At 70.9% G+C, this 227,278-nt stretch carries 218 protein-coding genes, 2 tRNA genes, 1 other RNA gene and 2 pseudogenes (2 of these 223 only partly in view); 143 read left to right on the top strand and 80 right to left on the bottom strand.

Annotated elements, in window-relative coordinates; all coding sequences use genetic code 11:
- Positions 1–29 carry the 5' portion of a class I SAM-dependent methyltransferase gene (locus SPOPO_RS0107850; protein WP_019874241.1) on the bottom strand. It extends 568 nt beyond the left edge of the window, so the window shows 29 of its 597 coding nt (coding positions 1–29); its start codon is at positions 27–29; the stop codon falls past the left edge of the window.
- Between the two features lie 237 nt (positions 30–266).
- On the opposite strand from SPOPO_RS0107850, the gene SPOPO_RS0107845 reads away from it, so the two are divergent.
- Together SPOPO_RS0107845 and SPOPO_RS0107840 are read left to right on the top strand one after the other, a co-directional pair.
- Entirely contained in the window at positions 267–1,052 is a 786-nt protein-coding gene (locus SPOPO_RS0107845; RefSeq protein WP_028984598.1) for a TSUP family transporter, read from the top strand.
- A gap of 61 nt (positions 1,053–1,113) precedes the next feature.
- A complete protein-coding gene (locus SPOPO_RS0107840; protein WP_156869684.1) occupies positions 1,114–1,326 on the top strand; it encodes a hypothetical protein in 213 nt (70 codons plus the stop codon).
- Positions 1,327–1,358: 32 nt separating this feature from the next.
- Here SPOPO_RS0107840 and SPOPO_RS0107835 read toward each other — a convergent pair whose 3' ends face one another.
- From SPOPO_RS0107835 to SPOPO_RS0107825, 3 genes are all read right to left on the bottom strand, one after another.
- The gene (locus tag SPOPO_RS0107835; protein WP_019874238.1) at positions 1,359–2,705 is read right to left on the bottom strand and encodes an HNH endonuclease signature motif containing protein; all 1,347 of its coding nucleotides are present in this window, start codon (positions 2,703–2,705) and stop codon (positions 1,359–1,361) included.
- A gap of 172 nt (positions 2,706–2,877) precedes the next feature.
- A tRNA-Gly gene (locus SPOPO_RS0107830) sits at positions 2,878–2,951 on the bottom strand.
- Positions 2,952–2,995: 44 nt separating this feature from the next.
- Complete coding sequence (locus SPOPO_RS0107825; protein ID WP_019874237.1) at positions 2,996–3,475, bottom strand: SRPBCC family protein; 480 nt, start codon at positions 3,473–3,475, stop codon at positions 2,996–2,998.
- Between the two features lie 24 nt (positions 3,476–3,499).
- Between SPOPO_RS0107825 and SPOPO_RS0107820 the strand changes: the two genes are divergently transcribed.
- The gene (locus SPOPO_RS0107820; protein ID WP_019874236.1) at positions 3,500–4,222 is read left to right on the top strand and encodes a M15 family metallopeptidase; all 723 of its coding nucleotides are present in this window, start codon (positions 3,500–3,502) and stop codon (positions 4,220–4,222) included.
- Here SPOPO_RS0107820 and SPOPO_RS0107815 read toward each other — a convergent pair.
- The 5 genes from SPOPO_RS0107815 to SPOPO_RS0107795 all read right to left on the bottom strand — a co-directional run bounded on the left by SPOPO_RS0107815 (position 4,219) and on the right by SPOPO_RS0107795 (position 9,920).
- Complete coding sequence (locus SPOPO_RS0107815) at positions 4,219–4,812, bottom strand: TetR/AcrR family transcriptional regulator (RefSeq protein WP_028984596.1); 594 nt, start codon at positions 4,810–4,812, stop codon at positions 4,219–4,221. The genes SPOPO_RS0107820 and SPOPO_RS0107815 overlap by 4 nt on opposite strands.
- Positions 4,748–5,665: an alpha/beta fold hydrolase gene (locus tag SPOPO_RS0107810; protein WP_019874234.1), complete on the bottom strand. Its 918-nt coding sequence runs from the start codon at positions 5,663–5,665 to the stop codon at positions 4,748–4,750. The genes SPOPO_RS0107815 and SPOPO_RS0107810 overlap by 65 nt, the downstream gene beginning before the upstream one ends.
- Positions 5,666–5,824: 159 nt before the next feature.
- Positions 5,825–7,291, bottom strand: coding sequence for a delta-60 repeat domain-containing protein (locus SPOPO_RS0107805; RefSeq protein WP_156869682.1), 1,467 nt, complete (start codon positions 7,289–7,291; stop codon positions 5,825–5,827).
- A gap of 65 nt (positions 7,292–7,356) precedes the next feature.
- Complete coding sequence (locus SPOPO_RS0107800; RefSeq protein WP_019874232.1) at positions 7,357–7,653, bottom strand: putative quinol monooxygenase; 297 nt, start codon at positions 7,651–7,653, stop codon at positions 7,357–7,359.
- Positions 7,650–9,920 (bottom strand): heterodisulfide reductase-related iron-sulfur binding cluster, encoded by a 2,271-nt coding sequence (locus SPOPO_RS0107795; RefSeq protein WP_084671686.1) that lies wholly within the window; start codon positions 9,918–9,920, stop codon positions 7,650–7,652. The genes SPOPO_RS0107800 and SPOPO_RS0107795 overlap by 4 nt, the downstream gene beginning before the upstream one ends.
- Positions 9,921–10,099: 179 nt before the next feature.
- On the opposite strand from SPOPO_RS0107795, the gene hutH reads away from it, so the two are divergent.
- The 8 genes from hutH (at position 10,100) to hutI (ending at position 20,558) form a co-directional block, all read left to right on the top strand.
- On the top strand, positions 10,100–11,653 hold the full coding sequence (gene hutH / locus SPOPO_RS0107790; RefSeq protein WP_019874230.1) for a histidine ammonia-lyase: 1,554 nt from the start codon (positions 10,100–10,102) through the stop codon (positions 11,651–11,653).
- Positions 11,654–11,676: 23 nt separating this feature from the next.
- Entirely contained in the window at positions 11,677–13,335 is a 1,659-nt protein-coding gene (locus SPOPO_RS0107785; protein ID WP_019874229.1) for a urocanate hydratase, read from the top strand.
- 129 nt (positions 13,336–13,464) lie between these two features.
- A complete protein-coding gene (locus SPOPO_RS35075) occupies positions 13,465–15,378 on the top strand; it encodes an ATP-binding cassette domain-containing protein (protein ID WP_019874228.1) in 1,914 nt (637 codons plus the stop codon).
- Between the two features lie 10 nt (positions 15,379–15,388).
- Positions 15,389–16,033, top strand: coding sequence for an ABC transporter permease (locus SPOPO_RS0107775; protein ID WP_019874227.1), 645 nt, complete (start codon positions 15,389–15,391; stop codon positions 16,031–16,033).
- On the top strand, positions 16,030–16,788 hold the full coding sequence (locus SPOPO_RS28355) for an ABC transporter permease (RefSeq protein ID WP_019874226.1): 759 nt from the start codon (positions 16,030–16,032) through the stop codon (positions 16,786–16,788). Before SPOPO_RS0107775 ends, SPOPO_RS28355 begins: the two co-directional genes overlap by 4 nt.
- A 14-nt stretch (positions 16,789–16,802) precedes the next feature.
- Positions 16,803–18,047 carry an allantoate amidohydrolase gene (locus SPOPO_RS0107765; protein ID WP_019874225.1) on the top strand — a complete coding sequence of 415 codons (1,245 nt, stop codon included), beginning with the start codon at positions 16,803–16,805 and terminating at the stop codon, positions 18,045–18,047.
- Positions 18,044–19,378, top strand: coding sequence for a formimidoylglutamate deiminase (locus tag SPOPO_RS0107760; RefSeq protein WP_019874224.1), 1,335 nt, complete (start codon positions 18,044–18,046; stop codon positions 19,376–19,378). The genes SPOPO_RS0107765 and SPOPO_RS0107760 overlap by 4 nt, the downstream gene beginning before the upstream one ends.
- Before the next feature lie 13 nt (positions 19,379–19,391).
- Positions 19,392–20,558 (top strand): imidazolonepropionase, encoded by a 1,167-nt coding sequence (gene hutI, locus SPOPO_RS0107755; RefSeq protein WP_019874223.1) that lies wholly within the window; start codon positions 19,392–19,394, stop codon positions 20,556–20,558.
- A 6-nt stretch (positions 20,559–20,564) separates the two neighbouring features.
- On the opposite strand, the gene SPOPO_RS34260 is transcribed toward hutI, so the two are convergent.
- A complete protein-coding gene (locus tag SPOPO_RS34260; RefSeq protein WP_019874222.1) occupies positions 20,565–20,726 on the bottom strand; it encodes a hypothetical protein in 162 nt (53 codons plus the stop codon).
- Between the two features lie 145 nt (positions 20,727–20,871).
- On the opposite strand from SPOPO_RS34260, the gene SPOPO_RS32530 reads away from it, so the two are divergent.
- The 6 genes from SPOPO_RS32530 to clpB all read left to right on the top strand — a co-directional run bounded on the left by SPOPO_RS32530 (position 20,872) and on the right by clpB (position 30,783).
- Positions 20,872–23,454 (top strand): M4 family metallopeptidase, encoded by a 2,583-nt coding sequence (locus SPOPO_RS32530; protein WP_156869680.1) that lies wholly within the window; start codon positions 20,872–20,874, stop codon positions 23,452–23,454.
- Positions 23,455–24,024: 570 nt separating this feature from the next.
- Positions 24,025–25,878, top strand: coding sequence for a molecular chaperone DnaK (gene dnaK / locus SPOPO_RS0107740; RefSeq protein ID WP_019874220.1), 1,854 nt, complete (start codon positions 24,025–24,027; stop codon positions 25,876–25,878).
- Complete coding sequence (gene grpE, locus SPOPO_RS0107735; protein WP_019874219.1) at positions 25,875–26,504, top strand: nucleotide exchange factor GrpE; 630 nt, start codon at positions 25,875–25,877, stop codon at positions 26,502–26,504. The genes dnaK and grpE overlap by 4 nt, the downstream gene beginning before the upstream one ends.
- A 38-nt stretch (positions 26,505–26,542) precedes the next feature.
- Positions 26,543–27,703, top strand: a complete 1,161-nt coding sequence (gene dnaJ, locus SPOPO_RS0107730) for a molecular chaperone DnaJ (RefSeq protein ID WP_019874218.1) — start codon at positions 26,543–26,545, stop codon at positions 27,701–27,703.
- A complete protein-coding gene (locus SPOPO_RS0107725; protein WP_019874217.1) occupies positions 27,700–28,155 on the top strand; it encodes a heat shock protein transcriptional repressor HspR in 456 nt (151 codons plus the stop codon). The genes dnaJ and SPOPO_RS0107725 overlap by 4 nt, the downstream gene beginning before the upstream one ends.
- A gap of 39 nt (positions 28,156–28,194) precedes the next feature.
- Positions 28,195–30,783, top strand: coding sequence for an ATP-dependent chaperone ClpB (gene clpB, locus SPOPO_RS0107720; protein ID WP_019874216.1), 2,589 nt, complete (start codon positions 28,195–28,197; stop codon positions 30,781–30,783).
- 60 nt (positions 30,784–30,843) lie between these two features.
- Here clpB and SPOPO_RS0107715 read toward each other — a convergent pair whose 3' ends face one another.
- From SPOPO_RS0107715 to SPOPO_RS0107705, 3 genes are all read right to left on the bottom strand, one after another.
- Complete coding sequence (locus SPOPO_RS0107715; RefSeq protein ID WP_019874215.1) at positions 30,844–31,362, bottom strand: hypothetical protein; 519 nt, start codon at positions 31,360–31,362, stop codon at positions 30,844–30,846.
- Positions 31,363–31,587: 225 nt separating this feature from the next.
- Positions 31,588–32,967, bottom strand: coding sequence for a TolB family protein (locus SPOPO_RS0107710; RefSeq protein WP_019874214.1), 1,380 nt, complete (start codon positions 32,965–32,967; stop codon positions 31,588–31,590).
- Positions 32,964–34,142, bottom strand: coding sequence for a pyridoxal phosphate-dependent aminotransferase (locus SPOPO_RS0107705; protein ID WP_033384949.1), 1,179 nt, complete (start codon positions 34,140–34,142; stop codon positions 32,964–32,966). The genes SPOPO_RS0107710 and SPOPO_RS0107705 overlap by 4 nt, the downstream gene beginning before the upstream one ends.
- 52 nt (positions 34,143–34,194) lie before the next feature.
- Here SPOPO_RS0107705 and SPOPO_RS0107700 point away from each other — a divergent pair, with 52 nt between their 5' ends.
- The 3 genes from SPOPO_RS0107700 to SPOPO_RS0107690 all read left to right on the top strand — a co-directional run bounded on the left by SPOPO_RS0107700 (position 34,195) and on the right by SPOPO_RS0107690 (position 35,687).
- Positions 34,195–34,995 carry an SDR family NAD(P)-dependent oxidoreductase gene (locus tag SPOPO_RS0107700; protein WP_051098310.1) on the top strand — a complete coding sequence of 267 codons (801 nt, stop codon included), beginning with the start codon at positions 34,195–34,197 and terminating at the stop codon, positions 34,993–34,995.
- Positions 34,992–35,360 carry an FKBP-type peptidyl-prolyl cis-trans isomerase gene (locus SPOPO_RS0107695; protein WP_019874211.1) on the top strand — a complete coding sequence of 123 codons (369 nt, stop codon included), beginning with the start codon at positions 34,992–34,994 and terminating at the stop codon, positions 35,358–35,360. The genes SPOPO_RS0107700 and SPOPO_RS0107695 overlap by 4 nt, the downstream gene beginning before the upstream one ends.
- Before the next feature lie 66 nt (positions 35,361–35,426).
- Entirely contained in the window at positions 35,427–35,687 is a 261-nt protein-coding gene (locus tag SPOPO_RS0107690; protein WP_019874210.1) for a Txe/YoeB family addiction module toxin, read from the top strand.
- Between the two features lie 20 nt (positions 35,688–35,707).
- Here SPOPO_RS0107690 and SPOPO_RS0107685 read toward each other — a convergent pair whose 3' ends face one another.
- Positions 35,708–36,817, bottom strand: coding sequence for an acyltransferase (locus SPOPO_RS0107685; protein ID WP_169577172.1), 1,110 nt, complete (start codon positions 36,815–36,817; stop codon positions 35,708–35,710).
- A 131-nt stretch (positions 36,818–36,948) separates the two neighbouring features.
- On the opposite strand from SPOPO_RS0107685, the gene SPOPO_RS0107680 reads away from it, so the two are divergent.
- On the top strand, positions 36,949–37,446 hold the full coding sequence (locus SPOPO_RS0107680; protein ID WP_019874208.1) for a PaaI family thioesterase: 498 nt from the start codon (positions 36,949–36,951) through the stop codon (positions 37,444–37,446).
- 103 nt (positions 37,447–37,549) lie between these two features.
- Here the strand turns inward: SPOPO_RS0107680 and SPOPO_RS28345 are convergent, their stop codons facing one another.
- From SPOPO_RS28345 to SPOPO_RS32525, 4 genes are read right to left on the bottom strand one after another with little or no spacing between them, the layout of a single operon-like run.
- Positions 37,550–38,209: a DedA family protein gene (locus SPOPO_RS28345; RefSeq protein ID WP_019874207.1), complete on the bottom strand. Its 660-nt coding sequence runs from the start codon at positions 38,207–38,209 to the stop codon at positions 37,550–37,552.
- Positions 38,206–38,838: a DedA family protein gene (locus SPOPO_RS0107670; RefSeq protein WP_019874206.1), complete on the bottom strand. Its 633-nt coding sequence runs from the start codon at positions 38,836–38,838 to the stop codon at positions 38,206–38,208. The genes SPOPO_RS28345 and SPOPO_RS0107670 overlap by 4 nt, the downstream gene beginning before the upstream one ends.
- Positions 38,839–38,877: 39 nt before the next feature.
- Positions 38,878–39,444 (bottom strand): hypothetical protein, encoded by a 567-nt coding sequence (locus SPOPO_RS0107665; protein WP_019874205.1) that lies wholly within the window; start codon positions 39,442–39,444, stop codon positions 38,878–38,880.
- Entirely contained in the window at positions 39,444–40,148 is a 705-nt protein-coding gene (locus SPOPO_RS32525) for a hypothetical protein (RefSeq protein WP_028984591.1), read from the bottom strand. Before SPOPO_RS32525 ends, SPOPO_RS0107665 begins: the two co-directional genes overlap by 1 nt.
- A gap of 60 nt (positions 40,149–40,208) precedes the next feature.
- Between SPOPO_RS32525 and SPOPO_RS0107655 the strand changes: the two genes are divergently transcribed.
- The 8 genes from SPOPO_RS0107655 (at position 40,209) to purB (ending at position 51,621) form a co-directional block, all read left to right on the top strand.
- Positions 40,209–40,892 carry a TrmH family RNA methyltransferase gene (locus tag SPOPO_RS0107655; RefSeq protein ID WP_019874204.1) on the top strand — a complete coding sequence of 228 codons (684 nt, stop codon included), beginning with the start codon at positions 40,209–40,211 and terminating at the stop codon, positions 40,890–40,892.
- Entirely contained in the window at positions 40,889–42,265 is a 1,377-nt protein-coding gene (locus SPOPO_RS0107650; RefSeq protein ID WP_019874203.1) for an FAD-dependent oxidoreductase, read from the top strand. Before SPOPO_RS0107655 ends, SPOPO_RS0107650 begins: the two co-directional genes overlap by 4 nt.
- Positions 42,266–42,303: 38 nt before the next feature.
- Positions 42,304–43,200 (top strand): fructose bisphosphate aldolase, encoded by an 897-nt coding sequence (locus SPOPO_RS0107645; RefSeq protein ID WP_019874202.1) that lies wholly within the window; start codon positions 42,304–42,306, stop codon positions 43,198–43,200.
- An 85-nt stretch (positions 43,201–43,285) separates the two neighbouring features.
- Positions 43,286–44,485, top strand: a complete 1,200-nt coding sequence (locus SPOPO_RS35840; protein ID WP_051098309.1) for a calcium-binding protein — start codon at positions 43,286–43,288, stop codon at positions 44,483–44,485.
- 229 nt (positions 44,486–44,714) lie between these two features.
- Complete coding sequence (locus SPOPO_RS28330) at positions 44,715–47,558, top strand: DUF3151 family protein (RefSeq protein ID WP_019874201.1); 2,844 nt, start codon at positions 44,715–44,717, stop codon at positions 47,556–47,558.
- 127 nt (positions 47,559–47,685) lie between these two features.
- Positions 47,686–48,984 (top strand): adenylosuccinate synthase, encoded by a 1,299-nt coding sequence (locus tag SPOPO_RS0107630; protein WP_019874200.1) that lies wholly within the window; start codon positions 47,686–47,688, stop codon positions 48,982–48,984.
- A gap of 23 nt (positions 48,985–49,007) precedes the next feature.
- Complete coding sequence (gene purD / locus SPOPO_RS0107625) at positions 49,008–50,276, top strand: phosphoribosylamine--glycine ligase (RefSeq protein WP_019874199.1); 1,269 nt, start codon at positions 49,008–49,010, stop codon at positions 50,274–50,276.
- A gap of 37 nt (positions 50,277–50,313) precedes the next feature.
- Entirely contained in the window at positions 50,314–51,621 is a 1,308-nt protein-coding gene (purB, locus tag SPOPO_RS0107620) for an adenylosuccinate lyase (RefSeq protein ID WP_019874198.1), read from the top strand.
- A 6-nt stretch (positions 51,622–51,627) separates the two neighbouring features.
- Here purB and SPOPO_RS0107615 read toward each other — a convergent pair whose 3' ends face one another.
- Positions 51,628–52,821: a zf-HC2 domain-containing protein gene (locus SPOPO_RS0107615; RefSeq protein ID WP_028984590.1), complete on the bottom strand. Its 1,194-nt coding sequence runs from the start codon at positions 52,819–52,821 to the stop codon at positions 51,628–51,630.
- A gap of 298 nt (positions 52,822–53,119) precedes the next feature.
- Positions 53,120–54,079 (bottom strand): UDP-glucose 4-epimerase GalE, encoded by a 960-nt coding sequence (gene galE, locus SPOPO_RS0107610; protein ID WP_019874197.1) that lies wholly within the window; start codon positions 54,077–54,079, stop codon positions 53,120–53,122.
- A 68-nt stretch (positions 54,080–54,147) separates the two neighbouring features.
- On the opposite strand from galE, the gene purS reads away from it, so the two are divergent.
- Genes purS through SPOPO_RS0107590 form a run of 4 tightly spaced genes read left to right on the top strand, consistent with a single transcriptional unit; the run spans position 54,148 to position 57,701 of the window.
- A complete protein-coding gene (purS, locus tag SPOPO_RS0107605) occupies positions 54,148–54,393 on the top strand; it encodes a phosphoribosylformylglycinamidine synthase subunit PurS (protein WP_028984589.1) in 246 nt (81 codons plus the stop codon).
- Positions 54,390–55,088: a phosphoribosylformylglycinamidine synthase subunit PurQ gene (purQ, locus tag SPOPO_RS0107600; RefSeq protein WP_019874195.1), complete on the top strand. Its 699-nt coding sequence runs from the start codon at positions 54,390–54,392 to the stop codon at positions 55,086–55,088. The genes purS and purQ overlap by 4 nt, the downstream gene beginning before the upstream one ends.
- On the top strand, positions 55,085–57,334 hold the full coding sequence (gene purL / locus SPOPO_RS0107595; RefSeq protein ID WP_019874194.1) for a phosphoribosylformylglycinamidine synthase subunit PurL: 2,250 nt from the start codon (positions 55,085–55,087) through the stop codon (positions 57,332–57,334). The genes purQ and purL overlap by 4 nt, the downstream gene beginning before the upstream one ends.
- Before the next feature lie 13 nt (positions 57,335–57,347).
- Positions 57,348–57,701, top strand: a complete 354-nt coding sequence (locus SPOPO_RS0107590) for a sterol carrier family protein (protein ID WP_028984588.1) — start codon at positions 57,348–57,350, stop codon at positions 57,699–57,701.
- A gap of 23 nt (positions 57,702–57,724) precedes the next feature.
- On the opposite strand, the gene SPOPO_RS0107585 is transcribed toward SPOPO_RS0107590, so the two are convergent.
- Positions 57,725–58,114, bottom strand: coding sequence for a hypothetical protein (locus SPOPO_RS0107585; RefSeq protein ID WP_019874192.1), 390 nt, complete (start codon positions 58,112–58,114; stop codon positions 57,725–57,727).
- A gap of 73 nt (positions 58,115–58,187) precedes the next feature.
- Between SPOPO_RS0107585 and SPOPO_RS28325 the strand changes: the two genes are divergently transcribed.
- The 3 genes from SPOPO_RS28325 to purM are packed head-to-tail and all read left to right on the top strand — an operon-like array spanning position 58,188 to position 61,643.
- Complete coding sequence (locus tag SPOPO_RS28325; protein WP_019874191.1) at positions 58,188–59,018, top strand: alpha/beta hydrolase; 831 nt, start codon at positions 58,188–58,190, stop codon at positions 59,016–59,018.
- A 10-nt stretch (positions 59,019–59,028) separates the two neighbouring features.
- Positions 59,029–60,552 (top strand): amidophosphoribosyltransferase, encoded by a 1,524-nt coding sequence (purF, locus tag SPOPO_RS0107575; RefSeq protein ID WP_019874190.1) that lies wholly within the window; start codon positions 59,029–59,031, stop codon positions 60,550–60,552.
- A gap of 11 nt (positions 60,553–60,563) precedes the next feature.
- On the top strand, positions 60,564–61,643 hold the full coding sequence (gene purM / locus SPOPO_RS0107570) for a phosphoribosylformylglycinamidine cyclo-ligase (RefSeq protein WP_028984587.1): 1,080 nt from the start codon (positions 60,564–60,566) through the stop codon (positions 61,641–61,643).
- A 39-nt stretch (positions 61,644–61,682) separates the two neighbouring features.
- On the opposite strand, the gene SPOPO_RS0107565 is transcribed toward purM, so the two are convergent.
- Both SPOPO_RS0107565 and SPOPO_RS0107560 read right to left on the bottom strand, forming a co-directional pair.
- Positions 61,683–61,880 (bottom strand): DUF3073 domain-containing protein, encoded by a 198-nt coding sequence (locus tag SPOPO_RS0107565; protein ID WP_019874188.1) that lies wholly within the window; start codon positions 61,878–61,880, stop codon positions 61,683–61,685.
- Between the two features lie 112 nt (positions 61,881–61,992).
- Positions 61,993–63,072, bottom strand: a complete 1,080-nt coding sequence (locus SPOPO_RS0107560; RefSeq protein ID WP_019874187.1) for a Glu/Leu/Phe/Val dehydrogenase dimerization domain-containing protein — start codon at positions 63,070–63,072, stop codon at positions 61,993–61,995.
- Positions 63,073–63,551: 479 nt separating this feature from the next.
- Here SPOPO_RS0107560 and bldC point away from each other — a divergent pair, with 479 nt between their 5' ends.
- A complete protein-coding gene (gene bldC / locus SPOPO_RS0107555) occupies positions 63,552–63,767 on the top strand; it encodes a developmental transcriptional regulator BldC (RefSeq protein WP_019874186.1) in 216 nt (71 codons plus the stop codon).
- A gap of 231 nt (positions 63,768–63,998) precedes the next feature.
- On the opposite strand, the gene SPOPO_RS32515 is transcribed toward bldC, so the two are convergent.
- The 3 genes from SPOPO_RS32515 to SPOPO_RS0107540 form a co-directional block, all read right to left on the bottom strand.
- Entirely contained in the window at positions 63,999–64,541 is a 543-nt protein-coding gene (locus tag SPOPO_RS32515) for a LytR C-terminal domain-containing protein (RefSeq protein ID WP_019874185.1), read from the bottom strand.
- Between the two features lie 163 nt (positions 64,542–64,704).
- Complete coding sequence (locus tag SPOPO_RS0107545; protein WP_019874184.1) at positions 64,705–65,004, bottom strand: type II toxin-antitoxin system VapB family antitoxin; 300 nt, start codon at positions 65,002–65,004, stop codon at positions 64,705–64,707.
- A 10-nt stretch (positions 65,005–65,014) separates the two neighbouring features.
- Positions 65,015–65,563 carry a MarR family winged helix-turn-helix transcriptional regulator gene (locus tag SPOPO_RS0107540; protein WP_019874183.1) on the bottom strand — a complete coding sequence of 183 codons (549 nt, stop codon included), beginning with the start codon at positions 65,561–65,563 and terminating at the stop codon, positions 65,015–65,017.
- Positions 65,564–65,655: 92 nt separating this feature from the next.
- Here SPOPO_RS0107540 and SPOPO_RS0107535 point away from each other — a divergent pair, with 92 nt between their 5' ends.
- The 19 genes from SPOPO_RS0107535 to SPOPO_RS0107445 all read left to right on the top strand — a co-directional run bounded on the left by SPOPO_RS0107535 (position 65,656) and on the right by SPOPO_RS0107445 (position 78,180).
- Positions 65,656–66,207, top strand: coding sequence for a YceI family protein (locus SPOPO_RS0107535; protein WP_019874182.1), 552 nt, complete (start codon positions 65,656–65,658; stop codon positions 66,205–66,207).
- Between the two features lie 64 nt (positions 66,208–66,271).
- The gene (locus tag SPOPO_RS0107530) at positions 66,272–67,039 is read left to right on the top strand and encodes a pirin family protein (protein WP_019874181.1); all 768 of its coding nucleotides are present in this window, start codon (positions 66,272–66,274) and stop codon (positions 67,037–67,039) included.
- A 64-nt stretch (positions 67,040–67,103) separates the two neighbouring features.
- A complete protein-coding gene (locus SPOPO_RS28315; protein WP_084670923.1) occupies positions 67,104–67,499 on the top strand; it encodes a nitroreductase family protein in 396 nt (131 codons plus the stop codon).
- The gene (locus SPOPO_RS0107520; protein WP_019874179.1) at positions 67,489–69,021 is read left to right on the top strand and encodes a recombinase family protein; all 1,533 of its coding nucleotides are present in this window, start codon (positions 67,489–67,491) and stop codon (positions 69,019–69,021) included. The genes SPOPO_RS28315 and SPOPO_RS0107520 overlap by 11 nt, the downstream gene beginning before the upstream one ends.
- A 138-nt stretch (positions 69,022–69,159) precedes the next feature.
- Positions 69,160–69,456, top strand: a complete 297-nt coding sequence (locus tag SPOPO_RS0107515) for a hypothetical protein (RefSeq protein WP_156869674.1) — start codon at positions 69,160–69,162, stop codon at positions 69,454–69,456.
- Between the two features lie 170 nt (positions 69,457–69,626).
- Positions 69,627–69,878 carry a hypothetical protein gene (locus SPOPO_RS0107510; RefSeq protein ID WP_019874177.1) on the top strand — a complete coding sequence of 84 codons (252 nt, stop codon included), beginning with the start codon at positions 69,627–69,629 and terminating at the stop codon, positions 69,876–69,878.
- On the top strand, positions 69,875–70,255 hold the full coding sequence (locus SPOPO_RS0107505) for a hypothetical protein (protein WP_019874176.1): 381 nt from the start codon (positions 69,875–69,877) through the stop codon (positions 70,253–70,255). Before SPOPO_RS0107510 ends, SPOPO_RS0107505 begins: the two co-directional genes overlap by 4 nt.
- Complete coding sequence (locus SPOPO_RS28310) at positions 70,252–70,605, top strand: hypothetical protein (RefSeq protein WP_019874175.1); 354 nt, start codon at positions 70,252–70,254, stop codon at positions 70,603–70,605. The genes SPOPO_RS0107505 and SPOPO_RS28310 overlap by 4 nt, the downstream gene beginning before the upstream one ends.
- A complete protein-coding gene (locus SPOPO_RS0107495) occupies positions 70,598–70,972 on the top strand; it encodes a hypothetical protein (RefSeq protein WP_019874174.1) in 375 nt (124 codons plus the stop codon). Before SPOPO_RS28310 ends, SPOPO_RS0107495 begins: the two co-directional genes overlap by 8 nt.
- The gene (locus SPOPO_RS0107490; protein WP_019874173.1) at positions 70,969–71,514 is read left to right on the top strand and encodes a hypothetical protein; all 546 of its coding nucleotides are present in this window, start codon (positions 70,969–70,971) and stop codon (positions 71,512–71,514) included. The genes SPOPO_RS0107495 and SPOPO_RS0107490 overlap by 4 nt, the downstream gene beginning before the upstream one ends.
- An 89-nt stretch (positions 71,515–71,603) precedes the next feature.
- Positions 71,604–73,064 (top strand): terminase TerL endonuclease subunit, encoded by a 1,461-nt coding sequence (locus SPOPO_RS0107485; RefSeq protein WP_019874172.1) that lies wholly within the window; start codon positions 71,604–71,606, stop codon positions 73,062–73,064.
- Positions 73,061–74,431: a phage portal protein gene (locus SPOPO_RS28305; protein WP_019874171.1), complete on the top strand. Its 1,371-nt coding sequence runs from the start codon at positions 73,061–73,063 to the stop codon at positions 74,429–74,431. The genes SPOPO_RS0107485 and SPOPO_RS28305 overlap by 4 nt, the downstream gene beginning before the upstream one ends.
- On the top strand, positions 74,424–75,059 hold the full coding sequence (locus SPOPO_RS0107475) for a hypothetical protein (RefSeq protein ID WP_019874170.1): 636 nt from the start codon (positions 74,424–74,426) through the stop codon (positions 75,057–75,059). Before SPOPO_RS28305 ends, SPOPO_RS0107475 begins: the two co-directional genes overlap by 8 nt.
- 9 nt (positions 75,060–75,068) lie before the next feature.
- Positions 75,069–75,524: a hypothetical protein gene (locus SPOPO_RS0107470; protein ID WP_019874169.1), complete on the top strand. Its 456-nt coding sequence runs from the start codon at positions 75,069–75,071 to the stop codon at positions 75,522–75,524.
- Complete coding sequence (locus SPOPO_RS34255) at positions 75,524–75,697, top strand: hypothetical protein (RefSeq protein WP_019874168.1); 174 nt, start codon at positions 75,524–75,526, stop codon at positions 75,695–75,697. Before SPOPO_RS0107470 ends, SPOPO_RS34255 begins: the two co-directional genes overlap by 1 nt.
- Positions 75,698–75,732: 35 nt before the next feature.
- Entirely contained in the window at positions 75,733–75,978 is a 246-nt protein-coding gene (locus SPOPO_RS0107460) for a hypothetical protein (protein WP_019874167.1), read from the top strand.
- Positions 75,979–76,508: 530 nt separating this feature from the next.
- Entirely contained in the window at positions 76,509–76,745 is a 237-nt protein-coding gene (locus tag SPOPO_RS0107455) for a hypothetical protein (protein WP_156869672.1), read from the top strand.
- Positions 76,739–77,776 (top strand): phage major capsid protein, encoded by a 1,038-nt coding sequence (locus tag SPOPO_RS0107450; protein WP_342672894.1) that lies wholly within the window; start codon positions 76,739–76,741, stop codon positions 77,774–77,776. The genes SPOPO_RS0107455 and SPOPO_RS0107450 overlap by 7 nt, the downstream gene beginning before the upstream one ends.
- The gene (locus SPOPO_RS0107445; RefSeq protein WP_019874164.1) at positions 77,776–78,180 is read left to right on the top strand and encodes a hypothetical protein; all 405 of its coding nucleotides are present in this window, start codon (positions 77,776–77,778) and stop codon (positions 78,178–78,180) included. Before SPOPO_RS0107450 ends, SPOPO_RS0107445 begins: the two co-directional genes overlap by 1 nt.
- Before the next feature lie 296 nt (positions 78,181–78,476).
- Here the strand turns inward: SPOPO_RS0107445 and SPOPO_RS31930 are convergent, their stop codons facing one another.
- Both SPOPO_RS31930 and SPOPO_RS0107435 read right to left on the bottom strand, forming a co-directional pair.
- Positions 78,477–79,727, bottom strand: a complete 1,251-nt coding sequence (locus tag SPOPO_RS31930; RefSeq protein ID WP_211211002.1) for an MFS transporter — start codon at positions 79,725–79,727, stop codon at positions 78,477–78,479.
- A gap of 190 nt (positions 79,728–79,917) precedes the next feature.
- Complete coding sequence (locus SPOPO_RS0107435; protein ID WP_019874163.1) at positions 79,918–81,471, bottom strand: MFS transporter; 1,554 nt, start codon at positions 81,469–81,471, stop codon at positions 79,918–79,920.
- 104 nt (positions 81,472–81,575) lie between these two features.
- On the opposite strand from SPOPO_RS0107435, the gene SPOPO_RS0107430 reads away from it, so the two are divergent.
- Entirely contained in the window at positions 81,576–82,223 is a 648-nt protein-coding gene (locus tag SPOPO_RS0107430) for a TetR/AcrR family transcriptional regulator (RefSeq protein ID WP_019874162.1), read from the top strand.
- 52 nt (positions 82,224–82,275) lie between these two features.
- On the top strand, positions 82,276–83,988 hold the full coding sequence (locus SPOPO_RS0107425) for an NAD-dependent malic enzyme (RefSeq protein ID WP_019874161.1): 1,713 nt from the start codon (positions 82,276–82,278) through the stop codon (positions 83,986–83,988).
- Positions 83,989–84,022: 34 nt separating this feature from the next.
- On the opposite strand, the gene SPOPO_RS0107420 is transcribed toward SPOPO_RS0107425, so the two are convergent.
- The 4 genes from SPOPO_RS0107420 to SPOPO_RS33620 form a co-directional block, all read right to left on the bottom strand.
- Positions 84,023–85,996, bottom strand: a complete 1,974-nt coding sequence (locus SPOPO_RS0107420; protein WP_019874160.1) for an ABC transporter ATP-binding protein — start codon at positions 85,994–85,996, stop codon at positions 84,023–84,025.
- Positions 85,993–87,729 (bottom strand): ABC transporter ATP-binding protein, encoded by a 1,737-nt coding sequence (locus SPOPO_RS0107415; RefSeq protein ID WP_019874159.1) that lies wholly within the window; start codon positions 87,727–87,729, stop codon positions 85,993–85,995. Before SPOPO_RS0107415 ends, SPOPO_RS0107420 begins: the two co-directional genes overlap by 4 nt.
- 80 nt (positions 87,730–87,809) lie before the next feature.
- On the bottom strand, positions 87,810–88,517 hold the full coding sequence (locus SPOPO_RS28295; protein ID WP_019874158.1) for a 4'-phosphopantetheinyl transferase family protein: 708 nt from the start codon (positions 88,515–88,517) through the stop codon (positions 87,810–87,812).
- Between the two features lie 20 nt (positions 88,518–88,537).
- Entirely contained in the window at positions 88,538–89,341 is an 804-nt protein-coding gene (locus tag SPOPO_RS33620) for a polysaccharide deacetylase family protein (RefSeq protein WP_169577171.1), read from the bottom strand.
- Positions 89,342–89,477: 136 nt separating this feature from the next.
- Here SPOPO_RS33620 and SPOPO_RS28285 point away from each other — a divergent pair, with 136 nt between their 5' ends.
- The 4 genes from SPOPO_RS28285 to SPOPO_RS32510 all read left to right on the top strand — a co-directional run bounded on the left by SPOPO_RS28285 (position 89,478) and on the right by SPOPO_RS32510 (position 94,024).
- The gene (locus SPOPO_RS28285; RefSeq protein WP_169577170.1) at positions 89,478–91,004 is read left to right on the top strand and encodes an MFS transporter; all 1,527 of its coding nucleotides are present in this window, start codon (positions 89,478–89,480) and stop codon (positions 91,002–91,004) included.
- Positions 91,001–91,504 (top strand): GNAT family N-acetyltransferase, encoded by a 504-nt coding sequence (locus tag SPOPO_RS0107395; protein ID WP_019874155.1) that lies wholly within the window; start codon positions 91,001–91,003, stop codon positions 91,502–91,504. Before SPOPO_RS28285 ends, SPOPO_RS0107395 begins: the two co-directional genes overlap by 4 nt.
- 204 nt (positions 91,505–91,708) lie before the next feature.
- Positions 91,709–92,866: an acyl-CoA dehydrogenase family protein gene (locus tag SPOPO_RS0107390; RefSeq protein ID WP_019874154.1), complete on the top strand. Its 1,158-nt coding sequence runs from the start codon at positions 91,709–91,711 to the stop codon at positions 92,864–92,866.
- A 66-nt stretch (positions 92,867–92,932) separates the two neighbouring features.
- The gene (locus tag SPOPO_RS32510; protein WP_156869668.1) at positions 92,933–94,024 is read left to right on the top strand and encodes an ABC transporter substrate-binding protein; all 1,092 of its coding nucleotides are present in this window, start codon (positions 92,933–92,935) and stop codon (positions 94,022–94,024) included.
- Between the two features lie 9 nt (positions 94,025–94,033).
- Here SPOPO_RS32510 and SPOPO_RS0107380 read toward each other — a convergent pair whose 3' ends face one another.
- Complete coding sequence (locus tag SPOPO_RS0107380) at positions 94,034–95,317, bottom strand: DUF1501 domain-containing protein (protein ID WP_019874152.1); 1,284 nt, start codon at positions 95,315–95,317, stop codon at positions 94,034–94,036.
- Positions 95,314–97,071, bottom strand: a complete 1,758-nt coding sequence (locus SPOPO_RS28275; protein WP_019874151.1) for a DUF1800 domain-containing protein — start codon at positions 97,069–97,071, stop codon at positions 95,314–95,316. Before SPOPO_RS28275 ends, SPOPO_RS0107380 begins: the two co-directional genes overlap by 4 nt.
- 174 nt (positions 97,072–97,245) lie before the next feature.
- Here SPOPO_RS28275 and SPOPO_RS0107370 point away from each other — a divergent pair, with 174 nt between their 5' ends.
- Both SPOPO_RS0107370 and SPOPO_RS0107365 read left to right on the top strand, forming a co-directional pair.
- Entirely contained in the window at positions 97,246–97,926 is a 681-nt protein-coding gene (locus tag SPOPO_RS0107370) for a hypothetical protein (protein WP_019874150.1), read from the top strand.
- Positions 97,927–97,991: 65 nt separating this feature from the next.
- Positions 97,992–98,672: a hypothetical protein gene (locus SPOPO_RS0107365; protein WP_019874149.1), complete on the top strand. Its 681-nt coding sequence runs from the start codon at positions 97,992–97,994 to the stop codon at positions 98,670–98,672.
- Positions 98,673–98,685: 13 nt separating this feature from the next.
- Here the strand turns inward: SPOPO_RS0107365 and SPOPO_RS0107360 are convergent, their stop codons facing one another.
- A complete protein-coding gene (locus SPOPO_RS0107360; RefSeq protein ID WP_019874148.1) occupies positions 98,686–100,152 on the bottom strand; it encodes a flavin-containing monooxygenase in 1,467 nt (488 codons plus the stop codon).
- 74 nt (positions 100,153–100,226) lie between these two features.
- On the opposite strand from SPOPO_RS0107360, the gene SPOPO_RS0107355 reads away from it, so the two are divergent.
- On the top strand, positions 100,227–100,823 hold the full coding sequence (locus tag SPOPO_RS0107355; protein ID WP_019874147.1) for a TetR/AcrR family transcriptional regulator: 597 nt from the start codon (positions 100,227–100,229) through the stop codon (positions 100,821–100,823).
- A 5-nt stretch (positions 100,824–100,828) separates the two neighbouring features.
- Here the strand turns inward: SPOPO_RS0107355 and SPOPO_RS0107350 are convergent, their stop codons facing one another.
- The 3 genes from SPOPO_RS0107350 to SPOPO_RS0107340 are packed head-to-tail and all read right to left on the bottom strand — an operon-like array spanning position 100,829 to position 102,261.
- Positions 100,829–101,242: a PIN domain-containing protein gene (locus tag SPOPO_RS0107350; protein ID WP_019874146.1), complete on the bottom strand. Its 414-nt coding sequence runs from the start codon at positions 101,240–101,242 to the stop codon at positions 100,829–100,831.
- A complete protein-coding gene (locus SPOPO_RS0107345) occupies positions 101,239–101,475 on the bottom strand; it encodes an AbrB/MazE/SpoVT family DNA-binding domain-containing protein (RefSeq protein ID WP_019874145.1) in 237 nt (78 codons plus the stop codon). The genes SPOPO_RS0107350 and SPOPO_RS0107345 overlap by 4 nt, the downstream gene beginning before the upstream one ends.
- A gap of 51 nt (positions 101,476–101,526) precedes the next feature.
- Complete coding sequence (locus tag SPOPO_RS0107340) at positions 101,527–102,261, bottom strand: DinB family protein (protein ID WP_019874144.1); 735 nt, start codon at positions 102,259–102,261, stop codon at positions 101,527–101,529.
- Between the two features lie 74 nt (positions 102,262–102,335).
- Here SPOPO_RS0107340 and SPOPO_RS35070 point away from each other — a divergent pair, with 74 nt between their 5' ends.
- The 3 genes from SPOPO_RS35070 (at position 102,336) to SPOPO_RS0107325 (ending at position 103,990) form a co-directional block, all read left to right on the top strand.
- Positions 102,336–102,572, top strand: a complete 237-nt coding sequence (locus SPOPO_RS35070; RefSeq protein WP_019874143.1) for a FitA-like ribbon-helix-helix domain-containing protein — start codon at positions 102,336–102,338, stop codon at positions 102,570–102,572.
- Positions 102,569–102,973, top strand: coding sequence for a type II toxin-antitoxin system VapC family toxin (locus SPOPO_RS35065; protein ID WP_019874142.1), 405 nt, complete (start codon positions 102,569–102,571; stop codon positions 102,971–102,973). The genes SPOPO_RS35070 and SPOPO_RS35065 overlap by 4 nt, the downstream gene beginning before the upstream one ends.
- Before the next feature lie 96 nt (positions 102,974–103,069).
- A complete protein-coding gene (locus SPOPO_RS0107325) occupies positions 103,070–103,990 on the top strand; it encodes a glutaminase (protein WP_019874141.1) in 921 nt (306 codons plus the stop codon).
- Between the two features lie 77 nt (positions 103,991–104,067).
- Here the strand turns inward: SPOPO_RS0107325 and SPOPO_RS0107320 are convergent.
- Positions 104,068–104,152: transfer RNA gene (locus tag SPOPO_RS0107320), tRNA-Ser, on the bottom strand.
- Positions 104,153–104,317: 165 nt separating this feature from the next.
- Between SPOPO_RS0107320 and ffs the strand changes: the two genes are divergently transcribed.
- Positions 104,318–104,414, top strand: an RNA gene (gene ffs, locus SPOPO_RS33615) — signal recognition particle sRNA small type.
- Positions 104,415–104,444: 30 nt separating this feature from the next.
- Here ffs and SPOPO_RS28265 read toward each other — a convergent pair.
- Together SPOPO_RS28265 and SPOPO_RS0107310 are read right to left on the bottom strand one after the other, a co-directional pair.
- Complete coding sequence (locus SPOPO_RS28265) at positions 104,445–105,062, bottom strand: DUF305 domain-containing protein (RefSeq protein ID WP_019874140.1); 618 nt, start codon at positions 105,060–105,062, stop codon at positions 104,445–104,447.
- The gene (locus tag SPOPO_RS0107310; protein WP_019874139.1) at positions 105,059–106,528 is read right to left on the bottom strand and encodes an LVIVD repeat-containing protein; all 1,470 of its coding nucleotides are present in this window, start codon (positions 106,526–106,528) and stop codon (positions 105,059–105,061) included. The genes SPOPO_RS28265 and SPOPO_RS0107310 overlap by 4 nt, the downstream gene beginning before the upstream one ends.
- A gap of 189 nt (positions 106,529–106,717) precedes the next feature.
- On the opposite strand from SPOPO_RS0107310, the gene SPOPO_RS0107305 reads away from it, so the two are divergent.
- Entirely contained in the window at positions 106,718–108,700 is a 1,983-nt protein-coding gene (locus SPOPO_RS0107305; RefSeq protein WP_019874138.1) for a DNA polymerase III subunit gamma and tau, read from the top strand.
- An 82-nt stretch (positions 108,701–108,782) separates the two neighbouring features.
- Here the strand turns inward: SPOPO_RS0107305 and SPOPO_RS28260 are convergent, their stop codons facing one another.
- From SPOPO_RS28260 to SPOPO_RS28250, 4 genes are read right to left on the bottom strand one after another with little or no spacing between them, the layout of a single operon-like run.
- Positions 108,783–109,349, bottom strand: a complete 567-nt coding sequence (locus SPOPO_RS28260; protein WP_019874137.1) for a DUF5063 domain-containing protein — start codon at positions 109,347–109,349, stop codon at positions 108,783–108,785.
- Between the two features lie 47 nt (positions 109,350–109,396).
- Positions 109,397–109,996 carry a recombination mediator RecR gene (recR, locus tag SPOPO_RS0107295; protein ID WP_019874136.1) on the bottom strand — a complete coding sequence of 200 codons (600 nt, stop codon included), beginning with the start codon at positions 109,994–109,996 and terminating at the stop codon, positions 109,397–109,399.
- Between the two features lie 9 nt (positions 109,997–110,005).
- Complete coding sequence (locus SPOPO_RS28255) at positions 110,006–110,410, bottom strand: YbaB/EbfC family nucleoid-associated protein (protein ID WP_019874135.1); 405 nt, start codon at positions 110,408–110,410, stop codon at positions 110,006–110,008.
- Between the two features lie 28 nt (positions 110,411–110,438).
- Positions 110,439–111,371, bottom strand: coding sequence for a phosphatidylinositol-specific phospholipase C/glycerophosphodiester phosphodiesterase family protein (locus SPOPO_RS28250; protein WP_051098303.1), 933 nt, complete (start codon positions 111,369–111,371; stop codon positions 110,439–110,441).
- 307 nt (positions 111,372–111,678) lie between these two features.
- On the opposite strand from SPOPO_RS28250, the gene SPOPO_RS0107280 reads away from it, so the two are divergent.
- From SPOPO_RS0107280 to SPOPO_RS0107260, 5 genes are all read left to right on the top strand, one after another.
- Positions 111,679–112,944 (top strand): aspartate kinase, encoded by a 1,266-nt coding sequence (locus SPOPO_RS0107280; RefSeq protein WP_028984584.1) that lies wholly within the window; start codon positions 111,679–111,681, stop codon positions 112,942–112,944.
- Positions 112,941–114,011 carry an aspartate-semialdehyde dehydrogenase gene (locus SPOPO_RS0107275; RefSeq protein WP_019874132.1) on the top strand — a complete coding sequence of 357 codons (1,071 nt, stop codon included), beginning with the start codon at positions 112,941–112,943 and terminating at the stop codon, positions 114,009–114,011. The genes SPOPO_RS0107280 and SPOPO_RS0107275 overlap by 4 nt, the downstream gene beginning before the upstream one ends.
- A gap of 653 nt (positions 114,012–114,664) precedes the next feature.
- On the top strand, positions 114,665–115,114 hold the full coding sequence (locus SPOPO_RS0107270; protein ID WP_019874131.1) for a hypothetical protein: 450 nt from the start codon (positions 114,665–114,667) through the stop codon (positions 115,112–115,114).
- Positions 115,111–115,527 (top strand): hypothetical protein, encoded by a 417-nt coding sequence (locus SPOPO_RS0107265; RefSeq protein ID WP_019874130.1) that lies wholly within the window; start codon positions 115,111–115,113, stop codon positions 115,525–115,527. The genes SPOPO_RS0107270 and SPOPO_RS0107265 overlap by 4 nt, the downstream gene beginning before the upstream one ends.
- Positions 115,527–116,828 (top strand): hypothetical protein, encoded by a 1,302-nt coding sequence (locus tag SPOPO_RS0107260; protein ID WP_019874129.1) that lies wholly within the window; start codon positions 115,527–115,529, stop codon positions 116,826–116,828. Before SPOPO_RS0107265 ends, SPOPO_RS0107260 begins: the two co-directional genes overlap by 1 nt.
- Here SPOPO_RS0107260 and SPOPO_RS0107255 read toward each other — a convergent pair.
- Together SPOPO_RS0107255 and SPOPO_RS0107250 are read right to left on the bottom strand one after the other, a co-directional pair.
- Positions 116,794–117,366: a DUF1990 domain-containing protein gene (locus tag SPOPO_RS0107255; RefSeq protein ID WP_051098527.1), complete on the bottom strand. Its 573-nt coding sequence runs from the start codon at positions 117,364–117,366 to the stop codon at positions 116,794–116,796. The genes SPOPO_RS0107260 and SPOPO_RS0107255 overlap by 35 nt on opposite strands.
- A gap of 2 nt (positions 117,367–117,368) precedes the next feature.
- On the bottom strand, positions 117,369–117,962 hold the full coding sequence (locus SPOPO_RS0107250) for a hypothetical protein (protein WP_156869663.1): 594 nt from the start codon (positions 117,960–117,962) through the stop codon (positions 117,369–117,371).
- Positions 117,963–118,049: 87 nt separating this feature from the next.
- Here SPOPO_RS0107250 and SPOPO_RS0107245 point away from each other — a divergent pair, with 87 nt between their 5' ends.
- Positions 118,050–118,376: a hypothetical protein gene (locus tag SPOPO_RS0107245; RefSeq protein ID WP_019874126.1), complete on the top strand. Its 327-nt coding sequence runs from the start codon at positions 118,050–118,052 to the stop codon at positions 118,374–118,376.
- Between the two features lie 74 nt (positions 118,377–118,450).
- Here the strand turns inward: SPOPO_RS0107245 and SPOPO_RS0107240 are convergent, their stop codons facing one another.
- From SPOPO_RS0107240 to SPOPO_RS0107230, 3 genes are all read right to left on the bottom strand, one after another.
- Positions 118,451–119,962: a fatty acyl-CoA synthetase gene (locus tag SPOPO_RS0107240; protein ID WP_019874125.1), complete on the bottom strand. Its 1,512-nt coding sequence runs from the start codon at positions 119,960–119,962 to the stop codon at positions 118,451–118,453.
- A gap of 27 nt (positions 119,963–119,989) precedes the next feature.
- Entirely contained in the window at positions 119,990–121,408 is a 1,419-nt protein-coding gene (locus SPOPO_RS28245; protein ID WP_169577169.1) for an MFS transporter, read from the bottom strand.
- A gap of 89 nt (positions 121,409–121,497) precedes the next feature.
- On the bottom strand, positions 121,498–123,129 hold the full coding sequence (locus SPOPO_RS0107230; RefSeq protein WP_156869661.1) for a hypothetical protein: 1,632 nt from the start codon (positions 123,127–123,129) through the stop codon (positions 121,498–121,500).
- 176 nt (positions 123,130–123,305) lie between these two features.
- Here SPOPO_RS0107230 and SPOPO_RS28240 point away from each other — a divergent pair, with 176 nt between their 5' ends.
- A complete protein-coding gene (locus SPOPO_RS28240; protein ID WP_019874122.1) occupies positions 123,306–124,490 on the top strand; it encodes an MGH1-like glycoside hydrolase domain-containing protein in 1,185 nt (394 codons plus the stop codon).
- Between the two features lie 137 nt (positions 124,491–124,627).
- On the opposite strand, the gene SPOPO_RS32505 is transcribed toward SPOPO_RS28240, so the two are convergent.
- The gene (locus tag SPOPO_RS32505) at positions 124,628–125,821 is read right to left on the bottom strand and encodes a hypothetical protein (protein WP_019874121.1); all 1,194 of its coding nucleotides are present in this window, start codon (positions 125,819–125,821) and stop codon (positions 124,628–124,630) included.
- A gap of 251 nt (positions 125,822–126,072) precedes the next feature.
- On the opposite strand from SPOPO_RS32505, the gene SPOPO_RS0107215 reads away from it, so the two are divergent.
- A complete protein-coding gene (locus SPOPO_RS0107215) occupies positions 126,073–126,426 on the top strand; it encodes a hypothetical protein (protein WP_019874120.1) in 354 nt (117 codons plus the stop codon).
- A gap of 22 nt (positions 126,427–126,448) precedes the next feature.
- On the opposite strand, the gene SPOPO_RS0107210 is transcribed toward SPOPO_RS0107215, so the two are convergent.
- Positions 126,449–126,760, bottom strand: a complete 312-nt coding sequence (locus SPOPO_RS0107210) for an AzlD domain-containing protein (protein WP_019874119.1) — start codon at positions 126,758–126,760, stop codon at positions 126,449–126,451.
- Complete coding sequence (locus tag SPOPO_RS28230; protein ID WP_156869659.1) at positions 126,757–127,494, bottom strand: AzlC family ABC transporter permease; 738 nt, start codon at positions 127,492–127,494, stop codon at positions 126,757–126,759. The genes SPOPO_RS0107210 and SPOPO_RS28230 overlap by 4 nt, the downstream gene beginning before the upstream one ends.
- A 50-nt stretch (positions 127,495–127,544) precedes the next feature.
- Between SPOPO_RS28230 and SPOPO_RS0107200 the strand changes: the two genes are divergently transcribed.
- Positions 127,545–128,834: a TrpB-like pyridoxal phosphate-dependent enzyme gene (locus SPOPO_RS0107200; RefSeq protein ID WP_019874117.1), complete on the top strand. Its 1,290-nt coding sequence runs from the start codon at positions 127,545–127,547 to the stop codon at positions 128,832–128,834.
- Positions 128,835–128,841: 7 nt separating this feature from the next.
- Here SPOPO_RS0107200 and SPOPO_RS0107195 read toward each other — a convergent pair whose 3' ends face one another.
- Positions 128,842–130,053 carry a Fic family protein gene (locus tag SPOPO_RS0107195; protein WP_028984583.1) on the bottom strand — a complete coding sequence of 404 codons (1,212 nt, stop codon included), beginning with the start codon at positions 130,051–130,053 and terminating at the stop codon, positions 128,842–128,844.
- A gap of 44 nt (positions 130,054–130,097) precedes the next feature.
- Positions 130,098–130,721 carry a TetR/AcrR family transcriptional regulator gene (locus SPOPO_RS0107190; RefSeq protein WP_019874115.1) on the bottom strand — a complete coding sequence of 208 codons (624 nt, stop codon included), beginning with the start codon at positions 130,719–130,721 and terminating at the stop codon, positions 130,098–130,100.
- Positions 130,722–130,799: 78 nt separating this feature from the next.
- Here SPOPO_RS0107190 and SPOPO_RS35550 point away from each other — a divergent pair, with 78 nt between their 5' ends.
- Entirely contained in the window at positions 130,800–132,494 is a 1,695-nt protein-coding gene (locus tag SPOPO_RS35550; protein WP_019874114.1) for an MFS transporter, read from the top strand.
- Positions 132,495–132,773: 279 nt separating this feature from the next.
- Here SPOPO_RS35550 and SPOPO_RS36135 read toward each other — a convergent pair.
- Positions 132,774–132,905 (bottom strand): annotated as a pseudogene (locus tag SPOPO_RS36135) (TetR family transcriptional regulator); the annotation flags it as partial.
- Positions 132,906–133,096: 191 nt separating this feature from the next.
- Between SPOPO_RS36135 and SPOPO_RS0107175 the strand changes: the two are divergent.
- Positions 133,097–133,972: a hypothetical protein gene (locus SPOPO_RS0107175; protein WP_019874112.1), complete on the top strand. Its 876-nt coding sequence runs from the start codon at positions 133,097–133,099 to the stop codon at positions 133,970–133,972.
- Between the two features lie 98 nt (positions 133,973–134,070).
- Here the strand turns inward: SPOPO_RS0107175 and SPOPO_RS0107170 are convergent, their stop codons facing one another.
- On the bottom strand, positions 134,071–134,517 hold the full coding sequence (locus SPOPO_RS0107170) for a hypothetical protein (RefSeq protein ID WP_019874111.1): 447 nt from the start codon (positions 134,515–134,517) through the stop codon (positions 134,071–134,073).
- Between the two features lie 495 nt (positions 134,518–135,012).
- Between SPOPO_RS0107170 and SPOPO_RS0107165 the strand changes: the two genes are divergently transcribed.
- From SPOPO_RS0107165 to SPOPO_RS0107125, 10 genes are all read left to right on the top strand, one after another.
- On the top strand, positions 135,013–136,479 hold the full coding sequence (locus SPOPO_RS0107165; RefSeq protein WP_019874110.1) for an ABC transporter substrate-binding protein: 1,467 nt from the start codon (positions 135,013–135,015) through the stop codon (positions 136,477–136,479).
- A gap of 69 nt (positions 136,480–136,548) precedes the next feature.
- Complete coding sequence (locus SPOPO_RS0107160) at positions 136,549–136,938, top strand: hypothetical protein (protein ID WP_245541699.1); 390 nt, start codon at positions 136,549–136,551, stop codon at positions 136,936–136,938.
- Positions 136,935–137,381 carry a hypothetical protein gene (locus SPOPO_RS0107155; protein ID WP_019874108.1) on the top strand — a complete coding sequence of 149 codons (447 nt, stop codon included), beginning with the start codon at positions 136,935–136,937 and terminating at the stop codon, positions 137,379–137,381. Before SPOPO_RS0107160 ends, SPOPO_RS0107155 begins: the two co-directional genes overlap by 4 nt.
- Complete coding sequence (locus SPOPO_RS31925; RefSeq protein WP_169577168.1) at positions 137,378–139,474, top strand: ABC transporter permease; 2,097 nt, start codon at positions 137,378–137,380, stop codon at positions 139,472–139,474. Before SPOPO_RS0107155 ends, SPOPO_RS31925 begins: the two co-directional genes overlap by 4 nt.
- A complete protein-coding gene (locus SPOPO_RS32500; protein WP_051098299.1) occupies positions 139,471–140,283 on the top strand; it encodes an ABC transporter ATP-binding protein in 813 nt (270 codons plus the stop codon). The genes SPOPO_RS31925 and SPOPO_RS32500 overlap by 4 nt, the downstream gene beginning before the upstream one ends.
- Positions 140,276–140,977 (top strand): ABC transporter ATP-binding protein, encoded by a 702-nt coding sequence (locus tag SPOPO_RS0107145; protein WP_019874107.1) that lies wholly within the window; start codon positions 140,276–140,278, stop codon positions 140,975–140,977. Before SPOPO_RS32500 ends, SPOPO_RS0107145 begins: the two co-directional genes overlap by 8 nt.
- Positions 140,974–142,359, top strand: coding sequence for a hypothetical protein (locus SPOPO_RS0107140; RefSeq protein ID WP_019874106.1), 1,386 nt, complete (start codon positions 140,974–140,976; stop codon positions 142,357–142,359). The genes SPOPO_RS0107145 and SPOPO_RS0107140 overlap by 4 nt, the downstream gene beginning before the upstream one ends.
- A 92-nt stretch (positions 142,360–142,451) precedes the next feature.
- The gene (locus tag SPOPO_RS0107135; RefSeq protein WP_019874105.1) at positions 142,452–143,642 is read left to right on the top strand and encodes an acyl-CoA dehydrogenase family protein; all 1,191 of its coding nucleotides are present in this window, start codon (positions 142,452–142,454) and stop codon (positions 143,640–143,642) included.
- A 106-nt stretch (positions 143,643–143,748) separates the two neighbouring features.
- Positions 143,749–144,762 (top strand): LLM class flavin-dependent oxidoreductase, encoded by a 1,014-nt coding sequence (locus SPOPO_RS0107130; RefSeq protein WP_019874104.1) that lies wholly within the window; start codon positions 143,749–143,751, stop codon positions 144,760–144,762.
- Entirely contained in the window at positions 144,759–145,259 is a 501-nt protein-coding gene (locus SPOPO_RS0107125) for a nuclear transport factor 2 family protein (RefSeq protein WP_019874103.1), read from the top strand. Before SPOPO_RS0107130 ends, SPOPO_RS0107125 begins: the two co-directional genes overlap by 4 nt.
- On the opposite strand, the gene SPOPO_RS0107120 is transcribed toward SPOPO_RS0107125, so the two are convergent.
- Positions 145,223–147,832, bottom strand: coding sequence for a LuxR C-terminal-related transcriptional regulator (locus SPOPO_RS0107120; protein WP_019874102.1), 2,610 nt, complete (start codon positions 147,830–147,832; stop codon positions 145,223–145,225). The two genes, SPOPO_RS0107125 and SPOPO_RS0107120, sit on opposite strands and share 37 nt — an antisense overlap.
- A 426-nt stretch (positions 147,833–148,258) precedes the next feature.
- Here SPOPO_RS0107120 and SPOPO_RS0107115 point away from each other — a divergent pair, with 426 nt between their 5' ends.
- Genes SPOPO_RS0107115 through SPOPO_RS0107075 form a run of 9 tightly spaced genes read left to right on the top strand, consistent with a single transcriptional unit; the run spans position 148,259 to position 156,933 of the window.
- Positions 148,259–148,681 (top strand): nuclear transport factor 2 family protein, encoded by a 423-nt coding sequence (locus SPOPO_RS0107115; protein WP_019874101.1) that lies wholly within the window; start codon positions 148,259–148,261, stop codon positions 148,679–148,681.
- 2 nt (positions 148,682–148,683) lie between these two features.
- The gene (locus SPOPO_RS28220; protein WP_019874100.1) at positions 148,684–150,819 is read left to right on the top strand and encodes an AMP-binding protein; all 2,136 of its coding nucleotides are present in this window, start codon (positions 148,684–148,686) and stop codon (positions 150,817–150,819) included.
- The gene (locus tag SPOPO_RS0107105) at positions 150,816–151,418 is read left to right on the top strand and encodes an NADPH-dependent FMN reductase (RefSeq protein WP_019874099.1); all 603 of its coding nucleotides are present in this window, start codon (positions 150,816–150,818) and stop codon (positions 151,416–151,418) included. Before SPOPO_RS28220 ends, SPOPO_RS0107105 begins: the two co-directional genes overlap by 4 nt.
- A 1-nt stretch (position 151,419) precedes the next feature.
- Positions 151,420–152,205, top strand: coding sequence for an SDR family NAD(P)-dependent oxidoreductase (locus SPOPO_RS0107100; RefSeq protein ID WP_019874098.1), 786 nt, complete (start codon positions 151,420–151,422; stop codon positions 152,203–152,205).
- A 50-nt stretch (positions 152,206–152,255) separates the two neighbouring features.
- Positions 152,256–152,567, top strand: a complete 312-nt coding sequence (locus tag SPOPO_RS28215; protein ID WP_156869657.1) for a hypothetical protein — start codon at positions 152,256–152,258, stop codon at positions 152,565–152,567.
- The gene (locus tag SPOPO_RS0107090; RefSeq protein WP_033384942.1) at positions 152,545–153,621 is read left to right on the top strand and encodes an alpha/beta fold hydrolase; all 1,077 of its coding nucleotides are present in this window, start codon (positions 152,545–152,547) and stop codon (positions 153,619–153,621) included. The genes SPOPO_RS28215 and SPOPO_RS0107090 overlap by 23 nt, the downstream gene beginning before the upstream one ends.
- A complete protein-coding gene (locus SPOPO_RS0107085; protein WP_211210866.1) occupies positions 153,585–155,198 on the top strand; it encodes an AMP-binding protein in 1,614 nt (537 codons plus the stop codon). Before SPOPO_RS0107090 ends, SPOPO_RS0107085 begins: the two co-directional genes overlap by 37 nt.
- Positions 155,195–156,208, top strand: coding sequence for an alpha/beta hydrolase (locus SPOPO_RS28210; RefSeq protein ID WP_019874094.1), 1,014 nt, complete (start codon positions 155,195–155,197; stop codon positions 156,206–156,208). The genes SPOPO_RS0107085 and SPOPO_RS28210 overlap by 4 nt, the downstream gene beginning before the upstream one ends.
- Entirely contained in the window at positions 156,205–156,933 is a 729-nt protein-coding gene (locus SPOPO_RS0107075) for an NUDIX hydrolase N-terminal domain-containing protein (RefSeq protein ID WP_156869655.1), read from the top strand. Before SPOPO_RS28210 ends, SPOPO_RS0107075 begins: the two co-directional genes overlap by 4 nt.
- Positions 156,934–157,077: 144 nt before the next feature.
- On the opposite strand, the pseudogene SPOPO_RS0107065 reads toward SPOPO_RS0107075, so the two are convergent.
- Positions 157,078–158,488, bottom strand: a pseudogene (locus SPOPO_RS0107065) (HNH endonuclease signature motif containing protein).
- A 290-nt stretch (positions 158,489–158,778) separates the two neighbouring features.
- Between SPOPO_RS0107065 and SPOPO_RS0107060 the strand changes: the two are divergent.
- The 16 genes from SPOPO_RS0107060 to SPOPO_RS0106985 all read left to right on the top strand — a co-directional run bounded on the left by SPOPO_RS0107060 (position 158,779) and on the right by SPOPO_RS0106985 (position 172,369).
- Positions 158,779–160,710, top strand: a complete 1,932-nt coding sequence (locus tag SPOPO_RS0107060; protein WP_019874090.1) for an ABC transporter permease — start codon at positions 158,779–158,781, stop codon at positions 160,708–160,710.
- Complete coding sequence (locus tag SPOPO_RS0107055) at positions 160,707–162,071, top strand: hypothetical protein (protein WP_156869653.1); 1,365 nt, start codon at positions 160,707–160,709, stop codon at positions 162,069–162,071. The genes SPOPO_RS0107060 and SPOPO_RS0107055 overlap by 4 nt, the downstream gene beginning before the upstream one ends.
- 41 nt (positions 162,072–162,112) lie before the next feature.
- Complete coding sequence (locus SPOPO_RS32495) at positions 162,113–162,619, top strand: hypothetical protein (protein ID WP_019874089.1); 507 nt, start codon at positions 162,113–162,115, stop codon at positions 162,617–162,619.
- Positions 162,619–163,542: an ABC transporter ATP-binding protein gene (locus SPOPO_RS28200; RefSeq protein ID WP_019874088.1), complete on the top strand. Its 924-nt coding sequence runs from the start codon at positions 162,619–162,621 to the stop codon at positions 163,540–163,542. Before SPOPO_RS32495 ends, SPOPO_RS28200 begins: the two co-directional genes overlap by 1 nt.
- The gene (locus tag SPOPO_RS0107040) at positions 163,535–164,263 is read left to right on the top strand and encodes an ABC transporter ATP-binding protein (protein ID WP_019874087.1); all 729 of its coding nucleotides are present in this window, start codon (positions 163,535–163,537) and stop codon (positions 164,261–164,263) included. The genes SPOPO_RS28200 and SPOPO_RS0107040 overlap by 8 nt, the downstream gene beginning before the upstream one ends.
- Positions 164,260–165,831 carry an ABC transporter substrate-binding protein gene (locus SPOPO_RS0107035; RefSeq protein ID WP_084670915.1) on the top strand — a complete coding sequence of 524 codons (1,572 nt, stop codon included), beginning with the start codon at positions 164,260–164,262 and terminating at the stop codon, positions 165,829–165,831. The genes SPOPO_RS0107040 and SPOPO_RS0107035 overlap by 4 nt, the downstream gene beginning before the upstream one ends.
- Position 165,832: 1 nt before the next feature.
- Complete coding sequence (locus SPOPO_RS0107030; protein WP_019874085.1) at positions 165,833–167,113, top strand: CaiB/BaiF CoA transferase family protein; 1,281 nt, start codon at positions 165,833–165,835, stop codon at positions 167,111–167,113.
- Positions 167,114–167,142: 29 nt separating this feature from the next.
- Positions 167,143–168,063: a beta-keto acid cleavage family enzyme gene (locus tag SPOPO_RS0107025; RefSeq protein WP_019874084.1), complete on the top strand. Its 921-nt coding sequence runs from the start codon at positions 167,143–167,145 to the stop codon at positions 168,061–168,063.
- 35 nt (positions 168,064–168,098) lie between these two features.
- Positions 168,099–168,521, top strand: coding sequence for a DoxX family protein (locus SPOPO_RS32490; RefSeq protein ID WP_019874083.1), 423 nt, complete (start codon positions 168,099–168,101; stop codon positions 168,519–168,521).
- A gap of 58 nt (positions 168,522–168,579) precedes the next feature.
- A complete protein-coding gene (locus SPOPO_RS0107015) occupies positions 168,580–168,996 on the top strand; it encodes a GlcG/HbpS family heme-binding protein (RefSeq protein WP_019874082.1) in 417 nt (138 codons plus the stop codon).
- Positions 168,997–168,999: 3 nt separating this feature from the next.
- Positions 169,000–169,923, top strand: coding sequence for a hydroxymethylglutaryl-CoA lyase (locus tag SPOPO_RS28190; RefSeq protein WP_019874081.1), 924 nt, complete (start codon positions 169,000–169,002; stop codon positions 169,921–169,923).
- 22 nt (positions 169,924–169,945) lie between these two features.
- A complete protein-coding gene (locus tag SPOPO_RS0107005; protein ID WP_019874080.1) occupies positions 169,946–170,353 on the top strand; it encodes a cupin domain-containing protein in 408 nt (135 codons plus the stop codon).
- A 2-nt stretch (positions 170,354–170,355) separates the two neighbouring features.
- Positions 170,356–170,814: a hypothetical protein gene (locus SPOPO_RS0107000; RefSeq protein WP_019874079.1), complete on the top strand. Its 459-nt coding sequence runs from the start codon at positions 170,356–170,358 to the stop codon at positions 170,812–170,814.
- Positions 170,811–171,269: a cupin domain-containing protein gene (locus SPOPO_RS0106995; RefSeq protein WP_019874078.1), complete on the top strand. Its 459-nt coding sequence runs from the start codon at positions 170,811–170,813 to the stop codon at positions 171,267–171,269. The genes SPOPO_RS0107000 and SPOPO_RS0106995 overlap by 4 nt, the downstream gene beginning before the upstream one ends.
- Positions 171,269–171,907: a carboxymuconolactone decarboxylase family protein gene (locus tag SPOPO_RS0106990; RefSeq protein WP_019874077.1), complete on the top strand. Its 639-nt coding sequence runs from the start codon at positions 171,269–171,271 to the stop codon at positions 171,905–171,907. Before SPOPO_RS0106995 ends, SPOPO_RS0106990 begins: the two co-directional genes overlap by 1 nt.
- A gap of 63 nt (positions 171,908–171,970) precedes the next feature.
- Complete coding sequence (locus SPOPO_RS0106985) at positions 171,971–172,369, top strand: nuclear transport factor 2 family protein (RefSeq protein ID WP_019874076.1); 399 nt, start codon at positions 171,971–171,973, stop codon at positions 172,367–172,369.
- Positions 172,370–172,391: 22 nt separating this feature from the next.
- On the opposite strand, the gene SPOPO_RS0106980 is transcribed toward SPOPO_RS0106985, so the two are convergent.
- Positions 172,392–174,038, bottom strand: a complete 1,647-nt coding sequence (locus SPOPO_RS0106980; RefSeq protein ID WP_156869651.1) for a PucR family transcriptional regulator — start codon at positions 174,036–174,038, stop codon at positions 172,392–172,394.
- Between the two features lie 185 nt (positions 174,039–174,223).
- On the opposite strand from SPOPO_RS0106980, the gene SPOPO_RS34245 reads away from it, so the two are divergent.
- Positions 174,224–174,370 carry a hypothetical protein gene (locus tag SPOPO_RS34245; RefSeq protein WP_019874074.1) on the top strand — a complete coding sequence of 49 codons (147 nt, stop codon included), beginning with the start codon at positions 174,224–174,226 and terminating at the stop codon, positions 174,368–174,370.
- Positions 174,371–174,465: 95 nt separating this feature from the next.
- Here the strand turns inward: SPOPO_RS34245 and SPOPO_RS28185 are convergent, their stop codons facing one another.
- Positions 174,466–176,382 carry a TOTE conflict system archaeo-eukaryotic primase domain-containing protein gene (locus SPOPO_RS28185; RefSeq protein ID WP_156869649.1) on the bottom strand — a complete coding sequence of 639 codons (1,917 nt, stop codon included), beginning with the start codon at positions 176,380–176,382 and terminating at the stop codon, positions 174,466–174,468.
- A gap of 151 nt (positions 176,383–176,533) precedes the next feature.
- Here SPOPO_RS28185 and SPOPO_RS0106965 point away from each other — a divergent pair, with 151 nt between their 5' ends.
- From SPOPO_RS0106965 to SPOPO_RS0106955, 3 genes are all read left to right on the top strand, one after another.
- On the top strand, positions 176,534–178,273 hold the full coding sequence (locus SPOPO_RS0106965) for an ATP-binding protein (RefSeq protein ID WP_019874072.1): 1,740 nt from the start codon (positions 176,534–176,536) through the stop codon (positions 178,271–178,273).
- Positions 178,274–178,460: 187 nt separating this feature from the next.
- A complete protein-coding gene (locus tag SPOPO_RS0106960; protein WP_019874071.1) occupies positions 178,461–178,754 on the top strand; it encodes a transposase in 294 nt (97 codons plus the stop codon).
- Positions 178,751–179,659: an IS3 family transposase gene (locus SPOPO_RS0106955; protein ID WP_019874070.1), complete on the top strand. Its 909-nt coding sequence runs from the start codon at positions 178,751–178,753 to the stop codon at positions 179,657–179,659. Before SPOPO_RS0106960 ends, SPOPO_RS0106955 begins: the two co-directional genes overlap by 4 nt.
- A 415-nt stretch (positions 179,660–180,074) precedes the next feature.
- On the opposite strand, the gene SPOPO_RS28180 is transcribed toward SPOPO_RS0106955, so the two are convergent.
- Positions 180,075–180,797, bottom strand: a complete 723-nt coding sequence (locus tag SPOPO_RS28180) for a TetR/AcrR family transcriptional regulator (protein ID WP_019874069.1) — start codon at positions 180,795–180,797, stop codon at positions 180,075–180,077.
- A 457-nt stretch (positions 180,798–181,254) separates the two neighbouring features.
- Between SPOPO_RS28180 and SPOPO_RS0106945 the strand changes: the two genes are divergently transcribed.
- From SPOPO_RS0106945 to SPOPO_RS0106910, 9 genes are all read left to right on the top strand, one after another.
- On the top strand, positions 181,255–181,653 hold the full coding sequence (locus tag SPOPO_RS0106945) for a hypothetical protein (RefSeq protein WP_019874068.1): 399 nt from the start codon (positions 181,255–181,257) through the stop codon (positions 181,651–181,653).
- A 79-nt stretch (positions 181,654–181,732) separates the two neighbouring features.
- Positions 181,733–182,143: a hypothetical protein gene (locus tag SPOPO_RS28175; protein ID WP_019874067.1), complete on the top strand. Its 411-nt coding sequence runs from the start codon at positions 181,733–181,735 to the stop codon at positions 182,141–182,143.
- Positions 182,140–184,230: a branched-chain amino acid ABC transporter permease gene (locus SPOPO_RS31920; protein WP_169577167.1), complete on the top strand. Its 2,091-nt coding sequence runs from the start codon at positions 182,140–182,142 to the stop codon at positions 184,228–184,230. The genes SPOPO_RS28175 and SPOPO_RS31920 overlap by 4 nt, the downstream gene beginning before the upstream one ends.
- Entirely contained in the window at positions 184,227–184,994 is a 768-nt protein-coding gene (locus tag SPOPO_RS32485) for an ABC transporter ATP-binding protein (RefSeq protein ID WP_051098296.1), read from the top strand. The genes SPOPO_RS31920 and SPOPO_RS32485 overlap by 4 nt, the downstream gene beginning before the upstream one ends.
- Positions 184,987–185,685 (top strand): ABC transporter ATP-binding protein, encoded by a 699-nt coding sequence (locus tag SPOPO_RS0106930; RefSeq protein WP_028984575.1) that lies wholly within the window; start codon positions 184,987–184,989, stop codon positions 185,683–185,685. Before SPOPO_RS32485 ends, SPOPO_RS0106930 begins: the two co-directional genes overlap by 8 nt.
- Before the next feature lie 56 nt (positions 185,686–185,741).
- Entirely contained in the window at positions 185,742–187,037 is a 1,296-nt protein-coding gene (locus SPOPO_RS0106925; RefSeq protein WP_020629229.1) for a hypothetical protein, read from the top strand.
- Between the two features lie 176 nt (positions 187,038–187,213).
- Positions 187,214–188,785, top strand: a complete 1,572-nt coding sequence (locus tag SPOPO_RS0106920; RefSeq protein ID WP_156869645.1) for an ABC transporter substrate-binding protein — start codon at positions 187,214–187,216, stop codon at positions 188,783–188,785.
- A 129-nt stretch (positions 188,786–188,914) separates the two neighbouring features.
- Positions 188,915–189,298: a hypothetical protein gene (locus tag SPOPO_RS32480; RefSeq protein WP_019874064.1), complete on the top strand. Its 384-nt coding sequence runs from the start codon at positions 188,915–188,917 to the stop codon at positions 189,296–189,298.
- 5 nt (positions 189,299–189,303) lie between these two features.
- Positions 189,304–190,488 (top strand): NAD(P)/FAD-dependent oxidoreductase, encoded by a 1,185-nt coding sequence (locus SPOPO_RS0106910; RefSeq protein WP_028984574.1) that lies wholly within the window; start codon positions 189,304–189,306, stop codon positions 190,486–190,488.
- Here the strand turns inward: SPOPO_RS0106910 and SPOPO_RS0106905 are convergent.
- The 7 genes from SPOPO_RS0106905 to SPOPO_RS0106875 form a co-directional block, all read right to left on the bottom strand.
- Entirely contained in the window at positions 190,485–191,096 is a 612-nt protein-coding gene (locus tag SPOPO_RS0106905) for a DUF305 domain-containing protein (RefSeq protein WP_019874062.1), read from the bottom strand. The genes SPOPO_RS0106910 and SPOPO_RS0106905 overlap by 4 nt on opposite strands.
- Positions 191,093–192,577, bottom strand: a complete 1,485-nt coding sequence (locus tag SPOPO_RS0106900; protein WP_019874061.1) for an LVIVD repeat-containing protein — start codon at positions 192,575–192,577, stop codon at positions 191,093–191,095. The genes SPOPO_RS0106905 and SPOPO_RS0106900 overlap by 4 nt, the downstream gene beginning before the upstream one ends.
- A gap of 62 nt (positions 192,578–192,639) precedes the next feature.
- Complete coding sequence (locus SPOPO_RS33605) at positions 192,640–193,596, bottom strand: AraC family transcriptional regulator (RefSeq protein WP_019874060.1); 957 nt, start codon at positions 193,594–193,596, stop codon at positions 192,640–192,642.
- A gap of 10 nt (positions 193,597–193,606) precedes the next feature.
- Entirely contained in the window at positions 193,607–194,440 is an 834-nt protein-coding gene (locus tag SPOPO_RS0106890; protein ID WP_019874059.1) for a mycofactocin-coupled SDR family oxidoreductase, read from the bottom strand.
- A 72-nt stretch (positions 194,441–194,512) separates the two neighbouring features.
- Positions 194,513–194,737 (bottom strand): ferredoxin, encoded by a 225-nt coding sequence (locus tag SPOPO_RS0106885; RefSeq protein ID WP_019874058.1) that lies wholly within the window; start codon positions 194,735–194,737, stop codon positions 194,513–194,515.
- Positions 194,734–195,984 carry a cytochrome P450 gene (locus SPOPO_RS0106880; protein ID WP_019874057.1) on the bottom strand — a complete coding sequence of 417 codons (1,251 nt, stop codon included), beginning with the start codon at positions 195,982–195,984 and terminating at the stop codon, positions 194,734–194,736. Before SPOPO_RS0106880 ends, SPOPO_RS0106885 begins: the two co-directional genes overlap by 4 nt.
- A gap of 46 nt (positions 195,985–196,030) precedes the next feature.
- The gene (locus tag SPOPO_RS0106875; protein ID WP_019874056.1) at positions 196,031–196,771 is read right to left on the bottom strand and encodes an SDR family NAD(P)-dependent oxidoreductase; all 741 of its coding nucleotides are present in this window, start codon (positions 196,769–196,771) and stop codon (positions 196,031–196,033) included.
- A 294-nt stretch (positions 196,772–197,065) separates the two neighbouring features.
- Between SPOPO_RS0106875 and SPOPO_RS0106870 the strand changes: the two genes are divergently transcribed.
- The 3 genes from SPOPO_RS0106870 to SPOPO_RS0106860 are packed head-to-tail and all read left to right on the top strand — an operon-like array spanning position 197,066 to position 200,450.
- Positions 197,066–198,703 carry a flavin-containing monooxygenase gene (locus SPOPO_RS0106870; protein ID WP_019874055.1) on the top strand — a complete coding sequence of 546 codons (1,638 nt, stop codon included), beginning with the start codon at positions 197,066–197,068 and terminating at the stop codon, positions 198,701–198,703.
- Between the two features lie 47 nt (positions 198,704–198,750).
- Positions 198,751–199,491, top strand: coding sequence for an SDR family NAD(P)-dependent oxidoreductase (locus SPOPO_RS0106865; RefSeq protein WP_019874054.1), 741 nt, complete (start codon positions 198,751–198,753; stop codon positions 199,489–199,491).
- A complete protein-coding gene (locus SPOPO_RS0106860; RefSeq protein ID WP_019874053.1) occupies positions 199,488–200,450 on the top strand; it encodes an SMP-30/gluconolactonase/LRE family protein in 963 nt (320 codons plus the stop codon). Before SPOPO_RS0106865 ends, SPOPO_RS0106860 begins: the two co-directional genes overlap by 4 nt.
- Positions 200,451–200,507: 57 nt before the next feature.
- Here SPOPO_RS0106860 and SPOPO_RS0106855 read toward each other — a convergent pair whose 3' ends face one another.
- Positions 200,508–201,293, bottom strand: coding sequence for an enoyl-CoA hydratase/isomerase family protein (locus SPOPO_RS0106855; protein ID WP_019874052.1), 786 nt, complete (start codon positions 201,291–201,293; stop codon positions 200,508–200,510).
- 128 nt (positions 201,294–201,421) lie between these two features.
- On the opposite strand from SPOPO_RS0106855, the gene SPOPO_RS0106850 reads away from it, so the two are divergent.
- Genes SPOPO_RS0106850 through SPOPO_RS0106825 form a run of 6 tightly spaced genes read left to right on the top strand, consistent with a single transcriptional unit; the run spans position 201,422 to position 207,071 of the window.
- A complete protein-coding gene (locus SPOPO_RS0106850) occupies positions 201,422–202,570 on the top strand; it encodes an acyl-CoA dehydrogenase family protein (RefSeq protein WP_019874051.1) in 1,149 nt (382 codons plus the stop codon).
- Entirely contained in the window at positions 202,567–203,043 is a 477-nt protein-coding gene (locus SPOPO_RS0106845; RefSeq protein ID WP_019874050.1) for a MaoC/PaaZ C-terminal domain-containing protein, read from the top strand. The genes SPOPO_RS0106850 and SPOPO_RS0106845 overlap by 4 nt, the downstream gene beginning before the upstream one ends.
- Complete coding sequence (locus tag SPOPO_RS0106840) at positions 203,043–204,260, top strand: thiolase family protein (protein WP_019874049.1); 1,218 nt, start codon at positions 203,043–203,045, stop codon at positions 204,258–204,260. Before SPOPO_RS0106845 ends, SPOPO_RS0106840 begins: the two co-directional genes overlap by 1 nt.
- Positions 204,257–204,679: a Zn-ribbon domain-containing OB-fold protein gene (locus SPOPO_RS28155; protein WP_019874048.1), complete on the top strand. Its 423-nt coding sequence runs from the start codon at positions 204,257–204,259 to the stop codon at positions 204,677–204,679. Before SPOPO_RS0106840 ends, SPOPO_RS28155 begins: the two co-directional genes overlap by 4 nt.
- Positions 204,679–206,250: an AMP-binding protein gene (locus SPOPO_RS0106830; RefSeq protein WP_019874047.1), complete on the top strand. Its 1,572-nt coding sequence runs from the start codon at positions 204,679–204,681 to the stop codon at positions 206,248–206,250. The genes SPOPO_RS28155 and SPOPO_RS0106830 overlap by 1 nt, the downstream gene beginning before the upstream one ends.
- Positions 206,247–207,071, top strand: a complete 825-nt coding sequence (locus SPOPO_RS0106825) for an enoyl-CoA hydratase/isomerase family protein (RefSeq protein ID WP_019874046.1) — start codon at positions 206,247–206,249, stop codon at positions 207,069–207,071. Before SPOPO_RS0106830 ends, SPOPO_RS0106825 begins: the two co-directional genes overlap by 4 nt.
- A 9-nt stretch (positions 207,072–207,080) precedes the next feature.
- Here SPOPO_RS0106825 and SPOPO_RS0106820 read toward each other — a convergent pair whose 3' ends face one another.
- Both SPOPO_RS0106820 and SPOPO_RS0106815 read right to left on the bottom strand, forming a co-directional pair.
- On the bottom strand, positions 207,081–207,689 hold the full coding sequence (locus SPOPO_RS0106820) for a TetR/AcrR family transcriptional regulator (protein WP_019874045.1): 609 nt from the start codon (positions 207,687–207,689) through the stop codon (positions 207,081–207,083).
- Entirely contained in the window at positions 207,686–208,915 is a 1,230-nt protein-coding gene (locus tag SPOPO_RS0106815) for a thiolase family protein (protein WP_019874044.1), read from the bottom strand. The genes SPOPO_RS0106820 and SPOPO_RS0106815 overlap by 4 nt, the downstream gene beginning before the upstream one ends.
- A 190-nt stretch (positions 208,916–209,105) precedes the next feature.
- Here SPOPO_RS0106815 and SPOPO_RS0106810 point away from each other — a divergent pair, with 190 nt between their 5' ends.
- Both SPOPO_RS0106810 and SPOPO_RS0106805 read left to right on the top strand, forming a co-directional pair.
- Entirely contained in the window at positions 209,106–210,269 is a 1,164-nt protein-coding gene (locus SPOPO_RS0106810; RefSeq protein ID WP_211210865.1) for a CaiB/BaiF CoA transferase family protein, read from the top strand.
- Between the two features lie 41 nt (positions 210,270–210,310).
- Positions 210,311–212,065: an AMP-binding protein gene (locus SPOPO_RS0106805; RefSeq protein WP_211210864.1), complete on the top strand. Its 1,755-nt coding sequence runs from the start codon at positions 210,311–210,313 to the stop codon at positions 212,063–212,065.
- A gap of 498 nt (positions 212,066–212,563) precedes the next feature.
- Here SPOPO_RS0106805 and SPOPO_RS28150 read toward each other — a convergent pair whose 3' ends face one another.
- Together SPOPO_RS28150 and SPOPO_RS34240 are read right to left on the bottom strand one after the other, a co-directional pair.
- Positions 212,564–213,349 (bottom strand): hypothetical protein, encoded by a 786-nt coding sequence (locus SPOPO_RS28150; protein WP_019874041.1) that lies wholly within the window; start codon positions 213,347–213,349, stop codon positions 212,564–212,566.
- The gene (locus SPOPO_RS34240; RefSeq protein ID WP_019874040.1) at positions 213,339–214,271 is read right to left on the bottom strand and encodes a HipA domain-containing protein; all 933 of its coding nucleotides are present in this window, start codon (positions 214,269–214,271) and stop codon (positions 213,339–213,341) included. Before SPOPO_RS34240 ends, SPOPO_RS28150 begins: the two co-directional genes overlap by 11 nt.
- Positions 214,272–214,460: 189 nt before the next feature.
- Between SPOPO_RS34240 and mobF the strand changes: the two genes are divergently transcribed.
- From mobF to SPOPO_RS0106780, 3 genes are all read left to right on the top strand, one after another.
- Positions 214,461–218,681: a MobF family relaxase gene (gene mobF, locus SPOPO_RS28140; protein WP_019874039.1), complete on the top strand. Its 4,221-nt coding sequence runs from the start codon at positions 214,461–214,463 to the stop codon at positions 218,679–218,681.
- Positions 218,682–218,796: 115 nt separating this feature from the next.
- Positions 218,797–219,102: a hypothetical protein gene (locus SPOPO_RS0106785; protein ID WP_019874038.1), complete on the top strand. Its 306-nt coding sequence runs from the start codon at positions 218,797–218,799 to the stop codon at positions 219,100–219,102.
- Positions 219,099–220,514 (top strand): hypothetical protein, encoded by a 1,416-nt coding sequence (locus tag SPOPO_RS0106780; protein WP_156869641.1) that lies wholly within the window; start codon positions 219,099–219,101, stop codon positions 220,512–220,514. The genes SPOPO_RS0106785 and SPOPO_RS0106780 overlap by 4 nt, the downstream gene beginning before the upstream one ends.
- 239 nt (positions 220,515–220,753) lie before the next feature.
- Here the strand turns inward: SPOPO_RS0106780 and SPOPO_RS28135 are convergent, their stop codons facing one another.
- The 6 genes from SPOPO_RS28135 to SPOPO_RS0106750 all read right to left on the bottom strand — a co-directional run.
- A complete protein-coding gene (locus SPOPO_RS28135; RefSeq protein ID WP_156869639.1) occupies positions 220,754–221,215 on the bottom strand; it encodes a hypothetical protein in 462 nt (153 codons plus the stop codon).
- Positions 221,208–222,629, bottom strand: coding sequence for a type IV secretory system conjugative DNA transfer family protein (locus SPOPO_RS28130; protein WP_019874035.1), 1,422 nt, complete (start codon positions 222,627–222,629; stop codon positions 221,208–221,210). The genes SPOPO_RS28135 and SPOPO_RS28130 overlap by 8 nt, the downstream gene beginning before the upstream one ends.
- 249 nt (positions 222,630–222,878) lie before the next feature.
- Positions 222,879–224,147, bottom strand: a complete 1,269-nt coding sequence (locus tag SPOPO_RS0106765; RefSeq protein ID WP_019874034.1) for a hypothetical protein — start codon at positions 224,145–224,147, stop codon at positions 222,879–222,881.
- Positions 224,148–224,371: 224 nt separating this feature from the next.
- Positions 224,372–225,931 (bottom strand): SCO6880 family protein, encoded by a 1,560-nt coding sequence (locus tag SPOPO_RS0106760; protein ID WP_019874033.1) that lies wholly within the window; start codon positions 225,929–225,931, stop codon positions 224,372–224,374.
- A 3-nt stretch (positions 225,932–225,934) separates the two neighbouring features.
- Complete coding sequence (locus SPOPO_RS0106755) at positions 225,935–227,194, bottom strand: hypothetical protein (protein ID WP_019874032.1); 1,260 nt, start codon at positions 227,192–227,194, stop codon at positions 225,935–225,937.
- Positions 227,187–227,278 carry the end of a hypothetical protein gene (locus SPOPO_RS0106750; protein WP_156869635.1) on the bottom strand. It continues 661 nt past the right edge of the window, so only the last 92 of its 753 coding nucleotides appear in the window; the start codon falls outside the window, past its right edge; its stop codon occupies positions 227,187–227,189. The genes SPOPO_RS0106755 and SPOPO_RS0106750 overlap by 8 nt, the downstream gene beginning before the upstream one ends.

Below are 227,278 nucleotides of genomic sequence, written 5' to 3'. Positions count from 1 at the left end.
TCCCCGGGCCACCGTGTGCGCGCGTCCATGGTTCGAACGTAGCCCGGGGTAAGGGGCGGGGTCGGTGCGGCTCCGCTCGGGGTGTCCTCCGTCGCTGCCTCCCGGACGCGCGGGCCGCGTCGGTCGGTGGTTGCGGTGGTGCGGCCGCGCGTCCTGATCGCGTGTCCTTCGGCCACGCGGGTCGGCTTGACGCTCCTTGAGGACACCCCGAGCTCCGCCGCTCCGCCCGCGCGATCTCCGCCGATGCGGCCGTGCGTTACTGGGGCGTGAGCGATCCGGGCCTCGACGTGCTGGTGCTGCTGGGGTTCGCGGCGCTGATGGCCGGGTTCGTCGACGCGGCGGTCGGTGGGGGTGGGCTGATCCAGCTGCCGGCGCTGTTGCTCGGGCTGCCGAACGCGTCGCCGGTGGAGGTGCTGGCGACGAACAAACTGTCGTCGATCTGTGGGACGACGGCGAGTTCGGCGACGTACTACCGGCGCGTGCGGCCGGACCGGGCGACGTTCGTGCCGTTGATGGCGCTCGCGTTCGTGGGTTCGGCGCTGGGGGCGGCGGTGACGTTCCTGATCCCGCGGGACGCGTTCGACCCGATCGTGCTGGTCGCGCTGGTGGTGGTTGGTGCGTACGTCGTGTTCCGGCCGGCGCTCGGGGAGGAGACGGAGCTGCGGTTCGCCGGGGCGGGGCACCGGCACGTCGCGGCCGCGATGGCGACGGGGTTCATCGTCGGGTTCTACGACGGGGCGCTCGGCCCGGGGACGGGGAGCTTCTTCCTGTTCGCCCTCGTCGGGCTGCTCGGGTACTCGTTCCTCGAAGCGTCGGCGAAGGCGCGGATGGCGAACTGGGCGACGAACTTCGCCTCGCTCTGCGTGTTCGTCCCGCAGGGCGCGGTGCTGTGGCGGGTCGGCCTGGTCATGGGGGCCTGCAACCTGGCCGGGGGTTACCTCGGCGCCCGCGTCGCGGTGCGGCGGGGCGCGCGGTTCGTTCGCGTGTTCTTCCTGGTCGTCGTGACCGGCTTCGTCGTCCGGATCGGCGGGGATGTGCTGTCGGTCTGGTGACGCGGTTCCGCCGCGCCGGCGGCCGGGCATGTGGGTGCGCGGTGGCGGGTAGATGCCGTGCGTGGGCGACAAACGAGTGATTCACACCGACCATGGCGGCGACGCGGGCGCGGACGTTCCCGACGTCGGCCAGACCAGCAGGGAAGACCTGCCGGACACCAGCCAGGCGACGACGGCCGACGACGACTCCGGCGTGCGGGACGACGACATCGCCGCCGGGCACATCGGTGAACCCGGCGGCCCCTCGTGGGCACGCTCCGGTGAGGAAAGCTAACGCTGCGACCGCGGTACTGACAGCCCGTCAGGTCAGAAGGGGACCGGGGCGGTCAGGTCTTTGATGAAGTCCGGTAGTTCGGCGTCGGGGTCGTCCGCGCCGGGGTAGGTGATGAACCGCAGGCCGGTGGGGGTGGTCCAGATGAACCGGCCGCGGTCTTGTTCGAGGTGCCAGCCGGGCATCTGTTTGACCTGGTGGTGGAACCGGCACAGGCAGCCGAGGTTCCAGTACCGCGTCCAGCCTTGGACGACTTTGCCCTTGATCTTCTTGTACGGGATCGAGTGGTCGATGTCGCACTGGCGGGCCGGGCGCCGGCAGCCGGGGAAGCGGCAGTGCTTGTCCCGGTTGCGGACCGCGGTCTTCATCGCCGGGGTGGGGACGTAGGTGTCGGCGTGCCGGTCCAGTTCGGCGATCGCCTCGGCCGACAGGGCCGAGGAGGCCGGGATCTCCGGTTCGGTCGGGTCGAGCCCGAGCGCCTCACCCAGGATGGCCTGGATCGTGTCGAGCTCCTGGGCGGCGATGGTGCGGTCGTCCCGGCGGGGGATCACCAGTGGCGCCTCGGCCGCCTCGTCCTTCTGGACCGTCCGGTCATGGTGGACGCGCTCCTTCAAAGCTTTGAAGATGCGCTTGGCTTCGTCCTCGGGCATGAACAGGCACAGGGTGGCCATGCCGTCATACTCCGGGCGCAGGTAGACGCAGCGTTCCTCGCGGGCCCGCTTCTCCCGTTTCCGGACGGCGTCCTCATCGATGGCCTTGACCTCGCGGCGGACCCGGTCCCGGAACGAGCGCCCGCCTCGTTCCCTGGCCTCGGGCAGCACCGCGTCCTCAAGCCGGGACGCCTGGGCGACGTCGAGGTCCGCGCCCTCGTCCACGATGGCCTGCACCTGCACCCGGTTGACCTCCCCACGCTCCAACGCGGCGAAGGTCTTGGGGTAGCGGCGGGTCAACTCCATCGCCACGTGGCACAGGTTCTGCACCGCCGCCGGCGAGAGCTTGAGCAGGCACCCGAGTTCGGCCTCGATCGAACGGCGCAGGTACTCGGGGTCGTAGTCGGAGTCCGGGTCGCGCAGCTTGCGCAGCGCCAGGTTCGACACCGCCCGGCACTTGGCGCCGTACGCGGCGTTCTCCAACCGGTCGGCGTCCGCGACCTCCCAGACCAGTTCGGCGTCGGAACGGGCCGCGGTCATGTCGATCGGTGCATCCACCGGCAGGACCGGGCCCGCGGCGTGAGCGGACCAGAACGCATCCCGCCGCGCCTCATAGGCCAGGAAGTCAAGGTAGGAGGCGTAGTCCGGATCCCCGGGCGAGGGTGGGCGGCCACCGTCGACCCACGGGGGCTCGCACCCCACGTCGGCCCGGTCCGCCAACTCGACCAGCACGGAACCCCCATCGGTTCGAACGTATGTTCGAGTATAGAGGTCGCCACCGACAAGCGCAAGACCGTCGAATGCAGCCTTAACGTCAGCGGGATCGCGCGTCATAGCGCGCGATCCCGCTGACGTTACGAGTGATTCGGGTCGGGGGAGAGCCCGGCTCAGACCCGATTCGGTGTGGAGCGGGTGACGAGAATCGAACTCGCACTGTCAGCTTGGGAAGCTGATGTTCTGCCATTGAACTACACCCGCGCTGACTGCCCCCGTGGAGCAGTCAGGGCCCGCAGTCTAGCGGGTCAGGCTGACTCGGCAATCCGCTTCATGGCGGTGAGGGTCGCGGGGATCCCGGTGTGGGCGAGGTCGATCCGTTTTCCGATCTCGGCCTCGGCGTCGGAGCCGTAGCGGTCGTGGAACATCGCGATCCCGTTCGGGAGGAACTCCCACGCCTCGGTGAGGCGGGTGCCGCCGTCGATCGGCTCCATCGAGTAGACCCACCGGACGTAGCGGTCCCCGACCTCCCACCCGAACGCCCGGCCGCGGTCGGCGGCGATCACGGTGCACCGGGTCTCCCAGGTTCGGTCCGGCAGGACGTTGCGGCCGGTGAAGACGTCCCCGACCTGTCCGGTCGCGCCCTCGTCCCACCAGCACTCCCGGCAGACCGGGCTCCACTCGCCCGTCCGGGTGACGTCGGAGACCAGGTCGTACACGGCCTCCGGGGAGGCGGCGACCTCGATCGATTGGCGGTGAGTGAGATCCCGCATCGGCTCGTCGCTCATGGGCTCAGCTTCTACCCTCGACGGATGCGGACTCCAGCGGGTGCCCTCCTCCTCGCCGCGGCCCTGGTCGCCGGCTGCGCCCCCGACGGGACCGCCCCGGCCGCGCCTCCCGCCGCGCCGCCCGACACCACGAACCAGGCCGTGACGGCCGACCCCGTCGTCCGAGTGGTGAGCAAGGCCGAGTGGAAGCGGATGGTCGCGGTCGGGATGGCGGGGAAGAACTGCCCCGTCAACCGGAAGAACCTGCGCCGGCTGGAGCTCAACCACTACGGGTTCGACGGGAAGGTCCACCGCGGGGCGCTGGTGGTCCGCGGGGACGTCGCGGGCAGTGTCAAGCGGATCTTCAGTCGCCTCTTCGAGGAGCGCTTCCCGATCCAGCGGATGATCCCCGTCGAGCACTACAACGGCAGCGACCAGCGCAGCATGAAGGCGAACAACACCTCCGCCTACAACTGCCGCCGCCCGAGCGAGGCGAACTCGCCGGCGCGAAAGTCACCCCACGCCAACGGCCGCGCGATCGACATCAACCCGTTCCGCAACCCCTGGGTGAACCCGCGCACCGGGAAGTGGGAGCCGTCGGCGAAGTACGCCAAGCGCACCCCCGGTAAGGGGAAGATCCTCAAGGGCGGCCTGGTCTGGCGCCTGTTCACCAACGAGGGCTGGATCTGGCAGAACATCGCCACGAAGGACTACCAGCACTTCGACACCGGCTACCCCTCGCGGCCGCTGCCCAAGAACCGCCGCTAAGCGCCCACGGTCGCCGCGAACATCGCGACCAGCGACGCCTCGACGTCCGCCCGGGCCTGGACCGGGTCGGCCGCGTCCCCGAGGACGAGGCCGGCCTCGATGCACGTGGCCAGCGCCATCCGGGCGAGGACGTCGACCGGGGCGACCAGCGTCAGCCCCTCCGCGATCGCACGCTCGTAGTGGCGCTCGAGCATCCCGAGCGAGAACCGTTCCTCGATCTCCCGGAACGCCGACCAGCCCAGCACCCGCGGCCCGTCGAGGACGACGATCTGCCGGAACGCCGGCCGCTGCTGGCAGACGTCGAGGAACGCCTGCAGCCCGCCGATCGTCGCCGACAGGAAGTCCGGCCCGCCGCCGAGCACCTCCTCGAGTTCGGCGACCAGCTCGGTCTCCAGCTCCTCCAGGACGCCGCGGAACAGGTCCCGCTTGTCCTTGAAGTGGTGGTACAGCGCGCCTCGGGTCAGGCCCGCCGCGGCGACCAGCCGCTCCTGTGAGACCTCGTCGTAGCCGGGGTCGGTGAACAGCTCACGCGCGGTCGCCAGCAGCACGGCCCGCGTCCGCGTGGCGCGGGCTTGCGTCGGCTGCGTCATGTCGCCCAGCAAAGCGCACCACCACCTCGGCCAGGTGCTGGGGTTGGTCCTCGGAGACGAACGTGTAGCTGTCCGCGATCTCGACGACCTCCGCGTTCGGCAGGACGCCGGCCAGCCGGTACGCGTCCGCCACCGGGAAGATCCGGTCCTCGCTCGCCCACGCCAGCAGCACCGGCTTGTCGAAGCGCGGCAGTTCCTCGGCCGCGGCCAGCAGGTGCCGGCGCTTGACCCCGCGCAGGAACCGCCGCAGGTCCTTGCGCACCTCGGCGCTGCGCCGCGTCGGCCCGAGGAAGGACTCGATCGTCTCGTCGTCGAACCGCCCCTTCGTGACCCAGCGGAAGGTGATCGGCAGGTTGTGCGTCCACCGCATCCGCAGCGTCTGCGCCATCACCCACATCGAGCCGGGCAGCTTCGCCAGCCACGGCAGGTACGCGAACAGCCGCGGTGGGAAGCGCTCGAACGCGTCGCACGAGGTCAGGACGACGCGCCCGATCCGTTCCGGGTGACGGGTCATCAGAATCTGCGTGATCGCCCCGCCGGTGTCGTTGGCGACGAGTGTGACGTCCCGCAGGTTCAGGTGCTCCAGGAACTCGGCGATCAGGTCCGCGGCCCCGGTCGGGCTGAGGTCCGCCTCCGGGACCGGGACCTGGTGCGCACCGAACGGCAGGTCCGGGCTCACGCACCGGAACCCGGCCGCCGCGACGTCGGGGACGACCTTGCGCCACAGGTCGGCGTTGACGAGCAGGCCGTGCACGAACACGACCGGCTCGCCCTGCCCACGGTCGGCGTAGAGGACCGCGCCCTCGGAGAGTTTCGCCTCGCGCCACTCGCCGAGGGCGGTCGTCCGCGCCATTGCGCCCACCTCATTCATACAGACTGCATGGTTCCACATTCATACAGCATGTATCTTTCCCGGACAAGACCCGGAAACAAGCGCGACGTGCGGCGCGAGCCCGAGGAACAGGCCCGCGACGCACGCCGCGAGGAGAAGCGCGCTACGTCAGTTGCTGATTCAGCTCAGCGTGAGCCGACCCAGCACCGCGTCGTCGGCGGTGACGCTGTCGTTCGAGATGTTGGTGTAGCCGGCGAGGTAGACCGTCTTCCCGTCGGGAGCCACGGCGACGCCGTACCAGGCGTCGCCCGGGGTGCCGAGGTCGGTCAGGATCACGCCGTCCGCGCCGTAGGCGGTGTCGCGCTTCCCGTCCTTGTCGAGGACGACGACCATCGCCTCCTGGTTCGACCCGTCGACCTTGCCGCTGCCGACGTAGACGATCCGGTCGCCCACCACGGCGAGGTTGCGACCGCGGTCGTCCTCACCGGTGATGTCGATGCGCGTGACGCCGTTCTCCCCGAAGGTGGTGTCGAACTCGCCGTCGTTCGTGAAGCGGTAGGCGATCAGGTCGACCTTGTCCGCGTCGTTCGCCTTGCCGTAGCCGGTGAGCACGTACTTGTCGCCCTGGACGCCGAACTGGTACGACTCGGCGACCGCACCCAGCCCGTCGTGCGTCGCGATGCCGTCGTCGTCGAAGGTCTTGTCCAGCTCGCCGTCCAGCGAGGTGCGGATCAGGACCGGCTGGACGGTCTCCTTGTCGCCGTTGCTGTAGCGCGAGTAGCCGGTCGCGACGAGCTTGTCCCCGACGACCTGGACGTGCCGCGCGTTGTCGGCCTGCTCCCGGTCGATCTTCAGGACGCCGTCGTCGCCGAAGTCGTCGTCGAGCTCGCCGTCGTCGTCGACGCCGAGGAGGACGAAGTCGGTGTCCTCGCGGTCCGAGCCGGCGGTCGTGACGCCGAAGATCACCAGACCGCCGCCGTCCGGCAGGGCCGCGGAGCCGTAGCCCTGGTCGGCGCCGACCCAGGCCGCCTCGCCGTCCTCGGAAATCTCGTGCCCGGTCCCGACGTCGAAGCGTGCGACGCCGTCGGTGCCGAAGTCGCTGACCGGCTTGCCGGCGCTGTCGAACGCCACGGCGACGACGTCGGTGTCCTTGGCTGCCTCGCCCGTGGCCTTCGCGTCGTGCTCGGCGGTGCCGACGGCCACGACGGTGCCGTCCTCCAGGAAGACCAGGCTGCGGGCCTGCTCGAGCTGGGTGGTCGGGTCGGTATTGGAGTTCGGGGAAACGTTGACGCTCGCGACGCCGCCGTCGCCGAAGGTCGTGTCCTTGGTGCCGCTCGTGGAGAAGCGCGCGACGGCGATCTTCTGGTCCGGGCCCTCGCTGGTCAGGCCGGCAGCGTAGATCTTGCCGTCCTTGCCGACCGCGACGGCGTTGAACCGGTCCTTGGCGCCGGAGACGAGCGCGGCCTTGACGATGCCGGCGGTGCCGAAGGCCGAGTCCAGCAAGGCCCCGGTGGGGGTGGGGGTCGCGCTCGGGGTGTCGGCGGCGCTCGGGCTCGAGCCGCTCGCCGTCAGGTCGTCGTCGTCATCGGCGCACGCGGACAGCACCAGCGTGCTGGTGATCAGGGCGCTGATCACAAGGCGGTTCACAAGGTCCTCCAGGGGCTAAGGGATGCCTCACCTTACTGAAGGTGGAACTCGCCCCTGACGTCTGCTCAGCCCTCGGAGATCGTGGTGAAGTGCTCCATGCCGGTCGGGCCGGTGAGGTAGTCCCGGATCGAGCCGACGAACTCGGTGAACGCCGGCGTCTCGCGCCACGCGTTGTGGTGGTCGACGCTGTCCCACACGACCGTCAGCAGGAACACGTTGGGCCGCTCGACCCCGCGCCCGATCCGCAGCGACCGGCAGCCACCGGGACCGCGGACGAGGTCGGCGCCCTGAGTCAGGACCTCCGCGAACTCGTCCGCCCGATCCTCGGCGACCGAGAGCTCCGCCTTCTCGACGACGGTCACGGGCGCCCGCCCTCACCGGTCGGGTCGGCCTCCGGCTCCGCCATCTGGTCGGGGTTCTCGCTGGGTGTGCCCTGCGAGCCCGCGCCGGGGTCGTTGTCCGTGAGCGCCGGGCCGGTCTGCGGGCCGTCGGCGGCGACACCGACCTTGACCGGACGCGTCGCCTGGACGAGCAGCTGCGCGACGTCGATGACCTGGACGCCCTCGGCGCTCTTGTCGCCCGAGCCCTGCTTGCCGGCCACCGAGTCGGAGATCATCGTCTTGCAGAACGGGCAGCCGGTGACGATCGTGTCCGGGTTCAGCGACAGCGCCTCTTCGGTGCGGTTGTCGTTGATCCGCTGGCCGATCGTCTCCTCCATCCACATGCGCGCACCGCCGGCGCCGCAGCAGAAGGACCGCTCCTTCGAGCGCTCCATCTCCTTGTACTGCAGGCCGCCGACCTTGCTGATGAGCTCTCGCGGCGGGGAGTAGACCTTGTTGTGGCGACCCAGGAAGCAGGGGTCGTGGTAGGTCGCGGTGCCCTCGATGTTGCTGACCGGCTTCAGCTTGCCGTTCGCCACCAGCTCGTTCAGCAGCTGCGTGTGGTGCACGAGCTCGTAGTTGCCGCCGAGCTGCGGATACTCGCGACCGAGGGTGTTGAAGCAGTGCGGGCAGGTGGCGACGATCTTCGTCGCCTTCGCCTCGTTGAGGACCTCGACGTTCTGCTGCGCGAGCATCTGGAAGACGAACTCGTTGCCCATGCGGCGGGCCGGGTCACCGTTGCAGGTCTCGGACTGGCCGAGGATCGCGAACTCGACGCCCGCGATGTGCAGCAGTTCGGCGACGGCCTTCGTCGTCTTCTGCGCCTTGTCGTCCAGCGCGCCGGCGCAGCCGACCCAGAACAGGTACTCGACCTCCGAGAGGTCCTCGACGTCCTCGCCGAGGACCTTGACCTCGAAGTCGAGGTCCTTCGTCCACTCGGTGCGCATGCGCGCCGGCATGCCCCACGGGTTGCCGGCCTTCTCGAGGTTCTTGAGCATCCCGCCGGCCTCGGACGGGAAGTTCGACTCGATCATCGTCTGGTAGCGACGCATGTCGACGATGTGGTCGATGTGCTCGATGTCGACCGGGCACTGCTCGACGCACGCGCCGCAGTTGGTGCAGGACCAGATGACGTCCGGGTCGATGACACCGCCCTCTTCGAGCGGGGCGACCAGCGGACGCTCGGCCTCGGCCTTCACCGACTCCGGCAGGTTCTCGCGCTCCTCTTCCGAGGCGAGCAGCCACGGCGCCTTCGCGAACGCGTGGTCACGCAGGTCGAGGATGACCATCTTCGGCGACAGCGGCTTGCCGGTGTTCCACGCCGGGCACTGGCTCTGGCAACGGCCGCACTCGGTACAGGTCGCGAAGTCGAGGAAGCCCTTCCAGGTGAAGTCCTCGACCTTGGAGCGGCCGAAGATGTCGGTCTCCTCGTCGAAGTCCTCGAAGTCGAGCGGCTTGCCGTTGCTCTGCATCGGGAGCAGCGGGCCCAGGCCGTTGGGCTTGCGCGCGAACGTGACGTTCAGCGGCGCGATGAAGATGTGCATGTGCTTGCTGTAGACGACGATCACGAGGAACACGAGCATGACGCCGATGTGGGCCCACAGGCCCGCCGTCTCGACCCACTCGAGCGTGTCGTGGTTCTCGATGCCCTCGAAGAGCTCGCCCGCCGCCTGGGAGGCGTAGGCGCCGTCGCCGTACGGCAGGTTGCCCGCGGCCGCCGCGGCGCCGCGGAACCAGAACATCGTCCAGATGACGTTGACGATCATGAAGAGGATCAGCCACGCGCCACCGGTGTGCGAGCCCTTGAACCGGGACTTGCGGTCCTTGCGGGCCGGGGAGTCCTTCCAGCGGATCGCCGCGAAGACCCCGAGGCTGATCAGCGCCAACAGCGCGATGGTGTCCTGCGCGAAGCCGAGCAGGTCCCACTTGCCGATGAGCGGGATGGCGAAATTCTCGTCGAACAGCGCGCCGTAGGCCTCGAGGTAGACGGTGCCGAGGATGACGAAGGCCCAGAAGACGAAGAAGTGGGCCATGCCGGGGACGGTCCACTTGAGCAGCTTCTTCTGCCCGAAGACCTCGACGACCTGCCGCTTGATCGCGGCACCGATCTTCGGCCGCTCCACGTTCGCGAGGCGGTCCGGGGCGGGCTGCCCCGTCATCGCCAGCTTGTAGAGCCACAAGCCGCGTCGAGCTGCGATCGGCAGAACGGCGAGGGTCATGGCCAACCCGACGATCCAGCGGGTGGTCATCATCAGCGTGCTCCCGGGCGAGGTGGCAGTCGGCGATGCAGTGCGAGCCGCGAACGTGAAACGGCGGGGTAAACCGCCCCGACGTTACCCCCCGTCACTGCACTTCTCCGCGCTGAGCCTCACCTCACCTGCGCAAACGGCGTGGGACGTGACCGAGACAACTTCGCGGGGTGGAAAATATGCAGGTGCGGATGGGGGCGGTCATCGAGATCGGGACCGGGTCCCTGCGTGCCGACGACGTCGTCGCGGTGGCCCGGGACGGGGCGCCGGTGGGCCTGTCCGCCGCCGCCCGGGCCGCGATCGTCGAGTCCCGGGCCCGGGTCGACGCGCTGGCCGCCTCCCCGGTCCCGGCCTACGGCATCTCGACCGGCTTCGGCGCGCTCGCGACCAAGCACATCCCGCCGGAGCGGCGCACCGCCCTGCAGCGCTCGCTGATCCGCTCCCACGCCGCCGGCAGTGGCCCCGAGGTGGAGCGCGAGGTCGTCCGGGCGCTCATGCTGCTCCGACTCCGGACACTGGCCACGGGCCGGACCGGCATCGCCCCGGCCACCGCCGACGCCCTCGCCGGGCTCCTCAACGCCGGCCTCACCCCGGTCGTCCCGGAGTACGGGAGCCTCGGCTGCTCCGGGGACCTCGCGCCGCTGGCCGCCGTCGCGCTCGTGCTGACGGGGGAGGGCTCGGTCCGCGACCGGTCCGGGGAGCTCGTTCCCGCCGCCGAGGCGCTGCCCGCCGCGGGGATCACCCCCGTCGTGCTCGCGGAGAAGGAAGGCCTCGCGCTGATCAACGGCACCGACGGCATGCTCGGCATGCTGGTGCTGGCCTGCGCCGACCTCCGCTCCCTGGTCCGGCACGCCGACCTCGCCGCCGCCCTCAGCGTCGAGGCCCTGCTCGGCACCGACCGGGTGTTCGCGGCCGACCTGCAGGCCCTGCGTCCGCACCCGGGGCAGGCCGACGCCGCGGAGAACCTGCGCGCGTTGCTCGCCGGGTCGCCGGTCGTCGCCTCGCACGCCGGGCCCGACGACCCCCGCGTCCAGGACGCGTACTCGCTGCGGTGCGCCCCGCAGGTCGCCGGCGCCGTCCGCGACACCCTCGCCCACGCGGTCACCGTTGCCGAGCGCGAGCTGGCCGCGGCGATCGACAACCCCGTCGTCCTGCCCGACGGGCGGGTCGAGTCCAACGGCAACTTCCACGGGGCGCCGGTCGGCTACGTCCTGGACTTCCTCGCGATCGCGGCCGCGGACCTCGCGTCGATCTCCGAGCGGCGCACCGACCGACTGCTCGACGCGCACCGGTCGCACGGGCTGCCGCCGTTCCTCGCGGCGGACCCGGGCGTCGACTCCGGCTACATGATCGCCCAGTACACGGCGGCGGGGATCGTCTCGGAGCTCAAGCGGCTCGCGGTCCCGGCGTCGGTGGACTCGATCCCGTCCTCCGGCATGCAGGAGGACCACGTCTCGATGGGTTGGCACGCCGGCCGCAAGCTGCGCCGTGCCGTCGACGGCCTGCGGCGCGTGATGGCGATCGAGATCCTCACCGCCGCCCGGGGTCTCGACCTGCGTGCCCCGCTCACCCCGGCCCCCGGCACCGGTGCGGTGGTAGCGGCGCTGCGGGAGCGGGTACCGGGTCCGGGGCCGGACCGGCACCTGAGCCCGGACCTCGACGCCGCCGTCGAGGCCGTCGCGTCGGGTGAACTGCTGGCGGCGGCCGAAGGCGTCGTGGGAGCACTGAAGTGAGGGGGCACTGATGAGGGGGCGCTGTGGGTGAGGTGCGAGCCGCTCGCGGGAGCGAGCGGACGGCGAAGACGTGGCCGGCGGAGGCTGCGTCCCGGATGCTCGACAACAACCTCGACCCGGACGTCGCGGAACATCCGGAGGAGCTCGTCGTCTACGGCGGCACCGGCAAGGCCGCCCGGGACTGGCGCAGCTACCGGGCGATCCAGGCTTCCCTGCAGGACCTGGAGGCCGACGAGACCCTGCTCGTGCAGTCCGGTCGGCCGGTCGGGATCCTGCGCACGCACGAGTGGGCGCCGCGGGTGCTGATCGCGAACTCCAACCTCGTCCCGGACTGGGCGAACTGGGACGAGTTCCGTCGCCTCGAGGCCGCGGGCCTGACGATGTACGGCCAGATGACCGCGGGCTCGTGGATCTACATCGGCACCCAGGGGATCCTGCAGGGCACCTACGAGACCTTCGCCGCCGTCGCCGAGAAGCGCTTCGGCGGGACGCTCGCCGGCACCGTCACCCTGACCGCCGGGCTCGGCGGCATGGGCGGCGCCCAGCCGCTGGCGGTCACGATGAACGGTGGCGTCGCGATCGTCGTCGAGTGCGACCCGACCCGCATCGAGCGCCGCGTCGCGCAGGGCTACCTCGACGTCGCGGCCGAGAGCCTCGACGACGCCCTCTGGCAGGCCGAGGACGCCCGGGCTCAGCGGCGGGCGCTCTCGATCGGTGTGCTCGGCAACGCGGCCGAGGTGCTGCCCTACCTGATCGCCCGCGGCGCGACCGTCGACATCGTCACCGACCAGACCTCGGCCCACGACCCGCTCGCGTACCTGCCTCGCGGCGTCGAGTTCTCCGACTGGCCCGCGCTGCGCGCCGACGACCCGCACGGCTGCATCCGCCGGGCGCGCGAGTCGATGGCCCGTCACGTCGAGGCCATGGTGACGTTCCAGGACAACGGCGCCGAGGTCTTCGACTACGGCAACTCGATCCGCGTCGAGGCGAAGACCGGCGGCTACGAGCGCGCCTTCGACTTCCCCGGCTTCGTGCCCGCCTACATCCGGCCACTGTTCTGCGCGGGCAAGGGCCCGTTCCGCTGGGTCGCACTCTCCGGCGACCCCCGCGACATCGCCGCGACCGACGACGCGATGCTCACCCTGTTCAAGGACAACGACACCGTCACCCGCTGGCTGCGGCAGGCCCGGGACAAGGTCCAGTTCCAGGGTCTGCCCGCGCGCATCTGCTGGCTCGGCGCCGGCGAGCGCGACCGTGCGGGGCTCGAGTTCAACCGCATGGTGACGCTGGGGAAGGTGAAGGCCCCGATCGTCATCGGCCGCGACCACCTCGACTGCGGCTCGGTCGCCTCGCCCTACCGCGAGACCGAGGGCATGGCCGACGGTTCCGACGCGATCGCCGACTGGCCGCTGCTGAACGCGATGGTCAACGTCGCCTCGGGCGCGAGCTGGGTCTCGATCCACCACGGTGGCGGCGTCGGCATCGGCCGGTCCCTCCACGCCGGCCAGGTCTCCGTCGCGGACGGGACGGTGCTCGCCGCCGAGAAGCTCGCCCGCGTCCTCACCAACGACCCCGCGACCGGCGTCCTCCGCCACGTCGACGCCGGCTACCCCGAGGCCGACGAGGCCGCCACCGCCGCCGGCCTCCCCATCCCCATGCACGCCCCCGACCCCGGTCCCTGAATCTGGGCCGCCGGGGACGTTCGCCCGCGGGTCTGGGGCGCGGATCCAACCGGTGGGGCTGGTGGGGCGTTAGGTTGACTCGAGGTGTCCCCTGGCCCGGGGCACGGACGTCGACACAGAGGATCCCCGGTGATCGAGTTCGATGCGGTGACCAAGGTCTACCCCGGCGGCACAGTCGCCGTGGAGAACCTCAGTCTCATCGCGCCCACTGGACGGATCACGGTCGTCGTCGGACCGTCCGGGTGCGGCAAGACGACGCTGCTGCGAATGGTGAACCGCCTCGTCGACCCGTCGGCGGGCCGCGTCCTCATCGACGGCGCCGCGAACACGCTGCTGCGCCGGTCCGCGCTGCGTCGCTCGATCGGGTACGTCATCGCCAAGGGCGGGCTGTTCCCGCACCGCACGGTCGTCGAGAACATCGAGACGGTCCCGCTGCTCATCGGCACGAAGCCGCGCCAGGCCCGCGAACTCGCGCACGCGCTGCTCGACCGCGTCGGCCTCTCGGTCTCCTTCGCCGACAAGTTCCCCGGCCAGCTCTCCACCGGTCAGCAGTTGCGCGTCGCGCTCGCCCGTGCGCTGGCCGCGGACCCGCCGGTCCTGCTGATGGACGAGCCGTTCTCGACGCTCGATCCCGTCGTCCGCGGCGACCTTCAGGACGACCTCCTCGACCTCCAGCAGGCCGCGCCGAAGACGATCCTGTTCGTCACCCACGACATCGACGAGGCCATCAAGCTCGGCGACCAGATCGCGGTCATGGACACCGGCGGCCGGCTGGTCCAGATCGCGACGCCGGAGACGCTGCTCGTGCACCCGGGTACGGACTTCGTCGCCGACTTCCTCGGCCGCGACCGCGGCATCCGCAAGCTCGCGTTCCTCCCGGTCAGTGACCTCCCGCTCGCCCCCGCGGCGACGGTCCAGGCCGGCGCGACCGGTGACCGCGCCAAGGCCATCTCCACCCAGCACAACCAGGACTGGCTGCTCGTGCTCGACCCCGAGCGCCACCCGCGCGGCTGGGTCGACACCAGCAAGCTCGGCCCGACCGACGTGGTCTCCGGCCAGGTCGTCTATCCGCTCGGCGGCACCTTCTACCCGGACGAGAGCGTCCTCGCGGCCCTCGACGCCGCGATCCTCTCCCCGCCCGGGCTCGCCGTCTGCGTCGACGACGACGGACTGGTCCAGGGCGTCGTCTCCCACGGTGACATCGCCCGGTACCTCGCCGCCCGCGGCCCTTCCACCCTCCCCTCCCGGCTCGGCGGTGCCGCGGTCTCCGCCGCCGCTCCCGCTCCGGCCCCGGCTCCGGCCCCCGCCCCGGCTCCGGCCCCCGGGCCGGAGGCGGCCCCGCAGCCGAAGCCCGCCCCGGCACCCAAGCCGGCCCCCGAACCGAAGCCGGCTCCCGCGCCGGCCCCGCCGGTCGCGAAGCCCGCCCCGGCCCCCGCGCCCGCACCCGCCCCCAAGCCGGCGCCCGCCGCACCGCCGGCGGCTCCGGCGGCGAAGTCGGTTCCGCAGCCCACCCCGCCGCCGGCACCGCCGCAGCAGCAGCCGCCGAAGCAGCCCGCGCCGCCGGAGACCCCGACCGTCGAGGTGATGCGGACCCCGCCCGCCTCGGTCCACCCCGTCGCCCCGCCGCCGGGCGACCCCGCGCCCGCGCCCAAGCCGGTCCCCGAGCGGCGGCCGGTGCCGCCGCCGACCCCGGTCGCCCCGGCGGCCCCGGCCCCGCCGGTCGCGAAACCGGCTCCCGGCTCCCAGGTACCCACCCCGCAGGTCGCGCCGCAGCAGCCCCCGGCCGCGCCCACCCCGGCCCCGGCCCCGGCCCCGGCGAAGGCCACCCCGGCCCCGGCGAAGCCCACCCCCGCCCCGGTGAAGCCGGCCCCGGCCCCGCCGCAGCCGGCCCGGCCGGCCGAGCCCGCGCACGCCGCCCCGGTCGAGTCCCCGGCCGCGGCGGCCGCGGCCGCCGCCGCGAGCGAGGACGACGAGGACCTCGACAGCGGTCGGTGGGAGTGGGACGCCGCGGCGGGCCGCTGGGTCCGGGTCGCGGACAGCTGAGGGCCGGTACATGAACTGGGCGTGGGAGAACCGCAGCTATCTCGGTGACCTGATCGGCGAGCACGCGATCCTGGCGTTCGTGCCGCTGCTGATCGGGCTGCTGCTCGCGTTGCCGTTGGGCGTCCTGGTGGCGTACTCGCGCAGGTCGCGATTCCCGATTCTCGCGTTGTGCACGTTCCTGCAGGCGATCCCGGCGCTGACGTTCTTCATCGTGTTCCCGTCGCTGCTCGACACGAAGCTCAACGACCGGGTCAACGTGGTCATCGGGCTCTCGCTGCTCGTCCTCGGACTGCTGACGCGCGCGGTCGCCGAGGCGGTCGTCGCGGTGCCGGCGCACGTACGCCTCGCGGCCGACTCGATGGGGATGTCGGGCTTCGCGCGGACGACGAAGGTCGAGCTGCCCGTCGCGCTGCCGGCGATCATCGCCGCGCTCCGCACGGCCGCCGTCCTGTGCGTGACGCTCGCGACCGCGGCCGCGATTCTCGGGGTGCGCGGTCTCGGGACGCTGTTCATCGAGGGCTTCGACACCGGGTTCGAGACCGAGGTGCTCGTCGGCATCGCGCTGGTCGGCCTGATCGCGTTCGGCGCCGACGTCGCGCTGGTGCGCGCGAACCGCCTGCTGGCGCCGTGGTCGAAGCTGGTGACGATCCGATGAACCTGATGTGGGACTACCTCTCCGACGCCGACAACTGGACCGGCAGCGGCGGCATCGGGGACCGCATCCTCGAGCACCTGATGCTCAGCCTGGGCGCGCTGTTGATCGCCGCCCTGATCGCGTTCCCGATCGGTCTGATGGTGGGTCATGGCCGCCGCGGCGACGACGTGCCGATCACCCTCGGTGCGATCGGCCGTCTCGTCGCCCCGCTCGGGATCTTCTGCTACTTCGCGCTCAAGATCGACACCGGCAACGACGCGGTGCTGCTCGGGCTGGTGCTGCTGGCCGTCCCGCCGATGATGACCGCCGCCTACACCGGGATCCGACTGGTGGACGCCGCCGCGGTCGAGTCGGCGCGGGCGGCCGGCATGTTGCCCAGTCAGATCCTGCGCTCGGTCGAGGTGCCGATGGCGCTGCCCGACCTCGTCGAAGGCGTCCGCAAGTCGACCCGTCAGGTCGTCGCGATGGCCGCCGTCGCCGCGTTCGTCGGGGCCGACGGGCTGGGCCGCCTGATCATCGACGGGCAGTCGGACGAGTTCCGCAGCTACGGGATGGTCGCCACCGGCGGTGTGCTCATCGCGATCCTCGCCGTGCTGCTCGACGCGATCATCGTCGCCGTGGGCCACCACTTCACCTCGCCCGGTCTGACGCGCCGATTCCGCGCCCCGGCCGACCGGCCCACGTCGGCGAGCGCGCCGGGCGCGGGGCCGGTCTCGACCTACCCGACGATGCCGCCGCCGGCACCGGAACCCTGACGCCGGAGCCTCGCGTGGACGCCGGGACGGGGTTCGACGGGATGTGGGCCGAGCTCGCGGGCATCGGCCGCGACCCCGCGAGCGGTGGGTACCGCCGGTTCGCGTGGACGGCCCCGGACCTCGCCTGCCGGGAGTGGTTCACCGCGCAGGCGAAGGCCCGCGGAATGGCCGTCGAACGCGACCGCAACGGCAACCTGTGGGCGTGGCTCGGCGACCACCTGCCCGGGCCCGCGATCGTGACCGGCTCACACCTGGACTCCGTCCCCGACGGCGGCGCCTACGACGGGCCGCTCGGGATCGTCTCGGCCTTCGCCGCGCTCGACGCCCTCGCCGCCGACGGTTGGACTCCGCCGCGCCCGGTCGCGGTCGTCGCCTTCACCGACGAGGAGGGTGCGCGCTTCGGCGTCCCGTGCATCGGGTCGCGCCTGCTGACCGGGACCCTCGACCCGGCGCGCGCTGCCGGCCTGCGCGACGGCGACGGGATCACGCTCGCCCAGGCCATGCGGTCCGCCGGGGCTGACCCGGCCTGGCTCGGCGCGGACCGTACGCGGTTGTCCCGGATCGGGGCGTTCGTCGAGCTGCACGTCGAACAGGGGCGGTACCTCGCGAACACGAGCGCGCCCGTCGCGGTCGGGTCGGGGATCGGGCCGCACGGCCGCTGGCGGCTGACGTTCCGCGGGCGCGCCGACCACGCCGGCACTACCGCGCTGGGTGACCGGGCCGATCCGATGCTCGCCTTCGCCGCGTCGGTGCAGCAGGCCCGGACGGCCGCCCTGCACCTGCGGGCCCGCGCGACCGTGGGGAAAGTGACGGTCCGTCCGAACGGCACGAATGCGATCCCCTCCGAGGTGAACGCCTGGCTCGACGCCCGCGGCTCCGACGAGGCGACCGTCCGGGCCGTCGTCACCGAGGTCCTCGACGCCGCCCGGCAGCGCGGTGCCGAGGACGGGGTGAGCGTGGACCTCACCGAGGAGTCCTGGTCGCCGGCGGTCACCTTCGGCCGGGACCTCGGGGAGCGGGTGGCGACCCGGCTCGGGGGAGCACCGGTGATCCCGACCGGGGCCGGGCACGACGCGGGGATCCTCGCCGCCGCCGGGATCCCGACCACGATGCTGTTCGTCCGCAACCCGACCGGTGTCTCGCACGCGCCGGACGAGCACGCCGAGACCGCCGACTGCCACGCGGGCGTCGCGGCCCTCGCGGCGGTCCTCACCGACCTCGCGTCCGACCTCGCCGCCGACCCGGTCCCCACCACGTGAGCGCTCCCGACCCGGGCTCGCTCTTCTGGTGCGAGCACGCGCTGCTGCCCGAGGGCCCGGTGTCCGGTGTCGCGATCTCGGTGAGCGGGGACCGGTTCATCGTCGTCACCCCGGCCGCGACCCCGCCGGCGGGCGCGACCGTCCTGCGCGGCCTGACGGTGCCGGGTCTGGCGAACGCGCACTCCCACGCCTTCCATCGCGCGCTGCGGGCGCGGACCCACGACGGCGGCGGAGACTTCTGGACCTGGCGCGAGGCGATGTACGCGGTCGCGGAACGACTCGACCCGGACTCCTACCTCGCTCTCGCCCGGGCCGTGTACGCGGAGATGGCCCTGGCCGGCATCACCGTCGTGGGGGAGTTCCACTACCTGCACCACGGCCCGGGTGGGGCGCCGTACGCGGACCCGAACGCGATGGGCGCGGCCGTCGCGCAGGCCGCGCGCGAGGCGGGGATCCGGATAACGGTCCTCGACACCTGCTACCTGACCGGCGGCTTCGGGCAGGACCTGACGCCGGCTCAGGCGCGCTTCTCCGACGGGAACGTCGGTGGCTGGCTCGGGCGGGTCTCGCGGTTCGACCCCGGGCCCGGAGCGAAGCTCGGCGCCGCGGTGCACTCGGTGCGCGCGGTGCCGGCGCGGGACGTCGAGATGGTCGCGGAGTGGGCGGCGCGCGGTGCGGTGCTGCACGCCCACGTCTCCGAGCAGCCCGCCGAGAACGAGGCCTGCCGGGCGGCCACCGGTCGCACCCCCACCGCGTTGCTGCACTCCGCCGGAGCCGTGGCGAGCAACTTCACCGCCGTGCACGGGACACATCTGACGCCGGGTGACATCGACCTCTACGGCCTGAACCGCGCGACGGTCTGCTTCTGCCCGACGACCGAGCGGGACCTCGCGGACGGCGTCGGCCCCGCGGGCGCGCTGCGGGCGGCGGGAGTTGCGCTGTCCCTCGGCAGCGACAGCCACGCCGTGATCGACCTGTTCGAGGAGGCCCGCGGCGTCGAGCTCCACGAACGCCTCGCTTCCGGCCGCCGCGGCGGGCACCCGGCCGAGGACCTCCTGACTGCGGCCACCGCCGCCGGGCACGCCTGCCTCGGCTGGCGCGACGCGGGACGCATCGAGCCCGGCGCCCTCGCCGACCTCGTCACGATCTCTCTCGACACCCCGCGCACCGCCGGCTGCCCGCCCACCGCGGCCACGGCGGTGTTCGCGGCCACCGCCGCCGACGTCCGGCACGTCGTCGCCTCCGGTCGGGTCGTGGTCGTCGACGGGGTGCACACCCTCGTCGAGGACGTCCCCGGCGCCCTGCGCGCGGCGATCGGAGCGTTGACGTGATCGGAGCCACCAGGTGAGCGCGGTCCTGCTCGACGACATCGCCTCCCTCGTCACCAACGACCCCGCGGCGGGGCCGGGGATCCTCGGCGAGGTCCGGGGCGCGGCGCTGGTCGTCGAGGACGGGAAGGTTGCCTGGCTCGGCCCGGCGGCGCAGGCGCCGGCGTGCGACGCGGCGGTCAGCGCCGCCGGCGGGGCGGTGCTCCCCGGGTTCGTCGACTCCCACACCCACCTGGTGTTCGCCGGCGACCGGCTCAGCGACTTCGTCGGGCGCATGTCGGGCCGGCCCTACGCCCCGGACGGCATCGCGAGCACGGTGGCCGCCACCCGCGCGGCCCCGGACGAGATCCTCACCGCCAACGTCGCCCGCCTCCTCAGCGAGCTACGGGCCGGGGGAGTCACGACCGTCGAGGTGAAGTCCGGCTACGGGCTCACCGTCGCCGACGAGGCGCGGGCGCTCCTGATCGCCCGTCAGTTCACCGACGAGACCACGTTCCTCGGCGCCCACGTCGTGCCGACCGAGTACGCCGCCGACCGCGCGGCCTACGTCGACCTCGTCACCGGTCCGATGCTCGCGGCCGCCGCGCCGCACGCGCGGTGGATCGACGTCTTCTGCGACCGCGGCGCCTTCGACGAGGCCGAGGCTCGCGCGGTCTGCCGCGCCGGCCGGGCCGCCGGTCTGACGCCCCGTCTGCACGGCAACCAGCTCGAACCCGGGCCGGGCGTGCGACTCGCCGTCGAACTCGGTGCCGCCTCGGTCGACCACTGCACGCACCTGACCGACGCCGACGTCGACGCCCTCACGAACAGCGCCACCGTCGCCACCCTGCTGCCGGGCGCGGAGTTCAGCACCCGCGCGCGGTACCCGGACGCGCGGCGGCTCCTCGACGCGGGCGTGACCGTCGCCCTCGCGACCGACTGCAACCCGGGCACGTCGTACACGACCTCGATGACCCTGTGCATCGCGCTCGCGGTGCGGGAGATGGGGATGAGCCCCGCCGAGGCGGTCCACGCCGCGACCGCGGGCGGCGCCCGCGCGCTCCAGCGGGACGACATCGGCGTCCTGCGCCCCGGGGCCCGGGCCGACCTCGCGATCCTCGCCGCCCCCGACGTCGGCTACCTCGCCTACCGCCCGGGGGTCCCCCTCGTCGCGGCCGTCTGGAAGGACGGCCGCCCGGTCTAGACCGGTCTAGACCGCCGCGCGGCGCGGGGCGACGGTGCCGACCGCCCAGCGGGTGATCGGGACCAGCAGCGGGGCCGCGGCGAGCAGCATGCCGAGCGCGAGCAGCAGGGCGACGACCCGCGTGCGGAACGCGGGTCCGCCCCCGGGCGAGCGCAGCAGCCGCAACATGTCCGCAGGGTACCTGGCGGACTCGGGCCGTTCCGGGCGTTCGTCATGGTCCGGCACGGACGGGGCAATGCCGCTGGAACTCTCACGTTCGTGTGACAGGATCCGGCTTTCGGGGGATTTCGTCGTGCCCGTCCCGAGGGGAGCCATGCGCGCAGTACCGGTGATGGCGTTGGCTGCCGTCGTCGCTGCCGCGGGCGTCGGGATCCACGTCGCGGAGGCCGAGCCGGCCGCGCCCACGGCCCTGGTCGCCGAGGGCTCGCCGGCCTCGTGGGCGACGCAGGCGCTGCTCCAGGACCTCACCTCCGGTCCGATCCGCGTCACGCGCGACGCGCGGGGCCTCGCGCACCTGCTCGGGACCGACGTCGGGAAGCCGATCCCCCTCCCGGTCGGGATCTCCCCGGCGGCCGACGTCGAGACCCAGGCCCGGGCGCACCTGAAGCGCGCCGCGGCGCTGTTCGGCCTGACCGACGTGGCCGAGGAGCTGGTGCTCATCCCCGAGGTCGAGGGGCTGGAGAACTCCTTCGGCACGGACCGCCTCGTCCGCTTCCAGCAGTTGCGCGCGGGCCTCCCGGTCCTCGGGGGCGAGCTCGCCGTCGTCCTCGACCCCCTCGGGGCACTGAAGTCGGTCACCGGTGAACTGGCGCCCACGGGGCGCAGCGCCCGCCCGTCGGTCTCCGCCGAGCGGGCCCGCGCCACCGCGCTCGCCGCGGTCCTGCGTGAGCACCCGGACGCGCACGCGCCGGCGGTCCGGGCGGCGACGCCGGAGCTCTGGCACCTGGACCCGGTGCTGATCGGCGTCCCGGAGAGCCACCACCTGCCGACCGGGCCGGTCTGGCGCACCGAGGTCAGCGATGCGGGAGCGGTCCGGGAGATGGTCCTGGTCGACGCACGCACCGGCACCATCCCGCTGCAGCTCGACCTGATCACGCACGCCAACCGGGTGGTCTGCGACCGCAACAACCAGGCCGACAAGTCCGACCTCGGGCAGGACTGCAAGCCCACGTACGCCCGCGCCGAGGGGCAGGGCCCGAAGGGCACGCCGGTCGACGTCGACGAGGCGTACGACTACGCGGGCGCGACGGTCGCGTTCTTCTCCAAGGTCCTCGGCGTCGACCTGACGGCGTCGCTCGGCGTCGACGTCGGCGACGGGAAGCGGCTGCGCTCGACCGTCCGGTACTGCCCGGGCAACACCCTGTGCTCGGCGACGAACGGCAACCTGTTCGACAACGCGTTCTGGAACGGCCGGGGCATGTACTACGGCCAGGGCTGGACGCGCGCGGACGACATCGTCGCCCACGAGATCGCCCACGGCGTCACCGAGAAGACCGCCCGCCTGCTGTACCTGTACCAGTCGGGCGCGATCAACGAGTCGATGTCGGACATCTTCGGCGAGCTCGTCGACCTCGCGAAGGCGACCGACGACGGCGACAGCCCCTGGGTCATCGGCGAGGACGCGCCGCTCGACCAGATCCCGGTGCGCAACATGGCCGACCCGCGGGCGACGCTCCTGCCGCCGCTCGGCCAGCCGGACCGGATGACAGCGCCGAACTACGACGCGGACCTGTTCTTCGTCGACAACGGCGGCGTCCACAACAACAGCGGCGTCGGCAACAAGGCCGCGTACCTGATCGCCGTCGGTGGCTCGTTCAACGGCCAGTCGATTCCCGGGCTCGGGACGACCAAGACCGCGGTCCTGTTCTTCCGTTCCCTGCGGATGCTGACCTCGGGGGCCGACTACGCCGACCTCGGCGGCGTCCTGCAGCAGGCCTGCCGCAATCTCGTCGGGCAGTCCGGGTTCACGGCCGGCGACTGCACGTCGGTGGACCGCGCGGTGATCGCGACCGAGATGAGCAAGCAGCCACCCGGCCGCGCCGGCGCCCCGGAGGCGGGGGTCTGCCCGAGTGGTACGCGCCGGGTCGGGCTGATCAACGACGGCTTCGAGAAGTTCGACAAGAAGACGTGGGCGCTCGGCGACCAGTGGTCGCTGATCAACGACTACGCCCGCAGCGGCGCGTTCAGCGTCTACGGCATCGAGCCCGACCGCGCCCTCTCCAGCCCGGCGACGTTGAAGACCAAGGTCACGATCCCCAAGGGTGTGAGGCCGTTCCTGCGCTTCGCGCACCAGTACCGCCTCGACCACAGCCTCGGCGAGACCGGCGTGGTCACGCAGTACTACGACGGCGCGGTGCTGGAGTACCGGATCAGCGGCGGGTCCTGGACCAGCGCGTCCGGCCGGACGTGGGAGAACGGCCCCAACCGGCGGATCCGGCCCGACGGCGGGTCGCCGTACGTCGCGTTCGGCGGCGACAGCAAGGGCTACGGCTCCAGCCGCCTGGACCTGAGCTTCCTCGCCGGCAAGAGCGTCGAGTTCCGCTGGCGGGTCATCGGCGACCGGGCGATCGCCTTCGACGGCTGGACCCTCGACGACATCACGCTCTACGTCTGCGGCACCACCAAGCCCAGCGACCCGCGCAACGTGAAGGTCACCGCCAAGGGCAGGACCGCGACCGTGAAGTGGAGCCCACCGGTCTACGCGCCCGCGGGCGGCGTGACCGGCTACCAGGTCGTCGCGAAGGTCGGGAAGAAGAAGATCACCAAGAACACCTCCGCGGGGAAGCGGTCGGTGAAGTTCGCCAAGCTCAAGTCCGGCAGCTACACCTTCACGGTGTCCGCCAAGGGTTCCGGCGGCAAGGGCCCCGGCGCCGCGGGCAAGAAGAAGATCAAGTAGCCGCCCCGCCCCGGCCGCCCCGCCCCGGCCGCGCGCCCCGGCCGCGCGCCCCGGCCGCGCGCCCCGGCCGCGCGCCGCGGGCTGGCCTGCGCCGGGTGCGCAGATCAGCACGGCTTCGGGCCTGCCCGCCCGTGCCGACCTGCACCGGGTGCGCAGATCAGCACCGACCCGCACCCGACTGCCGAGGCCGAGCCCCGCTCGCCCCGCCTCGCCGGCCTCCTCGCGTCACCACCGCCTAGCCGCGGGCCGCCGGGAGAGTTCCCGCCCGCCCCGCTGCCCTGGGCCCCGCTCCCGTGCGCCCCGGCCGTGCGTGGCGGCCGTGCGTGGCGGGCCGGTGTGCGCCGAGTGCGCAGATCAGCACGGCTTCGGGGCCGGCCCCCTGTGCTGACCTGCACCGGCTGCGCAGTTCAGCACCGCCGGCAGCGCGGAACGACTCCCGCCGAGGACGGGCTGCCCCCAGGAATACCGAGGCCATCCGCACAGTTGAGCCAATCAGACTCAAGGAATTTGACGGTGGGGCAACCACCCTCATAACCTGAGCGCAGGAAGCTCAACTTGTGGAGGAAGCTCATGGCTCGTGCGGTCGGCATCGACCTCGGTACGACGAACTCGGTCGTCGCGGTCCTGGAGGGTGGGGAGCCCACCGTCATCGCCAACGCGGAAGGCGCGCGCACGACCCCGTCGGTGGTCGCCTTCGCGCGGAACGGCGAGATCCTGGTCGGTGAGGTCGCCAAGCGGCAGGCCGTCACCAACATCGACCGGACCATCCGCTCCGTGAAGCGCGAGATGGGCACCGGCTGGAAGAAGGAGATCGACGGCAAGGACTTCACGCCGCAGCAGATCTCCGCCTTCGTCCTGCAGAAGCTCAAGCGCGACGCGGAGGCCTACCTCGGCGAGAAGGTCACCGACGCGGTCATCACCGTCCCGGCGTACTTCTCCGACTCCGAGCGGCAGGCCACCAAGGAGGCCGGCGAGATCGCAGGTCTGAACGTCCTGCGCATCATCAACGAGCCGACCTCGGCCGCGCTCGCGTACCGCCTCGACAAGGACGAGTCCGAGCACCGCATCCTCGTCTTCGACCTCGGTGGCGGCACGTTCGACGTCTCGCTGCTGGAGATCGACGAGGGTCTGGTCGAGGTGAAGGCCACCAGCGGCGACAACCGCCTCGGTGGTGACGACTGGGACCAGCGGATCATCGACTGGCTCGTCAACAAGTTCAAGGCGGCCAACGGCATCGACCTGACCAAGGACAAGATGGCGATGCAGCGCGTCCGCGAGGCCGCGGAGAAGGCGAAGATCGAGCTCTCCTCGACGCAGCAGACCTCGATCAACCTGCCGTACATCACGCAGGACGCCGAGAAGAACGCGCTGTTCCTGGACGAGACGCTCACCCGCGCCGAGTTCCAGAAGATCACCGCGGACCTGCTCGACCGCTGCCGCCGGCCGTTCAACCAGGTCATGAAGGACGCGGGCCTGACCGTCGACAAGATCGACCACGTGGTCCTCGTCGGTGGCTCGACCCGGATGCCGGCCATCACCGACCTGGTGAAGGAGCTCACCGGTGGCAAGGACCCGCACAAGGGCGTGAACCCGGACGAGGTCGTCGCCGTCGGCGCGGCCCTGCAGGCCGGCGTCCTCAAGGGTGAGGTCAAGGACGTTCTGCTGCTCGACGTCACCCCGCTGTCCCTCGGCATCGAGACCAAGGGCGGCGTGATGGACAAGCTCATCGAGCGCAACACGACGATCCCGACCAAGCGGTCCCGCGTCTACACGACGGCGGAGGACAACCAGCCGTCCGTGCTGATCCAGGTCTACCAGGGCGAGCGCGAGATGGCCCGGGACAACAAGAGCCTCGGCAACTTCGAGCTCACCGGCCTGCCGCCGGCGCCGCGGAACGTGCCGCAGATCGAGGTCACCTTCGACATCGACGCCAACGGCATCGTGCACGTGAACGCGAAGGACCTCGGCACCGGCAAGGAGCAGTCGATGACCGTCACCGGCGGGTCCGCCCTGCCGCGCGAGGACATCGACAAGATGGTCCGCGACGCCGAGCAGTACGCGGAGGAGGACCGCAAGCGCCGTGAGGCGGTCGAGAACCGCAACCAGGCCGAGTCGCTGGTCTACCAGACCGAGAAGTTCCTCGCCGACAACGCGGACAAGTTCGCCGAGGGCGACGCGGCCGCGAACAAGGCGACCGTCGAGTCCGCCATCGCCGACCTGAAGAAGGCGTTGGAGGGCAACGACGACGAGGCCATCAAGGCCGCGACGAAGAAGGTCGCCGACGCGAGCCAGCAGCTCGGTGCCGCGATGTACGCCAGTGCCCAGCCGACCGCCGAGGGTGGCGCCGCCGGCCCGGGTGCGGGCGCTGCGGACGACGAGGACGTCGTCGAGGCCGAGATCGTCGACGAGGACCCGAAGTCGTGACTTCCGAGAACGAGCAGACTCCGTTCGAGCCGGTGATCCGCGACAAGCGGCGCATCGACCCGACGACGGGGGAGGTCCGTCCTGACGCCACCTCAGTTCCTGGTGGCGTCAGCGACGCCGCTCCCGGCGGGGCTCCGAACATGACGCCGCCGATGGCCCCGCCCGGGTCCGTCGGTGGGCCGAACGACGGAGCCGTGGAGGCGGAACTCGCGGAGCGGACCGCAGACCTGCAGCGGGTGACGGCGGAGTACGCCAACTACCGCAAGCGGGTCGACCGGGACCGCGAGGCGGTGCGGGAGCTCGCGTCGATCGCCGTGCTCTCCGAGCTGGTGCCCGTGCTCGACGACATCGGTCGGGCGCGGGACCACGGCGAGCTCGTCGGGGGGTTCAAGGTCGTCGCGGAAGGACTGGAGGCCACGCTGAACAAGCTCGGCCTCCAGGCCTTCGGCACCGAGGGCGACGCGTTCGACCCGAACGTCCACGAGGCGCTGATGCACGAGTACTCGGCGGAGGTCTCCGAACCGACGTGCGTCCAGATCCTCCAGGCCGGCTACCGGGTCGGCGAGCGCATTCTCCGGCCCGCGCGCGTCAAGGTCGCGGAGCCGGACCCGTCCGCAGAAAACTGACGAACACTTACCTGAGCACGAAGGGAGGGGCGGCGTAGATGACGCGTGAGTACTTGGACAAGGACCTCTACGCCGTCCTCGGCCTGAAGAAGGGCGCCTCCCAGGCCGAGATCAAGAAGGCCTACCGCCGGCTGGCCAAGGAGCTTCACCCCGACTCGAACAAGAACAACCCCGAGGCCGAGGCGAAGTTCAAGGAGGTCTCGGAGGCCTACTCGGTCCTCGGCGACGAGGCCAAGCGCAAGGAGTACGACGAGGGTCGGGAGCTGTTCGCGGGCGGCGGCTTCCGGAACTTCGGCGGGCCGGGTCGCGGGGGCGCGCCCGGCGGCGGCAACTTCGACTTCACCTTCGGCGGGGACGGCGGGCTCGGCGACATCCTCGGCGGGATCTTCAACCGCCGTGGGCAGACCGCTGCCCGGCGTGGGGCCGACGTCGAGACCGCCGTGACGATCGACTTCGTCCAGGCCGTCGAGGGCGTGACCGTCCCGCTGCGTCTCACCAGCGAGCGCGCCTGCCCGGCCTGTGCCGGCACCGGGGCGAAGTCGGGGACGGCGCCGCGCGTCTGCCCCGCCTGCGAGGGCGTGGGCAGTGTCAGCCGCAACCTCGGCGGGTTCGCGATGAGCGAGCCGTGCCAGGCCTGCCGCGGCCGCGGGCTGATCGTCGACGACCCGTGCCCGACCTGCTCGGGCAGCGGCCGCGGACAGAGCTCGCGGACCGTCAACACGCGCATCCCCGCCGGCGTCGCCGACGGGCAGAAGATCAAGCTCAAGGGCAAGGGCGCGCCCGGCGAACGTGGCGGCCCGCCCGGTGACCTGTACATCAGCGTGCACGTCCGCCCGCACCCGGTCTTCGGGCGCAAGGGCGACAACCTGACGCTCACGCTGCCGGTCACCTTCCCGGAGGCTGCGATGGGCGCCGAGGTGAAGGTGCCGACCCTGACGGGTGCGCCCGTCACGCTGCGCCTCGCGCCGGGCACCGCGAACGGCCGGACCATGCGGGTCCGCGGCCGCGGGGTGCCCCGCAAGGACGGCACCCGGGGCGACCTGCTCGTCACCGTCTCGGTGGCGGTGCCGGCGAACCTCAACAGCGACGCGCGCAAGGCGCTTGCCGCCTTCGCCGCCGCGACCGCGGGCGACGACCCCCGCGCCGAGCTGATGGCCACCGCGGCCCGGACGGCCGCGGCGACGGAGGAGGAGGCATGAGTTCCCCGCGCGACGAGACCTGGGAGGTGGGCGTCTACGTCATCTCCGTGGCCGCCCAGCTCTCCGGACTCCACCCGCAGACCCTGCGTCAGTACGACCGGTTGGGCCTGGTGTCGCCCGGTCGCGCCTCGGGCCGCGGCCGGCGGTACTCGGCCCGCGACATCGAGCGCCTCCGTGAGGTCGCCCGCCTCTCGCAGGAGGAGGGCGTCAACCTCGCCGGCATCAAACGGATCCTCGACCTCGAGAACGCCAACGACGAACTCCGGATGCGCATCGCCGAACTGGAGGCCGAACTCGCGTTCGTCACGGCCGCGCTGCGGGAGAAGACCTCCGAGGCGACGTCCCCGAACTACCGCCGCGTGAACCTGCCCGCGGTGTACGAGCCCCCGCCGAGTGCGGTCGTGGTCTGGCGCCGCGAGACCCGCCGACCCGGCCCTGATCTAGCCCGCTGACCCCCGCGGCCCGAGTGGCCGCGGCAAAGGGAGAACCCCATGGACGCGAACAAGCTCACCACGCGCAGCCAGGAGGCCTTCTCGACCGCTGTGCGCCGGGCCGCGACGGCCGGCCACAGCCAGGTCGAGCCGGTGCACCTCCTGATCGCCCTGCTCGCGCAGCCGGACGGCACCGCCCGCCCGCTGGTGACCGCCGCCGGCGCGGACCCGGACACGATCGCGACCGCCGCCGAGGCGATGCTCGACCGCCTGCCCTCGGCCAGCGGCTCGACCGTCTCCGCCCCCGGCATGTCCCGCCAGGCCTATGCCGTCCTCGCGACCGCCGAGGAGCGGGCGAAGGAACTCGGTGACGAGTACATCTCGACCGAGCACCTGCTCGTCGGCCTCGCGACCGGGCCGAGCCACGTCGCCTCGTTGCTGGCGGAGCACTCGATCACGCCCCAGAAGCTGCTGGAGGCCTTCGCCGACGTCCGCGGCAGCGCACGCGTGACCACCCCCGACCCCGAGGGCACCTACCAGGCGCTGGAGAAGTACGGCGTCGACCTGACCGCAGCCGCCCGCGAGGGCAAGCTCGACCCGGTCATCGGTCGCGACTCCGAGATCCGCCGCGTCGTGCAGGTGCTCTCCCGGCGCACCAAGAACAACCCCGTGCTGATCGGTGAGCCCGGCGTCGGCAAGACCGCCGTCGTCGAGGGCCTCGCGCGGCGCATCGTCGAGGGCGACGTCCCCGAGTCGCTGCGCAACAAGCGGCTGATCTCGCTCGACCTCGCGGCGATGGTTGCGGGCGCGAAGTACCGCGGTGAGTTCGAGGAGCGGCTCAAGGCGGTGCTGAAGGAGATTCAGTCCTCCGACGGTCAGATCGTCACGTTCATCGACGAGCTGCACACGATGGTCGGCGCCGGCGCGTCCGAGGGTTCGATGGACGCCGGCAACATGCTCAAGCCGATGCTCGCCCGCGGGGAGCTGCGTCTGGTCGGCGCGACGACCCTCGACGAGTACCGCGAGCGCATCGAGAAGGACCCCGCGCTCGAGCGCCGCTTCCAGCAGGTCTTCGTCGGTGAGCCCAGCGTCGAGGACTCCATCGGCATCCTGCGCGGTCTCAAGGAGCGCTACGAGGCCCACCACAAGGTCGCGATCGCGGACTCCGCCCTGGTCGCCGCCGCGACGCTGTCCGACCGGTACATCACCGGCCGCTTCCTGCCGGACAAGGCGATCGACCTCGTCGACGAGGCGGCGTCCCGGCTGCGCATGGAGATCGACTCCTCGCCGGTCGAGGTCGACGAGCTCCGGCGCGCGGTCGACCGGATGAAGATGGAGGAGATGGCGCTCGCGCGGGAGAACGACCCCGCCTCGGCCGAGCGGCTGGAGCGGCTGCGCGCGGATCTGGCGGACCGTCAGGAACAGCTGGCCGCCCTCACCGCGCGGTGGGAGCAGGAGAAGTCCGGCCTGAACCGCGTGGGTGAGCTCAAGCAGCGCCTCGACGAGTGCCGCAGCCAGGCCGAGCGCTACCAGCGCGACGGCGACCTGGAGAACGCCTCCCGGCTGCTGTACGCCGAGATCCCCGCGCTCGAGCGGGAGATCGCCGAGGCGAGCGCGGACGAGCAGGACCGGGGCGAGGTCATGGTCGCCGACGAGGTCGGCGCGGACGACATCGCCGCCGTCGTCGCGGCCTGGACGGGCATCCCCGTCGGCCGGCTGCTGGAGGGCGAGTCCGCGAAGCTGCTGCGGATGGAGGAGGAGCTGGGCAAGCGCCTGGTCGGACAGGAGGACGCCGTCCGCGCCGTCTCCGACGCGGTCCGCCGCACTCGCGCCGGCATCGCCGACCCGGACCGGCCCACCGGCAGCTTCCTGTTCCTCGGCCCGACCGGTGTCGGCAAGACCGAGCTGGCGAAGGCGCTCGCGGACTTCCTCTTCGACGACGAGCACGCCCTCGTGCGGATCGACATGAGCGAGTACGGAGAGAAGCACTCCGTCGCCCGGCTCGTCGGCGCGCCGCCCGGGTACGTCGGCTACGAGGAGGGCGGTCAGCTCACCGAGGCCGTCCGGCGCCGCCCGTACACCGTGGTGCTGCTCGACGAGGTCGAGAAGGCGCACCCGGAGGTCTTCGACGTCCTGCTCCAGGTGCTCGACGACGGCCGCCTGACCGACGGCCAGGGCCGCACCGTGGACTTCCGCAACGCGATCCTCGTGCTGACCTCGAACCTGGGGTCCCAGTTCCTCGTGGACCCGACGATGGACGACGAGCAGCGCAAGGACGCGGTCCTGAGTGCGGTGCGGGCGAGCTTCAAGCCCGAGTTCGTGAACCGGCTCGACGACATCGTGGTGTTCCGCGCGCTGACCACCGACGACCTGACCTCGATCGTCGACATCCAGGTCGCGCGGCTGGCGAAGCGGCTCGCGGAACGGCGGATCACGCTCGACGTCACCCCGGCCGCGGCGGAGTGGCTCGCGCTCTCCGGCTACGACCCGGTCTACGGCGCCCGGCCGCTGCGCCGGCTGATCCAGACGGCGATCGGCGACCAGCTCGCGAAGCAGGTCCTCGCCGGTGAGGTCCGCGACGGCGACACCGTCACCGTCGACCTCGCCGCCGCGAAGGACGGCCTCGAGCTCGCGGTCTCCCGGGCTTAACCACAACGTCCGGCGGACTGTGGCCTATATAGGCCTCAGTTCGCCGGACGCTACGAGAAATCAGCGGGCGTGGGCGTTGACCCAGTCGCGCCAGACCGAGTCCCACTCCTGGACGTCGCACGGGCGGAGCTCGGAGTCCGCGAGGACCCGGACCTTCATGCCGTTGGCGCGCCGCGCGAAGACGTCGGCGTCGGGGATCTGGGCGTCGAGGTGCTCGGCGAGCGGCTCGACCTCCGGCGGGACGACGGGGCCGGGCTCGGGCTCACCGCTCCACTTGTCCCAGGCGCACTCGGTGAGGGCGTGGACGAACTGGCGGTGCAGGGCGGTCCGGACGGTCTCCGGAAGTTCCGTGCCGTGCTCGGCGCGAGCCTTGCGGGCGTAGCGGACCGTCTTGGCCTCGGCGCCGCACTGCTTCGTGCAGTACGGGGTCGGGCGGTTGCGCGCCTCGAAGCGACCCCCGCAGTTCGCGCACTCGTACGTCTCCGGGCGCAGCAGCGAGGGAACCGCGCTCGGGGCGCCGCCACCGCCGACGGTCGCACCCTCGACGGCGAGCTCAGCGACCGCCGGCAGGGTCGACACGATCGAGGGTGCGCCAGGAGCCACGGCTGCAGTTCGACGAGTCATGGTCTGAGTATGGGTGCCTCTGACGAGACCCAACTTTTCCTTGACCTGATCAAGGTCGAACCGAGAACTGCGAAATCGTGACACAGGGCACAACCGTCCGCGTGCCGCTCCCGGATCCCCGGCCCGATCGGGGTATCGGCGCCCTCGGCGGCGATCTTGAGGTGCCGCGCAACGGCGCGATCAGTGCCGCAGGAAGACGTCGCCCGACCGGTTGCGGTCGCCGCGGACGAGGTTGCTCGCGTCGGAGGTGAACGCGACCCAGTTGCCGTCGCCACTGATCGCCGGCTGGACGCTGGTGCCGTTGCCCTGGTGGTCCGATCCGTCGACGCTGAGGCGCGTCGTGCGCCGGTTCGTCAGGTCGCGCAGGAAGATCTCGCTGCCGGGCCGGCCGTCGCCGGGGACGAGGTCCGAGGCGTACGACGCGAACGCCACCTTCGTGCCGTCGCCGCTCACTGACGCCTCGTAACTCTCGGCGATGCCTTGCGCACCCTCGGTGCTGACGCTGACGATCTCGGTCCGCCGGGTGACCCGGTCGTGGACGAAGACGTCGGGGACGAAGTTGTCGTCGCCGGTGTGAAAGCGGTGGAAGACGAAGGCCGGCAGGCTCTGCGTCCCGGGCACGAGGGAGACCAGGCTCGAGGCGTTCGAGCTGAAGACGACGATCCGGCCGTCGTCCGAGATCGACGGGGCGCCGCTGTTGTCGTTGGTCTCGCCACCGAGCGAATTCACGCTGACGCGCTGCGTCCAGCCCACGCGGCGGTCACGGACGAAGACGTCGTCGGCGAGGTTCGTGTCGCCCGGGACGAGGTTGGTGGCGGCCGAGGCGAACGCGACGACCTGGCCGTCGCGCGAGAGCGCGATGTCGCCGCTCCCACCGTTGGGTTCGCCGTTCGCGGGGGAACGGGTCACCCAGTCGAGGACGTTCCCCGCGCGGTCGACGAGGTAGATGTCGGTGACCTTGCCCGGCCGCCCGGCGCGCAGGTTCGTCGCCGAGGACTCGAACGCGATGACGTTGCCGTCGCCGCTGATCGTCGCGAACCCGCTGGAGGCGTCGGTCTCCTTGCCGTCGATCCCGCGGCTCACGCGCGTGGTCGTGTGCTCGACGAGGTCGTGCACGAAGACGTCGCCCTCGCGGTTGAGGTCGTCGGGGACGAGGTTGGTCGCGAACGAGTCGAAGACGACGAAGCGGCCGTCGTCGCTGATCGAGGGGTTGTAGCTGTCGAGGTTCCCCTGGCGTCCCCGGCTGCTCACGCTGACCCGCGTGGTCGTCCCCTTCGCCACGTCGCGCACGAAGATGTCGCGCCGGTGGTTGGTGTCGCCCGGCACGAGGTTCGAGGCCTCGGAGGCGAACGCGACGTACCGGCCGTTCCGCGAGACCGACGGGGTGAAGCTGCCGTTGTTCGGCTCCCCGCGCCCGCCGTCCGTGCTGACCCGCAGGGTCTCGTGCGCGCCCTCCGCCGCCGGTGCGGCTCCCCACCAAGCGCCGGGTGCCACCGCCAGCGCGCAGGCCAGCGCGCAGGCCAGCGCCCCGACCAGCCCGACCCGCGCGCGGTGTCTCACCCCGAAAACGCTACGCGCAGTCGGGTGAGGGCGTCATCGAGAACCTCGGGCCGTTTGCAGAACGCCCAGCGGACCAGGGAGCGGCCGGGCTCGGGGTCGTCGTAGAAGACGCCGAGGGGGATGGCGACAACCCCGGCCCGGTGGGGGAGGTCGCGGCAGAACGCGACGCCGTCGGTCCAACCGAGGGGCCGCACGTCGGTGGTGACGAAGTACGTCCCCGCTGGCTGGACGACGTCGAAGCCGAGCTCGCGCAGCCCGCCGGCGAGCTGGTCGCGGCGGTCGCGGAGCTGGTCGCGGAAACCGGTGAAGTAGGAGTCCGGCATGCCCAGGGCCTGCGCGATCGCGGGCTGGAACGGCGCGCCGGAGACGTAGGTGAGGAACTGCTTCGCCGTCCGGACCGCGGTGACGAGCTCCGCCGGGCCGCAGGCCCAGCCGATCTTCCAACCGGTGAAGGAGAACGTCTTGCCCGCGGAGGAGATGCGGACGGTGCGCTCGCGCATCCCCGGCAGCGTCGAGATCGGGATGTGCTCGCCGTCGAACACCAGGTGCTCGTAGACCTCGTCGGAGACCACGAGGAGGTCGTGCTCCACGGCCAGCTCCGCGACCGCGGTGAGCTCCGCGCGGGAGAGCACGCGCCCGGTCGGGTTGTGCGGGGTGTTCAGCAGGATCATCCGCGTGCGGGGCGTGATCGCGGCGCGCAGCTCGTCGGGGTCGATCGCGAACTCCGGCGCGTGCATCGTGACCGGGACCCGGACGCCGCCGGCCATCGCGATCGTCGCGGCGTAGGAGTCGTACCAGGGTTCGAAGGCGATCACCTCGTCACCGGGGTTCACGAGCGCGAGCACGGCGGCGGCGATCGCCTCGGTCGCGCCGGCGGTCACGAGGATCTCGCCGTCGGGGTCGTAGTCCAGGCCCCAGAAGCGGCGGCCGTGCTCGGCGATCGCGGTGCGCAGCGCCGGGATCCCCGGCCCCGGCGGGTACTGGTTCGACGTCCCCGACCGCAGCGCGGCCACGACCGCGTCGACGATCTCGGCCGGGCCGTCGGTGTCCGGGAAGCCCTGGCCGAGGTTCACCGCCCCGGTCTCGACGGCGAGGGCGGACATCTCGGCGAAGATCGTCGTCCCCAGCCCGTCGAGCCGCCGCGCCATCCGTCCCGTCGTCCCCGCTGTGCCCATTCCGGCAGCGTAGAGCCGGTGCGGGGGCCGCCCGCCCGGGTAGGGTCGCGAGGTGCCCACCGCCTTGATCACCGGTCCCACCTCGGGGATCGGCAACGCGTTCGCCCGCCGGCTCGCCGCCGACGGCTGGGATCTCGTCCTGGTCGCCCGCGACTCCGCGCGCCTGGACCGGGTTGCGGCCGAACTGCGGGCCCGCTCGGGAGTCGAGGTCGAGACGTTCCCCGCCGACCTGAGCGCGGACGCCGCCCGCGCCGCGGTCGTCGAGCGCATCCTCGACGAGACCCGACCGATCGACCTGCTGGTCAACAACGCCGGCATGGCCGGCCCCGGCGCCGTGCTGCGCAGCGACTACCGCGCGCAGGACGACGTGCTGGCGGTTATGGTCCGCGCGGTCCTGCAGCTCTCGCACGCCGCGCTGCAGGTGATGGCGGCCCGCGGCCACGGCGGCATCGTCAACGTCTCCTCGGTCGCCGGCTTCGTCCCGCGCGGCACGTACAGCGCCGCGAAGGCGTACGTCACGAACTTCACCGAGTCCCTCGCCGAGGAGGCCCGCGGCACCGGCGTCCGCGTCGTCGTGACCTGCCCCGGCTTCACCCGGACGGAGTTCCACGCCCGCAGCGGCGCGGACACCGACAACATCCCCGACTTCCTGTGGCTGTCCGCGGACAAGGTCGTCGACGACGCGCTGGACGCGCTGCGTCGCGGCCGCGTCGTCACCGTGCCCGGCCTGCAGTGGAAGGTCATCACCGCCGCCGCCAAGCACCTCCCGGTCCGGCGCATCGTGCGCGCGACCCGGATGCTCGGCCGCACCCCCCGCAGTGAGATCGGCACGAGGACGGAGCACACGCGATGAGCGACAAGCCCGAGATCGACTTCCCCGGCGGCGAGCCCCCCGCGGAGCTGGTGATCACCGACCTCAAGGTCGGTGACGGCGCCGAGGCCAAGCCCGGCGCGACGGTGACCGTCCACTACGTCGGCGTCGCGTTCTCCACCGGCGAGGAGTTCGACGCCAGCTGGAACCGCGGCAGCCCGTTCCAGTTCCAGCTCGGCGCCGGCATGGTCATCGCCGGCTGGGACCAGGGCGTCGCGGGCATGAAGGTCGGCGGCCGCCGCCAGCTCGTCATCCCCCCGCACCTCGGCTACGGCCAGCGCGGCGCCGGCAGCGTCATCCAGCCCGGCGAGACGCTGATCTTCGTCGTCGACCTGCTCGGGGTCTGACGGGTCCCCTTTGTCGGTTGGTGACCGAGGGAACCTGGCGACTGAACGCGGCCAAGTCCGACCGGGATGCGGATCGCGTTCGACGAGGTCGCCTGGGAGGATTACGAGTTCTGGCAGGCGACCGACCGGAAGCAACTCAAGCGGATCAATCGGTTGCTCGATGACATCTGCCGGGACCCGGAATCGTCCGATGGCATCGGCAAGCCCGAGCGGCTCAAGCATGCGCTGGCCGGCGCTCGGTCGCGCCGGATCGACAGCGAGCACCGCGTCGTCTACCTCGTCGAGGGCGACCTCGGCATCGTCCTCTCGCTGCGGTACCACTACTGACTCCTCGGGAGCCCCGCGGGTCAGAACGCCCGCCGCACCCCCGGCGCAAGCCGGCCGACGGCGGTGATCAGCGCCGACGCGACGAGGGTGACCGCGAGCAGGGCGGCGCCGAGGCCGAGCAGGCCCGGCAGGTCGGTCGGGAACGGGTACCGCTCGCGCAGCTGCGTGAGCACTGCCGGGTGGACGAGGTAGACCCCGAAGCTGAGGGCGGACAGCCGCGCGACCGTGCGCGACCCGGTCAGCCGCGGCAGGCGGCGGGGGAGCGCGCGCAGCAGTACCGTCGCGCCGAACGCCGTCACGATCACCGACGGCGAGAGCGGGAGCAGCGCGTACTCGACGTACTCCGGGCCCATCGAGACCGACAGGGCCCAGCCGCCGACGGTCGTGAGCACGACGCCGCTGACCAGCGCGAGCGCGCCGAGTCGCACGAGCCGGCGGGTCAGCGTCAGCTGCGAGACGAGCAGCCCGCCGACGAAGTACCCGAGGTAGGGCAGGAAGCGGGTCGCGGCGTTGCCGGACCCGCTCTCGAACAGGATCACCGCGGCCTGGTCGATCGCGCCGATCCCGAGCAGGACGACGACGAACGCGACCAGCATCCGCTGCGAGGCGTGCAGCACAATCAGCCGCACGAACGGGGTCAGCGCATACAGGCCGGCGAGGACGAACAGGAAGTACAGGTGGTAGTAGACGCCGCCGCCGATCACCTCCCGCGCGACGCCCTCGCCGCCGAGGTCGTCCCCGGCGGTGAACTCGCGCAGCGCCAGGTAGAACGCCACCCAGACGGCGAGCGGGATGCCGATCCGGTGCAGGCGGCGCCGGTAGAACTCCGCCGGCGGCAGCCCGGCCCGCGGCGCGAGCAGCAGGGCACCGCTGATCGCGAGGAACAACGGGACGCAGAACCGCGAGAACGCGCTGATCGCCATCGCGGCCCACCACGCGGGGGAGCTGCGGTCCTCGACGTCGAAGCGGATCGCCGGGGCGAAGACGTGCGCGACCACGACGGCGACCATCCCGGCGACGCGGGCGAAGTCCATCCACTCGGTGCCAGTGCGCCGCGGACCTGCCGAGGTGTCGGTGCGTCCCGCTCCCGAGGCAGACGCCGCCCGCGGGGCCGTCACGGTCCCGGACATGCCGGGCGGGCTACCCCTGATCCGCGGGACCGAAAAGCCGATGTGACCGGGGGCACAGGACGCCGCGGGAAGACCGGGTCCGTTCCTACTGTTCGGTAACAAACGATCCATCGGCGGGCAAGGAGGCTGCGGTGACGGCAACGGACGGGCGCGAGCGCACCTACACCTGGGTGGACCCGAAGGTCTACGTCGAGGCCGCGCAGGGCCGCTCCGGGCTGGAGCTCTTTCAGTACCTGCTCGAGACGAACACCCCGCCGCCGCCGATCTCCCAGACCCTCGGCTTCCGCCTCGTCGAGGTCGACAAGGGCCTCGCGGTGTTCGCGATCTCCCCGGCCGAGCACCTCTACAACCCGATCGGCTCGGTCCACGGCGGCGTCTACGCGACGCTCCTGGACTCCGCCGCCGGCTGCGCCGTCCACACCACCCTCGAGGCCGGGGTCAACTACACCTCGCTGGATCTTGCGGTGAAGTTTCTGCGCCCGATGACCCCCGACGGCGGCGAGGTCCGCGCGATCGGCACCGTCGTCCACTCCGGCCGCCGCACCGCCCTCGCCGAGGCGAAGATGGTCGATGAGAAGGGCCGCCTCCTCGCCACCGCGACCAGCAGCTGCCTGATCCTGAACCCCTGACCCGCCGGGGGCCGTGTGCGATCTACACCGAGTGCGCAGTTGAGCCCCGGTTGAGACCGGCCGAGCGGTGCTGATCTGCGCACTCGGCGCAGGTGGGCACCCCTCAGGCCACCGGGTCGCCGGTCTCCGGCTCGGTGGTGCGGGCGGAGCGGGAGCGGCGCTCGCGGAGCAGGTGGACGACGATCGGGAGCACCGAGAGGGCGACGACGCCGAGCAGGATCGCCTCGACGTGCTCGCGGACGAAGTCGACCCCGCCGAGCTCGTGGCCGAGGACCGTGACGCCGACGGCCCAGAGCAGGGCACCGACCATCGAGTAGATCGTGAAGGCGCGGGCGTCCATCTTCACCGAGCCGGCCATGAACGTGATCAGGGTCCGGACGATCGGGACGAACCGGGCGAGGATGATCGCCCGGCCGCCGTGCTTGTCGAAGAACGCCGCGGTCTTCTCGACGTACTCCTGTTTGAAGATCCGCGAGTTCGGGCGGGCGAACACGGCCGGGCCGGTGCGCCGGCCGATCCAGTAGCCGACGAGGTTGCCGGCGGTCGCGGCGATCCACAGACACACGCACGCGAGCCACAGCGGCTGGCTGAGGGTGTCGTCGGCGAGCAGGAGACCCGCGATGAACAGCAGGCTGTCGCCGGGGAAGATCAGGCCGAGCAGGATGCCGCACTCGGCGAAGATGATCAGCAGCAGCCCGGCGAAGCCGAAGTTGTCGATGAGCTGCTCAGGTTCGAGCCACGACGGGCCGAGCGCGACATTCACCCCGCGAGGTTATCCGCCCGCGCGCGCCGTCGCGCCAAGATCCACCGGACGGCGCCAGCGATCACCAGAATCGCGCCGCAGGTGAGCCCGATCGCGATCGCCGTGTTCCGCAGCCACGAGATCTCGTACGAGTAATAGCCGAGCTGGATCAGTCCCGCGCCCCACGTCACGGCGCCGACGACGTTCGCGGCCACGAAGCGCCGGTAGGGCATGCGGGCGACGCCGGCGACCACCGGCGTCGCGGTCCGCAACCACGGGAACCAGCGCGCGACGATCACCGCGATCGCGCCCCAGCGTTCGTAGAACGCCTCGGCCTTGGCGATGTGCTCCGCCATCCTCGGCTTGGTCTCGAGCCAGGGCCGGCCCCACCGCCGACCGGTCCAGTAGCCGACGGCGTCGCCGGCCACCGCGGCCACGCAGACACCGATCGTCAGCGGCCACAGCGCGACGTCCGAGTGCGGCGACGCGGCGACCAGGCCGGCGCCGAACAGCAGCGCGTCCCCGGGGAGGAAGAACCCGAGCAGGATCCCGGACTCGATGAAGACGAACGACAGGACGACGAGGTAGACCAGCCCCGTGCTCAGTCCCTGCAGGTCGAGGGAGAGTTCGACCCCCGCCGCCGAGATCACGCGGTCACCCTACGTCGGGCGCGCGGCCGCCGGCCGTGCTCAGACCTTCGTGAAGCGCAGGGAGTTGAACCAGGCGTCCCGGGTCTGCTTCATCTCCGCGCTGGCCTTCACCTTCGCCCGGTAGATCAGACCGAAGAGGAACTTGCCGTCGACGAGGATGTAGCGCGCGGTCACCCGCGCCTCGCGGTCGGACTTGAGCGCCCCGACGATCGTCCCCTCGATGGCCGGCTCGCCGCGGTAGGTGAACGTCCGCGACGCCGTGATCCGACCGCCGGTCTGGCGGGCGGCGCTGGTCAGCGCGTCCCGCAGGTTCGGCTTGCCGTGGTTGGCGTAGGAGGTGCGGCTGCTGGAGAAGTCCGCGTTCTCGGTCCGGAGCGTGTAGACGTCGTAGGTCAGCTTCAGCCCGGTCTTCGCGCGCTCCTTGGTGTTCCGCGCCCGCTCCGGGAACACGATCGAGTAGCCCTTGCCCTTCGCGGTGAACGCGCTCGGGGTCGGGCTGGCCTCGGGCGTCACCGTCGGCAGCGCCTCGGGCGCCTCGCCCTCGCCGCAGCCGGTCAGGAGCAGAGCGCCCGCGAGCAGGGCGGGTACGAAGCGGGTGGGCCGCATCAGGAGAACTCCACGGAGTTGACGAAGGTGAGGAACGCCGAGGTCGGCCCGGCACTGCCGCCCCGGTCGAGGAAGAGCAAGCCGTACATCACGCGGTCCACGACCACGTAGCGGGCGAAGATCGTGACTTCCTTGCCCTTGTCCTTGACGCCGACGATCGTGCCCTCGATCGCGGGCTTCTTCTTGTACGTGAAGGTCCGCGAGGTCGCGATCTTGCCGCCGGCCTGCTTGGCGGAGGTCTCCAGCGCCTCCTTGAGCGTCGGCAGCGTCCCGACCTTCGGGTAGTGGCCGCGGGTCACGGTGTAGACCTCGGTCGCGGCCTCGTAGCGGAAGATGTCGAAGGTGATCGACGTGGACCCGGCCTTGCCGGTCTGCGTGAACCGCTCCGGCTCCCCCGGCAGGCGGAACGTGATGCCGTTGCCCTGAACCTCGACCCCGCCGGGGGCAGGGGTGGCCGACGGGGCGGCGGTCGCCTCGCCGTCGGTCGAGGAGGACGCCGGCGTCGGGGTCGGCGTCGGCTCGGGGGTCTCCCCGATCGGCCGCGACTTTCCCGGCGTCTGGTCGGCGGCCGACGACGGGATCGGGTCGTCGTCACCGCCGCAGCCGGCGAGCAGCCCGGCGGTCAGGACGACGGTCAGCGCGGGGCCGAGGGCGAGCCGCAGCGCGTGCGAGGGTGCGGTTCGGGCCGAATCCGAGGTGATCACGGCACCAGTGTCCCGCGCCAGGGGCGTCGAACGGGCGGAGCGGGGCCCTAGTCTCGCTCCGTGTCGGAGGACGGGAGCGCTGCCGAGGACGCGCTGGACCTCGCTCCGGACGTCGGTGTCGGCCCGCACCCCGAGCCCTGGCCACAGGACCCGCGACTGGATCCGGAGCTGCTGGCGAACGGCGACCGGCGCAACGTCGTCGACCGGTACCGCTACTGGCGCCGCGAGGCCGTCGTCGCCGACCTGGACACCCGGCGGCACACGTTCCACGTCGCGATCGAGAACTGGCAGCACGACTTCAACATCGGCTCGGTCGTGCGGACCGCGAACGCGTTCCTGGCGGCGGAGGTCCACATCGTCGGGCACCGGCGGTGGAACCGCCGCGGCGCGATGGTCACCGACCGCTACCAGCACGTCCGGCACCACCCGGACGTCGAGGCCCTGGGCGCCTGGGCCGCCGCGGCCGGCCTGCCGCTGATCGGCGTGGACAACCTGCCGGGCGCGGTCCCGCTGGAGACGTACCCGCTCCCGCGGGCGTGTGTGCTGCTGTTCGGCCAGGAGGGCCCGGGCCTGTCCGCGGCCGCGCACGCCCGCTGCGAGGCGGTCCTCTCGATCGCCCAGTTCGGGTCGACGCGGTCGATCAACGCGGGCGCGGCGTCGGCGATCGCCATGCACGCGTGGGTGCGCCGGCACGTGTTCGGGCAGGAACCGGGGCAGGACGTCCCAGCGGAGGTGGACGGATGACGCGGGTCGTGGTCGTCGGCGGCGACGCCGCCGGCATGAGCGCGGCCTCGGCCGCCAAGCGGGCCCGCGAGGACCTCGAGGTGATCGCCTTCGAGCGGGGCGAGCACACCTCCTACTCCGCCTGCGGCATCCCGTACTGGGTCGCGGGCGACGTCGCGCACTGGTCCGACCTCGTCGCCCGCAGCCCGGAGGAGCACCGCCGCCGCGGCATCGACGTCCGCCTGCGGACCGAGGTGGTCGGCATCGACCCGGCCGCGGGCACGGTCACGGTGCGCGAGGCCGGTGGATCCGAGACGACGGTCGGCTGGGACCACCTGGTCCTCGCGACCGGGGCAGAGCCGGCCAAGCTGACGGTTCCGGGCCACGACGCGGCGGGCGTGCTGTCGGTCCAGCGGATCCCGGACGGGCAGGCGATCCTCGACGCCGTCGCCTCCGGGGCGGAGCGGGCCGTGGTCGTCGGCGCGGGCTACATCGGCATCGAGATGGCGGAGGCGCTGCTGCGCCAGGGCCTTGAGGTCACCGTGCTCGACCGCGGCGAGCAGCCCATGGGCACGCTCGACGCGGACCTCGGCGTCCACGTCCGCGCGGCGATGGAGGGCGAGGGCATCGCGCTGCGCACCGGCGTCGAGGTCGAGGCGTTCGAGACGTCCCCCACCGGCCCCGGGCGAAGCCGGGTCACCGGGGTCGTGACCGGCGACGGGACGTTCGCCGCGGACCTCGTCGTGTGCGGCCTGGGGGCCAAGCCCGCCGTCGGGCTGGCGAAGGACGCCGGTCTGCCGATCGGCGACGCGGGCGGACTCCGCACCGACGACCGGCAGCGGGTCGGCGGCGACCACCCCGCCGCCGGGCGCATCTGGGCGGGCGGGGACTGCGTCGAGGTCCATGACCGGATCGCCGACAGGTACGTCACGGTCGCGCTCGGTACCCACGCGAACCGGCACGGCCGGGTGATCGGTGCCAACCTCGCCGGGCGGGAGGCGCGCTTCCCGGGCGTCATCGGCACCGCGGTCACCAAGGTGTGCGCGCTGGAGATCGGGCGCACCGGCCTGGGGGAGAAGGCCGCCGCCGCCGCCGGGTTCGACGCCGTCGCCGCGACGGTGGAGTCCACGACCCGGGCCGGCTACATGCCCGACGCCGGGCCGATCCGGGTGAAGCTGATCGCCGAGCGCGGCACCGGCCGGATCCTCGGCGGGCAGATCGTCGGCCGCAACGAGGGCGCCGCGAAGCGCATCGACGTGATCGCCACCGCGGTCTGGTGCGGGCTGAGCGCGGACGAGCTCTCCGACGTCGACCTCTCCTACGCCCCGCCGTTCTCGCCGCTGTGGGACCCCGTCACCCTCGCTGCCCGTGAGGTCGCCGCACGGCTGGGGTAGATAGCCTGCCCCTACCGCCGAGAAGCACCGGGAGAGACATGAGCAGCCAGCGTGAGGCCATGCAGGAGAAGGTCGTCAACGGCAAGGGCTTCATCGCCGCCCTGGACCAGAGCGGTGGAAGCACGCCGAAGGCGCTGCGCGACTACGGCATCGAGGAGTCGCGGTATTCGAACGACGCCGAGATGTTCGACCTCATGCACGCGATGCGCACGCGCATCATTCAGTCCCCCGCGTTCACCGGCGAGAAGGTGCTGGGCGCGATCCTGTTCGAGATGACGATGGACCGGCAGATCGACGGCCGGGACACCGCCGAGTACCTCTGGAACTCCCGCGGCGTGGTGCCCTTCCTCAAGGTCGACAAGGGCCTCGAGGAGACCGCCAACGGCGTCCAGCTGATGAAGCCGATGCCGGGTCTCGACGACCTGCTCGCCCGCGCCGTCGCCAAGGGCGTCTACGGCACGAAGATGCGCTCGGTCATCCACGAGGCGAACCCCGACGGCATCGCGGCGATCGTCGAGCAGCAGTTCGAGATCGGCGCCCAGATCGCCGCCGCCGGCCTCGTGCCGATCCTCGAGCCCGAGGTCTCGATCAAGAGCCCGACCAAGCAGGAGGCCGAGGTCCTGCTCCGCGAACACATCCAGAAGCAGGCCGAGCAGCTCTCCGCCGACACCCCGATCATGCTCAAGCTGACGATCCCGACGGAGGCGAACTACTACGCCCCGCTCGTCGCGGAGCCGCACGTCCAGCGCGTCGTCGCCCTCTCCGGCGGCTACTCGCGCGACGAGGCCTGCGCGCTGCTCAAGCAGAACCCGGGCGTCATCGCGAGCTTCTCCCGCGCGCTGGTCGAGGGCGTCTCCGACAGCCAGACCGACGAGGAGTTCAACGCCACCCTCGCCACCGCGATCGACGCGATCTACGAGGCTTCGGTCGATTAGCTCGAACAGCGCAGTGTGCGCAGCGTCGCACTGATCACCCCCTACCGTCGAGCCTGAGGGGCGGTTCGGGGGGCAGGTTTCGGTGATGAAGCGTCAGTTCAGTGCGCCGCTGGTCGTTCTGATGATGGCTGCCGGCGTGGCCGCGCTTCCGGGCGCGCCCGCCTCGGCCCGCGAGTTGCCGCGGGAGTGCACCTCCAGCGGGCTCGACGTTCTCTGCGTGTTCGCCAAGCCGACCGAGAAGCCGGTGCGCTTCGTCGTGCCGGAGGGCGTCAGCTCCATCGACGCCTACGTGCAGGGCGCAGCGGGCGGCGACGGGCCGCCGGACACGAGCTTCGGCGGACGGGGCGGCACCGCGCACGCGGTGCTGCTCGTCGAGCCGGGCGAGGTCTGGGATCTGCGGGTCGGCGGTCGTGGCGGCAACGCCACGGCAATCGGGGGTCGGCCCGCGCACGGCGGAATCAACGGTGGCGGCGCCGCCGGTACCACGGGGGCCGGTGGCGGCGGGGGCCGCACCGAGATTCACGTGCGCGAGGGCAGCGTCAGTCCCGACCCGCTTTCCACCGACCCGCTGATCGCGGCCGGCGGCGGTGGCGGGGGCGGCGCGGCACCCGACCGGCGCAGCAACGGGGGCCACGGCGGTGGCTCGATCGGTGCGGCCGGGCTCGGTGGCAGCTCCGCCGGAGCGGGGGCCGGCGCGACCGAGACCGCGGGCGGCGCGGGGGCCGCCGACGCGAAGGCGGGAGCCCGGGGCATCGGCGGCACGGGTGCGGGCGCCGGCGGCGGCGCCGGCTACTTCGGTGGTGGCGGTGCGGCCCGCGCGCTCACGTCCGGCCTGACGACCCGGGCCGGCGGCGCCGGGGGCGGCAGCGGCTTCGGCCTGCCCGGCACGACCTTCGGCATCGCGCCCGCCCAGGCGGACGGGATCATCCACCTGCGCTTCACCCAGCTCCTGCTGGGCGTCGACATCACGCGCGTCTGCGCGCCCGACGGCCCGGTGCCGGACGGCTGGGTGCTCCAGGAGGGCACCGACGGGGACGACGTCCTCGCCGGCTCCAACGCGAACGACCTGATCCGGGGACGGCTCGGTGACGACCGCATCTCCGGCGGGGGCGGCCACGACATCCTCTGCGGCGACGCGGGCGCGGACGTCCTGCGCGGCGGCGGCGGCAACGACCTGCTGATCGGCGGCCGCGGGCGCGACCGGCTCGACGGCGGCGCCGGCGAGGACCGGGGGATCGACGTCGACTCGACCACGTGGCGTGGCGGCATCGAGACGCGCAGCTGACCGTCTGCGGTTTGGCCGGAGCAAACCGTCAGTCCTGACCGTCGTGCCCGGGCTTGGTCAACTTCTGGACCGGTGGAACGCAGTTCTACAATCCGACGTTGAAGCCCCGTTCAGGAAATCGTGAATCAAGCTCACAGCACTGGTGACGCGATCGCGCGGGCTGGAACGATGCACGGTGCAGCGAGTGTGACACCAGGGACACCTCGGGCAGACGCGCGGAGGACTCCGGATGGACGGCGACACGGCGGGGACGAGCCTTGCCACCAGCTCGGCCAGTGGCGCGGGCAAGCTCGCGCGTCTTCCGTGCGGGCCGAAGGCCAAGTACGTCGTCATCCTGTTCTGGGTGATCTTCGCGGCCTGCATGGGGCCGCTCGCCGGCAAGCTCGGCGACGTCCAGGAGAACGACGCGGTCAACTGGCTGCCGGGCAGCGCGGAGTCCACGCAGGTCTACAAGGCCATGGAGGGCTTCAACAACCCGAACGAGGCCATGGCGGTCGTCGTCTACGAACGCCGCGAGGGCCTCACCGACGCCGACCGCGAGCGCGCGCGCAACGACGTCGCGTCCTTCGCCGAGCTCGAGGGCGTCGAGGCCGAGGTCACGGGCCCGTTCGAGTCGCCCGACGGTCAGGCGCTGCAGATGCTCGTGCCGTTCGACATGGGCGACACCGGCAACGGGTGGGAGAAGCTCCCCGACTTCGTCGACGAGATCAAGTCCTTCGACCAGCCCGGTGACGGTCTGCTCGTCTACGTCACCGGCCCCGCGGGCTTCAACGGTGACTTCGCCGCCGCGTTCGAAGGCACGGAAGGCGCGGTGCTGCTCGCGGCGCTGTGCGTCGTCATTCTCATCCTGCTGATCACGTACCGGAGCCCGATCCTGTGGCTGCTCCCGGTGCTGTCCGCGCTGGCCGCGCTCTCGGTCGCGCTCGGCATCATCTACCTGCTTGCCGACGGTGGTGCGATCACCGTGACGGCGCAGGCGCAGATCATCGCGGCCATCCTGGTCTTCGGCGCGGGGACCGACTACGCCCTGCTGCTCGTCGCCCGCTACCGCGAGGAACTGCGGCGCCACTCCGACCGGCACGAGGCGATGGCGTTCGCGCTGCACCGCGCGGGCCCGGCGGTTTTCGCCAGCGGCGTCACGGTCATCCTCGGCATGCTCTGCCTGGCCTTCGCGGACATGAACTCCACGTCGAGCATGGGCCCCGTGCTGGCGATCAGCATCGGCGTCGGCCTCTGCGTGATGATGACGCTGCTCCCGGCACTGCTCGTCCTCGGCGGCCGGTGGATGTTCTGGCCGACCCACCCGAACTTCGGCACCGAGGACCCGTCCGAGCGCGGCATCTGGGCGAAGGTCGCGAACGTCGTCGCGTCCAGGCCCCGCCCGATCTGGATCGGCACCTCGCTCGCGCTGGGCGCGCTCGCGCTCGGCGTCACGCAGCTGTCGGCCAGCGGCCTGGCGTTCGAGGACAGCTTCACCAACACCCAGGACTCGGTGGTCGGCGCCCGCGCGCTGCAGGCGCACTTCCCGGCCGGCAGCGGTGACCCCGTCATCGTCATGGGCAACGGGGGCAAGAGCCAGGAGATGGCCGACGTCCTCGGGGGCGTGCCGGGCATCGTCGAGGGCTCGGTCGTCCAGGCCCCGGTCCAGAACGGCCTCGCCTACATCGAGGCGACGCTCGAGGACCCGCCGGACAGCAAGGCCGCGAAGCGCACCATCGAACGCGTCCGCGACGCGGTCCACGAGGTCGACGAGGGCAACGCCCACGTCGGCGGCAGCACCGCGGTCTCGCTCGACACCCAGGACGCGTCGAGCCGCGACAACAAGGTGGTCATCCCGATCACCCTCGTCGTGGTCTTCCTGATCCTGATCGGGTTGCTGCGCTCGCTCGTCGCGCCGCTCCTGCTGCTGGCGACGGTCGTCCTGTCGTTCGCGGCGGCGTTCGGCCTGAGCTCACTCGTCTTCACCGGGCCGCTGAACTACGCGGGCGCCGACGCGGGTCTGCCGCTGATGGCGTTCGTGTTCCTCGTCGCGCTCGGCATCGACTACAACATCTTCCTGATGACGCGCGTCCAGGAGGAAGCGCGGCAGCACGGCACCCGTCGGGGCGCGATCATCGGCCTCACCGCCACCGGCGGCGTCATCACCTCGGCGGGCCTGGTCCTCGCCGGCACCTTCGCGGTGATGTGCGCGATCCCGATGGTGTTCATGGTCGAGATCGGGTTCGTGGTCGCGGTCGGCGTCATCATCGACACCTTCATCGTGCGCTCGGTCCTGGTCACCGCGCTCGCCCTCGACTTCGACCGGCACATCTGGTGGCCGAACAAGATGGGCAAGGCCGACTACGTCCCGACCGCCCGGCGCTCCCCGGAGGACGACCCCGACGGCGTCCTCGCCGAGGTCCCAATGCCCGCGCTGGTCGGCGTCGCCGCGGCGGCCGCCGCCCCGGCCACGCTGACCGAGGTCACGATCCCGGACACCCCGGTGGCGGCCCCCGTCCCCGCGGAGGCGTCAACCTCGTCGGCAGCGTCGGCCGAGGCGGTTACGCCCCCGCCGCCGGTGGTCCCGGGGATCGCGACGGCCGCGCCGGCCGTCGGGAGCGGGGCCGTGCCGTCGCCCTCGTCCGGCCGCAACGGCACAATGGGCCGCGTGACGACGCACGAGAACCTGCTCGCGGGACCCCCCGCCACGCTGCTGCCCGAACTGACCGAGGCTCGCGAACTTATGGACAGCGGGACCGACGCCACCGAGGTGGCCGCCCGCTTCCCGGACTACTCGCGGGCGTGGGCGACGCTGGCCGACGCGGCGTACACCCGCGGCTCGGTCGTCGAGTCCTACGCGTACGCGCGCACCGGCTACCACCGGGGCCTCGACGCGCTGCGCCGCAACGGCTGGCGCGGCCACGGGCCGGTGCCCTGGGAGCACGAGCCCAACCAGGGCTTCCTGCGCTCGCTGCACGCCCTGGGCCGGGCCGCGGCCGCGATCGGCGAGGAGGCGGAGGCGCAGCGCTGCTTCTCCTTCCTGGCCGAGAGCAGCCAGGCCGCCGCGGATGCCCTCGCCGCGCCTCGCAGCTAGGTCATTTTGCGTCCGGCCGACTGTGGCCAATAGGCCTCACTTGGCCGGACGCAACGGGTTCGCACTAGCCTGGGGCGCTGTTCTGCCCGGGCCCTGCACGTAAACGACATCGGAGAGGCGCGACCGCATGCCCGTCATCGTGCTCGTCGGTGCCCAGTGGGGCGACGAGGGCAAGGGCAAGGCCACCGACCTGTTGGGCGCGGCCGGCTCCGACCCCGTCGACTACGTCGTCCGCTACCAGGGCGGCAACAACGCCGGCCACACCGTCGTCATCGGTGACCAGAGCTACGCGCTGCACCTGCTGCCGTCGGGGATCCTCACGCCGGGCTGCACGCCGGTCATCGCCAACGGTGTCGTCATCGACCCGGGCGTCCTGCTGCACGAGATCGCGGGCCTGCAGGAGCGCGGCGTCGACACCTCGAAGCTGCTGATCTCCGGCAACGCGCACCTGATCACGCCGTACCACACGACGCTCGACAAGACGCGCGAGCGCTTCCTCGGCAAGAACAAGATCGGCACCACCGGCCGCGGCATCGGCCCGACCTACGCCGACAAGGTCAACCGCATCGGCGTGCGCGTGCAGGACCTGTTCGACGAGAAGATCCTGCGGCAGAAGGTCGAGGCCGCGCTCGTCGACAAGAACCACCTGCTGGTCAAGATCTACAACCGGCGGGCGATCACGGTCGACGAGGTGATCGAGGAGTTCCTGCCGTTCGCGGACGCGCTGCGCCCGTACATCGCGGACACCTCGCTGGTGCTGAACCACGCGCTCGACGAGGGCAAGCTGATCTGCCTCGAGGGCTCGCAGGGCACGCTGCTCGACGTCGACCACGGGACGTATCCGTTCGTCACGTCGTCGAACCCGACCGCGGGTGGGGCGTGCACGGGTTCGGGCATCGGCCCGACGCGGATCGACCGCGTCTGCGGGATCCTCAAGGCGTACACGACCCGCGTCGGTTCCGGGCCGTTCCCGACCGAACTGTTCGACGAGAGCGGGGAATTCCTCCGCCGCGTCGGCGGGGAGGTCGGGGTCACGACCGGTCGCGCCCGGCGCTGCGGCTGGTTCGACGCCGTCATCGCCCGGTACGCGACCCGGGTCAACGGCCTGACCGACTTCTTCCTCACCAAGCTCGACGTCCTCACCGGGCTCGAGCGGATCCCGGTCTGCGTCGCCTACGACGTGGACGGTGTCCGCCACGACGAGATGCCGATGAGCCAGACCGACTTCTTCCACGCGAAGCCGGTCTACGAGGAGTTCCCCGGCTGGACCGAGGACATCACCGGCGCCCGGTCGCTGTCCGACCTGCCGAAGAACGCCCAGGCGTACGTCGCCGCGCTCGAGGAGATGTCCGGCGCCCCGATCTCGGCGATCGGCGTCGGGCCCGGCCGTGACCAGACGATCGAGATCCGTTCGTTGGTGAAGTAGCGCGCGGGTTAGGCTCGCCGACCGTGAAGGTTCTGGTGATCGGCGGCGGTGGCCGCGAGCACGCGCTCTGTCTGGCCCTGTCGAACGACCCGTCGGTCACCGCGGTGCACTGCGCACCCGGGAACGCGGGCATCGCGGATCTCGCGACGCTCCACCCGGTGGCGGCGACCGACCCTGCCGCGGTCGCTGACCTCGCCGACTCCCTCGACGCCGACCTCGTCGTCGTCGGGCCGGAGGGTCCGCTGGTCGCCGGGGTCGCGGACGCGGTGCGCGCGCGGGGGATCGCCTGCTTCGGGCCGTCCGCCGCGGCGGCGGTGCTCGAAGGGTCGAAGGCCTTCGCCAAGGACGTCATGGCCGCGGCCGGGGTGCCGACCGCGATGGCGCGGGTCTGTGACGACCTCGACGAGGTGGCGGCCGCGCTCGACGCGTTCGGTGCGCCCTACGTCGTGAAGGACGACGGCCTCGCCGCCGGCAAGGGTGTCGTCGTCACCTCCGACCGCGAGGCGGCACTGGCGCACGCGAAGGCGTGCGCGGGGCGGGTCGTCGTCGAGGAGTACCTCGACGGCCCGGAGGTTTCCCTCTTCGCTCTGACGGATGGTCAGACCGTCGTGCCGCTGCAGCCGGCGCAGGACTTCAAGCGCGTCGGCGACGGCGACTCCGGGCCCAACACCGGCGGTATGGGCGCGTACTCGCCGCTGCCGTGGGCCCCGGCCGACCTCGTCGAGCAGGTGACGGCGCGCGTCCTGCAGCCGACCGTCGACGAGATGCGCCGTCGGGGGACGCCGTTCGCGGGACTGCTCTACGCGGGTCTCGCGCTGACCTCGCGCGGGCTGCGCGTCGTCGAGTTCAACGCGCGCTTCGGTGACCCGGAGACGCAGGTCGTCCTCGCGCTGCTGCGCAACCCGCTCGGCGCGCTGCTGCTCGCCGCCGCGACCGGCGAGCTCGACAAGGCCGAGCCGCTGAACTGGCACACCGGCTCCGCGGTGACCGTCGTCGTGGCCTCCCACAACTACCCGGGCACCCCGCGCACCGGCGACCCGCTCTCGGGTCTCGACGCGGCGAACGCGCTGGCGGGTGTGCACGTCATCCACGCCGGTACCGCCCGCAACGACGCCGGGGAGGTCGTCAGCGCCGGCGGCCGCGTCCTGTGCGTCACCGCGACCGGGTCCGACCTCGCGCAGGCCCGCTCCCGCGCCTACGCCGGCGTCGCCGCCCTCACTCTCGACGGCTCCCACCACCGCACCGACATCGCCCTCGCCGCCGAACGCGGCGAGATCACCGTCCCCGGCTGATTTCGGGGTCCGGGGGGCCGTACGGGAGGATGGCCCGGTGATTGAGCGGTACACCCTGCCCGAGATGGGCCGCGTCTGGAGCGAGGCGCACAAGTACGAGCTGTGGTGCCACGTGGAGACGCTGGTGCTGGAGGCGCACGCGAAGGCGGGCGTTGTCCCGGCCGACGTCGTCGAGCCGGTGCGCAACGCGCCCCCGCCGACCCCCGAGGCCGTGAAGGCGATCGAGGACGTCACGCAGCACGACGTCATCGCGTTCCTCTCGGCGTGGGCGGACAACACGACGCCCCGTGAGGCCGCGGCCTACGTGCACTTCGGGATGACGTCCTCGGACCTGCTCGACACCGCGCTCGGACTGCAGCTCGTCGAGGCGACGGACATCCTGCTGGAGAAGGCGGACACCCTCGTCGCCACGCTGCGCGATCACGCGCTCGCGCACCGCGAGACCCTGCGCGTCGGCCGGACCCATGGCATCCACGGCGAGCCCGACGTCTGGGGTCACCGCGTCGCGGACTTCGCCTTCGGCATGGCCCGTTCCCGCGACCGCCTGCGGCGCGCGCGCGAGTCCGTCGCCGTCATGGCGATCTCCGGCGCCGTCGGGACGTACTCGAACATCGACCCCGCCGTCGAGACGCACGTCGCCGCCGCCCTCGGGCTGCGCCCGGCCGACGTCTCGACGCAGGTCGTGCTCCGCGACGGCATTTCCGAGTGGGTGTCGGCGCTCGCGATCCTGGCCACCGTCTGCGAGGCGATCGCGCTCGAGGTCCGGCACGGCCAACGCACCGAGGTCCGTGAGACCTGGGAGCCCTTCGGCAAGGGCCAGAAGGGCTCGTCGGCCATGCCGCACAAGAAGAACCCGATCCTTTCCGAGCGCATCTGCGGCATGGCCCGCATCGTGCGTGCGCAGATCGTGCCGGTGATGGAGGGCATCCCGCTCTGGCACGAGCGCGACATCTCGCACTCCTCGGTCGAGCGCATCGCGCTGCCCGACGCCGCGGCCGCGACCGACTACCTGCTGCACCTGACGAACCGTCTGGTCTCGGGTCTGGTCGTCGACGTCGAGCGCATGCGCGCGAACCTCGACCTCACCGGTGGCCTGATCTACAGCTCGACGGTCCTGCTCGAGGTCGTCGAGATGGGTGCTTCCCGCGAGGACGCCTACGCCCTCGTCCAGGGCGCGGCGATGCAGACCTGGCAGGAGGGCATCCCGTTCCGGGAGACCCTGCGCACCCGCGCCGCGGAGGCCGGCATCACCCTCGACGAGGCCCGCCTCGACGAGGTCTGCCGTCCCGAGCGCTTCGTCGCCCGCCTCGCGCCGATGTTCGAGCGCCTGGAGAAGCTCGCCTGACGGGGGTCAGCCCAGGGAGATCCCCGGCAGGCCGAGCAGGCCCGCGCCGGGGTTGATGTTCAGCTTCGTGAGGCCGAGGTTGAGCGAGAGGCCGTCGTCCTCGGGCTCCTCCTCGACGACCGGCGCGACGGGGTCGGACCTCACGTCCGAGACCTCGACGGTGCTGACCCGCTCGGTGCGGACCGGGGTCCGGACCACCGGAGCGGGGGTCGGCCGCGGCGTGGTGCGGACCTTCTCCCGGCCGGAGGAACCCTCCCCCGAGGAGGGGCCGTCGTCGGAGATCGGGTTCGTCGGCGCGACCGGGATCGCGGTGAACGTCGACGGGGTCGCGGCCTCGCGCTTGGTCGGCTCCTCGTCGGCGAAGGCGAGAGTGCCGAGCAGGCCGGCGGTGATCAGGGCGATCGCGGAGATCGCGACGGCGACGGGGCGCGCCGCGTCGCGCATCAGCCCGGCGAAACCGCCGACGCGGGTGTGTCCGGCGCCCTCGCGGTCCAGGTAGGCCTCGGCGGACGACCCGAGCACGACGGTGGCGACGAGCAGCGCGAGGTCGGACTCGACCGCGAGAACGGCGGGAGCGACGCCGGCGCACAGGTCGCAGCCGTCCAGGTGCTCGGAGACCTTGGTGTGATCCTCGGCGGAGAGGGTGTTGCGCGCGTAGCCGCCGAGCCGGTTGGTCGTCCAGCGGCAGTCGGGGCTGCTGATCGCGGCCCGGTGCTCGAGCAGCTGGGCGGCGCGGAGCGTGTCACGGGCGGCGAAGCTCAGCTCGGCGACGCCGGTGGCCTCCAGGCCGAGCAGCTTGCCGGTCTCCAGCAGCGGCTCGCCCTCGACCTCGGTGTGCCAGAGCGCGGCCTGGGCGTCCTCGGACAGACCGGCGAAGGCCTTCGCGGTCGTCGCCACGCAGGCGGCCGGGAACGGCCCGGACTCGACCTCGACGCCCTTGCGGCGGCCGCGGCGCATCCCACCCTGCTCGCGGCGCACGGCGTCGAGCAGGTGCGTGCGGAACGCGGTGGCCGGGCCGGAGCCGGTGAGCAGGTCGGCGCGGGTCGCCGTGATGGCGGCGTCGACGAGGTGGTCGGCCGAGCCGTGCGAGGTTCGGCGGACCAGGCGGAGCGCAGCCTCTCGGTGACGGTCCGTGAGCGAGTCGAAGGCGTCGATGTCGCCACGTCGCGCAGCCCTGATCAAGGCGGTGTCCGTGGGCACGCGAGTGCCCTGACCACCCGTCCTGGACGTTGTCATACCCCCACCCGCCCACACATCGCAGGCTCCCCCGAGCCCTCAGATCCGGCGACCGCACCCCCGCGCGATGGCCTTCGAGATAACTGAGAGTAGGCACGCCCCCCGCGCGCCGTCCGGCGATTTCGCCAACTGTTGCGCTCGCGGGCGGGGAAACTCCAGCACGGTCGGCCGGTATGTGCCGCCGCGCCCGATTCGTAGTCCGTCGGACGGCCCAGCGCAGTCCCCGGTCAAAAAAGGGTGACACCCTTTTTTGACAGCAGGGTCAGGCCTTCTGCGCGAAGGCCCAGGCGTCGGCGGCCATCGCGGTGATGTCGCGGACCGGGGTCCACCCCAGCAGCTCGCGGGCCCGGGCGTTGGAGGCGATCAGCGTCGGGGGGTCGCCGGGGCGGCGGGGGTGGTCCGCCGCCGGGATCGGGTGGCCGGTGACCTCGCGGACGGCGCCGAGCACCTCCCGGACGGTGAACCCGGACCCGCTGCCGAGGTTGCAGATCTCGTGCCGGGCCGGGGTGATGCGGGTCAGGGCCCGGACGTGGGCGTCGGCGAGGTCGGTGACGTGGATGTAGTCGCGGACGCAGGTCCCGTCCCGGGTGGGGTAGTCGGAGCCGAAGAGCTTGGCCTCGGGGTTCTCGCCGGTGGCGACCTTCAGCAGGTTCGGGATCAGGTGTGTCTCGGGGTCGTGCCGCTCGCCCAGCGGGGTCGCGCCGTCGAGGTACGCCCCGGCGACGTTGAAGTACCGCAGGCTGTACGCCCCGAGCCCGTGGGCGGCGCACTCGGCGGCGATCGCCATGTCGACGGTGAGCTTGGTCATGCCGTACGGGTTCGTGGGCCGGGCCGGGGTGTCCTCGGTGATCGGCATCCGCTCCGGCTCGCCGTAGGTCGCCGCGGTCGAGGAGAACACCAGGCGGCGCACCCCGGCGCCCCGCATCGCGTCGAGCAGCGCCAGCGAGCCGACGACGTTGTTCTCCCAGTACAGCTCCGGGCGGGCGACCGACTCCCCGACCAGGGACTTCGCGGCGAAGTGCAGCACCGCGTCGAACGAGGGGTCCAGGACGTCCGCGGCGTCGTGGACGCGGGCCCGGACGAGCTCGGCGCCGGTGGGGACGGCGTCCGCGTGGCCGGTCGAGAGGTCGTCGAGGACGACGACGTCGTGACCGTCCGCGAGCAGCAGCGCGACGACCACACTCCCGATGTAACCCGCGCCACCGATGACCAGCAGCTTCACGTCGATCCTCGTTTCCGCCGGACAGGTAGCCTGAACCCATCCTTCCGCAGGAACTTTGAGGAGCGTTCGTGGCCCGCGTTGTGGTCGACGTCATGCCGAAGCCGGAGATTCTCGACCCGCAGGGCCAGGCGATCCAGAAAGCCCTGGGCCGGATGGGGTTCGAGACGGTGTCCGGCGTCCGGCAGGGCAAGCGTTTCGAGGTCGAGGTGGACGGTGAGCTCGACGAGGCCGCCCTCGCCAAGGTCGAGCAGATGGCCGAAACCCTCCTCGCCAACACGGTGATCGAGGAGTACACGGTCCGGGTGGAGTCATGACCGCGCGCGTCGGCGTCGTCACGTTCCCCGGCTCGCTGGACGACGGGGACGCGGCGCGCGCCGTCCGCGCCGCCGGCGCCGAGCCCGTCCGGCTCTGGCACCGGGACACCGACCTGCAGGGCGTCGACGGCGTCGTGCTCCCCGGTGGGTTCTCCTACGGCGACTACCTCCGCTGCGGCGCGATCGCGCGGTTCTCGCCGGTGATGGAGTCGATCATCGCCGCGGCGAACAAGGGTCTGCCGGTCCTCGGGATCTGCAACGGCTTCCAGGTTCTCTGCGAGTCGCACCTGCTGCCGGGCGCGCTGGTCCGCAACGACAACCAGCACTTCGTCTGCCGCGACCAGTGGCTGCGCGTCGAGAACGTCGACACCCCGTGGACCCGTGATCTGAGGATGGGTCAGGAAATCCTCGTCCCGGTGAAGAACGGCGAGGGTGGTTACATCGCCGACCCCGAGACGCTGGAGTGGCTCGAGACCCTCGACCGCATCGTCTTCCGCTACATCAACGGCAACCCGAACGGGTCGCGCAACGACATCGCCGGCATCCGCAACGAGGCCGGCAACGTCGTCGGCCTGATGCCGCACCCGGAGCACGCCATCGAGACCCTCACCGGCCCGAGCGTCGACGGCCTCGTGCTGTTCACCTCGCTGCTGAACAGCCTGCTGACCCCGGCGATGTCCGGGAGCTCCGCGTGAGCCTGGACACCGTCAAGGCCGCCGAGACCACCCCTGAGGTCGAGCAGCCCTTCGCGGACCTCGGTCTCAAGGCCGACGAGTACGCCCGGATCCGCGAGATCCTCGGCCGTCGGCCGACCAGCTGCGAGCTGGCGATGTACTCGGTGATGTGGAGCGAGCACTGCTCCTACAAGTCCTCGAAGGTGCACCTGCGGCAGTTCGGAGAGAAGGCCCCGCAGACCGACGTGCTGATGGTCGGCATGGGCGAGAACGCCGGCGTCGTCGACATCGGTGACGGCTACGCGGTCACGTTCAAGGTCGAGTCGCACAACCACCCGAGCTACGTCGAGCCCTACCAGGGCGCGGCCACCGGCATCGGCGGCATCGTGCGCGACATCCTGACGATGGGCGCCCGCCCGGTCGCGGTCATGGATCCCCTGCGCTTCGGTCCGCTCGAGGCCGAGGACACCCGCCGCGTCCTGCCCGGCGTCGTCGCCGGCATCGGCGGCTACGGCAACTGTCTCGGTCTGCCGAACATCGGCGGCGAGGTCGTCTTCGACCCGACCTACCTCGGCAACCCGCTCGTCAACGCCCTCTGCGTCGGCGTCATGAAGCACGACGACATCAAGCTCGCCAAGGCCTCCGGCCCCGGCAACCAGGTGATCCTGTTCGGCGCCCGCACCGGCGGCGACGGCATCGGCGGCGTCAGCGTCCTGGCGTCGGAGACGTTCGACGCTGAGGGCCCGTCGAAGCGTCCGAGCGTCCAGGTCGGCGACCCGTTCGCCGAGAAGGTGCTCATCGAGTGCTGCCTGGAGATCTTCGCCGCCGACCTCGTCGTCGGCATCCAGGACCTCGGCGGCGCCGGGTTGTCCTGCGCGACGACCGAGCTGTCCTCGGCCGGCGCCGGCGGCATGCACGTCGTCCTCGACCGCGTCCCGCTGCGTGACTCGACGCTCGCTCCCGAGGAGATCCTCATGAGCGAGTCGCAGGAGCGCATGTGCGCGATCGTCGAGCCGGGCAAGGTCGACGCCTTCCTGGAGATCTGCTCGAAGTGGGACGTCGAGGCCGTCGTGATCGGCGAGGTCAACGACTCCGGCCGGCTCACCGTCGAGTGGCGCGGCGAGATCGTCGTCGACGTCCCGCCGCGGACCGTCGCCCACGAGGGCCCGGTCTACGAGCGGCCCTACGAGCGTCCGGCGGACCAGGACGCGCTGCAGGCTGACACGGCGTCACGTCTGCCGCGGCCGGCGACGGCCGCCGAGCTGCGCGCGACGATCCTGCGCCTCGCCGGTTCGCCGAACCTCTGTGACAAGAGCTGGATCACCTCGCAGTACGACCGCTACGTCCTCGGCAACACCGTGCTCGCGATGCCCGACGACGCGGGTGTCGTGCGCGTCGACGAGGAGTCCGGTCTCGGCGTCGCGGTCTCCACCGACTGCAACGGCCGGTTCGCGCGGCTCGACCCGTACGCGGGCGCGCAGCTCGCGCTGGCCGAGGCGTTCCGCAACGTCGCCGCTAAGGGCGCGCGACCGCTCGCGGTCACCGACTGCCTGAACTTCGGCTCACCCGAGGACCCGGGCGTCATGTGGCAGTTCGCCGAGGCCGTCCGCGGCCTGGCCGACGGCTGCCTCGAGCTCGAGGTCCCGGTCACCGGTGGCAACGTCTCGTTCTACAACCAGACCGGCGAGACCGCGATCCTCCCGACGCCGGTCGTCGGTGTGCTCGGCGTCCTGCGCGACGTGCGCACCCGCGTGCCGATGGGCTTCGCGAACGAGGGCGACACGGTCCTGCTGCTCGGTGACACCCGCGAGGAGCTCGACGGGTCGGAGTGGGCGCACGTCGTCCACGGCCACCTCGGCGGCACCCCGCCGATGGTCGACCTCGAGGCCGAGCGTTCCCTCGCCGCCGTGCTGGTGGAGGGCGCCGAGCAGGGCGTGTTCTCCTCCGCGCACGACCTCTCCGAGGGCGGGCTCGCGCAGGGTCTGGTCGAGTGCTGCCTCGCCAACGGGATCGGCGCGCGCGTCGAGCTCCCGACGGGCCTCGACGCCTTTCTCGCGCTGTTCAGCGAGTCCGCCGCCCGCGCGATCGTCTCCGTGCCCGCCCCGCACCGTTACGCCGTCGAGGCGTTCGCCGAGATGCACGGCGTCACGGTGACGGAGATCGGCACCGTCGGCGGGGGCTCGCTGCGCATCAACGCGGACATCGAGATCGCGCTGTCGGACCTGCGCGAGGCCTCCACCGCCACGCTGCCGGCTGCGCTGGCCTGAGCTCCGCCCGGTCATGCCCCCGCGTCGACGCGTGGACCCGGCCGAGGGCCGGGCCGCTCTCGCCGCCTGGGAGGCCGACCCCGACGGCGTCGCGCGCGAGGTCGTCACCACGGCGGTCCGGCACACCCTCGCCGAGCTCGCGGAGCGGCACCCCGGTTCCGCCGTCGAGGTCCGTGTCCCGCCGGTCGGGGCCGTCCAGTGCATCCCGGGCATCCGGCACCGCCGCGGCACCCCGCCGAACGTCGTCGAGACCGACCCCGCGACCTGGCTCGCCCTCGTCACCAAGCGCCTCTCCTGGGCCGAGGCCCTCGACTCCGGCGCCCTGTCCGCCAGCGGCGACCGCGCGGACATCTCCGCCCTCCTCTGACGCTCCGTTCCGGCCGAGCGGGGTCAGCGGGCCGGGAGGGAGCAGTCGAGAGCGAAGGTGACCTTCGTGGTCCGGCCGGGCTCGACGGTGGTGAAGAGGGTCTCGGGGGCGCGGTAGCTGTACTTGCCGCGGCGGACGGTCGCGCCGTTGGAGGAGCAGTTGTCCGGGACCGCGTAGCCCTGGATCCCGACGTAGTACTGGCCGGGACGGACGCCGAACTTCTTGCACGTGTTCGTCAGCGTCGCGGTGCGGAGGTCGGGGCCGTCGGCGAAGACGCCGAGCGGGCCGCCGCCGGTGACGCAGAGCGTGATGCGGCCGCGGGTCGCGGCGGACGCCGGCGCCGCCACGAGGCCGACCACCGTGGCGCCGAGCACGGCCGTGACGAGACAGCCGGCGAGCAGAGGGGTGCGCATGGCCCGTAGTGCAACGGCCGACACGAAACACAGTCAATGGGATGCACCCGGCTGCCGTGGGAGGCTCCGCGGCATGCATCCGGAGTTTCGGTCCGCCGCCGCCGCGGACGGGCTGCGGCACGAGCAGGTGCGCTACGGCCGGCACCGCGACCATGTCGTCGAGGTCCTCGCGCCGCCGGCCGCGAGTGGCCGTCCCCTGGTCGTCGTGATCCACGGCGGGTTCTGGCGCGAGCAGTACGACCGTGGCCACACGGCACCGCAGTGCGCGGCTCTGGCCGGACGCGGCTACGTCGTCGCCGCGATCGAGTACCGCCGCGTCGGCGGGGGCGGCGGCTACCCGGAGACGCTGCTCGACGTCGCCGCGGCGCTCGACGCCCTGCCCGAGCTGCTCACCGAGCTGGAGCCCGGCCTCGTCGACGCGGAGCGAGTCGTGCTGATGGGCCACTCCGCCGGCGGGCACCTCGCGCTCTGGGCGGCGAGCCGGCACCGCCTGCCCGCGGACGCGCCCGGGCACCGCGCCACCCCGCCGCCGGTCCGCGGCGTCCTGTGCCTCGCCGGCGTCGCGCACCTGGAGTGGGCCGTCGCCGCCGGGCTCGGGGACGGCGCGGTCGAGGCGTTCCTCGGCGCCGCGCCCGAGGACGACCCCGACGGCCGGTACGCCGTGGCGGACCCGGCGCGGCTGGTGCCGACCGGCGTCCCGACGATCTGCCTGCACGGCGGGCTCGACGAGCACGTCCCGGTCGACTGCGGCGCGGTGTACGCCGCGGCCGCCCGCGAGGCCGGCGATGCGACCGAGCTGCGGGTCCTCGAGTGGGAGGACCACTTCACGCTCGTGACGCCCGGATCGGGAGCGTGGCCGCACGTGCTGCAAGCCACGTCCGACCTGGTGGGTCCGGGCACCTAGAATCACGTACGTGCCCCGAGGCGACGGCAAGCTCTCGACCGATCTTGACCCCTTCGAAAAAGGCCCGCAGGACGCGTGCGGTGTCTTCGGCGTCTGGGCCCCCGGCGAAGAGGTGGCGAAGCTCACCTACTTCGGTCTCTACGCCCTCCAGCACCGCGGCCAGGAGTCGGCCGGCATCGCGGTGGGCGACGGACAGTCGGTGGTCGTCTACAAGGACATGGGGCTCGTGCCCCAGGTCTTCGACGAGTCGACGCTGAACTCGCTGCTCGGCCACATCGCGATCGGCCACACCCGCTACTCCACGACCGGCTCGCCCACGTGGGAGAACGCCCAGCCGACGTTCCGCTCGACGCCCACGGGCTCGGCCGCCGTCGCGCACAACGGCAACCTCACCAACACCGGTGACCTCGCCGAGCTGGTCGCGAACCAGTGCAACCTCGACCGCGAGCGCGTCCGCCGCCAGGGCGGCCAGGCCGCATCGTCGGACACCGACCTCGTCACCGAGCTACTGGCCTCGCACCCGAGCCGGTCGCTCGAGGCCGCGGCGATGGACCTGCTGCCGCAGCTGCGCGGCGCGTTCTCGTTCGTGTTCATGGACGAGTCGACGCTCTACGCCGCGCGCGACCCGCAGGGCATCCGCCCGCTCGTGCTCGGTCGCCTCGAGCGCGGCTGGGTCGTCGCGTCCGAGACCGCCGCGCTCGACATCGTCGGCGCCGCGCGGGTCCGCGAGATCGAGCCCGGCGAGCTGATCGCGATCGACGAAGCCGGCCTGCGCACCCGGCGCTTCGCCGAGGCCGACCCCAAGGGCTGCGTCTTCGAGTACGTCTACCTGGCCCGGCCCGACACCGAGATCGCCGGCCGCAACGTCAACGCCGCCCGCCTCGAGATGGGCCGTCAGCTGGCCCGGGAGGCCCCGGTCGAGGCCGACCTGGTGATCGCGACGCCCGAGTCCGGGACGCCGGCCGCGATCGGCTTCGCGCAGGAGAGCGGCATCCCCTACGGCCAGGGGCTCGTGAAGAACTCCTACGTCGGCCGCACGTTCATCCAGCCGTCGCAGACGATCCGTCAGCTCGGTATCCGGCTCAAGCTCAACCCGCTGCGCGAGGTCATCGAGGGCAAGCGCCTCGTCGTCGTCGACGACTCGATCGTCCGCGGCAACACCCAGCGCGCGCTGGTGCGGATGCTGCGCGAGGCCGGCGCCCGCGAGGTGCACATCCGCATCTCGTCCCCGCCGGTGAAGTGGCCGTGCTTCTACGGCATCGACTTCGCCACTCGCGCCGAGCTGATCGCCAACGGGCTCTCGACCGACGAGATCTGCGCCTCGGTCGGCGCCGACTCGCTCGCCTACATCTCCCTCGACGGGCTCTACGCCGCGACCACCATCGCGCCGGAGCGCCTGTGCTCGGCCTGCTTCACCGGCCAGTACCCGGTCGAGCTGCCGGACCCCGAACTGCTCGGCAAGCACGTGCTGGAGACCTCCACTCCGGCCATCCAGACGCCGACGCACAGCATCACGACGACGTCCAACCCGTGAGCGAGGCACCCGTGAGCGAGCGGACCGGGGGCGCCACGTACGCGGCGGCCGGTGTCGACATCGAGGCCGGGGACAAGGCCGTCGAGCTGATGAAGGCCTCCGTGGCCCGCGCCGGCCGGCCCGAGGTCTTCGGCGGGCTCGGCGGGTTCGCCGGCCTGTTCCGGGCCGACGCGCTCAAGAACATGACGGCCCCGCTGCTCGCGAGCGCCACCGACGGCGTCGGCACCAAGGTCGCGATCGCGCAGCGGATGGACGTCCACGACACGGTGGGCATCGACCTGGTCGCGATGGTCATGGACGACCTCGTCGTCTGCGGCGCCGAGCCGCTGTTTCTGACCGACTACATCGCCTGCGGCAAGGTCGTCCCGGAGCGGATCGCCGCGATCGTCTCCGGCATCGCCGAGGGCTGCCGCCGCGCCGGCTGTGCGCTGGTCGGCGGCGAGACCGCGGAGCACCCCGGTCTGCTCGGCCCCGACGAGTACGACATCGCGGGCGCCGGCACCGGTGTCGTCGACGAGCCGGACCTGATCGGCGCCGACCGCGTCCGCGCCGGGGACGTCGTGATCGCCATGGCCGCGTCCGGCCTGCACTCCAACGGCTACTCGCTCGCGCGTCACGTCTTCTTCGCGACCGCCGGCTGGGACATCCTCCGCGAGGTTCCGGAGCTCGGCCGGACCCTCGGCGAGGAGCTGCTCGAACCGACCCGGATCTACTCGCTCGACTGCCTGGACCTGCTCCGGGGCTCCGACGCGGGCCCGAAGCTCGAGGTCCACGCGCTCTGCCACGTCACCGGCGGCGGGCTCGCGGCGAACCTGGAGCGGGTGCTCCCGGCGGACGTCGACGCCACGCTCGATCGCACGACCTGGACCCCGCCGGCGGTCTTCGGCCTGATCGGCGAGCTCGGCGACGTCGCCCAGCTCGAGCTGGAGCGCACGCTGAACATGGGCGTCGGCATGGTCGCGGTCGTCGCGCCGGGCGACGCCGACGCCGTCCTCACCCGCCTGTCGGCGCGCGGGCTCCCGGCGTGGGTGCTCGGCGAGATCACGTCCGGGACGGGTCGGGCGACCCTGCACGGGTCGCACGCGTCCTAGGACGGCTAGCGCGACGGCTCGCGGAGAAGTGGCGCAGACCTAGCGGTCGTCGTCCTCGTCCGGGTCGACGTACGCGGCGTAGGGGTCGTCCTCGTCGTCCGCGACAGCGTCGTTCTCCCGGGCATTGCCGCTGCCCACGAGTTCGGCACGCAGCCGCTCGAGGTCCGTCCCGCCGGTGCTGTACTTCAGCTCGCGGGCGACCTTCGTCTGCTTGGCCTTGGCTCGGCCGCGCCCCATGGCTCGACCCCCTCTGTGCAGGGGCAAAGGCCCCGTGCGGCGCGTCAGTTCTTTGGCTCAGTTCTGGTCCCCACGGTACCTGGTGGAACCGCCGAGCGACACGGCGACCCGGTCACGTCCCCGGAAGCAGGATCCCCCGCAGGCGTCCGACGGACCGCATCCGCGCCTCGGCCAGGCGGTCCGCGGCCACCGCCGGCGGCACGCCCTCGGCCTCGGCCAGCGCGAAGACCCGCTTCGTCGTGTCGTAGATCGCACTGGCCCGGGCCTTCGCCCGCTCGAACGAGAAGCCTTCGAGCTCGTCCGCGACCTGGATGACACCGCCCGCGTTGACCAGGTAGTCCGGGGCGTAGAGGATTCCGCGGTCCTGCAGGGCCTTCTCGGCGCCGGGGTGCGCGAGCTGGTTGTTCGCCCCGCCGCAGACGACGCGGGCGGTCAGGGCCGGAACGGTCTCGTCGTTCAGTGCCCCGCCGAGCGCGCAGGGCGCGTAGACGTCGAGGTCGGAGCGGATCAGCGTGGCGGCGTCGGCGACGATGCGGACCTCGGGGTGGTCGGCCTGGACACGGGCCAGCGCGGCGCCGGACACGTCCGTGACCAGGATGTCCGCGCCCTCGGCCGCCAGGTGGTCGACCAGGTGCCGCCCGACCTTGCCGACGCCGGCGATGCCGACCCGCCGGCCGCCGAGGGTCGGGTCGCCCCAGGCGTGCTCGGCGCAGGCGCGCATCGCCTGGTAGACGCCCCAGGCGGTGAGGATCGAGGAGTCGCCGGCCCCGCCGTGCTCGGGGGAGCGGCCGGTCGCGAACCGGCACTCCCGCGCGACCAGGTCCATGTCCGCCGGATACGTCCCCACGTCGCAGGCCGTGACGTACCGGCCGCCGAGGGAGGCCACGAACCGCCCGTACGCGCGGAGCAGCGCCTCGGACTTGTCGCGGGTCGGGTCACCGAGGATGACGGCCTTGCCGCCGCCGTGGTCCAGGCCGGCGAGCGCGTTCTTGTACGCCATCGCCCGGGAGAGGTTCAGGACGTCGGCCAGGGCGGCCTCGGTGCTCGGGTACGGGAAGAACCGCGTCCCGCCGAGGGCGGGGCCGAGCGCGGTGGAGTAGATCGCGAGAATCGCGGCCAGGCCGCTGTCCGGGTCCTGGCAGAAAACGACCTGCTCGTGCGCCGTGTCCGGATGTCCCAGCCCGCCGAACAACCCCGTGCCCGATCCCGAGCTCGGAGTTCTCTTCACGGCCGGAACCTCCTGTGCGGCACCTTTGCGCCGTTCAGGGTACGGCCGGAGCGGTGAATGCGGCGGCCGGTCCGCGCACCTCGGGCGCGGCGATTTGGACGGCTTGTTCAGCCCCTGCCCGCGTTGTCTCCACCGGATGGCGCAAAAGAAATAATTGACCATTCGTTGGTGAGTGGTCCCGACTACGGCCATGCTGGTTGACCAGCGACATACCAAAGGTAATCTCTGATCAGGCACATCAGCGCGCAGGCCGGGTCCTACCGGATAGGGCTGCAGAAGGCGTGCCGACGATCGGAAAAGGCATCGTCCGTTCGGTTGACCTGGTCCCTGGCCGGTCGGCTTGCTCCAAAATGATCCGGTAGGACCATTACGGACATCCGGCCCCTAGGGCACCATCGTTGTACGAGACGGCACCAAGGCCGCTCGACTAGGAGGAGCCCGCCATGAATGCACGTACCCCGGAGACCGAGGCCCTGCTCACGCCGGCTGAGGTGGCCACCATGTTCCGCGTCGACCCGAAGACGGTCACGCGTTGGGCCAAGGCCGGCAAGCTCACCTCGATCCGCACGCTCGGCGGGCACCGCCGTTACCGCGAGTCCGAGGTTCGCCAGCTGCTGCAGGGAACCATCCCCCAGCAGTCCAGCCGCCTGGACAACTGAGCACCACCGACGCGCCGCGGCGAGCGGTGTTGGTCCCTCCCCGACACCGCCCCGCCGCAGACCACCGGTAGTCGCCGCCGCGACTTCGAGGTCGACAACAGAATTCAGCCGAACGGCCGAAGGCCCGGAACCCGTCCGAGTGACGGAGTTACCGGGCCTTCAGCGTTAAACCCACTGGGGGTGTCACCCTTTCTGGCGCCAGAAAGGGTGACACCCCCAGTGGTACGGGTGTTACTCGCTGTCGGACTTGCAGGCCGCCTTGGGTGTGTCCGGCGGCGGGGCGGGCGTCTCGAGCAGCGAATCGAACTTCTGGCCCATCACGAAGTCGACCTCCGGGCCCGGCCGGCGGTCCTTCACGAGCACCATGCCGGGCTGCCAGGAGCGCAGCGCGCGGATGATGTTGGTCGTCTCGGCGGCGTCGCCGTAGCGGACCTCACCGGTGCCGCGGATCTTCCGACCGAGCGGGTCGTTGTCGACCTCGCCGATCTGGAAGCCCTTCTCCTCCAGCTGGCTCTTGATGGTGACCGCGAGGCCGCCCAGGCCGGTGCCGTTGTAGACGTTGACGGTGACCGGGTCGGGCCGCGGGGCGACGTACTCCTCGCGATCGCACTTGGTCCGCCAGTCGCCGTTCGGGTTCACGCCGAAGGTCCAGGCCCCGATGCCGAGCACGGTGCAGGTCGCGAGCACGATCGACACGTTCCGCACGCGCTTGCGGGTGTTGACCGGCCGGAACCGCGGAACACTGCTGCTCCCCGGCGGTCGAAACACGTTCACGGTTCTCCCCTGACCTGACGTCCCCGAGCGGGGGTGAAACCCGCCCCCGCGGTACTGATCATCCGGCCCGGACGGGCGGCCTGACCAGCGCCTTGGCCCAGGCTAGGTCAACCGTTGCCCCCACATCGGGGAGTCATGAAATCGAGATCACCCGAACGGAGCGTCAGTCGTCGGCGAGCTCGAGGATCCGGGCATGGACGACGGTGCGCTGCCGCAGCGCGGCGCGGACCGCGCGGTGCAGCCCGTCCTCCAGGAAGAGCTCGCCGCGCCATTCCACGACGTGAGCGAACAAATCGCCGTAGAACGTCGAGTCCTCGGAGAGCAGGGTGGCCAGGTCGAGCTGACTCTTGGTCGTGACCAGCTGGTCGAGACGCACGGCACGCGGGGGGACGACTGACCACGCCCGCTGGCTGGTGCCGTGGTCGGGATAGGGACGACCCTCACCGACGCGCTTGAAAATCACGCGCTCGACCTTATACGCGCTCCCCGTGCGGATCGTGGGAACCGTTCGCAGCCTCGCCGCACGCCTGGGGCAGGCCGGGGATCTCGACGGTCCCGTCGAGCCGGAGCAGGGCAACCCGCGCGATCTCGGTGAGGGACTCGAGCTGATCCGGGGTCAGGGCGTCGAGGAAGAGCCGGCGGACCGCGGCGACGTGGGCCGGGGCGGCCGCCTCGATCGCGCGCCGGCCGGCGGCCGTGACGCCGACGATCTGGCCGCGACCGTCCTCGGCGCACTCGGTCCGCTCGATCAGGCCGCGCTTCTCCATCCGGGCGAGCTGGTGGGACAGGCGGCTCTTCTCCCACTGCAGGGCCTCGGCGAGGGAGAAGGCGCGGGTGCGCCCGGCGCAGGTGTCGGTGAGGGCGACCAGGACCGAGAAGTCGGCCATCGACAGGTCGGAGTCGGCCGCCATCTCACGGGCCAGCTGGGCGTTCAGCCGGGTCCACATCGCGAGCATCGCGCGCCAGGCCACCTGCTCACGGTCGGTGAGCCAGCGGGTCTCGTCGGCAGTGGGCTGGGTCACGGAATCATTCTGCCACGGCGGTAGTTGACACGTCATCGACTTACTCCTAGAGTCGTTGATACATCAACCAAATCGTCCGACAGGAGCTTCCCGTGACCACCACCGTTTCTCAGCTGACCGGCGACTACACCCTCGACACCACGCACACCCGCCTCGGCTTCGTGGCCCGGCACGCGATGGTGACCAAGGTCCGCGGCGCCTTCACCGAGTTCTCCGGCACCGCCCACCTGGACGCCGAGGACCCGACCCGCAGCTCCGCGCAGCTGACGATCCAGGTCGCCAGCATCGACACCGGCAACGACCAGCGCGACGAGCACCTGCGCACCAACGACTTCTTCGAGGTCGCGACCTACCCGGAGATCACCTTCGTCTCCACGTCGGCCGAGTCGCTCGGTGACGACCAGTACCGCCTGACCGGCGACCTCACCATCAAGGGCACCACCAAGCCGGTGAGCGTGGACTTCGAGTACACCGGCACCGCCGTCGACCCGTTCGGCAACACCCGCGTCGGCTTCGAGGGCAAGACCGTTCTCAACCGCAAGGACTGGGGTATCGCCTGGAACGCCGCGCTGGACACCGGCGGCGTCCTGGTCTCCGAGAAGATCACGCTCGAGTTCGACGTCTCCGCCGTCAAGAACGCCTGACCGCACCGACACGCTCCGGGAACACCGACACCGGTTCCGAACGCAACGAGGGAGGATGAGCTCCATGAGCACGCTGCTGCAGCCGAAGCTCGAGGTCCGGCGCGCGGAGGACCGCGCGAAGACCGACATCGGCTGGCTGGACTCGAAGCACTCCTTCTCGTTCGGCCACCACTGGGACCCGAACAACGTCCACCACGGCCTGCTGCTGGTGAACAACGACGACATCGTGACGCCGGGGATGGGGTTCGAGACGCACCCCCACCGGGACATGGAGATCGTCACCTGGGTCCTGACCGGATCGCTGGTCCACCAGGACTCGACCGGCCACTCCGGGGTCATCTACCCCGGGCTGGCGCAGCGGATGAGTGCGGGAACCGGAATCCTGCACTCGGAGAAGAACGACTCGTGGCGCCTGGGCGGCGAGCAGCACGACGAGCCGGTCCACTTCGTGCAGATGTGGGTCGTGCCCGACGAGAACGGCGTGGACCCGGGGTACGAGCAGCTCGAGATCGACGGTGAGCTGCTCTCCGGCGGACTGATCCCGGTGGCGTCCGGCATGCCGCAGCACGCCGACGCCGCGGCGATCCGGATCCGCAACCGCTACGCCGCGCTGCACGCCGCCCGGCTCGCACCCGGGCAGAGCGTGACGCTGCCCGAGGCTCCGTACCTGCACCTGTTCGTGCCCCGCGGCTCGGTCGAGCTCGAGGGCGCCGGGGTGCTCGCCCCCGGCGACGCAGTGCGCTTCACCGCCACCGGCGGGCAGCGCGTCACCGCCGGGACGGAGCCGGCCGAGATCCTCGTCTGGGAGATGCACGCCACGCTGGCGAGCTGAGTCAAGGCCGCGCTCCCGCGGCCGGCCGAATTTTCTGACGATTCGTCATTGCTGGGGGACAGCCATGCCTGCAACACCTCTCACCGCCGTGCGCGCGCCCCTGCCGGCCCGGCAGGCGGACACGCCGGCCCAACTGCATCCGTTGCTCGCCGGGCGCTGGAGCCCGCGCGGGTTCGACCCCGCGCACCGGGTCTCCGACGCCGACCTGCACACGCTGCTCGAGGCCGCCCGCTGGGCGCCCTCGGCCGCGAACGCCCAGCCGTGGCGCTTCCTGGTCGGCCGCCGGGGTGAGGGGACCTTCGACGCGATCGTCGACCTGCTTCACCCGGGCAACCAGGCCTGGGCCCCGCGGGCCTCGCTGCTGATCGTGGCCGTCGCCGACACAGCGCCGGCGAGCACGGCCCCGTGGGCCGTCTACGACACCGGGCAGGGTTGCAGTAGCTTTAGGCATGACAACTGAGCAGCTCCGAGCAGCGATCTACATCCGCGTCTCGCAGAACCGCAACGACGACCGCGCCAAGCCGGAGCGCCAGCTCTCGCGGTGCCGCAGCCTCGCCAAGTCGGCGGACTTCAAGGTCGTCACCATCTACGACGAGACCGGGAGCGCGTACAGCGGCGAACTCCCGAAACGCGATGAGCTGTGGAAGGCGCTCGAAGAGGGCGAGATCGACGTCGTCCTGACGCTGCACATGGACCGCTTCCTGCGGTCCACGCAGGACATGCTCGACTTCATCGTCATCGCCCGGCGGACCGGCGCGCAGCTCCACACCTGCGAGTCCGGCGCGTTCGACCTGAGCACGTCGGCCGGGAAGCTGGTCGCCACGATCCTCGCGGCCGTCGCGGAGGCCGAGTCCGAGAGGAAGTCGGAGCGGCACACGCTGCGCAACGAACGGGCCATCCTGGAGGGCAAGAGCCTCGGCGGTCCGCCGCCGTTCGGCTGGGAGAACCCCGCCCAGACCGAGGCACTGCGCTGGGGAATCCAGGAGTACCTGGCTGGCGGCTCACTGTCCGCCATCGCCCGCGAGTGGAACGAGCGCGGCGCGCTGTCGCATCGCCAGCGTCAGACAGCATCCAAGACCGGCAAGACGGTCGAGTGGTCGCAGGACGCGGTCAAGAAGGTGCTGATCCGGGCGAGGAACGCCGGACTGGTCGACCGCCGCATCGACCCGGAGAAGCCCGGCGCCGGACGGCAGATCGTGGAGGGCGCGACCGCCCAGACCGAGGCCGTCTGCACCGAGGACGAGTGGCGGCGGTGCGTGGCCATCGCCACCGCGAACAAGCGCGCCCACCGACCACCGAGCAGGCTGCTGTCGGGCCTCGCCACGTGCTCGAACGGCCACAAGCTGAACGCGGGCATCAACCCGACCAAGCGGCCGGACCGGGAGACCGGAACGCGCTCGGCGCAGTACCGGTGCACCGGCAAGGGCTGCGCCGCCGCCGTCCGCCGCGAGCCGCTCGACAAGCTGCTCCGGGACATGGCCGTCTACCGGCTGACGTTCACGGACGTGCAGACGCTCGCCCCGGCGTCGCGGAACCTGGAGCGGGCGATGAGCCTCCGCGAGGAACTCGGCCGGCTGAAGCAGGAGCGCGACGAGAACGTGTCGCTGCTCCGCGACCGCACGATCAACGCCGAGGACCTGCGCAGGCTGAACAAGCCGCTGAACCTCCTGATCGACGCCACGCAGGAGAAGCTCGACCAGGCCCAGGCCGACAACGCGTTCGCGGCGATGTTGAGCGAGCGGGTGAGGGTCAAGAGGGTCTCGCTGACCGACGCGGCGGCAGCCCGCAAGGAGGTCGGACAGAAGTTCGACGCGCTCCCGCTGGACCAGCAGCGCAGCATCGTCAAGACGCTGTTCCCGAAGATCGTCGTGCAGAAGCTCGACGCGGGCAGCTCGACGCGGGTGCCGGTCGAGGACCGGGTGACCGTCTACTTGCCGACGGGCCAGCAGTACATGGGTTGGGAGCACGACGAGGCGGTGTAGCGCCCGACGACACGACCCGAGGGGCAAGCGTTGCTACAGGAAGGTCCGTCGACCACGCCCTACCTGAGCACTAGCTCACAGGACACGGAGCGGGCGGCCAGGCGACCGCTGCTGGCCTCGGACCTCGGCCGTCCGGAGATGGACGACGACGCCATCCTCCTGGAGTTCGGCGCCCTGCTGTGGGAGGCGATCAGGGCCTTCGGCTCGACGCCGGACTACTGGGCGGACATGGTCGAGGCGGCCAACACGATCACCTACAAGCAGCTGCTGTGGGCGCACCGAGCCGACCCGACGAGGGTGCCCGAGCCGCCGCCACCGTCGCACAGGCCACGGCCGCCGAGGACAAACGCACCTGAGGCCGATACCGGAGGGTGGAGGGCGACCCCGGACACCTCATCGGCATCCCGGTCAGTCCACCGACGCGAACCCGGCTGAGGGTCACGCACGTGCAACGCACGTGTCGCGCGGTGGAGGGCTCCCCCGTTCTCCCTTTCGGCATCCCACGCCGCGAGGGCGCGAGGAGGGCGTACGTGACGGGAGAACCCCTAGGAGGACACCGTGCCGAACAGCGACCACCGCGCCAGCCGCCCGACCAGGGCGGGCGCGTGAACCGGGACCGCCTGCTGGCGCTGGCCTTCCTGCGGGGCAGCATCGACCGGGACCCGGAGGTGCTCTCGATCCTGATGCGCGAGAACCCGCCGACCCCGGAGCTGTTCGCGCAGACGGTGAGCCTCGCGGCCGCGATGCTGGAGCACGGCGTGGGCAGCCGGGAGCGGGCCACGGCGACCATCGACAACTGGTTCCTGGCCATCGCCGAGGCCGACCGGGACGGCACGCGGGCGGGGGAGACCCCGTGACACTCCGCCAGGACAACCGCCACTCCACCCGAGCCGCGATCCGCCAGGCCGAGCGGGACGCGAAGGTCATCACGCCAGCCCTCCGAGCAGCGCTGGACGCCGTCATGACGGGAGCGTTCGCCGACGCCCAGTCGAAGATCCACCGCGACAGCGGAGCGCTCGCCGCGTCGGGCCGCCACGGCACGTCAGTGAGGGACGACGGGGACACCTGGATCGGGTGGATGGCGTGGGGCGGGGAGCACGGCGGCAGGGCCGTGGACCAAGCAATTTTCGAGCAGGCGGAAGGGGGCCAGCACGACTGGCTCCGCGACTCGCACGAGTACGACGACGCCATCGAGGCGACCATCGACGCCCACATCCGGGCGCACCTCGCATGATCCCCGGCGTCCTGGTCCCGTGCGGAATCTGCGGGGTACCCAGCCCGCAGACCCGCTGCCCGGAGCACCCACGAGCTACGCGCGCGAGGGAGCGGGACGAGACGCAGTACGGCCGGGCCTGGCGGAACCTCTCGAAGCGCGCCCGCCGCCTACAGCCGTTCTGCCAGGACTGCGGGACCAAGGCCAACCTGACGACGGACCACACGCCCGCCGCGCACCACGCCCGCCTGAACCGCCGGCCGATCACGCTGGCCATGGTCGAGGTGGTGTGCGCGAGCTGCAACGCGAAGAGGGGCCCGGCCATCCCGGGCTCCCGCCGGTACGAGGAGTGGGAGGCGCGCAGTGCCTAAGACGAAGTGGACGACGTGCGGCAAGGGACTGCACGACCTCACCGACCCCGCGAACGTGTTCCCGAAGGCGAACGGCGAGCGACAGTGCAGGCCGTGCCGCGCGGCAGCCCAGAAGGCCGCCGCCCAGAAGGCGGCCAAGGAGCGGGCCGAGAGAGAGGGCCGGACCTGGCGGCCACGCGCCACAATCGAGGGACAGGACTGCGAGCTGGAGTCCTGCGACCTGCCCCGCCACCGCCGCTACTGCTCGACGCACGAGAAGCGTTTCCAGACCCACGGCGACCCTTACGAGGACGTCCCCATCGGCCCGAAGCACGGGCGGCAGAAGTCCCTCGCCGAGCGGCGCGCCGAGATCCAGGCCGAGAAGTGAAGACCCCGCTGGGATCCGAGGCGAACGCCCGGAAGGCCCGAGCCGTCGCGAGAAGGTTCCCGGACCTGCCACCCGACCACCCGAACCACGCGACGACCATGGAGCACGAGGGCGAGACGTGGACCTTCCTCGGCAAGGGAGCCCGCGTCGCGTTCCTCGGCCCGGACGGCGTCGCGTACAAGGCGCACACCGACGACAGGACGGAGACGTTCGACCACGAGGTGGCCACGTTCACCCGCCACGCGGACAAGCCGTGGTGCCCGGACTGGTGGCCGTACCCCACCCAGAAGGTCATGGCGATGAAGCCCTACGCCCCGTTGACCGAGGGCACCGCTGACCCGGGCGAGCTGCTGGCGCTGCGGGAGAGTTGGGCGGGCGAGGAGAGCCCGGAGAACATGGGCCTCGACGAGGACGGGCACCTGGTGCTCATCGACGGAGGCATCGACCCGCGCCACGACCGCACCGCGCCGGGCCACCGTCCACCGACGGCGACCAAGGTCCCCACCGTCCGGTGCGACGCGAGCGGAAGACCGCGCACCTAGGGGAGTAGGCCCAACCGACCCGCGAGGTTCACCCTCCCAGCAGGCCCCTGGGCGGTCACTTTCGAGCCCGTGCCGATCCACCCGCCGAGATGGCGAACGCGGGGCCGAAGACCGGCGCATCGAACCGCCCGCTGGTGGAGCACGACCTGCCCACCGGCGGCGGCGACCGCGTCTCGGCGTGGATCGAGCAGTTCGTCGTGGTGCCCAAGGGGGCCGGCGCGGGGAAGCCGATGTCGCTGCGCCCGTGGCAGAGGGACCTCATCTCCTCGGCGTTCGACGAGCCCCGCCCCCGCCTCGGGCTGTGGTCACTCCCACGAGGCCAGGGCAAGTCGTCGCTCGCCGCAGCCCTCGGCCTCTACGCCACCCACGGCGACGGCGTGATGGGGGCCCAGGTCTGCGTGGTGGCCCGGGACGAGCGGCAGGCCTCCCTGATCTTCCGGACCGCCGTCCGCATGACCGAGCTGAACCCGCTGCTGGCGAAGAGGTCCTACGTCTACACGGACCGGATCTACGTGCCGGGCAGCGGATCGACCCTCCAGATGTACCCGGCCGACCCCCGATCCCTCGAAGGGCTGGACCCGAGCCTGGCCCTGATCGACGAGATCGGAGTCGTGGACCGGGCGACGTTCGAGGTCATGCTCGACGCCTCCGGCAAGCGCCCAACCTCCTTGACGTTGTGCATCGGCACCCCGTCCGAGCACGGCACGGACAGCGTCATGTACGACCTCCGCCGGGACATGCTGGAGAACCCGGACGACCCGCTGACGACGTTCACCGAGTTCGCCGCACCGGCCGGATGCGCCCTGGACGACGAGGAGGCCTGGGCCGTCGCCAACCCGGCGCTGCACGACTTCCTGTTCCCGGACGCGCTGCGGGCGTCACTGCCGCCGAAGACACGGGAGGCCCGCTTCCGCCGCGCACGGCTGGGCCAGTGGACCTCCGGCGCGGACGACAGCTACATGCCGCCGGGCCTGTGGCCCTCGCGGTCGACGGGAGTCCCGATCCCGAAGGACGCCGAGGTCGTGCTCGCCTTGGACGGCTCGTTCTCGCAGGACTCCACCGGCCTCGTCGCGGCGACGATCAGCGCCGCCCCGCACATCGACGTGGCCGGACACTGGGCGAACCCGGGCGACGAGGACTGGCGGGTGGACGTGCTCGCGGTCGAGGACGCGATCCGGCTGGCCTGCTCGAAGTGGCGGGTCAAGGAGATCACCGCCGACCCGTATAGGTGGCAGCGCACTCTCCAGGTGCTCGCCAAGGAGGGCCTGCCGGTGACCGAGTTCCCGCAGTCGGCGGCGCGCATGTCACCGGCGACCATCGGCCTCCACGAGGCGGCCCTCAACGGCCAGGTCACCCACTCCGGCGAGAAGGCGCTCGCCGCCCACGTGGCCAACGCCCGGGTCACCGAGGACGTGCGCGGCACCCGCCTGCGCAAGGACTCGAAGAACAGCACGCACCGCATCGACCTGGCCGTGTGCGCGGTCATGGCCTGGTCCCGCGCCACGTTCCACGCGAGCAAGAAGAAGCGATCAAAGGTGGCCGTCTGGTGAGCGTCGTGAAGATCCTCGAAGGCCTGTCCCGGCGGCTGGACGAGACCTCGCACCGGTTGACGCAGCTCGACCAGTACTACGCGGGCGAGCAGCCCCTGGCGTTCCTGTCGCGGGAGGCGAAGGAGGCCCTCGGCAACCGGCTGACCGCCCTGACGGTCAATTACCCCCGCGTCGTCGTCGACTCCATCGCGGAGCGGCTGCGCGTCATCGGCTTCTCGGTGAACGGCGAGGCGGACGACCAGATCTGGCAGGCGTGGGAGCGGTCGGGCATGGAGGACGGCCAGGCCGTCGCCCACGTCGAGGCGCTGACCCTGGGCCGGTCCTACGTCCTTGTCTGGACCGACGACTCCGGCGCACCGTCGGTCACCGTCGAATCGCCGCACGAGTTCGCGGTCGTCCGGGACCCGGTGACGCGCAAGGTCACGGCCGGAGCGAAGCGCTGGGTCGAGGACGGCCGGGCACGGGCGCTGGTGTTCCTGCCCGACAAGATCCACGAGTACGTGTCCGGCGCCGACGTGCCGACCGGCGGCGTGATCCCGGCCGAGGGCTGGAACCACGCGAAGTCCACGCCGAACCCGCTGGGCACGGTGCCGGTCGTCCAGCTCACGAACCGCGGCCGCCTGCTCGACCACGACGGCGTCTCGGAGATGACGCCGGTCCTCGGCCTCACCGACGCCATCGGCAAGTTGATGGCGGACCTCATGGTCGCCTCGGAATTTGGCTCCCGCCCGCGCCGCTGGATCACCGGGCTGGAGGTGAAGGAGGAGGACCTGCTGGACGCCGACGGCAACCCCGTGGTCGACGCCGACGGCGAGCCCGTCAAGGTCGCGGTGAACCCGTTCACCGGCGAGGCGGGCCGCGTGTGGCAGGTCGAGGAGCCTGAGGCCCGCCTGGGCCAGTTCCCCTCGGCGGACCTCGGCGGCTTCACCTCCGGCGTGGACCTGATGCTCCAGGGAGTCGCGACCGTCAGCGGCTTGCCCGCCCACTACTTGGGCGTCATCAACGAGCAGCCTCCGTCGGCCGACGCCATCCGGTCGGCGGAGGCATCCCTCGTGGCCCGCTGCCACGCGAGGATGCGGACGTTCACCCCGGAGTGGGCGAAGGTCGCCCAGTTGATCGCGGCCGTCCAGGGCGAGCGCCCGGCACGGGTGGAGATCATCTGGGACAACCCGGAGACCCGCACCGAGGCCCAGACCGCCGACGCCGTCACCAAGCTCGTGCAGGCCAACATCCTCCCGACGGAGGCCGGGCTCGCCCGCCTCGGGTACACGCCGGAGCAGGTCGAGAGTTTCCGGGCCATGCGCCTGCGCGAATCTCTGGACCGCCAGATCGTCGCGCCGCCGACGGCGCTGCCGACCGATGAGTGAGGCCCTCGTCGCCGTCTGGGCGGCGCTGGCAGCCCGGGCCGAGGCGCAGGTCGCGGCAACGGCAGCCGCCTACTCCGCCGGCGCGGTTTCCCGCACGTCGTTCGTCGAGTCGGCGGCGGCATCGGTGTACGCCGCCAACGTCGCGGCGACCTCTTACGCCGACACCGCCGTCGCGGCCTGGCAGCTCGCCACGGTCGGCCTACCGTCCGGCGCGCTCGGATTGCTGCCGCCCCGAGAAGAGCAGGAGCGCCTCGTTCGGGCGTTCGCCACCCTCTCGGCGCACGGGCAGGCCATGGCGCGGGTGCAGACCCGCGCGGCCCGCGTCGCACACTCCGAGCCGCTCCAGCGGGGACACCGCGCCTACCTCGAAGCGCTACGCGCGCGAGGCGTGGAGCAGTGGAGGCGGGTCGTGCGCCCCGACGCGTGCGACAGGTGTGCGCCGCTCGCCGGGACGATCCACCCCACCGAGGTCGACTTCACCGACCACCCCGGGTGCCGGTGCTCCCTCGCCCCGGTGGCCTCGGAGTCGTGGGCCGACCGCCAGCGAGAGCGACAAGTCCAGTTACGCCGTACGTGGAACACGAGCGCCGGGCAGGTCCGGTTCTCCTCAGGAATCTCGATCCGATAGGGGCCCGCTGTGGCGAACGAACAAGACCCCAAGGGGGTTGGGCAGACCTCGGACTCCGCGCCGCCGGTGGAGCCTCCTGGCGGCGCGGGGGACCAACCTGGCGGCGGCGAGGGCACCGAGCCGAAGACCTACGACGAGGACTACGTCAAGAACCTCCGCGACGAGGCGGCCACCGCCCGCGTCAAGGCGAAGCGGGGCGAGGAGGCCGAGAAGCGGCTCCGGGACCTGGCCATCGCCAACGCCGTCCGGGACATCCTGACCCAGCCCGACGACCTGGCCTGGAACGACGCCTACGCCGACGAGAACGGCTTCCCCGACCCGGAGAAGATCCTCGCCGCCGCCGAAGAGCTGATCAAGGCGAAGCCCTACCTGGCCCGCCCGCGCGGCGACGTCGGCCAAGGGCGGCACAGCCAGGAGGATCCGGACGCCGTGAGCCTGTCGGCGCTCATGCGCGGAGGCGTCTGATGTCCACCCTCGACAGTCTGGCGCGCAAGCGCGGGTTCACCGTCCGGCGAGGCAAGACCGGCCGCGTATGGCTCGTCCGTGACGACCAGCTGTTCTCACCGGCCTACGGCATCGACGAGAGCCGAGCGATCGCGATCCTGTCGGCGATGCCCAGCGTGCCGAGCCCCTCGTAGGTCGAACATCTGACGCACTGTCAGTAGAATCGTGCGTGGCTACTCCGAACGAACAGCGGGCCGACGAGTGGCCCATCAGCGAGTACGAGTACGACGTCTGGCAGCGGGTGGCGAGCTACCGCGTCGAGGGCACGATCTACGACATCGTGCGGACACCGACCGGCTGGAAGGCCCGCCCACCCCGCCGGGGACGGGCCAGGCCGAAGCTCCTCGGGCCGCCCTGCGAGAACCCGCGCCAGGTCGTCCGCTACCTCGTGAAGTTCGGCCTCATCGGACGTTGACACCACCTGCACTGGCACTAGGATCGGTCTTAGCGAGAGGCACCCTGCGCCGAGTCCCGGCAATCAGCCACCGCCGTCTAGCCCACGAAACGGGCGAGGTGCGGAGCACCAGCCGGACAAGGAGCGCCCCGGCTGGGCCGGAGAAACGCTGAACAGCCAGCTACCTCCCGGCGGTCACGACGATCTCGACTCCGCACCACAGACCCGCGCTAGGTCCGGTGGAGAACACCGGCTCGGCTGGCCATGGGCAACCGTGGCGGGAGGTGCGAGACCTCCCCGTCTAATGGCGAACGCCTCAGGACGCAACCGCCCCGGAAACGGGTTGGGGCGAGCTGCGTCCTGAGGCGAGAGAGATGCCGAGACCGATCTGCTGCCGACATAATCTGACTATCCGTCACTTTGAGAGCGTGTCCGGATTCCAGAGCGTCACTGGCTACCCAATCACGAGAGCGTGCTGCCGCGACTGCGGCACGTACTACTGCGGGAACGGACACAACACGTCCGGCGGCGGCGCCCCGCTGGACTGGATGATGCGCACGCTCGACGGGAACCGGCAGACGAAGATCGCCGCCTGTCTGCGGGACGAGTGCGGCGACCACCACTGGATGTGGTTCAGGCTCTGGCGAGAGTTCACGGTGGCGCGCAACAGGGCCGAGATCCCTACGGAGTGGCGAGACCGCCTTCTCGAATGGCTGAGAGGTGACGACGGCGCGGGCCGGACCGGTCCGAAGGCCCAGGCGGTCCGGCAGTTCCTGAACAGGTGGTGACGAACTGCCGATGCGGTGCCGATCCACGAAACGTCGGGCCGGGTGCCCGGCCGCGACGCACGGCCTGGTGCCGGTCGCGATCCCACATCCGGATCGCACAGACGAGGCAGGCCATGTCGGTCAAGACCAGCACCGCTCCCGAGCTGACCCAGGAACAGGTCCTCAAGTTCCTGGTCCAGCCGCTCCGCGAGTCCTCCAAGTTTTTGAACTCCGGCGTGAAGATCGTTGACTCCGCCGGCCCCCTCCGCGTCCCGGTGCTCAAGGGCCTGGTCGCCGAGAACACCACGACCCCCGAGGACCCGAGCTGGGTCGGCGAGGGGGAGCTGATCCCGAAGGCCGACGTCGACTTCGGAAGCATCCAGCTCCTGCCGTCGACCATGGAGTCCGTCAAGATCATCACGAAGTGGACCGCCGAGATGGCCCGGCAGTCCGTGCTCGCCCTGGACGCGGTGATGCAGAGCGAGTTGATCTTCAAGGTCGTCGAGAAGATCGATCGGAACTTCCTCGGCGTCGGGGGTGACGGCATCACGACGCCCAAGGGAATCCTTGGGTACTCGGGCGTGCAGGTGATGGACAAGGCGAACGCCGCCCTCACCTACGACGACATGATCACCGCGATGGGCATGTGCATGACGGCCAACGTCAACATGGGCGCGCTGAAGTGGATCATGCGACCGGAGCAGCTCACGGCCATGCACCTGATCAAGGAGGCCACCGGCTCGAACCGCCCCCTCATTCAGCCGGACATCACGGAGGCGGGTGGGTTCCGCATCCTCGGCGCTCCGGTCATCGTGTCGCAGCACCTCGCCAAGGGACCGGACAGCGCGGACGGCGACAGCGACGCGGACGAGCAGAACGTGATCTTGGCCGACATGAGCCAAATCCTGGTCGCCAGAGATCTCGCGCCGTCGGTGAAGATCCTGACCGAGCTGTACGCCGAGACGGATGAAATTGGGGTGCGCGTGACAACGCGCTACGACGCTGTCCCGACCAACCCGACGGCGATCGTGAAGATCAAGAACATCGGCTGATGACCGACGACCTCGAAGAGGCCCAGATCGTCTTCGGCACACTCACGCCGAGGCCGGGCCTCTTCACGTCCTGCCCCACGGCCCGCGACGTCGCCAAGTTCTTGCGGCTGGACGAGCAGTCCGAGACTCTCGCGCACCTCCAGATCCACTTGAACTCGGTGATCTCGATGGTCCGGGCCTACACGCGAGGGACGGCGTTCCGTCCAGGCGTGGAGCCGGGCACCCTCGAGGTCCGGGAAGACGTGGCCGGGGTGCTCGTCCAGTGCGCCGGCCGCAGCGCAAGCAACCCGACGGCGTCCACCCGGATCGAGATCGGCGGCTACTCAGAAGTGATGCGACCGTTCGACGGGTTCTTGCTCAGCGAGCGAATGGTTCTCGACAACTACCGAAGGCGCTCCGCATAGAGACCGCCCCTCGCGGGTTCAACCACCTGACCTAGCAAGCCAACATCTACAGTCGGCGTGCGCGGACCAGCCGGTCGAGCTTCCAGCCCGCGAGGTGTCGGAGAGAGCCCCACCGGGCGACCAACTCACCTTGTCCCGCCCGGTGGGGCTCTCCCATTTTCTGAGTGGTAAAGCTGCATCATCGTCAGGCCGTGGCCCACCTGTCGGTCCAGGCCGAGGAACTGGGCCTGGCGGTGCATCAGATGGGCGGCTTCGACGCCGACGGCGTCGTGACTCGCTTTCAGCTGGCCCCGGAGCTACGGCCGGTCTCGGTCGTCGCGATCGGGCAGCTCGACCCCGAGGCGGACCTCCCGGAGCCCTACGCGGCCCGGGAGCGCGCCCCGCGCGAACGGCGCCCGCTGAGCGAGCTGCTGCTCGCCGGCTGACCCGGGGAGCGCAGCAGCAGCGCCACCACCACCGCGCCGACCGCGAAGATCGCGCACGCCGGCGTCCCGCGGGTGCACGCGGGACACGGCGCCCTGGATCGAGGGCGAGAAGATCAGCCCCAGGCCCATGCACAGGACGAGGAAGCCGGGCAGCACCTCGGTCGCGTAGTCGCCCCGGGCGTCGATCGTCGTCCAGTCGCTCATCGCGAGCGCGGCGACCGCCATCCCCAGCGGGATCAGCACACGCGCGCCCATCCGGGGCAGCAGCACGAGGTTCGTCAACTGCGAGAACACGACGATCATCGCGACCATCGGCAGGAACGCGCAGCCGGTGCGGATCGCCGAGTACCCCATGACCGTCTGCAGGTAGTAGGTCAGGAACAGGAACACGGCGAACATCCCCGAGCCCACGATGAGCATCGCGAGGAACGCACCGGCGCGGTCGCGGTCGGCCACGATCGACGGCGGCAGCAGGGGGTGCCGGCCCGAGCGAGCAAACGTGCGCTGCCGGGCGACGAAGCTCGTCAGCAGCGCCGACGACGCGACCAGGCAGAAGACGGTGAGGTCGTCCGACCACCCCTCGGTCTCCGCGCGCGACAGGCCGAACACGAGCGTGAACAGGCCGGTCGAGGCCGTCAGCGTGCCGAGCAGGTCGAGCTTCGGCCGCGGCCCGCGCGGCACCTTCGGCAGGAGCGCGACCGCGCCGAGGAAGGCGACGGCCGCGAACGCGATGTTGACGTAGAGCGCCCAGCGCCACGACGCGTAGGTCGTCAGGCTCCCGCCGAGCAGGAGGCCGACGGCCCCACCGGTGCCGGCCAGCGCCCCGAAGATCGCGAAGGCTTTCGCCCGCTCGCGCGGGTCGGTGAACGTCGTGGTGAGCAGGCTCAGGGCCGCCGGCGCGAGCAGCGCCGCGAAGACGCCCTGACCGACGCGGGCGCTCACGAGCGTCGCGAAGTTCTGGGCCGCGCCGCCGATCGCGGACGCGGTCGCGAAGCCGACCAGCCCGAGCAGGAAAGTGGTCCGCCGGCCGAGCAGGTCGCTGACCCGGCCGCCGAGCAGGAGCAGGCTGCCGAACGCGAGGGCGTAGGCGGTGACGACCCACTGCCGGTCCGCTTCGGAGATGCCGAGCGCCGCCTGTGGACGGCAGGGCGACGTTCATGATCGTCGCGTCGAGCACGACCATCAGCTGCGCGATTCCCAGGACCGACATGACGAGCCACCGGCGCGCGGGCGCCGGTGGCTCGGTCGGTGGTGCGGGGTCCGGCGGCTCGGACGCGGGCCGCGGGGTCGGGATCGTCACCGCTCCATGGTGTCAGTGCGCCATCACGTGCTCGGTCCCTTCGGCGGGCTCGGGCAGGCGGCCCGAGCGGAGGAGCAGCCCCACCAGGACCGCGCCGACGGCGAAGATCGCGGTCGCCCACCAGAAGGTCGTCACGTAGGACTCGACCATCGCCGTGGGGACGTCGTCGCCCTTGCCCAGGTGCGAGGTCAGTGCGTCGCCGGCCACGGTGCCGAGCAGGGCCAGGCCCACGGAACCGCCGACCTGCTGCGCCGTGTTCACGATCGCGGAGGCGACGCCGGAGTCCCGCGCCTCGATGCCCGTGATCGCGGCCTGCATGGCCGGGGCGAAGATCAGGCCGATGCCCATGCCCATCACGATCAGGCCGGGCAGGACCTGCGTCGCGTAGTCGCCCTCGACCGTGATGACGGTGAAGTCGCTCATGCCGAGCGCGGCGACGGCCATGCCGAGGGTGACCAGAATCCGCGGGCCCATGCGGCGCAGCAGAACGGTGTTGGCGATCTGCGCCATGAAGACGAGGGCCACCACCATCGGCAGGAAGGCCACACCGGTGCGGATGGCCGAGAAGCCCAGAACCGCCTGCAGGTAGTAGGTCAGGTACAGGAACACCGCGAACATCCCGGCGCCCGAGATCAGCACCGCGAGGTACGCGCCGGACCGGGTGCGGTCGGCGAGGACGCGCATCGGGAGCAGCGGGTCGGAGACCCGGGTCTGCAGGACCACGAAGAGCACGAGCAGCACGGCGGAGGCCGCGAGGAACCCGATCGTGACGCCGTTGCTCCAGCCGTCGGTCTCGGCGTGCGAGAACCCGTAGACCAGGGAGAACAGGCCGGCGGAGATCGTCAGCGTGCCCGGCAGGTCGAGGTGGACCCGGCCGCTGCGCTTCATGCGGGGGAGCAGGGCGGCGGTACCGGCGATCGCCACGGCCGCGAAGGCCAGGTTGATGTACAGCGCCCAGCGCCACGAGACGTAGGTGGTCAGCGCGCCGCCGAGCAGCAGGCCGATCGCGCCGCCGATGCCGGCGAGGGCACCGAAGACGCCGAAGGCCTTCGCCCGCTCCTTCGGGTCGGTGAACGTCGTCGTCAGCAGGCTCAGGCAGGCGGGGGCCAGCAGCGCGCCGAACACGCCCTGGAGCGCGCGGGCGGTCACGAGCACCTCGAAGTTCTGCGCCGCACCGCCGAGCGCCGAGGCCCCCGCGAAGCCGAACAGCCCGACGAGGAGTGTCGCGCGCCGGCCGAACAGGTCCGAGAGTCGGCCGCCGAGGGGCAGCAGGCTGCCGAACGCGAGGGCGTACGCGGTGACGACCCACTGCCGGTCGCTGTCGGAGAACACGAGGGCGTTCTGCGCGGCCGGGAGCGCGACGTTCATGATCGTCGCGTCGAGGACGACCATCAGCTGCGCGATGCCGAGGACCCCGAGCACCAGCCAGCGGTGCCGGTGGGCCCGGGCGGCGGCGGCCGCTTCCGCGGAAGCGTCGGGTGCGACCTGGCGCGGGATCTCCCGGTGGACGACGTCCGGACGGGCGGCGTCGTCCGGCCGTGAGGCCGGAACGGTGGTGGCGGACATGGGCGGTGCCTCCGTGCTCTAACCGGAGGACCGTCCTCCGCTTCCGCTGAGACGGTAGCACCGAAGCGGAGGTTCCACCTCCGCTTATTTGATATCCTCGTCACATGACCGCCCCCGACAAGCCGCTGCGCGCGGATGCTGCGCGGAACCGGGAGCGGATCCTGGCCGCGGCCGAGGAGGTTTTCGCGACCCGCGGCCTGGACGCGACGCTCGACGAGATCGCCGCGCACGCCGGGCTCGGCGTCGGGACCGTCTACCGCCGGTTCGAGAACCGCGACGCGCTCGTCGACGCGTTGTTCCTGGAGCGCCTGCAGGGCGTCGCCGCGCTCGCCGCGAAGGCGCGGGAGGAGACCGACTCGTGGCAGGCGCTGCGTCTGCTGCTGGAGAGCCTGGCCGACGTGGTGACGCGGGATCAGGGCCTGTTCGAGGTCCTGATCTGCCGTCCCGGCGGCCGCGAGGAGGTGCGGCAGACGATGCTGCCGATCGTCACCGCCGTCTTCGAGCGGGCCCAGGCCGACGGGCACCTGCGGGCCGACGCCGCACCGACGGACTTCCCGATGCTCCTGCGCATGCTCGGGGGCATCGCCGAGGCGACCCGCGACGTCCGTCCGGACGTCTGGCGCCGGTACCTGGAGGTGCTGCTCGACGGTCTACGCGCCAAGCGGTCGGGTGTGACGTCGTTCACGGTTCCGCCGCTCGTTCCTGCGGAGATCGATCGCATCAACGAGGTCGGACGCACCTCCCGGCGCTGACCACTCCGGCCCGTGGGCCAAGATGGAGGGTCTTCCTGGGGAGGAAAACGCGATGTCGGAACAGCCTTTCGAGCTCACGTCCGGACCGGACGGCTGGACCGCCCATGTACGCGTTCGTGGCCAGGCGGTGCTCCAGCTGCCCCTGCTGAACCGCGGTACCGCCTTCTCCGACAGTGAGCGTCGCGCCCTCGGGCTGACCGGTCTGCTGCCCCAGCGGTCCATCGACATCTCGAAGCAGGCGCGCCGGATCTACGCCCAGTACCTGCGGCAGCCGACCCCGCTGGACAAGCACGTCTTCCTGACGAACCTGCGCGACCGCAACGAGGTCCTCTTCTACCGCGTGCTCGCGGACCACCTCGACGAGATGCTCCCGATCGTCTACACCCCGACCATCGGTGAGGCCATCGAGCGGTTCAGCCACGAGTTCCGGCGCCCGCGCGGCCTCTACCTGTCGGTGAACAACATCGACGAGGTGCCGCAGGCGTTCGCGAACCTGGGCCTCGACCCCGACGACGTCGACCTGATCGTCGCCACCGACGGCGAGGGCATCCTCGGCATCGGCGACTGGGGCGTCGGCGGTGCGCAGATCGCGGTCGGCAAGCTCGCGGTCTACACCGCGGCGGCCGGCATCCACCCGGCCCGCGTCGTGCCCGTAATGCTCGACGCCGGCACCGACAACCTCGAGCTCCTCAACGACGAGCTCTACCTCGGCAACCGGCACGCCCGCGTGCGCGACGAGCGCTACGACGCCCTGCTCGACGCCTTCGTCGAGGCCGCCGGGCAGTACTTCCCGCACGCGATGCTGCACTGGGAGGACCTCGGGGCCTCCAACGCGCGGCGCGTACTGAACAAGTACCGGGACACCTGCTGCACGTTCAACGACGACATGCAGGGCACCGCGGCCGTCGTCGTCGCCGCGGCGCTCGCCGCCCTGCGCGCCTCGGGCACGCGGATGCGCGACCACACCGTCGTCATCCACGGCGCCGGCACCGCGGGCATCGGCATCGCGGACATGATGCGCGACCTGATGATCGCGGAGGGGCTCTCGCCCGCGGAGGCCACCGCGCGCTTCTACGCGATCGGCAGCAAGGGCCTGATCTCCGACGACCAGGCCGCGCTGATCCGCGACTTCCAGGTCCCCTACGCCCGGCCCGCGGCCGAGGTCGCCGGCTGGGCGCCGGAGGGTCAGGTCGCCAAGCTCGCCGACGTGGTCCGCGAGGTCCACCCGACGATGCTGATCGGGACCTCCGCGCAGCCGGCCTCGTTTCACGAGGCGATCGTCCGCGAGATGGCCGCCCACTGCGAGCGTCCCGTGATCATGCCGCTCTCGAACCCGACCTCGAAGGCCGAGGCCCTGCCCTCCGACCTCCTCGAGTGGACCGAGGGTCGCGCGCTGATCGCGACCGGCAGCCCCTTCGCCCCGGTCGAGCACAAGGGCCGTAAGTACGCGATCGCCCAGGCCAACAACGCGCTGGTGTTCCCGGGCCTCGGCCTCGGTGTCGCCGTCGCGCGGGCGAAGCGGGTCAGCGACGGCATGCTCCTGGCCGCCGCCGAGGCCGTCGCGAAGGTCGCCGTCGGCACCGGCCCGGGGGCGCCGCTCCTGCCGCCGGTCGACTCCCTCCGCAAGGTCTCCGCCGCCGTCGCGATCGCCGTCGCCCAGGCCGCCGAGAAGGAGGGTCTCGCGCAGGCCGACCTCTCCGACCTCGTCCAGCTCGTCCACCAGAACATGTGGCGGCCCGAGTACCCGACGATCGTCGCGGTCTGACGCTCCATCAGTTCTCCCGGCTGTCCGGGAGAACTCAGTCCGTCTCGGTGATCGCGGCCGAGAACTGGGCGTTGTAGAGGCGGGCGTACGGGCCGTTCGCGGCGAGCAGGGTCTGGTGATTGCCCTGCTCGACGATGCGGCCATCCTCGAGAACGAGGATGACGTCGGCGTCGCGGATCGTCGAGAGCCGGTGCGCGATGACGAAGCACGTCCGGCCCTGGGCGAGGGTAGAGGTGCCGCGCTGGATCAGCAGTTCCGTGCGAGTGTCGACGAAGCTCGTCGCCTCGTCGAGGATCAGGATCGGCGGGTCGGCCAGGAACGCGCGAGCGATCGTCACCAGCTGGCGTTCACCGGCGGAGAGATCGGAGCCGGCGGCGTCGAGCACGGTGTCGTAGCCGTCGGGCAGGGTCCGGACGAGGTGGTCCACGTGTGTCGCCTTCGCCGCGGCCACGACCTCGTCACGGCCCACGCCGGGGCGTCCATAAGCAATGTTCTCCGCGATCGTGCCGCCGAAGAGCCAGGTGTCCTGCAGGACCATGCCGATGTCCGCGCGCACCTGGGGCCGCGGCATCGACGCGACGTCGACGCCGTCGATCGTGATGCGGCCGGCGTCGAGGTCGTAGAACCGCAGCAGCAGGTTGACCAGCGTCGTCTTGCCGGCGCCGGTCGGACCGACGATCGCGACGGTCGCACCGGCCGGGACCGAGAGCGAGAGGTTCTCGATGAGCGGGCGGTCCGCCTCGTACCGAAACGACACGTCCTCGAACTCGACCGCCCCGCGGGTGCGGCCCTCGCGAGCGACCGGCGCCGGCTCGGGGCTCTGCTCCTCGGCGTCGAGGAGGTCGAACACCCGCTCCGCCGACGCGATGCCCGACTGCAGCAGGTTCGCCATCGACGCCGCCTGGGTGACGGGCATCGAGAACTGCCGCGTGTACTGGATGAACGCCTGCACCTCGCCGAGCGAGAGCGACCCGCTCGCGACCCGCAGGCCGCCGACCACCGCGACGATCACGTAGGTCAGGTTGCCGACCAGCTGCATCGTCGGGCCGATGACCCCGGAGATGAACTGCGCCCGGAACGAGCTCGCGTAGAGCTCGTCGTTGTGGCGGTCGAAGATCTCCGCCGACTCGGGGCTGCGGCCGAACGCGCGGACCAGTGCATGGCCGGTGTACATCTCCTCGACGTGCGCGTTCAGCCGCCCCGTCGTCGACCACTGCTTCACGAACTGCGGCTGCGAGCGCTTGCCGATCGCCTTCGTGATGCGGATCGACAGCGGGACGCTGATCAGCACGATGACCGCGAGCAGCGGTGAGATCCAGAACATCATCGCGAGGACGCCGACGATCGTGATCAGCGCCGTGAGCAACTGGCTCAGCGACTGCTGAAGGGTCTGCGCGATGTTGTCGAGGTCGTTGGTGGTGCGGGAGAGGATCTCCCCGCGCGGGTGGGTGTCGAAGTACCGCAGCGGGAGGCGGTCCAGCTTGGCCTGGGCGTCCTGGCGCAGCCGGTAGACCAGGCGCTGGACGACCGTCGTCGCGAGCCGGCCCTGCACGAGGGAGAACACCGCCCCGAACGCGTACACCGCGAACGCGAGCAGCAGCACGTTGCCGAGGCGGTCGAAGTCGACGCCCTGACCGGGGGTGGCGTCGACGTTCCGCACGAGGTCGGCGAGTTCGCCGCGCCCGGACTGCTCCAACTCGGCGACGACCTGATTGTTCGTCAGATTCGGCGGCAGGTCGCGGGTGACCACGCCGCCGACGATGACGTCGGTCGCCTTTCCGAGCAGGTAAGGACCGAGCACGCTCAGGGCCACCGACAGCAGACCGCACAGGACGGCGACGACGACGAGCACCCGCTCGGGCCGCATCAGCCGAAGCAGACGCAGCGAGGAGGCCTGAAAGTGCAACGACTTCTCGGCCGGCATCGAGAGCAACATGGCGGTCGCCTGCGGCCCGCCGCCGACCGGGCGGGCGCCCGGTGGGGCGGGGCCGCGCGCCGGGGCGCTCATCGGGCCGCCTCCGCGGCCGAGAGCTGGGAGAGCACGATCTCCTGGTACGTCGGGTTCGACGCCATCAGCTCGTCGTGGGTGCCGGTGCCGACGACGCGGCCGCCGTCGAGGACGACAACGCGGTCCGCGTTGCGGATCGTCCCGACCCGCTGGGCGACGATGAGCACGGTTGCGCCCGCGGTCCACGGGACGAGGGCGGCACGCAGCGCGGCGTCGGTCGCGTTGTCGAGGGCGGAGAAGGCGTCGTCGAAGACGTAGAGGTCCGGGCGGGCGATCAGCGCGCGGGCGATCGCGAGCCGCTGCCGCTGGCCGCCGGAGACGTTCGACCCGCCCTGCGCGATCGGGGCGTGCAGCTTCTCGGGCATCGCGCGCACGAAGCCTGCGGCCTGCGCCACCTCGAGCGCGGCCCACATCTCGTCCTCGGTCGCGCCCGGTCGGCCGAACTCCAGGTTGGTGGCGATCGTCCCCGAGAACAGGTACGGCCGCTGCGGTACGTAGCCGATCGCACGAGCCAGCGCCGCGGGGTCGAGCTCCCGGGCGTCCACCCCGCCGACGCGGACGACGCCGGCGCTGGGGTCGATGAGGCGCGGAATCAGCGAGCACAGCGTCGTCTTGCCCGCGCCCGTCCCGCCGACGATCGCGGTGACGCCGCCGGGGACGACCGTCAGGTCGACGCCGCGCAGCACCGGGTCCTCCGCGCCGGGGAAGCGGAACTCGACCCCGCGGAGCTCGAGGGTGCCCGGCGTCGGCATCTCGGTGACCCCGTCGACCGGCGGGGCGACCGTGGGCTCGGTGTCGAGCACGTCGGTGATGCGCTCCGCGCAGACCTCGGCGCGCGGCATCTGCGAGAGCGTGAACGTGGCCATCATGACCGCGAACAGGATCTGCATCAGGTACGACAGGAACGCGGTCAGGGCCCCGAGCTGCATCCCGCCGTCGTCGATGCGGTGCCCGCCGAACCACAGGACGCCGACGCTGGCCGCGTTCACGACGAACAGCACCGTCGGGAACATCAGCGCGAACAGCCGGCCGCTCGAGAGGGCGACGTCGCGGAGCTCGGCGCTCGCGCGGGTGAAGCGGGCGGTCTCGTGCTCCTCGCGCACGAAGGCCCGGATGACGCGGACGCCGGTGATCTGCTCCCGCAGGATCCGGTTCACCTCGTCGATGCCGGACTGCATCTCCCGGAACAGCGGGTGCATCGCGCGGATCAGCAGCGTGACGGCGACGACCAGGGCCGGCAGGACGACCACGAACACCGCGGACAGCGGCACGTCCTGGTGCAGCGCGAGTGCGATGCCACCGATCGCGGACACGGGCGCCGGAACGGCCATCGTGAACGTGACCTGCAGGAACGCCTGGACCTGCTGCGCGTCGTTCGTCGTCCGCGTGATCAGCGACGGGGCGCCGAAGCGGGCGATCTCCGCGCCGGAGAAGGACTGGACCCGGTGGAAGACCGCGGCGCGCAGGTCACGCCCGACCGCCATCGACACCTTCGCGCCCACGTGGACGGCGGCGATCGCGGCCGCCACCTGCAGTGCGGTGAAGACGAGCATGACGGCGCCGACCCGCAGGATGTGGCCGGTGTCGCCGCGGACGATGCCGTTGTCGATGAGGTCCGCGTTCAGGGTCGGCAGGTACAGCGCGGCCAGGGTCGACCCGAGTTGGAGAACCACCACCGCGACCAGGAGTCGGCGGTAGGGGCGCAGGTGCTCCCGCAGGAGGGGGATCAGCACGCGCGGCCCCGGGGGTTTCCGAAGCGCACCGCGACAGTCTGCCTCCCGCCCCCGACGACCGCCCAGCGGGTTTCCCCAGCCTAGGCAATCGAGGGCGGCTCGGCGGCGGCGATCAGTGGCTCCCCGTCGTGCTCGGTGACGCGCAGGGGCAGGTTCCGCTCGGGGTCGATCGTGTCCGCGGTGAGCACCGCGAGAGCGGCGACGTGGCCGGCGCCCGGGGCGAGGTCCGCGAGCTGGACGTCCTTCGGGTCCGGGCCCTCCGCCCAGTCGAGCAGGGCGGGCTCGTCGTCGGGGCCGGTGACCCGCACGTCGTCCGGGGAGACCGCCAGCCCGTGACCGGTCGCCTTGAGCAGCGACTCCGTCCGGGCCCAGGTCACCGCGGCGGGGTGGGGACGGTCGTCGGTCATCACGACGACGTCGAGCCCGACCGGCACCCGCGCCACCGCGACGCCGACGCGCGCGCCCGCGTAGGCGAGCGAGTAGTGGTACTGCGGGTCGTCGAGGGTGTGGAAGCCGGGCTTGCCGTGCCCCTGCGCGCCGCAGATCCGGCAGGTCGCGCGCAACAGCAGGTCGTCCGTGTAGGCGTAGAGGTAGGCCGCGAGGACGAGCCGGGTCAGGATGTGCGCGGACGCGAAGCGGTCGCGGTCCCCGGCCCGGGGCAGCGCCGCGAGCCGCGTCGACTCGATGGGGTCGAGCAGGCCCAGCAGGCCGGCCGACCGGGGGCGGGCGTGCGCCCACCAGATCGCGACCTGACCCTCGGGGAGGTGCAGGGGCTCCGGAGAGGTCACGGAACCCGAGCGTAGGCCCCCTATCGGGCGGCGTGGTCGAGGGCGAACATCTCGCTCGCGCTGACGAACTCGTAGCCGAGCTCCTTGGCCCCGGCGAGGATGTCGGGGATCGCGGCCATCCCGACCTTGCGCCTGGCCAGGCCGGCGTCGTGGGCGAGGACGACGGAGCCGGGCCGCAGGTGGTCGAGGACGTAGGCGGTGTTGCCGGCGCTGTCGAGCTCGTCCTCGAGCAGGCGCATGTCCCACAGCACGACCTTCTGCCCGGTCTGGGCGGCGTACTGGAGCAGGTTGCCGTTGATCCGGCCCCACGGCGGGCGGATCACCGCCGTCGGCGAGCCGGTGAGTTCGGCAACGAGGTCGTCGGTGCGCTCCAACTCGCGGCGGCAGCCGTCGTACTCGCGCATGCTCAGGTCGGTGTGACCCCAGGTGTGGTTGGCGATCTCGTGGCCGTCGTCGTGCTGGCGGCGGATCAGGTCGGGGAACCGGGCGGCGTTACGGCCGACGACCGCGAAGGTGGCGCGCACGTCCGCGGCGCGCAGGTCGTCGAGGAGGCGCTCCGTGTGCTCCGCGCCGGGGCCGTCGTCGAAGGTCAGCGCGACGACCTTGCGGTCGGTCCGCGCCCGCCACAGAACGCTGATGCTGGTCGCGCTGGAGAGCTGGGCCACCGTCGCGCCGTCGCCGCGCCGGCGCGCGGACGAGACCTCGTGGTAGCGCTCGGCGCCGACGGCGGTGCCGACCAGCGCGCCCGCGCCCACGGTTCCGGCCACGCCGACGCCCGCCATGCGCAGGAAGGATCGACGGGACGCCTCGGCAGGGGTGTCCACGGGGTCCATGGTGGGACATGGGCCGTCGCCGGGCGACCCGGACCTCGCGGAATCGATCTTTCGGCCGAGGACGAACCGCCCACCTGTGAACAACGTGACGGTGCGGTGCGCCCCGGGCCGGGTGTTGGCTGAGCGCATGCACCGCGCTGACTTCCGGCCCCGCAGCCCGATCGTCGGGCTGGCGGTGATCTGTGGCGCCCTCGCGATGGTCATGGGCTCGATGACCTCGTTGAACACGGCGCTGCCCGAGATCGGCCGGGCGACGGGCGCGACGCAGGGCCAGCTGACGTGGGTCATCGACTCCTACACGGTTGTCTTCGCGGGCCTGCTGCTGCCCTGCGGGGCGCTCGGCGACCGCTACGGCCGGCGCCGCGCGTTGATGGCGGGCCTGGTCGTCTTCTCGCTCGCGTGCCTGCTCGGCCCGCTCGGCGAGAACCCCGACGTCCTGATCGCCTCCCGCGCCCTCGCCGGTGTGGGTGCGGCGCTGGTGATGCCGGCGACGCTGTCGCTGATCACGACCACGATGCGCGGCGCCGCGCAGGAACGCGCGGTCGCGGTGTGGGTCACGACCGCGACGCTCGGCGGCGCGCTCGGCCTCGCGTTCGGCGGGCTGATCCTGGAGTTCGCGGACTGGCCGGCGATCCTCTACGTCTCCGCGGCGGCTGCGCTGCTCACGACGCTCGCCGGTCCGCTGATCGAGGAGTCCCGCGACGACGAGCGCCATCGCTTCGACAGCTTCGGCGCGGTCACGAGCGCCGCAGCCATCGGTCTCGTGGTGTTCGGCATCAACGAGGCCCCCAGCCACGGCTGGGACTCGGCGGTGTTCCTCGGCTGCGTCGCGAGTGGCGTCGCCTGCGCCGTGCTGTTCGGCGTCAGCCAGGTGCGTCGCGCGCATCCGCTGCTCGACATCCGGATCTTCCGTTCCCGCCGCGTGCTGGCCGGCAGTGTCTCGCTCGTCGTCCAGTTCGCGATGCTGTTCGGGTTCTTCTTCCTCGTCGTGCAGTACCTGCAGCTGATCGAGGGGCGCTCGCCGTTGAACGCCGGCCTGATGCTGCTGCCGGCCGCGCTCACGATCCTGCCGTTCGCGCTCGCCGGCCCGCCGCTCGTCGAGCGGTTCGGGCTCCGCGTGGTCTCGGCGCTGGGCTTCGTGCCGTTGACGATCGGGTTCCTGCTGCTGACCCAACTGGAGAAGGGCGACACCGTCCTGTTCCAGACCGGGCTGCTGTCGATCGGCGCGACGCTCGGCCTGTGCGTCACCCCCGCGACGGTCGCGATCCTGCGCAGCGTCCCCGCCGCGAAGCAGGGTGTCGCGAGCGCGGTCAACGACGCCGTGCGTGAGGTCGGCGCCGCGATCGGGATCGCGGTCGCCGGATCGCTGCTCGCGACCGGGTACAACCGGGAGCTCGGTCCGGCCGTCGAGGCGCTGCCGCCGCCGGCGCGGGAGGCGGCGGAGGCGTCGCTGGCCGGTGCGCTGCAGGTCGGCGCGGAGCTCGGCCCCGCGGCTGCTCCGGCGGTGGCCGAGGCGCAGACCGCGTTCCTCAGCGGGCTCCACGGCGCGATGCTCGCCTGCGCGATCGTCACCGTCGTCTGCGCCGCCGCCGTCGCCCTCGCGGCGCCCGGTCGGCAGCGGTCCGCGGAGACGACGGACGCGGACGCCACGTGAACGACTGGGTCACCCGGCCTGAGACGGCGGGCGATGTCGACGCGGTCCGCCGGATCAACCTCGCCGCGTTCGAGCGTCCGGACGAGGCGGACCTCGTGGAGGCCCTCCGCGCCGACCCGGCCTGGCTCGACGGGCTGTCGCTGCTCGCCCTCGACGCGAGCGGAACCCCGGTCGGCCAGGCGTTGCTGACGCGGTGTCACATCGATGACGTCCCGGCTCTGTGCCTCGGCCCCTGCGCCGTCCTGCCGGAGTTCCAACGCACCGGGGCCGGCGGCGCCGCGGTCCGGGCCGCTCTCGCCGCCGCCACCGCCCGCGGCGAGCGGTTCGTCGTCGTCCTCGGCCACCCGGAGTACTACCCCCGCTTCGGATTCGACCGCGCCTCGGTCGCGGGGATCCGGCTGAGCATCGAGGTCCCCGACGAGGCCCTGATGGCCCGCAGCCTCGACGGCACCCCCCTCCCCGCCGGCCTCGTCCGCTACGCCGCCCCGTTCGGGGTGTGAGGTCCGCTCGGCGGCCTCGGGTGGTGCTTATCTGCGCATTCGGTGGAGGTCGGCACGGGGGAGCGGCCTCGGGGTGGTGCTTATCTGCGCACGCGGTGGAGATGGGCACGGGACGCCGGGGCGGGGAGGAGGGCGTCCCGATTGACACCGCCGGGCCCGGCCGCGAATATTGAGATACTGCGTATCTTTATCCGAGGAGCGGGCGTGGCGAAGTCCTGGCGGTTCACCTCCGAGCAGGAGGACTTCGCCGAGGCGGTGCGGGCGTTCTGCCGCCGCGAGGTGGGGACGAAGGAGCAGCGGGACGCCTACACCCAGAACGGGCTGGAGTCCCACAGCCCGGACCTGTACCGCAAGCTCGCGGCGACCGGGTATCTCGGCGTCTCGCTGCCGGAGGAGTTCGGGGGGAGCGGGGGTGGGCTGATCGAGCAGTTCCTGTTCTTCGAGGAGCTCTGGTACGGGATGGCCCCCGTACACGGGGCGGGGACCTCGCACACGTGCGCGGGGATCTTCAAGCGGTTCGGGAGCGACGCGCAGCGCAAGCGGGTTCTGAGCGCGATCACCGAGGGCACGCTCTACTCGATCAGCATCTCCGAGCCGGGCGCGGGATCGGATCTGTCCGGGATCGCGTGCAAGGCCGAGCCCGTCGACGGCGGCTACGTGATCAACGGGCAGAAGACGTGGTGCTCGGACGCGCACTTCGCCGACGTCATCCTCGTGACCGTCCGGACCGAGCGCGGCGACAACCCGCGCACGGGGCTGTCGATGCTCGAGGTGCCGGCGAACGCGCCGGGCGTGGAGGTCCGGCCGATCTCGACGATGGGCGGCAAGGAGGTCAACGACATCTTCTTCACCGACGTCTTCGTCGCCGACGAGGCGCTGGTCGGGGAGCGCGGCGGGGCCTGGAACCAGCTGATGGCCGGCCTCAACGGCGAGCGTCTGGTGTGCGCGGCGCAGGGGATCGGCATGGCGCAGCGGACGTTCGACGACCTGCTCGCCTACGTCACCGTCCGGGCCCAGTTCGGTCAGAAGATCGGGACGTTCCAGGCCGTCCGGCACCGGATCGCGACGATGGCGCTGGAACTCGAGGCCGCCCGCAGCCTCGCCTACGACACCGTCTACCGGGCCCACCACAACCTGGGCGACCCGCAGGACCTCGTCCGCCTCACCTCGATGGCCAAGGTGAAGGTGACCGAGACGGCGAAGGCGCTCGCGCTCGAGGGCGTCCAGCTCATGGGCGGTTACGGGTACGCCACCGAGTACGAGATGGAGCGTCACCTGCGCGACGCGATCTCCCCGACGATCTACGCCGGGACCAACGAGATCCAGCGCGAGATCATCGCCTCCACGTACGGCCTGCGCTGAATCCGGCGCGCCGGTCGGCCGGTTCGTTAGGGTTGCCTAACCTGATCCGCGGACCCTGGAGTGGACATGCCGACCGCGACCCTGCTGGAGATCACCGACGAGGCGACGCGCCGTCAGTTCCTCTCGATGCTCGTCGCCGCCGGGATGCTGACCGCGTGCGCCGACGATGACGACCCCGAGGCGCAGCCGACGCCGTCCGCGCCCACGACGCGAACGGTCGACAGCTCCCACGGCCCCGTCGAGATCCCGCTGAACCCGACCCGGGTGGTGGCGCTGCACGACCAGCTGGTCGGCTACGCCGTCGCGAGCCTCGGGTTCGACAAGCTGATCGCGGCGACGGTCCGCGACACGGCCGACCCCGCGCAGGCGATCCGACCGCTCGGGACGGTCCCGCCGGTCTGGTCGACGCTGCTCGACATCGGCACGCACGACCAGCCCGACCTGGAGGCGATCGCCGCGGCGAAGCCGGACCTGATCCTCGGCCTGCCCTACGAGGCCGACCCGGTCTACGACAAGCTCTCCTCGATCGCGCCGACGGTGATCATCGACCTCGTCCAGGGCGCGCGCCCGCCGTTCCAGCGCCAGCGCGACCTCGCCCGGGTCGTCGGCGTCGAGGAGGCGATGGATCGGCGCCTCGGCGAGTACCGCGACAAGCTCGCCGCGCTCAAGGCGGGCGCCGCGGCCGGCCTGGTGGGCGCCGGTTACACCTACATGGAGAGCTACGGCCCGGAGGAGTGCTACGTCGTCCGGAGCGACTACAGCCCGGGCCCGGTCGTGCTCAAGGACCTCGGGATGGTGCCGTCCTCGACGACGCGTTCGATCACCGAGGAGTACTTCCAGGTCAGCCGGGAGAACCTCGCCTCCTACGACGCCGACGTTCTCTTCTTCGGCCTCCCCGAGGGCGAGGAGATGGACGCCACCACCGAGCGGCTGCTCGCGAACACCTACGCGGTGCGCAACGGCCAGTTCTTCCGTGTCCCTCGGGACATCTGGGCGCTCGAAGTCGTCGAGGCCCTGTTCGGCACGATCACCGGGCTCGAATCCGCGTTCGCCGGCAAGGAGTTCACGCTCTCCGGCGAGTACGGCACCCCGCCCGCGGCGACTCCGGAACCCGCGGAGGAGGTCGAGACCGCTTCGCCGGAGCCGACCGAGAGCTGAACCGGCCTGTCAGCGGAAGGCGCCCACGAACGACGGCGTAACGCCGGGGAACACCGTCCCGAGCTGACTGGTCGTCAGACCGGCCCGCTTGACGAGGTACTCGCCGAGGACGTTGCGGAAGTCCGTGGTCCCGGCGAGGTCGCCGTGGTCGAGTTTGGCGTCGGCCAGAGTGGGCCAGGTGCCGTGCACCTTGGTGCCCACCAGGCCGCCACCGGCGAGCAGCACGGCGTTGCCGTAGCCGTGGTCGACGCCGCCGCTGCCGTTCTCCTGAACCCGGCGACCGAACTCGCTCAGCGTCACGACCGTGACGCGGTTGAAGGACTCGCCGAGGTCGGTGGCGAACGCCGCCAGGCTGGCGGCGATGTCCCCGGCCTTGACGGCGAACGCGCCCTCGCCGCGGTTGCCGAGACCGCTGTGCATGTCCCAGTCGCCGACGTCGACGGCGAGCGCCTGCAACCCGACGTTCGCGCGGATGAGCGCGGCGGCGTCCGCGAGCGCGGCACCGAGTGAGCTGTTCTTCGGATACACGGCGCCGTTGCGCGGACCGGCGTGGTTGGTGACGACCGACGCCGCCGTGTCGAGCGCGTCGAGGGTCGCGGTGGCCGCGGCAGCGTGCGGCAGGGTCGCGTTGTCGTGCAGCGTGCGCAGGGCGGTGGTCAGACGCGGCCCGACCCAGTCGAGGCTCTGCAGCTTGAACGTCGCCAGCGACGCCAGGCCGAGCGCCTCGTTCGGCCCCGACATCAGGCGCGGCACGCCCCCGGTCCCGAGCGCGACGGCCTCGAAGGTGGTCCCGGTCCCCGCGACGCCGAGGACGCGGTCGAGCCAGCCGGTGCGGATGCTCGTGCCCGGTGCGGCGCGCTCGAGTTCGTCGGTGGCGGAGAAGTGGCTGCGGCTCGCGTCCGGCGACCCGACGGCATGGACGAACGCCAGGCGGCCGTCGTTCCACAACGGCTGAAGGGGTGCGAGCGCGGGGTGCAGGCCGAACGTCGGGTTGCCGGTCGGGATCGCGGTCGAGGTGGGGATTGCGATGTTCGGCCGCTTGCGGGCGTAGTCCGGGTCTCCGACCGGCGGCACGAGGCTGAGCCCGTCCATGCCGCCGCGCAGCGAGATCACGAGCAGGATCGGCCCGGAGTACGCGCCGGCGGCGTAGGCCGCGCGGGCGGAGAGCACCGGGGTCGCCGCGACGGCCGCGCCGGTGACGCCGAGCGCCTGGAGGAAGCGGCGTCGGTTCAGCGTGCCGACCTCGGCGCACTCCGGGCAGCCGTCGTTCTGTGACGGGATCTGACGGGTCATCGGATGCTCCAGTACGGGCTGTCGAGGACGACGGCGACGAGGACGGGGAAGAGCCACGTGGTGTCGCCGTCGCGGATCCGGCCGTCCGCGCCGAGGAAGGCGAGCATCGCGTTGCGGTGGGCGGTGGAGACCGAGATCCCCGGAAGCAGTCGCGCGATCAACGTGTCGATGAGCGCGCCCCGGGTCGCGGGGGTCTTGCCGTCGAGGAGGTGGTCGGCGAGGTCGGGCCACTTCACGCCCTCGGGCCACCACTGCTGGGTGGTCGCGATGTGCGCGTTCCAGCGGTTCAGCGTCCGTCCGGCGCCGCCCCACGCCGAGGCCACGTCGGGGTAGCCGTTCGGCGGTGCCCAGCCGAGCGGCGCGTGGCCGAGCAGCATGAGCATCCAGCGCATCCCGGCGACCGCGCCGTCGGGATTCGTGTCGAGCGGGTTCGGCTGCACGCCGACCGCACGCCAGGCGGCGATCAGGTCCTCGAGCGGCCGGCGCACCTTCTTGCCCGCCGCGGCGGCGAACTCCGCGGAGGCGAACAGTGCCCGCAGGACGGGGACGATCGCCGTGTTGTTGTCGAGGTAGACCCGGGCCAGACGCTCGACCAGCGCCGCAGGCGGGGTGTCGGACACGAACCGGACGGCGAGTTTGGCGGCGATCCGCTCCGCGGTCGCGGGGTGCCGCGCGAGGTAGGTGGCGAGCGACGCCGCGGCGGCGGGCCCGTCGTTCTTGGTCGCGTTCGCGTGCGACCAGCCCAGCACCGTCACCTTGCCGACGTAGTGCCAGTTCGCGTTGTAGCGGAACGTCCCGACGTTGGTGGCGTTGCCGCCGTTCCACGGGTCCCAGACCGTCAAGCCGCTCAGGGCTCGCGCGGCGCCGAGGATGTCGGCGCGGCCGTAGCCGGCGTCGACCCCGACGGTGTGCAGCTCGAGGAGCTCGCGGGCGTAGTTCTCGTTCGGGGCGGCGCCGCGCGAGGTGGCGTTGTCCAGGTACAGCAGCATCGCGGGGGAGGTCATCGAGGCGGTGAGCATGTCCTCGAACCTCCCGAGGGCGTGCTTGCGGATGACGTTCCTGTCGTCCCAGGCCTTGGTCGACCAGACCTCGCTGCTCGGGCACGTGATGTTGAGGTGGTTCGACCAGAAGTCGACCATCACCTCGAACAGCTGACGCTTCGACCAGAGCTGGCGCGCCACGGTCGCGCGGACGAGGTCCTCCATCGACTTCCAGTGGCCGAAGTCGCCGGCGGCGTGGACGACGGGCGGGTCCGCGGCGTGCAGCGGCCAGCGGCCGAGGACGGCAGCGGGGACGTCCGCCAGCCCGCTCGGGTTCAGTTGCTGGTCGAGCCAGCCCTGGGCCCCGCCCGCCTTCGTGACGTCCGTCAGCAGCTCGGGCGTGATCCCGAACGTCGCCCGCCGGAGCAGGTGGAGGGTGAACGCATCCGTCGCCGGCAGCGGGCTGGGGGACGGGCTCGGGCTGGGGGCCGGGGTCGGCGTCGGCGTCGGTGTCGGCGTCGGCTTCGGGGCCGGTGCGGGCGCGGGCTTCTTCTTCTTCCTGGCCTTCTCGGCGGCGCGTTTGCGGGCCTGGCGGCGTCGGCGGGCGCGGAGCTGCTTCGGCGTCAGCTTCTTCTTGGTCTTGCGCTTGGCCTGAGACGTCGTGGCCGTGGTGGCCGCCTCGGCGCCGTCGGCCTCGGCGACTCCGACGACGCCCGAGGCGGCGACCAGGGCCGCCAGGGTGAGGACGTTCCGGCGGTCCAGGAGCGAGGTCATGCACTCCGCTTCGGAGGACCAAGGTCCCCACTTGACGGCCGGACGTCACTTCGTCGCGAACGCGTCTTCAGATTCCTTTCGCGCCGACCGACACGGGAGATGCCGAAGAACGCGGCGCCGTTCGGCGTGCCTCGGCGAGGCCGATCGACGAGATGCACGGGGAAGCGGGAAGCAATGAAGGCTCTGCGCACGCTGGTGGTCGCCGCCGCCCTGGCCACGGTTCCGCTGACGCCGTTACCCGCCGGGGCGGCCGACCAGGCGGTGAAGCCCACCGTGACGCGGGCAAAAGCCGCGAAGCTCGCGAAGGCAGCGGTACTGACGCCGAAGGACTTTCCGGGCTTCCGGGCGCAGCGTGACCGGGTTCGACCCGGCGACGACGCAGACAACACCGCGTTCTACGCGTGCCTGCGGGCCCAGGAGCCGACCTATCGAGCGATCGACGCAGGCTTCACCTTCACCAAGGGTGCCCTCGACATCGGAACCGTGGCCACCGTGGTCTCCACCGAGCGGGCGGCCCGGGCCGACATGAAGGTGGCGGCGGGGAAGCGGGCCCTCACGTGCATCCGGCGCTCGATGGCGAGCAGCCTGCGGGAGGTGGGCGGGGAGGTGACGAGGCTGTCGATCCGGCGGGTCCCGGTGCGCGTCGAGGGAGCCGACGTCGCGCTGGGACTCCGCTACGACGTCCGCGCCTCCGTCTTCGGCTACCCCGTCCGGATGCGTGGCTACAGCGTCGCGGTTTTGGTCGGGCAGACGCAGTTCAGCGTGGACGCCGCCCGCTACGACGGTCGGCGGCCCGAACTGCCGGCCGTCGAGGCGCTCGCCGCCAGGGCCGCGCAACGCGTCGCTGCGCTCTGAGCCGCCGCCCGCGGGGGTTTCGACCCACCGCCACCCGGAAACGACCGGGGCGGGAGGGATGACGCATGTTTCTGCGAGTCGTGGTGACCTCGGCAGCTCTGGCCCTGACCTCGCTGGTGCCGGTGCCGGCGGTCGCGGCTTTGGGGTCGTCGCCGGACCGGGTGGCGATCCGGGAGGCGAAGGCCGAGCGGCTCGCGAAGGCCGCCGTGCTGCGCCGTCGCGACCTGCCGGGGTACTCGGTGCAGGAACAATCCCGGACAAGTGCGCTCGAAAAGGACGCCGCGCGGTACGAGTGCCTCGGGGTGGAGGCGCCGAGCTACGCCGCGCGCCACGACGGCCGGGCCTTCACGAAGCGCCCGTCGCAGATCGGTTCGCGGTCCGTCGTGCTGGGAACACCCGAGCGTGCGCGGGCGGACCTCGCGCGGCTGGCGACCGTCCGGGGCGTCGACTGCTACGGGCAGGCGCTCACGGCGCTGTTCACCGAGCAGGGGGCGGAGGTTCGGCGGGTGCTGATCGAGCAGGTGCCGGTCGACGTGGGCGCGGCGAGCCTGGCGATCGGGTTCCGGTACGAGGTGCAGGCCCGGCTCGAAGGGGCGGTCGTCCGCATCCGGGGCATCGACCTGCACGCCCAGGTGGGTGCGGCCGAGGTGATCGTGACGTCGGTCCGCCCCGACGGCCGGTGGCCCTCGCTCGGCCAGGTCGAGCGGCTCGCGGGCCGGGCCGCCCAGCGGGTCGCTCGCGTCTGACGGATCGTCAGCTTCAGGCCTTCGTCAGCTCCCACTCGGCGAGGTTCGGCTCAGCGAGCATGTCGCGGTGGTCCTGCGGGGTGAACGGCCACAGCGCGGGGAGCCCGTCGGCACCGAGGTACCAGCTCTGGCAGCCGCTGGTCCAGATCGTGTCCGGGTAGGCGCGGCGCATCTCGGCCTGGAAGGCGTCGGTGGCGTCCTCGGTCGGGGTGGCGGCGTCGTACTCGCCGGCGCGCCAACGCTCCACCCACTGCAGCAGATAGTCGACCTGCGTCTCGGTGATCATGAACAGCGACTGGTTGCCGATCGGCGAGTGCGGGCCGAGCAGCAGGAAGAAGTTCGGGAAACCGGGCAGGGCGATCGTGCGGTACCCGCGGGGCTCACCGCTCCAGACCTTCGACAGGCGCAGGCCGTCGGGGCCGATCAGCTCGACGGGGCGCAGGTAGGTGTGGGCGTGGAACCCGGTCGCGAGCACGATCACGTCGACCTCGTGCAGCTGCCCGTCGGTGGTGCGGATGCCCTGCTCCGTCACCCGGTCGATCGGGGTGTCGACGAGCGTGGCGTCCCCGTCGTTGAAGCGCTTGTAGAACCTCGACGCGAAGATCATCCGCTTGCACGCGGGCTTGTCCTTCGGCCGCAGTCGCTCGCGGAGGGCCGGGTCCTTCACCCGGCGCAGGTGGAGGTGGCAGGACACCGTGACCAGGTGCCGCTGCCACCCGGGCCGGATGACCGCCATGCCGAAGACCTGCTCGAGCACGGTCTGCCAGAACCGGTAGGAGATCCGGCCCCAGCGGCGGTTCAGGGCGGGGAACGAGGCGAGCATCAACCGGCTCCACGGCCGGTACTGCGGGTTCGGGGTCGGGTACACCCACTGCGGGGTGCGGGCGAAGAGTTTGAATTCCGCGCACCGCGGGGCGAGCGCGACGGTGATCTGCGTGGCGGTCGAGCCGCTGCCGATGACCGCGACCCGGCGGCCGTCGAGCGGGACGGAGTGGTCCCACTGGGCGGAGTGGAACGACGCGCCCGCGAAGGAGTCGAGGCCGGGGATGTCGGCGACGCGTGGGTGGTGCAGGACGCCGGCAGCGGAGACGAGGAAGTCGAAGTCCTCCTCCGCGCCGTCCGTGGTGCGGACGCGCCAGCGGCCGTCGATCCACTCGGCTTCCTGCACCTCGGTGCGGAAGCGGATGTGCCGTTCGAGATCGAGGTCCCGCGCGACCCGGCGCAGGTACTCCTGGATCTCCGCGCCCGGCGAGTAGAGACGGGTCCAGTGCGGGTTCGGCGCGAAGCTGTAGGAGTAGTAACGTGACGGTACGTCACAACTCAGGCCCGGGTAGGTGTTCTCCCGCCACGTCCCGCCGACCCGGTCGGCCTTCTCGAACAGGACGACGTTCTCCATCCCGGCCGCGCGCATCTTGGCGGCGAGGCAGAGGCCGGACATGCCGGCCCCGATGACGGCGATGCGTGGGTCACGTCGGCTCACGTGAGCTCCCTGGGACAAGTTACGGGACGTGTATCCCGCAAGTTACCGGACAGGCGTCCCGTAAGCTAGGGGTCGTGGCGACGCAGGTGGAGCGCAGTTCCGCGACCCGGGAGAAGGTGATCGCCGCGACCATCGCCTGCCTGGTCGAGCGCGGGTACCCCGGCGTGACGATCGCGGCGGTCGCCGAGCGTGCCGGCGTCTCCCGGGGGGCGGTCACCCACCAGTACCCGGACAAGGCGCGGCTGGTCGTCGAGGTCGTCGAGGAGATCGGGCGCCGCCGCACCGACGAGGTGCTCGCGATGCTGGAGGACATCCCGGTCGGGCCCCGCCGCGTCGAGGTCGGCCTCGACGCGCTGTGGGACAAGTTTCACGACCCGATCTACACGGCCGCGCTCGAGGTCTACGTCGCCGCCCGCACCGACCCGAAGCTCCACCCGCGGGTGCTGCAGCTCGAGGAGGACCTCGACGAGGCGATCCGCGCCGTGATCCGCGCGATGGCCGGCCCGGTCCGCAGTCCCAAGCGCCTAGATGTCCGCGCCGACGTCCTGCTCAACACGATGCGCGGCCTTGCCCTGATGCACGCCACCGGCGCCCCGACCGAACCGCTCGACCGCGCCTGGACCCAGGCCCGCGCCGACGCCCGCGACGCCTTGCTCGCGCTCGCGCGCTGAGTGCGTCAGGCCACGATCACGACATTCGCGCCGACTGCCTCGTAGGTGCCGCGGGCCCGCGCATCGCGGGTCGCCAGGGTGGCGTTGTTCTCCCGCGCGGCCAGGGCGACGAGGGCGTCGTACACGGCGCCGCCGGCGATGCCGAACTTGGCCAGGGTCGTGGGCAACGTGCGAGTCGCTTTCGTCGTCAGCAGGAGCGGAGTGGCGAAGCGCGCGGCGATCAGACGCGCGGCGTCGGGGGCAGAGAGGCGGATGTCGCCGGGCAGCCGGGTGAGGACCGCGTAGGTCTCGGCCAGAGCGTGGCCGCACAGCGACAGTTCCCGGCCGGCGCGCCACCGCTCGACGGTGGGGTGCGCGACGTGGGTGGCCACGAGTAGAGGAACGGCGACGCTCGTGTCGACGGCGAGGCGTTCGCTCACCGGCGTCCAGCGTCGATCAGGGCGAACACGTCGTCGTCGTCGATCGTGGTCTCTCCGGTCGCGACGAGAACGCCGTCGCGCTCGACCAGCCGGGCCGTGCGCCCGGCCGGGACCACCTGGAGCCCGACCCCGTACCGGGAGATGTCCACCGTTGCTCCGGGGACGAGGCCGAGGGCGTCGCGGAGTGCTTTGGGGATGACGATGCGCCCACCCGAGTCCATCGTGGTCTCCATGGGATCACGCTACCATTTGCCACCCATCTCGCATGGGCCGGCGGCACAGGCTCAGCGTGTCCGTCGACTCTCCAGGGCGTCGAGGTCCCGCTCCGCGTAGAGGCGGTGCTGCCACTCCTCGTTCAGGACGGTCGTCAGGCACTTGGCGACGGGGTACCGGCCGGCCGGCGGGTACCCCGGTCCTTCGACGGGCTCGGTCGTGGCGACGAGGCCTTCGGGGGTGAGGTCGTCCAGCACACGGCGGAGGAGGGCGTACCGCTCGGCGCGGAGGGTGAGGACCTCGTCGAGGAAGGGCCGGGCGTCGTGATCGACCGGGATCTCGGGGTGCGGCTCCATCTCCTCGAACGGGAGCCCGAGCGGGTGCCAGGGCCGCGGGTTGCCGAGGATCGCGCGGCTGATCCAGATGTCGGTCGCGAACAGCAGGTGACGCAGCGTCTGGACGAACGACCACTCGTCGTCGACCCGCTCGTGGAGCAGCTCCGGCGGCAGGGCCCGCGCCCGCGTGGCCGTGCGCGCCCACAGCGTCTCGAGGATGTCCACGGCCTCCCGGAACCCGGCGAGGTCGGTGGGGCGCATCTTCGGCCGCAGCGGGTACCGGCGGTCGAGTTCGGCCTCGATCAGCGGCCCGACGTCGATGCCGTTGATGCGGAGGTTCTCGACGTCGCCGTCGATCTCGACGTCCTGAATCCAGGCGTCCCGCATCCGGATGTTCCAGAACCCCGCCTGCCGGACGTCCAGGTCCCGGCACCGGACACCCGTCACCGACCGGTCCGCGATCTCCGTCATCGCCCCAGCCTGGCACCGAGCGGCGACAACTGAGGGGAGCTGCGAAATGCCTGCAGTGCAGCTATTATGCAGGCATGAGCGTCGCCATCACCATTCGGAACGTTCCCGACGAGGTCCGCGACGTGCTGGCCGCCCGGGCCGCCGGCGCGGGCCAGAGCTTGCAGGAGTACCTGCGGGCGCACCTGATCGAGGCTGCTTCCCGGCCGTCGCTCCCCGACGTCATCGCGCGGGCACGATCTCGCGTGGCCGAGACCGGCACCCGGCTCGACATGGCGTACGTCGTCGCGGAGTTGGACCAGGACCGCCGGTGAAGGTGGTCGACGCGTCCGCTCTCGTCGCGTTGCTGACCGATGCCGGACCGGCCGGCGCCTGGGTCGTCGGCGCGATCGGGCGCGGACCGCTGGTCGCTCCTCACCTCGTGCTGTTCGAGACGGCGAACGTCCTCCGCCGGCGCGCCGCGGCCGAGCTGATCAGTTCGGACCAGGCCGCCCTCGCCCACCGGGACCTGCTGGACCTCGACCTCGGGCTGTGGCCCTACGAACTGCTGGCGGCCCGGGTCTGGGAACTGCGCCGCAACGCCACGACCTACGACGCGTCCTACCTGGCCCTCGCGGAGCAGGTCGACGCGCCGCTGATCACCTTCGACGCACGACTGCGCGTCGTCCCCGGCGTCCGCGCCGACGTCCTGGTCGGGCCGCTCGACCCGTCCTGAGGAACCGATACAGGAGCGTGAACGGCGCCCGGGCCGGGCAGGGGGTGCTCGAGGCCGGCTGGATCACCGCACACACCGACGCCGGCGAGGAGGCTTGTGAGGACGCTCGACCTCGACGCGCTGCTGCCGGAGATCGCCGCTCAGGTTCAACCGCTGGCGCGGCAGGGTCAGCAGGCCGACTACATCCCCGCACTCGCCGACGCAGATCCGAACCGGTTCGCCCTGGCCACCTGCGACCTGACCGGCGCCGAGCACGCCGTTGGTGACGCCGACGTGCCCTTCGCCATCCAGAGCATCGCCAAGGTGTTCTCGTTGACGCTCGCCCTGCAGCACGTCGGCGAGGATCTGTGGAAGCGAGTGGATCGCGAACCGTCCGGCGACCCCTTCAACTCCCTGATCCAGCTGGAGCTCGACGAGGGCGTGCCGCGAAACCCGATGATCAACGCCGGAGCGCTTGCGGTGTGCGACGTGCTGCTCGAGCGGTGCGACGACCCGGACGGCGAGGTGAGGGCACTCCTCAGCGAGCTCTGCGGCGAGCCCATCGGGATCGACGACGAGATAAGGGAGGCCGAGCGGCGGGCCGGGCACCGCAACACTGCAATGGCCCACCTGATGAGCGCGTTCGGCAACCTGCACACCTCGGTGGAGGCGGTCATGTCCACCTACGCCGGGCTCTGTGCCGTCACCATGACGACCCGGCAGCTGGCACGGGCGATCCGCTTCCTCGCCAACGGCGGTGTGGACCCGAAGACCGGTCACCGCGTCGTCCCCGAGGCGCTCGCACGGCGCATCAACGCCGTCATGCTGACCTGCGGCACCTACGACTCCGCGGGGCAGTTCGCCTATGAGGTCGGCCTGCCGTGCAAGAGCGGGGTGGCCGGTGCGATCGTCGCCGACGCCCCGGGTCGGCTGGGTATGTGCGCGTGGTCGCCGCCGCTGGATGCGTCCGGGAACTCGCGGGCCGGTGGAGCGGCGCTCCATCTGCTCGCTGAAAGGGCAAAGCTGTCGGTCTTCTGACAGCGGGACGTGTTCCCACCCGCAAACGCCAAAGGCCGGGCGTCACGGTGGACGCCCGGCCTTCGCTGCTCAACCGGCGGAGGATACGAGATTTGAACTCGTGAGGGGTTGCCCCCAACACGCTTTCCAAGCGTGCGCCCTAGGCCACTAGGCGAATCCTCCCTGGAGCGTGGACCAGGGTACTAGGAGGCGGAGGTCGCGCCGACGGGAGCGGGGCCATGGACCCAGTGGACGAGTTGCAACGCGGGGGTACTCGTGGGACGACCGGTTCGCCTCAGCTGTTTCAACTCGTCCAGTCAGTCCTCGCCGGGCGCCCCGTACACTGGTCCCGGCTCCCCGCGTGGTGCCATCCTGCTGAACCCCCCCAGGGCCGGAAGGCAGCAAGGGTAGGTGGGCTCTGGTAGGTGCGCGGGGGGTCCTTTTCGTTAAGCCGTGACCCGGCGAGAGCCCCGCGTCAGGAGCGCTGCTTCGCCGCCAGCAGCGACTGGATCGTCCGGGTCTCCTCGGCCTGGTCGAACGAGATCCGGCTCGCGAGGGCGCGGACGGCGGGGATCGCGGCGTTCGTCGCGGCGTCGCTGAGCATCGGCTGGCCGCCCTCGTGGTGGCGGAGCATGAGACGCAGGAACATCCGGTCCAGCGCGGCGCCCTTCGCGGTCCGCAGGGCGTTGAGCTGGGCGGTCGTCGCCATCCCCGGCATCCCGCCGGCGTGCCCGTGGTGGTCGGCCATCCACGTCATCGGCGGGCCGGCGGGCAGGACCGGGGCGTCCCAGAGCGCCAGGTATCCGCGCAGGGTCCCGATCTCCAGGAGCTGCTCGGACTCGATCCCCGCCGCGAGCGCGGCGATCTTCGGGTCGGACGTGCGGCCCCGGACCAGCTGCGCCATCAGGACGGCCTGCTCGTGGTGGACGATCATGTCCTGGCTGAAGCCGATGTCCACCGCGCTCGGCGCGGCTGCCGCGGTCACCGCGGCGTCGGAGCCGTCGTCGAGGGCAGCGCCGATCCCGAGTCCGGCGCCGAGTCCGAGCACCAGCGCGCCGCCCGCGATCGCGACCGGCGCGGACCGCCACCTCACGGCGCGCGGTAGGCCGAGTTCGTGAAGCGCAGCGCGAGGAATCCGTTGTCCTGGCAGCTGACCCAGAGCTGGTTCGTGCCGACGAACCGCGGCGGGGAGCTGCACCAGTCGGCGGTCAGGTCCGCCGGTTGACCGGTGAAGCCGACGCCGCCCGGCCCGGCGTCCCGCACGTTGGAGGCGTTGCCGACATAGGTGACCCCGTGCGCGGCGTGCTCCGAGCCGAGCAGCTCGGCGTTCTTCCCCACCTGGGCCGGCGGGTTGAAGTACGCGATCTCGCGCGGGTTGAGCGGGTCGACGACGTCGAAGACGCGCACGCCGGACTGGAAGAACCCGCAGGCGAGCGCGGTCGGGTCGGTGCGGCGGTCGACGCTGCAGTAGTGCGCGTCGTAGCCGAACAGGCCGTTGCCCTTGGTCTCGGAGGCGGCCAGGTCGGCGTGCTTCGGGCGACTGATCTCGAGCTGGATCTGGCGGACGACGCGGGGCTTCGTCTCGTCGGAGATGTCGACGATGTGGATGTCCTCGCCCGCGAACTCGTCGACCGCCACGAGATACGACTTGCCGCCCCACGTGACCGGAATCGTGTGTTGCCCGATCGTGGCCGGTCCGCCCCAGGCGACGCGTCCCAGCTCGCGAATGACCGGCGCCGGCTCGCGGGCCTGCACCTCGCTGACGTCGAGCACCACCACGCCGGCCGGGACCGCCGTCGTCAGGTACATGCGGTTGCCGTCCGCGGACAGCTCGAAGCCGTGGTTGGCGTAGCCGATCGCGCTCACGGCGGCGATGCTCGGGTTCGCCGGGTCGTCGACGTCGATGGCGGTGATCGCGCCGCCGGCGACGCTGGTCGCCCAGTACGTCCGCCCGTCCGGGGACCACTGACCCTCGTGGTTGACCGTCGACGCGGGCAGCGTGAAGTTCGACGTCGAGAGCCCGTTGAGCAGCTTCGGGCGCGTGCAGTCGGTCTGAATGTCGTAGACGTCGAACGCGAGCGTCCCGAGCGCCGGGCCGACCGAGACGCCGGCCAGCAGGCCCCGCGCCTCGTTGACCTTCAGACTCTCCCACGTGTCGGTCAGCATCGCCGGGCTCGTGAGGTTGCCGGCCAGGCGCGGCTTGCGGGGGTTCGAGGCGTCGATGACCTGGACGCCCTCGGAGGCCTTGCGCCCCATCCCGAAGAACGACGTCGCGTTGTAGGCGCAGTGCCGGTACGACTGGTTCACCCAGGTCGTGCCCTCGCCCTGGTACTGCCCGAGCAGGTCGAGGTTGCAGGAGTAGCCCTGCTGGCTGCGGCCGCTCGTGCGGTCGGCGAGGGGGACCTGGCCCTGCAGGCCGGTCTCCGGTTTCGACCCGGGGCCGCAGTCGGCGACCGGGACGGCCGCGTCCCAGCTCTCGGCCTGGGCCGGGGAGCCGGCCGCGACGGCCAACGGGCTGAGCGCGAGGACGCACGCGAGGGAGGCGATACCGAGGTGCACGGGCCACTCCGGGGGCGAGCGGGAACATTTATCGACAGGTCTTAGATTTACGGACGGTACGGCCCCGATCGCCTGGAATCCACCCCCAAATGCTCCGGACTCGCTGGAGATGTTCGTCCACCGCCTCGGGTTTCCCCAGGGAAGGACCGCGGTCTGCCGATCGTCCCCGGTGGGCCGTAGGGTCGCTCCGTGTCGCTCGCGCTGTACCGCCGCTACCGCCCCGAGACGTTCGCCGAGGTCATCGGGCAGGAACACGTCACCGAGCCGTTGCAGAACGCGATCCGCAACGGCCGGGTCAACCACGCGTACCTGTTCAGCGGCCCCCGCGGCTGCGGGAAGACGACCAGCGCGCGCATCCTCGCCCGCGCGCTGAACTGCGAGCAGGGCCCGACGCCGACGCCCTGCGGCACGTGCCGCTCGTGCCTGGACCTCGCCCGCGGGGGCAGCGGCGGGCTCGACGTCATCGAGATCGACGCCGCCTCGCACGGGGGCGTCGACGACGCCCGCGACCTGCGCGACCGCGCCGCGTTCGCCCCGGCCGCCTCGCGCTACAAGATCTACATCGTCGACGAAGCGCACATGGTCACGACGGCCGGCTTCAACGCGCTGCTCAAGGTCGTCGAGGAGCCGCCGGAGCACCTGAAGTTCATCTTCGCGACCACCGAGCCGGAGAAGGTCATCCCGACCATCCGCTCGCGCACGCACCACTACCCGTTCCGCCTCGTGCCGCCCGGCGTGCTGCGGGAGTACCTCGCGACGCTGTGCGAGCGCGAGAGCGTTCCGGTCGAGCCGGCCGTGCTGCCCCTGGTCGTCCGCGCCGGCGCGGGTTCGGTCCGGGACAGCCTCTCGGTCCTCGACCAGCTCATGGCCGGCGCCGGGTCCGAGGGCCTCACGCTCGGCCGTGCCACCGCCCTGCTCGGGTACACCGACGCCACCCTGCTTGACGACGTCATCGACGCGTTCGCGGTGCACGACGGGGCCGCGGTGTTCCGTCTCGTCGACCGCGTCATCGAGGGCGGTCACGACCCGCGGCGCTTCGTCGCCGACCTGCTCGACCGGCTCCGCGACCTGGTGATCCTGGCCGCGGTGCCCGACGCCGGGTCGACCGGTCTGATCGACGCCCCCACCGACGCCGTCGAGCGCATGGCGCAGCAGGCCGCCCGGTTCGGCTCCGCCGAACTCTCCCGCGCCGCCGACATCGTCAACACCGGCCTGACCGAAATGCGCGGCGCCACCGCCCCCCGGCTCCAGCTCGAACTGATCTGCGCCCGGGTCCTGCTGCCCGCCGCGGGCGACAGCGACCGCGACCTCCACGCCCGGCTCGACCGCATCGAACGCCGGCTCGCCGGGGACGCTTCGATCCCGGTGCTCGCCGCTCCGGTCGCCGCTCCGGCAGCCCCGGCTCCCGTGTCCGCTCCGGCTCCGGCGACTCCCTCTGCGACTCCCACGGCGCCGGCCGCCCGCGACCCCGAGCCCCCGCGGGCGCCGGAGCCGCCGCGGGCTTCCGCCCCGTCCCGTTCCGAGCCCGTCGCCCCGCCGGCGGCGGCCCCGCCCGCTGCGGCTGCTCCCCCGGCTCCGGCGCCCGCCCCGGCGCCCGCGGTGGCGTCCGGCGGGATCGACATCGTCGCGGTCCGGCGGATGTGGCCGGAGATCCTCGAGGTCGTCAAACAGCGCCGCAAGGTGACCTGGATGATCCTGCTCGACAAGGTCCAGGTGGCCTCGGTCGACGGGGACACGATCGCGCTCGCGTTCTCCGACGAGGGCACCCGCAAGGGGTTCCTCAACTCCGCGCACGATGCTCTGCTGCGGGAGGCGATCTCCGAGGTCCTACGCGCGCAGTTCCGCCTCGACGCGATTCACGACCCGTCCAAGGCCAACGCTCGCCCGGCCCCCGCGCCCCCGATGCCGCCGATGCCTCCGCCGCCCGCGGCTCCGGCTGCGCCGGCCGCCGCTGCCGCTCCGGCTGCTGCCGCGGCGGCGCCCGCCGCGGCCCCGCGTCCGCCGGTCCGGGAGCCCGAGCCTCCGCCGCCCCCGCCCCCGCCGGCCTACGAGGACGAGTACGACGCCGCCGCCCCCGACGACGCCGCGGCCCCGGACGACGGCCTCTCCGGCCGCGACCTGCTGATGAAGGAGTTCGGCGCCAGTGTCCTCAGCGAGATCGAGCACGACTGACCCGCCCCGCCCACCCGGCGGCGCCTGTCCACTCGCTCATGCATGAGCAGCGTGCGAGGGCCTGGGGCGGGGCGCGGCGGCTCTAGATCCGGGTGACCGCGGGGTCGAGGGCCTGGAGCAGGGCGGTGTCGCCGGTCGAGGTGTCGAGCCGGTCGTGGGCGAGGACGCTGTGGAGCGCGCGCATCACGGTGGAGGCGGAGACGCCCCAGGAGTTCAGGTACGAGTACTGCCACCACCACAGGGCCTCGGACTCGCGGCCGGCCTTGTAGTGCTGGAGCCCATGGAGCAGGGAGGCCGCGACCTCGGCGAGCTCGTCGGACATCCGGCAGATCATCAGCTCGGGGTGCCGCTCGTAGGGGTCGAAGACCTCGGCGTACTCGTCGATCGGCTCGAGAAGGTTGGCGAGGGCGGCGCGGAGCTCGTCGAGGTCCGGGTCGGCGCCGGCGTCGGGCTCGAACTGCTCCTCCAGCACGATGTCCTCCATCGTGCCGAGCCGGCCGCCCGCGAGCAGGAGCTGCGCGGTGGCCAGGTGCAGCATCGGCACGGCTTCCTCGGGCGTCGCGGCCAGCGCGCACTCGCGCAGCGCGATCAGGAAGCTCTCGACCTGGTCCGCGATCTGCGTCCCGAAGCTCGCCGGGTCCTCGGTCACCGCGTCACCCCTTCACGTCCGGACGCGCAGGCATCTGTCCGCGCGCCTCACACATCGAGCAGTCGCCGTCCTTCGAACGCCCGCCCGAGGGTCACCTCGTCGGCGTACTCCAGGTCGCCACCAACGGGCAGTCCACTAGCCGGGCGGGTCACTTTCAACCCCATCGGCTTGATCAGGCGCGCGAGATATGTCGCAGTCGCCTCGCCCTCGAGGTTGGGGTCGGTGGCCAGGATGATCTCGGTGACGGTCCCGTCCGCGAGGCGCGCCATCAGTTCGCGCACGCGCAGGTCGTCCGGCCCCACGCCCTCGATCGGGCTGATCGCGCCGCCGAGCACGTGGTACCGGCCGCGGAACTCGCGGGTCCGCTCGATCGCGACGACGTCCTTGGCCTCCTCGACCACGCAGATCACCGCGGGGTCGCGCCGCGGATCGCGGCAGATCCGGCAGCGGACGTCCTCCGTCACGTTGCCGCACAGCTCGCAGAACTGGATGCGCTCCTTGACCTGCCCGATCGCCGTGACGAGGCGGCGCACGTCGGCGGGATCGGCGGCGAGCAGGTGGAACGCGATCCGCTGCGCACTCTTCGGACCGACGCCGGGCAGGCGCCCGAGCTCGTCGATGAGGTCCTGGACGATGCCTTCGTACAACGAGACCCGCTACCGGCCCGGCGGCAGGCCGCCGAGCCCGCCGCTCGCCCCGAGGCCGAAGGAACTCGCGTCCAGGCCCATGCCCTCGACCATGCCACCCATCCCGCCCATCGCGGCGGCGAACGGGCCCATCGCCTGGGCCTGCATCTCCTGAGCGGCGCGGTTCGCGTCGCGGACCGCGGCCACGATCAGGTCGGCGAGCGTCTCGGTGTCGGTCGGGTCGACGACGGAGGGGTCGAGGTCCAGCCCGACGAGCTCCAGGCTGCCGGTCACGGTGGCGCGCACCGCCCCGCCGCCGGCGCTGCCGGTCACCTTGGTCTCGGCCAGCCGCGCTTGGACCTCGAGGATCTGCTGCTGCATCTGCGCTGCCTGCGCGAGCAGGGCACCCATGTCGGGCATGCCGCCGGTGGTCATGAGCGCTCCTTCGAAGGTCGCGGCGAGGTCACGGCGTCCGGCTGACGCCTCCTGCCGGGAGCCTATGTCCTGCCCCTGACCGACCCGTGTCCGCGGCGGGTCCGTCGTTCGACGCGCTCATCAGGAAGCGCTGCGCCTCGGTGAGGTGGTCGACGTTGAGCAGGTCCACGCCCGCCTCCAGCTCGGCGCGCCAGACGTTCGCGCGGATCCCCGGCGTCGAGGCGGGGGTGGCGTAGAAGCGGATCCGCCGGCCCTGGGAGTGCGCGGTCTCGACCAGCGCGCGCAGGCGGGCGGCGTCCGCCGCCGGCATGCGGCCCTTGCCGGACCAGGAGAACAGGGCGCCCCAGCGCGCGCTGATCAGCGGGATCAGGGTCTCCGGCGCGGTGCCGTCGAGGTCGGAGATGCGGCCGTCCAGCGCGGTGAACCGCTGGGACCGTTCGGCGATCAGCTCGACCGGCCGGTTCCCGGAGACGAGGACGGTGACCGCGCCGGGCTCGACCCCCTCCGGGGTGAAGCGGGTGAGCATCGCCTCGTAGTCGGTGAGGATGCCCTCCAGGGCCCGCCAGGTGCTCTTCGCCTCGGACTTGATGTCGACGAGCAGGGTGAGCGGCGGGTCGCCGGGGGCGTAGACCTTGCCGCCGTTGCGGGCGACCCAGTCGGCGAGCGGGTCCAGGTACGCCGAGCGCAGCGTCGAGCCGCTGACCAGGGCCTCGACGAGGTCGTGCCCGACGAGCAGTTGGCCGCCGACGAGGACGACGTCGACCTCGACGGAGGTGAACCCGCGGGAGAGAGCGTCGGCGAGCGGCCGGTTGCGCGTGTAGTCGTTGTGGGAGTGACCGTGCGTGAGCGCAACGACACCGGCCGGTCCGAATCCCTCGAACGGCTCAGCCGGCGCGGTGGCCGCGCGGGCGGTGTCCATCGTCCCGCCGGCGACGACGAGGGCCACGGCCATACCGATCACGCCTCCGACGCGATTTCGCGTGGAGTGCGCTCGTCGTCCGCGCCCCCTGGCCACGTGCGGACCCTCCCGATCCCGGTGCCTGACTGCGCTCTCGACGTTAAGCAGGATCGGCGTTCGGCGTGGAGGCCTTGAAAGATCTGTTGCCGGATTGTTCGCGCCGTGTTCGCGCCTGTGGACAACCCCGACGAAAGGGTGACACCCCCTCGTCGGAAGCGCGGAGATCACGCAGCGTGCCGGGCCGTAGAATGAGCGCCGCAGACCGGGCAGACGCACGCCCGTTCGGGGCCGAGTCAGGGGGTTGTTCGCCGTGGGTCTCGTCGTGCAGAAGTACGGCGGCTCCTCCGTCGCCGACGCGGAGTCGGTGAAGCGGGTCGCGAAGCGCATCGTCGAGACCAAGCAGGCGGGCAACGACGTCGTCGTGGTCGTGTCGGCGATGGGCGACACCACCGACGACCTGATCGACCTCGCCAAGGAGGTCTCGCCGATCCCGCCCGCCCGTGAGCTCGACATGCTGCTCACCGCCGGCGAGCGGATCTCGATGGCCGTCCTCGCGATGGCGATCGCGAACCTCGGTCACGAGGCGCGCTCGTTCACCGGCAGTCAGGCCGGCGTCATCACCGACGCCGAGCACGGCAAGGCGCGGATCATCGACGTCACGCCCGGGCGCATCTCCACCGCGTTGGCCGACGGCGCGATCGCGATCGTCGCCGGCTTCCAGGGCGTCTCCCAGTCCACGAAGGACATCACCACGCTCGGCCGCGGCGGCTCGGACACCACCGCCGTCGCGCTGGCCGCGGCGCTGCAGGCCGACGTCTGCGAGATCTACACGGACGTGGACGGCGTCTTCAGCGCCGACCCCCGCATCGTCCCTGCCGCCCGGCGCCTCCCCGTGGTCGCGTACGAGGAGATGCTCGAGATGGCCGCCAGCGGCGCGAAGGTGCTGCACCTGCGCTGCGTCGAGTACGCGCGCCGCTTCAACCTGCCGATCCATGTCCGGTCCTCGTTCAGCCACCGCGAGGGCACCTGGGTCGTGAACCGAGAAGGGAACGACATGGAAGACCCGATCATCGCCGGCGTCGCGCACGATCGCAGCGAGGCCAAGGTGACGGTCGTCGGCGTGCCCGACAAGCCCGGCCAGGCCGCGGCGATCTTCTCGACCGTCGCCGGTGCCGGCATCAACATCGACATGATCGTCCAGAACGTCTCGGGCGCGTCCACGGGTCGGACCGACATCTCCTTCACGGCGCCCCGCTCGGACGGCGCGAAGGCGGTGCAGGCGCTGGAGACCATCAAGGACCAGATCGGCTTCGAGTCGCTGCGCTACGACGACCAGATCGGCAAGATCTCGCTCGTCGGCGCCGGCATGCGCTCGCACCCGGGCGTCTCGGCCAAGCTCTTCGCCTGCCTCGCCGAGGCCGGCGTCAACATCGAGATGATCTCCACCTCGGAGATCCGTATTTCGGTGGTCGTCCGCGAGGACGACGTGAACACTGCTGTGGCGGCTGCACACACCGCGTTCGACCTGGACGCCGCTGACGGCGAAGCCGTGGTTTACGGAGGAACCGGACGATGAGTCCCGCCCGCAACGAAAAGCCCACCCTCGCCGTCGTCGGCGCCACCGGCGCCGTCGGCACGGTGATGCTCGACCTGCTGTCCACGCGTGAGGACGTGTGGGGCGAGATCCGCCTGGTTGCCTCGGCGCGCTCGGCGGGCAAGAAGCTCGTCGTCCGCGGCGAGGAGGTCGAGGTCGTGGCGCTCTCGCCGGAGTGCTTCGACGGCGTCGACGTCGCGATGTTCGACGTGCCGGACGAGATCAGCAAGGAGTGGGCGCCGATCGCCGTCGAGCGCGGCGCGATCGCGGTCGACAACTCCGGCGCGTTCCGCATGGACTCCGACGTCCCGCTGGTCGTGCCCGAGGTCAACCCGGCCGCCGCCCGGCGCCGGCCGCGGGGGATCATCTCGAACCCGAACTGCACGACGCTGTCGATGATCGTCGCGATGGGCGCGCTGCACGCGGAGTACAACCTGCAGGCGCTCGTGGTCGCCTCGTACCAGGCCGCCTCTGGGGCCGGCCAACCCGGCATCGACGCCCTGCGCGAGCAGATCTCCAAGGTCGCCGGCTCGGACACGCTCGGCACCCAGCCCGGGGACGTCCGCCGCGCGATCGGTGAGTTCGGGCCGTTCCCGGCGCCGCTGGCGCTCAACGTCGTGCCGTGGGCCGGCTCGCTCAAGGAGGACGGCTGGTCCTCCGAGGAGCTGAAGGTCCGCAACGAGTCGCGCAAGATCCTCGGCCTGCCCGACCTGCGGGTCTCCGCGACCTGCGTCCGCGTCCCGGTCATCACGACCCACTCGCTCGCCGTCCACGCGACGTTCGAGCGGGAGGTCACCGTCGACCGCGCCCAGGCGATCCTGCGCGACGCCCCGGGCGTCGTCCTCGTCGACGACCCCGCCAACGGCGAGTTCCCCACCCCGGCCGACGTCGTCGGCACCGACCCCACCTGGGTCGGCCGGGTCCGCCGCGCCATGGACGACCCGAACTCCCTCGACCTGTTCCTCTGCGGCGACAACCTCCGCAAGGGCGCGGCCCTGAACACCGCCCAGATCGCCGAGCTCCTCGCCGAGGAACTCGCCGAAGGCTGACCCACCCTCGCCGCCTGGGACGCGCTTCACTCGCTGGGAGCAGCCCTTACTCGCCAGGCCGGGCGAGTGAGGCCTGCTCCCAGCGAGTGAAGCGCCCCCAGCGCCATGGCGGGGCTCAAGGTCGCGGCTTAAAAGACCGAGGCCCCGGCAGGGGGGCCGGGGCCTTCGGTTCTGTGCGAGCGACGTCGTCGCGGAGGGGTGTGCCGCGTCGTGGTTCTCGCACTCCGGGGCGTCCAGGGGGGTGAGCGCCGCCGGGGTTCGGGGGGATGGTGCCGGTACTGCGGTGTCCTGCTGCGGGGTGGTGCCGGGTGTCCGTGCTGGGTGTCCGTGCTGGGAGCCGGGCCGGGGGCTCGACGGCCAGTGTCGAGACCCCGGTTCCCGTCTACCCGGTTTCAGTCCGGAAGGGGGACTGAGTTCCAGAGTCGGGTTGGGGGAGGGTGGAGAACCCGATCCTGAGACCCGTCGTCCGCTCCGACCGGCCGTTGCCGGTGTGCTGCGGTGGTGACACCAGGAGTCTCGGTCGGCCACGGGGGGACCTTGAGGGTTCGGCCAGGAATTTTTTCGGGGATTTTCTCGGGCCCCGGCGGGACGGCTGTTTCCGCAGGTCAGGGGCCGGTCGGTGGGGTCCCGGGGGCGCGGATTACGGTGTCCCGGTGACCCGCCCGACCACCGCCGTGCTGATGGTTGCGGCCCTGGCGGTCGGGGGTTGGGTCGGCTGGTCCGCGGCGCGACGCCAGGTGCTCAACCGGGCGCAGGTGCTCGCGCTGATGGGCCTGCAGCTGGCGCTGGTCGTCCAGACGCTCGCGTCGCTGATCTTGCTCGCGGCCGGCCACGACGCCGCCGAGACGAGCACACACGTCGTCTACGCGCTCGGGTCGCTGCTGCTGCTCCCGCTCCTGGTCGGGGTGCCGGTGCGGCTCGGGTTCCCGTCGTCGCCCGGGGCGCCGGGGGCGGACCCGCAGTTCGTCGGCGGCATCGAGATCAAACCCCCGGACGGTGCGGGGTCCGCGGACCGGTTCCGCGCCGTCGTCGCGGCGCTGGCCTGCGTCTCGCTGCTCGTCATGCTCGAGCGCATGTGGGTGACGTGGAAGAGCGGCTCGTGAGCGCGCGGGGCACGGGGGCGCTCACCGTCATCGTCGGGCTGTACACGGTGCTCGCGCTGGCCGCGGGTGGGCGAGCGAGCGTCCAACTCGCCGACGACCCGGGTCACGCGCCGTTCGCGTACGGGCTGACCGCCGTCGCGGCCGTCGTCTACATCGCGGGCGCGGTGCTGCTGCGCCGCCCGTCGGAGCGGGCGCGCACGGCTGCGAAATGGGTGTGCATCAGCGAGTTCGTCGGCGTGCTCGTCGTCGGCACGCTGAGTCTGGTCGAACGGGACTGGTTCCCCGAATCCTCGGTCTGGTCGATCTACGGTGCGGGGTACGGGTTCGTCCCGTTGTTCCTCCCGCCGGCCGCCCTGTGGTGGCTCGGACGGGTCGGTAGCGAGCGGCCGTCCCCGGCCGGCGGAGGTAAGTGATGCGACGGGCACTGCCGGCGTTGACGGCGGTGGTCCTGCTCGGCGGCCTCGCCGCGTGCAGCGACGACTCCGACTCCGACGACGTCGACGCGCGGCCGAAGCCGTCCGCCACCGCGACCCCGACCGGCACGCGCACCGAGTCGCTCGGCGACGTCGAACTGACCGTCCCCGCGTTCTGGGGACACCAGACCGGCGACGTCGCGGCCGCGTTGTGGTGCATCTCGGACGCCGCGGTCTCCGAGCCGGTCGTGATCCGGCCGGGCACCCCGGTCGAGCCCACCTGCGCCGGCCCCGAGAACGAGGGCGATCCCGATCCGGCGACGCTGGTCGAGAAGGCGGGCACCTTCGTCTCGCTGAACTTCGCCTCGCTCGAACCCGACGTCGAGGAGGGCACCGAGGGCGACCGCGAGACGATCCGCGAGGGCGCGGTGCTCGTTCGCGTTCAGGCGCCGGCGGACATCCGTCAGCAGATCGTCTCGACACTCCGTCAGATCTCGACCGACTCCAACGGGTGCCCGATCACCGATCCGATCTCCGCCGACCCGACGCGGCGGCCGGCGGTTGCGACCCCGGTCAGCTCGCTGTCCGGCGTCACTTCCGTCGCGGCCTGCCGCTACGCCGTCCCCGGGGGCCGGTTCGCCGACGTCCCCGAGGAGGAGGAGCTCGAGGAGGAGTTCGAGGGCGAGTCCGGTCTCGAGCCCGAGGGGGAGGCCGAGTCGGAGGGGGAGTTCGAGTCGGAGGGGGAGTTCGAGTCCGAGGAGGGCACGGATCCCCTGGACGAGATCGACCCCGACGCGAACCTGCGGCCGACGATCGCGCCCGTGCTCCCGTCCGGGACGCCGCGGAGCACGCCGACGCTGCTGTCGTCCGTCCGCCTGACCGGGGACGAGGCGAAGGACGCGGTCCGCCGGATCCGGGACGCCGACGTCGGCACCGGCCCCGACGCCGAGGGCGGCTGCGAGGGCGACGACGCCCGCACCGTGCGCGGCACCGAGGCGATCGTCCTGCGCATCACGACCGCGGCGGGGATCTCGCAGGTGTACCTGCGTTACGGCGGCTGCTCCAACGGTTTCGACGACGGGACCGACGAGCGCGAACTCAGCCGCGACGTGGTCGCTCCGTTCGTGTCGGGCGCGAATTTGGTGCCCGCCTACGGTGAGGAACTGCTCGGCATCCTCGACGACCCGGACGCCCCGGCGACCTCCGGGCACGCCGACACCGACTCCGGCGAGACCGACTCCGGCGAGACCGCGCCGCCGGCGAACGTCAGCGAGGAGACGACGTCCCCGGCTCCGAGCTGACGGACCGTCGGATCGCTGCCCCGTAACGGCGGACGAAGAAGGTCTGGATCGCCCGGCCGCCGGGCCCGAGTGCGCGCACGAGTGCGTTGCCGGGGTTGGTGAACGCGGTGATCGTGAGCCAGACGCTGCCGTCGTCGTCCGGGGTGAGGACGAAGCTCTCTTCGCCGGACTCGGGGTGGCCGGGCAGGGTGCCGTAGGCGAAGCCGCGCCGGTCCGGCTCGTGCAGCGTCCACACGACCCGGCACGGGATCACCAGCGACAGCGGGCGGCCGAGGCCGAGCACGACGGTGCGTCCCTCCGCCACCGGACCGTCGGCGGCGACCACCAGACCGGAGCCGGACTGGGCGTGCCACGTCGTCAACGCGGCCTCGGCCCGGTCGAGTGCGTCCGGTCCGGCGCCGACCCGGACGCGGTGGTGCAGGTGGTGGTAGCCCGCGGGCAGGTCGCCCGCGGTCGCGCCGACGTCGGGGTAGGTGAAGGTGTCCGACTCGGCCCGGGCCAGGGCGGTCCGCAGCGAGCGGGCCGGGTGGAGGCGCATCGTCACCAGCGGTCGGGCAGTGTCAGCGGCACGGTGTCGAGGACCTCGCGCACCTCGGGGCCGCCGGGGCAGAAGTCGACGTCCTCGCCGTCGACCGCGATCGACGCGTACCAGCGCACGCCGGCGCCGAGGTCGTCGATCGGGTCGACCGGAAAGACCGTCGTCATCCCCTCGGCCGTGACGCGGACGGGGTCCATCACCGGGCGGCGGTCGCCGTCGACGACGATCGCGTGCACGAGATCGCCGTTCTTACGCCGGTCGGTAATGAGCTCGACCGACTTCCGGCCGTTCGCGGACACGAAGCCCACCACCCACCGCAGCGGGTCGTCCCCCGGGGGCTCGGTCGTGTCGAACACGACGCGGACGTTCTCCCCCGCTCGCGCGAGCCGCACCGCCACCAGGTCGAGGGTCGGGTCGACGTTGTCGCCCTGCGTGTCGTCGCACGTCAGCGTCGTCGGTGCGGGCGACCTGGTCACGCTCGGCGTCGGCGCCGCGGCGTCCTCGTCGCCGCCCCCCGAACACCCCGCCGTCAGCCCCAGCGCCAACGCCACCGCCGCCACGGAGGCGACCGATCCCGCCCCACGTCGTCCCCGCACCCGCGCCGTCCTTCCCCCGCTGCGTCCCGTGGGACTCGACCCTACGGCTAGATTCGACGACGGACCCCGACCCCACAGGAGTTTCGAATGCTGGCCTGGGTGGCGATCACCGTCGGCGCGATCCTCGCGCTGATCGGCCTCGTCGGCGCGCTCGGGGGCGTCCCGACGCCCGGGCTCGGCGCGCGGGTCGAGCCCCGCCTCGACGGGCTGGGTCACCTGCTCCTCGCCGGCTGCCTGCTCGTCAACGGCGGCCGCGACGCCGCGGACTCCGAGAGCGTCGCGATCGGCCTCGTCGGCTCCGCGCTCGGCGTCGCGGGCATCGTCGTCCTGATCCTCACCCGCCGCCGCGCCCCCGCGGCGATCGCCCGCAGCTCCCGCACCCTCTACGGCCGCCGCGACGACCCCACCTCGTAGTCCTCCGTCAAGAAAGGGTGACACCCCTTACTGCGCAGTAAGGGGTGTCACCCTTTTTTCACAACCGGAAAGGCTCAGGCGAGCTGATCCCGGAGGACGCGCTTGAGCAGCTTGCCCGAGGCGTTGCGGGGGAGGTCGTCGACGAAGTGGACCGACTTCGGGACCTTGTACTTCGCGAGGTTGGCCTTGGCGTGGGCGATGAGGTCGTCCGCGGTGACGGTGGCGTCGGGCTTGCGGACGACGACGGCGGTGACGGCCTCGATCCACTTCTCGTCGGGGGTGCCGATGACCGCGACCTGGGCGACGTCGGAGTGGGTGTAGAGGCAGTCCTCGACCTCGCGGGAGGCGACGAGGACGCCGCCGGTGTTGATGACGTCCTTGATGCGGTCGACGACGGTGATGTACCCCTGCTCGTCGATGCGGACCAGGTCGCCGGAGTGGAACCAACCGCCCTCGAAGGCCTCGCCCGTCTCCTCGGGCTTGTCCCAGTACCCGAGGCACAGCTGCGGGGACCGGTAGACGACCTCGCCGACCCCACCGGGCTCGACGTCGTTGCCGTTGGCGTCGATGACGCGCATGTCGACGAACAGCACCGGACGGCCGCACGAGTCGGGGCGGGCGGCGTGTTCCTCGGGTCGGAGCACCGTGGCGAGCGGGCCGATCTCGGTCTGGCCGAAGCAGTTGTACCAACCGAGGTCGGGCAGCTGCTGCGCGATCCGCTCGCGGACCGGGCCGGGCATGATCGAGGCGCCGTAGTACGCCTTCTGAAGACTCGTCAGATTACGCGTCGAGAAGTCCGCGTGCTGCGAGAGCGGCACCCACACCGTGGGTGCGAGGAACAGCGAAGTGACCTGCTTCGACTCGACCAGCTCGAGGATCTTCGGGATGTCCGGCACCTCCAGCAGGTACGACCGCGCTCCGACCGCGAGCGCCGGCAGCATGAACACGTGCATCTGTGCCGTGTGGTACAGCGGCATGGCCTGCACCGAGACGTCGTCCGGCTTGATGTCGAGCGCGGTGATCACCGACGCGTAGTGGTGGACGTAGGCGCGGTGGGTCATCATCGCGCCCTTCGGGCGTGACGTCGTCCCCGACGTGTAGAGCAGCTGCGCGAGGTCGGTGTCGACGACCTCGACGTCGATGTCCGGCACCGCGCCGTCGCGGACGAGCTCGAGCAGACAGCCGTCGGAGTCGCGGAGCAGCAGGTGGTCGGGCGCGGCGTCGAGCTTGCCGAGGTTCGGTGCGAGCTTCGGATCGGTCAGGACGAACGAAGCGCCGGACTGCTGCAGCAGGTAGGCGAGTTCCTCCCCGGTGAGCGCGTAGTTGATCGGGACGTGCACCAGCCCCGCGCGGCAGCAGGCGAGGAACGCGATCAGGTAGGAGTCGGAGTTCTGCCCGTAGGCGGCAATCCGGTCACCCTTGGCGAAACCGCGCTGGAGCAGCAGGGCCGCGGCACGGCTGACGGCGTCGTCGAGTTCCCGGTAGGTCCACGTCCGGTCCTCGAACACCAGGGCGACCGAGCCGGGAGAACGCAGCGCACTGCGCCGCAGGATGTCGTCGATGGTGCTGGAACGGACGTCGCGCATGGGGGCCTCCTTGTCGGCCCTTCGAGCTTATTTCGCTCCGCCGCTCCTGGCGCGGGGACGGCAGGCGAGGACCGCGAGTGCGCCGAGGAACGTCAGCGCCGTGGTCACGAGCACGACGACGTTCCAGCCGTCCATGATCGCGTCGGGGCCGTCGCCCTGCGCCGCGACGATCGTGGCGACGATCGAGACCCCGACCGACGACCCGACGTACCGCGCGGTGTTGTTCGCCCCGCTGCCGAGGGACCCGCGGCCGTGGGGCACAGCGGTGACGGCCTCCCGCCCGAGGGCGGAGTTGGCGATGCCGGAGCCGATGCCGGCCAGCGCGAGCCCGGCCACCATCAGCCACGGGTTCGTGCCGGCGTCGACGCCGTAGAGCGAGAGCATCCCGACGCCGGTCACGACGAGTCCACCGGCCAGGTGCGCGCGCCCCGAGAACGCCGCGAAGTGACGCGGCACCAACAGGGCTGTCGCGATGCTCGCCGCCGCCCACACCGCGATCAGCGCGGCCCCGACGATCGGCTCGTCGCCCATGCCCCGCTGCGACATCGTGCACAAGTAGGACAGCAGCGAGATCACGCCGAGGCCGGTCGCCACCGCGGCCGTCGTGACCGCCTGGAAGCGCGGGTTGCGGAACAGCCCCATCGGGAGCATCGGGGCCCGCTGCCGGATCTCCACGAGGACGAACAGCGCCAGCAGCACCACCCCGCCGCCGGTCAGCAGGAGCGTCGGGGCGTCGCCCCACCCGCTGCGGCCGCGGACGAGCCCGCCGATCAGCGCCCCCACGCCGAGGCCGAGCAGCGCCATCCCGGGCAGGTCGATCGGCTTGTGCTCGTCGGCCTTCGACTCGACGAGCAGCGGCCCGGCCGCGACGGCGAGCACGAGTGCCAGGACGCCGCTGAACGCGAAGGCGGCGTGCCAGCCGATCGTGGAGTCGAAGGTCGCGCCGAGCAGCGGCCCGGACCCGATCCCGGCGCCGAGCGCCGCGCCCCAGATCCCGCTGGCGCGGGCCCGCTGCGGGCCCTCGGGGAAGGCGTGCGCGATCAGCCCGAGGCTGCACGCCATGATCGCCGAGCCGCCCGCGCCTTGGGCGAGCGCGCCGGCGAGGTAGACGCCCGGGTTCGGGGCGAACGCGCACACCGCGCTCGCGACGGCGAGCACGTACGCGCCACCGATCAGCACCCGCTTGCGCCCGTAGTCGTCGCCGAGCGCCCCGGCCGAGATCAGCGTCGTCGCCATCCCGAGGCTGACGGCGGCCAGCAGCCAGGTCTGCGTCCCCGTCCCGGCGTCCAGGCCGGCCGCGATCGAGGGCATGATCCCGAGCGGGACGGTGTAGACGACGAGCGCGAGGAACGTCCCCGCCACCGCGACCGCGAGCGTGCGGCGCTGCTCGACCTCCCGCGGCACCGCCACCGGTGCCGCGAGCGCGTGCTCCACCGCCGTCGTCACGTTCATGCTCCCCATCGCCCGCAGTGATGCCCGACCGAGCGGTCGGTCATGCCCATTGAGCATGACTCGAGTTGCGGGGGTGCTGCAGGTCAGTTGCAGTCGGTCCGGTCGTCGCCCGTCGGGAGCGCCAGCTTGGAGACCAGGGTGTACGTGCCCGGCTCGGTGACGTCGACGCTGGTCCAGGGCCCGCGCTCGCGGACGCAGCCGGTCTCGCCGCCCGCCCCGGTGAGTGCGAGCAGCGGCGACCAGCGGATCTGCAGGTGGACCGGCCCGGCCTGCGGGGCGAGGAAGGTGATCTCGGAGGCGTCCATCTCCACGATCGACGCTCCCCGGACCAGCGGCGCGGCGTCGGCGACCCGGAACAGCTGCCAGGAGGAGTTGCTCCACACCGGGGTCAGGTAGGGCAGCCCGGAGCGGACCAGGTCCGCCTCGGCGCGCGCGGCGTAGTCGAGCGAGCCCTCGCTCGGCAGTGCGACCCAGCGGACCGCGAGCTCGTGCAGCCAGGTCCGATAGGTGTCGGCGGTCAACGTGCCGTCGTAGAAGAGCGGGTTCGCGGCCCGGTCCGCCTGCCGGTCCCAGCCGCGGGCGATCGGGACGGTCGGCGCGACGTACGCCGCCGACCAGTGCGACGCCGGGTCGATGATCTCCAGCCGCTGCCCGACCGCCGCCGGCCCGGCGGCCTCCGCCTGCCGGCGAAGTTCCTCGACCAGCGGCGCGTAGTACGTGGGGCTCGCGGCCGGGCTGCTGGCCTTGGCGAGTTCGAGGGAGAGGTCGACGCTCGGCCAGAGCAGCGCCCCGACCGTCAGCAGCGCGACGCCGGTCCGGCGCAGCGCGGCGCGGCCGACGGCGATCGTCCCGGTCGCGACGACGATCGGGCCGGCCGTGAGCCAGACCAGGCGCATCATGTTCGTCCCGACAGCGGTCGGGACCACCGCGAACGCGACGACGGCCAGGCCGAACAGCAGCGCGCCCACGCGCACCGCGCGGTCCTGGCAGACGGCGAGCACGCCGCCGATCGCGCACAACGCCATCGCGACGTGCCACCAGGGGAACGCCATCGGGCCGCTGTTGCGGAAGACCACGGCGAGGGTCAGGGCCACGGTGATCAGGGCCGCGGAGATCCCGATCGCGGCCCGGCGCCGGGAGGTGTCGACGATCGCGACGGTGACGGCGATGAGCCCGAGCCACAGCCCCGCGAGCGGGCTGAGCAGGCAGGCCGCGACGCCGGCGGCGGCGGCCCACCAGGCCCGGTGGCGGCGCAGCAGCGCGGCGGCGATGACCGCCGCGGCGAAGCCGAGCGCGAAGGTGACGCGGCCGCCGAGCACGTTGAGCAGGACGCCGACGCCGAAGACGGCCGACGCCGCGCGGGGCCGCCGGGTGCCTTCGAAGAGCACCGGGGCGGCGGCGCAGGCGGCGACGCCCGCCAGCGCGGCGGAGAGCCCGACGCCGATCTTCGCCATGACGAACGGGCTGAAGACCGAGTAGCTCGGCTGGATGACGCCGCCGAACCAGCCGGTCCACCACAGGTAGGCACCGTCCTTCGCGGCCTCGGCCCGCGCGGTCTGCGCGGCGAGGTCGGGGACGTTCGGCGGGTCGAGCAGGTAGAGCCCGAACAGACCGACCGCGAGCAGCACGAAGCCGGCTCGCCAGGCGGTCTCGTCCCGGGTGGGGGCGCTGGGTGAGACACCGGCGAGCTGGACGGGGGTCCGAGCAGCTGTCACCTGTGTCCCGTCTTCCGCCTGGCGCCGGTCGCGGGACCGGCGCAACCTCCTGCTGGCCAGCTACCCTGCGCCCGGCAAATCTATCGACTGCGGAGGCGTGCCGCCGCCGTCCCGGGGGAAGGTCACATGGCTCGTGAGCGAATTCCCGCCGACGTCCGGGGATCAGGTGGCCTCCAGTGACCGCTGGGACGCAAGCGGCCGATGAGGCCGCGGCCCGGGCCGGCGCCGAGCGCCTCCTCGCTGCGCACTGGGACTCCGACCGCGGCCACACCTACCCGCACCGCAAGACCTATCCGCACCAGTGGCTCTGGGACTCCTGCTTCGCGGCCGTCGCCTGGGTCGCGATCGACCGCCCCGACCGCGGCCTGCGCGAGCTGACCAACGCGCTCTCCGGCCAGCTCGGCGACGGCTTCGTCCCGCACATGCGCTACGCCGGGCCGAGCAAGGGCCGCGGACCGCGCAGCGACGTCTCCTCGTTCACCCAGCCGCCGATCTTCGCCTACACCGCGCGGGTGCTCTCCGCGCACGTCGAGGTGCCCGCGGACGTGCTGACCCGGGTCGAGCGTGGCCTCGGCTGGCTGTGGGAGAAGCGGCGCACCGCGGACGGGCTGATCTTCCTCACGCACCCGTGGGAGTCCGGCGCCGACGACTCACCCCGCTGGGACAGCTGGGCCGCCGCTTTCCTCCACGCGTCCGACTGGAGCCGGTTGAAGTGGCGGCGCTGGCGCTGGTCGGCGCTCGACCGGCACCTCGTCGAACAGGCCGAGTTCGACACCGAGGGCGTCTCGGTCGGGTCGAAGTCGTTCCTCTGTGCCCCCGCCGCGTTCAACGCGATCTGCGCCCACGCCGCCGCGGAGTACGCGGCCGTCACCGGGGACGCGGGCTGGGCGGCGCGGTCGGCCGAGCTCGTAGAGGTGATGGATCGTCAGATGTGGAACGAGGACACCGGCCTGTGGTCCGACGTCGCCGTCGTCGGCGGCGGGCCGAGCGTCCACGTCCCAACGCTCGACGGTGTCCTCGGGGCGCTGGTGACCACCGACGAGGCCAAGGCGACACGGGCGCTGGACCAGCTCGCGGACGACCGCCGCTTCGCCGCCCCGTACGGGCTGAACTTCGTCGCCCGCGAGGCCCGCAGCTACCACCCCGACCAGTACTGGCGGGGCAGCGCCTGGATGCAGATGAACTACCTCGCCCGCCTCGCCGCCCTCCGTTGGGACCGCGCCGACCTGGTCGCCGCGATCCGGGAGATGTCGATCCGCGGCGCCCTCCGCAGCGGCTACGCCGAGCACTGGAACCCCCAGACCGGCAAGGGCCGCGGCGCGATCCCCCTCACCTGGTCCGCCCTCGTCGCGGCGATGTAGCCGACGCGCATCCCCGGGGTACGCGCGAAAGAGGCACGTCGTGAAGAAAGGGTGACACCCCTTACTGCGCAGTAAGGGGTGTCACCCTTTCTTGACAGCGACAGGCGTCAGTACCCGTCAGCAGGCGTCAGCAGCCGTCAGCAGCGGCGGGGCTTCGGGTCGGCGCCGGGGCCGGGGGAGCAGCGGTCGGGGCTGGGGCCGCCGTTGAGGGAGTCGCTGCCCTGATTGCCGTAGAGCTTGTCGCGGCCGGAGCTGCCGACGAGGGTGTCGTTCCCGTTGCCGCCGACGAGGACGTCGCGGCCCTTCGCGCCGTAGAGCTGATCGTTGCCGGGGCCGCCGCACAGGATGTCGTCCCCGCCGCGGCCGCGGATAACGTCGTTGCCCGGGCCGCCGAAGAAGATCTCCTTCTTCGAGGTCCCGTTCAGGCGATCGTTGCCGCGGGTGCCGAAGACCGCGAAGTACCCGGCGGGGATGCCGGCGCCGGGCTTGCAGGCGCGCGGGCCGGCGGGCGTCGCCTTGGCGCTCCCGCAGACGTAGTTGTGGTCGAGGCTGTTGGCGACGTACTGCGTCAGGGAGGTCGGGTTGCCGGTGAAGGTCAGCGAGCAGCGCGACGCGGCGTTCTTCGCCGTCGCGCCGGCGACCCAGACCGGAGCGGACTCCATCGAGTGCTGCGCGGTGAACCGGCCCGCCCACTCGCTGCGGTAGTTCGCGGCCGTCGTGCGGGTGAAGCCACCGGTGATCTCCGGCCAGTGCTTCAGGGTCGAGTACAGCCCGACCTGCGAGACGCCGTTCGCGCGCAGGTGGTCGAACATCCCCTGCAGCGCGGCGGTGTTGGCGACGCCGTTGCCGTCCCAGCTGTTGGCCTTCTCGACGTCCAGCCACCAGGTCGTCTTCTTCGTGACGCCGGCGGCGGTCGCGACCGACAGCGCCGACTCGGCCGCGCGGCGGCCGTAGATGTACGCGCACCCGGCGTCCGACGCGGAGGAGGACGTGACACAGCGGGCGCCACCCTCCCTGGCACCGGACTTCGGCCAGTAGGTGCTCTTGCTCCCCGGGTTGCCGGTGTTGACGTAGACCATCGCCGGGTACGGCAGGCTCTTCGCCCAGGAGTACTGCTCGGCGAGGCACGGGTTCTTCGAGAACGTCCGGCCACCGTTCACACCGACGATGCCGAACGCGCCGACCGGCAGCCGCTTGCCGCACTGCGGGTACGAGACGTCGTGCCCGATCGAGCCCGCGGGCGCGAACCGCGGGGCCGCGTCCGCCGCGCCGACCCAGCTGAAGGTGCCGAGAGCGACGCCGAGCGCAAGCAGCACCCGCACCGCGCGCATGAAACCCCTCCCGCACACAACTCGCCCGCCCCGGACCGATGACTTACCCCGGTCGCCGCCGTCTACGCGTAACTCGGGGACAAGCAGACGGCAATGGCACTCGACAACGCAAATCCTGACCTGCTTGCGACCACGACGTCGCGGCGGGTGCGCGCGGATCAGGCGGGACGGGACGCGATCCTCGTCGCCGCCCGGATCGGGCCGGCGGTCCTGAATACTGGAGCCCGGGACCTCGAGGACGAGGAGACGTCGTGGGGCACTGGTCGATCCTGTCGAGCCTGGACCAGATGGAGGGCCGCACCTACGTGGTGCCGAGGCCGTTCCGTGAGGCGATCAGCGCCACGGGGTACGCGCTGCAGGAGCCGGGCCGTGTCCTCGTCGAGTGGTCCCCGGAGGGCGGCTACGTCGCCCGCACGATCAAGCACACGCCCGGCTGGGCGTTCCTGATCCCCATCCTGCTGCCGTTCGTCCGCCGCACGAAAACCGCGCGACTGGAGTTCGCCGAAGTCGAGGGCGGGACGGCGGTCACCATCCACGGCGCCGTCGACACCAAGGCCGCGATGCGGCTGCGGGCCTTCACCACCGGCGTTCCCGTGCCGGCCTGACGACGCGTCAGGGCCGGCGGCCTCAGAACTCCTGGAACAGCATCAGCGCGCCGATCCCGATCACCAGCGTCAGGGCGACGTTCTTCGTCCGCCAGGCGACGAGGGCGGCGAGCAGTCCGGCGGCGAGGCGGGGCTGGAACAGGTCGATCTCCCCGTGGGGCCGGACCAGGGCGGGGATCACCAGCGCGGCGAGCGCCGCCGGCGGGATCTGACGCAGGATGCGCTGCGCCCACGGCGGGACCTCGCTCAACCGGTGAGCGAGTGCCAGGAACGACGCGCGCATGGCGAACGTCCCGATGCCGGCGAGCACGATGGCCGCCCAGGTGCGGCTCATCCGAGGTCCTCCAGCGGCTCGGGCGGACCGCTCGGGGCGCGGCGGTGCAGGACGATCTCGGTGACGACGCCCCCGATGATTCCGGCGACGGCCCCGCACACGATCGAGAGCGAGCCGGCGCCCAGCTCCAGCGTCGCGACCGTCGCGGCGCCCCCGACCACGGCGGACACCGCGGCCGGCCGTGAGTTGATCGCAGGAATCAGCAGGACGAGGAAGACCAGCGGCACGGCGAAGTCGAGCGGGAGCTCGTCGGGCAGGGTCTCGCCGAGCAGCGCGCCGGCCAGGGTGGCGAGCTGCCAGGCCGACCACAGCAGCAGCCCACCGCCGATGAAGAACCACGCGCGGCCCTTCGGGTCGCCCTTGCCCTCGGCCCATCGGGTGACGCAGAGCGCGTAGTTCTGGTCGACCATCAGGTAGGACGCGCCCAGCCGTTTTCGGAACGACTCGTGGGCGAGGTACGGCGCGAGCGAGGCGGAGTACAACAGCATCCGCAGGTTGATCGTCCACGCGACGACGGCAGCGAGCAGCGCCGAGCCGTCCCGGGACAGCACGTCGATCGCGGCGAGCTGCGAGGCCCCCGCGAACAGGATGATCGAGAACCCGAGCGCGGCCTCCCAGTCCATCCCGACCGCGGCCGGCGTCGTGCCGGCGACGAGCCCGAACGGGATGACGCCGATGAGCATCGGGGCCATCGCCGCCGCCCCGGCACGCATCTCCGCTCTCGCGCCCCCCACGGTCTGCACCGTACGTTGGGCCCCGACGGCCCCGTGAGGAAGGTGACGGCATGCGCTACCAGCTCGGTTCCGACGAGATTCCGCAGGCGTGGTTCAACGTGGCTCCCCACCTGCCGGAGCCGCTGGCGCCGCCGCTGCACCCCGGCACCGGGGAGCCCGTCGGGCCGGACGACCTGGCCCCGCTGTTCCCGATGGCGCTGATCGGCCAGGAGGTCTCGGCCGAGGAGTGGATCCCGATCCCGGCGGAGGTGCTCGACGTCCTGTCGCTGTGGCGGCCCACCCCGTTGGTGCGCGCGACCCGGCTCGAGCAGGCCCTCGGCACCCCGGCCCGGATCTACTACAAGGACGAGTCGGTCTCCCCGGCCGGTTCGCACAAGCCGAACACGGCCGTTCCGCAGGTGTTCTACAACAAGGCCGAGGGCATCTCCCGGATCGCGACCGAGACCGGCGCGGGTCAGTGGGGGAGCGCGGTGTCGTTCGCCTCACAGCTCTACGGGCTCGAGTGCCAGGTCTACATGGTCGCCGCCTCGTACCGGCAGAAGCCGTACCGCCGCGTGATGATGGAGACCTGGGGCGGCCAGGTCGTCCCGTCGCCGTCGAACCTGACCGAGTTCGGTCGCCAGCTGCTCAAGGAGAACCCCGAGCACACCGGCTCGCTCGGCATCGCGATCTCCGAGGCGGTCGAGGACGCCGTCGGGCGCGCCGACACCCACTACGCGCTCGGTTCGGTGCTCAACCACGTCCTGCTGCACCAGACGGTCATCGGGCTCGAGGCCAAGCGGCAGCTGGCCGAGGCCGGCGAGGGACTCCCGGACGTCGTCATCGGCTCGTGCGGGGGCGGATCCAACCTCGGCGGCATCGCGCTGCCGTTCGTTCCCGACCGCAACGAGGGTGTCCGTCTGGTCGCGGTCGAGCCCGCCTCGTGCCCCACGCTGACCAAGGGCACCTATGAGTACGACTTCGGCGACGTCGCGGGCATGACCCCGAAGCTGCTCATGCACACCCTCGGCCACGACTTCATCCCGCCGCCCATCCATGCCGGTGGCCTGCGGTACCACGGGGACTCGCCGATCATCTCCAACCTCGTCCACGCCGGGTGGATGGAGGCCGTCGCCTACCCGCAGGGCAAGGTCTTCGAGGCCGCGGTGCAGTTCGCCCGGACGCAGGGCTCGATCCCGGCTCCAGAGACCTCGCACGCCATCCGCGCGGTGATCGACGAGGCCCTCGCGGCCAGGGAGTCCGGCGAGGAGAAGGTCATCCTCTTCAGCTACTCCGGCCACGGCCTGCTCGACCTCGCGGCCTACGACGACTACCTCAACGGCCGGCTGATCGACGCATGACGACACGTCAGGTCTGAGACGGCCGCCGCCGTGCCGCCCGTGCGGCGAAGGCATCCAACGCGTCGAGCACTTCGCGTGCCTGCCACATCCGGTTGCGCGCGTACCCGGTGAATTCCGTCAGGACGCCCGCTTCGACCAGCGGCTTGACGGGGCGCATGACGTTGGCTGGGTTCAGGCTGAGCTCCCGCGAGACGACACCGGCGTCGATCACAGGCTGACGAAGGAGCAGGTCGGCCAGCCGCCAGGCCGCGGAGTCCCGGCGGGCGTTGATGAGCGAGTTCCATCCCTCGCGTATGGCGCGGAGGTCGTCGACCAGTCGACGCCCGTTGTCGATGGCGGCGAACGAAGCGTGTGCCAGGGCGGTGGTGATCGGCGCGGGATCACCGTCGCGGTACGCGGTCAACGCTGCAAAATAGCCCGCAGTGTCCATCAGCAGGCCGGCCGAGACCGGGACGGTCACGGAGCGGGTCAACCCGTGACCACGGAGCATCGCGTGGATCAGGGCCCGACCGGTTCGCCCGTTCCCGTCGGTGAAGGGATGGATGGTCTCGAACTGCGCATGCGTGATCGCGACCTGCGTCAGCAACGGCAGGTCGGCGCGCCTCGCGAACCGCACGAGGTCGTCGATCAGCGCGGCCACCTGCGAGTGGTGCGGCGGGACGAAGTCCGCCTGGTGAGGGCTGTACGCGTCCCCACCGATCCACACCTGCTCGGTGCGCCATTTGCCGGCGGCGTTCTGGTCGACCGGGGTGAGCAGCGCCGAATGCATCGCCAGGATCGCGTCGGCGTCGAGCTGATCTGCGAGTCGGAGGGCGGCTCGCATCGCCGCGACGTTGCCGACGATCTCGGAGGCGTTGCGCTTGCCGCGGCTGCCCATCTCGGCCAACAGAATCGCCTTGGCTCCGGACGTCAGATTCTCGATTCGCGACGATGACGTCGACTCCGAGCGGAGGAGCATCGAGGAGAACGGCGCCAACTCTCCGCCGACCTCGGAGTCGAAGCGGGCGATCGCCGCCGTGGCATCAGAGACCAACGCCTCCAGCGAGGAAGGCAGTCGGGGACTTCGGTCGGCGATGGGTGGAACGATCGCGGCCCGATATGGACGTCCAGCCCGCTCCCGCATCGACCTGGAGATGAGCTCTGGCGAGATCGTCGGTGTCCAGGTGAGCTCTTCGAAAGTCAGCGCCGGCCATGCCGGATGGGCGGCAGGTGACGGCATGGCCCCATCTTACAATCACTTAGACGCAAAAGCGATGGTAAGAGTCAGAGTTGCGATCGTTTGGTTGTGCGGGAACGCCGGGCGGGAGGGACCGCCCGGGGCTTCGGGGCGACGGGGAGCTCGCGGTTGAGAACGCGGCGGGCGTCGGCGACGTCGGCAGTGGCGATCAGCCGGACGAAGACGCCGTCGACGGTCACGAGCAGGTGCGCGAGCATCGCCTCGACCTGCGTCGGTGTGGTGCCGGGCACCGCGGCGGACTGGAGCGAGGCGCGCCAGAGATCGGTCCAGCGCGAGTACATCGACACCGCCAGCGCCGGGGCGTTGCGGCGGGCCCACAGCAGCAGCTCGTACTGCGCGGCGGCGAGGTTGAGGTCCCGCGTGATCCAGTCGAACGCGGTCCGGGCGAGGGTGCGGGCCGCCGCGTCGATCCCGCTGCCGGGTTCGACGACGTCGATGCCCTCGGTGAGCAAGTCGGTCATCCAGTGCTCGTAGACCGCGGCGAACAGCGCCTGCTTGTCCTCGAACGCGTAGTGGATCAGGCCGAGCGGGACGCCGGCCTCCTCGGCGATCGCGCGGGTGGTCGCCCCCTCGAGGCCGTCGCGGACGATCACGGTGGCCGCCGCGGTCGCGATGCGGTGCCGGCGTTCCTCGCTGGTCATGCGCGCCATGGCTGCCTCTTGTCCGATCGCACCGAACGCCCGTAGGTTCTGGTCACCTGACCAAATGCTACGACCTCGGGAGCGCTCGTGTCCGCACCGCAGAGCGCCCCGCCGTCGGCCGGGCGCCGGGAATGGCTCGCGCTCATCGTCCTCGTCATCCCGGCGCTGATCGTCGGCATCGACATGACGGTCCTTCACCTGGCCGTGCCGCAAATGTCGGAGGACCTGGAGCCGACCAGCTCCGAGCTGCTCTGGATCGTCGACTCCTACGGCTTCATGGTCGCCGGCTTCCTCATCACGATGGGGACCATCGGTGACCGGATGGGCCGGCGGCGGCTGTGGCTGATCGGCACCGCCCTGTTCTGTGCGCTGTCCGTGGTGGCGTTCCTGGTCGAGACCGCCGAGGCGCTGATCGTCGTGCGCGCCTTGCTCGGCATCGCGGGCGCGGCGCTGTCGCCGTCGACGGTGTCGCTCATCCGCACGTTGTTCGCCGACGAGAAGCAGCGGCTGGTCGCGATCTCGGTCTGGGCCGTCGCGTGGTTCGGGGGCATGGCGCTCGGCCCGGTCGTGGGTGGCGGGGTCATCGAGTGGCTCGATTGGCAGTGGGTGTTCCTGATCGCCGTGCCGTTCATGGTCCCGGCGCTGATTCTCGGCCCGATCCTGCTGCCGGAGGCCAAGGACACCGAGGCCGGCCGGATCGACCTCGTCTCCGTCGCGCTCTCGATCCTCGGCGTCATCAGCGTCATCTGGGGCCTGAAGCACATCGCGGAGGAGGGCGTCGACGGTCAGGCGATCGGCGCGATCCTGCTCGGCCTCGCGCTCGTCGCCCTGTTCATCCGGCGGCAGACGCATCTGAAGGACCCGCTGCTCGACCTCGCCCTGCTGAAGAACCCGCGCGTCAGTGCGGCGCTGAGCACGCAGACGATCATCGTGCTCGCGCTGGGCGGGACGCAGTTCTTCATCGGCCAGCACCTGCAACTCGTGATGGGGTACTCGGCGCTGGAGACCGGCGCCTGGCTGCTGATCCCGACGCTCGCAGGCATCGTCGCGACGATGATCGGGCCCGAGCTCGCGAAGAAGGTCCACCCCGCGCATCTCATCGGTGGTGGGTGCGCGGTCGCCGCGCTCGGGATGGCGCTGCTGATGAGTGTCTACAGCGACCGGCTGTCCGTGGTGCTGATCGGTTACGGCCTGCTCTGGATCGGGTCCGGGCCGATGTTCGCGCTCTGTGCCGACCTCATCGTCGGCTCCGCGCCGGAGGAGCGCGCGGGGGGCGCCGGCGCGCTGTCCGAGACCGGCAACGAGTTCGGCTTCGCGCTCGGCATCGGTCTCGTCGGGACCGCGGGTATCGCCCTGTACCGGCGTCAGATCGACATGCCCGCCGGGATGACGGAGGAGCAGGAGGATGCGGCCCGCGACAACCTCGGCAGTGCGATGAACACCGCCGCCGAGCTGCCGGCCGACGTCGGCGCCCAGCTGCTCGAGAGTGGTCGGCAGGCGTTCACCGACGGCCTCGCCCTGTCAGCGGGCCTGGGCGCGGCGCTGTGCCTGATCGGCGCCGTGCTCGGGACCGCGCTGCTGAGCTCGGTCAACCTCGCGGGCCACGCCCACGGCGGCTCGGGTCCCGACGAGGGCTCAGGTCCCGTAGAGGGTGTGCCAGATGATCGCGACGAGGCTGGAGTAGATGCGGTCGAGCTGGGAGGCGCTCGCGTCGGAGGTGAGCTGGACGATGCCGCGCTCGACCATCCACGTGAGCCAGCCGGCGGTCTCCATGGGGTGTAGGTCCGGGCGGACCGAGCCGGCCTGCTGACCCGCGCGGATGTGCTCGGCCAAGCCGCGCTGCGCGAGGGCGTAGACCTCACCGAAGTGGTCGCGGGCGCGCTTGTCGTAGGTGGAGACCTCGAGGACCGCGGAGAGCAGTTGTGTGTGCGGGAGGTAGGCGTCGAACGTCGTCCGCACCGCCGCGGCGACCTGCTCGCGTGAGGCGCCGGGCGGCAGCCCCCAGATGTTCTGCGCCTCGGCGATGATCTCGGCCATCGCGCGGTCGCCCAGGGCGACGATCAGGTCGACCTTGTCGTCGAAGTACCGGTAGAAGGTCGAGCGCGACATCTCGCCGGCCTCGATGATCTGCTCGACGCTCAGGTCCAGGTAGCTGTCCTGCTCGCGCAGCAGCCCCTCCACCACGCCCAGCATCCGGGCGACGACCTTGTCGTGCCGCCGCGCGCGGCGAGCTTCGAGCACCGCCGGATCGACGCGGCGCGGCTCGGACTCGGGGCTCGCCATGGCTTCCAGCGTACGGAGGGTCCCAGGCGATTGACACGCCCAGTCTGAAATGAAACAGTGAGTCCGATTTTGCAGTCAACTTTCAGAAGAAGGCGGTTCGCATGATCGCGGCGATCCCGCAGCACCCGACCGACGAGATGCCCCTGACGCCGGAGATCCTGTTCACGATCTTCCTCGGCATCCCGGTCGTGCTCCTGCTGGCGTACGGGCTGCGGCACGTGGTCAAGCACCGGCAGCCGCTGCTGCTCGTGTGCCTGCTCGGCGGGCTCATCGCGTGCATCTGGGAGCCGATCGTCGACACGATGGGCCTCTGCTACATCAAGTTCGGCGCGGCCACGCACACGTACACGCTGATGGACCGTGAGATGCCGCTGTTCATCCCGTTCGTCTACACCTGGTACGTCGGCGGTCTCGCCTACATCGCCTACCGGCTGTACTCCGCCGGCATTACCAAGCGCGGGATGTTCGCGCTCTACCTCACCGACGTCTTCGTCAACATCTTCCTGGAGAGCCCGGGCGTCCTCATGGGCGCGTACAAGTACTACGGCCCGCAGCCGCTGGACTTCTGGGGTCTGCCGCTGTGGTGGACGCTGATGAACCCGCTGATGCCGATGCTCGCCGGTGCGGTCATCTACAAGCTCAAGCCGCATCTGACGGGGTGGCGGATCCTCGGCGTCGTCCCGATCATCCCGATGGCCGACGGGGTCGTGAACGCCGGCATCGGCTGGCCGATGTGGATCACCCTCAACCAGGACGGCATGAACCGCTTCGGCACCCACATCGCCGCCGCGGTCACCTTCTCCCTCGCTCTGTACGTGGTCTGGATGCTCTCCCTCCTCGTCGCCAAGCCCGAGGACCAGGTCCGCGACATCTCCCGCGGCCAGCTCCTCAAGGAGGCCATGGAGGGCGACGAGCCCGAGACCGCCGCCGCCGGTGCACCGGTCCGTACGCCCGAGACCGTGGGCGCGATGTCCTGACCGCGCCGAGAACAACCGCGGAGACACATCCAGCCGCGACCGGCGACGGTCGCGGTGGGCCGCGTGCGGGCGGGGGTGCCCGCGCGGTGCGGGGACCCTCAGGCGGTGCGGTGGCGGCGACGCTCACCGGTGCTGCGGAAGGGATGCCCCAAGGCAGAGAGCCAGGCTCGTACCCGGTCGAGTGCGCGGCCGAGGACCGACCGGCGCTCCCGGTCGTTGAGACGGCCGATGGCCTCCTCCAGGTTGAACAAGGCGTCGATCTGCGCGTCACGCGGAGCGCCGAACGTCGTGAATGCCAGGTAGGTGTGCGCCATCCGAAGAACGTCCCGCCGCTCGGGGCCGGTCTCCTCCAGCAGCTTCGTGACCGCGACCTCGATCGGCTTGTGGTCCAGCGAGTCGTTCACGGCTTCCCAAGCGAGGGCGTAGCCGCTCTCGACGATCGCCCAGGGGCTCTCCTGCCCGAAGACGGTCGGGGGACGGTGCTCCGGCGTGATGCGCCGAGCTGTGGGCTGGGTCTGTTTGTGCTTGACCAACGTGGCGGTCATCGCTTCCTCCCTGCCTAGTGCCAACGTCTGTACTCGATAGAACGGGCTCGTCGCGCAGCGTATTCCCGCCCAGCGCGCGATCTGACGATCAGTCAGTTGAGTGCGGCCAGGGTCAACGCAGACTCGTCCGGGGCAGGGGTCACGGGCGAGGTGACCGGAGAGGACCGGGGTCCTGACCGTGGGGGTCACGCGGACGCGCCCCGGTTGACCCCCTCTGCGGATGCCGACAAATCGCGCATCGTCGCAGGTCAGGGCGGGTTCGGGGAGGGCCTGACCCGCAGTCAACACCCGCCGCGCCAGGTCGGGGGTATCCACGCTTCCTGCGCCCCGCGCCGCTCGCGCACCGTGTTCCACACCACAAGCCCCTGTCCGGACTCGCCGCGGCCCTCGGTCGCGCGGGATCGACCGGCCCGTCGCCGCCCCTCGGCCGACGTGCGTCGGCGTAGTTGGTGAGAGGAACAATCGATGATTGCGACAACAGGCGGACGCCGACGCTTGCGAGGGCGTCTCGGCGTCGCCGCCCTGGTTCTCGGGGTGTTCGCCGCCGGCTCGGGTTGCGGGTCGCAGGCCTCCGACGCGGAGATCGCGGAAGCCCTGCGCGGCCCGGCCCTCGCGGCGGGAACCGGCGCGGTGGCCGCCGCGCCGGGCACCACGACCACGACCACCACGGGGACCGAGGCGGGCGCCGCGGGTGCCGCCTCGCTGCCCGGCCAGGCGCCGGCCGACGGGGCCGGTCCGAGTGCGGCCGTCCCCGGTCAGAGCGGATCGGCGTCGACCGCCTCCGCCGGTTCCGGCGGTCCCGGCAAGGCCGCCGCGGGCACCGCCGGTGCCGCCGGGGCGAAGGCTCCCGGCGTCGCCAACAAGTCCCCGATCAAGATCGGCACGCTCGGCCCGTACTCGGGAGTGCTGGGAGCGCTGTGCGCGCCGGCCGCCGCCGCGCTGCGGACGTGGGTGTCGTGGAAGAACGCGAACGGTGGCGTCAACGGCCACCCGATCGAGCTGATCGTCGGCGACGACAACGCCGACCCGACGACCGGTATGACGCTGGCCAAGCGGATGGTCGAGCAGGACAAGATTCTCGCCATCGTCGGCGACGTCATCATCCTGAATTACGACCAGATTCAGGAGTACATGGAGTCGAAGAACATCCCCATGATCGGCTCGATGGGGACGCTCCAATCGATGTTCACGGCTCCCAACCAGTTCACGGTCTCGTCCTACGCCGGTGACGCGATGGACGCCGTGATGAGCCGATGGGTGAAGGAAGGCGCCGACAAACTCGGCATCGCCTACTGCCTCGAGGTCAGCATCATCTGCTCGGCCCTGAGCGAGGACATGAAGAAGACCTCGATCGGCAAGAACATCGTCGGCACCTATCAGGTCTCGCTCGTCGCGCCCAGTTACACGAGTGTCTGCCTGCAGATGAAACAGGCCGGTGTCCAAGGCGCGGCCATGTTCATGGACACCGCCGGCGCCGCCCGGTTGGTCAAGGACTGCGCGACCCAGGGCTTCACGCCGAAGTGGACGATCCTAGGCCTCGACGCGACGCCCGAGTACCCCGGCATCCCGGCGCTCAAGGACGTCGTGATCCCGGGCGCCACCTTCCCGCCGGTGGATCTCGGTAAGCCCGCGATCAAGGAGTACCTGCAGGGCATGGCGGCCTACGCGCCGGGCGTCGGCTACAGCGGCATGGGCAGCTACGCCTGGTCCGCGGGTCAGATGTTCGCCCACGCGGGCCGCAGCTTCTCGGACAACCCGACGTCGCAGGAGTTGTTCGAGTCGCTCTGGAAGGTCCGCAACGAGGACCTCGGCGGTCTGATCGGGCCGGTCTCCTACGTCAAGGGCAAGGGCACGATCACCAAGCCCTGCACCTTCATCTGGGGCGTGGACAACGGCAAGTTCACCGCACCCAACGGGCTGAAGCAGACCTGCTCGTCCAGCTCGGTGCTCCCGAACCAGTGACCGAAGGCCCCGGGGGCGGGCGGCACCGCCCGCCCTCGGAGCCGCACCCCTTCGAACCCAGGAGTAACCGTGGGGACCAATGACGTTGTGAGCTGGATCCGCGTCCAGTGGGACCGCGCCGGTGCGTGGACCTGCCTGGTGGCGGGGGCGATCACCCTGCTCGTGGGGTGGGTCGGAGTCAGCAACACGGCCTACACCGCCAAGCAACTGCCATACCTGGCGGGGGCCGGCCTCGGTGGGCTCTTCCTGATCGCCACCGCCGGCATCCTGTGGCTGTCCGCGGACCTGCGCGACGAGTGGCACAAGCTCGACCGCATCGAACAGGCCATCCGCGAGTGCGGGACCGCGGGCCTGGAGCAGGCCACGCGCCGCAGTGCCGCCGCGACCGCCCCGCTGGACGTCACCAACGGCCGTCCGACGGACGAGCGGGCCCGGGCCGTGGCCGGGAGCCCCTCGTGAACGCGACGCGTCTGGGGCTCGGGCCGCCGGCGCCCTGGACGCGCGCGGCGGCGATCCGGACGGCGCTGCTGGTGGTGCTCGGCTGCGCGGTCTGGGCCATCGGCTGGTACCGGGTCGCCGACGAGGGCGCCTTCGACTCCCAGATCGCCCCCTTCAACCTCGCCGTCCTCGGCCTCGCCCTCGTCTGCGCGAGCTACGTGCTGTGGTTCGTCGGCGGTCGGCGCGCGGTGGACACCCGCCGCCGCGTCCTGCTCGGCGACGACGCGCGGCTGACCGCGCGTGAGGCGACTGAGGCCGGTGTGGGTCCGGACCTGTTCGTGGGGGCCGAACGCCTCTACCACCGGCCGGAGTGCCCGATGACGCAGGGCCGGAGCTGGGTCGCGACCTCGCGCGCCGACCAGCTCGAGGCCGGCCGTGAGCCGTGCGGGTGGTGCGAGCCGTGAACGCGACGCTGACCACCCTGAAGACCGAGGGCCTGACCTCCACGGTCCGCAAGCTCGGCTACACCGGTTGGTGGATCGCCGGTACGGTCCTCTGCGTCCTGCTGGGCGCCCCGATCGTCGCCGCGCGGAATCTGGAACCGTACGTGCTCACCGGGATCTCCGACGGCGCGATCTACTCCCTGGCGGCCCTCGGGCTGGTCCTGACCTTCAAGACGTCGGGGATCTTCAACTTCGCCATCGGCGCCCAGGCCGCCGCGTCGGCCTACGTCTTCTACTCCTTCCGCATGGACGCCGGCCTGCCCTGGCCGATCGCTTTCGTCCTGGCCCTGGTCCTCGTCGGGCTCGGTGGCGCCTTCCTCCTCGAGCGCATGGCCTTCTGGCTCGAAGAGGCGCCGGCGATCATGAAGGTCGTCGCCACGATCGGTCTGATCGTGCTGCTGCAGTCCCTGCTCACCGGCATCTACGGCACGCCCACGCTGCAGTTCCCGCCGTTCCTGTCGCAGAAGCAGGTCGACATCGGCGGAACCACGGTCCTGGCGTCCCAGATTCTCGTCACCGTCCTCGCACTCGCCGCCACCATCGCGCTGTCGCTGTTCTTCCGTCGCAGCCGCGTCGGCGCCGCCATGCAGGCCCTGGTGGACGACCCGGAGCTGCTGGCCTCGCAGGGCACGAGCCCGGCCACGATCCGCCGCTACGCCTGGGCGATCGGCTCCTGCTTCGTGTCGATGTCGGGCATGCTGATCGCCCCGGTGCTCGGTATCGACATCAACCTGATGCTGCTGCTGTACATCACCGCGTTCGGCGCAGCCGCGCTCGGTGCCTTCGACAACCTGCCGGTCACCTTCATCGCGGCGATCGGGATCGGCATCGCGACCAACGTGCTCTCGATCGAGCTCGCCGCCGTGGACAGCAGCTTCGTGAACCGCCTGTACACGCAGGTGCCGTTCATCGCGCTGGTTGCGGCGCTGCTGTTCGTGCCCAAGGCGCGCCTGATCGAACGGGGCGGGAAGCGGGTGCGCAAGCTGCCCCCGATCGCGCAGTTCTCACCCCGCGTCACCGTCGTTCTCGCGGTCGCCACGACCGTCGGGTTCCTCGCTGTGCCGCATCTGGTTCCCTCGGTGGACCTGAACCAGTTCACGGTCGGTGTCGGTTTCGCGGTCGTCCTGGTCTCGCTCGCGCTCCTGCTGTGGTCCTCAGGCCAGATCTCCCTGTGCCACATGGCATTCGCGGCCATCGGCGCCGCGGCGTTCTCCCACGCACAGCAGAGCGGCGTGCCGTGGCTGTGGTGCCTGCTGATCGCCGCGCTGGCCGCGCTGCCGGCGGGTGCGCTGGTGGCGATCCCGTCCTTCCGTCTCTCGGGCGTCTATCTCGCCGTCGCCACCTTCGCGTTCGGTCTGCTCGCGCAGAACCTGCTGTACCCGTCGGGCTGGATGTTCGGCCTCGACGACCACGAGCCGATCGTCCGGCCCGACCTGGGTCTGTTCGACACCCAGGACGACCAGGGCTTCTACTACCTGGCCCTCGCGATCGCCGGATTGATGGTCGCCCTCGTGCTCGGGGTCCGCCGGTCGCGCCTGGGGCGCATCCTGCAGGCGCTGGCCGACTCGCCCGCGGCGCTGGACGCCCACGGCGTGCGGACGAAGGTCACGCGAATGTCGGTGTTCTGCCTGTCCGCGGTCATCGCCGCGGTCGGCGGGGTGATCATCGGCGGCGCCAACTCCGGCGCCGGCGGCAACGCCTCCGGTCCGTTCGGGTACTTCAACTCCCTCGCGCTGATCACCGTCCTGGTGTTCTGCGGGCGGCGCCCGGTCCTCGGCCCGATCCTCGCCGCGTTCCTGTTCGCGGTCATCAAGATCTACCCGCCGATGGACTCGCAGTTTCTGACGGACTACCGCGGCGTCTTCTTCGGTCTGTTCGCCCTCGCGGTGGCGCTCTGGCCGGGGATCCGTATGCCGGCGCTGCCGCAGCGGGGTGCCCAGCGGGCGAACCGCTCGCCGGCCGCCACCCGCTGGGAGGAGTCCCGGACCGCGGCGCGTACGCCGGACGCGGGCTCGGAGACCGACGGAGGAAAGGTCCTGGTGGGAACACGATGACCAGATCGCAGCACGCGCGGACGGCCATGCCGGACCTGCGCGTCGAAGAACTGACGGTCCGCTTCGGTGGCCTCACGGCCGTCGGGAACCTGTCGCTGCATGCCCGGGCGGGCACGATCACCGCCCTGATCGGGCCGAACGGCGCCGGGAAGACCACGACCTTCAACGCGTGCACCGGCGTCGTCAAGGCCTCGACGGGCCGGGTCTGGCTGGGCGAGCAGCGCCTGGACCGGATGCCCACGCCCGCGCGGGCCGCGGCGGGGCTGGGACGCACGTTCCAGCGCATGGAGCTCTTCGACTCCATGACGGTCGTTCAGAACGTCTCGATGGGTCCGGAAGCGGTGTTCTCCTCGCGGCGCCCGTGGGGTCAGTTCTTCGCGCCCTCCTCCGAACGTCGCGAGATCGCCCGGCGCGCCCGGGAGGCGATCTCCCGGTGCGGGCTGGAGAACGTCGCCACCCGGCGCGTGCGTGACCTGTCCACCGGGCAACGCCGCCTCGTGGAGCTGGCCCGGGCCATCGCGAGCCCGTTCCGGTTCCTGCTCCTCGACGAGCCGTCCTCGGGCCTGGACGTGCACGAGACCGAGGAGTTCGGTGCGGTCCTGACCCGGCACGTGGCCGAGACCGGTATCGGCGTGCTGCTCGTCGAACACGACATGGCGCTGATCGCCGACGTCAGCACGGACGTCTACGTCCTGGACTTCGGCCGGCGGATCTGGTCCGGACCGACGTCGGAGGCCATGACCTCCGAGGTCGTGCGCGCGGCCTATCTCGGTGGCGAGGTCGCGGAGGAGGTGCTCGCCGATGCTTGAGCTGCAGAACGTCTCCGCCGGCTACGACACCGGACTGGTGCTGCGCAACGTCACCCTCAAGGTGCCGACCGGGTCCGTCGTCGCCCTGCTCGGGGCCAACGGTGCCGGCAAGACCACCCTCCTGCGCACGGCGTCCGGGCAGTTGCGGCCGACCGCGGGCCGGGTGGTGCTCGACGGCGCCGACCTGACCGGCAAACCCTCCGAGCGGTTCGCCCGGCACGGCCTGTGTCACGTCCCCGAGGGGCGCGGGGTGTTCCCCTCGCTCAGCGTGGCCGACAACATCCGGCTGCAGGCCCCGCGCGGGGTCGACCGGCGCACCGCTTTGGACATCGCGGTCACCGCGTTCCCGCGCCTCGGCGAGCGGCTCGACCAGCGTGCGGGCACCATGTCCGGCGGCGAGCAGCAGATGCTCGCGATCGCCCGCGCCTACGTCGCCAACCCGAAGGTCGTCCTCCTCGACGAGGTCTCGATGGGTCTCGCGCCCAAGATCGTCGAGGAGATCTTCGACCGCCTCCGGCACCTCGCGAGCACCGGCCTGGCGCTGCTCATCGTCGAGCAGTACGTCGCGCAGGCCCTCGACCTCGCCGACTACGTCTACATCCTCGACCGGGGCCGCCTGAGCTACGTCGGCGAACCCACCGAAATCAGCGAAGAAACCATCGCGCACTCATACCTCGGAGGCCTCGCATCATGACCTTCCACCTTTGCGGCCACGGCCCCTTCAGGCGCATCCGACTCCGCCGGGCCACCGGCCTGGCGACCGCGGCCGTGCTGGCCACCGGCGCCGGTGCCCTCGCACTGGGGGGTACGGCGAACGCCGCCGCTCCCAACGTCTACAACCTCACCGCCGAGGCCGTCGCGCTCGACTCCACGACCAACGACCCGGGCATCCCGCTCGGCATCCCGTTCGTGGTCGGCACCTACGGCGCCGCCTCGCGGCTGACCAGCAACGGCGAGAGCGTCGCCGACGCCGGTGCCCCGTACTCGCCGTTGATCTACTCGCTGCCCAGCACCGGCAACGGCATCGCGTCCAGCAGCTTCGGGTTCGGTTTCCCGACCGTTCCCACCTTCCCGGGCTACGTCGTGGCCAAGGACCCCGTCGCTCCCAGCGCGGCCCAGAACGCCGGTGGATACGACATCACCGCGACCGCGGAGCCGGGCTCGTCCACCGGCCGGGTCGGCCTGGGTGGCCAGGCGGCGACGTCGAAGGAGAACAACCTCTTCGCCCACGCCACGACCACGGCCGGCGAGGACGGGGTGCTCTCCTCGGCCGCGGCCGGGGCGCACGCCCTGACCTTCGACGGCATCATCGACATCGCCAACGTCTCGACCCGGGCCACCCTCACCGACGACGGGCTCGGCAATGCCGTCCCCACGGTGAGCACCGACCTCGGCACGATCACCTTCACGGGTCTGCACTCCGGACTGACCAGCGCTGGGCTCGGCGCGCTCGGCACCGAGCCGACTCCGATTACGACTGAGAACCTCGACGCGATCAACGCCGCGCTCGAACCGGCGGGCATCAGCCTGTCGTACCTGCCGACGTCCTACACCTACACCGACTCGAGCACGAGTACCGGCCCGACGCCCGACTCGAAGAAGGAGGTCGCCGGTCTCACGTCCGGCGCGCTGCGGGTCGTCCTGACCAACACCTCGGACCGGGGCACCACGACCGAGACGCTGACCATCGGCCGCGTCCACCTGACCGCCGTCAGCAGCTCGGTCGGCGGCACGGCCGGGGGAGTCGGGACGCCCGCCGCGGCCTCGACCGCCAGCACGACGCCGGCGGCCGAGGCCGGCGTCGGCCTGACCGGGCCGGCCGCGGTGGCGCCGGGCATCGACCTGGCCGGCACCGCCGCCGGGGCCCTGCCGTCGGCGAGCCTGCTGGCCGGGGCCGGCTCCGCCGTCGCCGACGGGTTGCCGGTCCAGCAGTTCCTCCCGGCGACCGCCGCGTCGATCCTCCCCGAGGGAACCAGCGACCTCGGCAGCGCTTATCTCGCGCTCGCCGCCGTGGCCGTCGCCGCCGCCGTGGGGGCTCAGGCCGTACGGGTCTACGCCGGCCGGGGGCGCGGATGACCGAAGCCGTTCTCCCGACGTCAGCGCCGACGCCGGCTCAGCGTCCGCCCAACCACAGACCACAGTCCGTTCCCGCTAGCAGGAGGCACATCATGACCGCGACCATGGAACCGAAGACCCGTCAGGATCACCTCGAGCGCGCCCGCCGCGTCGCCGAGGTCGTCGAGATCGAAGCCAACGACATCGAGGACCAGGCCACCATCACCAAGCCCGTCTACGACGCGCTGGTGGAGGAGCGCCTGTTCTGGATGCTGGTGCCCGAGGAGCTCAACGGGGAGGGCCTGTCGCTGGTGCAGAGCCTCGAGGTGATCGAGGAGCTGTCCCGCGCCGACGGCTCGACCGGCTGGGCCTTCATGGCCAACAGCCTGAGCACCTCGCTCGCGGCCGGCTTCCTCGCCGACGACGGCGCCCGCGAGATCTTCGGGGACCGCGAGCTGCCGGGCATCACCGCCGGCATGATCCTGCCGACCGGGAAGGGCAAGCGCGTCGACGGCGGTTACCTGGTGACCGGCAACTACCAGTTCGCGAGCGGCTCGGCCCACGCCTCGTGGATCGGCGCCGGCTTCGTCGTTCACGATGCCGACGGCAACCCGGAGACCGGCGACGACGGCCAGCCGGTGGTCCGGACCGCCTTCGTCCCGCGGGACAAGGTGGAGTTCCGGGGCAACTGGAACGTCTGGGGCCTGGTCGGCACGGGGTCCTACGACTACGGCCTGACCGAGGTCTTCATCCCGGAGCGGCACGCCTTCAACACGTTCTCGACCACCCCGGTCCGGCCGGAGCCGGTCTACCGGTTCGGGCTCGTCGGCATCGGTGTCGGCGGCCACGCCCCGGTCGCGCTCGGCATCGCGCGCCGGGCGCTCGACGAGATCGTCATGGTCGCGACGGTGAAGGGTCGCCTCGGCTACCCGACCGTCGTCGGCGACTCCGACCTGTTCCGGCTGGAGTTCGCCAGGGCGGAGGCGCTGTACCGCGCCGCCCGGGCGTACGTCTACGAGGTCTACCGCGAGGCCGAGGACTGGATCAACGAGGGCAACGCCGTGACGGAGCTTCAGATGGCGCGGCTCCGCCAGGCGATCACCTGGGTCCAGGAGGTGGCCGCGACCGTGACGAACTTCGCGCACCGCTGGGGCGGCAGCCAGTCCTTCCGCAACCCGACCGCGCTCGGCCGCGCCACCCGCGACGCCGCGATCGCGACCCAGCACCTGCTCGTCGACCCGATGACGATGGTCGACGCCGCCGGTCCGATCATGACGACGTACGGCCAGGGGCGCGTCCGCTGATCCTCGCGGGGCCGGCTCCGTCGACGTACGGAGCGGCCCCGCCCCCACTCCTGCCCTCCGTGGTCGGGCGAACATCCGCTCTCTCGTCCGGTAAGGATGCTCTCTCATGGTGCAGTTCGGCGTGTACTACGACTTCCGGCGCGACCCCAACCGGGTCGGCCAAACGTTCGAGCAGCGGTACCAGGAGGTGCTCGATCAGGTCGACCTGCTGCGGGACTGGGGGTACGAGTCGATCTGGCTGACGGAGCATCACTGCACCGACGACGGTTACCTTCCCTCGCCGTTGCCGATGATCGGTGCGCTGTCCCAGCGGGCGCCTGGCTTGCACTACGGGACGGACCTCGCGGTCGCGCCGTTCGGGCACCCGCTCCGGCTCGCCGAGGACGCCGCCACCGTCGCGATGCTCACCGAGGGGCGATTCACCCTCGGCCTCGGCGGCGGGTACGTCCAGCGGGAGTTCGACGCCTTCGGGGTCAACCCGCGGAACCGGCCCAGCCTCGTGACCGAGACGGTGGAGATCCTGCGTCGGGCCTTCACCGGTGAGACCTTCTCCTACGACGGCCGCCGGTTCCAGCTCAAGGACGCCAAGGTGACGCCGGTGCCAACGACTCCGCCGCGCATCGGCCTGGGCGGGATGGCGCCGGCCGCCATCGACCGGGCGATCGCGCTCGGCGACGGGTTCATGGGGGCGTGGCCCTCCAACCTCGAGGAGTACGCGGCCGGTCTCGCCCGAGCCGGGATGGCGCCGACCGACGGAGTGATCGAGGGGATGCCGGTCTGGCTGGTCATCGCGGACGACCCCGAACGCGAGTGGGCCCGGGTCGGGGACCACGCGCTCTACATGATGAACACCTACGCGGACTGGGGCGCCTTCCCCTCCCGCTTCAACCACCGGGACGAGCTGCTGGGAGGCGGACTCTGGCAGTGCGTCGAGGGCACCAGGGCGATCGAGGAGATCGTGGGGCTCGTCGAGCAGTTCCCCCAGATCCAGGACCTGCACTTCTTCGGGTTCCTGCCGGGCGAACCGAGCGCGAGCGCCAACGAACGGCTGGAGTACATCAGCGCCAAGATCCTGCCGGAGCTGCGGAGCCGGCTCGCCCCCGCGGAGGAGAAGGCGTGAGCGACGACCGGTTGGCGTTCCTGAACGACTACGCGGACCGGTGGATGTCCGCGTGGAACTCCCACGACACCCAGCGGGTGCTCGACATCACGCACCCCGAGATCGTGTGGGACGACCGCACGTTCTGGCCCGATGTCGTCCGCGGCCGTGACGAGTTGCGGACGTACACCGACGCGATCTGGGAGGCGATGCCCGACGTCCGGTTCGCCGAACGACAGCGCTTCTTCTCCGCCGACGGCCGGCAGGGGGTGGTGTTCTACCGACAGACCGGCAGCGCGCCGCCGAAGCTCGGTGGCTCCGGGCGGTACGAGAGCGGTGGCTGCGACATCTTCCTGCGCTTCCAGGACGGGTTGCTCGCCGAGTACCGGGCCGCGTACGACATCGTGCGCATGCTGGAGCAGATGGGCTCGATTCCCCCGCGCGGGACGAAGCGCGGGGGAGCCTACGTGCTCTCGCTGGCTCAGGGGGCGTGGCGCTCGACCCAGACTGCGAGCTGAATCCGGCTGGTGAAGTCCAGCTTGGTCAGGATCCGGCCGATGTGACCCTCCACGGTCCGCGGCGAGAGCACCAGGGCGTCCGCGATCTCACGGTTCGAGGCCCCACGGGCGACGTAGCGCGCCACCTCGAGTTCCCGTGGGGTCAGGACGCTGACCGTGGCGGGCAGCCGGGCCGGCCGGACGCGGTGGAGGGCGTAGCGCAGCACCTCCCCGCGGTTGAGGCTCGCGCCGTGCCGGTGCGCCATCTCGTAGGCCGGGGCGCCGAGGTCGATCCGGGCCCGCCGCTCGTACTCCTCGCGACGGGCCTGCCAGTCGGACGACCCGTACAGCTGATGGCCGAACGACCGCCACATCGCGGACGCCGAACCGAGCAGGACCGCCGCGCGCTCCGACTGACCGTCGGACGCCTCGGTCCAGGCGAGGAGGTCGAGGCTGAGGCTGAGGCCGATGGTGTCGTCGAAACCCTCGTTGAGCGCGAGGGCCTCCTTGGCGCAGCGGGCGGCGGTCGCCAGGTCGTTGCGGGCCAGCGCGACGAAACCGCGCGTGTCCATGACGTAGGACCGGAACCACAGCTCGCCGTGCGCGACGCACTGCTCGTACGCGGGATCCAGGGCGGCGTCGGCGTCGTCGAGTTCTCCCCGCATCAGGTGCAGCAGGCCGAGGTGCACGGCGAGGGCGGCGGGCATCGAGGCCGGCGCGCCGGTGGTCCGGTAGCGGTCGGCGACGGACGCCAGCAGGGTGAGGGCCGAGTCGAGGTCGCCCCGGAAGAACGTGGACATACCGCGGACGTGCTCGGTGAACGTGGCCCAGACCGGGTCCGGACGCCGGGCCAGCGCGCGGTCGGCCTCGTCGAGCCGGGCCTGGGCGGACTCGTGGTCACCCTGGAGGGCCGCGACGATGCCCGCGGTCGCCAGGGCCGGTGCCCGCCCCGCCGAGTCGGGGTCGGTCGCCGCCAGCAGTCGGTCGAGCCAGTGCCGGTGCTCGATGAGCGAGAAGGGCACGGCCCAGAGGAACCAGGGGACACCGAGCAGGCGCAGGGCGGTGTCGCCACAGCTCGGTTCGGCCACGCCGAACTCGGCCGCCGTGCGCAGGTTGGCGTGCTCGCGGCGCATCCGGCTCCGCCAGAGCGACTGGTCGGGTCCGAACCACTCCCGGGCCAGCCGCGCGGTCAGGTCGGCGTACCACCGGCAGTGCCGGCTGCGTAGGCAGCGGAGCTGATCCTCCGTCAACTGCTGGAGGCCGAACTGGCGCACGGTCTCCAGCATCCGGAACCGGACGCTGCCCTCGGAATCCTCGGAGAGCAGAATCGACTTGTCGACCAGCGCGGCGACGTGATCGAGGACGGAGTCCGGCGGCAGCTGGTCGTCGGCGCAGACCTTGATCGCCGCGTCCAGGTCGAACGAGCCGGCGAAGACCGCGGCCCGCGACCACAGCGCCTGCTCGGCCGGGGAACACAGGTCGAAGCTCCAGGCCATCGTGGCCTCGATCGTCCGGTGCCGCTCGTCCGTGGCGCGGCCCCGGTCGGCCAGCAGGCCCAGGTGCCCTTCGAGGCGGGCCAGCAGGTCCCGCAGCGAGAGCACCCGGAGCCGGGCGGCCGCCAACTCGATCGCCAGCGGGAGCCCGTCCAGCTGCCGGCACAGCGCGACCACGTCCGCCCGGTTCTTCGGCGTGAGCGCGAAGTCGGGTACGACCGCGGCGGCGCGGTCGCAGAACAGCTCGACGGCCGCGGACTCGGGCCCGGTCGCACCCGGACCGAGCTCCGGGAGCGGGAGCGGGGGCACCGCGACGATGCGCTCGCCGGGGACGCCCAGCGCCTGCCGGCTGGTGGTGAGCACCCGCAGGCCGGGGGACTCGTGGAGCATCGACGTCACGAGTTCCGCGGCGGTCTCCCGCAGGTGCTCGCAGTTGTCGAGGACGAGCAGCATCTGCTTCTCGCGCACGTACTCGGCCAGCGCGCACAGCGGGTCGACCGTCCCGCCCCGGTCGGCGAGCCCGAGACCGTCGACGAGCGTCTGCGCGAGGAGTCGCTCCTCCCGCAGTGCGGCGAGTTCGATCAGGTGTACTCCGTTGGCGAACCAGGGCGCCGCCTCGGCCGCCGCGCGGGTCGCGACCCGGGTCTTGCCCACGCCGCCCGGGCCGGTGAGCGTCACCAGCCGGCCGGAGCGGAGCGCGGCGCAGACCCCGGAGATCTCCGGTTCGCGTCCCACGAACGTCGTGAGATCGATCGGCAGACCGTGCGGCACGGGTGCCTCGGCGCCGTCGAGTCGATTCGCGACGGGCCGCAGGGCGCGCACCCGGTCCTTCAGCACCGTGGCCGAGCGCGTCCAGCCGATGCGCGCGGCGATCTCACTGACCGTCAGATCAGGGTCGGTCGCGAGTTCGGCGAGGATCAGCGGCTCGAACCGGTCCGCGATCGAGCCGGTCGCCGCCCGCGCCGACCGCACCGGGGGCGAGTCGCACGCCAGCGCCCGCCGGACCGTGTTGCGAGCGATGCCGAGGTCGCGCGCGATCGCCTTGATCGCCGAACCGCCCGCGTGGCGGTCCCGGATTTCGTGCCAGAGGTCGGTGTCCACGACGCGCGTCGCCCTCCCGTCGGTACGCCCGGTACGGCGTGCCCAGGTTGTGAAGGGTCAGTCTTGGCCCGTCCGGCGTAGGGGTCAAGGGATCGGCGCTGGTCGTCGCGCCGGGTCCCGGGGGTGGGGTCAACCGGGCACATCTGCGCTGACCCCCGGGTGCGGGTGGTGTTGGCGACCACAAATGCCCAGGTGGGAGGGGTGATTCCGGTGCCGGGTGGGCCGTGCCACCCGCCCGCGCCGCTCACGGGTCTCCACGCTGTTGGCGACCTCCGGCCGTCGAGCAATGTGCTGCTGCGACACCACATCAGGGACGTGGATGTCGGTCCCGAGAGGAGCTCGACGGTGATTCCGCTGCCTGTCCTCGCCTTCTCCCTGGCGCCGCCCCCCGGCCCTTCCCTCGAATCGCTCCCCGAAAGGAGAGTCGTGACCACCGTTTCGGTTACTCCGACTCAGCAAGCGAACATCGACGCGATCGTCGGCGCCTACGAGGCCGCCGCCAAGGGCGACTTCAGCGTCATGCTCGACCTCTGGCACGACGACATCACGATCTGCACCTGGACGCTGCACGGCGGCAACCAGCGGATCCTGACCAAGTCCGACGCCCTCGCCGCCTTCGGCGTCGTCGGGAAGCTCGACGGCGTGCGTGACGAGGTCGTGTCCGCGACCCCGATCGGTGACGACATCGTCTCCACCGTCAACCGGGTCTACCGCAAGTACGGCGAGAACGAGCTCGACACGGAGATCGGAATCCTCGTCCGGTTCAAGGACGGGAAGATCTACCGGATGGCCGAGGTTTGTCCACGGAACTTCGAGGAGTTCTGGGACGCGACCGGGCTTCAGGAGTAGTCATGACGAAGGGAGTGGGCAACGCGCCCCGGGAGATCCGGGCTCTGTCGGCCGCGACGCTGTGTGAGGCCTTCCAGGTGACCGCCGCCGAGCGCGGGAACCAGGTCGCCATCCGGCTTCAGGGTGACGCCGTGTCGCTGACGTGGCGTCAGTACGCGGACCGGGTCGCCGCCGCCGCGGGCGGCCTGTCCCGCCTCGGTGTCGGGCGCGGCGAAGCCGTGGCGATCCTGCTGAGCAACCGGCCGGAGTTCCACGTCGTCGACGCGGCGATCATGCACCTGGGCGCGGTGCCCTTCTCCCTGTACAACTCCGCGGCCCGGGAGCAGCTCGCGCACATCCTGCGCGACTCGGGGGCCCGGGTCCTCATCACCGAGTCCGCGTTCGCCGCCACCGCGGACGTCCTGCGCGACGCCACCGGGCTCGAGCACGTCGTCGTCGTCGACTCGACCGGGCCGGGCAGCCTGGCCGAGCTCGAGTGCGGCGGTCCGGAGCCGGACTTCGAGGAGCGCTGGCGTGCGGTGGAGCCGGAGGACCTGGCCACGCTGATCTACACCTCCGGCACGACCGGTCCGCCCAAGTGCGTGCAGGTGACGCACCGCGGGCTGCTGGCCGAGTGGGCCGGCCTGCACCAGGTCTTCGACATCACGCCCGGCGGGCGGATCCTGTCCTGGCTGCCCGCCGCGCACATCGCCGACCGGCTGCTCGGCCAGTACCAGCACATGTGTTTCGGGCACACGATCACCTGTGTTCCCGACATCAAGGAGCTCGGCGCGCACCTGGTCGACGTGCGGCCGACCTTCTGGGTCGCGGTGCCGCGCGTCTACGAGAAGTTCCGGGCCGCCCTGCTCGCCGGGTTCACCCCGGAGCAGCACGCCGCCCTCGAGGTGGGGCTGCGGTACGCCGCCGCGGCCCGGGCCGGCTCGGTCGATCCCGAGCTGCAGGCCGCTTACGAGCGCCTCGACGCGGCCGTGTTCGGGCCCGTCCGCGCGTCCCTCGGTCTCGATCGGGCCGAGCAGTTCGTCGTCGGTGCCTCGCCGATCCCCGTGCCGGTGCTGGAGTTCTTCCACGCCCTCGGTATGCCGGTGTGCGAGGTCTGGGGCATGTCCGAGCTGCCGATCGCGACCGCGAACCCGCCGTCGGCGCCCAAGCTCGGATCGGTGGGCCTGCCCGTTCCGGGCGTGGAGCTGCGGCTGGACCCGGACGGCGAGGTCCTCGTGCGGGGCCGGTTGCTCATGCGCGGTTACCGGGAGCCGGACCAGACCGCGGCGGCGATGGACGCCGACGGTTGGTACCGCACCGGCGACGTCGGCACGCTCGACGAGGACGGCTACCTCACGATCGTCGACCGCAAGAAGGAGCTGATCATCAGCTCGACCGGCAAGAACATGTCGCCGACGAACATCGAGGCGGAGCTCAAGAGCGCCAGTCAGCTGATCGGGCACGCCGTGGCCATCGGCGACAACCGGCCCTACAACGTCGCGCTGCTCGTGCTCGACCCGGACGGTGTCGCGGCCTTCGCGAAGAAGGCCGGGCTGGACGTCACGGGGACGGCGGCGCTGGCGGCCGAGCCCGCCGTGCTCGAGGCGATCGCCGAGGGCGTCGAACGCGCCAACGCCCGTCTGGCGCGCCCGGAGCAGATCCGGCGGCACCTGGTCCTGGGCGTCGACTGGATGCCGGGCGGGGACGAGCTGACGCCGACCTCGAAGCTGCGGCGCAAGCCGATCGCGGAGAAGTACGCGACGGAGATCGCCCGCCTCTACGAGGGCACACCCGGGGATGGGTTCGACCCCGTGGAGCACCTGCGGCGCAGCGTCGACGAGGTCTGGAACGCCGGCGACGTCGCCGGTTTCATGGCGGCCTTCGCCGACGATGCGGTGCTCGCTCCCCAGGCCGACCGCGACGACGACGGCCCGCTCATCACCGGCAAGGCCGAGATCACCCGTTTCTTCGAGAAGATCCATCGGCCGACGGTGTGGACGTCACTGCGGGCGGTCGGGGACTCCGAGGTGCTCGCATCTTTCCGTTGGGCGGACTCCCCGGAGGCCGGGGGCGACGACTGGTTCCTGCGCTACACCTACCGCGGCCGCACGATCGTCCGCGCCCGGTACTACGACGCCGCCACGAAGGTGCCGACATGACCGGCCGTGTGCGGGTGCTCTGCATCGGCGGGTCGACGCGACCGAACTCCAGCGCCGAGAAGGCCGTGCGCGTCAGCGCGGCCGCGGCCGAGGAGGCCGGTGCCGTCGTCGACCTGATCGTCAGTCGGGAACTGATGCTCCCGATCTACGACACAGAGACGGCCGCCCGCACGCCGGCGGCGGAACGGTTCGTCGCGGCGGTCCGGGCGGCCGACGCGCTGATCATCGCCTCCCCGGGCTACCACGGCTCGGTGTCGGGGATGATCAAGAACGCCCTCGACTACCTCGAGGACACCAACCGCGACGACCGGGTGTACCTCGACGGAGTGCCCGTGGGTTGCATCGCGGTGTCCTACGGGTGGCAGGCCACGGTCTCGACCCTGCAGGGAATGCGGACCGCCGTGCATGCGCTGCGCGGCTGGCCGAGCCCCTTCGGGGCGACGATCAACGCGAGCGAGAAGGTCTTCGCGGACGACGGGTCCTGCTGCGACGAGCGCGCCCGTTTCGGCCTCGAGACCGTCGCACGCCAGGTCGTCGAGTTCGCGACGCTGCGCCAGGGCGGTCGGGTCCGCGACCTGGCGCTCGTCGGCGAGGTGTGAGATGACCGCGTCCTTCTCCGAGGTGGCCGATCCGCTCGCGGCGTTCCGCCTGGACGGCCGGGTGGTCGTCATCACCGGCGCCAGTTCCGGCCTCGGTGCCGGGTTCGCTCGCGCGGTCGCGGCCGTGGGCGGCCGGATCGTGCTGGCCGCCCGCCGGGAGGATCGCCTCAAGGCGCTGGCGGAAGACCTGCGGGGCACGGGCGCCGTGGTGGTTCCGCAGGTCACCGACGTCAGCGATGCCGCCGCGTGCGCGGAGCTTGTCGAGACCGCCGTCGCGCAGTTCGGGCGGGTCGACGTGCTGGTGAACAACGCCGGCGTCGGCGGGGCGGTCCCCGCCACCCGCGAGTCGCCCGAGGCGTTCCGGCAGGTGCTGGACGTCAACCTCGTCGGGTCGTTCCTGATGGCGCAGGCGTGCGCGCGCGTCATGCTCCCGGGGTCGGCGATCGTGAACGTCGCGAGCGTCCTCGCGCTCGTGGCCCCGCGCTTCCCCCAGGCGGCGTACACGGCGAGCAAGGCTGGGCTCCTCGGTCTGACGCGGGACCTGGCGCAGCAGTGGTCGGCGCGCAAGGGCATCCGCGTCAACGCGCTGTGCCCCGGTTACGTCATCACCGAGATGACCGAGGGTGACACCGACCGGCTCACGCCGGTGATCGAGGGCAACACGATGCTCCGCCGCTTCGGTCTACAGGCCGAACTCGACTCGGCGCTGCTGTTCCTCGCGAGCCCGGCGTCGGCCTACGTGACCGGAACTGCGCTGACGGTCGACGGCGGCCTGACCGCCCTCTGACCGCCGCGCGCGGTCGTCCCGACCCGATCGACTTTGAAGGAGGGTGCACGGTGGCAGGTAAGCCCACGTGGCGACGTGGTGTCGACGCGGTGGAGGGAGCGCTCTCCCCGGTCGCCGGCCACGTCGTCCGGAACGAGACCTTCGCGCTCTCGGTCGCGGTGGTGGCCCGCACCCGACGGGGACTGGCGGCCCGGGCCGAGCGCATGTCGCGCCAGGGCCTGCACCTGCTGAACCTGCCGGCCGGCAGCGACATCAATCGGCTGCTGCGGTCCATCGCCTCCCTCGAGCGCGAGGTGCGCGAGCTGGCGAAGCAGCTGGAGACGCCGGCCAGGAGTGGGCATGTTGTCGTTGAGCCCCACTGACGCCCTCGACCGGGTACGGGGCGACCTCGATCGCCTGAGGACCCGCGCCCACAACGGGCTCCGGCACCTGGGTGGCGTGCCGATGGGACCGGTCGGACACACCCCGCGCCGGACGGTCTGGAGCCGTGACAACGTGACGCTCCATCACTATCAGGGCCGCGGATCGCGGAGCCCGGTACTGGTGGTCCACAGCCTTGTCACCCAGTCCTACGTCTTCGACCTGCGGCCGGGCAGCAGCCTCGTCGAGGACTTCCTCGCGGCCGGGCACGACGTCTACCTCCTGGACTGGGGGATCCCCGGTCCGGTGGAGGCGGGCAACACGCTGGAGACGTACTGCCTGGAGTACCTCCCGCTGGCGGTCCAGGTGGTGCACGAACGCACCGGGGCGCCCCGCGTCGACCTCCTTGGCTACTGCCTGGGCGCGGTGCTCTCGCTGCTCACGCTGGCGGCGCGGCCCGACCTCCCCGTCGGGAGTCTGGTCGCTCTCGCCACCCCGGTGGACTTCACGCACCTGGGACCGCTCGCGACCCTGCTCCAGCAGCACCAGCTCGAACCCGCCGACCTGCTCGACGAGACCGGCAACGTGCCCGCCTCGCTGATCCTCAGCGGCTTCCGCATGAGCCAGCCCACCGGCGACATCGTCACGTACGCCAACCTCTGGCAGAGCCTCGCGCACGACGAGAGCGCCGCGGCGCACCAGGCGTTCGTCGGCTGGTCCAGCGCGCACATCCCCTTTCCCGGCGCGGCGTTCGAGCAGATGGTCGAGTTGATGGTCCGCGGCGACCGGCTCCGCTCCGGATCGTTCCCCCTGGGTGGCCGGGACGTGTCGCTCGGAGCGATCCCCGCGCGCGTGCTCAGCGTGGTGGGGGAGCGTGACAATCTCGTCCCGCCGGCGGCCACCGCCCCGCTCGCCGAGGCGCTCGGACGCCCCGTCGACAACGTCCGCCTGCCCGCCGGCCACGCCGGGCTGTTCGTCGGCCGCCAGGCGAAGAAGCACGGCATCCCCGCGATGCTGGCGTGGCTGGCCGAACCCGACCCGGCCCGGAGCACGTGATGGGGCCGGCCGGAGCGATGATCGATCAGGTGCGCGGCGCGCTGACCCTGGCCCGGGTCAACACGCGTCTCGGCGAGCGCCCCGACCGTCCACTCCGGGCGCTGCTCGCGATGCTCCCGCACGGGAGCACGATGCTGGGGGCGGTGGCGGCCGGGACCGCGCGCTACCCGCATGCGGTCGCGATCGTCGACGACGAGGGTGCCGTCACCCACGCGCAACTCTGGGCGGACTCGACGGCGCTGGCGCGCGCGCTGCGGGCGCGGGGCGTCGGGCCGGACGACCGCATCGGGATCCTGATGCGGAACTCGTCCCGCTTCGCGGTCACGATGCTCGGCGGGGCGATGCTCGGCGCCGACCTCGTGTTCCTCAACACCGGGTCGGCCGCGCCCCAACTGGCCGAGGTGGTCGAGGCCGAGCAGGTGACCCTGCTGATCTGCGACGACGACGCCGCCGACCGCGTGACGCCGTCGTCCGGGCCGACGGTCATTCCCGCCGGTGAGCTGCCCGCGTTGATCCGGGACGCGCCCACCGGCCGCCTGCCGGCCCCGGAGCGGACCGGTCGGCTGGTGATACTCACCTCCGGGACGACCGGCCGGCCCAAGGGAGCGCCCCGCGCCGCCGACCGCGCGGCGGCCACCGCGACCACGGCCCTGCTGGGGCGCATCCCGATGCGGGTCCGGGACACGCTCGTGATCAATGCTCCGTTCTTCCACGCCTGGGGACTCGCGAACCTGACGATCGCGCTGGCGCTGTCGGCAACGGTGGTGACCCGCCGTCAGTTCGATCCCGAACAGACTCTGCGGGACGTCGGGGAGTTCCGGGCCGACGGCCTCGTCGTCGTGCCGGTGATGATGCAGGCCATCTGCGCGCTGGACTCCCGCGTCCTCGCGAGCGTCGACACGGCGTCCCTGCGTGTCATCGCCTGCAGTGGTTCGGCGTTGCCCGGCCGGCTCGCCACGGAGATCCTCGACCGGTTCGGGCCGGTGCTCTACAACGTCTACGGCTCGACGGAGGTCGCTACGGCGACCATCGCCACGCCGGACGACCTGCGCCGGTGCGCGACGACCGCGGGCCGACCGGCGCCCGGGATCCGCGTGCGGGTGCTCGACGAGGACGGGGATCCGCTGCCGCCCGGAGTTCCCGGCCGCGTGTTCGTGGGCAGCGCGTCGAGCTTCGAGGGCTACTCCGACGGTGGGGAGAAGGAATCGCGTCACGGGTTGCTCTCCACCGGGGACCTCGGCCATGTCGACCCCTCGGGGCACCTCCACATCGACGGCCGGGAGGACGACATGATCGTCTCCGGCGGGGAGAACGTGTACCCGGCGGAGGTCGAGGAACTGCTCGGTCAGCACCCCGACGTCGCCGAGGTCGTCGTGGTCGGTGTCCCCGACGAGCGCTTCGGGCAGGCCCTGAAGGCTTTCGTTGTGCCCCGCCCGGGCGCGACGGTGGACGGCGAGGATCTGCGCGAGCACGTGCGGACCCGCCTGGCGAGTTACAAGGTGCCCCGGACGGTGGCGTTCGTCGCGGAACTGCCGCGCAACGCCACCGGCAAGGTGCTGCGGAGCGAGCTGACATGACCAGTTCCCGGAACCCCCTGCGCACCGCCGTCCGACGTGCCCAGGCGGCGGCGGCCCTCGCCGTCGCGCCCGCCGCCGACCGCCGAGGCGGATCGGCCCTGGTCGACCTCGGCATCCGGGTCGAGCGGTGCGCCCGCGCACCCGGCGACGGCGCGCGGCGCGGGGTCGCCGCCGTGCTCGGCCGGGCGTCCGCGCCCGTGCACTGGCACGACGGCGGGAGCGGGAAACCGCTGCTGCTGCTCAACGGCTGGACCGCGAGCGGGCTGCTCTGGCCCTCGGACTGGCTCGCCGATCTGGAGCAGCGTCATCGCGTTCTCCGCATGGACAACCGGGGTGCGGGTTGGTCCCGGAGTGCGCCCGCGCCGTTCACCGTCGCCGACCTCGCCGACGACGCCGCCGCGGTGCTGCGCGCCGGCGGCGTCGAGTCGGCGATCGTGCTCGGGTTCTCGATGGGCGGGATGGTCGCGCAGGAACTCGCGCTGCGGCACCCCGACCTCGTCACCGGGTTGGTGCTCGTCGGAACCCGCCCGCCCGCGGCGGCGCACGTGCCCGGGGATCGCCACACCCTCGCGGTCGCCATGCGTCCGCCCGCCCCCGGCCAGTCGCTGGCCGACCACGTCCGCGCGACCTGGAGTGTGCTCGCCGCCCCGGGTTTCGCCGCGACGCACCCGGAGGTGCTGGACGAGCTCGTCGACCAGGTGGTGCGCCGGCCCACGCCCTACGCCGGGGTCCTCGCGCAGATTCGGGCGGTCGCCGGGTGGCACGGAGCCCATCGGTGCGGGCACATCGCAGTCCCGACCGTCGTGCTGCACGGCACCCGGGACCCGCTGATGCCGGTGGGCAACGGAATGCGCCTGGCGCGGCTGATCCCCGGCGCCAAGTACGTCGAACTGCCCGGGGTGGGTCATCTCGTGATCCACGAGGCCCCGAACGCGGTGCGCGAGGCCCTGACGACGCTCGGGCACCGGACCGCCGCCGCGCCGCTTCGTCGAACCGGAGGAGTCGCATGAGTGCGTTGGCCCCGACCGGGATCGGTCCGCCGTCGGTGCCGTCGCGGAGGCGGCGGCCGGGTTCGCCCCCGCTGGCGGTGGTGGAACCGCCGGCTTCGCCCTGGCTCGAGTGGGCGCGTCGGCTCGACGCGATGGCGCGGATCGGCGCGGCGTCCGCCGTCGATCCGCACGAGGTCCGCCGCTACGCGGAACTCGGGGCGATGGCGAAGGAGATGTTCGCCGAGCTCCACGCGTGTCCGGTCGTGGAGGTGCCCGAGCTGTACGCCCCGACCGAGGGGTACGTGACGCCGAAGGTCGACGTCCGCGCGGCGATCTTCGACGAAGCCGGCCGGGTCCTGCTGGTGCACGAGGTCGCGGCGGACCGGTGGTGCCTGCCCGGGGGTTGGGCCGACGTCGGTGACTCCCCGGCCCGGGCCGCCGTCCGCGAGGTCCGGGAGGAGTCGGGCTTCGAGGTGGAGCTCACCAAGCTGGTCGGCGTCTTCGACGGCCACAACCCGCGCTCGACGTTCAGCGCCTATCAGGTGGTCTTCGCGGGCCGGGTCGTCGGCGGGAGGGCCGGCGGGGTGCCCGGCGGCGTGCCTGGCGGGGACGGCGAGACCGACGCCGTCGGGTTCTTCCCCTCCGACCGGATCCCGCCGCTGTGCGGGCACCGGACCCGGGCCCGCGTCCTCGCCGAGGCCTTCGCCCACGCCGCCGATCCGGACCGGCCCGCCCTGTTCGAGTAGGTGTCGGCGGGCCGGGAACGTCGTTCTTCGAGCCCCACCCAGGGGCCGCTGGACTACTGAGGCAGGTCGGCGGACAACACGAACTGAGCTCGACGCGCACAGCGTCAGCGAAAGCGCGCGCTATAGCGACCGGTTCCGCTGACGTTACGGGGGGTCAGGTGATGACGGCTGATCTGGTGGGGCGTCAGGTGGGTGGGCGGCGGTTTTGAGGTCGTCGCGGAGGAGTTTCCAGTGGGCGTTGCGCCGGGGGCGTTGGGTCGGGTCAACCCAGGTCGGGGGGGGGGGGGGGGATCATCTCCGGGTGCCCGTCGGGCCCCATCCGCACTTCCCACCCCTGATGGTGGATCAGATAATGCTCGTGCGAGCAGACCAGGGCCATCTTGTCCACATCGGTCGGGCCCTCATCCCGGCCCCACTACTCGATGTGGTGGGCCTGACACCAGGCCGCCGGCCGGGTGCAGCCCTCGCCGATGCAACCGATGTCCCGGGCGACCAGGGCCGCCCACTGGGCCGGGGTGGCGGTGCGGACCTCGCGGCCCATCGCCAGCGGCACGCCGAGGGTGTCGAGAAGGATCGGGGTGATCCCGGCATCACACGCAAGGCGGCGCAAGGTGGCGATGTCCAGGTCCTGACCGGTGGCGGTGCGGGCGAACGGGTGCCCGGTGTCGCCCTGCATCGTCTGAACTGAGGCGGTGACATGAATGTGGGGGCGGACCCCGTGGGCGACCCCGAGATCGCCGAAGCGCAGGAACTGCTCGAACACCTCACCGAGGGCGTCGTGGCGGCGCTGCGGCGCCGACCGCTCGTCACGGACCCCGTTCACGGCCGGGCGGGGGGCGGCGAGGGGGTCGAGGGCGGCGTTGATCAGGGCAGCGACCTCGTCGGTCACCTCGCCCCGGATCCGGTGCAACCCGGTCCCCAGGTCGGTGATCGAGAAGTTCCGCTTCTTGTACGCCCGGGCGGCGCGGCGGGTGTCCGCGCCCGAGTCCGGGTCCTCCGGGTCGGACGCCGGTTCTTTGCCGTCGGGGTCGATGGCCTCCTCGGCGTGGCGGGTCAGGCGGGTGATCTGCCCCGGGTGCAGCCCGATCCCCTCCCGCAGCAGCAGGGTCTCCAAATCACCGAACTCCTCGACCGAGGCGATCGGTTCGATCTTGACCAACCCCCGGGCCAGGGCGCGGGCCTGCCCGGGGTTGATCCGCCCCTGGGTCAACGCCTCCAGCGTCGCAGTGCCCTTGCGCGACAGGATGTCGGCCTCCTGGACCCGCTGACGCGCCTCCACCGGATGCAGATCCAGCTTGTGCGAGAGCCACGTCGCGGTCGAGACCTTCCCGTCCTGCAGCGAGAGCCCCCGCACATCCGCCTCGCGGACCGCGCGGACCCCGACGGCCGCACAGGCGGAGTCCAGCTGGGACTGCGCCCGGATCATCAACTCCAGGTCCGCGTCCGAGAACGTCCACACCTCGTCCGCGGTCAGCATCGCCGCCGCCTTGCGGACGTCGTCGACCGCACCGGCGATCAGCGCCAGTGCCGGATGCGTCCCCACCCCTGCGGACATACCACATCTCTACCTGTATTCGAACACATGTTCTAGTACTTGGAAAACCTCATTCACCCCACACATCACAATTTTCTGACGGAACATCAGGTAAACCGGCCGCTCCAACGCTCCGGCCCGGGGTGGCATCCCTGGCCCCCCGGCGAAGGTGCGCGGCCGGCCTTGGCCCCGGCGTCTTGGCGAAAGCGCCAAGACGCGCGCACGTTTTCTTGCGATTCCGTCGTACTCACCGCAGGTGAACGCCCGAAGGATCGAGGGGTCCCGAGGTCGCGCAACGATGCGAGGTCCCGATGGAACTGCTCCAGGCGCTGGTCGTCGGTGTGGTGGTCGGCGGTTCCTATGCCCTGCTCGCGCTCGGGGTCAGCCTGATCTTCTCCACGACCGGGGTCCTCAGTTTCGCCCAGGCCGCGTTCGCGATGTTCGCGGCCTACTTCTACTCCTGGGCGTCGGCGGAGAAGCAGTGGAACCCCTGGCTGGCCGCGCTGGTGGCGGTCGCGATCGGCACCGTCTACGGGCTGGCGGTCGAACGCATCGTCATCCGTCAGATCGCCGAGAGTTCCCCGGTCACGCGGATGGTGGCCACCGTCGGGGTCCTGGCCGTGACGCAGGGCGTCGTTCTGCAACTGTTCGGCTTCCAGCCGAAGGCGGCGGAGTCGCTCGCCCCCGAGGGCTCGATCTTCCTCGGCGACCTGGGGATCAGCTACCAGCAGTTGTTGGTGCTGGGCACGACCGCGGTACTGGTCGCGCTGCTGGCCGCCTTCCTCACCCGGACCCGGCTGGGGCTCGCGGTGCGGGCGTCCGCGCAGAGCCCCGGCGGCTCGCGTCTCGTCGGCATCGACCGCGTACGGATCGCCCGCCTGAACTGGGGCGCGGGTGCGTTCCTGGCGTCGGTGGCCGGCGTCCTCATCGCCCCGCTGACGATCATCTCGGTCGCGACGTTCCCCGGCCTGCTCCTGGGCGCGCTCGCCGGTTCCCTGTTCGGCGCCGTCGGTGGTCTGACGCTCGCGGTCGTCGGCGGATTCTCCGTCGGCGCGCTCGAGGCCCTGGCGGCGAATCAGACCAGCACGATCGGCATCCGGTCCGTCGCCGTGCTCGGGCTGGTGCTGCTGCTCCTGATCGTCCGGCGGCGCTGGCCGGCCGACCTGACCGCGGCCGCGTCGATCGAGGACGCCGGCGCGGCGCGGCGCCCGTTCGGACCCGGCCTGCTGGTGATCCTCGGCCTCGCCGGCTGGGCGGTGTACCGGTCTCTCACCGACACGTACTGGGCCTCGGTCGGCATCGTCGCGTTGGTCTACGGCATCGCGGCCCTCGCCCTGGTGCTGCTCACCGGCTGGGCCGGCCAGCTGTCCCTGATGCACGGGATGCTGCTGGGCGTCGGCGCCTTCGGGCTCGCGGAGTACCTCGACCGCTGGGACCTCCCGCTCGCCGTCGCGGTCCTGCTCGCCGGAATCACGGCCGCCGTGGTCGCGGGCCTGGTGTCGCTGGTCGGGCTCCGGCTGCGCGGTGCGCAGCTGATCATCGTCACCCTCGCCGTCGCCGCGGCGGGATCGAACTGGCTCTTCGAACTCGGCTGGCTCGAACGGTCCGTCCAACGCCCGGACAACCTGATGGACGACCGGCGGCTGTTCGCGGTCCTCCTGGGCGCCGCGGCGCTGTTCACGCTGGTCACCGTGCTGTTGCGGCACGGACCGTGGGGCCGGGCACTGCAGGCGGTGGCCCGCTCGGACAGCGTCGCCGAGCACTTCGGTGCGAACCCGCATCTCGTGCGCTTCCAGGCGTGGGTGCTCTCCGGGTTCATGACCGGCGTCGCCGGCGCGCTCTACGGTCTCTACCTGACGGTGCTTCAGCCGAGCATGTTCGGCGTCCTGCTCTCGATCTCCCTGCTGCTCTACGTCGTGACGTGCGGCCGCGCCTCGTTGCTCGGCCCGGTCGTCGTCGTGCTGCTGTTCGGGTACGGGCCCGCGATCTACACGACGTCGCAGACGAACGCCACGGCCATCCCCAGCATCATCTCCGGCGTCGCGGTCGTCGCGATCCTCGCGTTCTTCCCGACCGGTCTCGCCGACCTGGTCGCCCGGTGGCGGCCCCGCGGAACCGCGCGCCGCGTCGCGCCCACCCCGAGTTCCCCGACCCCGGCAGCGGCGGCCACGCCGACCCACCCGGAGCCCGCGCCGGCTCCCGCTGCCCGACCCCTGAAGCGATCGAGGGAGTTGGTGTCATGAACCGACCATTCCGTGTCCTCGGTGCCGGAACGGCTGCCGTGCTGGCCGTGACCGCCGGACTGGGCATCGCGGTCGGGACGGCCGGGCCGGCCCGCGCGGACTCCTCCTTCCAGGCGTTCGAAGGCTCGGCCGACTCCTACGCGATCGGGTCGCAGTCCCGGGTCGCCGCCGCGCTGCCGCTGCCGATCGAGTACTTCCTTCCCCGCACCCGGAGCAACATCGACTCCCAGCCCCGGGCCATCGGCTACGCCGGCGTGGTGGACGTCCCGCTCGGCGAGGTGGTCGCCCAGTTCGGCGTCCCCTCCCCGCTGCCGAACTACTGCTACGCCTTCTTCCCGGGCGCGGCCAGCGCGGAGTGCGGTCTGCAACCGCTGCTGCCGATCGCCCTCGGTGACGGAGTCTCCAGCGGGAAGGGCCAGGCCTTCGCCTCGGGAGACCCGGCGCAGACCGACGGCACCGCCGCCCGCGGCGTGGCCACCTTCTCCGGGTACCAGAGCGGCGCCTTCCAGTTCTCCGTCGGATCGGCGCGATCGCAGTCCTCGAGCGAGATCGTCGAGGGCGTCCAGCGGAACGTGACCGAGGTCGTGCTGCAGAAGGTGAGCATCGGTGGCGGCGCGCTGATGTTCGATCAGATCAAGGCGACGGCCTCCGCGGCGACCGACGGGCGACCGGGCGGCGCGGACGCGACCTCGAGCCTCACCTTCAACGGCGTCACCGTCCAGGGCCAGCCTGCTCCGACGCCGCCCGAGCTCGATCTCGCCGAGCTGATCAAGAACCTGCAACCGCTCGCCGGCGCCCTGCGTGCCTCCGGTGTCGTGCTGCGGCCGGTGGAGCCGCCGACGATCACCGTCGCGAAGGACGGCAGCACCGCAGTGGCCGAGCAGTCCGGTTTCGTCTTCGAGATGGTCGACCCGGACACGGGCCAGGGGACGACGTTCACGCTCGCCCACGCGAAAGCCTCCGCCTACGCGATCCCCGCGGCGGACTTCGGCACGGTGGGCACCACCGAACCCGGCGCGATCACGCCGGCCACCGGCCAGACCGCGCCCGGAACGCTGCCCTCGACCACCGGCGGTGTCGCCGACGCCGCCGCCCTGCCCGGACTGCCGCTGGGCTCTCCGGCGGGGAACGTGCCGGGTGGTGTCGCGAGCGGTCCCCTGCCCGCCGCGCCGACCGGCGCCGCCCCCGGACCGCGCGAGGCGTACCGACCCTTCCTGGATCCCAGCCTCCTCGCCGGCAACAACGCCCTGCAGCACCGCGCCCTGGAGCGCTTCCAGGACCTCTACCTCGCCGGCGCCGTCAGTGTCCTCGCGCTCGCGACCTTCGCCCTGCTGATGGGCCGTCGGCGGGCGGAGCCATGAGCCGAGCCCGTCAATCGTCCGAAGAGAAGGGAAGGCCGTCGATGTCGACGAAGGACAGTCGATCGGGCCGCAGTGCGGCCGCGGCTCATCCGTTGATGCTGGACGAGCAGCCGGTCACCGAGGCCGTGGACGCGTCCGTGCCGGAGTCACCGGCGACCACCGCGGTGCGCCGTCGGGGCCGCGCCGGCGTGCACCTCAAACCCCAGCAGATGGTCGCCATCGGGCTCGCCGCCGCCGGTGTGATCGCGCTGCTGGTCGGCTGGATCGGCGTCAGCACCAAGGTCGAGGTCTGGGAGCAGATGCCCTACCTCATCAGCGGTGGCTTCGGCGGTGCGATCCTGGTCGGGCTCGGCATTGCGGTGTACGTCGCCCACGAGCACGCCGAGGACCGCCGGCAGCGCGACGTACTGGCGCGTCGGGTCGAGCATCTCGAGACCCAGCTCACGACGGCGCTGACGTGGCGGCTCGACGAGCTGGAGATGGCGCTCGCCGCCGAACTCGACGCGCTCGCCGCCCGGCTCGACCTGCCCGCTGCGGACCGCCGCTGATGACCACGCCCTCCGCCACCCGACGACCGCCCGCGGCGCGCCGCCTGCTCCGGGGCCGCGCGGACACCGCGCTGCGGCGCCGGATCGACGCCGGGGTGCGTCCCGCGCCGGCGGTGACCGAGGCGCGCACCCCGCGGCCGCTCGGTGATCCGCTGCTCCGTGTCGAGGACGTGACCGTGCGCTTCGGCGGGGTGACGGCGAACGACTCGGTCTCCCTGGTCGTTCCGCGGGGTTGCGTCACCGCCCTCATCGGACCGAACGGCGCCGGCAAGACGACGATGTTCAATGTCGTCTCCGGCGCCATCACCCCGGCCGCGGGGACGATCCTCTTCGAGGACCGGGACATCACCCGGAGCTCGGTCAGCGACCGGGCACGTCGCGGGCTGGCCCGCACCTTCCAGAACCTCGAACTCGTCGACACCGCGACCGTGCTGGACAACGTCCTGCTCGGCACGACGCAGTACGTGAGGTGGGGGTTCCTCCGCGCGATGGCGCCGGTGCCCGGTGTCTTCCAGGCCGACGAGCGGCTGCGTGAGGTCGCCGTCCGTGCGATCGGTCTCTGCGACCTCGGTCCCTACACGCGTGAGCTGGCCGGCAATCTGCCGTACGGCAAGCGGCGTCACGTCGAACTCGCGCGGGCACTCGCCGCCGGTCCGCGCCTGCTGCTGCTCGACGAGCCGTCCGCCGGCATGGACGCCGAGGAGACGGCCGAACTCGGACACCTCATCGTGCGCATCGTCGATCGACTCGGCGTCTCGGTGCTCGTGGTCGAGCACGACATGTCGTTCGTCCGGCCCTTCGCCGACTACGTCCACGTGCTCAATCAGGGTCGCCTGCTGAGATCCGGACTCCCGGCCGACGTGCTCGTCGACCCCGAGGTCCGGCGGATCTACCTGGGCACGCTGGGAGCCGGTCATGCTTGAGCTCCAGGGAGTCGAGGCCGGGTACGGATCGGTGCGCGCCCTGGGCGGCATCGATCTGACGGTGCAGGCCGGGGAGACGGTCGCCCTGCTGGGACGCAACGGTGCCGGCAAGACCTCGACGCTGCGGGTCGCGAGCGCCATGATCCGCGCGCGGGCCGGGTCGGTGCGGCTCGACGGGGAACCCCTCCGCCGTACGACCACCACCGAGGACCTGGTCGCCCGCGGCCTGGTGCACGTTCCCGAGGGCCGGGGACTGTTCCCCCACCTCAGCGTGGCGGAGAACCTGGAGGTCGGCGCTCATGTCCGCCGCCTGAGCCGCCGTCAGTCACGGTCGGCCATGGACGAGGCCATGGAGTACTTCCCGGTGCTGCGCACTCGACTGCGTCAGAACGCCGGCAGCATGTCGGGCGGCGAGCAGCAGATGCTCGTGGTCGCCCGGGCCCTGATGGCCAAGCCACGACTGCTCCTCCTCGACGAGCCGTCGTTCGGCCTCTCGCCGATCGTGTGCGAGTCCCTCTACGACACCTTTCGCCGGCTCGCCGCCGACGGTCTCGCGCTGCTCATCGTCGAGCAGTACGTCGACCTGGTGGCGACCGTGGCCGATCGGGCCTACGTCCTGGACAAGGGCCACGTCGTCCGATCCGGAGACCCGCGGGACACGTTGTCCGGTGAGGTCATCGAGAAGGCGTACCTCGCCGACACTCTGGAGGTTTCCCGATGACGCGAAGTTCCATGCGCTACCTGGCCGTCGTCGTGTGCGCGGCGTTGGCCATGACGGGATGTGGATCGCAGAAGTCCGCCGAGGAAGCGGCGCAGATCCGCGCCGAACGGGCGAGCGCGATCCAGAACCTCACCGGTGGCGACGTCGCCGCGGGCACGCAGCCGTCCGCCGTCGTGCCCGGTGCCGAGGTGCCGACGCAGCCGGGCGCCGAGGCATCGACGAGCGGTCCGCAACCCGCGGCGGGTGCGGTCACGACCAATTCGGACGGTGCAACCACCGCCGGGACGGCGCAGTCCGGGCCGGCCGCTCCGCAAGGGCGGTCGGGCGGCACCGCCGGTGCCACCAAGCAGGCGGTCAACGGCCCGGGCGTGACCGACACCGAGATCCTGCTGGGTCTGACCGGGCCGCTGTCCGGGGTCTTCGGGTTCTACGGCCAGGAGATGATCGCGGGCGCCGACTCGTACGCCAAGACCGTCAACGCGGCCGGGGGCATCGACGGCCGCAAGATCCGGATCGTCAGCTACGACGACCGGTTCGAGCCGGCGCAGGTGCTGGCGAACGTGAAGCGCCTGGTCGAGCAGGACAAGGTCTTCGCGATGTTCTCCCTGTGGTCGGACGCGGCGCTGCCGTTCCTGACGCAGAAGGGCATTCCGGTCCTCACCCTCGGCGTCACCGCGCCGACCTACTCGTCGAAGTACCCCACGGTCTTCCCGCTCCAGAACAACATCCTGACCTGGAACGAGCAGTTGGCCGAGGCCGTCACGCAACACATGAACATCAAGCCGAGGAAGGTCGGGATCATCTACGACACCGGGTTCTTCGACGGACGGCCGTACACCGAGCACTTCAAGCAGACCTGGCAGGAGTTCGGGGCCGAGGTCACGGTGATGGAGCCGCTGACGCTGTCCGACGGGGACTGCACCTCGGTCGCGCTGAAGATGCGGAACGCCGGGATCGACTTCTGGGACTTCGAGACCCTCGCCTGGCCGTTGTGCGTCGGCGCGATGGATCGCCTCGGGTGGAAGCCGCCGATGGGCATGGGCGGCTGGCCGGCCAGTGCGGCCGGGGTGGCCACGATCGTCGGGCCGAGCGTCAAGGGCATCATTGCGATGAACCTCGCCGACCAGCCGGACGGCAAGCCGCGCAAGCGCACGGCCGCGCACGCCGCCTACGAGGCCGCGCTGAAGAAGTACTACCCCTCGATGGGCAACAACCCGGGCTCGCTGGAGTCCTCGGCGACCCTCGCCTACTACATCGGGATGCAGCTGCTGGCCGACGCGCTGAAGAACATCGCCCCGACGTTCACCCGCGAGGCGCTCGTCAAGCACCTGCAGGGGATCAAGAAGTTCGAGACCGGTATCAGCCCGCCGATCAACAGCCTCGCGCCGAACTGCAAGCAGGGCAGCGGCCAGACCTGGTGGGCGAAGTGGGACTACGACCCGGTCAAGCGCGCCGCGTTCCGCACCCCGGCCACGCCGTACGTCGGCACCGACCGCTTCGAGAAGCGGTACGGCAGCGAGTGCTTCGTCACCAAGATCGCCGACCAGATCGTCGGCAGCGGGAGCTGACATGGACACCGAAAATGTCGGGCCCCTGGCCGGGATCCGCGTCGTCGAAGTGGGCACCCACGTCGCCGGCCCCTTCGCGGGTCAGCTGCTGGGTGACTTCGGCGCCGAGGTCATCAAGATCGAGCAGCCGACCGGCGGCGACCCCATGCGGCACTGGGGGCCGGTACGCCCCGAGGGCTACAGCCTGTGGTGGGAGGTGCTCGGCCGGAACAAGAAGTCGGTCACCGTGGACCTCCGCCAACCCGAGGGGCAGGCACTCGTCCGGCGACTCGTGCTCGAGCGGGCGGACGTCCTGCTGGAGAACTTCCGCCCCGGCACCCTGGAGCGGTGGGGGCTCGACCCGGCCGAGCTCCAGGAGGTGCGGCCGGACCTGATCGTCGCCCGCGTCAGCGGCTACGGCCAGACCGGACCGTACGCGCGCCGCGCCGGATTCGGCAGCATCGGCGAGGCCATGGGCGGGATCCGGCACGTCACCGGTGAGCCGGACCGACCGCCGTCCCGCGTCGGGGTGAGCCTGGGCGACGCCCTGGCCGGCGTGTTCGCCGCCTACGGCGTGGCGATGTCGTTGGTGCACCGGGAGCGGACCCGCGCCGCGACGTCCGGAATGCCGTCCTCGAACGGGCACGGGCCGCCGCGCACCGGTGGTCAGGTCGTCGACGTCGCCATCTACGAGGCCGTGCTGGCCTTGATGGAGAGCCTCGTCCTGGACTACGAGCTCACCGGGCACGTCCGTGGTCGGACCGGATCGACGCTGCCCAACGTCGCGCCGTCGAACATCTACCGCGCGGCCGACGGGGTCTGGGTGCTCATCGCCGCCAACGCCGATGCGCCGTTCCGGCGGCTCGTCGAGGTGATGGAGCAGCCGCAACTGGCCGAGGACCCGCGCTTCGCCACCCACCTCGCCCGGGGTGAGCACGCGCAGGACCTCGACGAGTTGATCGGCGCATGGGCGCGGGGTCTGAGCGCCGAGAAGCTGGTCGAGGTGCTCTCCGAGCACGGGGTCCCGGCGAGCGGCATCTACACCGCCAAGGAGATGCTCACCGATCCGCACTTCGCCGCCCGGGAGAGTCTGATCCAGACCGTTCACCCGGTCCTCGGTGAGATGCACATGCAGGCGCCGTTCCCGCGCCTGAGCGCGACGCCCGGGTCGGTCCGCAGCACCGGACCGGCGCACGGCCAGCACAACGACGAGGTCCTCGGCGACCTGCTCGGACTCAGCAACGCGGACATCGACGCCCTGCGGCGCGCCGGCGTGGTCGCCGGAGAGCCCGCGACCAAGTAGCACTACTCACGACGGGAAAGGCGAACGACATGATCACGCAGGACCCGAAGAAGATCGTCATCACCGCTGCCGTCAACGGCCCGTTCACCATGCGCGAGAAGCGGCCCGGCATCCCGTGGGAGGGCAACCCCACCACGCCGTACACGCCCGAGGAGATCGCCCTCGCGCAGAAGGAGGCCTACGACCAGGGTGCGTCCATCGCGCACACGCACACGCGGCTCGAGGACGGTACCAACGTCCACGAGGCTGAGCTGTTCGGTCAGAGCCACCGGCTGATCCACGCCCAGACGAACATGCTCTGCAACCCGACGACCGGCGGCGGCGGCATGATCACGCCCGAGGAGCGCATCGGCATCATCCCGGCGCTCGCGTCGATGCCGCAGGGCTCGAAGCCCGAGCTCGCCGAACTGACGGCCGGGTCGGTGAACCTTGACTTCTACGACCAGAGGACCAAGCAGTGGACGCTGGGCAACCTGATCTTCAGCAACTCGAACGCCAACTTCGAGATGTTCCTCGACACCTGCAACCAGTACGACGTCAAGCCCGTCATCTGCTGCTTCGAGTACGGACACCTGTACAACGTGCTGCGGATGGTCGACAAGGGCCTGATCCGTACGCCGGTCTTCCTCGACTTCGCGTTCTGCGGCGGACCGATCGTCTCCGGCGTCACGCCCACGATCGAGAACCTCAAGGGCTTCGTCGACCGGATCCCGGACGACCTCGACTGCATCTGGGAGGTCCTGACCTTCGGCGTCGACGAGTTCCCGATCGCGCTCGCCGCCACGGCGATGGGCGGCAACGTCCGACTCGGCCTCGAGGACTACCACTACGCGGACCAGGGCAACCCCACGACCGCCGACCTGGTCAAGCGGTTCGTCCCGCTCGCGGCCGCGCTGGGACGCACACCGGCGAGTCCGGACGAGACCCGGGAGTACCTCGGCCTGGGCTGACGGACCGTCAATCGACTGCCGAAAAAGGATGACACATGTGGGAAGAAACCGGCGGCGGGTTGTTCGCCGTGCGATTGGTCATCGGTCTGCTCTTCTTCGCCCACGGGCTCGACATTCTCACTGCGGGCAAGCAACGCACGATCGACTTCTTCGCCGCCTTCAAGGTTCCGATAGCGCAGATCAGTGCCCCGCTGGCCGGTGTCGCTCAGACCCTGGCCGGCCTGGCGATGATCCTGGGCCTCGGAGCGCAGGTCGGGGCCATCGCGATGATCGCGCTGATGGCGGGTGCCATCTTCTACGTCCACGGCCGGTTCGGCTTCCCCAACATCAACATCGTCGGCCAGCAGGACGACGGCAGCCCGGTGTTCGCGATGCCGGGCTACGAGTTCAACGTCGCCCTGATCGGCGGGTTGCTCGCCGTGGCCATCGGCGGCCCGGGTGTCTGGGCGATCGTCTGACGACCTGAATCACCACGTGCACCACCACGTGCACCACCACGGAGAAAGGCACACCGACATGGAAACCACCCGCACCAAGCGCTCGATCACCGCCGGCGCGGCGGAGGCGGCCATCGCGGCCGCCCGTGAGGCCGCGACGGGCATGGGCAAGCCGATGTCCATCGCGGTCACCGACGAGTCCGGCGCCCTCGTCGCGTTCTGCCGGATGGACGGTGCCCCGCTGCTGTCCGTGGACCTCGCGCAGGACAAGGCCTACACGGCCATCTCCTTCGGCATCCCGACGCACGCCTGGCACGACTTCATCAAGGACGACCCGCCCCTCGCCACCGGCATCCCGACCGTGCGCCGCCTCGTCGTCTTCGGCGGTGGCTACCCGATCGTGATCGATGGCGAAATGGTCGGCGGCATCGGCGTCAGCGGCGGCCACTACACCGACGACATGAAGGTGGCGGAGGCCGGACTGGCGGCGTTGTAAGCCGTGACGGCATCGACGGAGAAGGCGCCGCGCGATCTCGTCCTCACCGAGGTCGGGTTGCGGGACGGGCTCCAACTGGAGGCCGCGACGATCCCGACCACGGTGAAGATCGAGCTCGCCGTGGCGTTCGACCAGGCCGGCTACCGCCGCATCGAGGTGGGCAGCTTCGTCTCGCCCCGGGCGGTGCCGTCCATGGCCGACACCGGGGCGGTGATGGACGCGCTCCGCGGCCGGGTCCGGGCCGAGCTGCAGGTGCTGGCGGCCAACGTCCGCGGCGTGGAGCAGGCGGCGGCGGCTGGTGCCGATGTCGTCAACATCGTCGTCGCCACCACCGAGACCATGAACGCGCGCAACGCCGGGTGCACGGTCGACGAGGCCGTCGGCATCGTGGAGAAGGCCAGCGGGCGCGGTGACGAGCTGCGCGTGGCCGCCATCATTGCGACGGCCTTCGCCTGTCCGTACGAAGGTCCGGTGGAGCCGGAGGTCAGCCTCGGGCTGGTCGACCGCGTCGTCGCCGCCGGTGCCACTCGCGTCACGCTCGCCGACACCGTCGGCGCGGCCCACCCCGCGGCGGTCGCGCAGTTGGTCGCGCGAACCCGCGAGCGTCATCCCGGGCTCGACCTCGGCTTCCACGCGCACGACACCCGAGGGATGGGACTGGTGAACGCCTTGGCCGCGGTCGAGGCGGGGGTCGACGGCCTCGACTCCTCGCTCGGTGGCCTCGGCGGCTGCCCGTTCGCCGGCAAGGGCGCGGCCGGCAACGTCGCCAGTGAGGAGGTCATCGGCGCGCTGGACGACCTCGGTCGCCCACCCGGCGTCGACCTCGACCGCATCGCCGCCTGCAGCGCGCACCTCGAAGACCTGCTCGGGCGCTCCCTGCCCTCCCGCCGGCTGGCGCTGTTCCGGGCCACCGGCACCGCTCGATAGTTCCCACGAAGGAAGGACTCCGATGAGTACCCAACTCGCCCCGCCCCGCGGGACGATCGACTGGAAGCTGACCGCGTACGAAGCGCGGACCCAGTTCTTCAACATGTACGACTCGCTGCCGTTGATGAGCTCCTTCGAGCCCATCGAGATCGTGGGCTACCCGAGCCACCGCGTGGACCTGGTGAAGGCCGAGGGGGGCGACGTCACCCGGCGCGCCGATGCCGATGACGAACTGCTCCTGGTCGTCCAGGGCGCGATCGCCGTCCAGTTCACCGAGAACGGCAAGCCGGTCGCGAGCGCCACCGCGGTCGACGGCGAGGTCCTGCTGCTGCCGCGGGCGCTGTCGTACCAGATCCGGTCCGACGGCGATGCGGCTGCGCTGTACCTGCATTTCCGGACCCGCGAGGCCAGCGCCGTAGAGGAAGGCTGATCATGACCGCTCCCCAGATCGTCCGCCCCGACTACGTCGCGACGAACCGCGCGCGCATCGGGTCCATCACGTTCGAGGTCGGGCCGGAGATGACGACCATTCACTACCCCGGCGACACCTCGGAGATCCGGACCTCGCAGGTCTTCCGCGGATTCGTCCGGATGCTGGACTGGATGCGCGGCTTCGACGCCTTCCGGATGGAGGGCGATTTCACCATCACCGAGACCGACGGTGGCCTGACGTGGGAGTTCGGCTTCGCGCAGTTGCACGCCGACTCCACGCGCACGCCCTACACCGAGCGGTTCCCGATGGGCGAGGCCGCGGACTTCTGCCGGTGGGTCGCGAACATGGCCGCTCCTCACACCAGGAACGGCCACCTCTCGCCGGCCGGGCGTCTGCCGCAACCCGGTGAGTTCTCCGAGCACTTCTTCATCGATCGACTGCTGGAGGCGGCGAAATGAACAACCGCGACTTCCCTACCCGGGTCCTGTTCAACAACATCCCGGCTCCCCGCGCGGCCCGCTGGGAGAACCTCGACATCAAGTACGGCAAGCTCGAGATCACCGATCCTGAGCAGGCCTGGCGCTTCCGCCTGTTCAACCTGCGGGACCACCTATCCAAGCTCGAAGCGCTGTGGACGGTGCACGTGGTCGGGCACGTCGGGCCCCTGCTCATGCTCGCCTCCCAGGAGGACGAGGAGTTCCCGTGGGAGGGCCACGACAACGACGAGGCCGAGACCATCGTTCTCCTCAACGGCCAGATGCGCTTCGTGGTCAAGGAGTCCAAGACCGACCGCGAGGTGTGCGACGTGCACCTCGAGTCCGGCGACATCCTCGTCCAGCCCGGTGAGACCAGCCACAAGGCCTACGGCGACGGCGAGGACGCCATGCTGGCGATCATCGAGTTCGCGCACTGATGGGCCGGTTGACGCCGGTCAGCCGCGCGGATGCCCCGCCGGCCATCCAGGAGGTCTACTCGGCCGTCTTCGGGGACCGCGACCCGGTCGCGGACCCGGGGACGGACACGGGGAGTCGGGGCGACTGGTGGACGACGATGGCGCTCTCGCCGGACCTCCTCGCCACCCTCACGGCACAGTTCGGAGCCTTCAACAGTGCCGCGCGGGAGCTGCCCGAACAGCTCCGGGAGATCGCGATCGTCCGGGCCGGATTCGTGACGGAAAGTCAGTTCGTCTACTCCCAGCACTCCAAGGTGGCCCGGGCGGTCGGGCTGAGCAAGGCCGAGGTGGAGGCCATCTCGGCGTGGGCGAGCTCGGAGGACCTGAGCCGGGAACAACGGGCCGTGCTCGCGTACGTCGACGAGCTGGTCCTCCAGAACGGCCGGGTCCAGGACCCCACCTTCGACGCCCTGCGGGCGTTCCTGTCGGACACCGCGATCCTGGAACTGACGATCGTCGCGGCGTCCTACCACCTGCACGCCATGGTCTCCCGGGCGCTCCGGCTGGAGTTCGACGACGTCGGTGAGCGCATCGTCGAACTCCCGGCGCCCGCCGGCTTCCAGGAGTCCGACCTGCTCGCCCTGCTCCGCGGCGACTGACTCCGTCGTCGCCGGGCTCGGCGGGACGACCGCGTATCCACCGATCTGCTGAAAGGGCATCACATGACGAGCACAATCGTTGTCGAGGACACTGAGATCAAGGCGCTCGACGACGTCGCGGACCGGTTCTTCGCCGCGGTGGAGGCCGGCAACATCGACGCAGTACGGGAGATCTACTCCCCGGACGCCCGGATCTGGCACAACTTCGACGACTACGCCTCCACACGGGAGGAGAACCTCCAGGTGCTGGGGTGGGTGTCCGCCAACGTGCCAGGGTTCCGGTTCGAGGAGGTCCGCCGGTATTACATCCCGGGGGCGTTCATCCAGCAGCACGTGATCCGGGGGCAGAAGCCCGACGGCTCCGAGATCCGCTGCCCGGCGATCCTGAAGGTCGAGTGCAGCAACGGCCACATCGACCGGATCGAGGAGTACTTCGACCTCAGTCAGATGCCGCTGGGCTGAGGGGCCTGACGCCAGGCTGAGCCTACTTCGCTCTGGTGGCCCGTAGCACGTTGCGGACCACCAGAGCGATCTCGACGTTCAGGGCGGTCGCCGGGTCCTCCAGGTCGAACCCGGAGACCTCCGAGCAGCGCCGCAGCCGGTACTTGACCGTGTTCGCGTGGACGACCAGTTGCTCCGCCGTCCGCGGGAAATTGCGTCCGCTCGCGAAGAACGCGGCGAGCGTGCTCATCAACTCCCCGCGGTGGAGCTGGTCGTACTCCTCGATCGCGCACAGGTAACGGTCCGCCAGGCCGCGCAGCTCCGCGTCGCTGAGGTTCTCCACGATGATGCGCGCCAGGCCGAGGTCCTCGTAGGACGCGACGCGGACCTCGGGGGCGGTGAGTCGGCACGCCAGGAGCGCCCGCCGGTACGACTGCGCGGCCGATTCCGAGGGGGAGCCGGGCAGGATGGGGCTGCCGATCCCGGCGCGGACGCCGTCGAAGCCGGGCGTGTTCAGTCGCTTCAGCACGCTGCCGGCGCCCTCCTGCGGATCGTCGGCCGAGGTCGGCCACAGGCAGACCACGCGACCACCGACCACGACGGAGCGGACGAGCGCCCGCGCGCCGTGCGCGGCGAGATGGGTGTCGATGAACCGCGCCGCTTCGCGCAGCTGACCATCGGTCGGCCCGTTCTCGACCCGTCCGGCGCGCCGCGAGGGCACCCACTCGAAGACGACGGCAGAGGCCGCGTCGTTGATGTCGTAACCCAGCATGACGGCGCGCGCGGCGACCGCCTCCGGGTCCTGCTCGGCGAACAGCAGGTCACCGATGTACTGCGCCTGTTGCTCTCGGGCCCGCTGCTCCAGCGCCCGGCCCTTCCAGACCAGGAGCGAGGCGCAGTTGGCGGCGGCCTCGACGGCCTGCAGGTACAGGATGCCCAGCTTGCGGGACGTCTCGGCGATGGAGATGTAGCCCCAGAGGGCGGACTCGGTGCGGATCGAGGCCATGACGCGGGAGTGGTAGTCGATCTCCGGCAGCGGCCCGAAGCGGAACGCGCCCACCTCCCGCTGCAGCTGCTCGGGCAGGTCCGCGCGGTTGAGGGCGGTCACGATGTCGGCCGGAACGCGCCCGGCCTCGTTCGTCCGCCGGCGCGCCGAGTCCGGATTGCCGACGTCGTAGAACGCGACCACCTCGTTGTAACACGTCTTGATGCTGACGGGATTGCCGGTGGCCAGGGCCAGCGCACGGCAGATGGTCTGCATGGTCCCGCCGGTCACGACGATCTCCTGCAGCCGGCGCTGGATGCGCAGGCTCGCCTCGATCTGGGCCTGGTGGTACACCAGCAGCTCGCGGTGCAGACGCGGCTGCAGTTCCGCCACTGAGCTCGTCGTCTCCAGCCACAGCAGGGCGATCCGCCGGGAGGCCGCCCGGCGGAACAGCGTCGTCAGTTCCGGGCCCTGCGGGGCCTGGCCCGGCCCGACCAGGCAGAGGACGGGCCAACCCGAACGGTCGGTCAGCGCGCGGTCCAGGGAGTCGGAGCCGACGGAGTGGAACAGGCCGCGGCCCTCGCAGCCCTGGTCACTCAGCAGCGACGCGGCCACCGGACGGTACGGATCGAACGCACCCTCGTTCAGCACCCGGCTCGCCTGGAGCAGAGGCAGCTCGAGCAGGTCGGCAATGGCGAAATCCAAGACGCAACCCTCGATCACGGCCGCAGTGGGCACTTCGCGAGGACACCGATACTTCCCGGTGGTGAAGGGATTCGGGGTATCGCGATAGTAAATATCGCGGGCGCAGACAAACCTGGTTGCGGGTGACCCGGGGGGTCGTGGGCTGAGCACAGGCCGCACCCCGTCCGTTGGTGTGGGAGGGCAAAGTGTCTGCGCCATCCGACGTACGTCTGAAATGTGATCAACTGCGGGAACACGGGATCGAGGTTCTGGCCGTCACCGCGCCCGAGCTCGGCGAGTGCGTCGACGAGTACGCGTCGTTACTCCTCGCGTATGCCCGGGCCGTCACCTAACTCCAGATGCCGAGCTTCGCCAAGGCGCCGACCGCCCGGAACGGCTGGGACGCATCGCGGAGCAGTTGAAAGGCGTGAGCTCACCATCGACTACCTCAGCAACAACGTGGGCGTGGCGCTGGAAGGCCTGTTCCTCGAGCACGACAGGGAGGCGCAGCGGGCCTATCCGCTAATGACGCGGTCACCGGGTCGAGAACTGAGCCGGTGTCAGTTCTGCGCCCGTGAGCCAGGGCGCGATGGACGCCGGCGATGGCGCCGGGGACGGAGAAGTCGATCGGCGACTCGCATGCGAAGTCCGTCGGGTGGACCACCAGGACGGGTTCGGGTCTATTGGCGGCTGAGCTCTCCAGCGTCCCGCTTCCCGCAGGACCGAACTCGTACCGGACCGGGCCCAACTGGAAGGCGATGAGGTCATTCAGTTGGTCGCGGCGGTACGGCGTGGCGGTGAGGCCGAGCCAGCGACGGGCCGGGATGGTGCGAACGGCTGCCTCGAAGGCAGCAGCGGGGATGTGGTGGCATTCGTCGACGACGACCAAGCCGTATCCGGCGAGCTTGTCATCGAGATCGTCGCGTCGCGCGAGGGTTTGGAGCGTCGCAATGTCGACGATGCCGCTGAGTTTCGAACGGCCTCCGCCGAGCTGGCCGGGCTTCACTCCGAGGAGCGACTGGATCTGGCTGCGCCATTGGTCCGCCAGCGTCTTGCGGTCCACGAGCACCAGGGTGGAGACGGAGTGCGCGGCAATGGCTGCGCAGGCCATGACGGTCTTGCCGGAGCCCGGTCGGGCGACGAGCACGCCGAGATCGTGCGGGAGCGCATTCTCAACGGCAACACGTTGCGCCGAGGTCAGTTCGACGGTCAGCGTGGCGTCTATTCGCGAGCCGCTTGACCGCTGGTCGTCGACTTCGACCTTGCTGCCAGCTTCGTCGATGACGCGGGCGACGGTGTCGAGGAGGCCGCGTGGCAGGACAAGCTGACCGTCGAGGGTCTCGTCAAAGGACTGGATGAAGCGCGGGATGTTCCACGTCGACTGCCGACGGCGCTGCCGGTCGTAGAAGTCTGGGTTCGACATCGACGCGGCGTGCTTGAGGGTCGAGTACTGAGCCGGCGTCAGTTCCTCACTTGGCAGATGAACACCGCCATTCAGGGTGAGGTGCACACGCGCCGACGCACGCGGCTGGGTTTTCGTTGCTGCTCTCGTGTGGAGCCGCTGAACCTTGACGCCGGCTGTCGGTTCGCGAAGTCGACCAGCGATCGCTGTGACCTGTTTCGATTTCAGGCGGTCGAGAGTCGACAAGTACTCCCACTGGTCGTCGTACGGCTCCAGTGTGGCTAGTTCGAGAAACACGGTGGTGCCGTGCTCTCGTCGGCTGATCCCATGCAAGGGCGCGGCGATCAGATTGCCGAACCGTCCAATCGGCACCGTGTCTTGGGACGGGAAGAGGCGGTCGTAGCAACTGAGGTCCATGCGGCCGCGAAGGGCGATCGCCTCCCGGATCAGCCCGGTTCCCAGTTGGCGGGCCGTGGCTGCTGCGACCGGACCGGTGAAGAGGATCCACACATGCGCACCGACCCCCGAGCGCGAGACCTCCAGTGCAGCCGGTGCTCCGAGTGCGCGTGCTGCCTTGAGGTAGGCGAGTGCATCCAGCATCGCCGCGGCGCCGTCGAAGTCCGCTGCGAGGCAGCAGGTCTCGTCGCCGGGCAGCATCGGATACAGGCCGATGTGTAGCGACCCCCGCAGATGGGCGGCCACAACATCCGGCGTCAGCGGGAGGTAGCGCGGGTTGTCCTTCTTGCTCTTGCTCCAGCCTCCTTCGACCGCGGGCATCCAGCCAGACTTGCCGAGCCGTTCGTTCTCCCACCGGATGGAGTACACGTCGCGGCGAGCTCCGAACAACGCGGAGTAGAAGGCGACCTTGGCCTCCGGCGACGAACCTGCCGTCACCGGTCCGGGTGTTCGGTCGAACCAGGCTGTTTGTGTGCTGTTCGCCGGTGTGGCTTCGTGCTTGGTCATTCGCAGAAGCTTCTTGAGGCGCTCGTTCTCCCTTCGGAGCTCCGCGAGCTGCCTGCGCAAGTCGTGCCCGCTCCCGGCCGGGTCTGGAGTTTGTGGCAAGTTTGATAGTACCCTTCACTGTGTGGAGTGATCTATCAAAGTGGAGCGAAACGTGGCTGCGGTCGATGCTGTGCGGGTCGCGCTTGATTCCGTGTGGGGCGGCGCGCTTGCACGCAGCATCGAGGATGTCCGACTGGACCTCAAGGAGGACGCTGCGACGGTGAAGGAGTCGGGCCGGGTCGCGCTCGACGCGGCCCTTTGTCTGGCCAATACGGCTGGGGGCTCAATCGTTTTTGGAGTTCAGGACGCCGTTCGTGGGCGCGAGGCATTCGTCGGTACGAGCCTGGACCCCACGGCGCTTCGGAAATACATTTACGACAACAGCAGGCCGCGGCTGCTGGTCGACGTCGAGGAGATCGACTATCGCGGCCATCGCCTAGTGGTGATCTCGGTGCGGACGGATGACGAGATCTACGCCGACACAAAGGGCCGCGCGCCTTACCGGATCGGCTCGGACTGTGTCGGCATGGATCCGGCGACCGCCCAACGCGTGCGCGACGAGCGTCGAGGCTTCGACCGGTCAGCCGGACCCGCGAACAACTCTGCGGTCGACAACGGGGCGCTGGCGCGCGCCCGTCAGCGCCTCCAAGCATCGCTCAGCCCGGTGAGCAACGGGCTGGCCAAGCTGTCGGACGAGGACCTGTTGCGCGCGCTCGGTCTCACCGACGGCGATGGTCGGTTGCTGTTGGCAGGCGAATATCTGCTGGGGGCCGGTACGACAGTTCACTACCTTTACCGGGACTCACCGGGTGGCGAGCCCAGGATGGTGGAACGTTTCCAGGAGCCGCTGATCGTCGCGTTCGACCACATCATGCGGCTGTTCGAACTGCGACGTCAGTTCACCCCGGTCACGTTGCCGGACGGACAACAACTTCAAGTCGAGGACTTCCCTGAGCTGGCGATCCGCGAGGCACTCATCAATGCCCTCATGCACCGAGACTTGGCATCGCCCGCGCCGGTCGTGGTGGAACATTCGCCGTCGGTGCTTGTGATCACCTCGCCGGGCCCACTGGTCGCCGGTGTGACCGTCGACAACATCCTCACTCACCCCTCGACCCCGCGAAACCGCTCCCTGACATCCGCGGTGCGCTTGTTGGAGTTGGCGGAGGAGATCGGTCGCGGGGTGGATCGCATGTATCGGGAGATGATTCGATCTGGCCGACCGGCTCCCACCATCGACGCCGGCTTGGACAGTGTGCGGGTTGCCCTGGTTGGGGGCGCCCCGGACGTCAACGTCGCCCGTTACGTGGGCACGTTGCCGGCGTCCATCCGCGATGACACCGACGCCATGCTCATCCTCCTGCGCTTGTGTGGCACGAAGACGGTGCACGCCCCGACCTTGGCTTCGCTGCTCCAGAAGAGCGCGGCGGAAGCCGAGGCAGCGTTGCGCCGGCTTGCGTCTGAGCCGTTCGCGATCGTCGAGCCGACTCGGCAATCCATGCGAGCCGCCCACCCGCACTACCGCCTCCGGGAAGAGCCGTTGAGGCAGCTGGGCAGTGCGATCACCTACGCCCGACGCACGATGGACGAGATCGATCGACGCGTCATCGCCCACGTTCGGGAGTACGGGCGAATCACCAACGCGACCGTGCAGAACCTCTTCAACGTATCCATGCCTCGTGCTCGACAGATCCTCGCCGGCCAGGTTGACCGCGAACTGTTGGTCAAGACCTCCCAGGCGCAACGTGGACCGGGTGTGGAGTACGGCCCTGGCCGTACGTTTCCGCCGGCACCCGACCGGCGGCGTCGGGGCAAGACAGCGACCGAGCAAGAGCTCCCGCTGGACCTCTGACACCACGCGCTGCGACGAAAACGCGGGCACGGGTCTCGCTGCCACGTCCGTCCACGGGCATGGTCCGCACGTTTACGACAACCTCGTCAGCGACGAAGCATGGCGCCAAGGAAATCGGCCGCGTGGAGCTGCCGACCGGAATGGAAATCCCCCACTTCCGTGGAGGCATGAGCTATGAGGAGTAGCCATGTCAGAGACGAGAAGGAAGTTCGACGCCGAGTTCCGTGAGGGGGCGGTGCGGCTGGTCCGGGAGAACCCGGGCAAGTCCATCGCGGCGATCGCGCGGGACTTGGGCATCAACGAGGGCACGCTGGGGAACTGGGTCGCCCGGGACCGGGCCAGCGAGGGCGGGAACGGGCAGCTCACGGCCGATGACCTGGCCGAGCTCAAGCGGCTGCGCGCGGAGGTCGCCGAGCTGCGGATGGAACGTGATGTCCTCAAGCGCTCCGTGGTCCTGTGGGTGAAGGAGGCGACGAAGTGAGCGTGGCGGGCTTCATCGCCGACCAGAGGACCTCCTATCGGGTGCCCCACGCGGTCTGCTGCGCCATCCTCGGGGTGAGCGTGTCGTGGTTCTACAAGTGGCTGGCGCGGGTCGGGAACCCGGCCCCGACGGTGCGGGCCCAGCGCCGGGCCCTGCTCGATGCTGAGGTGCGGCGGTGCTTCGAGGCCTCGGGGGGCATTTACGGATCGCCGCGGATCCATCTGGATCTGGTTGAGGCCGGCTGGCAGGTCAGCGTGAACACCGTCGCGGACTCGATGCGCCGCCAGTACCTGTTCGGGCGCAAACCCAAGCGGTATAAGGGATTGACGCGCCAGGACAAGGCCGCGCCGAAGTTCCCGGACCTGCTGGGCCGTGACTTCAGCGCAGCGGCGCCGAACCGCAAGTGGTGCGGGGACATGACCGAGGTCCCGACCGGGGAGGGCAAGCTCTACCTGGCGACCGTGATCGACCTGTACTCGCGGCGGCTGCTGGCCGCGGCGATGAGCGAGCACCCGGACGCGGTGCTGGCTGCGGATGCGATCAAGATCGCCGCTGCTGTGCGCGGTGGCCGGTCGGTGATCGAGGGTGTCATCTTCCACACCGACCGCGGCTCGACCTACACCGCCAAGGACTTCCGGCGCCTGTGCGCCGAGCAGCTCGGGATCCGCCAGTCGATGGGCAGGGTCGGGTCGTGTTTCGACAACGCAGCCGCGGAATCGTTCTTCTCCACCCTTGAACACGAGGTCCTGTCCCGGCACACGTTCGCGACAAAGGCCGAAGCCCGCGCGGTCATCGGACCTTGGTGCTACGAGTTCTACAACCATCGCCGCCGGCACACCACCGCGGCTGGACTGCCACCGGTCCGATACGAAATGATGCTCACTGACGCACCATCAGCTGCATAACGGAACCCTCCACGAAATGAGGGGATTCTCAGAACGGCCGGCGGCAAAGGTGCAGGTCAGCGTTCGTGCGCTCTCGATCGTTGACGAGCGCATGGCGGCCGAGGGCGTGACTGCGGCTTCGTCACGCCGATGACTCTCGATGAGTTTTGATGAGTTTCTGATGAGTTCGCACAGCACCGAGGCCCTCTTCCCGGACGGAAAAGGGCCTCTGAGCTGCGGTTTTATCTGTCGGGGTGGCGGGATTTGAACCCACGACCTCTTCGTCCCGAACGCGGATACAGCGAATCAGCCAGTATCGGACGGCACTGGATCATGCCGTTGAGCTGGGCGCTCGTGTCAGTCGGCGCCGACGGATGTCAGCGGTTGTCGGAGTTCTTGATGCCTTTTCGATGCCTCGCGAGCACTCCGTACGCCGTCAGCGTCGCCGCCTGCTGGCGGCCTGGTCGGCGGGCGGGGCGGGGTCCTTCGTGGCCTTGGTCCTGCCGTTGGCCGATGTCTTCGCCCGGGCAGCCGAGCTACGGGACGTCCGATTCGTGGCGAGCCCCTCGAGGAGGAGATCCGCCACGGCGTCGGCCAGGCCCTCCGGGGTCTCCGGCTTGGCCGGGTTGTACCACTCAGCGGCGAAGTTCAGCCCGCCGATGATGGACAACAGAGCCGCCTTAAGGTGCGGCACGGGACGCAGGACCCCGTCCTTGATCCCCTGCTGCGCCACGCCGAGGAACAGGTCTTCGTACTCCTGCCGCAGCGCCAGGGCCCGGGCCTGGCCGTCGGGGCCCAGGTAGCGCCACTGGTTAAAGGTGACCTTGGTCTGTTCGACCGTCTCCGCGAGGACCCGCATGTGCGCGCGGATGGCGGCGCGCAGTTTGATGTCGGCCGGCTCGTCGGTATCGATCGCTTCGGAAATCGCGTCGATGTAGTTGGTGATGCCCTCTTCGACGATCGCGAGGAGCAGTTCCTCCTTGCTGCGGATGTGCGCGTACAGGCTGCCGGGTTGCAACCCGACGGCTTTGCTCAGGTCGCGCATCCCGACCACGGGATAGCTGTGCTCCCCGAACAGCCGGATGGCTTCGCGGACGATCGCTTCCGGAACAGCGGGGCGGGTGGACGATCCGTGCGCCGATCGCTTGGCGATGGCCATCCCTCGGTCTCCTCGCTTGCGGGTCCGTGCTGGGCCGTGACGGGGGCCGTCGCCTCGCTGCGGCGGAAACGTCGCTGCCATTCTGCGTTATTGAGCCCGCCGGGCGCGAAATTGCGCTTCGGCACGGCGCCCGACGCGTGACCGATCTTAGCGGCGCGCAGCAGGTCCCTGATCACTCACCGTGACCGTCGCCGCTAGTCAATGCCGGTGCGCAACGTCCCCGTCCGCGCCCCGTCGACCCATCGGGTCCGTGCAGAAACGGCGCCGACGAACGCCCTTGCCGCGCCGCCCGGCGCCGGTGCTCGGCCTCCGCGCGGGCGAGACAGCACCACCGCCCGGAATGTGTTGACACCGACCGGTTCGTCGCCCAGACTCACCGAACGGGCGTTCGTTTGTTACGTGGAACACCTACAAGCGCGGGTCGCGCAGGCCCGCACCGCCTATCTCGGGAGATGTCGTGGACTGGAAGGTCCTGAAGAGTCAATGGGATCGGGTCGCGGCCGTCGGCCTGATGCTCGCCGGTGCGGTTTCCCTCATCGCCGGCTATCTGCAGGTGGCGGACTCCAAGTTCCTGGCCGAGCAGACGCGATTCATCACCTCCGGCGGTCTCGGCGGGCTGTACCTGCTGGGCCTGGGTGCCACCCTGTGGATCTCCGCCGATCTGCGCGACGAGTGGCGCAAGCTGGACCGGATCGAGCGGGCGCTCGCGGACGGGGTCCTGCGGTGGATGGACGCTCCTGCGTCGGCGGGCACGTCAACGGGGCGCGAGAGCGCCCCCGTTGCGCCCGAGAACGGGTCGGCCACCGATCTCGACAGCACCCTCGCGCACTCGGTTCGCTCCCGTGAGCACGCGTAGTCCGGCGCGCGGGGCGAGCGTCCACCGCGCCCCTACGGGGCGGATCGAGTCGACGGCGACGGCGGGATCCCCGTGGCCGATGTCGGCGTATGTGATCTTCGGGGTGCTGACGCTCGTGGGCGCGGCTCTGTTCCTGACCGGCACCGGCATGGTGGCCGACGAGAAGCTGTACGACGACCAAGTCCCCGGGATGAACATCGCCATCGCCGGTGTGCTGGTCGGGAACGCAGCCGGGGCTCTCCTACTGGTCGCGGGCCGTCGCGCGGTGACGACGCGTCGGATTCGGGTGCTGGGAGCGGTTCCGGCCGCCGCGGTCGAGGTGCCGGTCGTGGCGGTCCCCGCGGAGTCGACCGCGCTGGTCGCGGGGGACGGGTTGGTCCACTTCCACCGCGCGGACTGTCCGATGGCGACGGGTCGTGCGTGGGCAGCGGCCGAGCGGGCGGTTCATGAGCGTGCAGGTCGTCGAGCGTGCGGGGTGTGCAAGCCGTGAATGAGTTCCTGAACTATCTGGTCCCCGGCATCGCCGACGGGTCCGTGTACGCGCTGGCAGCACTGGGCCTCGTGCTGACCTACAAGACCTCCGGGGTGTTCAACTTCGCGCACGGCGCCTTGGCGGCCACGGCGGCCTACTTGTTCTACGAGGGTTACGTCGAGCAGAACTGGCCCTGGCCGGTCGCGTTCGTGCTGAGTCTGCTGCTGGTCGGTGTCGTCGGCGGGTTGCTGTTGGAACGCCTGGCGACCTTGCTCGCCGCGGCGCCCACGGTGACAACGGTCGTGGCGACGGTCGGCCTCCTGGTCCTCCTGCAGTCGCTGATGACGGCGATCTACGGATCGGCGGACAAGAAGGCCGGGGACTTCCTGCCGACCAACGGTCCGCGCGTGGGGGACGTGACGATCTCCTACGGCGACATGATGGTGACGGCGTTCTGCCTGGGCGCGGCGCTCGCGCTGTTCCTGTTCTTCGGCCGCACACGGATGGGCAAGGCCATGACGGCCGTGGTGGACGACCCCAACCTGCTGGCGTTGCAGAAGTCGAACCCGTCGGCCGTCCGTCGACTCTCCTGGGTGCTCGGCTGCTGCTTCGCCTCGACCTCCGGAATGCTGCTGGCCCCCAAGCTGGGCGTCTCGGTCAACGTTCTGGTTCTGATCGTCATCGCCGCATACGGCGCGGCCGCGGTCGGGCTGTTCGAGAACCTGCCGCTCACCGTCGGTGGTGCCTTCGCCATCGGCATCATGGTCAACTACTTCCCGTCGTTGACGCAGAAGACCGATTCGCTGTTCCTGCAGAGCCTGCCGCGCAACATTCCGTTCCTCGTGTTGCTGCTGGTCTTCCTCCTGGTGCCGGCTCGCCTCCTCACCGAACGCGGAGTACGTAACGCGCGGCGCTTCGAGCCCCCGCGGGCGTTCTCGCCGCGGGTGACCGCCGCCGGCTTGACGGCGCTCGCCGTGACCCTGCTCGCGGTTCCTCACGTCGTGCGGGATGCCGACATCACCGTGTACAGCGCCTTCGTCGCTTACGGGATCATCTTCCTGTCGCTCGGCATGTTGCTCTACATGTCCGGCATGATCTCGCTGGCGCACATGGGCTTCGCGGCGATCGGGGCGGTGGCGTCGGGCAAGTTGATGACGTTCGGGTTCTTCGACTGGCTGCCCTTCGTCGGTGGGAACACCGTCTCCTGGCCGGTGGCGATCCTGCTCGGCGGCCTGATCGCGGTTCCCTTCGGGGCGATCGTGGCGATCCCCGCCATCCGTCTGGCCGGGATCTACGTCGCCGTGGCCACGTTCGGTTTCGGAATCCTGCTCCAGCAGGCGTTCTACCTGGCCCCGGTCATGTTCGACACCGGTGCACTGGTCCAGCATCCGCGGCCGGGAACGGATTTCTACGTGCCCGGCACGGCCACGGCCGAGCCGATCGAAGGGACGGCCGCGCCGCTGTTCGGGGTCGACTTCAACAACGAGCGGAACTACTACTACCTCGCGTTGGCCGTCCTGTTCCTGGTGGCCGCGATCGTGCTGGTTGTTCGGCGGAGCCGCCTCGGAACCCTCCTCCGCGCCATGTCGGACTCGCCGGTCGCACTGTCCGCGCACGGGGCCAACACCAACGCGATGCGCGTGATCGTCTTCTGCCTGTCGGCCTTCATCGCCGGCATCGGCGGGGGTGTTCTGGCCGGGGTGACCCAGTCGGCCAGTGGATCCTCCGGTGGCACGTTCGACTACACCACCTCGTTGATCTTCGTGGCGGTCCTGGGCTTCTGCGGACGTCGACCGATCCTGTCCCCCCTGCTGGCTGCGTTCGCCTTCCAGGTCGTGAAGATCTACCCGCCGTTCGACCACCCCACGATGATCGAGTATCGGGGCGTGATGTTCGGAGCGCTGGCGATCCTGGTGGCAATCTGGCCCGCCCTCAACTTCGGTGCGCTGCGTGGCCGTCGAGCCGTCGAGCGCGAGGACGGGGAGCTTGGAACGTTGGGATTCCCGTCCCGGTTGAACGCGCCACCGATCCAGGTCGTGACGGTGCGTCAGGATGACGATCGGTCATTGGTCCTCGCCGGATCGCAGGAGGCGTCGCGGTCATGACTGTCGACCTGGATGTCGCCAACGTGACGGTGCGCTTCGGCGGCATCGTCGCCGTCAACGATGTGTCGCTGTACGCCAAAGCGGGTCAGATCACGGGGTTGATCGGCCCCAACGGTGCCGGCAAGACCACGTTCTTCAACGCCTGTACCGGGCGGAATCGTCCGTTGTCGGGCACCGTCCGGCTCGGTGATCACGACCTGCACGGGCACCGCACCTCGAACCGGGCTCATCACGGGCTCGGCCGGACGTTCCAGCGGATGGAACTGTTCGAAAGCCTGTCGGTGCGGGAGAACGTGCGGTGCGGGCCGTCGGCCTTCTACTCGAGCTTACGCCCACTGGGCCTGCTGTACTCGACCCGTAAGGAGACCCGGCAGATCCACGCGCGCGCCGAGGAAGCGCTGGACCGCTGCGGACTCAGCGGGCTCGGAGACCGGGTGGTGGGCGACCTCTCGACGGGCCAGCGTCGCCTGGTCGAGCTGGCTCGGGCCATTGCGACCCCCTTCAAGTTCCTATTGCTCGATGAGCCTTCGTCGGGCCTGGACGTGTCCGAGACACACGCGTTCGGCAAGGTCCTGACCGACTGGGTGTCCGAGACCGGGAACGGCATCCTCATCGTCGAGCACGACATGGCCTTGGTCTCCGAGATCTGCCAACAGATCTACGTCCTGGACTTCGGCAAGATCATCTACTCCGGGACCACGCGCGAGGCCCTGAGCAGCGATCTGGTCAAGGCTGCCTACCTCGGGGAGGTCTCCGTTGCTTGAGTTGCGCAACATCACGGCCGGCTACGACACCGGGACGGTGCTCCGGGACGTCTCGCTGGTGGTTCCGGACAACGCGACCGTCGCCCTGCTCGGCCCCAACGGCGCGGGAAAGACCACCTTGCTCCGGGTCGCTTCCGGCCTGCTGAAGCCCTACTCGGGTCATATCGTGATCGACGGTCGGGATGTCACCAGCTACGCCCCCTACAAGATGGCGCGTCAGGGAATCATCCACGTCCCGGAAGGTCGCGGGATCTTCCCGTCGTTGACGGTCGGGGACAACCTGCTCCTGCAGAGCCCGCCCGGCGAGTTCCGGAAGGCCTTCGCCACCGCTACCGGCACCTTCCCGCGTCTGGGCGAGCGAGCCCGCCAGATCGCCGGGACCATGAGCGGGGGCGAACAGCAGATGCTCGCCCTGGCCCACGCCTACGTCGGCAACCCGCGCGTGGTGCTTCTCGACGAGGTCTCGATGGGTCTGGCCCCCAAGATCGTCGAAGAGATCTTCGACTACCTGACCGATCTCGGGCGGCAGGGCATCGCCCAGTTGCTGGTCGAGCAGTACGTCGGACAGGCGCTGAAGATGGCCGATTACGTCTACATCCTCGATCGAGGACGCATCAGTTTCGCCGGTGAACCCGCCGAAATCAGTGAGGAGACAATCATGAACAGCTACCTCGGGTCCCTGGCGTCATGAGGGCGCCTCGTTGGGCACTTGCCCTCACCGCGCTCGGGACGATCGGTGCCTCGGCGATGATCGTCGGCCTGTCGGGCACCGCCTCTGCCGAGGACACCCGGTTCAACCTCGAAGCACGCGGGGACGCCTTCTACTTCGAGGTCAACGGCGACGAGATCCCCGTCTCGCCCAACAACGACGCCGGTTCGCTCACCGCGTCCGCCCGGACGACCAACAGTGGTGGCAGCGACGGCTTTGCCGGAATGCCGTACTGGGGCAGCACCGCGCAGCATGCGCCGGGCACCGTCAACGGTGTTCCGAACCAGTTCGGGCTCGGCCAGGTGCAGTTGCCCTTCGCTGTGCTCCCCGGCTACGTGTCCACGTCCTCCAGCGGAACCCCGGAGGCCGAGGAGGACTTCGGATACGGGCGCATCAAGTCGGTCAGTACTCCGACCAGTGCCACCTCCTCCGCCTCCTACGGTGCCCCGGCCACGATTCCAGCGCCGAACCAGCAACAGACCGCGAACGCCGCCACCGAGAGCAAGGGCACCTCGGTCTCAGCGGTCGCTTCGGGCAGCTCGGCGGGATTTGTCACCGGTCCTTTGGAGGTCGGCAACTCCACCGCCCTGGCCTCCATTACCCAGACCGTCGGTAAACCGGCCAAGATCGAGAGCAAGACGTTCGGTCGCTTCGCGGTCAACGGCCAGGAGTTCGGCTTCGACCAGAACGGCTTCCGCTACCTCGGCCAGGGGATGTCCAGCAAGGATGCCCTCGGTCAAGCCAACAGCGCCCTGAAGAACGCCGGCATCCAGATCGATCTCGCGCCGGTCGTCACCAGCAAGGACGCCACCGGCAAGACCATCTACTCCATCGGGGGTCTGATGGTCACCGCCACTCAAGCCAGTCCGACAGGTGCCGGCACCTTCACCGTCAAGTACATCCTCGGCCGGGCGAAGGTGGGCGCCTCGGTGGCGACCTTGGGATACGGCACCACGAACAACTCCCCATCTGCCGGCAATGTTGGCGGCAATGTTGACGGGGCATCAGCCGACGCCGGCGCAGGTTCCGACGTGACTGACAACGTCTCCGGACTGGATGCCGCCGGCCTCTCGCCCGAGTTGGCGACGGAGGCGGCCGGAACTCCCGCCACCGTCGCCACCATTACCGAGGGCGGAACGCTCGCTCCGGTACCAAGTGACATCGTCGGAACAGCGTCCGGTGAAGAGCTGCCCAGGACGCTCGGCTTCGTGCCCGTTGCTGGGCAAACGGGCGAGCACAGCGAATGGCTCTACGCCATGCTCCTCGTCGCCGGTGCCGCCCTCGTCGGCTCCCACTTCCTGTTCACGCGGTTCGCGAGCTCGCACGCTGCGTAGACGCACCGCCCCGGAGAGCGAACGGTCGTTCCCAGCCGTTTGATAACGATTTCTCCTGGTTCCGAGATCACCCTTGACGCGCCTCGAACGGTCGTTCGTAAGTTATTTCCATCACGCGCCGACGGCGGCCTCGTGCCCCGTCCCACCGCTTGTCGCCCCTGACGAAGGAGCCCCCCATGGCAACACCAAGATTGCGGAAGTTGACGACCGCCGCGGTCGCCGGCGTCTGCGCGCTCGCGCTCGTGGCCGGTTGTGGCGGCTCGGACGTCACGGACGCCGCCACCGGAACGGATGGTTCTACCGTCCAGACCGAACCGGGCGCGGTCACCGACCCGGGCACGACCTCGACCGAGACAGGTGCCGAGGTCCCGGCCGCGGTCGCGACGACCGGCACGACCGGCGGAACCGCCCCCGGAACCACGACTACCGACGGTGCAGCCCCCGCGGGTGACACCACCGCGAACCAGCCCGCGGGCAATCAGGGCGGCAAGAAGCCCGCCGGTGGAAACGCGGCCGGCGCCGCCGCCGCGAGCGGTTCGCCGGTCGAGAAGCTGGTGGCGAGCCACCCCATGTTCGGTGGCAACGGTCCGTGCAAGCCGGCCACGTTGTCCGAAGTGCCGCTGGGCAACGTCAGCACCCTCTCCGGCGTGCTGGGCGAACTGTTCTCCCCCGTCGTCAACGCGCTGAACGTGTGGGTCGCCTCCACCAACGCGTGTGGGGGCCTGAACGGCCACAAGATCAAGCTGTACTTCGACGACGACCAAGGCGACCCGTCGACAGCGTCGACCAAGGTCCAGAACATGATCTCGAGCAAGAAGATCCTTGCTTTCGTGGGCAACATTCAGGTCCTGACCGTCGACGCGGTGGCGCCGATCATCAGGCGCACCGGCATCCCGATCATCGGCTCCGACGTCACGAACAGCACCTGGTTCACGAACCCGTTGATGTTCCCGCAGGGCGCTCCGCAGCAGTCGATCGCGTACGGATTCCTCTACGGCGCGACGAAGCACTACAAGGTGAAGAACGTCGGCCTCTTCTACTGCATCGAGGTTCCGCGTTCCTGCTCCGACACCGCGCGCGCGTTCAACGACCTGGCCCCGAAGATGGGCGCAGTCGTCAAGGTCTCTTCCCAGGTCTCCCTGACACAGCCGTCCTTCGTCCAGCAGTGCCTGGAGATGAAGAACGCCGGCGTCGAAGCGGTGGGCCTCAACATGGACGCCGCCTCCATGAAACGCATCGCGCGCTCGTGTGAACAGGTCGGGTTCTTCCCGAAGGCCATGGGTCACCCGCTGGGCGTCGGCAACGAGAAGCAGTTCCTGGGCAGCAAATGGCTCGGAAACTCCTATGTGCCGCTGAATGTGTTCGGTTGGATGGCGAGCTCGACTCCGGCCGAGAAGTACTACCAGGCGCAGGTTCGCAAGTTCGACCCCGGCTTCGACACCGGCGGTGCCGCGAGCCTCGGCTGGACGGCCGGCGCGCTGATGCTGGCGGCCTCCGCGGGTCTCTCGCCGGACAAGCCGACGACCCAACAGTTGCTGGACACGCTGTGGCAGTTCAAGGGCCAGAAGTTCACCGAACTCGGTGGGCTCACCGGGCCTCGCATCTTTGGCAAGGACCAGAATCCCCGGGTCCCGTACTGCCTGTTCGCCGCGATCTCCAGCGAGGACGGGAACAGCTGGAAGTCGGTGACCTCAAAGCCGACCTGCACGGACATCGTCGCGCCGAGCGACCCGCAGGCGAAGGGCTGACAGAAGTAGAGAGCTAGCGACGTGTGCCGGGCGCCTGCGCGCCCGGCACACCTGCGTTGGCGCCGCAGCAAGGCAGACAAAACCGCGAGTACGGCGCTCGTTCCATCTCTAGCCGAAGGCTCGACCTCCATGGCAATCGCTCTGTTGGTGGTCCTCACCGAACCGATCCCGGGCCGCGAGGACCAGTACAACGACTGGTACACCAACCGACACCTGGGCGACGTTCTCGCCGCCGCCGGTTTCACGGCGGCGCAGCGCTTTCATTTCGTGCCGAGCAAACTCTCGCGCAATCCGCCACCGGCCCCCTACCTGGCGATCTATGAGGTGGATGCCGATCGACGCGAGGAGGCGGAGGAGTTCCTGCTGGCCGCGGTCCGCACCGAAGCCATGCCGATCAGCGCGGCCTTGGGTCCGGGTGCGGTCACGTGGTGGTTCGAGAGTATGTGCGACCGCGTGGAGGATGGCGAGCAAGCAGGGGCTTCCACATCGAGGCGATCGGAGGCAGGCACGTGACGCAGTTGGCGCATGTGGTCGTGGTGGGTGGCGGATTGGCAGGCGCGCGTAGCTGCGAGCAGCTGCGTGAGCAGGGCCATGCCGGGCGGATCACGCTGGTTGGTGCTGAGAGCCATCTGCCCTACGACCGGCCGCCGCTGTCGAAGGAGGTGTTGATCGGGGCTGCGGATACCTCGACCCTCCGCGTCGACTACGACGAACTTCGTGTCGACGTGCGCGCCGGTGTCCGCGCGATTGGACTGCGACCGGTCGATCGGGTTCTCGTCACCGACGCCGGGCAGATTGGCTACGACGGCTTGATCCTGGCCACCGGCGCTGACCCGATCCGGATCCCGGGCGAGGGTGAGCAGCTCACCCTGCGGACTCTGGACGACGCGCTGTCGTTACGTCAGCGACTCCGACCCGAAGCGCGGGTTGTGGTGATTGGCGCCGGCTGGATCGGCGCCGAGGTCGCGACTGCCGCGCGCACACGCGGATGTCACGTGACGTGCGTCGATCTCGACGCGCTGCCGCTGGCGCGCTTGATGGGCTCGGAGGTCGGCAAGCGACTGCTGTCCTGGTGGGAAGGGATCGATCTTCGGTTGGGGACCGCGGTCGCCGCGGTCACCTCGGACGGGGTCGAATTGGCCGACGGGGAGACTTTGCCGGCCGATGTCGTGGTGACCGGCGTCGGCGTTCGACCGGCGACGGGCTGGCTCGCCGACAGCGGACTCGAGATCGACGCCGGCGTGGTCACGGACGAGTGGCTGCGCGCGGGCCCGGGCATCGTGGCCGTCGGCGACTGCGCCGCCTGGTGGTCCCGCCGGTACCAGGCTCGCATGCGGGTCGAGCACTGGGACGACGCTTCCGCGGCCCCCGCGGTCGCGGTGGCGGCGCTCCTCGCGCCCGGGCTCGGTGAGGTCGAGCCGCACGACCCGGTTCCCTATTTCTGGAGCGACCAACTCGGGCACAAACTGCAGTACGTGGGCCGGCACACCGACCAGGACCGCCTGCTGTTCCGCGAGCGGGAAGACGGGTCATGGACGGCACTGTGGCTCGGTGATGACGACACGCTCTCCGCGGCGCTCATCGCCGACCTCCCTCGCGAGAACGTGCAGGCGCAGATGGCGATTCTGGGTGGGTCGGTCCTCGACCCGCACCTCCTCGCCGATCCGGCGGTGCCTTTGACGAAGGCTGTCCGCTCGGTCTAAGCCGCCGACAGGAGGTGGATCGTGCGCATCTCCTCCTGTTGGTGGAACCCGATGCGGTTGGCCAGGTTGCGGATGGCCGGCACGGTCGCGTTGAGGCCGGCGTGAGTGAGCATTGCCAGTCCGCCGGCGTGGTGCCGACTCATGAGCGTGAGGAAGACGCGGTCCACTCTGTTGATTGTCGCGGTCCGGAGGGAGTTGAGCTCGGCGGCGGTGGCCATTCCCGGCATGCTTCCGGCGCCGGCGCCGGCGTGAACGTGTTCGTGACTCGCTGCCATCCAACTCATCGGGCCTCCTGTCGGCAGGACCGGAGCTTGCCAAAGCGCGAGGTAGCCGCGCAGGGTTCCGATATCGAGGAGTTGATCGGCGATGATGCCGTCGGCCAGCGCGGCGACTGTGGCGTCGCGGGTCCGTGCGCGGACCAGCTGCGCCATCAGCACGGCCTGTTCGTGGTGCACGATCATGTCCTGGCTGAAGCCGATGTCGACGGGTCCCGGCGCGGTGGCGGTGGTCGCGCTTTCGGCATCGCTTCCCGCGGCCAGGCCGGCGCCGAGTCCGAGGACCAGAGCGCCAATCGCAGCCAAAGCGGGCGTCATGAGGCGGCTCGTCATGGACGTCGGTAAGCCTTGTTGGTGAACTTGAGTGCGAGGAAGCCGTTGTCCTGGCAGCTCACCCAGAGCTGGTCCTTGCCCACGAACCGAGGGGGCGAGCTGCACCAGTCGGCAGTGAGATTGGCGTACGGGCTGGCTCCGAGGAGCACGGAGGGGCCGGCGTCGCGGATGTCGGAGACGTTGGAGCTCTGCGAGATGAAGTTGTAGGTCGCGTGCTCCGAACCGGAGAGATCGGCGTTCCGTCCGACCTGCGCCGGTGGGTTGTAGTAGGCGATCTCGCGGGGGGTCAGGGGGTTACGGACGTCGAAGACGCGGACGCCGGACTGCATCATTCCGCAGGCCAGCGCGGTCGGATCTGTTCTGCGGTCGACGGTGCAGTAGTGCGCGTCGTATCCGAACAGCCCGTTGCCCTTGGTGTCCTCGGCGCTCACCGCCGCGTTCTGCGGCTGCTGAATCTCGAGCTGCAGTTGGCGGACGATGCGAGGCCGGGTCTCGTCGCTTATGTCGATGATGTGTACGCCCTCGCCGGCGAACTCGTCGACGGCGATCAGGTACGGCTTGCCGCTCCACGTCACCGGGATGGTGTGCTGGCCGACCGACGCCGGGCCGCCCCAGAAGACGCTGCCGAGCTGGCGGATCACCGGCACCGGGTTGCGCGCCTGCACCTCGCTGACGTCGAGGATGATGACGCCGGCTCCGAACGCGGTGCTCAGGTACAGCCGGTTGCCGTCCTCGCTCAACTCGAAGCCGTGGTTCGCAACCCCGACCGTGCCCACCCCGGCGATCCGCGGCTTGGTCGGGTCGCTGACGTCGATGGCGGTGAGTCCGCCGCCGGCGAGAGAGGAGGACCAGTAGGTCCTGCCGTCGGGGGACCACTGGCCCTCGTGATTGATGGTCGACGCGGGAAGCGTGAAGTCCGCGGATGAGAAGGAGTTCAGCAGCTTCGGGCGCGTGCAGTCGGTCGAGATGTCGTAGACGTCGAAGGACAGCGCGCCGACGACTGGGCCGACGCTTACCCCGGCGAGCAATCCGCGCTCCTCGTTGACCTTGAGCGTCTCCCACGTCCCGGCCAACATCGCCGGGCTCGTGAGATTGGCGGTCAGTCGGGGCTTGCGCGGGTTGCCGACGTCGATCACCTGCACGCCTTGGGACTTCTTGGTCGGGATGCCGGCAAACGCGGTGGCGTTGTAGGCGCAGTGTTTGTACTGCGGGTTCACCCAGGTGGTGCCTTCACCTTGGTGCTGTCCCAGCAGCTCCAGGTTGCACCAGTACCCCTGCTGGCTGCGGCCGCTCTGCCGGTCCCTCAGTGGCACCTGACCTTGGAGGCCGGTCTCCGGCGAGCTCCCCGGGCCGCAGGTCGCTCTGGGCACCGCGGAATCCGCGATTGCCGTGGAGTCGGCACTGGCGGGGTATCCGGTCGCGACCGCCAGCGGAGCGAGCGCGAGGGCGCACGCCAGTGGGACGACGGTGAGGGCCTTCATGTCGAGCAAGTTACGATGAGGCGTCGGCTGGGAACAGCCGGATTGCGCGCACCTCAGTCCGATTAACGATGCTCGTCCGCTCGGGTTCGGCGAAGCGATTGAGTCGGAGTTACGCCGAACCGTGCGCGGTACTCGCCGGCGAACCGCCCGTAGTGGGCGAAGCCCCACGCGTGCGCAATCGCCGTCGCCGTAACGGCCCTGGGATCTGCAGCCAGGAGAGCCTGGTGCGCCCGGTCCAACCGAGCTTGGCGCAGATGGCGCATCGGGGAGACACCGAGGTGACGCCGGAAGCCGTCCTGGAGGGCGCGGACGCTCAGACCGGCCGCCGCCGCAAGGTCCCCGACGGTGGCGAAGGCTAGGGGATCGGCTTCCAAGCGGGAAACCAGCGCCCGGATCGTGCGGGGACCCTCGACGTAGGGTCGGCCCTGCAGTTCTGCCGAGTACGTGTGCGTCTGGCCGAGCAGTAGAGCGGAGATGATCACGCGGCTCAGTCGATCGATCAGCACCGGCTCGCCGGCGATGGGCGTGGCGGCCCGAAGCTCGTCGTTCAGGATGGCCACGGCGCGGCGAATCGAGGCGGATGCGGCCGGCCGCATCGCAAAGCGAAATCGCGGCGGAGTCGCCACGCAGCGCCCGAGCAGGGCGGACAGCTCCGTCAGCGCGAGATCGGCGTCGAACTGCACCGTTCGCAGAACGACGCCGTCGAGCGGATACCGGGCGTCGATGCGGCTGCCCGGCGAGATCATCACCAGGTCGGTTCCGCTGACGACGTCGTCGACGTCGTCAGCAGTCGCGAGCAGGGAGCCGCCGACCGGGACGCACAGGTTGTAGCTGGGGTACGCGCGGGTCAGCACTCGCGACTCCGAAAAGATGAGCTGGCCGTACCGCAACTGCGGCAAGGGGAACGCGTCCAACTCCATGACGAAGCGACGTCCGCGCGGCGCCTGGATCGTGACGTCGGTGTACTCGTCAGCCAGGGCCGCCGCCGCGGCGTCGGGATCGGTGGTGCGCAGCTCCACGCTGCTGCGGTCAGAGCTTGGCCATGAAGCCCGCGTCGACCGGAAGCGTAACTCCGGTGACGTAGCGGGCCTCGTCGGAGGCGAGCCATAGGACGGCGTTGGAGATGTCGACGGCCTCCATCCAGGGGATCGGGAGCAGATTCATCGCGGTGAAGGTGTCGCCGAAGTCCTCGAGCTTCGGGTTCTCGACGCCGGGGGCGAAGGCCGAGTGGATCGCCGCGTTGTCGATCATCTTGGTGAACGTCGAGCTGGGGTGCACGCTGTTGACGCGGATAAAGTGCGGGGCCAGCTCGTTCGCCAGCGTCCGCATCAGGCCGACGACGGCGTGCTTGGCCATGTTGTAGTGCACCTGGTTGGGGAACCCCTTGAGTCCCGCGACCGAGCTGGTGAGGACGATCGAGCCACCTGAACCCTGTTCGATCAGCTTCGGAACCGTCGCCTTGCAGGTGTAGTACGCCCCGTGCATCTGCACGTCGATCATGTCGCGGTAGGTCTGCTCGTCCATATCCGTGAACAGACCGGCGGACCAGATGCCGGCGTTCGAGCTGACGATGTCGAGCCGACCGAGTTCCGCGACGCCGTGTTCGACCGCGGCCTGCAGCGAGCTCAGATCTCGGACGTCCGCCTTCGCGATCACCATGCGCCGGTCCAGCTTCTCCACCGTGGCGGCGGTCTCCTCGAGCTCCTCCATCGTCCCGAGCTCGTAGGGGACCGTGCCGATGGGCTCGCAGATGTCGACCCCGATGATGTCCGCGCCCTCCTCGGCCATTCGAATGGCGTGCGCGCGGCCCTGGCCACGGGCAGCACCGGTGATGAACGCAACCTTGTTGTCCAGCCGTCCCACGACGTGCTCCTCTCGAAATACGGCAGTGGGCCGGCCGGAAGTCTCCGACCGGCCCACTGGCGACCCTGGTGTCTATTCCTCGATGGTGATGACCCGCTCGGGGCAGACCCGGGCCCCGTAGCGCGCGGACTCCTCGAGACCTGGCGGAACCTCGACGTAGCTGCCGCGCGCAATGTTGTAGCCATTGTCGTCGAGTTCGTACACGTCACCGGCCATGACCGCGCAACGGCCGTGCCCGGTGCAGCCTTGCTGACCGCCGTCGATGCCGATGGCGATGTGTGCCTTCACCGCACTCACCACTCGAACGTGACGGAACGCATCGAGCGCAGGAACCCGGAGACGTAGGTCGGCTCACCGCCCGGCTTGACCTTGTAGTCCGGGATGCGGCGCAGGAACTCCTCGAACGTCGTGCGCAGCTCGAGGCGCGCGAGGTTCGACCCGATGCAGCGGTGGATGCCGACGCCGAAGGCGGAGTGCAGCACAGTCTCCCGGGTGATGTCGATGCGCTGGGGATCCTCGACGACACGGGGGTCGCGCGAGGCACCGGCGTAGACCATCATCACGAAGTCGCCGGCTTTGAGCTGCCGCCCGCCGAGTTCGACGTCCTTGGTGCACGTGCGCCCGAGGGCGACGACGGGGGCGAAGACGCGGGCGAACTCCTCGATCGCCCGCGGCATGTAGGTGTCCGGATCCTCGATCAGCAGCTTGCGGGCGTCGGGGTTCTCCGCCAGCCAGTGCATACCGGAAGCCATGACGTACGTCGTGGTCGCGATACCGCCGAAGGTCATGTCGACCAGGACCGAGACGCGGTCGGCCCAGGCTGACTCGGTGCCGTCCTCGTAGGTCACGCCCGCGGCGATCATGTCGACCATGTCGCCGCGCGGCGGCTCCTTGGAGCGCTTCTCCAAGTAGTCGCCGAGGTACTGGAAGACGTAGCCGAACTTGGCGGCTCGGACCTCGGGGTCGGGGTTGAAGGTCCCGTCCTCGACGCCGTCGACAAGGCGGTCGAGGTCGTCGATCGGCACCCCGAGCACGTTCTTGAAGAACGCCCACCCCGGGAGGAGCGCCGCGAACTCGGAGACGAACTCGCACTCGCCCTTGTCGATGAAGCGGTCGATCAGGGCGTTCGCGTCGGCCCGGATGGTGGCCTCGTACGGCGCGATGGTCGAGGGACCCATGAAGGGGTTCAGTGACTGCCGCCACGCGGTGTGCAGCGGCGGGTCCGACTCCTCGGGGTACAGGTACGGCAACCCGTCCGGGCGGTTCGGCATGTATCCCTTGGCCGCGGAGAACGTGCGCCAGTTCTGACCGACCTCGCGCACGAGCTTGTTCTGGGAGACCAGGTAGTAGCCCTCGCCCACCTTCGAATGGGCGATCGGGCACTTGTTGACCAGGTCGTCGATGATCTCAACGTGCTTCTCGTTGAAGACGGGCGCGTCGAGGTCGAAGTCGTTGTAGATGTCGCGGCCGTACTTGGCGATCGATTCCTCGATGTCGGCCTGCGTCGGTGGGTGGAACTCGGTTTCCTGTGCTTTGAAGCCCATTGCGGGTGTACCTCCTGGGGCCGGGCGAGCTCGTGCGAAAGAGGGACTAGAGCAGCGTGTAGCCGCCGTCGATCAGGTAGTCGGAGCCGGTGATGAACGCGGACTCGTCACTGGCCAGGAACAACGCGAGGCTCGCGACCTCGCCGGCGTCGGCGATCCGGCCGACCGGGTTGCGGGCGATGATCGCGGTGATCATGTCCTGCGGAAGGTGCTCGGTGATCGCCGTCTGGATGGTGCCCGGGCTGATCGAGTTCACCCGGATCTTCTGGGCGGCGTACTCCGCGGCCGCCGTCTTGGTCAGCATCACGACGCCGCCCTTGGCCGCGCAGTAGCTGGCCATCTGGGGAAAGGCAACCGTTGCCGCCATCGAGGCGGTGTTGATGATCGAGCCACCGCCGGAGGCGATCATCGCCGGAACCGCGTACTTGATACCGAGGAAGACGCCGCGCAGGTTGATGGCCTGGACCTGGTCCCAGCCCTCCTCGGACATGTCGGCCACAGCGGCAATCTCGCCGTCGATGCCGGCGTTGTTGTAGAGGACGTGCAAGCCGCCGAAGGTCTCGACGGCGGACTGCACCATCGCCTGGACGCTCTCGCCCTTGGACACATCGGCGTGAACGGCAAGGGCACCGTCGCCGAGCTCCTTGGCCAGGGCCTCCTGCGCTCCGGAGATGTCCGCGAGCACAACCTTGGCGCCTTCGGCGTGAAAGCGCCGGGCCGTCGCCGCGCCGATTCCTGACCCGGCGCCCGTGATGATCGAAACCTTGCCGTCTAGGCGTCCGGACATGGGTTCGCTCCGCTCTCTGTGGGGTCGGTCACTGCGGCGAACGTACGTTCGTTGGGTGCGGGTGTCAAGGGGTCCGGGAAGCTGCGCGGTTGCGGCGGAGTTGGCGGGTGGCAAGCGTGAATGTCGTCGCGTTCGGCAAATTCCGTCTCGTCCGTCCCCGGCACGGGCTTGACCGTGGGCGATGCCGATGCGACGCTGATACGAACGTTCGTTCGTCGGGTTCCCGGGAGCGCCGAAGGGATGAGCGCGCGCCGTTCGTGATACCGGCGCCGACGCATTGAAGGGGAAGTACGCATGACGCAGGAACCAGACTTCGACGCAGTCGTGATCGGCGCGGGTATCAGTGGCCTCTACCAGGCCTACCGGTTGCGTGAGATGGGCTACCGCGTGTTGGGGATCGAAGGCTCCGACGACATTGGGGGCGTTTGGCACCACAACCGCTACCCGGGCTGTCGCACCGACTCCGAGAGCGAGATTTACGGCTACTTCTGGAACGACCAGCTCATGCAGGAGTGGAACTGGCCGGAGCGCTTCGCCGCGCAGCCCGACGTCCTGGCCTACCTCCACCGCGCTGCCGAGATCATGGACATCCGCAAGGACTACCTCTTCAACGCCAAGGTCGACAGCGCGATCTGGGACGAGAAGAACAAGCTGTGGAAGCTGGGCTTCGTCCAGCCGGACCGCGCTCCGGTGACCGCGCGCTTCGTGTTCTCGGCGCTGGGCCCCCTGTCGTGGCCACAGATGCCGAAGATCCCGGGAATCCACACGTTCAAGGGCGAGAGCATCCACACGGCCCGGTGGCCCCGTGACCCGAACGGCTTCGGCCCGGCGCCCTTGGACTTCACCGGCAAGCGCGTCGCGGTGATCGGCGTGGGCTCAACCGGCGTGCAGGTGATCCAGGAGATGGCCAAAGTCGCTGGTCACCTGACGGTCTTCGTGCGCGAACCGAACTGGTGCACCCCGCTCGGCAACGGGCCGATGACCCAGGAGCGGATGGACTCCATCAAGGCGAATTACCACGAGTTCATTGCCAAGTGCGACAACTCTCTCGCTGGCTACCGCCACGAGTTCATCCCGCAGAATTTGTTCGACGTGCCGAAGGAAGAGCGCGACGCCAAGCTGGAGGAGCTCTATCAGGGCCCGGGCTTCTCCCTGTGGCTCGGCTCGTATCAGGACGTCCTGTCGGACCCCGACGCGAACAAGTACGTGTCGGAATTCGTGGCGAACAAGATCCGCCAGCGCGTCAAGGACCCGCGAATCGCCGAAATCCTCATCCCCAAGGACCACGGCTTCGGGATGAAGCGGGTCCCGCTCGAGACCAACTACTACGAGGTCTACAACCAAGACAACGTTTCGGTCGTCGACCTGCACGCGACGTCGATCACCCGCATCACCCCCGAGGGCATCGAAACCACCGAAGGTCTGCACGAATTCGACGTCATCATCTACGCGACCGGATTCGACGCGATCAAGGGCGCGTGGAACCACATCGACATCCGCGGCACGGAGGGGAAATCGCTGAAGGAGGAGTGGGACAAGGGCATCAAGACCTACATGGGCATGCAGTGCCCCGGGTTCCCCAACTTCTTCATGCTGGTCGGTCCGCAGAGCGGCGCCACCTTCTGCAACATTCCGCGCTGTTCGGCCCTGGCCATCGACTGGCTGAGCGAGATGATGATCTACGCGAAGAAGAACGGTGTCGAGCGGATCGAGGCCGAGGTCGAAGCGGCGGAAGCCTTCACGGCCTATGCGGCCAAGCTGCAGAACAAGCTGCTGCTGGGCCAGACCAACTCGTGGTTCACCGGGGTGAACCAGAACATCGAGGGCCGGGACAAGCGCGAGGTGCTGCTGTTCGTCGGCGGGAACGCCCGGTTCCGGGCCTACTGCGACGACGTGCGCGAGCGCGACTACGCGGGCTACGTCATGTCCTGACCGGGCCCTCGCCCCGGTGCACGGTTTCGCTGGAGAAGGAGCACGCAATGGACCTGCTGTCGGGCAAGACGGCGGTCGTGACCGGCGGCGGTGGCGGCCTGGGCGCGGCCATCTCAACCGCGCTCGCGTTGGAGGGCGCGCACGTCCTGGTCGTCGACCGGCACGCCGACGCGGCGGAGCAGATGGCTGAGAAGATCGCGGCGTCCGGCGGCTCGGCCGCCGCCGAGACGCTCGACATCGCGGACCGGGAGAAGGTGATGGCCTTCGGCGCCCGCATCTCCGACCAGCACGGCAAGATCGACGTGCTGGTCAACAACGCCGGAATCTCGCCCCGCAGCCGGCCCGGCGATCCCGACCAGATGCAGGTGTGGGACCAGGTTGTGAGCGTCAACCTCACCGGGCAGTGGGACATGAGCGTCTCCGTGCTGGAGGCCATGAAGCACCCCGGGGCGAGCATGATCTTCCTGTCCTCGATCGCCGGCTTTGCCGCGCCGCGGTCCAGCGCCGCCTACGGCGCGACGAAGGCGGGGATCCGTTCGCTGGTCCAGTACTTCGCGCGAACCCTTGGTCCCACGGGTGGCCGAGCAAACGGACTGGCGCCGGGACGGATGTTCAGTGGCCTGGTCGCCGACGGTGCGGGACACGCGAAGTACCTCGAGCGCGTGCCGCTCGGCCGGTTGGGCGAAACCGACGAGATCGCCGGCCCGGCCGTCTTCCTGGCCTCCGACATGTCGTCGTACGTCACCGGGGTCACGATCCCGGTCGACGGCGGCTACCTAGCTTTGTGACACTCACCGAGATCGGACCGTTCCGGCCCGCGGACCTGGCACAAGTCGGCAGCGGTCTGAACCGGCCCGAGTGTGTGCTGGCTGCCCCCGACGGATCGCTCTACACCGGCGACTGGACGGTGGGCATCGCGCGCATCGCCCCCGACGGGACCACGGTTCCGGCTGTCGAGGCAGACCTGATCGGGCAGGGATTCCGGCCGAACGGCATCGCGTTGACGGCCGGCGGCGACTTCCTGTTCGCCAACCTGGGCCGGGGTGGAGGGGTCTGGCGCGTTGGCCCCGCCGGCGACCCGCGCCCGTTCGCCACTGAGCTCGACGGTGACCGCGTACCGCACGCGAATTTCGTGCTGCTGGACGGCGAACGCGCCTGGATCACCATCAGCGCCCGAACACGTGCGCACGATCACTACACCGCCGACGAGCGAAGTGGTCAGATCCTCCTCGTACAGGACGGCAAGGTCAGCGTCGCGGCGGAAGGGTTGAACTGGACCAACGAGCTCCGGCTCTCGCCCGATGGCCGTTACCTTTTCGTCAACGAGACCTTCGCGTGTCGCACGACCCGGTATGTCGTCGCGGATGACGGCGGCCTGTCCGAACCAACGCGGATCGAGTTTTCGAAGGACACCTTCCCGGACGGCCTCGCCTTCGACAGCGAGGGCGCGCTTTGGGTCACCAGCGTCATCACCAACCGCCTGATCCGGGTAACGCCGGATCTGAGCTGGAAGGTCCTCTTCGAGGACCTCGGCCCCGGTGGGTCCGAGGCGATTGAGTCCTACGCCCGCGGGACTCTGACCTTCGATCAGATCGCCCGGAGCCGCGGCTCGAGGGTGGCCAACCTGTCCAGCCTCGCCTTCGGGGGGCCGGATCTGAAGACCATCTACCTCGGCGGCCTCGGAAACTCGGCGGTGCATTCGCTGCGCAGCCCGGTCGCCGGGCTCCCGCTGCATCACTGGCGCTGAGCGCGATCGGAGGGACGCGAGCCGTCGCCCACGTCCCTCCGATGAATCGGACTCAGATCAACTCTCGGCTTGCGCCTTCATCACGTCCATCAGGTCGAGCACACCGAGCGCCTCGTGTGCCAGGCCGAAGCCGAGGTTGGCCTCCATGAGCCGCTTCCACTCGCGAGTGACGACAGCCCTGGCGTACCGGCGCGCAATCGGCGTCTTCGCCGCGATGTTCGCAGCGTGCTCGCGGGCGCGGGGGAGCAGCTGGTCGGCCGGCAGCACCTCGCTGACGACGCCGTAATCCAGCGCTTGCTGGGCGTCGAGCGTCTGTCCGGTCAGCAGGAAGTAGCGCCCCCGGTTGGGGCCCAACAAGTGAGTCCAGACGATGTGCGCGCCGTCGCCGGGAACGATGCCCGAGGCGAAGTGGGGCGAGTCGGAGAAGGTCGCGTTCTCCGAGGCGAGGACGATGTCGCCGAGGACCGGCAGCTCCGGGTGGTTGAGCACCGGGCCGTTCACGGCGGTGATGACCGGCACCTGAATGGCGAGCATGTTGTTGATCAGGCGCTGGCCCTCGTAAATGATCTCGGCCCACGCCGCCGCCGTCGCCAGGTTGAACGAACTGAAATCGATCTCGGGGCACCAGGCGTCGCCGGCCCCGGTCACGATGACGACCTTGTTGTCCGGGTCGTTGGCGACGTCCCCGAACGCGTAGGCGATCTCGTCGTGGGAGGTCGCACTCCAGACGAGCGGCTTGCCCTCCGTATGGAGCGTCATCTCGAGGATGCCGTCGTTCCGCTCGAACGCAACGTTCGCGTACTTGTCCTGATAGTCAGAGAACTGCGGGGCGATGCGCGTCACGGCAAGAGTTCCTTCCGGAAGATGGCACACAAGCGGCTGGAGATGTGTTGTCCGCTACTCTTCCGCTCGAACGAACGATTGTCTAGGGTTGATCGCAAGTCGCCCCCGCTCTCGCGAAGGAGTTCGCCGTGGACTTCCGGCACACCGAGGACCAGCTGGCCTGGAAGGACACGCTGCACCGCTTCATGGAAAAGGAGGTGGGGCGCGAGTACACGCGAGAGCACGACCAGGACCGAGAGTTCCCCGACGAGCTCTACCGGAAGTGCGCCGACAACGGGTGGCTGGGACTGCTGGTGCCCGAGGAACTCGGTGGCGTCGCCGCGGACCCGGTCATGTACGCGATCTTCTGTGAGGCCATCGCCAAGTACAGCCTCGACACTGCGGCCTGTCTGATGACGTCGATGTTCACGATCAGCAACGTCGTCTACCACGGGACCCAAGAGCAGAAGGACGAGCACATCCCGGCCTTCCTCAAGGGGGAGCGCCGCTTTTCGATCTCGATCTCCGAACCGCAGGCCGGGTCCGATGCCGCCAACGTCAGCACCAAGGCGGTCCACGACGGACGAGACTGGGTCCTCAACGGCAACAAGACCTGGTGCTCCGGTGCGCACCTTCCCGGCGCCTGGATCGTCATGCTGGCGCGGACCGGGCCGGAACGGCACGCGGGCCTCAGCACGTTCCTCATGCCCAACACCGCCGAGGGTCTCGACATCCGCAAGATGCCGACGATGGTTCGCCGGAGCCTTGGCACCACCGAGATCTTCTTGACGGACGTCCGGGTTCCCGACTCGAACGTGATCGGTGAGATCGGCAAGGGCTGGGAGTACATCGGCGAGCACCTCGACTACGAGCGTCTCGGCCTCGCCGCTTCCTACGTCGGCAACGCACGGACCGCGCTCGACGACACGATCGCCTACACGAAGGACCGCATCGCCTTCGGTCGTCCGCTGTCGAGCCTCCAGGTCCTCAAGCACCGCATGGCGGAGGACGAGACGGCACTGACGGCCGCGCGGCTGCTGGTTTACAACGCCGCCACGAAGATGCTACGCGGCGAGAAGGCCTCGAAGGAGGTCTCGATGGCCAAGGTGTTCGCCGCCGAGACGTTCTTCCGGATCGCGACGAACGGGATGCAGGCCTACGGCGGTTATGCCCAGCTCCCGGAGTACGACATGGAGCGCTACTTCCGCGAGGCCAAGCACGGCATGGTCGGTGGCGGCGCCAACGAGATCCAGAAGACGGTCATCGCCCGGCACATGGGTCTGAGTGACCCGCGGTGACGAGCACCTGGGCGCCAGAGGAGCGCTACTTCGAGGACTTCCCGGTCGGGCAGGAAATCCTGACCGGTGGCCGCACCGTCGACCAGGCGGACATCAACTTGTTCGCCGGCCTGACCGGCGACAACTACCCGCTGCACGTGAACGCGATGTGGGCCGAGACCGGGCGATTCGGTGAGCGCATCGCCCACGGGCCGCTGACCTTCAGCATAGCGGTGGGGCTCGTCGCCCTGACCGGCTGGTACTCGGACTGCATCGAGGCGCTGATCGAGTGCCGCTCAATGCGAGCCACCGCACCGGTCCGATCGGGCGACACCCTGCGTGTGCGGGCCACCGTCCTCGAGACCGAGCCGCACAAGAGTCCCAAGTACGGCGTCCTCCACGTCGGGTACGACGTGATCAACCAGAAGGACGAGTCGGTCATGAACTTCCACTGGGTCATGTTGGCCCGCCGTCGCACGCCCCTGGAGATCTGATGAGTGAGTGGACCCCGCCGTACCCCGAGCCGGGGAGCGCGAACGACGCCGCGTTCATCGGTATCGGCGAGATTCCGTCCGGTGTCTACCGTGAGCGCGGCTTCATGGCGCAGATCGTCGAGGCTTCCGCACGGGCGATCGCGGACGCGCAGTTGCAGCACACCGACATCGACCAGATCGTGCTGATCCCCTGCCTGCATGGCATCCCGGACCAGGCTGACCTGATCTTCAGTCGCGTCGTGGAGGAGCTCGGTCTGCACGGCCGCGCCAAGAGTTCGGTCATGGTCCACTCCGGGGGTTCGACGTCCGACAACGCGACGCGTATGGCCGCGGGCCTCATCGCTTCCGGCCAGGCGCGCAACGTGCTCGTCGTTTACTCGGAGCGGTGGGGCTCGGCCGACCTCCAAGCGATGATCGACATGCTGTCGGTGAACGGCATTCCCCGTGAGTGGGAAGCTCCGACCGGTCTGCAGTTCAACGCCATCGGCGGCCTGATCACGCAGCGGTACATGCATCAGTCGGGGTCGACGGCCGAGGAGATGGCGGCGATCTGTGTCGCGCTGCGGGACTGGGCAAACCTGAACCCGAACGCCATGTACTACTCCAAGAAGTTGACGATCGAGAAGATCCTCAACTCGAAGATGATCTCGGACCCCATCCACGCCTTCGAGTGTCCGTTCCTCGCCGACGGCGCCGGTGCATTCGTGATGACCAGTGCGACCGAGGCGCGGAAGAAGCACGACGCCTGGGTACGCATCGGCGGTTCGGGTGGGTGCGTATCGCACTACTCGGCCGGGCAGGACGCCGATCTCGGGGTCCTCGGCTGGGTCGAGGCGGCGAAGGAGGCGTACGAGGCTGCGAGTTGGGGGCCCGAGGACGCCGACCTCGGCGAGGTCTACGACTCCTACGCCGCGGTCCTCGCCATCGCGTTGGAGGGACTGCAGATCTCACCGAAGGGCGAGGCCGCGCGTGAGTTCCACAAGGGCCGCTTCTCCCCGGGTGGGGAATTCCCGCTCAACACCAACGGCGGCCTGCTCTCCGCCGGCCACACCGGTGTCGGCGGCGGCACCGCGCTCCTCATCGAGGGCATCCGCCAGCTCCTGCACCGCGCCGGCCCCGACCGTCAGGTCCCCAACGCCCAGCGCTGCATCGTCGGCGGAACCGGCGGCTCGTACATGGACGCGCAGATCATGATGTTGGAAAGGGCCACCCGATGAGCGTTGACACCGGCTATATCCAGAACGCGGACGAGCTGACGGCTCCGTTCGCGGCCGCGTTGGCCGAGGGCCGTCTGGTCGTGCAGAAGTGCAACGACTGCGCGCAGTTGATCATGTACCCGAAGTACCGGTGTCCGGCGTGCTTCAGTGGCAACCTCGGCTGGCAGCAGGTCTCCGGTGAGGGTCAGCTGCAGACGTTCACGATCCTGCGCATGGGGCCGCCCAGTTCGTTCGCGGTCGACCCGCCCTACGGCATCGGCATCGTGGAGCTCGACGAGGGTCCGCAGCTTATGTGCCGCCTGCACCCGGGCCCGGACGGGACCTGGGACTCCTACGCGTGCGACCAGCGGGTGCGTTTCGCCCCTGCCGATGCCGGAGAGATCGCCGAGCGCGCCGCCGCCTGGTTCACCGCCGCCTGATGAACGCCGCGACCTTCCTCACAAAGTCCGCCGTGCGCTTCCCGGAGCGACCGGCGCTGCAGTACGGCGACGAGGTGACGACGTACCGTCAGTTCGCCGACCGCGCGCTCTCGATCGGGGGTGGGCTGCTCGCCCGTGGGCTGAAGAAGGGTGACCGGGTCGCGTTCGCGATGTCGAACCGCCCGGAGATCCTCGAGGTCATCTTTGGATGCTTCGCGGCTGGTCTGGTCGTCGTTCCGATGAACGCGCGGCTCCATCCGCTCGAGATGGCGTACCTCGTCCATAACTCAGGTGCGCGGGCGCTCATCCACACCGGCGAGTTCGAGGCGCCGCTGAACCAGCACTGGACCCAGTTCGGCGGAGTTGAGCTGCGCTTCGGCGTCGAATGCTCCGAAGCGCTCACGCCCTACACGGAACTGACGACCAGTCCGCGAGCGCTGGCCGCCCCGGTCGACGTCACCGACACCGACGCGTGCTGGCTGTTCTACACGTCCGGCACCACCGGGAAGCCCAAGGGCGCCACGTGGACCCACCGCGTGGTCCGCGTCTGCGTCATGAACTACCTGGCCGACTGCTACAACATCACCTCCGACGACGTGCTGCTGCACGTGGCCCCGCTCTCGCACGGCTCGGGCATCGTGGCGCTGCCGGCGGTCGCCCGCGGAGCGAACAACGCTATCTCGACGTCCGCCAGCTTCTCGCCCGACTCGACCTTCGCGGACGTCGAGAGGCTCGGCGTCACCCACATCGCCTTCATGGCACCGACACAGATCGTGAAGTGCCTGGAGGAATTCGTCCCGGGAAAGTACGACCTCTCGACCTGGCAGGCAACCTGTTACGGCGGCGCCCCGATCTACGTCGAGCATCTCAGGCAGGCGGTGGAAACCTTCGGCCCGGTATGGGTGCAGATCTACGGCCAGGGAGAATGCCCGATCACCGCGACGGTGCTTCCGCGGGAGGAGCACCTCGAGCTGGTCAAGAACGACGACCCCCGGCTGGCGTCGGCGGGATTCGTCCGGACCGACGTCGAGGTCAAGGTCTTCGACGAGAACGATCTCGAGTGCCCGCCCGGCGTCTCGGGCGAGATCGTGGTGCGCGGCGACATCGTGATGGCCGGGTACTGGGACAACCCGGAGGCCACCGCGGAGACCCTGCGCGGCGGCTGGCTCCACACCGGGGACGTGGGCCAGTTCGACGAGGGCGGCTACCTGTTCCTTCTCGACCGCACGAAGGACATGATCATCTCGGGCGGGAACAACGTGTATCCGCGGGAGGTGGAGGAGGTCCTCATCACCCATCCGTCCGTTGCTCATGTGTGTGTGGTCGGGATCCCTGACGACTACTGGGGCGAGGCGGTGCACGCGGTGGTCGTGCCCGAGCCCGGTACCGAGCCGACGGCGAAGGAACTCATCGACTACTGCGCCGGGTTCATGGCCGGTTACAAAAAGCCGAAGAACGTCGACTTCGTCGACGAACTGCCGACGTCCGCGTACGGCAAGGTGCTGCGTCGCGAGGTCCGCGCCCGCTACTGGGGCGCCGACCGAGGCATCGCCGGGGGAAGTTCCTCGTGACGGAGAACAAGCGCGTCGACCTCGAGACGCTCTACCACGAGCGCCCCGCGCCGGGTGTCGGACTGGTGACCCTGAACCGGCCTGAGCGCGGCAACGGGGTCGTCGTGGAACTCGTGCGCGATCTGTTCGAGGTGCTCGACGCCTGGGAGCCCGATCCGTCGGTCCGCGTGGTGGTGCTGACGGGAGCGGGCAAGCAGTTCTCCGCCGGCGCGGACCTGGTCGCAATGCGCGAGTACCTCCTGCACGAGCTCCCGGTCCGGAACGAGCCGTTCAACGCACGGGCATTGTTCCCGCTGACGCAGCGTCTGTTGGCGTCCCGACTGGTCTTCGTCGCGGCGATCAACGGGGGCGCCACCGCGGGCGGACTCGACTTCGCGCTCGCCTGTGACCTTCGGATCGCCTCAACGGCCGCCAAACTGGGGGAGACCTACATCAACATGGGCCTCGCCCCCGGGAACGGCGGGAGCTGGCTGCTGCCGAAGCTCGTGGGGTCCGGCGTGGCTGCCGAGCTCGCCCTCACCGGCGACGTGATCAACGCCAGCCGCGCATTGGAGCTGGGCCTGGTCTCCCGGGTGGTGGAGCCCGAGCAGCTGCTGCCGACGGCGCTGGAACTCGCGGCGCGGATCGCGAACAAGCCCTGGCGGGCGTTGGAGGCGACGAAACAGGCGTTGCGGGCGTCCTGGACCCAGGACTTCGCCACCGCCATGAACACCAGCTACCAGGTCACCGACGCGTTGCACCGGCAACCCGATCTGCTGGAAGCCGTCGAGGCTTTCCTGGAAAAGCGTGCCCCGCGCTTCAACCAGGGGTTCGGAGAATAGCCGGCCGACTCAGCGCTCGTCCGCGATCAACCCCCGGAGAAGGACATCGCAGATCGCGTCGGCAATGCCGTCTGGGCCGTCCGACTTCGCGGGGGAGTACCACTCGGCAGCGAAGGTCAACCCGCCGATGACACCGAGCAACGTCGCCTTCAGATGGGGGACGGGGCGGAGTGCGCCGGACGCAATGCCTTCCTGAGCGATCTCCAGGAAGATGCTCTCGTACTGCTGGCGCAGCTTGATGACCCGTTCCTTGTTCTCCGGGCCCAGGAAGTGCCACTGACCGAACGTCACCTTCGTCTGCTCGGTCGTGTCCGCGAGGACGCGCATGTGCGCGCGGATCGCCGCGCGCATGCGTGCTTCGATGGTGTCGTCTGTTGCCGTCGCCGCGGTTATGGCGTCGATGTAGTTGGTGATGCCCTCCTCGACGATCGCCATCAGCAGCGCCTCCTTGCTGCTGATGTGCGCGTAAAGGCTGCCGGGTTGGACTCCCACCGCCTTGCTGAGGTCGCGCATCCCGACGACGGGGTAGCTTTTCTCGCCGAACAACCGGATCGCCTCACGCACGATGGTGTCGGGCACCGCGTGCGGGGCACGCGATGCGCTCTTCGTCACCGTCATGCCGAGATACCCGCGGCGTCGACGCGTTCGAGGATCGTGATCGTCACCGTCGCCTCGTCGTCGAAGAAGACCCCGCCGCCGTTCTGCGCGAGGCCGATCCGGGCGCCGGTGACCTGTCGTGGCCCCGCACGTCCGCGGAGCTGGTCGGCGATTTCCACGATCTGTGCGGCGCCGGTGGCGCCGATGGGATGGCCGCGCGACAGCAGGCCGCCGCCGGTGTTGACCGGGATGGACCCGCCCAGCGCGGTCTCCCCGTCGCGCAGCAGCTTGATCGCCGTTCCTGGCGGTGTCAGCCCCAGTTCTTCGATCAGGAGGAGTTCTGCGGGGGCGGCCGCGTCGTGGACCTCCACGACGTCGAGATCGGCGGGACCGAGCCCGGCTCGCTCGTAGGCCGCCGTGGAGGCCGCCTGAGTCGGCGTCACTCCGGAGAGCGGGTTGTTGGACGCGATTGCGGTGGCACGCACGCGCAGGTTTGCGCGTCCGCGGCGGCGGGCTGCGTCCGCGCTCATCACGACGAGTGCAGCGGCGCCGTCGGAGAGCGGGGAACACATCGCCATGTGCAGCGGGGGATGGATGAGCCGGCCGGCCAGGACTTCGTCGATCGTGACCGGTGTGCGGAACTGGGCGTAGGGGCTGAGCGAACCGGCGTGGCGGCTCTTGACGACCACGCGCGCCAGGTCCTCGACGGTGCCGCCGGATCGCTCGAGGTAAGCCGCGCCCTTCTCGGCGTAGTGCACCATCAACGGCGAGCTCGAGGGCATCGTCGGTTCCGGGCTCCCACCGAGGGCGAGGTCCCAGACGAGTTCGCGCATCTCCGGGCGGCGTTCGAGGTCCGTGGCAGAGGCCAGCGCCGCGAAAGCGCGCACCTTCTGAGGCACCACCAGCTTCTCCGCGCCGACGGCCAGCGCGACGTCGGCCTGCCCCGACCCGACCGCGGCGCAAGCGAGCGAGAAGGCGGAGGACGAGGCGGCGCAGGCGTTCTCGACGTTCACGATCGCGGCGCCCAGCAGCCCGGTCTCGGCGAGGTAGACCTGCCCGCGGATCATCTCCTGGCCCTGCAGAAGACCGGAGGCCGAGTTGCCGAAGAAGACCTGCTGCACCTCGGCTGGTTCGACACCGGCGTCGGAGAGCGCGCCGCGCACCGCCGCCCCGGCGAGATCGGAGACCGTGCCGTCCGCTTTGCCGAAGGGCGTCATCGCGGCGCCTGCGACGTAAACCTCGGCCACGACGGGCCCCCCTCCTGCGGGTTCGGTTACCGAACGAACGCTAGGTCGGCGCCCGTGCGCTGTCAATTGAGCGCAGGTGGCCAGTCAGTGGCGCAGGCCCTTGACTGGGACGTAGGTCATAGTACGGTGGGCGAACCACCGTTCGTTTGGAGGCGCGATGCCGTTCGTGCAGACGTACTCCGGCCTGCGCGTGCTCGATCTGAGCGAGAACATCGCGGGGCCGCTGGCCTGCATGATCCTGGCCGATCTCGGCGCGGACGTGGTCAAGGTGGAGCGCCCGGGGACCGGTGACGCCACCCGGACCCTCCCGCCGCGCTGGGACTCTGCGGACGGGGGAGAAGCGACGGTCTTCCTTGGGTTCAATCGCAACAAGCGGAGCCTGGCCATCGACGTCCGCCGACCGGAGGCGAGGGACGCGGTGCTGCGCATCGGACGGGATGTCGATGTCGTCGTCGAGTCCTTCCGGCCGGGCGTGGCCACCCGCCTCGGCTTGGATTTCGAGGCGTTTGCCGCCGTCAACGACCGGCTCGTCCACTGTGCGGTCTCGGCCTTCGGCACCGGTCCCATCGGGCACGATCGCGCCGGCTATGACGCGCTCATCCAGGCGTTCAGCGGAATTCTCGACGCCACCGGTGAACCGGGCGGCGGGCCGTGCCGGGCCGCTCCGTCGATCATCGACATGACAACCGGCATGTGGGCCGCCTTGGCGGTTCAGGCGGCGCTGCACCGGCGCGACTCAGAGCCCGGACCCCAGCAGTTGGAAGCGACGCTCGTCGATACCGGTCTGTTTCTGATGACCCACCAGATCATGGGGTACCTCGGCGCCGGCACGTCCCCGACGCGGCTCGGCTCGGCGGCCCCGAGTGCGGCGCCGTATCAGGTCTGGAACACCGCGGACCGTCCGATCATGATCGCGACGTCCACCGATCGGACCTACACGACGTTGTGCCGTGTCCTCGAACGGCCGGACTTGGCCGACGACCCGCGATACCGCACCATGCCGGACCGGCTCGCCCACCGGGACGTGCTGGCGGCCGAGATCGGTGCTGTCCTGGGAACGCGCGGGGCGGGCGACTGGCTGGAAAGGCTCTGGGCGGCAGGGGTTCCGGCGGGGCCCGTGCACGATCTTGCGGCTGCTCTCGCGGATCCGCTCACCAAGGAACGCGGCCTGCTGGCCAGCGCGGAGCCGGGCCGGATTCCTGATCTGCAGCAGCTGCACCTGCCGATGGACAACGAGCGGTCGGCTCCGCTTCGTCAGCCGCCCGTCGTCGGTGAGCACACCGACGAAGTTCTTGCCGAGGCTGGATTCTCGGCCGACGACATCGCGAAGATCACCGAGGAGTACACCCGATGAAGCGATCGCAGCGGACGTTCTCTTCGAGTGGGGACCTCGGCGTGAGCGCGCGTCCCGACACTGACCAGGTGGCCGTCGCCGAGGCCGCGGAGCGACGGCAGGCACTCGAGGATCGGTGGAAGATCTGGCAGCCACGGACCATCCCGCAGTTGATCGACACGGTGGCGGACGAGCATCCCGACCGGCCGTACGTGCTGACCGACGAGCGGGCGTACTCGTACGCCGACATCGCGGCGTGGTCGGTACGTCTGGCTGCCGGACTCGCATCACAGGGAATCGGACCGGGTGACCACGTGGCGGTCGACCTGGCGAACTTCCCGGAGACCGTGGCACTGAAGTACGCCGTTGGCCGGCTCGGCGCGACCACCGTGTCGATCAACTTCCTGCTCCGGCAGGAGGAACTCGGTTACGTCCTGCGGCAGTCTCGGGCGAAGTTGCTGATCACGATGGACACCTTCCGCGACCTCGACTACCTCGCGGCGCTGGACGGGCTCGCTCCGGGATGGGAGTCCGGAGACTTCACCGGGTTGCCCGACCTGACGGGGGTGTTCGTGCATCCGACAGGTGCGAGGGCTGCCGGGCGTGGTCGGTCCCTGGACGCACTCGTCGAGTCGGGTGGGCACATCTCTAACACCGAGGTGCTGGCGCGGACCGGCGCGGTCGATCCACACTCGGTCTCCGACCTGCTGTACACCTCGGGCACCACCGGTGCCGCCAAGGGCGCGATGCTCACGCACGACGGCGTGCTGCGGACCGCCTACGCGAGCGCGTACACCCGCGCGATGGACGACGGTTACCGCATCGGATTCGCGATGCCGATCTATCACGTGTTCGGCTACGTCGAGGCGACGATGTCGGTGCCGTGGGTCGGCGGGGCCATCTGCCCGAAACCGACCTTCGACGCCGCTGACCTGCTGGGAGCCGTGGGCCGGCATCAGCTGGCCGAGTTGATGGCGGTCCCGGCGATGACCGCCCCGATGCTCGACGAGGCGCGGTCGGGAAGCTACGACCTCGGCAGCCTGACGACGATGTTCTCCTCCGGTGCGGCGCATCGTCCCGGCATGTTCGCCGAGATGAAGGAGGTCCTCGGGGTATCCCGACTCTTCACTGCCTACGGGCAGACCGAGACCACGGCCTCGACCACGTGCGTCCAGCCCGGGGACTCCGTCGACACACTCCAGACGACGTTGGGGTGCCACAAACCGGCGGGGATCGCGGGCGATCCCGCACTCGGCGGGGTGCTCGCCCGCTACAAGGTGGTTGGCCCCCAGGGCGAGGAACTGCCGCCGGGCGAGATCGGCGCGTTGATCGTGCGTGGCCCCATCGTCACCCGCGGCTATTTCGACAAGCCCGCGGAAACCGCGGAGCTGATCGACGCCGAGGGGTGGCTGCACACGGGCGATCTCGGGTCTTTCGACGAGTACGGCTACATCAGGCTCACCGGCCGGAAGAAGGAGTCCTACCGGTGCGGTGGCGAACTCGTGCTCCCCAGCGAGGTCGAGGAAGTGCTCTCCGGGTTTCCCGGAGTCGCGGCTGTGCACGTCGTCGGGATTCCGCACGACCGTATGGGAGAGGTCGGATGCGCCTGGATCGTGCCGGCTGATCCGGGCCAGGTGCCGGAGCCTGAGGCGCTGATCGCCCACTGCAAGGAGCGACTGGCGCGGTTCAAGGTGCCCGCAGCGGTGCTCTTCACCGCCGCTGGCGACATCCCCATGACCGTGACCGGGCGGGTGAAGAAGTTCGAGCTCGTCGCGCGGGCAGTGCGTGAGCTGAGCGGACGACGATCGCCTTCTTGAGCGGTAGCGGCTCATCTGGGCGCCGGCATGAACCCGCGCGGGCGGCGCGTGCGTTGGGGTACTGGCCAGTCCGTACTCGCTGGCGCTAACGGCCTTTTCGACCCGGTGAACCAGCAGAGGACAGGACGGCGTCGAGGCGGCGGTGGCCGGGTCCATGTAGAGGCCGGCGGTCTGATCCGACGCTGGCCGTGACCTCTCCGTCCCGTGCGAAGAGGTCAAGGGCCCTCTCCGTATCCCGGAAAGGGCCCCTGACCTGCGGTTTTGTCGGGGTGGCGGGATTTGAACCCACGACCTCTTCGTCCCGAACGCGGATACAGCCTGTCGACAGGTATCGGCCGATGGCCGATTATGTCGCTGAGCTTGATGTTCGTGTCGACCGGTGTCGGCAGGAGTCACTGGGTGGCGACGCTTTTGATGCCTTTTCGCTGCCTCGCTTCTGGGGACCCAGAGCGAACTGGCCTGGGCTCCGCCGATCCGCGGGGGAGCGGAGCCGGACTCTCAGTCGCTGAACGTGGACCACTCGGGTCCAGAGAATGGGCGAAAACCGACCGGCATCCGGCCGGAGAGCCGGGCGAGTACGCGTAGATGGGCGGGGACCTCAGGGCCGTTCACGTGTTCCACGGTGATCTCGGGTTCGGCCACGCTGCGCACCGCGTGCAAGTAGGGAACCAAGAGGTCTGGGGCCCACCCGATGCTGTGCTGCGCGTCATCCGAGGTGCAGGTGAGCAGGGCATGCGGGTTCTTCGGGTTGGTGGGCTCGGGGACGAGCACTAACCGGTTCCCCGCCTGCAGGGAGCTGATGCGCGCCTCGGCTCGTGGGTCCTGCCGTATTGCGTGTCGAACGCCATGGACGAGGAACCGACAGGTGGTGCGGCCGTCGGCGTCGACATCGGGGATGGGGAGCAGTTGAACGTTGTCTGCCTCGCGCCGGCCCTCGGACCGCGCGAGAATTTCCATCGGAGTGGAGTCCGCATCCAGATGCAGGGTCGCCAAGTAGCGGCCGAAGTCGGGGCGGCGCGGACTCATGACGCGCTCACCGAAAAGCGGGAACAGAGTTTTCGCCACGTAGTTCGCCCGTAGCTCGGGAAAGTTAAGGAACGGACGGAATCCCGCGACGTCTTCTGCGACGCGCAGGTAGCGGAACCGGTAGTCGTCGCCGCGTCGTTCGAGCAGTCCGACCGGGCTGATGGAGCGAGTCTCGGGATGCTGCCAGGCGACGATCAGGGCACAGTCCCACTGGGTCGTCGTGCTCGTCGAGGCGGCTGGAAATGCGTCAACATGCATCGAGCAGCCTCCTTTGGTTGATCGCCAACAACGCAGCCAAAAACGTACGGGTCGGGTCTGACAAGTCCGGAACCCGGTGCAGAATCTCGTCGGTCCTGGGCGGAGTCACTTCCTGTAACCGTTGGGTCCAGTATGCACGCACTTCGGGTCTGACCAGGGAAAACGCGTGGGCGGCGTGCTCGACCAAACCCCATCGTCGCCCGCTCGGGTGGCGCTCGAACTTTGCTGCCTTCCCCTTGGCGGCCCAAGCTCCCACGGTTTTGTGATGGAGGTGGTCGAGACGCTCGGAATCTGGGAGGCGGTAGCTGAGCGAGGAGCCGTGGTCGAAGGAGCCAGCCAACCGGTCCGGCTCGTGGACGGTCGGGCCCCGGAGCACCGCCCAATTCTCTTCATGACGATCCTGGTTGGCGATCCAGGCGTCGAACATGACATAGGCCGTGAAGACGTCGAACGCCCCGAAGCCTGGCGGGACGCCGGCCCCGGGTGGTGGCGCTACCCCGGCGAGAGCTCGCTGAATGTTCATTAGGGAGTGACCGCGACGGTCGCGTCCGACGACTGTGCCGTCGCTCGCTTTCGTGCGCGGGACGTAGTCCGGGTCCGCGCCCGCCAGCAATTGTGCTCCCGAATGCAGCGACCACCGCTCGGGCCTGAGATCCAACGACAGCGTGCCCACACGCCCACCCCTGATCGCGAGCTCAACGGTGGCGCAGGGCAGGCCGACAAGCTTCCCGAGTTCGGCGGCGATCTTCTCCGCCCAGTCCTCTCCCTGGGTTCGTCCGTCGCGCTGCGACCGAGGCTTGAACAGCCAAAGCTGACCGTCGGGAGCCTCCAACCAGCCCCACTTCTCCTCTCCGCCGGCGGGCTCGTCGAGCCTCACGGGCCAGGCGGTGACATCGACGACGACGAACGGGTCGGATGCCACGACCCAGGAGTATCAGACGGCGCACGGCTACGTCGCCCACAACGGCGTGATCATTCTTCGGCGCCTTTTGTCGACGGGTGCCATTGTCCGGCGCCCCGTTCGAATCCCAGTTGTCGAGTCGGAGGGCTCAGGTATCGCATGGCGATACGCCGGGCCGCTGGCCCGGAAACTCGACGGGCTGGGGGAGCGATGGCGTACGTCACGCGCATCGGTCCGTCGGTGGCCCAGGTCGAGTACCGGCTTGTGGCGGGGGCGGGCTGCGGGACGCAGATGCGACCCGATTTCGACGGCCCGTCAGCTACCGATCCGCCAGCGGGCGCGGACGCTGCCCCGCCCTCCGCCGTCGACCAGGGCACAAGCTCTGATCCCCAGATCGACTACCGCGCCGACGGTGAGCGACCCCTCCGCTGGGTCGGTGCCGGGTGCGCTGACTATGGCGTGATCGAAGGCGCTCCGTTCCGGGCCGGAGACCTCGCCAAGGCCCGTCAGCTCATGGACGGGGTCGACTGGCGGACCGGCGAGCGGCTCGTCGCGGCGAAGGTGGAGGCGGCCCCGTCGGCCAAGGTTCCCGGCGCCCCGCTGCTCCAGGCAATCCGGGCCGAAGCGAACCGCCGCGACCTCGACCCCGACGAGCTGCTCAGCACTGACCGCCACCGCCAGTTGCTTCGCCGTCTCGAGCGCGGCGTCCGGGCCCGCGGCGAGCTGTACGCGCTCCACGTCGACCTCGCCGCCCCGCTCGCCGAAGCCGCCGGACTGGACCCCCCTGCGATCTGGGGCCAGACGTTCACCGACGCCTTGCGTCATCGCAACGACCGCATCGACGTCCGCAACCGCGGCTACGACATCGCCCTGACCTTGCCGAAATCCTTCTCCGTCCTGCTCGCCTTCGCCCCGCCCGCCCTGGCCGCGGACCTCGAACGGCAGGTCTTCGACGGCGCCGTCCACGACACCCTGCGCTACGCCGAGTCCGTCGCCGCCTACGGGATGCGCGGCCACCACGGCGACGGCCGTTCCGCCGAGCGAATCGACGGCTCCGGATTCGTGGGTTGGTCACTGATCCACCGGACCAGCCGGGCCGGCGACCCGCACCACCATGTCCACCTCTGCATCGCCAACATGACGAACGGCACGGACGGACAGTGGTCGGCGATCGCCGCCGGCGGTCGGGATCTGATGCGCCACACCCACGCCATCGGCGCCTACTTCGAAGCCCGCACCCGCGACCTGCTGCACACCCGGTTCGGCATCACCTGCAGCCGCAACCTCGACTCCGGACAGTGGGAGATCGACGGGATCCCGCCCGCGACGATCCGCCTGTTCTCCAAGCGAGACGACCAGATCCGCTCGTTCCTGCACCGGCTCGGCCTGACCTGGGACGGCGCCAGCCTGGGCGTTCGGCGCACCGCCCGCGACGCCACCCGCGACGTCAAGGACCCCGACGCCGCAGTCTCTGACGCCGACCTCCGCGCCCGCTGGCACGCCGAAGCCCGCGCCTACGGCGACGACCCGGCCCGGATCGTCGCGATCGTCCGACGCCTCCGCGGACGACCCCCGCACCCGCTCGACCTCAACGCGATCGCCGCCCGCGTCTTCGACCCCGCGACCGGGCTGACCGCCAACCGCAAGATCTTCGACCGCGCCGCCGCCTTCGCCCGCATCCTCGAGCTCCTCCCCGACGGCGTCCCTGACCTCCCCACCGCCGACCGCATCGTCGACGCCATCCTGGACCGATCCCCGCAGGCGATCGCCCTGCCGCCCGCCGGCCCGCAACACATGTCCGACGTCGCCCGCTACACCACCGCCGACCTCGTCACCGCCGAGCAGACGGTCCTGTCCTCCGCCCGCGACCGCATCGGCGTCGGCGCCGCGGCCGTCCCGGGCCCGGTCGCCACCGCGGCCCTGGGCGCCTACGAAGCCCGCACCGGCCGGACCCTGTCCGACGAGCAACGCGCCGCCTACCACCGCCTCGTCGGCGGCGGCCACGGCATCGACGCCCTGATCGGCGTCGCCGGCAGCGGCAAGACCGCGATCATCGCCGCCGCTCGCGAAGCCTGGCACGCCGCCGGGTACACCGTCACCGGCACGGCCACCGCTGCCGTGGCCGCCCAGCACCTGCGCGCCGAAGCCGGCATCCCCACCACGACCATTGCCGCTTTGCTGCACGGCGCCCATGTCCTCGGCGACGTGCTGATCGTTGACGAGGCCGCGATGGTCGACGAGCGCGCCATGGCCGCGCTTGTCGCCGCGGCGGGACAGCAGGGCACGAAGATCGTCGCGATCGGTGACCCGAAGCAGCTACGCGCCGCTGGCCCCGGCGGGTCCTTCGCCCACGTCCACCACATCATCGACGGACTCACCCTCACGACCAACCGTCGTCAGCGCGACCCCGCCGACCGCGCCGCCGTCGCGCTCGCCCGCGACGGCCGCTACGCCGACGCCCTGCGCGACTGGGCCGCCCGCGGACACGTTCACGCCACCGCCACCCGCGAGGACGCCCTCGTCGCGATGGTCACTGCCTTCCTTGACCACCGCGCCGGCTACCCCGACCCGCAGCAGCGGCTGCGGCAGGTGCTGATGATCGCGTACACCAACGCCGACGTCACCGCCCTCAACCACGGCGCCCGCGCCCTGCTCCAGCAGGCCGGCGAGGTCAGCACCGCCGAGCGGACCTACCACCTCGCCGGCGGGGACACCCTTGCCCTGGCGGTCGGGGACACTGTCCGGGTCCGGACGAATCTGTGGTCGCGCACCGACCCGGACAAGGCCCTGCTCAACGGCCACCGCGGCCTGATCAGCGCGCTGCACCGCAACGGGTCGATCACCGTCACTTGGACCCTCGGCGACGAGCCGGTCCGGAACACGGTGGTCACCGCCGCCGAGATTGCCCGCGGCGCGCTCTCGCACGGCTACGCCATTACCGACCACGCCGCCCAAGGCCAGACCGCCGACGTCGCGCTGGTGTACCCGGCCGGGATGGACGCCAACGCCGCCTACCCAGCGCTCACCCGGCACCGGAACGAATTGCACCTGTTCATCGGCCTGGACCAGGTCGAGGACGAGATCGCCCAGCTCCGCCTCGGCCCGGCGCCTCAGTCTGACCCGGCCGCGGTGCGGAAGCGCGCGGTCGAAGGTCTCGCCGCCGCCATCACGACCACCCCGGAGCCGATGGTCTCTCTGGAACTGGTCCGCGCCACCTCCCCGCGAGATTTGATTTCGACCCCTCGGCCCGCCCCGGCCGTCGACCAGCCCGCCGGGATTGCGGCGGAGCGGCTACGCGCCGCGGTCGCGGCGGCGGCCGAGTTCTACGCCGCCCAGCCGCACCCGGTGTGGGTCCCGGCGTACCTGGCCGGCCGCGGCCTCACGCTGGCCGACCTGCCCGGCGCGGGCTACGCCCCACCTGAGCCCACCGCCTTGCGAGACCACCTTCGCTCCCGTGGCTTCGGCGATGAGGAGCTCATCGCCGCCGGCCTGCTCACCCCCAGCCGCGACGGCACGCTGATCGACCGGCTGCGCGGCCGACTGATCCTGCCGATCCGCGACGAGATCGACCCGGTCGCCTTCCTGGGCCGCGCGCACCCGTCCGCAACGCTGGCACCGAAGTGGCTGAACACCCCGCAGACCGACCTCTACTCCAAGGGCCACCTGCTCTACGGCCTCGGCGAGCAGGCCGACGCGCTCCGCGGGGGAGCGATACCCGTCCTCGCTGAAGGTGCGCTCGACGCCGCCGCAATCACTCGCGCCGGTGCCGGTAGGTACGTCGGCCTCGCCCCGCTGGGCACTGCTGTGACAGACCGTCACCTTCACGCGTTGGCTCAGCTGGTCGGAGTCGTGCGCGACATCATCGTGGCCTTCGACGCCGACCCCGCCGGCCAATCCGCCGCAGCCCGGGCCTACCCGAGGGCCCGCGAGTTGTCCCCGCTCCCGCGTGCCCTGCGGCTGCCCGACGGGGCCGACCCGGCCAGTTACCTCGCCGCGGCGGGACCGGACGCGCTGCTGCGCAGACTCGACGCCTCGCGACCGCTGATCGACGACGTGATCGAGCACCGCCTTGCCGCCCGCGGCGACCAGCTGCGCTGGGTCGAGGGCCGGGTCGCCGCCCTGCGTGACGTCGCACCGCTGGTTGCCGAACTCCCGACCGAGGAAGTGGGCGTGCGTATCGCAGCACTGGCGGACCGGTTGGATCTCGACCGCCGCACCGTGCTGGACGAGGTCGTGGCCGCCGCCCCGCGGCAGGCTCCAACCGATCCGCCGAGCGGGCGGAACGACGGCTCGCCACGCGACGGTGCCCCCGGGGCAGCGTCGATTCCCCGCCGTCGACGAGACGTCGAGGCCGCCGCCCGCCGTGCTTCGCCGCGCCGTGAGCGACGTGCCGCACCCGACCGCGGGCATGACCGCACGATCGGCCGCTGAGCCCGCCGGATCCGGCACGGCTGGATAACCCCCGGCACCCCGGCGGCACCTGTCGGGGTGCCGATCGCCCCGCCGACGATCGACGAGATCCCACTCGTCGACACCGGGAGCGCCCGTGCAACCCACCGACGCCGTCCACCAGGCCCACGCCCGCCTGACCGACCTGCTCGAACGCAACGGCGCCGAACTGCCGAGCCGGGTCGTGGCGCTACTCAGTTCCGCCGCCGATCACCTGCTCGACTCGACCGCTCTGCCGGAACCGGTCGAGCCCAGGCACCCACTGGATCCGCGGACCGAGCTCGCTGACATGGTCGCGTCCCTGCGCGACGTCCTGCCGCTCGTCGGGGACCGGGCCGCAATCGCGATCGGCTTCGCGCTGCGCGACCTCTCCGCCGCTGAGGCGGTGTGGGGGCGCTCGTGAGCTACGCCGACGACCTCGACAACTTCGCGTGCGCGCTCGCCACCCTGATCGGCCGCGACGAGGAGTCGCACCGAGCCGACCGGACGCCGCCGGAGATCGCGCTGGCCGCCCGGGACATCGCGCTCACGCGGCTGCGCGTGATGTGCGGGCTGATCACCGGCACCGGCCCCACCCTGGAGAACTTCCTCGCCCGCGACATCACCACGGATCCCGCTGGCGCGCTCTACAGCGCGCTCGCGGACCTGCCGCTGCTGAGCGAACGGAACCCGCCGCTCCTCGTCGACATCCTCACCGTCCCCTCGCGCCCCGGACAGAAGGAGTGGCAGGAACTCGCCCGCGCTGCTCTGTTCCTGGAGCCCTACAGCGACGCCCTGCCCGACCTCCCCGGCCCGTTCGCGTGGAAGGTGATCGGCGACATCGGCAACCTCGCCACCGCCGTCCCGTGCCTCGACGACGACCTTCATCGCCACCGCGCGGGCCCGGTCGTCGACGCCGGTCGTCACGGCGCCCTCCGCATTGCCGCGGCCCAGTTGGAGTCGGTCCGCCGCGCCCTGGGCGGCGACCTCGTCGTCAGTCGAAGCTCAAGGCTCGTTGTACGTCCGGTGCGCACGATCAACGACCTGCCCACTGCCAATGCGGACCTCGCCGCGCTGCTCCGCCGTCGGTCGGCGGAGATCAGCGCGCCCGAGATCCGTGCTGCCGCGCGCGTGCTGGTCGAGGGCCTTGATCTCGCCGCGCGCGTGCACTCCACCGGCGGGAACGGGGCTCCCTGTGACCCAGCCGTATCCCCCGTCGCCAGCACGGCCGGTCACCTCAAGCAGCTGCTGCACACCCCGCTCGCGACCCTCAACGACGTATCGCCGGACTCCACCCTTCGGGTACTGGGCGGCGACATCTCCCGCCAGTTCCGGATCCTCCATCGGCTCTGCGACCAGCTCGACGACCTCGCCGACCCCCGGTCCCGCCTCGAGGGCCACGCCAAGCTGCGTGGCGGGCTGGATGGCTGGGTTCGCGACGTTCCCGCGGTCGTCGCGGCTCTCGATCACGCGCTCACCGCAGCTCATCGTGACCGGCGTCTGCTTGGCCGTCCGAGCGACTCCGGGCCCGCTGACGCCCGGCATTGGCACCCCGTCGTGCCCGGCGCGTCGCCGGAGGTGGTCCGGGCGGTACGGCGGGCGCGCGAGGATCTCCGCGACCTCGGCGCGTACATAGACGCTGCCGATCGGCCAGAGCGAGTCACGTCGGTGCTTGCCGAGCATGTCCGGACGCGTCGCGCGTCGGAGGAGCCGCTCCCGGTGCATCCGAACCAGCGGACGGAACGCCGACGGTCGGCCGAGGAAAACCGACGTCGGAGCCGCACCCGCTTGCGGCGTCCACCCGGCGACATCACCCCCGGACCCATTCGTCGATAACCGGCCCGCGCCAGTCCACTTCTGACGGTTCGGCTGGCCTGGCGGCCTGGCGGCGCACCTGGTGTGTGCTGGAAGGCGGTGCGCCATTGCCGAATCGCTGCTCCGCAGGCATGGTCGGCGGGCGGATGCTAGGCGTCGGAGTGAGCTACGCGCCGAGATTGCTCTGATCGCTGCTCTCGTCCTGACCGCGCCGACCGCCGCCCTGGTAGCGCCCGCTGAGCGCGGCGCCCAGAGCCACTTCAGCTGGCGTACCTTTCGAGCTCGTAGCGGGCAGGGCGCTCGCCATGAATGCCTCGCTGACACTCCTGCAGCCCGATCGCTCCGAGCGCCGCAGCCATGCGGCTGTGGAAGTCGTGAAGGTCCTGGTGCCACTGGGCGGGTTCCTGCGTGCCCGACGATCGATGCGCGATCTCGCGCCCGAACGCAAGAACGGCCAGTTCCAGCGCGAGGTGCGGATGTTCCCGCCAGCACGGTGGAATCACGGTCTCCGGTTGCCAGGCGTAGCACTCGTTGATCCATGCAACGGCCTGGGCCAGCCAGCCCCAGACCGACGCATGCAACTCATCAGGAAGAGATGCCAAGTCCCAGGGCCGAGGATGGCGGAGATCGTCCTCGGTCTCTGCTTCGATCTTGCCCAGCAGGTCCCTCAGCGTCGGGGGCAGTGCCGGCCAGCGGGGGACAGATGTATGGGAGTCACTCACCCGTCGCCCCCGCCGAGCGTTGGGACGCGCAGAGCGCGGGGTTCTCCCGGGATCGAACGCGAGCCGCCTCGGCCCGAACCTCCTTCAGTTCCGGCTCGACGACGCTGCGCCACAGCCGGCGCCGTTCGAAGAGTGCAGTCTGACGGGCAATCACTGGCGGGAGGTTCTCGGCGAGCACCAAGGCGTTGCCGCGGGCTACGTCGAGGGTGCCGATCTCGTGGGCTCGCAACACCGGCTCCCAGGTCTCCTGCGTGGACACTGAGGCGGATCCGTAGCGTCCGTGGGTGCGACTGCGGTTCGCGACGGTGATGCGCCGTTGTCCGCACAGCCGCTCCATCTCGTGCAGGAAGTCCGGGTCCTTGCACCCGCCGTACACGACCAGGTTGGACGTGATGGCCGCCAGTTCGGCGGCCTCCGCAGCGCCCCACCGCGCGACGACTCCGGCCCAGCCCTGGGCGGCGTAGATGACGCAGATCCCTCGCCCGCGGCCGTCGGCGACCCGCTGACGCAGCGTCGGAATCGGCGCGATGCTCGGCGCCTCGTCGAGCGCGGCGAGAAACGGTGGGTCGAGTCGCCCACCAGGGCGCTCGTAGCCGATCTCCTCGGCAGCGTCGAGGACGTCCTCGACAATCGCCGTCACCAGCGGGGCCACCGACCCGTAGGCGGTGTCCTTCCCGAGCGCGTACACCGTTCCGTTCGCTCGGATCAGCGCGCGCACGTCGGTGCACTTCTCCGTTGGCAGGTCGATAGCCGCGGTGAGTTCCTCGTGGTCGAACGCGGCGAGGGCCTGTTCGACGGTCGCCATGGTGTTCCCGATGGTCCGGTCGTCGCCGGTGACGATGCCGGCCAGCTTGTCCGCCCATCCGGGCTCCGCGCCGGGATGCGTGTCGAGGATCCGCCGGGGGGCCGGGTCGTGCGGCCGGCGTGACCACGCGAGCACCTGCCGGATGGAGGCGCCATCGAGCGCAGCCGCGTGCAATAGACACATGATCAGCGAACCGGCTCGGTGCCGGTAGAAGATCGCACCTTCGCTGGCAACGGTCATGCCAGTCCGGACGCCGGCCGTAAACGCGCGGCCGCGGTGCTCGGCCACCCTCGACCGTTCCGCCCCATGTATCGGGGACCACCGCAGCGGCTCTGCCCCAGGCACGATCCGGAGCGGGTCCATTGCCACTACCGGCCCTCGGGCGCGGCGAGGCACGACGGTCAGCTCGTACAGGTCGGCCTTCGTCGACGTGGCCAGCGCCGCCCCGGGTGCCTCCCGTAGCGCCGGGGCGATCAGCCGCATCGTCTTGCCCGAGCCCATCGGCCCGATCACGCGGGTCGAGCGGTCCAGACGTGACCACAGTTCGACGCCACGTGGCCGGACCGAGCGGCCCAGCCGGTACCCGTACTCCGTCGGCGCAGTGCTCATGCGTCGGCCTTCCGCCTGGGGTGCAGGCCGGGCCGCAGCTCACGCGCCCCGCGGCGCAGCGCTCGCCGTCCCAACACCGATCGCAGCTGCATCGTCGAGGCGAAACCGCGCGACGCTCGCGACCCGCGTTCCCTGAGCCACACCGCGCTCACGAGCAGTGCCACAATCAGGAGGACGACAAGCATGCCGGCCGACAGCTGGGTTCCGACTGCTGGACCGGAAGCCGTGACGACCACACCTGATGGCACGTCAGACCACCATCCTCTCGTTCGTATGGAAGAGCTCCAGCTCGGTCGCGGTGAGCATCGTCCGCACGATGTGCGACGACGCCCGCCCGACCTTCCACAGCGCGTAGCCCTTATGCTCGGCTGTCCAGGACCCGATGTGCTCGCACTCGGCATCGGTGAGCCCGATCGCCTCCCGGGTCATCGCCAACGGCCCGGTGTCCTGCGCGAGTTGCACCCGGGTGTCACAGGAGGCGATGAGGTGCCGCGCGATCGCGACCTCCTCGCTGCCTGCGGCACCGACCTGCTCGAAGTCCGACAGGCGGTGGGTGGCGAGCATCTGGATCGTCCCGTGCGCCCGCGACAGCCGCAGGTCGGAGTCGATCTTGCGGATCATCGCCGGCACCCGCATCGATCGCCACACCTCGTCACGCACGACGGCCCGCACCCCACCGGGCAGGTCGATCGCCGCCTGCGCCCATGAGGACACGCAGGCGAGCGTCATCGCCACCGACTCGTCTCCGCGGCCGTCGAGGCGGGACAGGTCGACGGTCTGGATCGGCGCATCGAAGTCCAGTCGCACCGTCGACTGGGCGTCGAAGATCCCGCCGAGTGGCCCTGCGACCATGTTCCCCAGCCCGTGCCGGAGGTTCTCCAGCCGGTCCCGCGCAAGGTCGACGTCGGCCCGCGGCAGGCCCAGGTCCCGGGCGAGTTCGACGTCCGGCTCGGCGATCACGCGCCACACCTCGGGGATCGTCGGGTCGACAAGCGTCGACGCCCCGCCCAGCTCCCCGCTGCACCGCCGCACGGCCAGTCCCAGCGCCGCCTTCTCCAACGGAGAGAGCCCACGCCCGATCTGCATCGTCAGCAGCGAGTCCAGCAACGTCACGCGCCGGCGATGGATCTCGGCGAGCCGTTCCCGCGCGGACTCAGGGTCGGTCGGCAGCCCCTGCCCGAGCGGACCCGCGTCGAGCGGATTGAGCCGTGTCGGTAGTCCCAGACCCAGCTGCACCGGCGCGCACCCCAGCGCGGTGGCGATCGGCGCGTACTCGTTCTTCAGGTCGCCCGCCACCAGGACCTTGACCCCGAAGGCCATCAGTCGCAGCGCGAGGGCCTTCATCGTGGCGGACTTCCCCGAGCCGGGGACGCCGGTGAAGATCATGTTGGGGTTGGTCACCAGGTCGCGGCGTAGCCACTCGACCGGATGGCACGTGAAGGTTGCCCGGGTCAGCACGTCCCAGCCCATCACCGGTCCGACCGCCGCCATCGCCGCTCCGGCCAGGAACGGGTACACCCCCTGGGCCTGCGCTGTCGAGGCCCGGTGCGCCTCCGGCCTCCACAGCACTGCCGCCCGCCCAGCCCCGGGACCGCGCCACCCACGTCGCGGCGGCGTCGGGCGCGTCACCGGTCGCGGTTGCGCGGCCGCCCGGGGCGCCGGGACCGGAAGGGGCAGCCCCACCAGCCCGGCCATGTCCACCGCCGGCACGGCACCCGGATCGCGGCGCCACCGCCGAGCCGTCATGCCCAGCTCCGCATCTTCGGCAGACCCAGACCCAACGGCAGAGCCCCGGCGTAGAAGCCGATGTCCTGCGCGCCCCACATCCGTCGCACGTCCAGCCCGCACTGCCCGGCGTCGGTCTCCAGCTCCGAGCAGGCCAGGTCCAGCGCGGCCCCGTCGGTGACCGTGACGGTGAGGTAGGCGACGAACCGCACGAGCCCGTGCCCCGCGGCGCGCAACCGGTCCTGGTCCTCTGCCTCGGCCAGGGCTTGCCGTTCGTGCTCGGGCACCAGCTGGCCGGTCTTGTGCCGCAGCCCGACCGCCACCGACCGCCGGGTGCGTGCCCGCATCACCGTCTGCTCGGCCCGGCGGGCTCCGATGGGTTCGACGACGAGCGCCACGCTGCGCCGTGCGGTGTGATGTGCCGTCAGAATGGGGCGGAGGAACCACGCCGGCACGCCCGCCCGTGGCCAGTTCAATACCTCGAACGTGACCGAGAACCCGGAGTCGTGCCGGTAGTACGACCAGCGCGCGTCCGCCGCTGCCGGGCCGGCGAGTCGCGGATCCAGGCCGGGCGCCAGGGCCCCCTCGACCAGCGACGAGCGGCCCGCCAAGGGACCGACCGCCGAGGGGTCGAACGCGGTGCGGACGACCGCCGCGAGTTCGCGAACGCCGAGCCAATGGGTGATCTCCAGCTGCGCGCCACCGACCGCGGGCGTGACCGCGGCGAGCTGCCGGGTCAGCACCGCCAGGGCGCCGGCGTCCCCACCACCTGCGGCCCGAATCTGCCCCCGGGCCCGGGCCCGGTCGAGAGTGAGGACCAACCACGCCTCGTGCTGCGCGCCGGTCGCCGCGCTGTGTTCGAGCAGCGTGGTGACGGCCTCTACCGCGGCCGCGGGTGCGTCGGCGCGCAGCGCCGAGGCGTGCCAGGCTCGCAGCGCTGTCCCGTCGTCGGGCACGGTGCGCTGCACGATCGCGATCCGCACGAACGGGCTGGCGTCGCTGCACAGCTGGGCGAGCAAGCCGCCCCACGCGGCGATCCTGGTCTCGCGGCGCGTGCCGTCGGCCAGCGCGATCCCCGGGTAGCGGATCCGGGCGATGGCGGTGTAGGTCTCCTCCAGCGGGTGGTGCACCACGGCGATCGCCTCGGCAGGCCCGGCTGTCCCCGCGAGCAGCCCTCGGGCGTCGGCCTCCAGGAACCGCAGCGCGGCCAGCGGGCCGGGCAGGTCCATCGGCGCCGGGGCGGTCGGATCGGCTGGATCCCGCGGTGCGAAGGCGCCGGAGAAGAACAGGTTCTGCCGCCGCGCGGTGTTCCACGTGTGCGCCAACCCGAGCCCGGCCCACTCCGTCGCCGTCCGGCCGGCCACCCGCAGCCACACCAAGCCAGCGAGCACCGCGGCGGTGGGCCAGGTCACCAGCATCACCCCGAGCGACCGGGTGCTGATCGGCGCGATGAGGCACAGCAGCCCGAGCGCGACCAGGGCGAACCGGGCGCCCGACATCCCGAACAAGAACCCGCAGCGTTCACGCTGCCAACCGCCGTAGCGGAGCGGCGTCGTCGGGGCGGTCGAGGTTTCCATGGATCACGCTCCTGCAGGGGACGGGCCGGACGGACGCGGCGGCGGCATCGGACCCGGAAGAACCGGTCCGGGGACGGCGGGCGGTGGTGGCGGGGGAGGGCCGGCGTCGAGACCGGCGTAGGCGGTCATGCGGTCCATGCCGGTCCGGACCTGCCCGCCGGCCGCCGAGCCCGCCATGGCCAGCGCGCCGACGCCGCCGGTGCGCGCGGCCGACCCGAACCCGGCGCTCGATGCCGGACCCATACGACCGGCCCCGGCCGATGCGGCGCTCATCGCGAGGTGGTGACGCGCCATCGTCGCCCGGTCGGAGTCCACTATCGATGCCGCACCGGCCCCGGACCCGCCGCGGGCCAGCATCGCGACCGACCCGGCGCCGGCCAACCCGCCGACCAACGCGCCGGCCCCACCGGCCGCCCCTACCTGGCCGGCGCTCCAGGTGCAGCCCTTGGCCAGCAGCGGCCACGCGAACGCGGCCAGGGCGAGCGTCGTCAGCCCGGCCAGGACGGCGACGACGCCGGTAGCGGAACCGGCGACACTGAAGGACACGCCGAAGATCAACACGATCAGCGGCTTGAGGAAGATCAGCTGCAGCCCCGCGGTGACGAGCTTGCGGAACCACGGCGCGGCATGCCCGGCCACCATCCCGGCCGCGGCGATGGGGCTCACCGCGACGAGCACGACGATCAACGCGTGGCGGAAGATCATCTCGGCGAACAGGACCACGCCGACGACGATCGCGACCAGCCCGAAGATGAGCATCAGGGCCGCCGGGGCGGCGGGGTTGCCGCCGGTGCTGGTGAACGACACCGAGTTCGCCAACCGCTCGGTGAAGGCGTCCCGGCCGCCGACCGTCTCGGTCATGATGATCTCGCTGAGGTCATCGGCAACGGCGAGCAGCAGCGCGGCGGTCGCGGTCACGCACCCGATGGCGAGCCCGGCCTTGAGGACCCCGACGACGCCGTGCGCGAGGTGCTCCCCGCGAAACGTCAGCCCGGTCCGGATCACCTGACCCAGCAACAGCAACACCGCCACCAGCGCCCCGATGGACGCGGTCACCGCGAAGACCCCGTCGACGCCGCTGCGCTGCAGGTCGACCGTTGAGGTGGCGAGGAAGGTCTCGGCGACCTCGCTGAGCACGGTCGCGCCGGCGTCGGCGAAGGCCTGGCACATCCGCTCGAACGCGCTCCCGGCCACGCCGGACACCACCCCACCGACCCCGCTCCGGGCCTGGCAGAGCAGGTCGAACCGCGAGCAGCTATCCACCGCGTGCCTCCCGCCAACCCTTGGCGGCGGCCTCCGAGGTCAGCGGCACCGCGGCCAGGTCGGCCACGGCCTCGTCGACGTGCG

Source organism: Sporichthya polymorpha DSM 43042 (assembly GCF_000384115.1).
Lineage (GTDB): Bacteria > Actinomycetota > Actinomycetes > Sporichthyales > Sporichthyaceae > Sporichthya > Sporichthya polymorpha.
This window is presented reverse-complemented; position numbering and strand designations above follow the sequence as displayed.

What these genes read in the sequence shown, in the direction of transcription:
- SPOPO_RS0107370 (WP_019874150.1), top strand. Translation starts at nt 97,246, where the DNA reads ATGAAGGCTCTGCGCACGCTGGTGGTCGCCGCCGCCCTGGCCACGGTT.
- SPOPO_RS0106920 (WP_156869645.1), top strand. Translation starts at nt 187,214, where the DNA reads ATGGCAACACCAAGATTGCGGAAGTTGACGACCGCCGCGGTCGCCGGC.
- SPOPO_RS0107445 (WP_019874164.1), top strand. Translation starts at nt 77,776, where the DNA reads ATGACCGACGACCTCGAAGAGGCCCAGATCGTCTTCGGCACACTCACG.
- SPOPO_RS28155 (WP_019874048.1), top strand. Translation starts at nt 204,257, where the DNA reads ATGAGCGTTGACACCGGCTATATCCAGAACGCGGACGAGCTGACGGCT.
- SPOPO_RS32530 (WP_156869680.1), top strand. Translation starts at nt 20,872, where the DNA reads ATGCGCGCAGTACCGGTGATGGCGTTGGCTGCCGTCGTCGCTGCCGCG.
- SPOPO_RS0107430 (WP_019874162.1), top strand. Translation starts at nt 81,576, where the DNA reads ATGACCGCCCCCGACAAGCCGCTGCGCGCGGATGCTGCGCGGAACCGG.
- SPOPO_RS0106840 (WP_019874049.1), top strand. Translation starts at nt 203,043, where the DNA reads ATGAGTGAGTGGACCCCGCCGTACCCCGAGCCGGGGAGCGCGAACGAC.
- SPOPO_RS0107650 (WP_019874203.1), top strand. Translation starts at nt 40,889, where the DNA reads ATGACGCGGGTCGTGGTCGTCGGCGGCGACGCCGCCGGCATGAGCGCG.
- SPOPO_RS0106900 (WP_019874061.1), bottom strand. Translation starts at nt 192,577, where the DNA reads ATGAAGGCCCTCACCGTCGTCCCACTGGCGTGCGCCCTCGCGCTCGCT.
- SPOPO_RS0107170 (WP_019874111.1), bottom strand. Translation starts at nt 134,517, where the DNA reads ATGACCGCCACGTTGGTCAAGCACAAACAGACCCAGCCCACAGCTCGG.
- SPOPO_RS0107530 (WP_019874181.1), top strand. Translation starts at nt 66,272, where the DNA reads ATGAGCACGCTGCTGCAGCCGAAGCTCGAGGTCCGGCGCGCGGAGGAC.
- SPOPO_RS28220 (WP_019874100.1), top strand. Translation starts at nt 148,684, where the DNA reads ATGACGAAGGGAGTGGGCAACGCGCCCCGGGAGATCCGGGCTCTGTCG.
- dnaK (WP_019874220.1), top strand. Translation starts at nt 24,025, where the DNA reads ATGGCTCGTGCGGTCGGCATCGACCTCGGTACGACGAACTCGGTCGTC.
- SPOPO_RS28175 (WP_019874067.1), top strand. Translation starts at nt 181,733, where the DNA reads ATGTCGGCGTATGTGATCTTCGGGGTGCTGACGCTCGTGGGCGCGGCT.
- SPOPO_RS32480 (WP_019874064.1), top strand. Translation starts at nt 188,915, where the DNA reads ATGGCAATCGCTCTGTTGGTGGTCCTCACCGAACCGATCCCGGGCCGC.
- SPOPO_RS0106995 (WP_019874078.1), top strand. Translation starts at nt 170,811, where the DNA reads ATGAACAACCGCGACTTCCCTACCCGGGTCCTGTTCAACAACATCCCG.
- SPOPO_RS0107775 (WP_019874227.1), top strand. Translation starts at nt 15,389, where the DNA reads ATGAACTGGGCGTGGGAGAACCGCAGCTATCTCGGTGACCTGATCGGC.
- SPOPO_RS28325 (WP_019874191.1), top strand. Translation starts at nt 58,188, where the DNA reads ATGCATCCGGAGTTTCGGTCCGCCGCCGCCGCGGACGGGCTGCGGCAC.
- SPOPO_RS0106865 (WP_019874054.1), top strand. Translation starts at nt 198,751, where the DNA reads ATGGACCTGCTGTCGGGCAAGACGGCGGTCGTGACCGGCGGCGGTGGC.
- SPOPO_RS0107645 (WP_019874202.1), top strand. Translation starts at nt 42,304, where the DNA reads ATGAGCAGCCAGCGTGAGGCCATGCAGGAGAAGGTCGTCAACGGCAAG.
- SPOPO_RS0107090 (WP_033384942.1), top strand. Translation starts at nt 152,545, where the DNA reads ATGTTGTCGTTGAGCCCCACTGACGCCCTCGACCGGGTACGGGGCGAC.
- SPOPO_RS0106830 (WP_019874047.1), top strand. Translation starts at nt 204,679, where the DNA reads ATGAACGCCGCGACCTTCCTCACAAAGTCCGCCGTGCGCTTCCCGGAG.
- SPOPO_RS0107420 (WP_019874160.1), bottom strand. Translation starts at nt 85,996, where the DNA reads ATGAGCGCCCCGGCGCGCGGCCCCGCCCCACCGGGCGCCCGCCCGGTC.
- SPOPO_RS0107455 (WP_156869672.1), top strand. Translation starts at nt 76,509, where the DNA reads ATGCGCACGCTCGACGGGAACCGGCAGACGAAGATCGCCGCCTGTCTG.
- SPOPO_RS34260 (WP_019874222.1), bottom strand. Translation starts at nt 20,726, where the DNA reads ATGTTGCGGCTGCTGCGCTCGCCCGGGGGCGGACCCGCGTTCCGCACG.
- SPOPO_RS28150 (WP_019874041.1), bottom strand. Translation starts at nt 213,349, where the DNA reads ATGCATGTTGACGCATTTCCAGCCGCCTCGACGAGCACGACGACCCAG.
- SPOPO_RS0107690 (WP_019874210.1), top strand. Translation starts at nt 35,427, where the DNA reads ATGCGGATCGCGTTCGACGAGGTCGCCTGGGAGGATTACGAGTTCTGG.
- SPOPO_RS0107040 (WP_019874087.1), top strand. Translation starts at nt 163,535, where the DNA reads ATGCTTGAGCTCCAGGGAGTCGAGGCCGGGTACGGATCGGTGCGCGCC.
- SPOPO_RS0107135 (WP_019874105.1), top strand. Translation starts at nt 142,452, where the DNA reads ATGACCGCGACCATGGAACCGAAGACCCGTCAGGATCACCTCGAGCGC.
- SPOPO_RS0107025 (WP_019874084.1), top strand. Translation starts at nt 167,143, where the DNA reads ATGATCACGCAGGACCCGAAGAAGATCGTCATCACCGCTGCCGTCAAC.
- SPOPO_RS32490 (WP_019874083.1), top strand. Translation starts at nt 168,099, where the DNA reads ATGTGGGAAGAAACCGGCGGCGGGTTGTTCGCCGTGCGATTGGTCATC.
- SPOPO_RS32510 (WP_156869668.1), top strand. Translation starts at nt 92,933, where the DNA reads ATGCCGACCGCGACCCTGCTGGAGATCACCGACGAGGCGACGCGCCGT.
- hutH (WP_019874230.1), top strand. Translation starts at nt 10,100, where the DNA reads ATGCAGGTGCGGATGGGGGCGGTCATCGAGATCGGGACCGGGTCCCTG.
- SPOPO_RS0106985 (WP_019874076.1), top strand. Translation starts at nt 171,971, where the DNA reads ATGACGAGCACAATCGTTGTCGAGGACACTGAGATCAAGGCGCTCGAC.
- SPOPO_RS28130 (WP_019874035.1), bottom strand. Translation starts at nt 222,629, where the DNA reads ATGAGCACTGCGCCGACGGAGTACGGGTACCGGCTGGGCCGCTCGGTC.
- SPOPO_RS0107240 (WP_019874125.1), bottom strand. Translation starts at nt 119,962, where the DNA reads ATGCGCGACGTCCGTTCCAGCACCATCGACGACATCCTGCGGCGCAGT.
- SPOPO_RS0107345 (WP_019874145.1), bottom strand. Translation starts at nt 101,475, where the DNA reads ATGGAGACCACGATGGACTCGGGTGGGCGCATCGTCATCCCCAAAGCA.
- SPOPO_RS0107810 (WP_019874234.1), bottom strand. Translation starts at nt 5,665, where the DNA reads ATGGCGCGGACGACCGCCCTCGGCGAGTGGCGCGAGGCGAAACTCTCC.
- SPOPO_RS0107585 (WP_019874192.1), bottom strand. Translation starts at nt 58,114, where the DNA reads ATGCGCACCCCTCTGCTCGCCGGCTGTCTCGTCACGGCCGTGCTCGGC.
- SPOPO_RS0107060 (WP_019874090.1), top strand. Translation starts at nt 158,779, where the DNA reads ATGGAACTGCTCCAGGCGCTGGTCGTCGGTGTGGTGGTCGGCGGTTCC.
- dnaJ (WP_019874218.1), top strand. Translation starts at nt 26,543, where the DNA reads ATGACGCGTGAGTACTTGGACAAGGACCTCTACGCCGTCCTCGGCCTG.
- SPOPO_RS0107515 (WP_156869674.1), top strand. Translation starts at nt 69,160, where the DNA reads ATGGACGACGACGCCATCCTCCTGGAGTTCGGCGCCCTGCTGTGGGAG.
- SPOPO_RS0107210 (WP_019874119.1), bottom strand. Translation starts at nt 126,760, where the DNA reads ATGAGCCGCACCTGGGCGGCCATCGTGCTCGCCGGCATCGGGACGTTC.
- SPOPO_RS28330 (WP_019874201.1), top strand. Translation starts at nt 44,715, where the DNA reads ATGGACGGCGACACGGCGGGGACGAGCCTTGCCACCAGCTCGGCCAGT.
- SPOPO_RS0107485 (WP_019874172.1), top strand. Translation starts at nt 71,604, where the DNA reads ATGGCGAACGCGGGGCCGAAGACCGGCGCATCGAACCGCCCGCTGGTG.
- SPOPO_RS0107820 (WP_019874236.1), top strand. Translation starts at nt 3,500, where the DNA reads ATGCGGACTCCAGCGGGTGCCCTCCTCCTCGCCGCGGCCCTGGTCGCC.
- SPOPO_RS28180 (WP_019874069.1), bottom strand. Translation starts at nt 180,797, where the DNA reads ATGGCCATCGCCAAGCGATCGGCGCACGGATCGTCCACCCGCCCCGCT.
- SPOPO_RS0107475 (WP_019874170.1), top strand. Translation starts at nt 74,424, where the DNA reads ATGAGTGAGGCCCTCGTCGCCGTCTGGGCGGCGCTGGCAGCCCGGGCC.
- SPOPO_RS0107435 (WP_019874163.1), bottom strand. Translation starts at nt 81,471, where the DNA reads ATGTCCGCCACCACCGTTCCGGCCTCACGGCCGGACGACGCCGCCCGT.
- SPOPO_RS0106960 (WP_019874071.1), top strand. Translation starts at nt 178,461, where the DNA reads ATGTCAGAGACGAGAAGGAAGTTCGACGCCGAGTTCCGTGAGGGGGCG.
- SPOPO_RS0107100 (WP_019874098.1), top strand. Translation starts at nt 151,420, where the DNA reads ATGACCGCGTCCTTCTCCGAGGTGGCCGATCCGCTCGCGGCGTTCCGC.
- SPOPO_RS28285 (WP_169577170.1), top strand. Translation starts at nt 89,478, where the DNA reads ATGCACCGCGCTGACTTCCGGCCCCGCAGCCCGATCGTCGGGCTGGCG.
- SPOPO_RS32485 (WP_051098296.1), top strand. Translation starts at nt 184,227, where the DNA reads ATGACTGTCGACCTGGATGTCGCCAACGTGACGGTGCGCTTCGGCGGC.
- SPOPO_RS0106925 (WP_020629229.1), top strand. Translation starts at nt 185,742, where the DNA reads ATGATCGTCGGCCTGTCGGGCACCGCCTCTGCCGAGGACACCCGGTTC.
- SPOPO_RS0106760 (WP_019874033.1), bottom strand. Translation starts at nt 225,931, where the DNA reads ATGGAAACCTCGACCGCCCCGACGACGCCGCTCCGCTACGGCGGTTGG.
- SPOPO_RS0107590 (WP_028984588.1), top strand. Translation starts at nt 57,348, where the DNA reads ATGCCCCCGCGTCGACGCGTGGACCCGGCCGAGGGCCGGGCCGCTCTC.
- SPOPO_RS0107140 (WP_019874106.1), top strand. Translation starts at nt 140,974, where the DNA reads ATGACCTTCCACCTTTGCGGCCACGGCCCCTTCAGGCGCATCCGACTC.
- SPOPO_RS0107075 (WP_156869655.1), top strand. Translation starts at nt 156,205, where the DNA reads ATGAGTGCGTTGGCCCCGACCGGGATCGGTCCGCCGTCGGTGCCGTCG.
- purQ (WP_019874195.1), top strand. Translation starts at nt 54,390, where the DNA reads ATGACCGCGCGCGTCGGCGTCGTCACGTTCCCCGGCTCGCTGGACGAC.
- SPOPO_RS0107035 (WP_084670915.1), top strand. Translation starts at nt 164,260, where the DNA reads ATGACGCGAAGTTCCATGCGCTACCTGGCCGTCGTCGTGTGCGCGGCG.
- SPOPO_RS0107055 (WP_156869653.1), top strand. Translation starts at nt 160,707, where the DNA reads ATGAACCGACCATTCCGTGTCCTCGGTGCCGGAACGGCTGCCGTGCTG.
- SPOPO_RS0106990 (WP_019874077.1), top strand. Translation starts at nt 171,269, where the DNA reads ATGGGCCGGTTGACGCCGGTCAGCCGCGCGGATGCCCCGCCGGCCATC.
- SPOPO_RS32495 (WP_019874089.1), top strand. Translation starts at nt 162,113, where the DNA reads ATGTCGACGAAGGACAGTCGATCGGGCCGCAGTGCGGCCGCGGCTCAT.
- SPOPO_RS0107000 (WP_019874079.1), top strand. Translation starts at nt 170,356, where the DNA reads ATGACCGCTCCCCAGATCGTCCGCCCCGACTACGTCGCGACGAACCGC.
- SPOPO_RS32505 (WP_019874121.1), bottom strand. Translation starts at nt 125,821, where the DNA reads ATGCGCGCGGTGCGGGTGCTGCTTGCGCTCGGCGTCGCTCTCGGCACC.
- SPOPO_RS0107260 (WP_019874129.1), top strand. Translation starts at nt 115,527, where the DNA reads ATGCGACGGGCACTGCCGGCGTTGACGGCGGTGGTCCTGCTCGGCGGC.
- SPOPO_RS0107245 (WP_019874126.1), top strand. Translation starts at nt 118,050, where the DNA reads ATGCTGGCCTGGGTGGCGATCACCGTCGGCGCGATCCTCGCGCTGATC.
- SPOPO_RS28185 (WP_156869649.1), bottom strand. Translation starts at nt 176,382, where the DNA reads ATGACCAAGCACGAAGCCACACCGGCGAACAGCACACAAACAGCCTGG.
- SPOPO_RS0107105 (WP_019874099.1), top strand. Translation starts at nt 150,816, where the DNA reads ATGACCGGCCGTGTGCGGGTGCTCTGCATCGGCGGGTCGACGCGACCG.
- SPOPO_RS0107665 (WP_019874205.1), bottom strand. Translation starts at nt 39,444, where the DNA reads ATGCGGCCCACCCGCTTCGTACCCGCCCTGCTCGCGGGCGCTCTGCTC.
- SPOPO_RS0106875 (WP_019874056.1), bottom strand. Translation starts at nt 196,771, where the DNA reads ATGTCCGGACGCCTAGACGGCAAGGTTTCGATCATCACGGGCGCCGGG.
- mobF (WP_019874039.1), top strand. Translation starts at nt 214,461, where the DNA reads ATGGCGTACGTCACGCGCATCGGTCCGTCGGTGGCCCAGGTCGAGTAC.
- SPOPO_RS0107425 (WP_019874161.1), top strand. Translation starts at nt 82,276, where the DNA reads ATGTCGGAACAGCCTTTCGAGCTCACGTCCGGACCGGACGGCTGGACC.
- SPOPO_RS0107685 (WP_169577172.1), bottom strand. Translation starts at nt 36,817, where the DNA reads ATGTCCGGGACCGTGACGGCCCCGCGGGCGGCGTCTGCCTCGGGAGCG.
- SPOPO_RS0107340 (WP_019874144.1), bottom strand. Translation starts at nt 102,261, where the DNA reads ATGACGGAGATCGCGGACCGGTCGGTGACGGGTGTCCGGTGCCGGGAC.
- SPOPO_RS0107255 (WP_051098527.1), bottom strand. Translation starts at nt 117,366, where the DNA reads ATGCGCCTCCACCCGGCCCGCTCGCTGCGGACCGCCCTGGCCCGGGCC.
- SPOPO_RS28315 (WP_084670923.1), top strand. Translation starts at nt 67,104, where the DNA reads ATGCCTGCAACACCTCTCACCGCCGTGCGCGCGCCCCTGCCGGCCCGG.
- SPOPO_RS0107795 (WP_084671686.1), bottom strand. Translation starts at nt 9,920, where the DNA reads ATGACCACCCGCTGGATCGTCGGGTTGGCCATGACCCTCGCCGTTCTG.
- SPOPO_RS0107725 (WP_019874217.1), top strand. Translation starts at nt 27,700, where the DNA reads ATGAGTTCCCCGCGCGACGAGACCTGGGAGGTGGGCGTCTACGTCATC.
- SPOPO_RS0107190 (WP_019874115.1), bottom strand. Translation starts at nt 130,721, where the DNA reads ATGGCGCGCATGACCAGCGAGGAACGCCGGCACCGCATCGCGACCGCG.
- SPOPO_RS0106870 (WP_019874055.1), top strand. Translation starts at nt 197,066, where the DNA reads ATGACGCAGGAACCAGACTTCGACGCAGTCGTGATCGGCGCGGGTATC.
- SPOPO_RS0107380 (WP_019874152.1), bottom strand. Translation starts at nt 95,317, where the DNA reads ATGACCCGTCAGATCCCGTCACAGAACGACGGCTGCCCGGAGTGCGCC.
- SPOPO_RS0107200 (WP_019874117.1), top strand. Translation starts at nt 127,545, where the DNA reads ATGCGCTACCAGCTCGGTTCCGACGAGATTCCGCAGGCGTGGTTCAAC.
- SPOPO_RS0107695 (WP_019874211.1), top strand. Translation starts at nt 34,992, where the DNA reads ATGAGCGACAAGCCCGAGATCGACTTCCCCGGCGGCGAGCCCCCCGCG.
- SPOPO_RS35840 (WP_051098309.1), top strand. Translation starts at nt 43,286, where the DNA reads ATGAAGCGTCAGTTCAGTGCGCCGCTGGTCGTTCTGATGATGGCTGCC.
- SPOPO_RS0107005 (WP_019874080.1), top strand. Translation starts at nt 169,946, where the DNA reads ATGAGTACCCAACTCGCCCCGCCCCGCGGGACGATCGACTGGAAGCTG.
- SPOPO_RS0107565 (WP_019874188.1), bottom strand. Translation starts at nt 61,880, where the DNA reads ATGGGGCGCGGCCGAGCCAAGGCCAAGCAGACGAAGGTCGCCCGCGAG.
- SPOPO_RS0107130 (WP_019874104.1), top strand. Translation starts at nt 143,749, where the DNA reads ATGGTGCAGTTCGGCGTGTACTACGACTTCCGGCGCGACCCCAACCGG.
- bldC (WP_019874186.1), top strand. Translation starts at nt 63,552, where the DNA reads ATGAATGCACGTACCCCGGAGACCGAGGCCCTGCTCACGCCGGCTGAG.
- SPOPO_RS0107175 (WP_019874112.1), top strand. Translation starts at nt 133,097, where the DNA reads ATGATCGCGGCGATCCCGCAGCACCCGACCGACGAGATGCCCCTGACG.
- SPOPO_RS0107365 (WP_019874149.1), top strand. Translation starts at nt 97,992, where the DNA reads ATGTTTCTGCGAGTCGTGGTGACCTCGGCAGCTCTGGCCCTGACCTCG.
- SPOPO_RS0106905 (WP_019874062.1), bottom strand. Translation starts at nt 191,096, where the DNA reads ATGACGAGCCGCCTCATGACGCCCGCTTTGGCTGCGATTGGCGCTCTG.
- SPOPO_RS0106820 (WP_019874045.1), bottom strand. Translation starts at nt 207,689, where the DNA reads ATGACGGTGACGAAGAGCGCATCGCGTGCCCCGCACGCGGTGCCCGAC.
- SPOPO_RS0107815 (WP_028984596.1), bottom strand. Translation starts at nt 4,812, where the DNA reads ATGACGCAGCCGACGCAAGCCCGCGCCACGCGGACGCGGGCCGTGCTG.
- SPOPO_RS0107145 (WP_019874107.1), top strand. Translation starts at nt 140,276, where the DNA reads ATGCTTGAGCTGCAGAACGTCTCCGCCGGCTACGACACCGGACTGGTG.
- SPOPO_RS0107275 (WP_019874132.1), top strand. Translation starts at nt 112,941, where the DNA reads ATGAGTCCCGCCCGCAACGAAAAGCCCACCCTCGCCGTCGTCGGCGCC.
- SPOPO_RS32500 (WP_051098299.1), top strand. Translation starts at nt 139,471, where the DNA reads ATGACCAGATCGCAGCACGCGCGGACGGCCATGCCGGACCTGCGCGTC.
- SPOPO_RS0107705 (WP_033384949.1), bottom strand. Translation starts at nt 34,142, where the DNA reads ATGGGCACAGCGGGGACGACGGGACGGATGGCGCGGCGGCTCGACGGG.
- SPOPO_RS28275 (WP_019874151.1), bottom strand. Translation starts at nt 97,071, where the DNA reads ATGACCTCGCTCCTGGACCGCCGGAACGTCCTCACCCTGGCGGCCCTG.
- SPOPO_RS0106880 (WP_019874057.1), bottom strand. Translation starts at nt 195,984, where the DNA reads ATGGGCTTCAAAGCACAGGAAACCGAGTTCCACCCACCGACGCAGGCC.
- SPOPO_RS0107195 (WP_028984583.1), bottom strand. Translation starts at nt 130,053, where the DNA reads ATGCCGTCACCTGCCGCCCATCCGGCATGGCCGGCGCTGACTTTCGAA.
- SPOPO_RS34255 (WP_019874168.1), top strand. Translation starts at nt 75,524, where the DNA reads ATGTCCACCCTCGACAGTCTGGCGCGCAAGCGCGGGTTCACCGTCCGG.
- SPOPO_RS28210 (WP_019874094.1), top strand. Translation starts at nt 155,195, where the DNA reads ATGACCAGTTCCCGGAACCCCCTGCGCACCGCCGTCCGACGTGCCCAG.
- SPOPO_RS28200 (WP_019874088.1), top strand. Translation starts at nt 162,619, where the DNA reads ATGACCACGCCCTCCGCCACCCGACGACCGCCCGCGGCGCGCCGCCTG.
- SPOPO_RS35070 (WP_019874143.1), top strand. Translation starts at nt 102,336, where the DNA reads ATGAGCGTCGCCATCACCATTCGGAACGTTCCCGACGAGGTCCGCGAC.
- SPOPO_RS28255 (WP_019874135.1), bottom strand. Translation starts at nt 110,410, where the DNA reads ATGACCACCGGCGGCATGCCCGACATGGGTGCCCTGCTCGCGCAGGCA.
- SPOPO_RS28355 (WP_019874226.1), top strand. Translation starts at nt 16,030, where the DNA reads ATGAACCTGATGTGGGACTACCTCTCCGACGCCGACAACTGGACCGGC.
- SPOPO_RS0107015 (WP_019874082.1), top strand. Translation starts at nt 168,580, where the DNA reads ATGGAAACCACCCGCACCAAGCGCTCGATCACCGCCGGCGCGGCGGAG.
- SPOPO_RS0107030 (WP_019874085.1), top strand. Translation starts at nt 165,833, where the DNA reads ATGGACACCGAAAATGTCGGGCCCCTGGCCGGGATCCGCGTCGTCGAA.
- SPOPO_RS0107825 (WP_019874237.1), bottom strand. Translation starts at nt 3,475, where the DNA reads ATGAGCGACGAGCCGATGCGGGATCTCACTCACCGCCAATCGATCGAG.
- SPOPO_RS0107520 (WP_019874179.1), top strand. Translation starts at nt 67,489, where the DNA reads ATGACAACTGAGCAGCTCCGAGCAGCGATCTACATCCGCGTCTCGCAG.
- SPOPO_RS0107630 (WP_019874200.1), top strand. Translation starts at nt 47,686, where the DNA reads ATGCCCGTCATCGTGCTCGTCGGTGCCCAGTGGGGCGACGAGGGCAAG.
- clpB (WP_019874216.1), top strand. Translation starts at nt 28,195, where the DNA reads ATGGACGCGAACAAGCTCACCACGCGCAGCCAGGAGGCCTTCTCGACC.
- SPOPO_RS28310 (WP_019874175.1), top strand. Translation starts at nt 70,252, where the DNA reads ATGATCCCCGGCGTCCTGGTCCCGTGCGGAATCTGCGGGGTACCCAGC.